Raw genomic sequence first — 230,686 nt, 5'->3', positions numbered from 1 at the left:
TTTATCGTCCATCGCGGTAAAGAAATCATTGAATATGGCCGGCAGCAGAAGGGCATACCCCGTTGAATCCATTAATACCGCAATCTTTCCTTGCGATATATTCAATACGGTCCGGTCAGGGCGCTCGGTCAGCATCAGCGTAGGATACAACCGAAATCTGGGGTGCATCGTGTGTCTCTCGATTTCGGATGCCGACTGCACAATATCCGCTTTGAGTTCGGACAATCGCTTTTTAAGCTCCTGCAGTACCGCTTCTTCGACTTTGAGCGCATCGTACATAATGATGATCCGGGTCTGCGATATTTTGCCGACGGTCATGAATTCCGTCTTCAAATCGGTGGTTTGGTATCGATGGCGAACCAGGTTCAGGTTCACCTCGATATTCTCCGTAAACGAATCGTCGGGTCCCTGAATGACGTTCTCCGTACTGGCAGGTTGGATGGAACCGGCATTAACCAAGACGGCGTCAAAAAGAAGCACGGTGTCCTGTATGAATATGGCAACGCAGCCCCTCAGTATATTGCGGAGCAATTCCTGTTCATCTTTCGGCTCCATGCTCGATGGAAAGGAGCGGATGAATTGCTCGTATAAGTCCAAGGAATTTAGCTCATAAAAGCGGTTAATCAAATTATCGTTGATCATGACAGGATCGCACATGCTCTTTAAATAGACCAGCAGCGCGTGTTCACCCTCGTTCTTCAGCTCGCGCTGCTCGATATCACCGATGCGGTTAAGCTGCTCCTTCAGGCAGTTCTTGGCTTGGTCCGCGTTCAAATACTGTTCGCTGGTCATGATACCATCCCCCATTTTCTTATATTTCCGTGAACTCCCGCTTGTCTCCCTAGGTTCTGCATAAATGTCCCAAAATATTTACAATCCTCCAGAAAACTTCAGGAAGCTTCTTTCCATCCAAACGGCATAGTTTCTAATCATTCCCATGTGGTAATAATGAAGACAAGAGAATGAGTTTATGGGTGATCCCCATAGTAACCAAGGAGGAATCGTGAATGAACCCATCCAATTCATCGCATCAGGAACTGCCGCAATTTCCGGAGTCGCTGTGGGTAGCTACAACTGAACTGCCTACCTTTCCCCGCTTGGCCGAAGATATCGAGACGGATGTGGCGGTAGTCGGGGCCGGCATAACCGGCATCACGACTGCTTATCTGCTGGCCAAGGCAGGTAAAGATGTCGTGCTGATCGAGGCAGGGCAAATCCTGAACGGGACCACCGGCCATACAACAGCCAAAGTCACGGCCCAGCACGGGCTGATTTATCATGAATTCCTGAATCATTTCGGGGATGAGAAGACAAGGCTCTATTATGAAGGGAATCGGGAAGCGATTGAATTCATTAGGGACATTGTTGGCGGCGACGAGGAGAAGTTTGGGCTAAAGCTGGAGGATGCCTATATTTACGCTCAAACGGAAGACAAATACCTCTCCAAGCTGGAGGACGAAATCAAAGCCTACGAGAAGCTCGGCATCCCGGGAGAATGGCAGGAAAGCCTTCCTCTGCCTATGCCCGTCCGTGGAGCGATCAAGATGCCGGGGCAATATCAGTTCCATCCCCTGCAATATCTTAAGCATCTGACGGAACAATTCCTGAAGCTCGGTGGACGAATCTATGAGAATACGACCATGGATGAAAAAGTCGAAACCGACGGACCGATCACGCTGCTCACCAAACGGGGCGGCCACCGGATTACTTGCAACCACGCCGTATCCGCGTCTCATTTTCCGTTCTATGACGGGAAAGGACTGTACTTCACGCGGCTGCATGTGGAACGTTCCTATGCGGTTGCCGTCAAACCCGAAACCGCTTATCCAGGCGGGATGTTCCTGAGCGTGGATCAGCCGACCCGTTCCCTGCGGTCGGCTACCTATAACGGCGAGGAGCTGGTTATCGTCGGTGGCGAGAACCATCCGACGGGACGCAGCATCTGTACCCATCAGCATTACGAAAACCTGGAGCTTTTTGCAGGAAATCTGTTGGGCGCTTCCGCCATTCCTTATCGCTGGTCGACCCAGGACCTGATCACGCTGGACAACATGCCTTATATCGGGCCGATCACGTCCAATCAGGACCGGATCTTTGTCGCGACAGGCTTCCGGAAATGGGGGATGACAACGGGAACATTGGCCGCGAAGATCATTTGCGATCAAATACTGGAGAAAGATAACCGTTATGCCGACGTCTTTAACCCGTCCCGCTTCAAGGCAGACCCGAGCATCAAAACATTCGTCGCGCAAAATGCCATGGTTGCGAAGGATTTCGTTGCCGGCAAGTTCGAAATGTCCCACGCCGATATTACTGAACTGAAGCCAGGCGAAGGCGCCGTCGTCCGCCATAACGGGCAGCGTGCCGGGGCCTATAAGGATGATCAAGGAAACCTCTATCTTGTGGATACCACCTGTACCCATCTCGGCTGCGAGGTGGAATGGAACGAGGGCGAACGTTCATGGGATTGCCCTTGCCACGGATCACGCTTCCGCCATAACGGCGAGGTGCTGGAAGGACCGGCTATTGAGCCGTTGAAGCAATTGGACCCGGAGAGCTAATAATCCCAGCCCACCGCGCCTTAAGAGGACCCTAAACCAAAAAGAAGTGAAGCCACCGGGCTTCACTTCTTTTTTATACATCACTTGCGAGATTAGCAGCACCTACGGGATTCGGACGGCAAATCTCTGCAGATTTATTCTTTCATTCAAAAAAGGCACCCTGACGGGTGCCTGTGTCTTGATATGGCGAAGATGCTCTTTGCACGACAGCCTATGCGATTTCCGGCGCCAGCTCCTCGCGGTATGCCGCAAGCGACTGATCCACGATGACCTGTATGAAATCGGGATCGATATCCTGGATCCAAGGCATGGCGTTATTCCAAGCATTTTCCTCGATTTGAAGCGCGAGCTGCCTCTGATCCCATTCATCCACCGTTTGATCCATCCGGTCGCACAGCTCTGTCAGGGTCATGTCCATTGAATGGCCCAGCTCATGTGCGAATACCACCGCAAAATAGGCATGGAACGGCTCAAGCGTGCCAAACAGCTGCAAGCACTGCTGGCGTATGACTTCGGTATACATCGTCACGCTGTGCGAATGCATCACATATTTTCCGCCGATTAACCGGCCCCCTGGAAAATACGCCTCCATCTCCACGGTGACACTGCTGCCCGACCGACGTAGAAGCTCTTGCGTAATTCGGTTCAGTTCGGACTTATTCAATAATGATCATGGCTCCCTTTAAAGATATAAACATAAACATCATTATAAAAGAACCATATGAAATTGCAATATCAAATATGCCTGCCGGCTTACTCCGAGCCTGTCAAAAACCTTAAGCGGCGCGGCTTGACGGATACGGCCGCAGGCGTCTCCATATATATCTCCCCGTCCGTGTCGGCCTTCATGGGCCCATCCGTTATCAGCTTGATCGAAGCGGCCCTCACATACGAGATGCTCTCGTTGGCAGGCTTCCACTCCCCTTCGATTTTACGGCTTAGCAGCTCTTTTAACAGGGGGAGTCCGGCTTCGCGAATGATGAGTACATCCAGCAAACCGTCCGTCAACGAATCGAATGTAAAAGGCAGCGGGCGGGTACCTAAGTATCGTCCATTCGATATGTAAATCATAATCGCTTCTCCTTCACTGGAATGGCCGTCATATTCCATCCTGTAGGAGAACGGCTCGGCCGATCGCACGGTTTGCAGCATGCTGATGAAATAACTGAGCCTGCCAAGCGCTCCTTTCAGATCGGGGTTGATGTTCTCGGAAGTGGCCGTTATGAGCCCGACGCCAAAGAAATTCGTAAACACCCTGTCATGCGCCATGCCGATATCCAATGCGCGGACTTGTCCCTTCATTAATGCTCGAGCTGCCGATGTCAGCTCGACCGGCAGATTCATGGAGCGGGCAAAGTCGTTGCAGGTCCCCACGGGCAGAATCCCGATAAGGGGCGGTTGTCCCAGCGCGGCAATGCCGTTCACGCACTCATGGACCGACCCGTCTCCCCCCATAACCAGGATGAGCTCATACGCCTCCCCCTGCTCCCTGCACACGGCTTCCCCTTCTCCCGGCGCCGAGGTCTGAAACAATACCAGCTCCTTGATGCCTTCCGCCAGTATCGGGATGACAGCCGCAAGCTGCTGCAGGGTCTCCTGCTGACCCGCACTGCGGTTATACACCAGCAAAGCCCGATGATACATCATTCCCGCCTCCCTCTGATCCGTTCCTGATTGGCTTGCTTCTATTATTACCCTTTGTTATGAAGCGATTAATCAACAAAAAGAAGACCCGCTTCGCAATCGAAGGGGTCTTCTTGTCATAGCTTTCCTTGCCTCGTTATCCGGCTTCATGCTGATCACTGAATTGGCTGTTATACAGGTCGGCGTAGAAGCCGCCTTGGGACAACAGCTCTTCGTGGGTTCCCTGCTCGATGATGCTGCCCTTGTTCATGACCAAAATCAGGTCAGCATCCCGGATCGTGGACAACCGATGGGCAATGACAAAGCTGGTCCGGTCCTTCATCAGCTCATTCATCGCTTTCTGGATATAAAGCTCCGTCCGCGTATCCACGCTGCTGGTGGCCTCATCAAGGATGAGAATCGACGGGTTGGCGAGAATGGCCCGCGCAATCGTCAGAAGCTGTTTCTGCCCTTGCGATATATTGGAGGCTTCCTCGTTCAGAACGGTATCGTAGCCCTCCGGAAGCGTCCGGATGAAATGATCCGCATGAGCCGCTTCCGCCGCCCGGATGATCTCTTGTTCCGTGACGCCTTCCCGTCCGTATCCGATATTATCCCGGATCGTCCCGTTAAAGAGCCAGGTATCCTGCAGCACCATCCCGAACAGGCTGCGCAGTTCACTGCGCCGAAGAGCCGTAATATCCGTGCCGTCTATCGTAATTTTGCCCTGATTCAGCTCATAGAACCGCATCAGCAGATTAATGAGCGTGGTCTTCCCTGCACCGGTCGGACCGACAATCGCGACCGTTTGGCCGTGCTTCACGTCCACATTCATATTTTCGATGAGAAGCTGGTCCGCTTTATAGCCGAAGCTCACGTTCTCGAAGGTCACGTCGCCAAGCGGCTGCTTAAGCTCGGCGGGAGCGGTATGCTCTGACACCTCTTCTTCCTCGTCCAGCACTTCGAACACGCGCTCTGCCGAGGCTACGGTGGATTGAATGACGTTCGCGATGTTCGCAAGCTGAGTAATCGGCTGCGTAAATTGGCGCGAATATTGAATGAAGGCCTGAATATCCCCGATCTCGATCGCCCGGCGGGTAACCAAAACACCGCCGACGACGCTGACGATCACATATCCGATATTGCCGACAAAACTCATGAGCGGCATGATGGTGCCCGATATAAACTGGGCTTTCCAACCGGCATCATAGAGTTTGTCGTTAACCTCGTCGAATTGCTCCATGGACTGCCGTTCACGGCCGAAAGCCTTCACTACTTTATGACCGGTGTACATTTCCTCCACATGTCCGTTCAGCTGACCCAGATGCTTCTGTTGGGCCACGAAATGCTTCTGCGAGCGCTTGGCAACCATGATGGTCACCACCACGCTGAGCGGGAGGGTCAGAATAACCACCAACGTCAGCAGCGGGCTGATCGTGAGCATCATGACGATGACGCCGACCAGCGTGACCACGGACGTAATCATCTGCGTTAAGCTTTGCTGAAGCGTGCTGCTGATATTGTCCATATCATTGGTCACCCGGCTCAGCGTTTCCCCATGCGCGCGGGCGTCGAAATATTTAAGCGGCAGGCGGCCGAGTTTGTTGTACACATCCTTGCGCAAATCATATACGGTTCGCTGAGCCACGCCGGCCATGACATACTGCTGGATGTACGCAAACAGCGAGCTTAAGAGATATAGTCCTGCTAGCCAGAGCATGATCGTCCGAATGGCGTCAAAATCGATCCCGGCACCTGGCACGCCTTGCATCTTAGCCATGAAGCCTTTGAACAGGATCGTGGTGGCATCCCCCAATATTTTCGGGCTCACGATGCTGAATATCGTACTGAGGATCGCTGCGATCAAGACGATCAGCAGCTTGCCGGTATGCGGCTTGAGATATCGCGTTAACCTGCGAAACGTGCCTTTGAAGTCCTTGGCTTTCTCCCCTGGCATCCCGGGCCCGTGCGGGCCGCCGCCAAAGGGACCGCCCGGTCCCCGAGGATGTCCTCCCCGTTTCTTCTCACTCATGCGATCTCCTCCTCTGACAGCTGCGAGGTGACGATTTCGCGGTACACATCGCTGGAAGCCATGAGCTCCTCATGCGTGCCGATGCCGGCAATGCGTCCCTCGTCCAGCACGATAATCCGGTCGGCGTCCATGACGGTGCTGACCCGCTGAGCAACGATCAAAACGGTGGCCTCCGTCGTTTCCTCGCGAAGCGCTGCGCGAAGATTGGCGTCCGTCTTGAAATCCAGTGCCGAGAAGCTGTCGTCAAACACATAAATCTCGGGTCTGCGAACCAGCGCCCTTGCAATCGAGAGCCGCTGCTTCTGGCCCCCGGATACGTTGCTGCCGCCCTGCGAAATCTCGGCATCGTACTCGCCTTCCATGGAGGAAATGAAATCGGCGGCCTGGGCAACCTTCGCTGCATGCCGGATCTCCTCGTCTGTGGCATCCTCTTTGCCGTAGCGGATATTCTCCGCAATGGTCCCGGTGAAGAGCAGCGCCTTCTGCGGCACGAATCCGATCCGGTTCCGCAGATCCTCCTGCATCATGTCGCGGATATCTGTTCCGTTGACAAGAATCCGGCCCGACGTCACGTCATAGAAACGCGGGATCAAGCTGATCAGCGTGGATTTGCCCGAGCCGGTTCCGCCGATGATCGCCGTGACTTCGCCCGGCCCGGCATGGAAGGAGATATCGGATATGGCGGGCTCCTCCGCGCCGGGATAATAGAAGGTCACATCCTGAAATTCGATCGATCCCTGCAACACGCCGGCATTGCGCGGCTGTTTCGGATCGTGGATCTCAGGCATCATGTTCAATACTTCATTGATCCGGACCGCCGATGCCTGGGCGCGCGGAATCATGACAAACATGACGGATAGCATGATCAGCGAGAACATGATCATCATCGCGTATTGGAGAAACGCCATGAGGTCGCCGACCTTCATATGCTCGGCATCTATGCGGTGGGCTCCGAACCAGACGATCGCCAGCGTGGCAAAGTTCATGACCAGCATCATGACGGGCATCATCGCCCCCATGATTTTATTGACTTTGATCGAAGTGGCCGTCAGGTCCTCGTTCGCGTCGTTAAAGCGGACCGTTTCATGGTCCATCCGGTTAAAGGAACGGATGACCCGGATTCCGGTCAGATTCTCCCGCAGCACCCGGCTCAGCGTATCGATCTTCACCTGAATCGCTTTGAAGAGCGGAATGCCTTTTTTGGCGATCAGGAAAATAGCAAGTGCCAGAACCGGCAGGACAATCAACAGCACCGTTGTCAGTCCGGGATCTCTCGACACGGCCATCACGATGCCCCCGATACACATCATCGGCGCAATCGCCATCATGCGAAGGATCATGATCGTAACCTGCTGCACCTGCGTAATGTCGTTTGTCGTACGGGTAATCAGCGAGGCCGTGCCGATCTTGTCGAACTCCTGCAGCGTAAAATTCTCGACATGGGAGAACACGCGCCCGCGAAGAATCTTCCCGAATCCGGTAGCCGATTTGGATGCGAGATAACTCGCGGCTATAGAGCAAACCATGCCCCCCGCCGCAACCAGCAGCATGAAGCCGCCCACGCGCCAAATATAAGGGACGTCTCCCTTCACGATGCCGATATCCACGATGTCCGCCATCAAGGTAGGCAAGTACAGATCAGACAGACACTGGAAAAATGTGAACAGCAGGACCAAAATGACCGCTGTCCGGTACGGTTTCATATAGTGAAACAGCTTTAACAAATCCCCCACCCCTACTCGTTGTCTGATGTCGTTTCGTTCGATTTGCGTTTTTGTTCATGAAAATGGTACACCTTCGTCAGCAGCTCCGTCAGTTTGACGCTGTCTTCTTCCCCGAGGAAATTCACCAGCTCGTTAAAGCTGTTCTTGACGTTCTGATAGGTTTGCTGGACAACGCGGTTCCCTTCCTCCGTCAGCTGCACGCGGACCGCACGCCGATCCAGCGCATCCATCACCCGCTCCACCAGCCCTTTGCTCTCCAGCGCATTGATGAATTGCGTGATCGTCGGCGACGTAACATTCATCATGCTGCTGATCTCGGACACTTTCATGCCGGGGCCATCGGGCTCGATATGATGTTTGAGTCCCATCAGAACGCGGATCTCGCCGGGTGTATACCCTGAAATCAAGTGCTGATCCCACTCCTGCTTGTGGAACATGCGTATGCTGTACAAGAGCCTGCCGGCAACGCTGTCCTCCCGCCTGCCGCCCTTCATGCATGGTCCCTCCCGCGAATGTTGGTCCTCGTTCCCGTTCATTTCTTTATGTAAATCTGGATGTTGATCCTCCGCCATGGTCCACCTCTTCTCGGCAACGGCTCGAATAAATAGATAGATTGCCAATTTATTTGGTTACCTAACTATATACCCGAGAGATGACCGAAGTCAAATCGACTCCGGCCTTCCCTTAACATCCATTATTCATCATCGTACAGCAGCTGCTGATATGCCCCTTTACGGCCTCGGTCTCCCTTGCGCGTCGACTTGCCCGAGCTCTTGTTCTGGCGGCGGTTGCTTACCCTCTCTTTGCGGGCGATATGGGCCAGCTCCCGCTCCGTCTTCTTGTAATTCGCATATCGCTTTGCATCCAGCGTTCCGTCCTGAAGCGCTTCCCGGACCGCACAGCCGGCCTCCGTTTCATGACGGCAATCATGGAACCGGCACTGCTGCGCCAGCGCGGAAATATCCGCGAAGGTCGCCTCGAAGCCTTCTTCCGAATCCCACAGCTGCAGCTCCCGCATGCCCGGCGTATCCACCATGATCGCGCCTCCCGGCAGCACGAAAAGCTCCCGGTGCGTCGTGGTGTGCCGTCCTCTTGCGTCCTCTTCGCGTATCCCTTGAACCCGCTGCATTTCCTGGCCGGACAGCCAGTTCAGCAGCGTCGATTTGCCGGCACCGGAGGTACCCGTTATGGCGACCGTTTTCCCTTGCACCAGATACTCTCCAAGCTGCTCCTTCCCTTGATCCATCAGGGAGCTTACCGCATGGACCGGCACGCCCGGAGCAACCGCCTCTACCTCCGCGACGTACGCTTCCGGCGATTCGCATAGGTCCGCCTTGGTGAGCAGCACGACCGGTGCGGCACCGCTCTCCCAGACCGCAATCAGATAGCGTTCAATCCGGCGAACATTAAAATCCTTGTTGAGCGCGTTAATGATAAACACGGTATCCATGTTGGCCGCAATGATCTGCTCATCCGGCACGCTTCCTGCCTCCCTGCGCGTGACGGCGGATTGGCGGGGCAGCAGATGATGAATGACGGCACGGGATTCGCCCTGCAGCGGCTCCACCATGACCCAATCGCCGACTGCGGGAAAGTCGCTTTTGCTGCCCGCTTCGTATTCATACTTGCCTGTGACAATGGCCGTCTGCTCACCCTCTTGGGTGATAATGCGGTATTGCTTCGAGAATTGGGCCGTAATGCGGGCCGGCACCAGCGCCTTGTCCTGCTTCGGGATCTGAGCGGCCATCAAACGCCAATGTTCATTCCATCCATAGGCTTGCAACGTTGTCATGTCTTGTTTCGTCAAATTCGTGATATCCCCTTATCGTTGTTGGATTGTTTGTTAACAAATGATCAAACACAAAAAAAACCGCAGATTTGTATCCGCGGCTGATCTGAGACTATGCAGGACGAAGGCATCGATCCTCGGCGGCCAAACCGCCAAAGATCATACCGGAGCCTTGCATAGACACAAAAAAACCCGCAGGATACCAAGCACGGTCTCCTGCGGGTTCTTAGGTACGGAGATGAAGACATGTTAAACCCAATGCCTTACATCCCGGTTACCATTAGAATTTCCCGTCCAAAGAGACCAACGTCAATGCGACCCATCCACTATGCATCATAACCATTTGACATCAGCCTCCTTCAGCTTAATTAATATATCCGTATTATAGGGTTCGCATTTCCAGGTGTCAACATCCCATGTAAAAATTAGATGCGCCTGTAATGCCTCCACTCCTCCGGCAGCAGCATCCCGTACTGTCGATTCAGAAAGCGGTCATCGACGAGTGTCAGCGTCCCGCTGTCCTGCTCGGATCGGATCAAGCGCCCTCCGGCCTGCAGCACTTTGTTCATGCCGGGGTACACGTAGGCGTAATCGTATCCCCTCTTGCCGGTACGATCAAAATAATCCTTGATGATATCATTCTCGAAGGAAAGCTGCGGCAATCCTACGCCGATGACCACCACGCTCGAAAGCCGTTCTCCCTTCAAATCGATGCCTTCGGAGAAAATACCGCCCATCACGGCAAAGCCGATCAGCGGATCTTCCGCATCCGCCTGGAATGCATTCAGGAACGCCTCCCGCTCCTCCTCGCTCATTCCATGCCCCTGGAGCAAGGTACGGGCTTCCGGATTCATTCTGGCAAACGCCTCATGAATATCCTGCATGTAGGGATAGGACGGCAGGAAGATCAAGGTATTCACCGGTTTTTCCTGAACCAGGGCACTCAGCATCCGAACGATGGCCTCGCTATTGCGCTCCCGATCCTTGAAGCGCGTCGATAAAGGCAAAATCCGAACATCCAATTGCTCGGAAGAGAAGGGCGAGGGGATCGAGAGGCTGTAATCCTCTTCCTCGGCTCCGAGCATGTCGCGGTAATATCCGAGCGGCATGAGCGTTGCCGAGAAAAATACGCTGGAGCGGTAGTTTTTACCCGCCTGCTGGAGCAAATAAGAGGGGTCCAGGCAAAACAGCTTGAGAAACACCTCGCTCCCGCTCATCTCCGCATACGTGACAAAGCGGTCGTCATACAGCTTGGAGATGCGCAGATACCCCTGCACGGCAAAATAACATTCCAAAAGCGCATCGGCCTCATCCCCGCTCTTGCCGGTCATCAGTTCGGCCTCTGCCTGGAGCGAGAAATCCTCCAGCAGCTCGACCATCATCTCCGGCTGCTGGGACCCGACGATCCGCTCTTCCTCCTCGCTGACCTTGCGCAGCACCTTAAAGCGGTTATTCACCCGCTTCGCCGTGTTGTAAAGCCCGGGATTGCTCTCTTTGTACGCCCTTTGCAGCTCCAGGAACGCGGACTTATTCAGTTCGGCCGAGAACATCCCCCGCGCCCGGTCGACTAGGTTGTGCGCCTCGTCAATGAGCAGCACGCTGCGCTTCTTCACGTCCTCCGGCATCCGCTTGAAGGAGACGCGCGGGTCGAACACGTAGTTGTAATCGCAGATGACGGCATCGGCGGCGTACGCGGCATCCAGAGAGAATTCAAACGGGCACACCGTATGCTTGCGGGCATACTCTTCAACGATGGGCCTCGTGATCAACGTTTCATTCGAGAGCAAATCCAGTATGGCGTCATTAATCCGGTCATAGTAGCCCTCCGAGAACACGCAGCCCATCTGGCTGCAGCCTTCCGCTTCGCTGAAACAGATCTTGTCCTTCGCCGTCAGCGTGACCGTATGCATGCAGAGCCCTTGACGCTCCATGCGCGCCATGGCTTCCTCCGCGGTGGTTCGGGTAATCGTCTTGGCCGTCAGGTAAAAAATCCGGGATAACAGGCCCTCGCCGATCGCTTTGACCGAAGGAAACAGCGTGGATATGGTTTTGCCGATGCCCGTAGGGGCTTTGGCAAACAATCTTCGGCCTTCCCCGATGCTTTTATACACGGCTCCGGCCAGCTTCCGCTGTCCCTCGCGGTAGGCGGGAAACGGAAACTTCAGTTCGCGGATGCTCCGGTCCCTCCGCTCGCCATGCTCCCGCAGCAGGTTGGCGTAAGGCGCATAGGCCGCCACAACCTCGAGCACAAAGGATTCCAGCTGAGCGAAGCTCCATTCCTGCACGAACTGCTTCCGCTCTCCGCTCGGGACCTGGAAGTAGGTCAGTCTCACGGCCATCGTCGGAATCTCATGCAACCTCGCGTACATATAGGCATACATTTTGGCCTGAGCCCAATGAACCGGGTACGTGTGCTCCGTAATCTCGCCCAAATCGCCGGAGGTCGACTTGATCTCGTCGATCATGATCCGCTCGTCCTCTTGAATCAGGCCGTCGCAGCGACCTTCCACCACAAACAGCAGATCCTCGTAAGGAATCTCCGCTTCAAGCTGAACTTCCTTCTGATCGTTCTCGCCATAGTCGCGCTGTACCTGTTGATGTGCACGGGTCCCCTCGGTCAGGGACGTCGCCGTGCGAAAACCGGAGGTAATGCTGCCGCTGCGAAAGACATATTCCACCAGCGGCCTGACGGATATTTGGATAGTATGAGGCATGATGGTCTCCTTCGTTCATGTTCTATATGAAGGGTATTATACCAAACATTCGTTCCGGAAAGCGAAGCATCCGCGGGCATTCGATAACAAAAAAAGCGTGCAGACGGCCTCCTGGCAGGATGGCGTCTGCACGCTGTAAGCATATGCGGCATATGCTTACGGGGATTTCTTTTGCATCTGATCAAGGCTCTTGAACTCGTAGCCCCAGTTCCTTGCTTCGTCAATGATCCGTCCCAACGCCTCCGTGTTGTCCTTGGAGATGGAGTGCAGCAGGATTACGGCGCCGGGGTGGAGCTGCGCGGTCACTTTATCGTAAGCATACTGCGCGCCGCGCTGGGACTTCACGTCCCAATCCATATACGCGAGCGACCAGAAGACATTGGTGTACCCCAGCTGCTTGCTGGTCGCCAGGGACCGCTCATCGAAGATGCCGCGGGGCGTGCGCAAATATTTCATGTCCGGCTGGCCGGTGATGCGCATTACCTCCTTCTTCACCCGTTCCAGCTCCTCGGTCAGCTTCTCTGCCGAGATCGTGGTCACGTCCGGGTGATTCCAGGAATGGTTGCCGATAATATGGCCTTCCGCCGTCATCCGTTTCAGCAGATCTTCCTGTGTCTTTACATAATGTCCGGTCACGAAAAAGGTGGCAGGCACCTTCTTCTCTTTAAGCGTATCCAGAATACGGGAGGTATACCCGTTCTCATACCCGTTATCAAACGTAAGATAAAGCTCCTTTTGCTCGGCATCGCCCATGAAGACCGCATCGTATTTTTGCAGAAGCTCCTTGAAGCCCTCCTCATTGATCGAGGGCAGCTGGCCGTTGACGCTTTTCTTAAATCCAAAGTGAAACGGACCGCTTCCGCCTGCCAAAGCAGCTCCGGAGATGGACAGCGTCACCGCCAGGCTCACAAGAAGCATAAGGGCCGGCCGAAGGATACCACGTTTCTTCATATCCGTTCTCTCTCCTTCATTGTTGTGATATGGATCGACTCCCCTGATGAAAGACGTACCAAGGGTGGCATCACCTAATATCCCACAAATCGGAGCAAACTATGTGTCAATCCAGGACAGTCCTGTTTTCGGATGCGGCCGCATGTTTACGTGATCTTGATCAACCGGCCCTTCTGATGGCTCTGCAGGGCATATTCGATCATCCGAATGACATTGCGGGCTTCTTCAGGCTGGACAGGCAGCGAACCGCCTTTAAGGATTGCTTCGGCCAATCCCTGGTAAAAAGCTTGATAGCGTCCCGGCAGCGTCTCAATCTCCCCTTGCACCGCCAGCCCGCTCAGCTCGGTAGCCAGCTCCCCGTATTGGTCCGGCTGGTCTTCGCCCCAGCCCGCATCCCCGGGATGCATGCCCTGCTTCAGCTGGCCTTCCTGCGGATCCGTTCCATATTTCAGGAAGCTTCCCTTATCGCCATGCAGCTCGAATTTCGGCCCTGCCTGCCGTACCAGCGAACCGGAATGCAGAATGACGCGAAACGTCTTATAACCCAGCACCAAATGAAAATAATCGTGGGCTTTGGACCCTTTGCGCTCCGTTCTCAAGTCCGCCCAGAGCGTCTCCGGCAGGCCGAACAGGAACAGCGCCTGATCGATCAAATGCGAACCTAAGTCATACAAGATCCCGGATCCGGCCATCGCTTGCTCCCTCCACCGCTCCGACTGAACTTCCGGACGGTAGCGGCTGAACTGCGACTGATAGATGGAAAGCTTGCCTAAGGCTCCCGTCTCCAGCAGATTGCGGACGGTCAGAAAATCATTGTCCCAGCGGCGGTTGTGGTACACCGTCAGCAGCACGCCCTTCTGCTTGGCCAGATCAATCAGCTCGTCCGCTTCGGCGGATGTTACGGTAAACGGCTTCTCGACGACCACATGCTTTCCGGCCTCGATGGCTAACCGGGTATATTCATAATGCGTTGCATTCGGACTCGTAATGATGACAACATCGATATCCGGATTGGACAAGAGCTCATCCACGCTGTCGACAACGGCCGTATCGGGCATATCCTGGTGGACCTTGTCCGGATCCGATGATACAACCGTGTGCACCCTGTAATCCGGCACGCTTCTAAGGATAGGTGCATGAAACACCGACCCGGACAAGCCGTAGCCGATGATTCCCGCTTGTATTGCCATAACGCAAGCCTCCTCTTCCCATGGTTCTATGTTGATTCGATATGTATCGCTTGGTTTCCTTGCAACATCTTAACATTCCGCAAATATTTTACAACCATATAAGGGAAAGCCGCCTGCACGTCATTCTTGTGCAGGCGGCTTCGCCATTCCGTGCTGTCCGCGTTTGCGGGACGGCGTCTCTAAGGCCGGCAAAGGATTAATAAGGGTCTGCCTCGTGGCCCATACGGTTTGCATCCTCTACGGCCTGCTCCCGGACGGTCTCGTTCGAGCCCTTCCTTGCCTGCTCGAGTCCTTCCCGTACGCGGCGCCCATAGTCCTCGTCCGCATTCGTGAAATATTCCACCATCTTGTCTTGAATCCGGATATCGCATTGGATCAGCGCACCCACGAGGTTGTTGATCAGGTCGTTTCGCTCCCAATCCTCAAACGCTCTGTACGTATCCCCGGCCTGCTTGAAATCCAGCGTGCGATCGAGCTTCTGCCGCACGAGGTTGGCATCGTAATGCGGCTGATGCTGCTTCGCCGTCTGCGATGCCTCCACCAGCCCATCCGTCATGGACGGCTCGTAATCCACATGCGGGCTTTGACCAGGCGCCTTATCCACGAAAAAGGACATCTGCCCGCCCCGCTGATTGGTAGCGACCCGTTTCTTCGGCGCATTGATCGGCAGCTGCAGGTAGTTGGTGCCTACGCGGTGCCGCTGGGTATCCGAGTAGGAGAAGGTACGCCCCTGCAGCAGCTTGTCGTCCGAAAAATCAAGCCCGTCAACCAGCACGCCCGTGCCGAAGGCCGCCTGCTCCACTTCGTTGTAGTAGTTCTCCGGATTTTTGTTCAGCACCATTTTGCCTACCTTCAGGAACGGGAATTGATCCTCCGGCCACAGCTTCGTCGGATCCAGCGGATCGAATTCCAGCTCGGGATGCTCGTCGTCGCTCATAATCTGCACGCACAGCTCCCACTCCGGGTAATCCCCGCGTTCAATGGCTTCGTACAGATCCTGCGTCGCATGGCTGTCATTCATGCCCTGAATCTTGTTCGCTTCTTCCTGCGTAAGATTCTTAATCCCCTGCTTCAGCGGCTCCCAATGATATTTGACGAGCACGCCGGTGCCTTCTGCATTGACCCATTTATATGTATTCACACCGGAGCCCTGCATTTGGCGATAGTTGGCCGGGATGCCCCAAGGGGAATACACAAACGTGATCATATGCGTCGCTTCCGGGGAACGGGAAACGAAATCGAACATGCCTACGGGACCCGGAACGTTGGATACCGGATCCGGCTTGAACGCATGGACCATATCCGGGAATTTGAGCGGATCGCGGATAAAGAATATTTTCAGGTTGTTGCCGACCAGGTCCCAGTTGCCTTCCTCGGTGTAGAATTTCACGGCGAATCCGCGCGGATCCCGAAGCGTTTCAGGCGAGCCGGAACCGTGGATTACGGTTGAGAACCTGACAAATACCGGCGTGCGCTTGCCTTCGACCTGGAACAGCTTGGCCCGGGTATACTTCGAAACCGGCTCGTCGCCTACTTTTCCATAGGCTTCGAAATATCCGTGAGCTCCCGCACCTCTGGCATGCACGACGCGCTCCGGAATGCGTTCGCGGTCAAAATGCGTGATTTTCTCCAAAAAATGATAGTTCTCCAGGGTCATCGGCCCCCGATTCCCGACCGTTCGCACATTCTGATTATCCGAAATAGGATGTCCCTGCCGGTTGGTCAGCGTATCCTCCCGCTCCGTCTCGCCCCGATTCTCGGCGTATCCTGCCCGTTCTTGGTTTATTCCATGATTAGCATCATGATCTTGGCCACTCACGAATGTCACTCCTCCTTGGTTATAAAGCTTGTAAATGGGTTCTCTTTACTATGGATATTATGTCCAAGGCGTGAAAATGTATGAAATGCCCTTCAATTTATAACAAACTTACTCATGCTCGCCCAGCAGGGAACGCGTAAAGCTGATCCATTCCCTGACGGCAAAGGACAGGTAGCGGTCTTTCCTCCAGATCATCCCGAGCTGCCACGGGATCGACGGATTGTCCAGCGGCAGTATCGTCACGCGCGAAGAATCGATCTCTTTGCATATCGTTTCGGGAAGCAGCGCGATCCCCAAATTGGCGGCAACCATGCCGCTGATGAGATCCCACTGCGAGCTTTCGTAGACCACCCGCGGCTCGAAGCCGGCGCTGACGCACTCGCGGATAATCCGGTCATGGAGCGTAAAGTCCTCGCGGAACAATACAAACGCCTCGTCAGCAAGCTCACTCAGGTGTACATGCTCCCTTCCGGCCAACCGATGGGACGGATGCAGAAGCAGATTCAGCTTCTCTTTCACGAAGGAATAGTAATGGAATATGTCTTCATTGACAGGCAGCACGGCGACGCCGATGTCCGTCTGGCCGCTCTCCACGTCCGCCTCCACCTTCTTGGCGCCGTCCTCGATCAGCTGAATCGTAATCTTCGGATATTCCCGGTGGAACTGCCCGATGACTTCGGGAAAAAAGCTTGAGCCCACCATGGGCGGAAGCCCGATGCGCAGATGGCCGCGCTTCAGGTTCATGAGATCTTCCAGCTCGGCCGATACCCGCTGGAAGGATTCCACCATCTGCTGGGCCTGCTGGTACATGATGTGGCCGGCGTCGGTCAGCTCAATCCGTTTGCCCTGACGATAGAACAAGGTGACGCCCCACTCGTCTTCCATGTTGCGAATCGTTTTGCTGATCGTCGGCTGCGTAATGTACAGCTTCTCTGCGGCCTTGGTGAAGCTCTGGTTCCTCGCTACCTCAAGAAAATACTCCAGGTGCCGTATGTCCATTCCCGATGCTCCCTTCATTTTGGCTATGTATAGATAAATGGAATACTTATCATTCGATATATGCATTTTACCTATGAAAATTATCGTTGTAAAATTTCAATACCAATGAAAATAAGGAGGCCGGTCATGGTCAAAATGTTGAAAGGAACGCTTCAAGTGGCCGGATTCATGCTTCTTTCCTTAGGGATGGATCAACTGGCCGCCTGGCTGAATATAGGAATTCCGGGCAGCATTCTCGGAATCGTTGTTGTGTTTATCCTTCTCGAAACCAAGATCCTCCGTCTGGAGTGGATCGAGCTCGGCGCCAATTGGCTTCTCGCCGAACTGCTGCTGTTCTTTATCCCCGCCGCGGTCGGGATCATGAAATATTTCCCGATGCTGGAAGCCGAAGGGCTCCAGATTCTGGCCGTCGTTTTGTTCAGCACCGTCATCGTGATGGTAAGCTCTGGGCTGACGGCCGGCTTCATCTCATCCAGAAAGGGGCGTAAAACGCCATGAACATCCTGCTGACCGTCATCCTCGGCCTGCTGTTAACGATCGGGATTTACGGGGGGGCCAAAAGGCTGTATCGCCGCCTGCCGAAGGTTTATTTATCGCCGCTCCTGATCACGCCGGTGCTGATTGTTGTGATATTGACACAAACGGGCGTATCCTATGAATCATACAATGAAGGTGCGCAGTGGATCAGCAAGCTGCTCGGACCGGCCACGATCGCTTTTGCCGTGCCGCTGTACAAGAACTTCCAAACCCTGAAGAAACACGCGGCCGAGATTATGCTCAGCGTGCTGACGGGATCGGTGCTGGCCATGTTATCCTCCGCGTTTCTCGCAAAATGGATGCACCTGAACAGTTCTCTGGCTACCAGCCTGGTGCCGCGCTCCATTACGACGCCTATCGCCATGAACGTATCCGAGGTGATCGGGGGCGTGCCGAACATGACCGCCGTCTTCGTCATTATGACCGGGATTCTCGGGTCCATGATCGGACCCGCCGTCATGCGGATCTTCCGGATCCGGGGCGATATCGCGAGAGGGGTTCTGTTTGGGACCAGCGCCCACGGAACTGGCACCTCCAAAGCATTCGAATTCAGTTCCCTCTCGGGAACCATATCCAGCATTTCGATGATCGTCGCCGCGCTCTTCACCCTCGGAACCGCACCGCTGATCATGTCCTTTCTTTATTAATATTTGCTAAAACTCTGACAAAACCGGCGATGGCCGGTTTTTTCGTCGTCTTTTTGTGTTGTTATAGGAAATTTCGGGACTTACTTTAACTCTTTGACAACCTCCTCCGAAGAGGTCATAATAAATTCTGTTCATTAGTTTTGTTAAATAAATGGTATACGGAACGTAAATCTACAGTAAGAATAACGTCTATGTATTCTTAAAAAACGAATAGCCGCCGAAGTTTTGCGAACAGGTCTGTGGCGGCCCTGAAAGGAAGGCGATACAGGTGTTCTCCACCTCGCGGTTTCGGTTAACGATTACGAAGCCATTTATATTTTTCTCTGTTATTATGCTGCTCAAAAGCTACCTGGCCTGGACGGTCATTTTTGATGATGTCATGCCATGGAAACCGCTGATTACGGAAATTCCTTTTATCTGGCTTGTGTTCAGCTTGATCGAATGGTTTGCTTCCAAGCGAAAGCTGACGGCCTATATGAGCGTTAACCTGCTGCTGACCGCCATCTTCTTTGCAGCCATTATGTATTATAAATATTACGGTGTCATCGTTACCTATCACGCGTTAGAGCAGGTGAACCAGGTAACGGCGGTAAGCAACAGCGTATTCTCCTTGATGGATCCTTACTATCTGCTGATCTTCACGGATATCATCGTGATGTTCGTTCTGTTGTGGCGCAGCGACCGCGTTAAGAACTGGAAGATTCGGCATGCCAAAAAAGAAAAACGCAAGATCATCCCGATTGTTTTTGTCGTCTCTTTAATGCTGTGCCTGTTCCAGATCATGCCGAACCGCGCAAGCATGAACGAAATCGTGAAGGCGCAGGAAATGGGGATTCTGAACTACGAGGCCTACACGATTTTCCAACAGGAGAATAAAGAGCTCGTGGATGCCAAAACCATAACCCAGGATAAAGTCAACGCATTGAAAGGCCTGAACGCGTCCGATAAGGAGGCCCTGCTCACAGGTGTCGCCAAAGGGAAGAATCTGATCATCATCCAGATGGAGTCCTTCCAGAAGTTCTTGGTCGACCTCAAGATTGACGGCAAGGAAATTACGCCTAACATCAACAAGCTGGCCCGCGAGAGCAATTACTTTCCGAACTTCTACCAGAACGTCGGTCAAGGCAATACCTCGGATGCCGAGTTTGTTGTGAATACTTCCTTCTACATCCCGCCGCGGGGTGCGGCTACGCAGCATTATGCGGACAGGGTTCTGCCAAGCCTGCCGAGACTGCTGCAAGGGGAAGGATATGATACCGCGACCTTCCACACCAACGTCGTGGAGTTCTGGAACCGCGGGGAGCTGTACAAGGCGCTCGGTTTCAACCGTTATTACGATAAAGCGTTCTTCGGGGAAGACGATAAGCTGTTCTTCGGCGCCTCGGATGACGCCCTGTATACCAAAACGGCTGCCGAGCTGAAGAAAATGAACGATGCCGGTAAACCTTTCTATACCCAGGTCATTTCCATGTCGGCTCACCATCCGTTCACGATTCCTGAGGATAAATATCGGATGACCCTGCCGGAGCGATATGAAGGCACCTTTGTCGGCGACTACATCCGTTCCCAGAATTATGCCGATGACGCGCTCGGCAAATTCATCGAGCAGCTGAAGAAAGACGGCGTATGGGATAACAGCTTGATTGTTCTCTACGGCGATCATCTTGGACTGCCGATTTACTCCCTGGACCACAAGGATAAAGAGCTGATGCACGAAATTTACGGCCGCGAATATACCTCCGGAGATATGATCAACATTCCGCTTATCATCCATGGCGAGGGAATTCAGCCTGAAGTGAAGGAGCAGGTCGGCGGACAAATCGACCTCTTGCCGACGGTGTCCAACCTGCTTGGCGTATCGATCGACAATCAGCTTCATTTCGGCCAGGATCTGCTGAACCACACCGATAATAATTTGCTGCCGGAGCGGTATTATCTGCCTTCGGGTACGTTCATCAACAATACGACCCTGTACATTCCGGGCATCGGCTTTGAGGACGGAACCAAGCATCCGCTTCCGAATTCGGACGTGAAGAAGACCCAGGCTACCAAGGAAGAATTCGAACGCTCGCTCCAGCTGCTTCATCTGTCCGACAGTTATATCAGACAGCTGCCATACCATAAATAGGCCCTTGCTGCATGGGACAACTCTCCGGAATTCTTGGAGAGTTGTCTTTTTTTGTATGCCTGGCGATCATCAAAAACCCTTGATATATAAGGATTTATATAGCCGAGTGCGACTGTTATTTGACATAGTGGCTTACTTTTTCTTATGATTAATAGCAATATACCTTGTTTTGAAGACCGCGTTCGTGGTGAAATTACGTACAACTACTCAAATCACTTCATATTCATACGCTGACAATTAAGCCATATATTTTTTAGAGCAAATCGATTACGAATTGTAGGAGTGACGATCCGACTTGGACCCCATACGAAGGATAAACAGAATTATATGTTCCACACTTGGCTTACTGCTGATTGCTTCCGTTTGTAATGTCCCCCTAGTGGACATCACCGATTCCGCTGCGGCGACGCAGGGGATGGAAGCGTCTGAAGGCACTCTTCCAGCGCCGACGCCGGTACCCAAAAGTCCGGAGCCCGTTCGGTTGATGCTGGAGTCGAAACGCCATGTGTCTCTGCTTTCCTTGCATAACGTTACATGCAACACGGATACCGATATGTTTTTGCTCCTCAAGCACATGCTGCTAGAACCTTTGAAGTTTCGATCGAATTATGTTGACAGCCATGCATAGTAAACGTTGGTTATTAAAAAACTAATTCAGATCAGATAACAAAAAGGATGTGTTTTGTTTGGACGACAATATAGGCTTGAATTTATTCCTAGTCGCTGTACTTATCGCAGCTACCGCTTTTTTCGTTATGACGGAATTTGCTATCATAAGACTTCGTCCCAGCCGGGTAGACCAATTGGTGATGGAAGGGCGAAAAGGCGCTCTTGCCGTTAAAAAGGTAACTTCGAATCTCGACGGATATCTGTCCGCGTGTCAGCTCGGGATTACCATCACGGCGCTCGGTCTCGGTTGGCTCGGGGAACCGACCATCGAGAAGATTCTGCACCCGGTGTTTGACAGCCTTGCCATTCCTGCGGCAATCGCATCGCTGATTTCATTCCTGCTTGCATTTATTATCATGACTTACATTCACGTCGTTATCGGTGAACTTGCACCGAAAACGATCGCTATCAATAAAGCTGAAGCCGTGTCGTTCCTCTGCGCGACGCCGATCATATGGTTCAACCGGATTATGTACCCGTTCATCTGGCTCTTGAACGGATCGGCCAATAAAATCGTTCGCCTGTTCGGCATGCATCCGGCAAGTGAACATGAAGAGGCTCACTCGGAAGAAGAACTCCGCATGATTCTCAGCGACAGCTATGAGAGCGGAAAGATTAACCAAGCCGAATACGGTTATGTAAGCCGAATTTTTGCTTTTGACGATATGCTTGCCAAAGAGATTATGGTACCTCGTACCGACATGATCTGTCTGTATGTTGACAAGCCGCTTGCCGCCAACCTGCAGATTATCAAGCGCGAGCAGTACACCCGGTTCCCGGTTGTCCGCGGAGACAAGGATCAGATCGTCGGCATGGTGAACACCAAACAGTTCTTCCTGGAGTTCGATGACAATTCCAATATCGACTTGACCAAGCTGATTCATCCGGCCATGACGGTATCCGAAGCGATCCCGATCAAGAAGCTGCTTCGAAAAATGCAGCAGGAAGGCACGCATATGGCCATCCTGATCGACGAATACGGCGGTACGTCCGGCATGATCACCATCGAGGATATTTTGGAGGAGATCGTCGGCGAAATCCGCGACGAATTCGACGAGGATGAAGAGCGCGAGCTGACCCAGCCTGAGCCGAACCGCATCATCGCAGACGGCAAGGTATCCATTAACCGGATCAACGACCTGCTTCATACGGACCTGAGCACGGATGACCTGGATACGATCGGCGGCTGGCTGTACGGTCATAACTCCGAACTCGCCAAAGGCGATACGTGGAGGTACAATGACCTGACGTTCACCGTCATCGAGAAGAAGACCCACCGCTATACGAAGCTGCAAATCGTCAAAGAAACGCCTGAAGAAGCGGCGGAGGAAGCCTCTGCCGTTGCAGCGGCCAGCGAAAGCACCGAATAGACAACTAGATGACTAAGCCGCCATGCAGCCCTTACCGGGTATGCCTGGCGGCTTTTGATTTGGCAGGATCGCATTTTAACACTTTAACAAGTTATAACTCTGCTGTAATATAGAAATTATCTTATTTCTAACGTATTGGGGGCAGCAAGTCATGAATCGTCAAATCGCCATCATCGGAAGCAGCGGCGGCAATCTGTACAATCTCGGCGGCAAAGACCCGCGCAAACTGCTGGATGAGATATTGATGCAGCTCGATAGCGCCGGCCTGTCCTGCGGGGCCCTGCAGTTTATCGCCGCCCAGGTCTCCATGGACGCAGCCAAGGATACGACGCCCGCGGCTCTTTACAGCTGGAGCTCTTCCCAAGGAGAGCCCATCATTGTCGCTGAAGGCACCCTTCAGCAGGTCAATCAGGCGGCCGAGCGGCTGGACCGGGAGATTGCCGAGCAGATTGAACTCGGCGAAATTGACGGCATCATCGTCATGAGCGCCGACCCGGAGGGCAGCAACCGGCATGCCATTGAGGCCGCTGCCAAATTCCGCCTGCCGGTGACCGGTACGGGCGGAACCTCCATGGCCATCATCCAAACCAAAGGCGCGCATGTCATTGCGGCTTCGGGCACAACCGGAACCACCAACAGAACGCGAGCGGTCACCTTTGTCACTTCCCTCAGCAAGCATTGGCGGCTTACGTACCGGCCGGTCATCGGGAATGCGTCCGCAAATATCCATGCGGCGTCCGGCAGCTCATCTCCATGGGGAAGAATCAATATTCGGGGCATCATGATGGCGTCCCTCCCCGGTTTCATCGGCATGGCCCTGATCCTGGCGGTCAGCAAAATCCCGGGGTTATCTTCGTTGACCGAAGTGTTTGACCTGCTGATTAAGGCGCTGCCGGTCATCGTTGCGGTCATTGCGGCCAAACAGGTCTCCGAGTTGGACGAGGTGTCCATCGTGGCGGGCATCGTGGCAGGCGTTCTGTCCGTTGAAGGAGGCATTATCGGCGGCATCATCGGCGGGATCGGCGCAGGCATTATCGTCCATTACATATTCCGCCAATGCGTGGAGTGGCGTTTCCCCGCTACGACGGTCAACATTGTTGCCGGCGGCGTGTCGGGACTGATTGCCGGTTTGCTGGTCTACTTCCTCATTGCGCCGATTGCGCTGAGCGCAGGGCAAGGCATCCGCTTCCTGATCGAGACCCTTGTCTCCTGGAGCCCCGCCATGGCTGGATTGATTGCCGGCCTGCTGATCTGGCCCGCCATCATCGGCGGCGTCTATCATGCGGCCATCCTGCCGATTGTGCTGCTGGAGATGGAAACAACCAGCAACAGCTTCCTCGGCGCGGTCGATATGGTCGGCTTGGTGATGGTATCCGCAGGCATCACGCTAGCCAATATTATCGCTCCGCGGGATAAGGGAGAAGCCGCCGTCGCAGCCCCCGGATTCGCCATCAACATGGGGTTTGGCACCTTCGTTGAGGCCGCCTATCCGTTCATGTTTTCGAACAAGCTTGTATTTGCCGGAGCGATTGCCTCGGCTGGACTTGGCGGCATGCTCGTCGGTTTGTTCGGGGTCCGGGGGACGGCCTATGTGCCCTCCTTCATCGGGCCCATTACATCGAATAACACGATGGGCTTCCTGATCTCGATGGCAGCCAGCCTGCTCTGTTCGTTCCTGATCACCTTCTTCGTTAACAAGCTGTCCGGTTACCGGGATGCCCGGAATACCGTGAGCATGTAATGCGAAGCCGGTTCCACCTATGCATAGGTGCTTCTCCATGACATAAGAAGCCCCTCAATAAAAGGACGGATCAAGCGCATCAGCTTGGTCCGTCCTTTTATCATGCATGCTCTCTGCCTCCCCCATCGGCTTCCCCATAATGGCGCAATACCGGATCCTAGCGGTGCTGGATTCCTTGCTGACAGCTGCGGGCCAGCCTGAATCAAGGTTCCTAAAGAGCTTACATTCGCAGGCTTGTCCTTATTTTCTTACGAAAACGGGCTAACCAATGGATCGGAAAAAGAGTCTATATAGTAGATAGGCTCCCCATTCGGGCTGCCTACACCCATTCGGTATGCAAGGAGGTTATGACGATCGAGAAATTCAGAAGGATATCGCTCTTCGCGCTGACCAGCGTCCTGTTAGCCGCTTCCCTCATCTGGCAGGGCGAGCAAGCAGCCGCTAACGAAGCGGAAGGCTATTACGTAAACGTCGGCGGCACCCATATAAAGGACGTCCATGTTCGCAAAGGCAAGGCGTACGTTCCGCTCAAATCCTTAGCCGATGCAATGGGATACGAAATCTCGTATACGATGCAGGAGGAGCTGGACAACTTTCATCAATATGACCTGAAAGCGGCAAGCAGTCCCCCAGTATCGGTATGGGGAAACGACAGCTGGGGATATACGATCGTACGGCGGGCTACGCAAGAGATGAGCGTGAACGATATCGACATTTATAAACCGGCGAGGCTGTGTGCCGAAGAATCGGACCACTGCAAGCTGGACAAGAGCAAGTACGACGGTCCCCTGTTCATAAAGAACACCCTCTACGTCCCTGTCCGCGACATGGCCAAGGCCTTGAACTTAAAGCTGACCATGACGAAGACGCCGAAAGGACGCAGCATCCAGCTGTCCCTGCATTAACGAAGGCTCCCTTCACATGTTGGATCATGATTCATCAACAAGAAGCCAGGCGGAGTTATCCACTCCGCCTGGCTTCTGAATCTAGAATCAATTTATACTCCAGCAAAATCCTCATTCCAGCCCTTTGATCTCGATGTCATCCGCGGACGTAATGTCCGAAATGTCGAACACCCTGAAGCTGTAGGTACTGGTTTTCCCCTTCATATAATCGATATCCTGCTCCACCTTCTTCACGCTCTCCGGCGTCTTCAAATCCGCAGCGTAATAATCGATGGTAAGATCCGTCTCCCCCGGCACCGTCACCGAAGGCAGCCGCCGAATCAGCTCCAGCACCCGTTCCTTCTCCTGCGCCAGATTATCCGCCGTCAAATCCGCGAATACGATCAGTCTTATGTTCTGGCTGACATCGCCATCGGCGTTATTCGCCAGTTGGCTATAATCACGCTCTACCGTGTCGCTACCTGCGAAGACAAACGCCTCCCCAAACGCCTTGTCCGGATAAAGCTCATCCAGCAGAGGTTTCAGCCGGTCCCTCAGCTGCTGTCCCCAGAGCCGGTTCAGGTAGGTATCATTGGATATGACGGGAGGGCTGGCTTCATTGCTGCTCAGCGTAAATTCAAGCTCTGGCGCCTGCTCCGGATAGGCCGTAAGATTATACGAGCCTATGGCCCAGGTATAATCCACGTCCGTGACCTTAAAGGGTTCGTTGTACTTCTGTTCCAGATAGGACTCCGCCGCTTCCTGAACCTCGCGTTTCTCTGCAGCCGTCTTCATGAACGGGGCGGATCCCCAGGTGTACCCGGCGTAAATCGACCCTGCGAACAGGGCCAGTCCGATGATCGTCCGCACGACGATTTTCCAAGGGGAGGCGAGCTGACGCCGCCGCTTCTCGTCGAACATCGGTTTCCTGGGCGATCGGTAGCTGAAGTAGATGACCGGTATGATCAAACCTATAATATGAAGCCCAATAGCTAGCGGACCGATAATCAAGCCCAAGTATCCCAGTGTCATGAAAAAAATAAACAAAGCCGCTCCCTGCAGCGCCATGAGCAGCATTCCGCCTATGATCATGCCCGGCGTCCCGATATAAAACATCCCGAGCCCGGTGCATATCAGAGAGAGCAGCATAGCCATCCATTGATGTTTCTTCAAGTTATCATCCGTCCTTCTTACGTTTGTTTGTGAAGTATTGTCAGATGCTGTCACCATATTATAACCGCTGCGAAGCCGAAGATAAACGATTGAAGCACTTTCGCATCAGACGAGCGGCGTTCCGTGATGTTTTTCTTGCGATGATCGAATGCGTTCAGCCCGGCGGGTAACTTCTTCTAATCAACCATAAAAGCCCACATCACCGTGGTGAAATGGGCTCTTGGTTCAACGGGAAACCTGCCTTGAAATAAAGCTCAAAAGAAATCCCCTATTCCTTCGGATGTATCATTTCTTCCGGACGGACGATCCGGTCAAAATCCTCTCCGCTAAGCAGACCGCTTGCCAGCGCTGCTTCGCGAAGCGTTGTCCCTTCTTGATGCGCACGTTTCGCGATGGCGGCGGCATTCTCGTATCCGATATGCGGATTCAGCGCCGTCACCAGCATTAGCGACCGCTCCATGTTCGCGCGGATCACGTCAAGATTGGCTTCGATGCCGATGGCGCAATTCTGGTCGAACGAATCCATGGCATCCGACAGCAGACGCACGGACTGCAGGAAATTATAAATGATGACCGGCTTGAAGACGTTCAGCTCAAAATTGCCCTGGCTTGCCGCAAAACCGATCGTGGCATCGTTGCCCATCACTTGGCAGACCACCATCGTCAGCGCTTCGCTCTGGGTTGGATTTACTTTCCCCGGCATGATGGAGCTTCCCGGTTCGTTGGCAGGGATCGTGAGCTCGCCGATGCCGGAACGGGGACCGCTTGCCAGCCAGCGAACATCGTTGGCGATCTTCATCAGATCGGCAGCCAGTGCCTTCAGCGCCCCATGGGCAAATACGATCTCGTCATGGCTGGTCAGCGAATGGAACTTGTTGCTGGCGGACGCGTAGCTTTTTCCGATCTGCAGGCTGATTTCGGCCGCCGTCATTTCTCCGAATTTCGGATGCGCGTTAATGCCGGTACCCACGGCGGTGCCGCCAATAGCCAGCTCGCGCAGCGGTTCTACGGCCGAAGCCAGCATCAATTCGCACTTCTCCAGCATCCGGTGCCAGCCGCTGATTTCCTGTCCGAGCGTCAGCGGCGTTGCATCCTGAAGGTGCGTACGGCCGATTTTGATCAGGTCCTTATATTCATCGCTTTTCTTCTCGAACGTTTTCTTCAAGCGGCGGAGCGCAGGCATCACTTGATCTTCCATGGCCACGACTGCAGCCATGTGCATCGCCGTCGGAAACGTATCGTTGGAGCTTTGGGATTTGTTGACGTCATCGTTGGGATGAACGCGCAGCGTGCTGTCTTTTCGCTCGAGCAGCTGATTGGCCCGATTCGCAATGACTTCGTTCACGTTCATGTTGGACTGCGTGCCGCTGCCGGTCTGCCAAACCACCAGCGGAAAATGCTCATCCCACTTGCCGTCCACGATCTCGTCGGCCGCGGTTGTGATCGCATCCACCTTATCTGCATCCAGCTTGCCGAGCTTGCCGTTGACGATGGCCGCGCTCTTCTTCAATATCGCGAACGCCCGAATGATCTCCTTCGGCATCGTTTCGGTTCCTATCCGGAAATTCTCGGAACTGCGCTGTGTCTGCGCTGCCCATAACTTATCCGCAGGCACTTTAATCTCACCCAGGGTATCCTTCTCAATACGATAATCCATCCCAACTTCCTCCTTTGGTCTCCTTGAATGCTGCCATGCCCTGAACGAGAGCCCTTCCACCATGGAAGAGCTTGGTCCTCGGGTTCAATCGCATAGCATAAAGCGCTTTATATTCCATCTCTCCTATTATGACACAGACTTGCCCAATAAAAAAATATACGCGATGAAGGCTGCGGCTGTTGTTCTCTAAGTCTCAGCCCGGCTGCCTTCCGGGCTCGCGGTCGTTTACGGGCATATGACTTGTAACGAACGGCGGTCACCGTTCCGTTCGCCGTCCTTATTCAGGCTGAGTCAATCATCTCCCTGCCTTATAACAGCCACTCGAACCAGCGCGCATGCCCATCCGTGCGTGCCGCCGTAAACTTGCTCGGCACGCCCCCGAGGATATAATCGGCATGCAGATCCTCATCCTGCATATTGTTGTAGACGTGCACAATATCGCGCTTGCTTCCAATCTCGCTAAGATGCCGCAGCAATTTTTGCCTGGACGCCTCCGGAATCTGGTTGGCCACATGCGTATGAAACACGCAGATCACGGCCTCTTCCGGAATCTCCTTCACAATGTCAGGCAGCAGCACCGTCCCATCCCCCTCCCGGAAACGTACGTCTGACTGCTGCTTCAACGCTTCCGCCGCATGCTCCAGCATGGACACCCGATCGTGATTGCCCGGCCAAATCAAAGCTCGCAGCCATAAGAAATGCTCCGGGTTCCGTACGTCATTCACATGCAGATCGATCCCCATCCGGTAAACAACCGGCGGACTGGAGGCCAGCAGGAACGGTTTGCGGTCTCCCCTGATCTCCGATGTAATGCGCACCTTCGATTCCGTAAGGCCGTAACTCGCCGTGTCTCCATAGGAATAACTGTATTGATCCCACAGCAGCTGCAATCCGGCACTCGTTCCAAGCTCCACCAGGGCAAGCGGCTTCCGGACCTTGTCATAAATGGAGCAGAACACCGGATACAGGTACGCGCAGCGACGGACCTCGTTCGTCTGTACCCGTTTGCGCTTCAGGATTCCGATAATGGCTGCTTCATGCTCCAGCACGAATGCCCGGAAATGGGGATAACAGGAGGCCATCTCCTTCGGGTGCTCCGCAAGGCCGGGGTAATACGCCCTCAGCTCCGGACCCTCGCCCTGAAGCAGCAAGTATTGAACCGCTCCGAACAGCATATTGGGCACGGGCTGGCCGGACGGAACCAACGCAGCGACCTGCAGCACCTCTTCATCATCGGCAATATGCCGGGCCAAATACTCATAAAACACGCTGGAACCCGGACATTCCCGCTCGGCAAAATGACGAAATACGTTCACCAACCGTTTCGAATCCACCCTATACCTCACCCCTAACGTTGTAATGAACCCTTGATCCTGCTTAAGACTAATGTTACATCTTTCCAGAAGCCGCGTGGATTCCGATCTTTTATCGGACTCATAAGAAAAAAGAAGGCAACAAAAAGAAGAACCCGCCTCCTGAAAGGCCGGTTCTTCTGCTGGTAAATCGCCTCGGCTGTCTATACCGCCGGACGATCCAAACGGTACAAGTTCCGATACCGCGGATATCGCTCCATCAGCTCATCGTGGGTGCCCCGCATAACGATTCGACCGTCTTCCATGAAGAGGATCTCATCCATGCGCTCCACGCCGACCAGATGATGCGTCACCCAAATCAAGGTGCGGTCCTGCAGGCTGGCGAACATGGTGGACAGCAGTTCCCGCTCGGTTCTGGGATCCAGCCCGACCGTGGGCTCATCCAGAATGACAACGGGCGTCTTCTGCAGCAGGATTCGGGCCAAGGCCACGCGCTGGCGCTCTCCTCCGGAGAAACGCTGCCCGGCTTCCTGCATGCGGGTGCCAAGTCCTTCCGGTAGGGAGGCTACCAACGGTTCAAGCCGTGCCATGGCGGCGGCGTCCCGGATTTCAGCCTCCGTGGCGTCCGGGGAGCCAAGCCGAATATTGTTCGCAAGCGTTGTGTCGAACAAGTGCGGACTCTGGTTCAATACCGAAATGACGGAAGAGATCTCATCGCCGAAACGCGCTGACTCCACGCCGCCTAGGGTAAGGCTTCCTCCCGATGGCGCCAGCACGCCCTGGATCAGCTGCAGCAGGGTCGACTTGCCGGCACCGGAGCGCCCGATGACGGCTACCTTGGCGCCGGGAGCAATATCCAGCGACACATCGGTTAATGCAGACGCCTCCCTGTCCACGCCGGATGGTTCCAGCCCCGATGGGCCGTCTGCCCCCTGATCATAGCGGAAGCTGACGCCGTCCGCCTTCACATGAACGCCGCGGCTTATGACGGATTCCACCTCTGCCTTATCCAGCATCTGCGGCAGGTCCTGCCGCCCTTCGGAGGCATCCGCGCTTTCAATCGCCCGGAGCCTTGCGACCGATTGGCCGTACTGCGGAATCCGCTCAACGGCTTCGGATACCGGCAGAAATGCATCCATTAACGGGAACACAACCAGCACAAAAGCCGCGATCAGCGTAACGTCGATGGCACCGTCCGCATACTGTCGTCCCGACCAATACACCACCGAGACCACCGTCACGGCAACCACGCCTTGACCGATAAAGGCGCGCAAGCGCGACCAGCGCTTAAGCGAACGGTCGGTCCGGTCCACCTCGGCTTCATCCGCCTCGTAACCGGTCAGGAATTCCGCCTGCCGGCCGCTGGCGTACCATTCATGAATGCCCAGCACCGCGTCGGTCAGCTTCCGGTAGAGGTGGCTGCGGGCCTGTTTCACTTCCCGATTCTTCCGTTTGGTGAGCAGCAGCGAGATCAGCGGCAGCACCAGCACCAGCACCGCTATATACAGTGCGAGCAGAAGGGCGAATGCCGGATCAAACAGACCGACGGCCAGAATGACCCCGGCATATAACACAAGCGCAACAATCGATGGGAAGACCGTTCGGATGTAAACGTCCTGCAAATACTCGATGTCATCGGAGAGCACCCCCAGCAGATCCCCGGTGCGATACCGGGAAGATAAACGGAGGGCTTGCGGTTCCAGAATGCGGTACAGCCGAAGCCTCATGCGGGACAGGATGCGAAGAATCGTATCATGCCCCACCAGGCGCTCCACGTAATGGATCACCGCCCGTCCGATGCCGAAGGTACGAACCCCTACGGTCGGCACGTACACCATCAGGATGTTTTCCGGACGCAGGGCGGATTTGGAGATCAAATAACCGGATGTGAACATCAGCATCCCGGCAAACATAATGGTGAGCACGCCCAGCGTGACAATGAGCAGAAAACGCCAGAAATTTGCCGTTACATAGGGTCGAAACCACGATTCCTGCTTCATTGTACTCCCTCCATCTGCGATGTCATCAGTCCGTAATAGACGCCCTGTCGTGCCATAAGCTCCTCGTGGGTTCCCTTTTCCGCAACGCGCCCCTGGTGCAGAACGATGATATAATCCATATCCTGCATCCAGTGAAGCCTGTGCGTCGCCAGAAATACCCACTTGTCTTGAAAAAGGGACAGCATCGTCTCCTTCAGCTCATACTCCGTCTCAATATCCAGATGCGCCGTCGGCTCATCCAGCAGCAGAACCTGCCGGCCGCCAAGCAGCGCCCTGGCCAAAGCCACGCGTTGTGCCTGGCCGCCGCTTAAAGCGCGTCCGCCGCCGCCGATCATCTCCGCAAGGCCGCCCGGCAAGCTTTTTACCAGCTCCGACAGACCGGCCGCCTTTACCGCCGCTTCCACTTGAGCTCTGGACGCCTCCGGCGCATAAAAGCGCACGTTCTCCTCCAAGGTTGCCCCGAACAAATACGGCTGCTGCGGCATATAGGTGACCTCCGACCGCCACTCGCGTCGGTTCGATTCTTCCAGCATCATGCCGTTCAGCGCCATCGCTCCGGATGTTGGCGCCATGAAGCCGCCTAACAGCTCGATCAGCGTGGATTTGCCGGCTCCGCTCTCCCCGACGATGCCGATCTTGCGTCGTCCCGGTATTCGGAAGGTGACCTCCTCCAATGAAGCGGGCCCTTGTTCTTCGTGTCTGAGGCCGATACCGGAGAGCTCCAGTACGCTGTCCTTTTCCCAACGGAATGATGACTGCGGCCTGCGGCTGGGACCCGAGAAATTATTTTGAATTTTAAATGTTAGGCCCGTTGAGGTTCGTTCCATCGTTCCTGTCGCCGGGGTTTCAAGCGCTCCCGTTGGCTCGAATGGACCCGCGCCGTTAGCCGAAACCTCCGCGGCAACAGAACCCGAACTTCCGCTCGTGTGCCCCTTTCGGGCTTCCCGGATGATGGATTGCATCGCTTCCCCTGCCTGCTTGCCGTCCAGCGTGGCGTGGAAGTCGGCTCCGACCATGCGCACCGGCAGGAAATACTCCGGTGCCAGGATCAGGATGAGCAGCGCGGGCAGCAGCTCCAGGCTGCCGTTAATGAGGCGCAGGCCCAGGTTTACCGCAACCGACGCCACGGACAGCATCGTAAAGAAATCCAGCGCAAAAGAGGACAGAAACGCCACGCGCAGCGTCCGCATGGTAGCTGTACGATACCCCTCGCTGACCTGCTGTATGCTCGCGCCGTGCTTGCGACTCTGTCCCAGAAACTTCAGGGTGGTCAGCCCTCTCAGCGAATCCACGAAATGATTGGACAGCATCCGGTAGGAATCCAGCTGCCGCTCGGTCTGCTTTCTCGCGGCAAGTCCCACGAGGATGAGAAACACGATCAGGATCGGCATGGTCACCAGCAGAATGATGCCCGAGATCCGGTCCGTCATGAAAACGTACAGCCATACCAGCGCCGGGGTAATGCCCGCCCCCATCATGCGAGGTATGGTCAGCTCCGCATATTTGCGGAACTTGCCGATGCCCTCCAGCACAAGCGTAACCACATTGCCTGTTCCTTCCGACCGGACAAAGGACGGCCCGTTCCGAAACAGCTCCTCCAGCAGCTGCTTTCTCAGGCTCGTGCCCGTCTCCTCGGCAAAGCGCTGCGCGATTCCTTGCTGCACGACCGAGATCCCGTGGCGCGCCAGAAATGCAAGCAGGAACAAGGCAATGGTCTCCCCCTGCTCCTGCAGCGTTGATCCCGCAAACAGGGCGGATACGGCTTCCGCCAGCCATTTGGCTTGCAGAAGGATGGCCATGCTCTGTGCCAGGGTACATACGGCGACAAGGAAGAATACCGTCTTGGCGCCTTTGTATCCCAGCAGATCTTTTCCCATCAGTACTCCAGATGCTCCTTCTCATGTACCCGTTTGTGGAAAACGAAGTAACTCCAAATTTGATAGCCCAAAACAAAAGGCAGCAGCGATACGGCCACAATCGTCATAATCTTGAGGGAATACGGTCCGGAGGCCGCATTATAAATGGTCAGGTCAAATGCAGCGTTGATGGAGCTGACCATCACGCGCGGGAACAAGCCCACGAACACGGACGTTACCAAGAGTGCGATGACCGCGCCGGTCATCCCGAAAGCCCAGCCGTCCCGCTTGACGTTCATGAAATATCCGCCCAGCAGGAATGCAAGCAGGGCCAGCACCAGCAGGACGGTTAACGCCACGCCGCGCTTCTCGAAGATATCGGTCATGAAATACGTCATCACCCCGAATGCCACGAACAGGGCCGCGACAGGAATCAGAAGCCGCCGGGCCATGCGGCGCGCCCGCTCTTGGAGATCCCCCAGCGTGCGCAGCGTCGTGAACATCAAGCCATGCAGCAGGCAGAGCATCACCATCGTCAACCCGCCGACCACGGTATAGAGATTCACGACGTCGAAGAATCCGGCATGCAGCTGCATCTCTTCGTTAATCGGGAGCCCCTGGATCAGGCAGGCAAAAACAACGCCGAGCAGGAATGGCGGAAGCACGCTTCCGGTGAAGATCGCTCCGTCCCACACCCTTTTCCAGCGGACATCGCCCACCTTGCCGCGGAATTCAAATGCCACGCCGCGCCCGATCAAGGCCAGCAGAAGAAAGACAAGCGGAATGTAGAACCCGCTGAACAGCGTGGCATACCAGTTCGGGAAGGCCGCGAACATCGCGCCGCCCGCCGTCAGCAGCCAAACCTCGTTGGCGTCCCAGAACGGGCCGATCGAGTTGATCAGCACCCGGCGCTGGGTATCGTTTTTGGCCAGCAGCTGCGTGGACATCCCGACTCCGAAATCGAAGCCCTCCAGGAAGAAGAACCCGATAAACAATACGGCGACGAGCACAAACCACAGTTCGTTAAGAGACAGCATTGTAGTCCTCCTTATTAAACGGATCGCTTGCGTGGTGATCGTCTTCCTCCGCCGCATACGGTCCTTTCTTAATGACTTTGATGAACAGATAGGCCATCACGGCTGCCAGCACCGCATAAATGGCGGTAAACATGATGAGCGAGAACAGGATCGAGCCTGCGCTTACGTTCGGCGAAACGCTGTTCTCCGTGGTGATCAGCCCGAATACCGTCCAAGGCTGGCGTCCGATCTCCGTCATGATCCATCCCGATGTGTTGGCGATGAACGGCAGGGAAATGCCGAACAGCATCAGTCTGAGGAACCATTTGCCGGCCTTCTCGACTTTTTTGCGCAGCATCAGCCACGCGCCGTACAATCCCAGCAGAATCATGACGCTGCCGGCAGCCACCATAATCCGGAAGCTCCAGAAGGTGGTGCGGACCGGCGGAATATAGTCTCCAGGACCGTATTCCTGCTCGTATTGGGCTTGCAACTCCTTCATTCCGATGACTTCGCCGGAAAATTTGCTGTAGGACAAAAAGCTGAGCAAATACGGGATTTTGAACTCCATCGTATTCTCCTGCTTATCCGGATCGATGGCGGCGATGACCGTCCAAGGCGCGGGATCGTCGCTCGTTTCCCACAAGCTCTCGGCGGCGGCCATCTTCATCGGCTGCGTATCCACCAGATACTGCGCTTGCTGGTGGCCGAATACCGCAACCAGAATGGAGGTGATGAGACCCACCACGATGGCGATGTGGAATGATTTTTTGAAGAAATCCAAATCCTGCTTCTTCAGCAGCTTATACGCGCTTACCCCCGCTACCAGGAAAGCCCCGGTTGCCAGCGCACCGAAGATCGTGTGCGGGAATTCCACCAGCAGCTGACCGTTCGTGATCAGCGCGAAGAAATCATTCATCTCCGCCCGTCCATTGTTGATCTCAAAACCGACCGGACGCTGCATGAACGAGTTCGCTGCCAGGATCCAGAAGGCCGACATCAGGGTGCCGAAGGACACCAGCCAGATGCTGAGCAGATGGACCTTCTTGGATAACCGGTCCCACCCGAATATCCACAGCCCGATAAACGTCGACTCAAGGAAAAACGCCAGCAGGGCTTCGATCGCAAGCGGTGCGCCGAACACGTCCCCGACAAAGCGCGAGTAATCCGACCAGTTCATCCCGAACTGGAATTCCTGCAGAATCCCTGTCACAACCCCGACCGCAAAGTTGATCAGGAACAGCTTTCCCCAGAACTTGGCCATTTTCTTGTAGACTTCCTGGCCCTTGACAACATACATCGTCTCCATGATGGCGATCAGAAACGCCAATCCGATGGATAACGGTACGAAAATAAAGTGAAAAATGGTTGTCGATGCGAATTGGATTCGCGCCAGCATAACCGGATCCATAAAAGATACCCCTTCCTTTAGCTCACGTGATCACTTCAAATTTGATTCTTTTTGTATTGTCGCAGACCGCGTCCTAAAGGATTGTGATAAACATCACAATATAATGGCCGAAATAGGTGAAAAAGTTATCAATTTGTGACGAAAATCACTAAGTAGGCAATGGATTATGTGAGGATTATCCATGGGAGCGTGGCTTGCGGCATCCACTCACAGGCTAAGCCCAGTATTTACGCACCAAAAAAGCAGGTTAGCCATGTAGGCCAACCTGCTTTAATGTATGTGCCACCTTATTGTACCGGACCGATCTCCGTCTCGATGAGCTTGAATTCCGTCACGTCCGCAATCCCGCGATTGGTAATGCGGATCTCCGGAATGACCGGAAGCGCAATGAGCGAGAACGTCATGAACGGCGCATGGATGGAGCAGCCGAGCTGTTTCCACGCTTCCTCCAGGGCAGCGACTTCCTCGGCCACGACCTCGACCGGACGGTCCGCCAGCAAGCCCGCAATCGGCATCGCCACCTTCGCCAGCACCTGGCCGTTCTGCACCACGATCATGCCGCCTCCGCATGCTGCCAGCTCGTTCGCCGCAAGCGCCATATCCTCGGCATTTGTGCCCATCACGAGCAGGTTGTGGCTATCGTGCGCCACCGTGGAAGCAACCGCGCCGGACTGTAGTCCGAAGCCGCTCGCAAAGCCGAGCGAGATCTGCCCGGTTGCGCCGTGGCGCTCGATGCATGCCAGCTGAACCACGTCTTGGCCCAGGTCCGGCTGGATGACGCCCTGCTCCACGGCGAGCACCGCGGTCATTTTGGCGGTACGGGCACTGTTCTCGATGACGCGCACCACGTTCACTTCCGTACGCGCCGACGACTTTTTGCTGCGCAGCAAAAAGTCGTCGGCGGTAAGCGAACGCTGCAGCCGAACCGATTGAAAGGCCTTTTCCGGATACGAATACGCCGGGAACGCCTTCACGAGACGGCCGTTCTCCGCGACCACTTCGCCGTCCGTGATCACCACCGAAGGCACCATGCTCTTCAGATCGTCAATGAGCAAAATATCAGCCGTTTTGCCCGGTGAAATGCTGCCGAGCTCCATATCCATGCCGAAATATCGAGCCACGTTGATCGTGCCCATCTGGATCGCAGTAACCGGGTCCACGCCCTCCTCCATGGCGCGGCGGACCACATGGTTCATATGGCCGAGCCGCAGCAGCGTCTGCGGATACACATCATCCGTGACCAAGGAGATATTGTCGGTACGTACCTTGTCCTCCGTTACCACCTTAATCACTTCCTTCACATCCTGCCAAGCCGAACCTTCGCGGATCATCAGATGCATACCGAGGCGAACCTTTTCCAAAGCCTGCTCTCTCGTTACCGTCTCATGATCGGAGCTGACGCCGGTTGCCAGATAGGCTTGTAGCATCCGGTCGTCCTCGGCCGGAAAATGCCCCGTCACCGTCTTGCCCGCACGCAGCGTGGCTTCGATCTCTCCGCTCATGGTCGGATCGCCGTATACGACGCCCGGGAAGTTCATCACTTCGCCAAGCCCAGCGACGCCGGGCCAGGTCAGCCCTTCCTCGATATCGGCTACGCCCAGCTGCGCCCCGGCATCCTCCAGATCGAACGTCGCCGGTACGCAGGAAGGAATGGTGGTGAACACCTTCATCGGCAGCTGCTGCCCTTCCTCGTGCATCCAGCGCACGCCCTCCATGCCGAACACGTTGGCGATCTCATGGGGATCCATATAAACCCCGGTCGTTCCCGTAACGATGGCCGCTTTGGCAAACTCCGTTACGGTCAGCATCGTGCTCTCCACATGCATATGGCCGTCCAGCAGACCCGGCGAGATGAAGCGCCCATTCGCTTCGATCACCTGCGTCCCCTCTCCGATCGTATGATCGGCGCTGCCGATATAAGCGATGCGCCCGCACGCCATCGCCACGTCTATCCGTTCCTGAAGCTCACCCGTAAACACATTGACCAGCGTGCCGTTTTTGATGACCAGATCGGCTGGCTCTTGTCCTAAAGCAACCTTCCCCAGCTGCCGGCTGACCTCGTATCGTTTCTGTCTCTGGATTGAACTCATGATGATTGCACGCTCCCCTTTTTTTAGATATCAGAAAGTATAAACTCGGAAGCTTGTGACTTCCTAATCCCGCAATAAATACTTCTTCTTACTGCGGTCGTCGGTAGACGTTTTTCTTATAATGAATCGGTAAAAGCACAAAATCGATCTTGCGTAACACGCCAAACAACCCGGACAGCGTATCTGCCCGGGTTGCCTGCAACTATATCCATTGAGGAAGAGAAGTCCGCGCGGCAGCCATGCATTGCTAATAGTCTGCACATCACCCCATCCGTTAAAACGTGCTTAGATCCCATTTCAGGCGATCTTGCAGCCCGGCTTCGATGTTTATGCAAAGCCGGGCTTGGGGAGCGGATTCTCAACCTTCATGTAGTCAAGTCATTTACGGTAACCTGGTAGAAACGCCTGGGCCCTATTCCCCGGCATATACATCAAGATTTGATTTTGAACCATGACCCATTCAATTCTTTGGTCGTTTCATTTGTTGTATGAATTATAATCCTCCTGCCCGAGAAGTCAAGCCATTGGAAGGAACTGCACATCGCCCCTACTACCCGATCACGCCAATTTCCGTCCCATTCTCTGCACGCGCTCGAGCCATTGTCTTCTTGCCGTCTCGGGCATTTTGCGGAGCTGGGTAATGTTCGTGGCACGGACGGTGCCCACGCCGCAGAACTTCAGAATGGAATGCTTCATCATCTGATGTCCCGGCTGTCCGAGATAGAACCGGTAGTAAACGTACGGCGAATCCATCGTGACGATCAGACGGGCCGTCTTCCCTTTGAGCAGCTGCTCCGGCAAAGGCGAGTTCCGGCGGTACTTAAAGGCGAATCCCGGCAGAAAAACCCTGTCGATGAACCCTTTGAGCAGCGCAGGCATGCCGCCCCACCAATTCGGATACACAAACACCAGATGGTCCGCCCAGGCAATCAGCTCCTGTGCTTCTTGCAGATCGGGTTCGAGCGGTTGCTTGCCCTTATAGCCGCCGGACAGGTTCAGGTCAAACTCCATCTCCGCAAGCACCAGCTTCCGCACCTCCGCTCCGGATTCGCCCGCCCCCCTTGCATAGGCCTCCGCCAGGTGACGGCCATAGCTGTTTTCAATGGGATTGCCTTGGATGATTAAAACCTTTTTCATATGCATCCTCCCCCTAATAATTTGGTTAATAATCACTAACCTGATGGCAAAAAGAAAAGGTCACGCCTGACCTTTTCCCAAACCGGTTAATGCCAATAAATGCGCCGTTACTTCAGCTGCCAGCGGAGACAGCGGTTCTTCCAGCTCCCCCTGCATCGTGGATATCGCAAGCTGACTGAATGCACCGATGATCAGAACAGCCGTTAACCGTGTATTCTGCGGCGGAATAGCCCGCTGCAGCACCGCTTGCTCGAGCAGCTCCTCCAAAGCATCAAGCGGTTGGCGTCCCCTGCTCTTGACTACCTCGGTAAACAGCTCGTGATGCTGAGACAATAGCAGCAAGCCGTATTTATCCTCGTCATACGATTCAAGTACGCGGGTTACGAGAGCCGATAGCCTCTCCGCGAACGGGCCGGGCCGGGTAGCATATTCATCCACCAAGCGCGTATAACTGCCGCAATATTCGTCGAACGCCTCCGCGGCAACGGCATCCTTATTCGTAAAATGCTTATAAATCGCCGCATCCGTCACGCCTGCCGCCGCGCCGATCTCCTTCACCGATACGCCGTCCACGCCCTTCTCGGCAAAGAGCTTCATGGCTGCCTGCAAAATTTCCTTCTTCTTGCTGTCGAAATGAGGTTTCTTTTTCATGCTCATATCATAAGTGAACACTAACCAAATTGCAATAAGAGGCACAAAAAAGGCCCCCCCAAGACTTAGGGCGCCTCTCTTCGTACGTACTCTTTACGTTTCGTATATATCGCTAAAGACGCATGCCAGTCTTGGGCTCGGCCCTCCTGTCCAAGCTAAACCCCCGCTTCGATGGGAGTTGCCTTTACCTTGTTGCTGTACAGCAGCATGAGCGGAATGCTGATGACAAATGCGCCGGCCACAAGCAGGAACGGTATTCTCGGATCGATGCCGTACGCCCAGCCGCCAATGATGCCGGAAGGCGAAATGACGATGAGGATGAGCACCTGGAGCAGCGCGAATATTTTGGCGCGGTTCTCGTCGTCGATGGCATTGGCCACCGCCGTCTCCAGATACGGATACGTCATCATCGTGCCGAATGCGGCAATGACGGTGCTCAGGCTCAGCACCAGCAGATCTCCTTGCGGTGCAAACACCAGCATGACATTGGACAATACCGAGATGACAAAGCCCCATACCATCGTCCGGTGCACGTGCCGCTCCCCGATCCGGGGCATGATCCACCGCATGAATATCAGCATAATGACGGAGGAGAACGCCGGAAAAACGGAGATCAGGCCGCTGCCCAAATGCAAATATTCCACCATGAAGATGGAGACGTAGGTTGTCTTCACCGTCATCTGAAAATTAAACAGGATATAAACGCCGAAGATCATCAGCAGCAGCGGATTTCCCAGCATGCTCTTCATCACTTGGACATAGTCGGACATCCCTTCACGCAGGCCCATCGCCTTCGTTTCCTTCATTTTGCGGTACCCGATCTCCGTCTCCCTCGTCGCATAATGGCGCCCGATGAACTGGATCGTCATCAGGAGGCAGGCAAGGACGAACATGATGCGCACCCCGGGCACTAGCGAGAAATGATACACCAGAAGACCGCCGAGCGGCGCAAACAATCCGCCGACGACGCTAATCAGCTGCAGCAGCGTAAAGACATAGGTACGCTCCTTCGGCGCCGTATCCTCCACCAGCAAACAGTAAAAGGCGGTATGCGGCACCTTCTGAAAGCCGTTGATGACGGCGGCGATCACAAAAAACCAGAAGTTCTGGGAGACTGCCCAGAGCAGCGTGGCCACGCTCCAGCTCAGCACGTCGAAGTAAAGGAGCGCTTTTTTTCGGCCCAAACGGTCCGTTAAATACCCGCTGAGAAACGAGGACAGCACCTGCACAAGCAGACCGATCGAGGTAATCCAGCCGATCCCCGTCTCGGTTACCCCCAGTTGGTACATGTAGATGGAGGTGTACGTCGTGAACATGCTGTAAGGGATTAGAAACAGAGGCTCGTAAACGAGACAGCCCCGCGCATTGCCGGTCAATTGCCGAAACGAAGTTGAACCCATAATATCCTCCGGACATGAAATATAATCGTTGCCTAGCCATTATAGCGCACCCGGGGCGGGAGCAGGATAGGAAAGTTGCAGGATTTTTGAAGCGATTCCGAATATGCGGATCCAAGCAGCAGGGCTACTCCTTCCCGCGCGTACTTGCCCCCTCGCCTTCTTGTGCGGTGGCCTCAGGCAAAAATACGGTAATGGTGGTTCCCCTGCCCAATTCCGACCAGACGCTTACCCGCCCCCTATGCGCTTCGACGATCGCCTTCGCGATGCTCATCCCGAGTCCCGAGCCGTCCATGCTCTCTTCGGTATTCGTTCCCCGGTAGTAACGCTCGAACAGGTTGCAACGGGTTTCTTCGTCCATCCCCACGCCTTGATCCGCAACCACGATCGCCGCGCCGCCGGGACGACTCTCCACCCGGACCTCGACGTTAACCCCATCCGGATTATGCTTCACGGCATTCGTGATCAGGTTATCCATCAACCGCTGCAGCCACTTGGCATTGCCGTCGACGGGCAGCGCCTCTTCGCCGCCGATATAGTTGAAATTCGCATCCAGCGTGGCATCATTGACGTATTTCAGCACGCAGCGGCGCACCAGCTCATTCAGGTCAAGCCGGGTCCGCTCCTGAGGGCGGATTTCGCTTCTCAGACGGAAGACGAGCGAGAAATCGTTGATCAGCTCCAGCATGTAGTCGCCTTTTTCCCGAATTACGGTTCCCATCTCCCGCAATTCCTCCTGGCTCCAATCCTGCGGTGCATTCTCAAGCATATAGCCGTACCCTTGAATGGAAGACAAAGGTGTACGCAAATCATGCGATATCCCGGACATCCATTCTTCCCGATTTCGATCCAGCCGCTCCCGTTCCCGTTCGGTTTCGGCCAGCTGCTCCGCCATCCTATAAAAGGAATGGATCACTTCCTTGTACAGCCTGTAACGCGTGCGGAGCTTCCCGTTCTTGCGGAAGACCCGCTTCCGGTCCTTCGGCGTCAACACTTCCTCGTACGCTCCCCTGCCCATCCGCTCGAACCATCCGGTAAACAGCAGCAGCGGACGGCTGTACCGGTATCCATGCCATATCGCCACCCCAAGCGACAGCACAAGCACGCAGATCATCGTCCACAGCGCCACGCGGATCAGCTCGTTCATCATTGGCCGCTTCTGTTGCGACCCGTCCTGAGGCGTGTGATATACCCAGGTGTTGCCGCTGTCCGCATCGCGGTAAACTGCGATATGCGTGGAATACGTGCCCGGCTGCTCCTGCATGGTGATGATCTCTAGCGGGTGGTAGCTCACCTTATTATCGGAACCCGTCCCAATCGCTTGGACAACGCGCCCGTCCCGATCAATCACATGCAAATAACCGCCTAGATCGGCCAATTCGCGTCCCAGCTCGGCTTCATCCTCCGGTCTCACCTTCCCGCCGTCCTGAAAACGGGCAACCCATTCCCGAAGATGGTCCGAGCTCTTATCGATGCGTCCGATCAGATACAGCAGCGGCTCTTCATAAGTCAGATCCATCTGCCAATCCATGGTGTACTCGCCAAAGCGCCGCTCTTCTTTGATCTGAAGCAAGGTGCTCACCGAGTACGCTGACGGAACATCCGAATCCGTGTTAGTGGAGTATATCGCATTGCCCGCCATATCCACTACCTGCAGCCACATGCCCTCCTCCTGAAGCAAGAGCTCCCAATGATCGGCCAGCAGAACCTCCCCATTCTCCGTCACCGTCTCCGTCACGATGCCTTCCAGCACGCCTGCAGGAAAGTTGCGTTTGATCTCTTCGTCACCGATATGTTTGATCAGGAAGAATAAGAGCACGATCAGAAAGCAAAACATAAACGCCGAGAATGCAATTAATTGGTATGTAAAATGGAAGGCAAGCCTTCTGCGCAGCCTCATCGCGCTTTCTCCTTGATCAGCTTGTAGCCAAGCCCCCGGACCGTCAGCAGATACTGCGGGTTGCTCGGATCCTCCTCGATGCGCTCGCGGATGCGGCGGATATGCACCATGACGGTGTTGTCCTCGCCCATGCCGTCGATGCCCCATACCGCTTCGTACAGCTGCGACTTGGAGAATACGACCCCGGGATGCTTGCAAAAATACAGCAGCAGCTGAAAGACCTGCGCCGGACAAGGCACCGGCTCTCCCAGCACCGTCAGTTCGCCTGCGGCTTCGTCGACCTTGAACCGGCCGAAATCCCATGCGCGCTGAATCGCCTGCTGCTCTGCCGCAGCCGCCGGTCCAAAGCCGCCCCGGCGCAGACGCGCCTTGATCCTTGCAGCGATCTCCAGCGGATTAAAGGGCTTGGTGACATAATCGTCCCCGCCCATCGCAAAACCGGTCAGCACATCCAGATCCGACGCCTTGGCCGTCAGGAACAGGATGTGCGGACTGCCATAGGAACGGATCTGCGGACAGAGGTCAAATCCCGTGCCGTCCGGCAGCATGACATCCAGCAGCACGATATCCGCTCCGTGCGCAGCGATTTCGCTGAGCGCTTCCTTGCAGTTGGAAGCCGTGTATATTCGGTTAAAGCCTTCCTTGCGCAGCACCATCTGCAGCATTTTCACAATGGAAGGTTCGTCGTCTACGATTAGAATTCGCGTTTGATCCATTTTATCCTCACCCGACATTTATGCTAGCACAGCAACCTTAACAGGAGTTAAACAAATGCTGGAAGTGTTAAGAAAAAGTTAGGATGCCGTTTCCGAGTTATTTCGTTTGGAGCTTTATACTGGGTGTCAGAGGTGATTGACATGAATTCAAATAAACGTTCGACCGCCGTGGATGCGATTCGCGGCTTGAGCTTGCTCGGCATCCTGATGGCCAATATGCTTATTTTCCAGTACGGCATGTTCGGTAAAGACGAGCTGCATTTCTTCCAGCCTTCCACGCTGGACCTGATCAGCCATGACATGCTCAAGGTGTTCGTAGAGGGGAGCTTCATGCCTATCTTTACGTTCCTGTTCGGCTACAGCATGATCAAGATGCGGGAAAGCCTGATCGGCAAGGGGTTTAAATACGGACGCAGCTTCTTCCGCAGGTCGGTTCTTCTGATCGTACTCGGCCTGCTGCATTCCATATTCATCTGGGAAGGCGATATTCTGCTGTTCTATGGGGGGATCGGCCTCTTCCTGGTGCTGTTCGTGAAACGGAAGGCCAAAACGATTTTGATCTGGGGCATTCTCTTGCTCGCGCTGATGGCCGTCTTGGGGTACGGCTCCATGGAGCCTGCGGCAGGCGAAGCGGAGCGCATGGAGAACTATGTGAAGCAGTCCATCGAAGTCTACGGCAGCGGCACGTATAGCGAGATCCTAAACTTCCGGTCAACCGAGGAAATGCCCATCGACCTCCCGGACTGGCTGATGCTGCTGGTGATCCTGATTGCCCCTCTCATGAGCGCGCCGATGTTCCTGTTTGGCATGGTCGCCGCGAAACGCGGGCGCTTCCTCCATCCGTCCATGGAGATCAAGCTGTATTTAAGGTGGTCGCTGCTCATTCCGGTCGGGCTTGGACTGAAAACCGCAGGCGTTATGCTCGAATCCACGAACAACTGGAGCGGCGTCCTGATGATGCTCGGCGGCCCCCTGCTCGCGCTGGGGTATCTCCACCTGTTCGCTTCCTTATACGCCTTCTCGTCCAAACAATCGGTGGTGATCCGGGCGTTCGAAGCGGTGGGGCGAATGTCGTTAACGAACTATCTGACGCAAAGCGTTGTATGCGTATTGATATTTTACGGTTTCGGATTGGGCATGTTCGGCAAACTCGGCGTGCTGCAGGGAGCGCTGCTGGCGATCCTCATCTATGCCGTACTGGCAACGGCCAGCCTGCTCTGGTTGAAACGGTTCCGCAGCGGACCGGTTGAACGGCTGCTCCGTATAGGCACCTACTGGTCGTGGAGCGGAAGGGCAAAACCTAAAGCGGCAGCCCCGGCTTCCGCCGTACCTGCGGCAAAGCTCCCGGCTGAAGGTCCCCCCGCGACCTGAGTTTTCCTTCTCTTCGGGCATGAAGCCAGGGTTATCCCGGTCCCCTGAGATGAAATCGGTTCTTTCGTTCATGTATAATGGACGTACAAGAAAGAACAAGACATGTCGGGAATTATTCCGCTCATAAACCAAAGGAGGATCACGTATATGCTGGTTGTTACAAACTCGATCAAGGTCAAACCGGGCTTCGGACAAGAAATCGCGCAGCGGTTCGCTGAAGCGAAGGGCGTTCAGGAGATTGAAGGATTCGTGCGGATGGAAGTATGGCATGAAGCCAAGGAAGGCGCAGAGGCCGAGGAACTGAAGATCTCTACGGTATGGGAAGACGAGGAGGCGTTCAAGCGCTGGACTTCCAGCGAATCGTTCCGGCAATCCCACGGTCAGGGCCGCAACGAGAATATTTTGGGTGCATCCTTGAACAAATACGAGCTGCTGATCAGTCACAAGAAGTAAGCGAGACGTTGGATCCGGCAGCCGGATTCAGGCTGTCTTTAGACCCCTGCGAACAAGATGCAGCCCGGGCATTGGCCCGGCTGGATCTTTTTTTTGCGTATAATTGACCGTTTGGCATCCATTCCGCAAGCCGACGGATTCGCGGCAAAGCTCCCCACGGGGAAGTTATTCGTTAAACGTTAATCCCGGCAGCAATTCGGGGTTATGGGAGCGTCCCAGCTCCACCATGTACGCGTTCAGTTCGGGCAGCTCCGGGCCTGCCAATATATACGACTCCCCATCCACCTCAAACTCGCTCGCCACGCGAATCTGCTGCTCGCCCTGCACGACATCCATAAAGAACAGAAATCCCGGTTCCTCGTTACCCGCCATCCGTTTGGCTTGAAGGGTATCCACCCGCTTCATGATCGGCTCAATGTCCTGTTCCTGGTCGAGCACCATCCGCGTGCCATCCCCATACACGACTTGAATGGCTTTTACCTTCGCTGCGTCCAGCTTCATCAGTTTCTTGACCGAATACAGCCGTTGGTCCGCTGATCCGGTATCCTCGTTAATTCCGCTGCAGCCGGCGATACCCAGAACAACGAGCATTCCCACCATGATCAACACGAGTTTACTGGACATCCTTCATCCCCCCAATACGAAAATCTCACAATCCCTACCCGTTCCAGAGTCTTCAAAATCTTCAAATAGGATCACAACGAAATGGTTATATTAAGCACGATCAGGCAAGCAACATTCTATATGAAAGGAGTCTATATCCTATGGAAAGCACGCATGATTTTGTGGAAAAAATGAACGAGAACGCGGAGAAGGCCCGTCGCAACAAAGAGAATCACGGCAAAGGAACGCCAAGCGACAAGCTGCCAACCAAACAGCACGGCACCAAGAAATAGAATGACGTTTACCGCGATCCTCCTAGGATCGCGGCTTTAGATGCCGAGGCGCTCCCGCGGTATTGTTACCCGTGTCGCACCTCTTGCTACATATGGATTACAGACCTTCGGATGCCTGCTTCAGCAAGGAAGCCAGCGCTGCGTAGTCGACCTGCTGCCCGGCCGATATTTTGATGGTCTTCCGCTCTGGCGGCCCCTCGAACAGCGTCTCGGGCCATTCCAGCCCTTCCGCATTGAAAATCGTAAAGCTCACGGCGCTCTTCGCGACGCTGATTACCGCCGCGTATTTTCCGTTTTTCAGAAAATGCGGCTTTTTATATTGAAGCCGTTCCGCGACGTCCGGGATCGTATTGTGCACGAGCTCCCGAAGCCTCTCGCTGACTTCGACCTTCCAGGTATCGCTGATGGCTGCCATGTAATCCGTTACCTCTTGATTCATCTTATTGGCTCCTTCTGTATCGTAGTATGGTATTTTTCAAATGTGTATGGATTTCAATTTCGGATTGATGCTTCCGGCAGCTCTAGGCTCAGGCCTGATGAACCATCTGCCAAGTCATGCCGTACCGGTCCACCACTTCGCCGTAATAGGCTCCCCAAGGCTGCAGGGCAAAAGGATACTTCTCGGTCCCCCCGTCGCTGAGATGGCGATAAGCAGCGCGGGCGTCTTCCTCGTGATCGAACGTGATGGCCAGCCCCATGCTCGTGCTCTTGCCGGTTTCTTGAAAAGCGTCGGAGAGAATCAGCTGATTGCCGCCGGCCAGCGTTAACGACATATGCATGACTTTATCCTGATGGGCTTCGGGTATTCCCGGCATGTCTTTGAATGTAGTCAATAAACCGATCTCTCCGCCAATCGCCTGCATATAGAATTCGGCCTGGCCTCTTGCATCCTCGGAAATAATAAAAGGTACCATTTGTGCTTGCATGTTCATCTTCCTCTCGGTTCGATTTTTTTTGTTTTATATCTTAATGACGAACGGGATTTGACGTAATCGACACGACTTTCACATTTTTTTCGGATTTTTTTATATAATGCTGCCAAAGCGTATCTCAAGGGGCCGCTCGCAGGCATTCTGCCGCACGATCAAGGAGCAGCGCCCGCTCCCTCTGATTATCCGTCAGCGATGCGGCCAGCTTGAACTCCGCGCAGGCTTCGTCCAGGCGACCCAGCTTAAAGAGCAAGTCACCCCTCACGCTCGGTAGAAGGTGATATCCTTTCAAGGCCGGCTCGCTTCGCAAAACGTCAACGATCTCAAGCCCGATCTCCGGACCGAAAGCCATGGAGAGGGCCACGGCCCGGTTCAATTCCACGATCGGCGAGGGGGACACCTGCGCCAATGCCTCATACAGCGCGGAGATCCGAATCCAATCGGTCTCTGCGGCACTGGGCGCTCCGGCATGACATGCCGAGATGGCTGCCTGAATAGCGTAAGGCCCGGTCATTCCCCCCAACCTCTCGATTCGCTCAAGAGCGGCAAAACCGCGCCGGATCAATAAATAATCCCATAATGCCCGATTCTGGTCCATGAGCAGCACAGGCTCGCCCTGCGCATTGACCCGTGACTTGAACCGGGAGGACTGAAATTCCATCAACGCGACCAATCCGTGCACCTCGGCCTCGGTCGGCGCAATCTCCGCCAGCACCCGTCCGATACGAAGCGCTTCCTGGCACAGCAGCGGACGAATCCACTGGCTGCCCGATGAGGCGGCGTATCCCTCATTAAACATGAGGTAGATGACCTCGAGGACTGATGCTAATCGCGGCTTCAGTTCGGTTCCTTGGGGAATCTCGAATGCAACCCGGGTCGCGGACAGCGTCCGTTTGGCACGAACGATTCGCTGCGCGATCGTCGGTTCCGGCACAAGATAAGCGCGGGCGATCTCCGCAGTCGTCAACCCGCCGAGCAGACGCAGCGTCAGGGCTACGCGGGCCTCGGGGGACAGAACCGGATGGCAGGTCATAAAGATCAGCCGCAGAAGATCGTCGTTCACTTCTCCCGCCTCCGGCACCTCCATTTCCGAATCCATCCGGGAATCCATTTCGCGTCCCAACAGCTCATACTTCCGATCGCGCACCTTATTCCGGCGCAGCAGGTCCAGCGCTTTGCGCTTTGCCGCGGTCATAAGCCATCCGCCGGGGTTATCCGGTATTCCGTCATTCGGCCACCGTTCCAGCGCTGCAATGAGCGCATCCTGAGCCAGATCCTCGGCGAGGCCGATATCACGAACCATCCGGGTCAGATAGGCAATGATTTTGGAAGATTCGATTCTCCAGATGGCCTCGATCGTACGATGGGTATCGGCCGCCGACATTACGGATTCTGCCTTTGGATGTGTTCGCGCATTTCAAATTGTTTGGCCTGCGCTTCCGGGTCCTGCGTCAGCTCTGTCGGTTCGAATACCTGACGGAGCTCGATCTGCCCCGCGCCGAAGCCGTGCGGATCGGGCATGCGTTTGGCCCACTCGATCGCCTCTTCTCTCGTTTTCACTTCGATCAAGGTGTACCCCGCGATCAGTTCCTTCGCTTCCGTAAAGGGACCATCGGTGATTTTCGGCTTGCCTCCCGGCTCCGGATAAGAAATCCGGATGGCGCCCGAGCTTGGATGGAGCCCATCCGCAGCAAGCAGCACGCCCGCCCTCGCCAGCTCCATGTTGTACCTCATCATGGCATCCAATTGCTCTGCGCTTGGCAGCACGCCTGCCTCGGAATCCTCGGTTGCTTTCACGATCATCATAAATCTCATGTTTCTTCCCCTCCTGGTTATCGTTGCTTTCGCTTAAATTTTTCGTCCTATGTTTAACCAACGAATAGAGTTTCCCCTAATCGACAAACGCTTCACATTTTTCAATAAAAAAAATAATAAGTAACAACCATTTCGTTATAGGACCGTGTATTCCTGTTTAAAACGTTCGGCTCCACGAAAAAAAGACCGATCAAGACAAACGCTTGATTGGTCGATGGAGGGGCGATGATCCTTATCCAAGCCCGTTCCTATGGCAGGCAGTTCATCCCATGGACTTCGCCCGCTCCCGATACGTCTTATTTTTTGCCCGATTGCCGCAGGCCTTCATTGAGCACCACTTGCCCGTTCCCGGCCTGGAGCGGTCAACGAATACCCACTGGCAATCCGCGGCTGTGCACACTCTCAATCTGTTCCACACGTTGTTCTCACGAAGCCTGAATACCAGAATCAGCAGCCGGGCCAAGCCCCCTCTTCCTTGTGCATCCACTGGCTCAATGGCGTCAGAGGCTTCACTGAAGCTATAGGCGAACCGGAATCGGCCGGCTGCACGGTTTAACGCTTGGAAGCCCGCTTCCTTGTGGTCATGTATATTATTCGGAATGGCTGCCCTTAAGCCGCCCCGCAGATCGCGGGCCAAAGCCAGATCCTCTTCGGATACGGTGTCCTGTTTCAGAATAAAACCGTTTTTTAACAGCCATGTACGCAGATCGTCCGCGGTAGAAAGCAGCTCCAAACCCGGGTCCCCCTCATACCGCATCCGTTTATCATGGGTGTTGATAAAATCGGCGATGATTTCGAGCTGCTCAAATTCATTTCCCACAACAAACAAACCTCCTATTGATTTACCTATAACAAACCAGTAAAGTGTATTTATCGGTTAGTTAACCATTTATAATATTTTAATGGTCATCACATTAAAAGAAAGCACCCCTGCTCCATTTTTATCTATTCTGCTGCAGGTCTGCTGGTATCAGTATACCAGACTCCCATTCTTCCTAAGAGGTGAAACGAATGAATATCCAACCGTTTTCTTTTCAAATCGAGTCCGCTGCCATCGACGATTTATATCGGCGCCTAGACATGACCCGGTGGCCTGACGAAATCCCCGGCGGAAATTGGAATTATGGCATCCCCCTTGATTTCATGAAGGACATGGTCGCCTACTGGAGGCATGAATTCGATTGGGGAGCCTTCCGGCGCTCCATTCAGACTTATCCGAATTATATCGCCCAAATCGATGGAATCGATATTCACTTTATACATATCAAGGGCAGCGGCGAACACTCCGTACCGCTCCTCATTGCTCATGGTTGGCCGAGCTCCTTCTATGAAATGCTGGAACTTATCCCATATCTTATGAATCCTGGGCAATTCGGCGGTCATGCGGAAATTTCCTTTGACGTTGTCATACCGTCTATCCCGGGCCATGGGTTCTCCGGCATTCCTCTACGTCCGGGCTTTGAGGACCGTCAGGCCGGGGAACTGCTCATGAAACTAATGACAGGGCTTGGTTATGAACGATTCGGCGCACATGGCTACGATATCGGTGCCAGCATCCTCGGACTTATGTGTCTTGACCATCCCGACCGGTTCATCGGCTATCATACCACCTCGCCTGGGAACCCAAGTCCCTATGCGGATTCGTCTTCCACGCTGTCCGACGAGGAGACCGCTTTCCTCGAATATCAGAAGCAATGGGAACGCGAGGAGGGCGCTTACGCCCATATCCTGGGCACACGTCCGCAGACCGCGGCCTATGGTTTGCATGATTCGCCCGTAGCGCTGGCCGCGTTCATTCTGGAAAAATGGCACTATTGGACCTCTCCCGAGGATGATAACGTCTTGCAGCATTTCAGCAAGGAACAGCTCATGGCCAACGTCTCCATTTACTGGCTGACCCAGAGCATCAATGCCTCGAACCGTTATTATTATGAAGGCAAGCATACAAGGTGGCCGGGGCCCGAAGAGTTTTCACCTGTACCGCACGGAGTCACCTTAACCGCTCAGCGGAATGAGCGTCCGCCCCGGACATTCGTGGAGCGGATATTTCCGAATGTGATCCACTGGAAGGACCTGAATGCGGGCGGGCATTTCATTGCCGCGGAACAACCCTCCTGGATTGCCGAGCAAATCACGGCCTTCTTCAAGCAGATTTGCGATTCGCCGCAGGAGGCACTATAATTTTACGACTAACGAAACAAGGACATCCCCGCTCCGGTACCGAAATGATTAACTACCATTTCTCATGAATGCGGTGATCTCTTATGGACACTAAGATCCCGAACCGGATCCATATTATCGGCTCCGTCGGCAGCGGCAAGACAACGCTTGCCCGGAAGCTGTCCGCCCGGTTTAATCTCCCTTATTACGAGCTCGACAATGTCGTATGGGAGCGGGCCCAGCCGGACGATATCAGGAGGAGTGAGGCGGATCGGGACGCGCTATTGCTAAGCATCGTGAACACGAATGGCTGGATCATCGAGGGCGCTCATCTGAAATGGGTCAGCCCCAGCTTCCGCCATGCGGATCTCATCGTTTTTCTGAACCCGTCCTACTCCACAATAACCTACCGGATCATCACAAGGTTCATCAAGCAACGACTGCGACTTGAACAAGCGCACTATACCCCTACTTGGGACATGCTCAAAAAAATGTTCGATTGGAGCGCCTCCTATCAGCGGGAGGGCAGATATCAGATCCAGGACACGCTTGCGGATTATCCCGGCAAAGTGGTCGTCGTGAGGAGCCATGAACAACTCATGCAGGAGCTTAAGCAGCGGATGCCCTCCATAGAACACCAAGAAAGGACCTCCGGTTAACCGGAGGTCCTTCCCGCTTAGAAAATATCCATGCTGAGATACCGCTCTCCCGTATCCGGGGCAATGCAGACAACCCGCTTCCCTTCCCCCAGCCGCTTCGCTACGCGAAGGGCCGCGAATACCGATGCGCCGGAGGATGGGCCTACCAGTATTCCTTCCTTGCGGGCCAAATTCCGAACGGTCTGCAATGCATCCTCGTCGGCGATCTGGATAATCTCGTCATATACGCTTGTATTCAGGATCTTTGGTACGAAGCCCGGGCTTGTGCCCACGAGCTTGTGCGGTCCCGGCTGTCCGCCGGAGAGCACGGACGAGCCCTGCGGCTCGACCACCGCGATATGGAGGTTCGGCAAAGACTTCCTCAGCTCTTCCCCGGTTCCGGTTACGGTGCCGCCCGTTCCCGCCGTCGCCACGAAGGCGTCCAGCCGCCCTTCCATCTGTTCCATTATTTCCGGTGCTGTCGTCACCCTGTGAATGTCCGGGTTGGCCGCATTCTCGAACTGCTGCGGAATGAAGCTGCCCGGAATCTGCTCCCTAAGCACGAGCGCCTTGGCAATCGAGCCCGGCATGCGTTCGCTGCTCGGTGTCAGCACGACCTCCGCACCGTAGGCCTTCAAGATATTAATCCGTTCCTTGGACATGTTGTCCGGCATAATCAAGATGGCCCGATAGCCCTTGGCGGCTGCAATCATCGCCAAGCCGATGCCGGTATTCCCGCTCGTCGGCTCGATAATGGTGCCGCCCGGTTGGAGCAGGCCTTGCTCCTCCGCGGTATGAATTAGATTGTAGGCCGCGCGGTCCTTCACGCTGCCGGAAGGATTGAATCTCTCAAGCTTTACATAGACGTCGGCTGATCCTTCTGGCACTACCCGCCGAAGTTTCACCATTGGCGTCTGGCCGATCATATCAACCACACTATTATAGATCTCCATGATGTTGATCTTCTCCTTTTATATATGAAGTGAAGTCATTCTCCAATCAAACCATATGACTCACAAAGACAATAAGCTTACTCGGATTATAACAAAAACGTTGATCGACGTACATTCGCAGATGACAGACCGCATTTAAAGGAAGTTTTTCTTGCGATATCAGGAAGAACATGCTTCGAAGTTTATACTCTCTGCTATCTAAACAAAAACGTTGATCGACGTACATTGCAGATGACAGACCGCATTTAAAGGAAGTTTTTCTTGCGATATCAGGAAGATCATGAATTTATGGTATGCTGTTCATGGAACAAGATTTGATCGGGCTTTACTTTACCCTATCCCTATTAAGGAGGCGCAACAAGCGTGAACATTCCGCCGCTGATACTACCAGAAGACCAACCCGTCCTGCTGCTTGACCGGACCGATAATTTAGCGCACCAGGACGTGCTGTATCATTTTGCGCTGGACGAGCTTTTATGCAGGCTGACCGGAGAGGGCGGGCCCGCCATCTGCCATCTGTGGCGGCATCCGCGCGCCTTTGTCATGGGCGTGCGCGACAGCCGCCTGCCCGAGGCGCTGCAAGGGGAGGCCCACCTTCGTTACCTCGGCTATGACACCGCCGTCCGCCATTCGGGCGGTGCCGCGGTACCCTTGGACGCGGGCGTGGTGAACCTCTCCCTCATCCTTCCGTTTTCCTCCGCCGGACCGGCGCCTGATTTCCATCAGGACTTTGAAATTATGGTGGAGCTGATCCGGGAAGCCCTCCGCGGCACGGGCCGAAACGTCGATACCGGCGAAATCGCCGGCGCCTTCTGCCCCGGTACGTTTGATCTCAGCATCGGCGGCCTCAAATTTTGCGGCATTGCCCAGCGGCGGCAGCGGAAAGCCTTCATTATCCAGGCTTTTATCATTGCCGAAGGTTCGGGCAGCGAACGCGCCCGGCTGGTCCGTTCCTTCTATGATATCGCAGCTGAGGGAGCCGACCCCAAGCATTATCCTCTAGTAGAAGCTGACAGCACCGCGAGCCTCGAGGAACTGACCAACATCGGCATCGGCTTCGACGCGGTGCGTCAATTCACCGCAGCCGTTAAAGGGGTCATTCGAGGATGGCAGGCAGGCAAGGATTTGGCCGAAGCGGCTTCCAGGTTTACGATGCCTGGGGCCGAGGATATCCGCATTATGGCTGATCAGATGCGTCAGCGGTATAAACGCCCCCCCATTTGAGGCAAACCAATAAAGCGGATTTAGCTTCGATCCCGCAACCATGAAGGAGGTGCTCCTCTGGACGATACAGAGAATCGGTGCGCTTGCTGCGGCAGGACCGGAGTGGAAACCACCGTTCACCATCTGACTCCCCGGGAGTATGGCGGCGCTCGCCTTCCCACCGCCCTGTTGTGCATTCCATGCCACAAGCAAATCCATCATCTCTATACCAATAAACAGCTCGTCGATCAAGGCTTAACGACCTTGGCGGCACTGCAACAGGATCCGGCCATGCAGTCCTTCATCCGCTGGATCCGCAAGACTCCTCCCGGCACCATCCCCAAATCCCGCAAGTCCAAAAATGTTCGGGGGCGGCGATAGCCCCCCTAGATTACTTTATTTTTACATTTCCACCATTCACCGATGATATTCCCATAACATTTCCCCTATAAACTTGTCCTGATGGCAATTTATACATTAGGGGTGGATAAGCTTGAATAAAACGATGGACCGCAAAACGTTTCTGTCTTATCTGGGTACGGGCGCAACCGCATTGGCAGCCGCTTCGGCAGGCTTAGGCGTATTGGAAGGAAAGGCCTCCGCCATGTCCGGAACCGCAAATCATCTGTTCGGATTCAAAACGAATCGGGTCAGCGGCTACTTCGAGCCAATCGAACCAACCAAAGCAGACCAGCTCGTCCTGCCTAAAAATTTTAAATATGATGTCATTGCGGCATTCGACGACGTAATCAATCCGGCTGGCGAAAAATTCGGCTCCGGCTGCGATTACAACGCATTTTTCCCGCTCAAGGGCTCCAATGTCCGCGGCCTCCTGGTCAACAATCATGAGTATTCCACCATCTTCTCGATCGGACCTGTGAAGGACGGGAAAATGACGGCGGATCAAATCCATAAAAACCTGTATTACCAAGGCATGTCGGTCATTGAGGTATACCGCGACGAAAAGGGCGTATGGAAAATGGACACCACCTCCACCCATGCCCGCCGCATCAACGGCTTCAGCAAATTCGATATCACCGGCCCGGCTAAGGGCATCCCTGCCCTGAAAGGCGCCACGACGGCGACCGGCACGTTTGCCAACTGCTCCGGCGGCGTAACGCTGTGGAACACGGTTTTGTCCTGCGAAGAGAATTTCGAAGACACGGCGGCAGTCTCGAACCTGCCGGATACGCACTACGGCTGGGTCGTCGAGGTAGACCCGTTCGATAAATCCTTCTTGAAAAAGCACACCGCCCTCGGCAGATTCAATCATGAAAACACCGCCATGGGCCTTGCCGCAGACGGCCGGGTCGTTGTCTATATGGGCGACGACAAGAAGGATGCCTGCGTCTATAAATTCATCAGCAAGCACAAATACGATAAGAGCAAAGGGCGCGCCAACTCTGCGCTTCTGGAAGACGGAACCCTGTACGTTGCCAACCTGAAATCGGGTAAGTGGCAGCCGGTCACCCTTGAAGCCGTAGCCAAGGCCACTGCAGAAGATAAAGAGCTCCAGGCCAAATTCAAGTCCCAAGGGGACGTTGTGACTTACTGTCAGGAAGCTGCGCGTCTTGTCGGCGGAACGCCGACGGACCGTCCGGAAGACATCGAGATCTCGCCGTTCGATAACACCGTGTTTGTCTGCCATACGAACAACGACAATCACGGCAACATCCACGGTCATATCACGCGTATCTTTGAAGCAGGCAACGATCTGGCCGCCATGGAGTTCGACTTTGAGATCTTTGCTGCCGGCGGACGTCAATCCGGCTTCAGCTCGCCGGACAACCTGGCGTTCGACTCGAACGGCGACCTGTGGGTCGTGACGGACATCTCCAGCAGCAGCCAGAACAAAGGCGTTCATAAATCCTTTATGAACAACGGACTGTTCGTGATCCCAACGAGCGGGCCGGAACAAGGAGTAGCGCTGCAATTCGCTTCCGGGCCGGTAGAGTCCGAGCTGACAGGCCCTTTCTTCACTCCTGACGAGCAGACGCTCTTCCTGTCCGTTCAACACCCGGGCGAAAATACGGAAGACCTCAGCAACCCAACCAGTACATGGCCTCACCGCTCCGGCGAAAAGATGGCGCGCTGCGCGGTCGTGGCGATTAGCGGCTTCAAACTGGAATAATACCAATCGAAAGGAGCGAGGATCATGCCGTTTGGCAACATTGGAATCGGTGGTTTAATTCTTATTTTGATTATCGCACTCATCATATTCGGTCCCTCCAAGCTTCCCGAGCTCGGTCGCGCTTTCGGGCGAACCTTAAGCGAATTTAAGGGCGCAACCCGCGGCTTGATGAACGGAGACGACGAGAATGCGAAAAAAGACGATGCTCCGCAGACTGCTGCAGCGGTCAATAAGCAGCACAGCTAATCCGAACGACCAAAGCGCGATCGAGCACCTGGAGGAAATGCGGAAGCGCCTGATCCGCACGCTGATTGCGTTTCTGGTCGCGATGGTGGCCGCCTTCATCTACGTCGAGAAGATCTATCACTGGCTGGTACGCGGGATGGACGAGCAGCTCGTTCTGCTCGGTCCCTCCGAAGTGATGTGGGTGTATATGATCATTGCGGGCGTGGTGGCCGTCACCGTCACGCTTCCCATTGCCGCTTACCAAATATGGCGGTTCGTGCAGCCGGCGCTGCCGGACGGAACCCACCGCTCCGCCATGCTGCTCATTCCCGTCATCAGCGTGTTATTCATTACCGGCATCTGCTTCGGATACTTCGTGCTGTTCCCGATGGTGCTGCAGTTCATGCAGCGCATGGCCGAAGGGGCCTTCCAAACGATGTATACCGCGCAAAAATACTTTACGTTCATGATTCATATGACCGTACCGTTCGGATTTCTGTTCGAAATGCCCGCCATCGTCGTTTTTCTGACGAAGCTCGGCATAGTGAATCCGCACCGGCTGGCCAAGATGCGCAAATCAGCCTACTTCCTGCTCTGCATCGTGGCCGTGACCATTACGCCGCCGGATATCATGTCCGATCTGATCGTGATTGTCCCGCTGTTCCTGCTGTACGAAATCAGCGTTTCGATCTCCAGATTCATCTATCGCAAGCAGCTGCAGCTCGCTCAAGCGGAGGGCAGCGCAACCTAATTCCACGTCCGTTTCCCCCGAAGTTGGACGGAACCTTCAAGAACCCGTGACCAGACAGCCTAAGCAAGCAGGTTGTCGTGAACACGGGTTCTATTTTGTGTAAGATTATATTACATTATTTTTTATCGAAATCTCATAAAATGATTGACACTTTCAAAAAAAACCATTAACTTTACTAATTATCAAAGAATCCAACACCAATTTGTCATTAAAACGTTATGAATCAGGAGGTGAAATGTTCTAAATCACTTAGAGATTGTCATATTTATGTTATAAATACTTACATTATTGCAGTTCAGTTCCTTGATAGTCTCTAAGATCGCATGGGAGATGCGAAAAAACGACGAATGGGGGAAATGATGAATGATGAAAAAACAAACCAAGATATTCAAACGCGTGTTGTCCATGGCACTCCTGCTTGGGTTGGCCATGAACAGCATAACCGCTGCGGCAGCTGAACGGTTTCCCTATGAGGAAATTACATTGAAGGAGCTTGAGAAGGGTTACGCGGAAGGAACGTTCAAAACCGAAGAGGTTGTGAAGGCCTACCTCGACCGGATCGGCATCTATGAATCCAATTACAATGCGTTCACCATGATGAATGCGGGCGCGCTTCAGGAAGCCCGCGAGGTTGACCGGCGCCGAGCGGCCGGCGAGAAGCTCGGCCCCCTTGCAGGTGTCCCGATTGTCATCAAGGAAGCCGTCGACGTCGCCGGCTTCCCGTCCACCTTCGGCTGGGCCCCGCTCAGCAAAGAGCTCGGCGGAATCGAGCTGATCCCGGAGAAGGACGCCCCCGTCGTTGCCCGCTTGAAGGCGGCCGGCGCCATTATACTGGGCAAGACCAATATCCCGGCATTCAGCTCCGACGGTACGCGCGCCAGCTCCAGCTGGGCCGGCGACACCTATAACGCCATCGACCGGAAGCTGGTCCCGGGCGCCAGCAGCTCCGGCACGGCGATGTCCATATCGGGCAACTTTGCCGTGCTCGGCATTGCCGAAGAAACCGGCGGATCGATCCAGAATCCGGCGGCGGCCCAAGCGCTGGTCGGCATCAAACCAACCTTCGGATTGGTGCCGAATGCCGGGGTCGTGCCTCTCGCCGGAAGCACCAGAGACGTTGTCGGCCCGCATGCCCGCACGGTTCACGACGCCGCCGTCATGCTGGACGTCATCGCAGGCTACACGGCCGAGGATGCCAAGACCGTTGCATCGATCGGCAACATTCCCAAGAAAGGCTACACCTCCAAGCTGAATCCGTTGGCCCTCAAGAACAAACGCATCGGTCTCTATGGCCCGGGGTGGCTTGGCGAAGAGCTGACGGCGGAGACCCAGAAACTATATGACCGGGCCGTGAAGGAACTGGAGAGCCAGGGAGCCATCGTGGTTACCGATCCGTTCGCCGATACGGAATTCGCCGAATTCGCCAAATCGGCAGGCTCCATCGGCATTGAATCGATCGTGTACGATATGGAGCAGTATCTGAAGCGCCTGGGTCCGAATGCCGCCATTCAGTCGGTGGATGAACTGATCGAGAAGACGGGCGAGACCCCATCGGCGCTCGCCAGGTACCCGGAAGCCTTGAAAATTCCCGGCTCCGTCCCTGATCTCTCAACATTCACGGAAATCCGAACGAAGTATCTCCATATTTTTAACGACGTGCTGGATCAACACAAGCTGGATGCACTCGTCTTCCCTCAGATGTATAAGGAAACGCCGCTGCTTCACAGCGAGGACAAAATCGCCGACACTACCGTTCCCGAGATCAACATCGCGGGCGTTCCTCTCGTCACGGTGCCGGCCGGATATTATAAGAGCGGTTCTCCGTTCTCCATCGCCTTTGTCGGCAAAATGTGGAGCGAAGCCGACTTGCTCGGCATGGCCTACGACTACGAGCAGGCAACGAAGCATCGCGTCGCTCCAACGCTTGTCGCCAAGCCTTAATACCTGCCTGATCAGCCTAGTCCAAATCAACCGGAGCCGCAGCGGCTCCGGTTTTTTCAAGCAGCGTATGCAATGATATGACATGCGCTTCCATAGAAGCCCGGCGAACGGCCTATAAGCACCCATTACCTTCGTTATTTACATCGCGATTTTGAAATTTTGCATGTTTCCAATTAATTTTAATCATGATCCATTGATTTATTAGTCAAGTTCTCCTAGTATTTTCATTAGGAACATCCGGCGGCTAATCGTGAAAGCTACAGCCTTGCCCTTATTTATGATAGCGCTATCAGACAATAGAAAAGATCAAACGTCTATCGACGCACCTTCGCAGATGATAGACTTATGCCCAGAGGAGATTTTCTTGCGATTATCGAATGGTTCAGCTTTGCTGTAAACTTATCATTCCATAATCTTAAAATACCGGGAGGTTGCAGATATGAAATGGAATCACTTCAAGTCCAAGCTTCTGCTTAAATACACACTGTCCTACATATCCATTTTCCTGATACCTCTTGTTATATTAACCATCATCATTTACCACAATGCCGTGGATACGCTCCGTTCCGAGATCGAGCAGACCAACGTCAATCAGCTGACCCAGGCCAAAACCGTCATCGACGAGCGCATGAAGGAACTGCAGGACATCGCGTTTCGAATTGCCTACGACGAGCAGCTGACCCGCTATTGGACCCACCATCCGTACTACAGCCGGGAATCCATCGGGGCCTTGGTCAAATACAAAGCGACCAGTTCCATCATCGATGAACTGTTCCTCTTCTTCCGCGGAGATAACAGCATTTACTCGTCCCAAGGCTTTGAGAACCTGAACGTTTTTACCGACCGCTACAAATTCAACAGCTGGAACGAAACGGAGATGGTCCGGGATTTAAACTCCGTCCAGATCCCGACCATGCGTCCGGCGGAACAAGTCGTGCAAGGGACCAAAACCCAGAATTCCATGCTGGCATACCTTGTGCCGATCGCACCCAACAATACGCCGGCTCACGGCACCGTCATGTATTTCATCCACGAATCGAATCTGACGGGATTGATCGACTCCATCCTCAGCGATTATCATGGGATGACTTATATTTTCGATAATTACGGACAAGTGCTGGCCGCCAATTACAAAGGCGAGACCATTACCGAGCAGGAGGTCAACGCGCTGTTCTCGCTTGAGCCGGGAACGCACAGCCTTTCGTTGAACCAAGAGCCCCATTCGGTTGTATCCGTCAAATCGGACACGGGCTGGACTTATGTCACCGCGATGCCAAGCAACCAATTTTTCGGCCGTATCGTGCATATTCGCACTTTTATCGTTCTGGTATTCTCCTTCGTGGTGATGATGGGCACCATTCTGGCGATCATGCTGGCCCGCCGGCAATACCATCCGATTTCGGATTTGATGGAGTTCATTCGCTTGAAGAATGATCCCGAACCGTCCACCCCCAGCAACGAGCTGGAATGGATCAAAAAGACGCTGCATGATTACAGCCAGCGCGTCGACCTTCAAGAGCCCTATGCCCGAAATCATATACTGCTCATGCTGCTGAAGCACGGCCATACCGGGGAATTCCCCGCCGAGTATACGGAGAAGCTAGGCATCCGCTTCAGCCGATCCCACTATTTTGTCGTGACCATGGGCTGGGAGTCGCATGCCCTTCCCATCGGCGACAATCCGGAACGGCGGCCTGTCATGCAGCTGATGAACGATGTGGAGCTGACCGCTTTTTCCGCCTATGCTTATGGCGTGGAGCTGCCGCAGCCCGATCAGCTGGCCCTCATCGTCGGATTCGATGCGGAAACCGGCCATGAAGCGAGCCTTAACGCTCGCATGGAGCCCATCGCCCTGGCGCTGCAATCGATCGCGGCCGAGCACACGGGCGTCTCTCCCGCGATCGGGGTAGGCAACCGCTACAGCTATCCGGAACAGCTGAATCAGTCCTTCATCGAGGCAACGACCGCGCTGGAAGCATCCATGCTGCATGGACAGGGGAGCAGCACCTTCTTTAACGCTCTTTCGGGCTCCGGTGCGCAGGATTCCTCCTTCTGGGTCCCTAAGGATGTGCTGCTGAAACTGGTACAAAGCTTGAAGCAGGGCAGCTACGACGTGGCGGTTCAGATGGTATCCACCGCATTGAATAACCTGAAGGCGGAAATGCCGTCCGTACCGCTCCTGCGCTGCATATGCTTTGATATCCTGAACACGATGCTGAAGACGGCTTCGGAGCTGGGCATCCATCATGTGGTTAATCAGCTGCCGCGCGTTACTTCCTATGACTCGCTGGAGGATTTGGAGAAGAAGCTGGCAGGCCTTGCCGCCGAAATCTGCGCCCATGTCGAGGCGAAGAGCGAGACGGAAGAAAGCTCCCTGATGGACGAAATCGTCGCCTACATCGATGCCAATTTCACGGATTATGACCTGAGTCTCGGCACGATTTCGTCCAAGTTCTCCATCTCCTCGTCGTATTTCAGCCGCTCCTTCAAAGAGAAGATCGGCATGAACTTTACGCAGTACATCTGGCAGAAGCGGATGGACGAGGTCATCCGGCAGCTGCTCCACACATCCGACCCGTTAAAGGATATCATTACGCGGGTCGGTTACCTGGATACACCGAACTTCATCCGGAAATTCAAGAAAGAGACGGGTTACACGCCGGGCCAATACCGCAAAATGCACAGTCCCAACGCCGCCGATTCCACGGACGATGACGACGAGGAGTGCATCGGGTAACGGTTTCGCCGGATAAATGAAAACCTCCCTTGGGCCCTAGGGTCCAAGGGAGGTTTTCGTATGTTTTAAGGCGTTATCAGCCAGCCGTCGCGCCGCGCCGGCATCTTCTATTTCCCGGCCGGGATGCTCTGAAGTCCTTGATGCATGGCCGTCAGCAGGCGACGGGTCGGGTCGCATCCGTATTCCCAGAACATGATCCCGGCCAAGCCTTGCTCCTTCACGTATTGGCATTTGCACCGAATCGATTCCTCATCGTCATAAGAAATCAGGCCGGAGCCGTTAAACAGATACGGCGCACAAGCCTCCTCATCCCAATAACGGATGTAGCCGTTCTTGTTGATGTACTCGGCAGCCAGCTCCGCGAAAGCCGGACCATAACCGCCAGTGCTGCCGGCCATTTGGTGAAGGCCGTTGTTCCGGTCCGGCACTTCATTCCATACGCGCGAATAAAATGCGGCACCGATGACGATCTTCTCCTTCGGGACGCCGGCTTGGACGAACAGGCTCACGGAAGCATCCGTGCTGATTCGGAACAGATCGCCGGTGGGCGTGTACAGATTCGTATGATGTCCGGTCAGGATCTGAAACCCGCCGCGCATGTCATAGGTCATCAACTGGACAAAATCCAGATACTTCTGCACCTCCGCCATCTCCGTGCCGTCTACATAGTACTGGTCGGCCCCCGCAGCTATCGTAAGCAGGTAGTGACGCCCGTCTTGCGAGCCCTTGGCATCAAGAGCCTCCCGGATCGTCTTGAGCAGAAGGGTAAAATTCCGTTTATCGTCCGGACTTGACGCTATGCCGGCCTCCCCGTAGCAAGGATATTCCCAGTCCAGATCGATCCCGTCAAAAGGGTATTCCTCCAGCACCCGTATGGCGGATGCGGCCATGCGGCCCCTTCCCCCTTCAGTTGAGGCAGCTTCCGAGAAACCGCCCGCACTCCAGCCGCCAACGGACAGCAGCACCGTAAGACCGGGGTGATCCCGTTTGATGTTCCGGACAACCTCGCCATTCTTCAGATGCTCGGTCGTGATCTCATCGTTCTTGACATGGCCGAAGGCCACGTTCAGATGCGTCAATTTCGTCAAATCCTCATGCGTCATGTCGGGAAGAGCCGAATCGACGGCGTATCCCGCCGCAATGTACTTCGTCATTACACTTCACTCCGATCCATTCTAGGGTTGTGATATCGCGGCTGCAATTTGCAGCGCTTCTTTCCCGGTGCCGATCTTGTATCCCGAAGCCGCATAACGGATCTGGTCCTGGCCGTCCAGGACGAACAAATGAGGGTAACCGGCTTCATGCGCGGCAGGATCCGGGATGAAGCCCGATAAGGAAGCATAACCGGAATCCCGCACGAATACCGTGCGCGCCGGCAGCTTGGGATAGCCGGCCGGATCAAAGGAAGCCGTCCATTCCGCATCTCCGATTGCCAGCACAATCGGCAATCCCAGCTTGTCGAGCGGCTCAGCCAGCTCGCTCAGCTCGCGAAGCAGATGCTTGGTCGGCTCCCGCTCCGGTTCGATCCAGGCAGCGATGGCTCCCTCTGATCCCAACAGCCCCTTCAGAACGGCCCCGGCTCCATCCAGCCGGGTCAAAACGCCGCCCGTCTCGAGCTTGCCCAGCACGGGAATGTCGACCGCCGTTTCCCGATACGTCAGCGCTACCGCTACGGTATCATCCGCTCGCACGGTAAAGTACGTGAAGCGCACGCTTACCGTTCCGTCCTTCAGCCGGACGCCCGAAGTCAAGCGGTAAGAACCCGGCTCCACCTCATACGGACCATCGTAAACATCGGTCATGCCATAAGGGTATACCAGCGTCTTGTACACGCCATCTTCCAAGCGGGCGAAGGTAAAATTCTCGGCATAGGATGCGGCTGGCACGTCCTTCGAAACCTCCGTATCCCTGAGGAGCTGCAGCATCCCCCAGCTCGATCCCTCCTGGTTCCGATGGGAAGCCAGACGGAATACGGCATCTTCCCAACCGCCATCACCTAGGTACTGCGGCTTCTGCTCGCTCGGATGCAGCCGGGCAGGAATTCCCAGACTGCGGCATACCGCCACGAACAGGATATCCAGCGACTGCTGGTCTCCCTTCATCAGGCTGTACGTGCCGGCCGGATTCCCCTTGCCCTTCAAGTTGGGAAGATCTTCATGATACGCATAGCCTTGATCCAAATGACCGGCAAGCTTCGATGGATTTTCCCTAAACGCTTCTGCCTCCACGGCCGTAAAGGCATGGTTGAATACGCGTCGATACGGAACCAGCATTTCATAAGAGACCCGCGGGCACAGGATGTACTTCACGAAAGTATCCTCATCCCACGATCCGCGCCGGGAGACCGCGCCCATCAGATGATCATCCAGCGTTTGCCGGAAGGTATCAATCAAATCCTTTTCGTTCAGCGACTCCAGCAGCCGCAGCGGCCACTCGCCATATTCGCCCGATCGCTCCTCCAGGAAAGCGGCGATTTCGCGGCTGTTACCCCTGGCCTTTTGCAGAACGTCCCACACCCGTTCGGGTGGAAGCCCTAGCGTCTTGGCCACCGCGAATGCCTTTTCCTCGCTCAGGAATGTCCCCTCGTAGTCGGTCCGGATCTTTGACCCTTCCTCCAGACGGCGATTATGAGCCCGGATCATCTCTTCCGGCAGCGCCGACGCGGCATCTCCTTCTCCTTCGGGCGGAGGAACCATATCGAAATCCACGATTCCTGCCGGCTGTTCGGATGAAGCAAGCACAAGCTCAATACGTTCGTTATCGTGGGCCTTATATAAGATTTCGCTCCACTTGCCTTCGCTGACCGCTCGAATCAAGAGATCGCCATAACCCGTCTTAAAGGAGGCCACTCCCCGTTCATCCGTCCTGATCTCGGCAATGGGATAAAATTCGGCCATATTGTACAGCTCAAACCGGACGCTTGCACCGGATACGGGCTCTCCCCGCTCGTTCCTCACGATCACGTCAAGGGTGCGAGCCGGCGCATAGTTCTCCAGCAAATTGATTTCCGTAAATCCCTTCTCATTCAGGGTAATATCCTCCGGCCCCGGGTAATCGGCAAAAATTCGCGTATTGATCAGCATGGCCCTGCGCGCCGGCGGACTGAACCACCCTTGGTTCAACCGGGCTTCCGGTTCGCATGCCCCGATGTAATACCACTGGCCGTCCGCCCATGCTTCCACCCAGGCATGATTGCTGTCGCAATGGGCCCAGCGCGGCGTATACACCTGACGCGCGGGAATGCCGATGCTTCGCAGCGCGGCCACCGCCAGCGTAGACTCCTCGCCGCAGCGTCCGCGCGCATTCCGGATCATCGTCAGCGGCGAAATCGTCCGCAGATCGCTGCCGATGTAGGTGGCCTTCTCATGACACCAGTAGTTGGTCTCCAGAATGGCGTCTGCCATCGATAACCGCGCGGTCCGTTCGGCCAGCTCGTTGTAAAGGATACCGCGGAAATCCTCAATATTTTCCGTATTGACCCGATATGGAAGCACAAAATGCAGGAACAGATGATCCGGCACACGCTCGCCCCAAGGCACGCGCTTACGGATGTCCAAGGCTTGGCGCACATGGCTTAAGAACAATGCACCATCGTAGTCGGCCAAGTCGTTCACCGGCATGTAAGCAAACAAATATTTCAAGGCCCAAGTCTCTTCTTCCGTCAGTTCCTGCTCAAATACGTGAAACAGCTGATCCTTGCGGGCCTCCGCAAAAACGATTTTCTCCTGAAACTTCTGCTCGATCCGCTCCAGCGTTTGCGAATCCAGCGAGAACACCATGGTTTGGCTGGTCATCCTCCGCTCACTCCCTCCATAGCTTTCCGTCTTCCCGAATGCAGATCAGAGCCGTGCCGTCGGAAGAAGGCGCGCTCATCTGGAACAGGCTGCGGGTCGTTTCAATCACGGGTTGGATGCTCCACGAATCCTCGCCCATGAGCTCTTTCATTTCCCGCGCAAATTCACCGTGGGCTTCATAGTGATTACGCTGCCGGTAATAGAGCCTGCGCAGCTCCCATTTGATCCGCTCGTCTTCCGGAAGCGTGAACGCTTGATGCCCCTCCTCGCCGTCGGCGAATACGACATAACCCCACAGCTCCGGGTAATGCATATTGATGATGCCCATGGGCGACCATACCCAGTTGTCCTCCGGGAAAGGCTTGCCCGTCTCCGGATTCATCACCTTGCGATACTCCCCGTCTTGCACTTCGGTCTGCCATTCGACGCGCGAGAAGTTGACGCGCCAGAACTCGCCCGGCAACGGCGGGCGGCCGTCTTCGGCGCATTCCTTCAGACTGGACCAAGGAATCGCGACCTCCACGCTCCATTTCCGGTTATCGGCGCCAGGCCGATTCAACTCCCCATCGATAAACACCGCTGTCTTGAGACCGCTGATATCCCAGCCGTTAACCGGCGGCCCGCCATCCCGGTACGGTTTCACCAGCAGCAGGTCCCATACCGTATTCAGTGCATTGATCTCGAATTCGTAATATTGATGGCTGTCCCCGTCCGGATCAATGAATATTTCAAAGTCATTATCATAGAAAATAACCGAATCGCGTTCCGTCAAGGTCGCCCAAATCTGATCCTCGATCAGCTCGGCGGCAAAATAAAAATAGTCGTCATCCCACAGCATTTTAACCCGGGTCCGTTTGGCCGGCTTCGGGCGAAGATCCCCTTCGATATCAACGAAATCGTCGGTCCATTCCGCCGCATCCCAGAATGCCTTATCCACACGGCCGTCCAGCACGAGCGGCTGTCCCGCACGCCTGCATATGTAATGCTTGGGAGCATACTCAATCCTCGGCTCCGGCACTCCACTTCTGTTCATGTCATTCTCCCCGCTTCGTGAGGGAGGCTAAGCGCCTATCAAGCGTTTATCTCCCCGTGATATGGTTAGTTATGGGTGACGACGGCTCCCGAGCCGCCGTACATCTCCAGCTCTTCATCAAACTCCAGCTTAAGGACCGTCACCTGCTCATGCGTATCTTCCGGCGTCATTTTGATCCACGTCGTCCCCGGAATGTTGAACCAAGGCACGCCTCCATGGATTTCATGTTCAAGCTCTTTGCCCGAATGCAGCACGGTAATTTTCTTGATCGGATTGCACAGTCCCTTGATGCACACATTCTCCTTCGGGTCGTCATAGACAAATAAATACAATGTCTTTCGATCCTCGGAGATCGTGCTTCCTCCCAGATAATAGCGGGTCATAATGCCTTCGCCCGTTCCGAATACGGCCTCCTCATGAGTTCGGATCCAAGCTCCCAGCCCAAGCAGAATGTCCTCCTGCCTTGGATCGATGGTGCCGTCCTCGCGGGGACCGATATCCAAGAGCATATTGCCGCCCATGGAGATGCAGTCGCAGAACATCCGAATGATCTGGTTTAATGATTTGTATTTATGGTCTGTCGGCACGTAGCCCCATGAGGTGTTGATCGTGGTGCAGAATTCCCACGGTCCCTCCGGTCTCGTGATCGGAATGCCCTGTTCCGGCGTTTTATAATCGCCGTGGCCCTGAAGCCGCGAGTTGATGATGATATCCGGATTGAAGGATTGCAGATAATGCTTGAACTCCGGCAGATTCCACTGCTCGGCGCTGCGTTCCCAATCGCCGTCGAACCACAGCAGATCCACCTTCCCGTAATTCGTCAGGATTTCCCGCAGTTGATTGTTGTTGAACTCCAGGAATTTCTGCCACTTCTCCTGATCCTGAACGCCGTCCACGGGACTGGTGTGCGGGTTGACGCCGCTGAGATCCTCCGGCACCCTGCCTCCTTCGAACACGCTCGGATAATCCGGATGCGACCAGTCGATCAGGGAGAAATACATGCCCAGGTGAATCCCCTTCTCCCTGATCGCTTCCGCATACTCCCGCACGATGTCCCGATTGGCCGGAGTCCGCTTGACCACGTTGAGATCGCTGTACTGCGTATCCCACAGGGCGACGCCGTCATGGTGCTTCGTTGTCAGCACGGCATAACGGGCGCCGGATTTCTCGATCAAGTCCGCCCATTTCTCCGCATTGAATTTCGATGCCGTAAAACCGTCCAGCTGCTTCATGTACTCGTCGTACGTGATCCTCCCGTTATAGAAGGACCAGGATTCCGAGACCCCGTCCACGGCATAGATGCCGTAGTGAATGAAGATCCCCAGCTTGGCTTCTTCGAACCATTTCTGCATATCTGTCCACACCTCTTCTTGAAGTCGTTATACGTGAGAGAAATCGTTTATGCAGTCCGCCTCTTACCGAAACCGCAATACATGCGCGATCGGCGCCGTTCCCTGACGCTCCTGATCCGGAAGACGGACCGCGACACCATCGTCCGTGCGGCGATAATCCAGTGCCTCCTGACCCCCGACCAGATCAACGCGGCCGAACGCCGTCTGAATCGGAATGAACAGCTCCTCAGGGACGGCTTCTTGCTCATTACGATACAGATAAATGGCATAGGTCGTATCGTCTTTTTGGGTAAACTGGACCGCGCCGGAGGAATACGGCTCGCAGACACGCGTTCCATAGATGGCCTCTCCGTAGACCTTCAGCCACGCGCCCATGCCCTTCATTCTTGAAATGGCCGTCTCGGACAGTCTTCCGTCCGGCTGCGGGCCTATGTTCAGCGCGAGATTGCCGCCTTTGGCCACGATCTCGACCAGCAGATGGATGAGCTGACGAACCGATTTGTAACGATCTTCGTAACGGAAAGAGAAGGAGGTTCCCATCGTGATGCAGCTTTCCCAAGGCACGTGAAGAGCACGTTCAGGGAGGGTCTGCTCCGGCGTGATCAGATTCTCGTAAGGCCCGCCGACCGTCCGGTCCGCCGAGAGGAGCCAAGGCTGGATTTTGCGCGCTTTCTCCACCGCTTCGCCCAATCGGATATTCTGGTCCCGGTAATCGTTCACCCAGCCTGCATCGAGCCACAGCACATCAATACGGCCGTAACGGGTCATCAGTTCCATGATCTGCTCATGGGTAAACTGAACGAACTGTTCCCACAGCCACGGATATTTCTTCGGATCGTAGCTGGGTCCGCGAGACGTAAAGCTCCCCGCTTCCATTCCCGGCGCCCAGTAGTACGGCGTATGCCAATCGGCCTTGGAGAAATAGGCGGAAATGCCGAGCCCCTTGGCACGGAAGGCATCAAACAGCTCCTTCGTAATATCGGCGTATTTATGCGTATGGAACGGACAGTCCGGCCCCGTGACGCGGTAGTCGGTCGTATGCGTATCCCACATGCAGAACCCGTCATGATGCTTGGTCGTAAAATTCAAATATTTGAAGCCGTTCTCCGCTGCCAGGTCAGCCCACAGATCAGGCTGAAACCGAAGCGGGTTGAACGTCTTGTTCAGATCGAAATACTGCCGCTTAAGCTCCTCCGCATCGATATCCCAATCAATGCCGTCGCGCGACCAGTCCGCGTCCTTATCGCTCAGCGCCCATGATTCGACCAGGCCCAGCTGGGAATACGGCCCCCAATGCATCATCAGGCCCAGCTTCTGGTCCTTGAACCATTCCAGGCGCTCCAGGAGCAGCGGATCCTCCGGTTTGACCCACTTGTCCTCGCTGCTGAAATTATGTACGCCCTGCTCCACTACCGCTTGCTCTTCCTCTACCAGCTTGTTCTCCGACATGGTGTACCTCCATATTTCATTTGTGATAACGGTACTAGGAAGACCGTTTGTATAGCCTTGCCTGCCCTTTAAAAACAATAGCCAACCCCCGGTCAAGAATCGACCGGGATACGTTGGCCCTTTGTTGTTCAACTATGCATCTGATTATTGCTCGGCATTCCAGCGGTCGTATGCGCCTTGATACAGCTCGACGAGACGGTCGCTGCCCATTTTCTTGACTTGTGCAACATATTTATCCCAGTTTTCAAGCGGCTCTTGGCCTGTCACGAATTTGGCTTCCATCTGTTTCACGTACGTTTCCAAATCGGACAACAGTGCGGTAGCTTCGCTTTGCTCTTCATTCGTCAAGTAGACGTTAGGGAACGGCGATTTACCGATCGGCACAAGCTTTTCTTGGTTCTGCTGGTCGATCCACTCATCGAATTCGGTGCGAAGACCTTTCGCAACATCCGGATCATTGACGCCAGGCGTCAGAATGCCGTAGTTCGGCGTGATTTTGCCGCGATACTCCTCACGATCGCCGCCGCCCGGCACTGGGAGCCATTCTTTCACGCGGTTAGCTTCATCCTTGAATTTCCACAGGGTGCCTTCCGGTCCTTGGTTAAACAGCGTAGCGCCTTCATAGCTGTACAGGTAATCGATCCAGCGCATGGTCGCTTCCGGAGCCGGGTTGCTGCTCGAAATGGCGAATGTGCCTCTTGCCGACATGCCAGGATGCATGCCGTATACCGGAGAGTCGGCGATTTCACTCTTCACCGGCGTCATGAGCGGATGCTCGCTGCTAGGCTCGCCGCCGAGCGTGAAGTACGCATGGTAGTCGTTAAACAGAGCCAGCTGATTGTTTTCTCCCTTGGCTTTTTTCTGATCGCCTGTTTGCGAGAAGGTCTCATGATCCAGCAGTTCTTCCTTCCACAGACGGTTCATGAACGTCAGATAGCCTTTGTAGCCTTCTTCCTGATAAGGGTAGTGTACTTTCCCATCCTTGTCGGAATAGATGCCTTCGTTGTACATGCCCCAGAAGCCGAAGAAGTACATACGCAGGTCATCCAGCTTGACGGAAGTCAGCGGAATCTCGTCTTTCTTTCCGTTTCCGTTAGGATCTTCTTCCTTGACGCGTTTCAAGAATGTATATAATTCCTCAGTAGTCTTAGGTTCGGACACGTTTAGCGCTTTTAGGAACTTGCCGTTGTACCACATCGGGCCTCTGTACCATACGGCAGCCTTGTCAACGAACGGCAGGGCGTAAATATGTCCGTCCGGGGTTGTGAAAGATTTGCGGACATCCGGGTTCTCGTCAAAAATCTTTTTGATGTTCGGTGCATAACCCTCGTCAATGTACTTCTCCAGCGGAATGAGGATGCCCTGGCTGCCGTAAGTTACCTGCTCAGCCGGCTTCAGATCCGCCGCATAGAACATATCGGGCAAATCGCCGCTCGCAAACACCAGATTTTTCTTTGTTTCAAAGCTGTCAATCGGAGAAAGCTGATATTCCAGCTTGATGCCTGACAATTTCTCCATCTCTTGTAGTACGGGCATCGTATTCCAATCGGCTACACCGGCATCCTGTGACATGACCGTCAGCGTGATCGGCTCATCCACAATCGGGAAACCTTCCTTCTTTACCCCTTCCGTGCTGGCTGTCCCGGACGGTGCTGTAGCAGCGCCATCTCCTTTAGGTGAACCACAGGCTGCAAGCATGGTTGCTGAGAGGGTGAGGCAGAGTAAAATAGATGATGCCTTGCGAAGCTTTTTCATGACAACAACTCCCCTTTTTTGGTGTGGATTGTATGGTTTAAGATCAGCCCTTAACGGAACCAATCATAACACCCTGCACAAAATAACGTTGAAGGAACGGGTAAACAGCAATAACCGGAAGTGTCGCAACGATAATGACCGCATATTTGACCAGTGCGGCAATTTCCGCTTTGGAATTCATCGCTGCAGCGGATGAGGCGTCAATCGCCCCGCCGCCCTGAGCCGCCATCTCCTGAAGCACCAGGATTTGACGCAGGAAGAGCTGCAGCGGATACTTCGCCGCATCGTTCAGATAAATCATGGCGCTGAAGTAACTGTTCCAATGTCCGACGCCGTAGAAAAGCGCCATGACGGCAATAATCGGCATCGAGAGCGGCAATACGATTTTGACGAATAACCGGAAGTTCGTACAGCCGTCGATATGGGCCGCTTCCTGAAGCTCCTTCGGAATGGTCGATTGGAAGAACGTCCGGGACACAATGATGTTCCATATGGACGCAGCTCCCGGCAGTATAAGAGCCCACATGCTGTTGACCATGCCAAGATCTTTCACGAGCAGGTAACTCGGAATCAGTCCCCCGCCGAAAAACATCGTAACCAGGAACACCGCCATAAAGAATCCTCTACCCACAAAATCTGAGCGACTGAGCGCATAGGCTGCAGGCAGCGTGACAATCAAATTCACGATCGTACCTATCACTGTATAAATAATCGTGTTCTTATAGCCAATCCAAATGTTGGCATTCTCAAACACCCTGGCATATCCATCAAAAGTTATCCCTTTCGGAATCAACCACATTTCACCTGAGCTTACGTACTTCGGATCACTGATAGAAGCGCTGACAATGTACAGCAGCGGGTACAGTACGATGATCAGTGCAATCGTCAAATAGATGTAGTTGCATAGCAGGAATAATTTATCCCCCTTGCTTTCCCTTACCGTGGATGGCATATGTTATTCCCCCTTCTACCACAGGCTGTTTTCGCTGGTGCGGCGTGCAATTTGGTTCACCGCGATCAGCAGTATCGCATTAATTACCGAGTTGAACAATCCGACGGCCGTGGAGAAGCTGTACTGGGCATCGACCAGACCGGACCGGTAGACGAAGGTCGAGATGACATCGGATGAACTCATGTTCAGCGGGTTTTGCAGCAGCAGGATTTTCTCGAATCCAACCCCTAAAATGCTGCCCATATTCAGAATCAGCAGGATCGTGATCGTAGGTACGATCGCCGGAATATTGATGTGCAGAATGCGCTTGAATCGGCTGGCACCATCCACGACGGCTGCCTCGTGCAGCTGCGGATCGACGCCCGACAATGCGGCCAGATAGATGATGGTGCCCCACCCCGCACTCTGCCACACGCCGGACAGCACGTACACGGTCTTAAACCAGGCAGGGTCCGTCAAGAATTGCGGCGGCTGGAAACCGAGCATTTCCACAAAATTAACGATCATGCCCGACGAAGGGGACAAGAAGGTAATGATCATGCCGGACATAACGACAACCGATATAAAATGCGGCGCATACGTGACGGTCTGTACCGTACGCTTGAAGAATGAATCCTTCACTTCATTGAAGGCCAATGCCAGGATGATGGGAAGCGGAAAGCCGATCGCCAGCTCATACAAGCTGATGCTCAAGGTATTCCAGAGCAAGTCCCAGAAGTAATAAGAGTTAAAGAAGCGTTCGAAATGGTCGAATCCGACCCACGGGCTTCCCGTTATTCCCAACGTCGGGATGAAGTTTTTGAAGGCAATTTGGATCCCGTACATCGGGCCATAATGGAAAATGACAAAATACAGAAATGCCGGAGCGATAAACAAATACAGCTCCCAGTTTCGAATCATCCTCCTCCATAATGTATTTTTCTTACGATTCGGCATCGTGTTCACCGATAAGCTTTGCGTCAGGGCGGATTGACCATCTTGCTGCATAGGTTGCCCCCTCCTTTTCTAATGAAAATCCGGCCATTTTTTTTCGGAAAAGCACCCCTGTTCAATGTAAAAGAAAGAGCCTTCCTGACCACACATCCTTAGCGTGCGGCTTTGCCCGCTTCAGAATTGTTAACGCTTACATCCCAAGTGTATGGATCGCGGCATCATCCGTAAATATGTCATTTTCAATTGTCCGGTTATAACAGCGCCATCCATTGGTATGACGGGCTTTTCACGTCCTTCCCTGTCTTGTATTGTCATTTTTCGGGCAGGAAAACATGTGGTTTTTGACCCCTTACCCTACGGTAAATTGTCATCCTCGCTAACGGGATGATCCTTGACAGATGTCATATCTGACCGTAAGTTGGAAAAATAAACCGTAAAAGCAAAACTGACATATTCTAAAAGAAACGAGGTATTATGCATGCAGCCATCATCCTGGATTTTAGCCGGCTACGCAGGGCGCAAAGTCTTATCCGAGATCACGGCCGAAGATGCCCGGCGGCTCACTCACTTGAACATCGCTTTTGCCCATATCCAAGAAGACAAGATTACGTATACCGACACGAACACCATTCACGAGATCCAACGCTTGAAAGCCGTCAATCCCGAATTAACCATACTGTTGTCCGTTGGCGGCTGGGGCTCCGACGGATTCTCGAGAGCGGCAGCCACGTCGGAAGGTAGACAAAGCGTGTGCGAATCGGCGATCAAGCTGCTGCTAGAGTTTCCCTTCGACGGCATTGACCTGGACTGGGAGTATCCATGCTACTCGATCGCCGGAACGGCGGCATCGCCAAACGACAAGGAAAACTTTACGCTGATGCTGAAGGAGCTCCGGGAAACGCTGGATCAGTACGGGCGGGGCGAGACACACTACCTGTTGACCATCGCGGCCGGAGCCGATCAATATTATATCGACGGCACCGAAATCAATGACATCCACCCCTATCTCGACTTCATTCAGCTGATGACGTACGACATGCGCGGCGGATTCCAGACGCTGACGGGCCACCACACCAACCTGTACACCTCCACCGGCGATCTGTTCCGAATCAGCGTCGATGCATCCGTCCGTCTGTTTACCCAAGCCGGTGTGCCGCGCGAAAAAATCGTGATCGGGGCCGCATTCTATTCCAGGAAGTGGAATGATGTGCCGAACGTGAACAACGGATACCTCCAGGTCGCTCCCTCCTCCGGAGGTTACGGCCCGACCTATACCCAGCTCGCTGCCGAGTATTTTAGCAATCCTTCCTATAAGCGGTACTGGGACGACGAAGCCAAAGCGCCTTATTTATTCGACGGCAGCAGCTTCATCACTTACGACGACGCCGAATCCCTGACCCATAAATGCAAATACATACAGGAGCAGGGGCTGGCCGGCATCATGTTCTGGGAATACAGCTGCGATGCTACGCACAGCCTGGTGGATGCCTTGTACAAAGCATTGCGCTCTTAGCGGGGCTGAGCTAGCACGAGCTGCAGCAGATTCACTCCCTTCATCATGTCTTAGAAAAGCTGATGATAGACGAGCTACACGTTATTTTATATAACATGCAGTTGACTTCATCTTCTTGCGCTGCAATGACTTGGCTTCATTCTATGGGTTCCTTCCGGATCCCGTAAATATGTCGTTTTTATCTATAACTATAGAGCACGAAAACCCTTATTCATACTGGGAAATTCATACTGCATATGTTGAATTTGCACCTCACATAAGCATGCCGCCACACGGACAGTTTCAAAGTTTTGGACATTAAAAAAAGCCGGTCCCCAATAGGGACCGGCTTTTTGGCTTATGCAAACCCGGGCATTTCTTGTCATTCGCGTTATGTTTATGTCACTAAATATAACCTACTTAGCTGTTGAACGGTCGTCATTCGTAACGTCACCGAAGAAGCGGATCGAGTACAGTGCACACAGTCCGACAATCGTATAGATGATGCGGGAGCCTACAGAGCTCTGCCCACCAAACAATGCAGCGACCAGGTCGTATTGAAACAGACCCACGAGCAGCCAGTTGATGCCTCCGATAATCAATAACAGCAATGCGATGGTATTAAATGTTCTCATCGTTTAACCCTCCTTACGCCCTTTTTTTCATGTCATTTCTTATATGGTTTATACAATAGATTCTGGTAACTATTTTTAACCAACAATTGCATTTATAATCATGACCGGACAAAAAAACATCCCTAAGCGGGATGTCCTTGATACTCGATTCGAAATCGCCTTCTTCCCCTACACTTCCTTAGGAAATCCACGCTGTTGACGCAGAAGCTCCAGAAAGATCTCAACGGCCTTGGTGTGATAAGGCGTCTTCTGCGTAATCCATGAGAACTGGCGCGCCACCGGCTTGCCATCCGGTACCAGCATATGCAGCGTTCCGAGTCGAATCTCCTTGCGCACCGCCCACCTCGACAACAGCGTAACGCCAAGGCCTGCCTCCACGGATTCCTTGATCAACTGGGTGCTTCCGAACTCCACGATATGCTTAGGATGAACATGATACCGGGAGAACATCCGCTCCGTTGCCTCGCGGGTGCCCGAACCGGCTTCCCTGACAATCCAGGTCTCATCCGCCAGCTCGGACAGCGGCACCTCCTGCAGATGGTCATACCGCCCGTCACGGGGGACCATCACCACCATTTCATCCTCCGCGAAAGCCTCGATATGCAGCTTCTCATCCTGATAGTCGCCCTCGACGATCCCGATATCCGCCTCATGTCGCAATATCATCTCCGCCACCTCCTTGGTGTTCCCGATTGTAATCGACGGGCGGATCAAGGGATAACGCTCCCTCATATAAGCGATCAAATGCGGCAGCATGTACTCCCCGAAGGTATAGCTGGAGCCGATGGACAGATGGCCGCTTGCCCGATGCATCAAATCGTCCACAAGGGCGTTCATGCGGGTGTACAGGCCCAAAATGTCCTTCGCATGATGGTATACGATCTCTCCCGCTTTCGTAAGCCGGACGTATTTATTGGTTCTCTCCAGCAGCTTGGTGCCAACGGAACGCTCCAGCGCCTGGATATACTGGCTTACCGCCGGCTGTGTCATAAGCAGTTCCTCGGCCGCGCGGGTAAAATTCCCCTTGTCTACGACGGCTACGAATACTTCCAGTGCTTGATCCACGCTTTTAGCCCCCTTCGTTCCAGATCCATATTTGGTTATGCGTTATATTACCATAATAAATTACTTATGATGATCATCATAATGATTTATTTTTCTTATTCTAAGCAATGGGATACGATGGGTTCAGACCAACCGAACGAATCGGAGGTTATGTCTTATGGCTGAACCCGCATATTCCAAATCTCAAGAGCATGTCCATCGTCTGGTTCGATGGACGCAGCATTCGCTGCCCGCCACTGCTGGCGGCGTAGCCTTTACCTTTGTCATCGCCCTTATCGGTTACGGATTAGCCAGCGTGCCGGGCCTTGGCTATCTTGGCCAGCTTGCCTGGGCAATTCTGATCGCCGCTGTATACCGGCAGCTCCGCGGTTACCCGGAGAGACTGCGCATCGGGATCCAATTCACGGCCAAGCGTCTGCTGCGCCTAGCGATCATTCTATATGGCTTAAAGCTGAATATCGGCGTCGTATTCCAGCAAGGCTTGGATTTAATGCTGAGAGATGTCATCAGCGTCGTGTTTGCGATCGGGCTTACACTAATGATTGCCAAATGGCTGAAGGCCGATATGTCCCTGTCCCTTCTGCTCGGGATCGGAACAGGCGTATGCGGCGCGGCCGCCATCGCCGCCGTGTCCCCGATCGTGAAAGCCAAGGAAAAGGATACCGCGCTTGGAGCAGGGCTTATTGCCTTTCTCGGAACCATCGTCGCGATCGGTTATACCCTCGTCCAGCCGCTGCTTCCCTTATCGGATACCCAATACGGCATCTGGTCGGGCGTAAGTCTTCATGAGATCGCCCATGTGGCACTCGCAGCCGCTCCGGCAGGCGAAGATGCTCTTGCGATCAGCCTGCTTGCCAAGCTTGGCCGCGTATTTCTGCTCGTGCCGCTCAGCATCGTGCTAATGGTCTGGATGAAGCGGACCGGACGTTTGCAGAGCCAAACGCGGATGGAGTTTCCCTGGTTCCTGCTTGGCTTCATCGCAGCGAGCTTGCTGGGAAGCTGGGAATTTACCGGACAACCGATCATTCCCCTGCCGATCAAGGATACGATATCCCAGGCAGCCTCCTTCATCCTTGCCATGGCGATGGTGGGACTTGGCCTGAATGTCCACTTGAAGGACATACGCGGCGCCTGGCGGCCGCTGCTGGCCATGGCCATCACCACCGTGCTTCTGATCCTGCTGACTTATGCCATGGCATAAGCAATCAGGTGACGGCCCAGTGCACGAAACGAAAAGCCATTCCCTGCTCGCGGGGGATGGCTTTTTGGCGGTGAATGCCTCCAATCCCTTTCCATCCTCCGAGCTTTGGATTCAGACCGACTCCGGTTTTTGCAGCATGGCCAGCCCCGTCTTTTTCTTTCCATTTTAGGGTAAAACTAAAAGGGCGGGGGTGTCCGATCTGGGGGGACGGTTTAGCTCCCCCGCTTTCTTGGGTATTTGAGCTTAGTATGCAGTCATCATGCAGAGCGATCAGGATAGAGGAGATGGAAGTATGCAGCGAAATCATACGATTATGCAATTCTTCGAATGGCATGTGGCAGCCGACGGCTCCCACTGGAACCGGCTCAAGAACGCAGCGCCGGAGCTGAGCAAGGCAGGGATCGACGCGGTTTGGATTCCTCCGGTGACAAAGGCATCGTCCGCCGAGGACAATGGTTACGGCGTTTACGACCTGTATGATCTGGGAGAATTCGATCAGAAGGGAACGGTTCGCACGAAGTACGGAACCAAGCAGGAATTGACCGATGCCATCGCGGCCTGCCAGAAGAACGGGATCGCGGTTTATGTGGATCTGGTGATGAACCATAAGGCGGGCGCCGATGAGACCGAACGTTTCCGGGTGGTACAGGTCGACGAGATGGATCGGACCAAGGATATTTCGAAGCCGTTCGAGATCGAGGGATGGACCAAATTCACGTTCCCCGGCCGGGGGGACCAATACTCTGCCTTCCAATGGAACTTCACTCATTTCAACGGGACCGATTACGACGAAATCAACAAACGTTCCGGCATTTACCGCATCGTCGGCGAGAATAAATCGTGGAGCGACAAGGTGGACAATGAATTCGGCAATTACGACTACCTGATGTTTGCCAACATTGATTACAGCCATCCGGATGTGCGCAAGGAAATGATTGCATGGGGAAAATGGCTGGTGGATACGCTGCAATGCAGCGGATTCCGGCTGGATGCGATCAAGCACATCAATCATGACTTCATCAAAGAATTTGCGGCAGCCATGAAAAAAAAGCGCGGCGATGATTTTTACATCGTGGGGGAGTTCTGGAACCCCGAGCTTCAGGACTGCCGGAATTTCCTGGATACGGTGGATTATAAAATCGATCTGTTCGACGTGTCTCTTCACTATAAACTCCAAGCGGCTTCGAAAGCCGGCCGCTCCTTCGATCTGCGGACGATTTTCGACGATACGCTCGTGCAATCGCATCCGATGAATGCCGTCACGTTTGTGGACAATCACGACTCGCAGCCGCAGGAATCGCTGGAATCCTGGGTCGAGGATTGGTTCAAGCAGAGCGCTTATGCGTTGATCCTGCTGCGGAAGGACGGTTATCCTTCGGTCTTCTACGGCGATTATTACGGAATCGGCGGCGAGAACCCCATTCCCGGCAAACGGGAAGCGATTGATCCGCTGTTGTATGCCCGGGCGAATCGGGCGTACGGCGAGCAGGATGATTATTTTGACCACCCGAATACGATAGGCTGGGTCCGCCGCGGCATACCGGAAATCGAATGTTCCGGCTGCGCGGTGGTCATCGCCAACGGCGAAGCCGGGGATAAGCGAATGTTTGTCGGCGAGCATCGCGCCGGAGAGGTATGGGTGGATCTGACCCGCACCCGGAAGGATCGCGTAACGATCGGCGAGGACGGCTTCGGCCTGTTCCCGGTGAACGGCGGCAGCGTGTCCGTCTGGGCTCACCCGGATATCCCCGTAGAAGCGTGACAAACCGCATTCGGCATGGACATAAAAAGACCGGAAGAAATCGGCTTCGGCAGAAGCTTGCCTCCTTATGGGAAGCACCTGCATAAGCTTTCATTCTTCCGGTTTTTTTGCGTTAACAGCCAGAGCCCCTCAATCAGCCCTTAACCTGAAAACGGCGGCGCAAACCCTCGCCTAACAGGTTGAACGTGATGATCAGCAGCATCATGGCAAACGCCGGATAGACCACGAATTGGAACTTCCCAAGCCAGATGTCTGCCCGATGCTTGGACAGAATGGTCGCCCAGTTATAACCCGTCTCCACGAATTCCATGACGTAATAATTAACTTCCTTCCATTCATGACCAAGGAAGATGTTCACGATCGCAAGCTGGCCGAGCAGGAGCATGACCTTCCCCATATCCAAACAGAAGTTGACGATCACTTCGGGGAACATGACCGGGATATAGTAATTCTTCGTCAGCGTCCTCGTGCGAAGACCTAACGCGGTTCCGGCCTCCATATAAGGCTCGCTTGCCATCTTGTGGGCCTGCTGCTGAATCGTGATGGCCACCCGCCCGGCTTCGACGCTAGCCAGAATCAGAATGGCCCAGCCCATCCGCTGCTGGGAGAAGAGAAAGAACGGAAGCGCAAGCAGCAGCGCGGATGCGAAGACCGGCGGCAAATAGGAGCACAACTGGTTCCAAAAGGTGATGAACCGGTGGGTGAACCCCTTTTTCTTGCGGGCAATCAATCCCAGGGGCACCCCGATCGCATATCGGACAGCCGTAATCGCGAGCACCAGCAGGATCGTATCCTTGGCGGTCACAACCAGCTTGCTCAGGTTATCGACCCCTCGCTTGTCCGATCCAAGCCAATTCTTCGAGGAAGGCTTATAAGGCGGCAGGGTCAGCTTCTGCTTCCCGTCCTTCATGACCCATCTGGAGGGTTCCTTCTTTAAATCCTTATCAATGAAGGGCATGTAAGGCCCCGCCAGCATAACGAAAACAAAGAAAGCAAGCAAAATACTGCCTATCCATAAAGGAAAGTTCTTCAAGACGACTCACCTCGTATCTTTATCGTGGATCAAAGTACTTGCGTGCCGAATGACTGATCCATTGGACGATCATGAACAGCACCATAAAGGAAAATGCGATATAAATAATGACACCCGGTTCATAATTGCCGCCGGTGCCGCTGAACGTATTGAAATCCAGTGCCAGAAACAATCTCCACGCCGCCCCTGGATAGTTGCGGTAATATTCCACCACGAGCAGGTTGGATAAGATAAAGACAAGCAGGCCCGGAAGATGGGTCAGGATGGTCGCGATGCCGTTGCGCAGCATATGTTTGTAGACAACCTTCCGGTCGCTCAGACCTTTGGCTTTAGCCAGCAGTATGTACATCTTGCCTTCCTGTGCGAGCAGCGAGGCCGACGTGATTCGGGCAATGAAGAAAATCGGGTAAATCGAGACAAGCAGCGAAGGCAGCACGAAGGCCTCCCAACCATCAACCGCAAAATAACGGATAGCCGGAACATGCTTAATAAGCACCCACTGGGCGATCAGCATCAGGAAAAAATCCGGAATGGACTGGAACAGCCATGTCGTCCAGTGCCCCAGCGCGCTAAATTTGGTCTTGGACAATTTGTAGTCCAGGACTCCCTTCAGAATGCCGAACACGAATCCTATGAATAAAGCGGATACAATAACGAGCAGGCTTTTGCCGACGGCTCCGAAAGCGGCCGCTTCCCAAGACTGGCCGTTATATCGCGATTCCCCCAGCGTACCGTTCTGAATCGCCGCTGCAAAATAATCCCGGATATGCGTTACATACTCACCCAGATCAAAGGAATAATTTGTCACCCATAAATTGCTGTCCAGCGACAGATTCAGATCCCTTGGAACCAGGACGATGAGGACGATGAACATAAAAGCCAGCAGGCTGGTCACCGTCGTTTTGAGCATTTGCGTTTTTAATCTCATACCGTCCTCCCACACATGATTTCAGTAGTACCCCTCTTGGTTCATTCGATTAAGCACTTATTCTACTACTATCATACATCTCCTAAATAAGTCCAGATGAAAATACAAAATTTTACTTTTGATATTTCCGCATCAGGTATTGAAATTCATATATCCATGTACCCGCTCGCATAAACCCTGGATGTCGCCCTATCAAATTGCAATCCGCCGTAAAAGGATATACTCTGAACTTAATACATCTCATTGGAGGAGGTTTCTACGGCGATGTCGATCTATGAATATGAAGTAAAAACGATACGCGGCGAATCCCAAACGCTGGAATCTTATAAAGGCGACGTCATGCTGATCGTCAATACGGCGACCAAATGCGGCTTTGCCCCTCAATTCGACGGTCTGGAGAAGCTGCACCAAACCTACCGCGACCAGGGATTGGCCGTTCTCGGCTTCCCCAGCAGCCAATTCATGAATCAAGAGCTGGAGGAGGATGCCGCGATCGAAGAGGCCTGCAAGCTTAATCACGGCGTCACCTTCCCGCTGTTTTCCAAGATCGATGTGAACGGCACGAACGCTCATCCGCTTTACAAATATCTGACCAGCGAAGCCCCCGGCGCACTGGGCATCAAGGCGATCAAATGGAACTTCACCAAATTTCTGGTGGACCGCAGCGGCAAGGTGATCAAGCGCTTTGCACCGACGGACACTCCGGAGAAGATGGAAGAGGATATCAAGAAGCTGTTGTAAACCGGTGCAGGACAGGATCCATCCTCCGTTTGCTTGTCACCTAAAAAAGGGCTTGCCCGAGGTCCATCGACCTTGGGCAAGCCCTTTATGTTATGATGCTTGGCATCGTCATGGTTATGGTACGCAGCATTTTCCGGCTGTGTTTCCAATCTCTATCCGGATAGGCCGTCTGTACGATCTTTATACCGTGCGCGGCAGCTCGCGCACCCAGACGGCCATTTCATTCTCGCCGCGGTTGCCCCATAAATAATAGGGAATAGCCTTTAATGATGCGGGAAGCATCTTTTTGGGAGAAGAACGATACAGCTGCTCATCGCCCCAATCGTCAGACTCTTCAAGCCACCCGGCTCCTTCTATGACAACCGCTCCGCCGAGAAGATTCGGATCAAATCGCGAACGAAGCTTCGGATCGCCCGCAAGCGATAGCGAGGATACAGGCACTCCATGATCGACGCTTTCCAGGCAGTATACGAGCGGCCCGCGCTGAATCGCGGCCTTGCCGGCATTCCCCCGTATATTCGGATTGGCTCTGACCTGATGGATCTCCATGGAGAATGCCAACTCCACGGTGTCTCCCGGCGCCCATACTCTCTTCACGCAAGCATAGCCGTCTTGAGTAATATCCTCCACGTTCATTTCTTGCCCGTTCACGCGCAAGCCGGCTTTGCCGCGCGACCAATCCGGAATGCGAAGCGCCACCGTCCACTCGACAGCCTGCTCAGGCTGAAGCGTAAGCGTAACGTCCCCGTCCCATGGCAGCGCGCAGTTCTGCATTACCTTCACAGGCACGTCCCCGAACCGCACCTCCGCTTCGCCGCCGATGTACAGATGGGCATACAGCGTATCGTCATTCATCGTATACACGTATTCGCCCAGCGATGACAGAAGCCTTGCCACGTTCGGCGGGCAGCAGGCGCAGGCGAACCATCCCGGCCGAACCGGCTTCACATGAGCCTTGCCCGGATTATGGCGGCAGGCCGCAGGCCATACCTCAAGCGGGTTTACATAGAAGAAATGCCGCCCGTCCTGAGCCATGCTGCCAATGACCGTGTTAAACAGCGCGCGCTCCATCACGTCCGCATACTCGGATTTAGGTGCCAGCTGGAGCATACGTTGGGCAAAAAAGATCAAGCCGATGGATGCACAGGTCTCGGAATACACGGTATCATTCGGCAGATCGTAATCCGTCGTAAACGCCTCGCCGTGATGAGTGGAGCCGATCCCTCCGGTAATGTACATCTGTTTATGGACCATGTTGCGCCACAAGGCATCGCAAGCCTCAAGCAGAGCCGGGTCCTTCGTTCTGGCGGCCAGATCCGCCATCGCCGTGTACATATATACGGCCCGGACCGAGTGCCCGACGGCCTCCTTCTGCTCCCTAACGGGCAGATGGCTCTGATGATAAGCCAAATGCGGGGCGTGCAGCACCGAGCGATAGAAGGATTTCTTCCCGCGCTGTTCCCACTCCTGAAGGAAGAAGTGGGGTTCCGTCCCGCGCTCATCGATGAAATATTGGCTCAGGCTCAAATATCTCGGCTCTTGAGTCACCTCATACAATTTCACCAGGGCCAGCTCAATCTCCTGATGGCCGTCAAACCCATGGATTTTCCCATCCTCGGGTCCAAAAACGCTATCGATATGATCCGCCAAGCGGCATACCACATCCAGTAGCTTCCGATTTCCCGTCGCCCTGTAGTGAGCAACTCCGGCTTCAATCATATGACCGGCGCAGTACAGCTCATGGCAGTCCGTCAGATTGGTCCAGCGTTTCTCCGGCTCCTTCACCGTAAAATACGTATTCAGATAGCCATCCGGCTGCTGGGCGTCGGCAACCAGATCAATCAGTTCATCCACCTGTTCTTCCAGCTTCGGATCCCGATGAGTGGCCAGCGAATAAGCCGCAGCCTCAAGCCATTTGGCGACATCGCTGTCCTGAAACACCATGCCCCCGTATTCACCCTCGTCCCTGCCGGCAGCGATGCGAAAATTGGATACGCCATGGCTCGGCTCAATGCCCGGAATTCGATCATGGAGGGCCTCGTATTGGTAGGGAATCACCACTTCCCTTACCAGTTCTATGTAACTCGACCAGAAGGGGTCGGTCAGTTTCACTTGCTTAAGAGGCACGGCAGCTGAACGCGTAGTAAGAGTCATCATCTCGGATATACACTCCTTTTGGGGTTCGAATAGGATAAAGCCTCGACACTTCCCATTCTACGATCTATGATAGGATGAAAACGATAACAGAATCGACCTAATTTCTTATACGATTTCACACTTCCTTGGAGGTGTTACCATGTCGGAACAAAGCGTGCTTTCCTTCACCTCTCTGCCGCTGCCCTACTTCCTTGAATCCGGTAAAACGCACTACATGCCGGGCGAATCGCATCCGAACCGGAGAAACCTTGGCGTCTTCGACCTCATCCTCGTTCAACGCGGCTGCTTGTTTCTGGGCGAGGAGAACCTGCAGTGGGCACTACGTGCCGGGGATATGGCCGTATTGATGCCGGACGCGCACCACTACGCTGTGCAAGAGTGCCGGGAGGAAACCTCCTTTTATTGGCTGCATTTTCAATCGGCGGCAACGAGCACAACCGATCATGCGTCGATCTCACACAATATCAAGCTGCCCAGGCAAGGCCATATCCCTTATCCGGAGCAAGCCTATCAGCTGTTCGATTCCTTGCACCTTCAGGCTACGGAGCCGAGATCTACGGCGTTTTGGCGCGAACAGACCCTGTTTATCGAGCTGCTGGAGCTGCTGGATCCGTCGCGGTCCGATCAGGAGCAATCGCGGGTGCGCAAAGTCGCGGAGCAGGTGGAATCCTATATCAAAATGCATTACCGCGAGCCCATCAGCAACGCACGTTTATCGTCTGACCTGCATTTCCACTACAATTACCTGACGCGCTGCATGAAGGCCTCGCACGGCTTGACGCCAACGGAATACCTGCTGCAGTACCGCCTGGACCAGGCGAAGCGGCTGCTACTGACTACCCAGTGGTCCATGGCCCGGATCGCGGAGCATGTGGGATTTCAATACCCGCCCTATTTCTCCCGCCGCTTCTCCGCCCGTTTCGGCCTGTCGCCGCTGCAATTCCGAAAGCAGTACACGGAATAAGCAGCATAAGCAGCGGCATGGGATTTGCGGCTGCGCATTGCTATATTCTTCCGTTGGGCATGCGGTGAGGGACAGCACGGCTCTTGATCGAGAGCATCAAGCTGCGCAATGCCTTCCTTGCAGCGCAGCGCAAAAAGGGACAGGCCCCTTCCGGGCCCGTCCCTAGATTAATCAACTGCTCAAGGCTACGCTTCGCTTGGCAGATTAAGCTGCCAGGATACGCCGAACTTGTCCGCGATCCAGCCGAACTTTTGGCTGAATCCATAGTTATCCAGCGGCATCATCGCACCTCCGCCATCGATCAAAGCACCGTATACCTTCTCGATCTCGGCTTCGGATTCGCAAGTCAGATAGATGGAGAAGGAAGGCGTGAACGTAAACTCATGCTTCACGTTGCTGTCGATGCACATGAACGTTTGTCCCTTCAACGAAAAGGCCGCATGCATGACGCTTCCCTCGGCTCCCGGCTGATTGGGTCCATAACGGGTAATGCTGATGATTTCGGAATCCTCAATAATGGAAATGTAATGGTTCATAGCTTCTTCCGCGTTGCCCTGAAACATTAAAAACGGGGTCACACTCTTCATCGATAACACACGCTCCCTTATTCATCGGTTTAAGATGGGTAGTTTATCGTTCCTGTCTCTAACAGCTGCTTCAGCCCCTCAAACATATAACCCCAGCCATGCTCGGTTTGGTCATGGTATTCGGTCAGCGCTTTTTCAATATCCTCTGCGGTCCAGTCTTCCTCATGAGGGACAACGATCTCCTGGGAGAACGTCATTTCGCATCCCGCGTCTACGGCTTTGAACTCCACCGTAATGCGGTCCACGGTGTCGCTGAACTGGGGCATCTTGAAGGTGAGCACCAACTTACGCGGCCGGTCTATGACCAGATACTCTCCAATGGCCCGGTACTCCTTGCCTTCCCTCACGTCAACAATCTCCCAGCTTCCGCCCACGCGCGGATCGTTGCGGGCGATTTTGTTCGTTGTTTCCATCGTAAACAACCATTTCCTCATCATGTCGGGATTTAACCAGGCATCAAATACTCTTTCCGGCGCTGCCTCAAATTGGCGTTTCATGATCAGCGTGGTAGTGGAGGCGTTATCCAATGTTAATCATCCTTCTCTTATCAAAAGTGGTATTGCGTCTATTTCCCTACGTTACTCATCGTTGTCCAGGATGTTCAGCGGTATTCCTAAGGATTCTTCTAGTGCTCCTCCCTCTTCGCTTTGTTCAGCTCGCGTTCAAGCGCATCAAATTGCCGGTCCCAGAATCGTTCGTAGAATTGCAGCCATTCCATCGCTCTTGACATGACGTTCGGATTCAGACGACAGGTATGCGTCCGTCCATGGATGGACCGTTCGAGCAGGCCGGAGCGCTCCAGTACCTTGATATGCTTGGAGGCTGCCGCAAGCGACATGTCAAACGGTTCAGCCAGCTCAGATACCGTCCGTTCCTGCGATGCGATCATGCGCACCATCTCTCTTCGGGTCGGGTCAGCCAGAGCATGGAAGATGTGATCCAGTTGTTCTTCATTATTTTGTTCAACCATATGGTTAACTATAATGGGCGAATTTCATAAAGTCAACCATTCGGTTGAATATAGAACAAAAAAAGCCAAGCCCTTCGTTTAAAGAGCCTGACCATAGCCTTTCGAACAATGCGGCAGCAGCCCGCTTGGGCAGCGGATCAGGGGGACCGCCCATTTTGTTATCCGATAATCTCTTCCAGCAGCCGCTCGAGCTCTTCGTAACTCGCAACGGTATGCTGCGGCCGATGCTCCGATTCCGGCCCGACGCTCCGGTGATTGAACCAAATTACATGCCAGCCCGCAGCCAGGGCTCCGACCACGTCATTGCGCCATGAGTCCCCGACGTAATAAGAGTTCTCCGGCTTCGTCCCGGTCTGCCTGTTCACATGGTGGAAGATCCGCGGATCGGGCTTGTCCCAGCCGACGGCACCGGATACGAATAGCCGATCCTCCGGTATCAGGCCGCCCAGCTTCATCGCCGCGATTTTGTTCATCTGGTGTTCGGTCGGTCCATTGGTAATCAAGCCTACGACATGCCCGGCATCCGCCAGTTTCATCAGAAGCTCCCGGGCGCCCTCAAACATCGTGATGTTATACTGCAGGTCCAGATACGTCTGCTGTACCGCTTCGGCCTCCTCAAGAGTCAGTCGCACGCCGAATTCGGCCAACGCTAACTGAAACCGGCGTCTGCGCATATCCTCGACCGCATCCCCGTAAGCTGCCGTTCCGGCTCCTCCCAGCTCGACGGACAGCTTGTCGCTGTAATAGCGCATCCGATGGTAGGCGGCTTCATAAGGAAATGCCTCATCGGGATTGGCAATCTCCTGCACGGCCTCGCGAAAAGGCGCCAGATGGTCATACAATGTATCGTCCACATCGAAGAAGATCCCCTTCGTTGCTGTTGGTGTCTTCATGTTCATCCCTCTTCCTCATTCGATTCCTCTATTGTACCCGCATCGGCACTACCCGGGTCAAGCCCGTCTGTTAATAAGTTCCTTTCCTATGATATGATGGCATTACAGCGGCAGAAAACGGCGATTGGAGCCTTCGTCTATAATTGCGCAAGCCAAGAAAGCACCTTTTGTTATGCCTGATGCCTAATGCCTGATTCATGTACCCGGATAAGGAGATGAGTAACGATGACCAAGGATATGACCGAAGTGTGGAGCAAGGATTTTGTTCCCGAGGGAAACCGTGCCAGCAACGTGGATCGTTTTACCGGCTTTGAGGATACCTACGACCAGCATCGCCCCGAAGCCCCCCAGGAGGTTGTCGCCCTGCTGACAGGCTATTTGGAACGCAAGCCCTCTGTCGTCGTCGACTTGGGATGCGGAACGGGGCTTTCCTCCTTTGCATGGAAAGACGCGGCGGATCAAGTCATCGGGGTTGAGCCGAATGATGATATGCGCGGCAAAGCCGTCGCCAAATTGCAAACGCTGGAACAGGAAGCACGCAGCAGCGGCACGGATATCGCCGACATCAAGTTCGTCTCCGGCTATTCCAACCAATTGGCGCTGAAGGATCAGTCCGCCGACATCATCACCTGTTCCCAATCCTTTCACTGGATGGACCCGGCCAGCACATTGAAGGAGGTTTCCCGCGTTCTGCGTGACGAAGGGATATTCGCGGTATATGATTGCGATTGGCCGCCGAGCCTGACCTGGAAGGTGGAGCAAGCCTACCATGAGCTGATTGAACGGGCAGAGGCCATCATCGACGACCATGTGGAGCCTCAGGAGCAGGCCTATAAAGGAAATAAGAACGAGCATCTGAAGCATATCCGGGAAAGCGGACTGTTCCGGTTCTCCAAAGAGATCGTGTTCCACCATATGGAGCCGTTCACCGCCGACCGGTATACCGGCCTTGCCGTCAGCCAAGGCGGCATCCAGACCGTATTCAAGCTGAAACCAAACGAATTGAACGACAACATCGAGCAGTTCCATGCGCTGGTCGAGGAGCATTTCCAGGGGCGGACGCTTCCCGTGATGCTCAGCTACCGCATGCGGCTTGGCATTAAATAAACAGAAGGGGCAGCCCAAGGTCTCTCGACGCTTGGAACTGCCCTTTTGAACGTGAAGAACGAAGAATGCGGGGTGGTAATCATCCACAAAAGATTATGGAGATAAAAGCCGCCCATGCTTGAGCGGCCATCACCTTCTCCACATCAACCCGCACAGCAATTCAAACAGATCCAGCACATGGCGCGGATTTTTGCCAGTCAGCTGCTTGATCCGGTTTAAGCGGTAGTTCAAGGTGTTCCGGTGAATGTTGAGTCTTTTGACCGTGCTGTTATGATCACCGTTCTCGGCAATGTAGACCTGAAGCGTCTCTATCAGATCCAGCTTGTCTCCGCCCTGCTCCAGCAACGGATACAGCGAGGCATGAGCATCATCCGAAGTATGGGACAGTCCGATCAGAAACCTTAAATCCTTATAAAAATTCACCTTGCGATGGGGATCGATGTTCATTCCCAGCTCCAGGGCGGATACCGCCTGCTCCAGCGAGGTAGAAGCGAGCTCCTCCTGCTCCCCGATCCCCATGCGAAGGACTTCGTCCAGGTCGATCAGCCTGTCCAGAAGACTCCCGAATCTTAAGACATCCGTCACGAAAAATACGGTTTTGTCATTCTCCAAGTTCCAGCTTTGGGGGTACGCTTGCTGCAAATGGCGGAACGCCTTCTCGCCCATCGAGCTCTGCACTAACAGCACCCGGCATTTGCGCGTCAGGTCAAGCCCATAGGCTTCAGCACGCTCCATAAAAGGCTCATCATAAGGAGCCTTGCGATAGGATAGCTCATGATAGAACTTCTCCCGGTTTTGACGTTGGTTTAACATCGCCTTGTTCTGACGCTCCTGCTCGATCAATAACACAACGGTCACCTGGAGCAAATTGCTGAGCGGTCTCACCTCATCCGGATGACCTGTAATGCCAACAACGCCGATCACCTCATCATCCACCACAATGGGTTCGTTCACACCGGGCTTCATGCCGCCGCCGGCTTCATAAACCTCATAGATCCGTCCGGTTTGTATGGCTTTCTGTGCACCTGTATGCAGCGTGCCGATCCGCGCGGGGTCCCCGCTGCCCATAATGATTCCGTTCTCATCCATCACGTTAATGTTGTAAGGAATGACGCGCATCATTTCTCTTGCGATATTTTCCGCCAAAGGTCGTGATAGTTTCATGCATGATGCCCCTCCTAACATGCCTGTCATGTGTTACCAATATGATGACATTGTAGACTCCATAGGAAAAAAATCTTTTCCTAGTGTGCACATCCGGCTGCCGATCCATATCCCGCCCGCAGAGAAAAAAGAAGCCGCCCCCGGCAGGTCAGCTCCCTTGCATCCTCTTTAAGAAGGGTATGATTACTTGTTCAAAGAAGCCATGAGACGGACGATATTCTCGGATGTTCTCTCCACGTTCTGCACGCCGTTCGCCAGCGCCTCCGACAGCGTGGCAGCACCCGGCATGATGCCGAAAATCGCGTCCATCCCTTGATCATACAGCACATCGATCCCGTCACCAACCCGGCCGGCCAGAGCAACGACAGGCTTGCCATGCTTCTTCGCCACTCTCGCGACACCGAACGGAGTTTTGCCATACTGCGTCTGGAAGTCCATCCCGCCTTCGCCGGTCCATACCATATCCGCCTGGCGCACTTTCTCTTCAAGTCCCGTATAGTCAACGACCATATCGATCCCATTCTTCAGCGTCCCGTTCAGGAAGGCCATCAGCCCGCCGCCAAGACCACCGGCCGCGCCGGCGCCTGGATAGTCTATGATATCCTTGCCCAGCTGCTGCTTCATTACCCCGGCGTAATTCCGGAGATTTCTGTCCAACTGCTCGATCATCTCCGGCGTAGCGCCCTTCTGCGGTCCGAATACATGAGAGGCTCCCGTTTCGCCGCAGAGCGGGTTGGTCACGTCGCAGGCCACTTCGACCTCGACATCCTGAAGCCGCGGATCAAAGCCGCTTAAGTCCAAGCGCGCAAGACGACCCAGCTCCCCTCCGCCAAAAGCAAGCTCCTTCCCTTCCGCATCCAGCAGCTTGCCGCCGAGCGCCTGAACCACCCCGGCACCGCCGTCATTCGTCGCGCTGCCGCCGATCCCGATCAGCAGCCGGCTTACGCCGTGGTCAAGGCAAGCCTTGATCAGCTCGCCCGTCCCGTAGGTGGTGGTCACCAGCGGATTCCGCTGTGCGATCGGGACCAGATGAATTCCGCTGGCGCTGGCCATTTCCAGTACCCCGGTGCTGCCATCGCCTGAAATGCCGTAGGATGCCTCCACCTGATCGCCCAACGGACCCGTCACGGTGACGGTATGGACCGTACCGCCCGTAGCATCCACAAGGGATTGCATCGTACCTTCACCGCCGTCAGCCATGGGCACATGGATACACGTCACATTCGGGTTTCCCTTCTTGATGCCGCGTTCCATCGCTTCGCAGACTTCCTTTGCGGTCATGCTCTCTTTAAATGAATCGGGCGCGAGTACAATAATATAATCCTGCTTCATGGTTATCCCCTGCCTATCCTTAATATATTTCACTCCACAGTACGATCTCTTAAAAGATCAATGGTAGCTCCGCCCAGCAGGCCTCCAATGACAGCGCCTCCAAACAAGGCATAGACCGGGTTCACCTTTCTAAAAATCAAGACAATGGCGATAATCAGTCCGGCAACGGCTCCGCCCCAATGTATAACTGTCCCATCCATGTTGTGAATGCCTTAAGCAATATAGCTTGTGAACAATGATGTAATCATGCCTTATGAAACTATGATTGCGCTTACAGGATACAGTATAACCGGAATGTCGCGTTCAATCCTATTGACGCCATAACGGTATTTATTGTGCACATGCACAATGAACGGTACAGGGAAACGATCGTGGCCCAAACTAAAATTCATATGTAATTAGCAGTTATCCCAATTCGCGAGAACGGTTTTCACCCGGCGCGACATGGGCAACGGCCTGCATATGCTCGAAATGGCCGCTCGAACCCCGTTTACGCGATAGCAGGGTGCCGACGATGCCGCCGGCGAACCCGATCGGAATGGAGACGATGCCCGGATGCTTAAGCGGGAAGATTGCTTCCGCCCGAATCCAGCCTGCCACTGGGTCCATTACATTGGGCCCGACAGCCATGAGCAGCAAAGAAGACGAGAGGCCGGCCGTAATGCTCGATATGGCGCCTTGCGTATTAAATTTCCGCCAAAATAGCGTGAACAGCAGCACCGGCAGGTTAGCCGAGGCGGCAACCGCGAAAGCAAACGACACGAGGAACGCCACGTTCAGCGTCTGTGCCCCGAGCGCAAGCACGATCGAAGCCGCGCCAACGACGATGGCCGAAAGCTTGGCCACCCTCATCTGCTGCGCCTCGGTCGCCCGTCCGCTGCGGAAGATGCTGCTGTAGACGTCATGGGCAAACGCCGAGGAGGCCGTGAGCACAAGCCCGGAGATCACGGCCAGTATCGTTGCGAAGGCAACGGCGGATACAAAGGCCATTAAGAATTCGCCGCCCAGCTCGCTTGCGAGCAGCGGGGCCGCCAGCTCCACCCGCTCGGACAATATGGACCAATCAACGAAAGCAGCCGCTCCAAAGCCAAGAAAAATCGTCATGGCGTAAAAAACGCCGATCGTAAACGTCGCCGTTCTGACCGAAGCACGGACCGTACGCGGGTCCCTAACCGTGTAAAAGCGCGCAATAATATGCGGCAGTCCCGCTGTCCCTAACACCAGCGCCATATTAAACGACAGCATGTCCAGCGGGTGGTCAAACATGTTGCCCGCCATCAGAAAACGCTCCTGCAATGGGGTCGCCCTCTTCATGGATTCGAATAAACCGAGCAGATCCCAATCGAACCTTGCCAGCACGATGAGGCTCACGATAAAGGTGCTGCTCACCAGCAAAATGGATTTGACGATCTGCACCCAGGAAGTCGCGAGCATGCCGCCAAACGTGACGTAGACGGTCATTAAGCCGCCGACCAGCACGATGGCGAGCGACGTCTCCAGCCCGAACAGCAAATGGACGAGCCACCCGGCGCCGACGAGCTGGGCGATCATATAGAAGACGGTGATCATCATGTTATTGACGGCGATGCATCCGCGCAGCCGTTTCTCGCCGAACCGGACCGCCACCGCATCCGCCATCGTATACCTGCCCAGGTTATGAAGGGGCTCGGCTATGATGTACTGCACGATCACATAGGAGGCAAGGAAGCCGATCGAATAGAAAAAGCCGTCGAAGCCGTACACCGCAATGGAGCCCGCAATGCCAAGGAAGGACGCCGCGCTCATATAGTCGCCGGAAATGGCTAGGCCGTTCTGCAGCCCGCTGAGACGGTTGCCTGCGGCATAGAAATCGTTCGTGCTCGTTGTCCGCCTGGCGGCATAATACGTAATCATTAACGTGCCGACCACAATCGCCAGAAAAAAAACGATGCCGGATATGTTCACTTGCCTGCCTCCTTCCGCCATGGCCCCAAAATGTTGTTGCTTTTTATTTTACGATAGAATGGCAAAAAAAGGGCGACTCCCTTCGCTGTTAACCAGCGGAGTTCACCCTTTTTTTCATAAGAAACCGTTGTTGGGTTTATGCGCCCGTATTCGCTTTGACCAGCACTTCGGCATACTTCGCCTCATCCTTGGAAGAGGAGAGCAGCGTGCCGACATAGGCTGCCAGGAAACCAAGCGGAATGGAGACGATGCCCGGGTTGCTCATCGGGAAGATCGGATCGCCTACCAAAATCGCTTTGCCGGCCGGATCCCATATATTCGGGCTAAGGGCCACGAGAATCACCGTGCTGATCAAACCCGTCAGCATCCCTGTGACCGCGCCCGTCGTATTAAATCTCTTCCAGAACACGGTGAACAGAATGACCGGCAAATTCGCGCTGGCTGCAACGGCGAAGGCCAACGAGACCAGAAACGCCACGTTCATCTTCTGCGCGAACAACGCTAGCAGGATCGAGACGACGGATACGCCGATCGAAGCGTACCGTGCCATCTTCAGCTGCTCCTTCTCGGACGATTCGCCGCGGCGCACGATTTGGCCGTAGAAATCATGGGCGAAGGCCGATGCGGCGGACAGCACAAGCCCCGTCACCACCGCGAGGATCGTCGCGAAAGCAACCGCCGAGATGAGCGCGAACAGGAAGTCGCCGCCGATCGCTTTGGCCAAGAGCGGCGCTGCCATGTTGCCCGCTTTATCGACCTCGGTAATATCGGCCGCGCCTACGAAGGCGGCTGCCCCGAATCCGAGAAAGATCGTCATCACATAGAAGATGCCGATAATCCAGGTGGCGTACACCACGGAGCTGCGCGCCGTCTTCGCGTCCTTAACGGTAAAGAAGCGGGTCAAAATATGCGGCAGACCTGCCGTGCCGAGTACCAGGGCAAGGTTGAGGGACAGCGTCTCGAGCGGGATTTTGTATTTATTCCCCGGGTTCAGGAAGGCCTCCTGCAGCGGGGTGGCCGTCTTCATATGGTGGAACATCTGGGTCAGGCTGAAATCGAATTTGGCGAATACGATCAGCGAGATGATGAACGTGCCGGCCATGAGCAGCACGGCTTTCGAGATTTGAACCCAGCTTGTCGCATGCATGCCCCCGAAAACAACGTAGATGGTCATGAGCACGCCCACAATCAATACGGACGTGACATAGTCCAAGCCTAACAACAGCTTAATCAGCGCGCCCGCTCCAACCAGCTGCGCAATCATGTAGAAGATGGAGATGGAAATCGTGTTCAATGCTGCCACGCCCCGCACCTTCTTGTCGGAGAAACGGGCGGCAATCATGTCCGCCACCGTATACTTGCCGAGGTTCCGCAGCGGCTCGGCGACAAGGTACAGCACCACCAGGTAAGCCACGAGGAAGCCGATGCTGTAGAAGAAGCCGTCAAAGCCGACTAACGCGATCGAGCCTGCGATCCCGAGGAAGGAGGCCGCAGACATATAGTCGCCGGCAATGGCTGTCCCGTTCTGCCAGCCCTTGAGTCCTCCGCCTGCCGTATAGAAATCGCTCGTGTTGGTCGTTTTCTTGGCAGCGTAATACGTAATGATCAGCGTAAGCAGTACAATTCCGCAAAACAACGCAATAGCCATAGTCGATTACGCCCCCATATCCTTTTTGATATCGTCTACCATTCGGTCAAACTGGGCCGCCTTGCGGGAGTAGAGAATGCACAGAACCCATGTCATGACGAATTGGGCGAAGGCAAATACCCATGCCCACGTGATCGGGCCGATCGCCGGGTGATTCAACACGTCGGTGTACGAAGTAAGGATCGGCAGCGCAAAATAAAACAGAAGAAAAAAGACGGTCATCGGAATAATGAACCGTTTCTTGCGGGAGAGCAGCGTTTTGAATTTTTCGGAATGCCATACTTCGGTATAGCTTTTTTCTTCCATTGCCTTTCCCTCCATTAACGATCAGGATCTATTGCGTCTTTCATCAATGAAAGCGCTTTAGAATGATTATATACGGGAGGATTGCCATCGACCACAGCTCCTGCGCGAAACGTCCGACAGGGTGCGCGAAAGGGCGGATATGCCGCCCGAACCGGGAGGCAACCGCCATACTCGAGCGTCTTTCTTTGTCCTTTTTCAAGCCTCCCTGAGCAACCGGAACAAATCCCGTGCAGCCTCCCGGGACAATGGAATCATCGACCGCTGCTCATCCTTCAGCACGATGTTGTAAGCCCCGTTCTGCCAAGGGGAGAGCTCCGCGATCCAGTTCACGTTAACCAGATAACTGCGATGAGGGCGAAAGAAGGAGTAACCCGCAAGCTTCTCCTCCAGCTCCTGCAGGGTGCTTTTGCTCGTAATCCGCTGGCCTTCCGCCGTCCATACGCGAATGACACGTTCCTCGCGCACCGCGTACAGGATCGCCTCGGGATCAACCAGCACATGTTTATCCCCGTCGTCGAACAGAAGTTTGCCGCGCATGCTGCGGGCGGCAGCCTCCGTGGATGGATAAGGAGCAGCCTGAATAGCATCGTGAGCCTCCTGTTTCGGGAAGGCATTCCCTTCCTGAATCCTGCTTCGAATTCGCTGCAGGGTTTCTTTCAACCGCATATGGCTGTAAGGCTTCAGCAGGTAATCGATCGCGTTCAGGCCAAACGCTTCAACGGCATACTCGTCGTAGGCCGTCGTAAACACAATCAAGGGCGAGATCGGGGAGGCCTTCAGCATGCGCGCCGCCTGCAACCCTTCCAGCTCCGGCATATGAACGTCGAGAAAGACGACATCCGGCTGCCGCAAGGGGACAAGCTCCAGCAGCTCACGTCCGTTCGCGGCATGCGGAAGCAGCTCGATATCGGGCTCCTGTTCCAGCAAATAAGCCAGCTCCTCCCTTGCCAATCGTTCGTCTTCCGCTATCATCGTTTTAATTCGCTTCACGGTACCGGCTCCCTTCCGACAAGCTGCAGGGGATGCTGAAGGATATGCTGCAGCCGCCCTCTGCCAGATTCTCCACGATAAGTCTGGCCTCTTTGCCAAACATGCTGATTAAACGCTGATTGATATTGTAAATGCCGTTTCCCGTACCCTCGCTGCCGATGATCGGTTGATCGCCTAAGCTGTCCAGCACTTCCGGCGAAATGCCGATCCCGTTGTCCCGCAGTTGAACAACCGCCATATCACCGGCCCGGCTTAGGCTCAGCCGAATGACGCCTCCGCTCGCTTTGTCGCGCAGGCCGTGCTTAATGCTGTTCTCCACCAGCATTTGCAGCGTTGCCGGCGGAATCATAAGCTCGCCAAGCGCGGGATCGAGCTGGCACTCAAACGAGAACTGATCCTCGAACCGGATCCGTATAATGTCCAGATAGGCATTCAACAGCTCCATCTCCTCGCGAATGGTCGTTCTGCGGGACGCCATGACCTTGACGTTCAGGCGCATGAACGCCCCCAGCTGCATCGTGGCATGTCGTGCCAGCAGCGGATCGGTGCGAATCAACGAATGAATCGCGTTGAGGGTATTGAATAGAAAGTGCGGATTGATCTGCGCCTGCAGCAGCTTGAGTTCCGCCTCTTTCATTAAATGGCTCATCTTCTCGTGTGCGGTGGCCCCGAGCTGATAGGAAATCAGCTGTCCCAGCCCCTGGGCCATCACCAGCTCGACGCGCCGGATATCCTCCGGCCGCTTGAAGTAGAATTGAATGACGCCCACGACCTGGCCCGCCTCTATGATCGGGACAAGGATGGCGGCGCCGAGCGCCGGATGCCGGGGCTGGATCTCTTCCGCATTCTCGATGATCCGAAGCTCGCCGGTCGCGATGACGCTCTTGGTCAAGTCCGATTGGATCTCTTCTCCGGGATCAAGGATACGGCTTGCTGTGCCGGCATGGGCCAGGAACCGCTCCGTATCGGTAATGGCGACGGCCGCTGTTTTCAGCTCTCGCAGCAGCAAGGCCGCCACGGCCTGAGCCGTACGGTACGTCAGTCCCTGCTTCAGATGCGGGAGCGCCGATTCGGCGATATGGAATGCCTTCTCCGTCTCATACGCGGCTGCACGTTCCTCCTCGGTGAGCGCGACCCGCAGCATCGTCGTAAAGATTGCAATGGAGATGCTGTTCGTCAGCACCATCGGCAGGCCGATCAGGTTGACCAGTTCCACTGCACGATCCGGCTCATCCGCACAGATCAAAATCATCCCCATGAGCAGGATCGGAGCGAACATGCCGACGAATAACGCTTTCGCCGGCGAGATGACCCGCTCCTGCGAGAAGAATCGGGCCACGCCTCCCGCCAGCGCTCCCGTTAACGGCACGGCGATTGCGCCTGCCAGCCCCGTGGCACCTCCGATATACAGGAGGTGGGCTCCTGCCAGAAGCCCGCCCCCGATGCCAACGCGGGGACCGCCAATCAGTCCGCCGATCACCACCCCGACCAGGGCGGAGTGGGCCAGGGCCTGCTCTCCGGTCAGCCGCATCAGCCAGAAGGAGGAACTGGACTCGCCGTTCTCCACGACAACGCCCGCATAGGTCCCGAGGATGGCGAAGAGCCCGAACAGGCCGGAATAGATGAACATCCGCATGCCGGACATCTCTTTGCGGTCCAGCAATTGGCGGAACAGCGGAATTCTCGTCAGTATAAAAGTCAGGATGAGCAGCATGCCCATCCGTTCGAACAAATGCAGCGTCAGCTCCTGCATGGACATCCCTCTTTTTTTGATGGACTTCGAATCGAATCGAATCTTCATCTGACGTTCGGTAACGCTGTAGATACGGGAAGAACACCTTTGAATACGGTTTCATTTTTGCAAGAAAGATTATATAGCATGTCGAGGATTTGGACAATAAAAAGGCATAACATGAAACTAATGTAAAAAAATGCAAGAAGGAGGGGCGGATATTCACGCCTTGGCGAGCGCGTAAAAAACCGTATCCCGCAAAATGCGTACATACGGCTGGTTCATCAATTCAATTACACACGCATAGGTGTCCCTCCCCCGGATGATAACGAGTCGGAGCATGGGCATTTTCCCGCCGGATCGAAGCGCATGCTTCGCATATAAACCGGGTTCGTTTCGGGTTGCCAGGGTTCGGGTTTCAGGGTTACTGGTTTATCGGGTTATCGACCATTTCCTTATGACCTGATTGGTCACCTCCGACAGCAGCAACCCCAGCGCGATGGCGCCTGAAATCATGAACGCTTGGGCCCCCAGCTGGACGGCCTGATCGAATTGATTCTGGGCCACATGGCGAAGGGCATTATAGGCGACACCGCCCGGTACGAGCGGAATAATCCCCGATACGCTGAACACGATGATGGGAGTCTTGTATTTTTTGGCGAAAAAATGACTGATCATCGTCACGCAAAAAGCCGCGACTACGGTGGCCGTCACCGGCTCAACCCTCATATCCTGAAGCATGATGTAGAGCAGCCAGCCCACCATGCCGGCAAACCCGCACTGCAGCAATGCTTTCTTGGGTACGTTAAAGATGATCCCGAAGGCCGCCGAAGCAACGAAACTCGTAATAAGCTGCTGTATATAAAAGGTTGCCACCATTATCCCTCCACCCTTCCCATCTCTTAGAATGACAAAGTAAACGCAATGCCCGCGCCGATGGCAAAGGACGTAACAAAAGCCTCCGCCCCTTTGGACAAGCCGGATATCAGATGCCCCGCCATCAGATCGCGGATGGCATTCGTGATCAGCAAGCCCGGTACCAGCGGCATCACGGAACTGATGATGATCGTATCCAGCTGATGGCCGAATCCGAATCTGACCATCCAAACGGAGGTTATGCCGATGACGAGCGCACCCGAGAATTCGGCGAAGAACCGGACGGGAATGACCCGATGCATGAATACGAAGCAGGAGAAGCCCAGACCGCCCGCAACGGCCGCCGGTACGAAATCCGGCCAGATGCCGCGAAACATGATGAGAAAGCACCCGCTTGCGATCGCTGACAGTAGAATCAGCACCCATGTGGGATAAATGGCCTGCTCATGCTCGATTCGCTCCAGGGCCCGGTAAGCCTCTTCCATCGTCAGCTCGCCGAGGCTGACGCTCCGGGACACGCTGTTGACCTGATCGATCTTATGGAGATTGGTTGTCCGATCCGAAATACGAATAAGCCGCGTAATATGCTGCGGCTCCTCCACCGAGAAGATAATGCCCGTCGGGGTCATATAGCTGTGGCTGTTCTCAACGCCGAAAGCCGCGGCGATCCGCATCATCGTATCCTCGACCCGATAGGTCTCCGCGCCGCTCTGCAGCATGATTTTGCCTGCTAACAAGCAGACCTTGATAATGTCATGCTCCCGCTTCAACAAATCATTCAAATCGACAATCCTCCCGCTGAACACATTCCGATTCAGAATCTTTGCCTATATTATAGTATCATTTCCATGATAAAGCATAGGATATGCTTTAAAGCAGCGCTGCAGCAGCTTCCGTTCGTTTGATTCCATCTCATCGCCCTAAACAAGAAGCCTCCCGATGACCGGGAGGCTTCTCTCCTATTATTCTCGAAATCGGCTTAATAGGCGCCGCGGATGTGCGTGGCTACCTGCTCCTGATAGAAAAGCGCAAGGCGTTCTTTCTCCTCCATGCTGAACGAAGGCACGTCCAGCGTGCCCAGGTTGTCTTCGATCTGGCGGACGTTGCGGAAGCCGGGAATCACGGCAGTGACCTCCGGGCAATCCAGAATCCAGCGCATGGATGCACGAGCCATGTCGCCTCGGCCCTCGGCAATCCAGGCGAGCTCTCTGGCGAGCTCGACACCTTTTTCGAATCGGAGGCCGGCAAAAGTCTCGCCTACGTTAAACTGCTCGCCGTTCGCGTTGAAATTTCGGTGATCCCCCTCGCTGAAGGTAGTGCTCTCCGTAAATTTTCCGGTTAGCAAACCGCTGGCGAGCGGCAAGCGCACCAATATGCCGACGCCCGACGCTTTGGCCTTCGGGAGCAGCTGGGCCAGCGGTTTTTGGCGGAACAGATTGAAAATCACCTGCAGGGACCTCACCCCCGGTACCCCAAGACAGAACAATCCTTCCTCCACCGTTTCCACGCTGACGCCGTAATGCCGGATTTTCCCCTCGGCCTGCAGCTTGTCCAGCACTTCAAACACCCGTCCGTCCTTCAACACCTCGAAGGGAGGGCAGTGAACCTGATAAAGATCAATCCGCTCCCGCTGCAGCCGCTTCAGACTGCCCTCGCAATAACGGCGGATCGACGCCTCGGAATAGGTCTGAAGATCATGAATATCACCGGCGCGGCAAAACTTGGTGGCCACATGCACGGTATCTTCTTTCCCTTTGGTTGCGCGCGCGAGCAAATCCTCGGCATGCCCGTCTCCATAGACGTCGGCCGTATCGAAGAAGTTTACGCCCTCGCCGATGGCGCGGTCCAATCCCTTCAAGGCTTCCTGATCATCGGTCTGCCCCCATGAGCCTCCGATCGCCCATGTGCCGAAGCTGACCTCGCTAATGTGAAGCTCCGTATTTCCCAATTGTCTGTAATTCATCGACGTTATAGCCTCCTCATCCAACTGCCATACTAGTTCACACTACTAGACTAAACGTTAAATCGCTTTCATTCAATCCATATGTCATATATCTATTTCATCGGGGATCGTTGACAAATGATTCCATCGTCTTTATAATTACAACCATCGAATAACCAACGTTGGATATTCAGTAATGGAATTCATCATTCTTCACACACATCCTAAGGAAGTGATCCTACATGACCAACCTCATCCTGCTTTCATTTCTTCGCCAGCGTCCTATGCACGGATATGAAATCCAGCAGCTCATTCAGGCCAGCCGTATGGACCTGTGGACGAATATCCTGTCCGGTTCGATCTATTACGCGCTGAACAAGATGGAAAGCGACGGGTTGATTGCAGCCACTGCCGAAGAGCGAACCGGCGCGAGACTCCGGAAAATTTACAGCATCACGGATGAAGGCGAGAAGCTATTCCAGCAGATGATCCGCGAGACGTTGACGCTTCCTCCCCACACCGTCAAATCCGACTTTTCGCTCGGTTTGGTCTGGATCGAGGACATTCCTAAGGAGGAAGCGGTGGAATTGCTGGAGCAGAATCTCAAGCAAGTGGAGGAATCGTTGGCCCAGTGGCGTTCGGGTAAGGAAATCAAGGGCCAGTACGGCTTATCCAAGATCGCCCTTGCCACCTTCGATAATGCGATTTCGATCCTGGAACAGGATATCGCCTTTCTCCACAAGATCATCGCAATCGTTCAAGAATAAGCCTCAGCTTCTGCTGCGGCTTTCATTTCCGGCAAATATCCAACATTGGATATATAACATTGGACAAATAAGGAGCGTGCAACGAAAATGACGTTAACTACACTCATTCAAGCGAAGGGATTAAGAAAAACCTATGGGCAGCGGACGGTCGTACGGGATGTGACTCTGAACATACGGGAAGGCGAAGTGCTGGCGATCATCGGGCCGAACGGCGCGGGGAAATCAACGACGCTGGATCTGGTGCTGGGTCTGCGCCGCCCCGATGCCGGTACGGTCACCTACTGGACATCCGATCCTTCGCCGCACATCGGGCTTCAGCTGCAGTCCACACCCTTCTTTCCCGGATTTACCGCCATGGAGAATCTGCGCATGTTCGCGGCTTTCTACGGCAAACGTCTCAGCGGCGCGGAGCTGATCCGGCACCTGGACCGATGCGGACTTGCGGAGGCTGCCAGGACCGATGCGCTCAGACTCTCCGGGGGGCAGCAGAAACGGCTCGCCATTGCCATGACGCTGGTCCACGACCCCAAGCTGCTGTTCCTCGACGAGCCCACCGCAGCGCTGGACCCGCGGGCCCGCCGGGATATCCGGGAGCTGATCCGTTCATTGGCGGATACCGGCACCTCCATCGTATTCACCTCGCATGACATGGAGGAGGTCCATAAACTCGCCACCCGGCTGGTGCTTATCTGCGGTGGAAAGGTGCAGGCCTCCGGCACGCCGGATGAGCTGCTCAGCCGTTACGGCACGGACAGCCTGGAACAGCTGTATATCCAATTGACCGAGGAACTCGAAAATGGAGAATGCAAGTAAAAAGAAACCTTAGGAGGAATCGATATGCGCATGATTATGGCAACGATGCTGCGGAGCATGTTCCGCGATACCCACACCCTGGTTTGGAACATCGTTTTTCCAATCGCCATGCTGGTCGGATTGGGTCTTTACTTCCATGATGCGGCCTACTCCCACCGACTTCTCGCAGGCGTGCTGACAACCAACATCCTGTTCGGGGCTACTATGGTCACCGCTTTTAACGTCATGGCCCAGCGCAACCGGGGCATCTACAAGCTGCTGCGGGCGACGCCCTTTCGAACCGTCTCCTTCATTGCCGCAATGACAGGGGCACGAACCGTGCTGGCACTGCTCGTCAGCGCCTGCGTGATTCTCATGAGCCTGCTTCTTCTTGGGGTGCAGTTGAGCCTCACGGGACTGGCGCTGATGCTGCTCGTACTGCTGATCGGCACCGTCTGTTTTACCGCGCTCGGTTTTCTGGCTGCCAATCTGTCCAGGGACGAAGGCAATGTCAACATGATCTCGAACTTGATGAGCTTTCCGATGCTGCTGACCAGCGAAGCCTTCTACTCTTTGGAACATGCCCCATCATGGGTCGTCACCCTGGGGCAGCTGCAGCCGTTTCACCATCTGGTCGATGCCATGGCGATCGCAGTCCATCCGCAGGGAGATTTCGTCGGCATATGGATGCCGCTCCTCATCCTGACCGGCTTTACGATCCTCATTCTCGGAGCGGCGGCGTGGACCTTCCGCTGGGACGCAGAGCAGCCTGTCAGCTGGAGGCAGGGATCCGCGAAGAAAGCGGCGTCGACGTAACGGCGTACAAAAATCCGGTTAACCCCTTGTATAAAAGACATCTCATGCGGTATACTGAACAACAATATCAGTATCAGGCCGATGATGAGCTTCCAACTCTGAGGCGTTCTCGTCAAGGGGATTCGATCTACACCCGATCAGCCGTCCCCCTAAGTTAACCGGACCCGCCCGTTACCGCGGAATCAAAGTGGATTGAACGCAGGCCGACATGTTCCTTGGTCAGGTTACGGTTCAATCAATTTGGGTGGCACCGCGAGCGCATAAGCGTCCCTCGTCCCATATGGACTAGGACGCTTTTTTATTTTTTTAGGGCAAAGGAGCGCGGTGATTATGTTAGATATGAAATGGATCCGGGAGAGCGCGGATCATCAGGAAGAATTGCAGCAGGTGGCTGACCGGAAAGGGATCGCCCTTTCGGTTGCCGAGCTTGTCCGGCTGGATGACCAGCGGCGTACGCTGCTGTTGGCCGTGGAAGCATTGCGTCAGCAGCGTAATGCCATCTCGCAGGAGATCAGTGCCCTGGTGCGGCAAGGCAAACCGGATGAAGCGGAACGGCAAAAACAGCAGGTCAAAACCATCAACGAGGAACTAGACCAGCAGGAAACGTTATACCGGGAGGTTAACGAAGCTTATAGCGAGCTGCTTATACTCGTACCGAATATCGTTTCGCCGGACACGCCTGTGGGAGCCTCGGATGAGGACAACGTGGAGATTAGACGAGTAGGCGAGCTCCCCGTGTTTGATTATCAATTCAGGGACCATGTCACGCTCGGGGAACTGCACCGCATGGTCGACATTCCCCGCGGCGTCAAAACCGCTGGCACGCGCAGCTACTACCTGACAGGCATCGGCGCAATGCTCCATCGGGCCGTTCAGCAGCTGGCGGTGGATATGCTGGTCGCCAAGGGTTTCACCCTTATGGACGTACCGTTAACCGTAAGGACGGAGGCTATGCAGAATACCGCCTTCTTCCCGCTCGGTCAGGATCAGGCTTTTCAAATTACGGAGCAAGATAAATGGCTCGTCGGTACCTCGGAGGTGCCGTTGGTATCGTTCTACAGCGGGGAAATCGTCGATGTAGCGGAGCCGATTCGCCTGGCAGCAGCATCGCTTTGCTTCCGGAGCGAGGTTGGCTCGGGCGGCCGGGACGTCCACGGCCTCTATCGGGTGCACCAGTTCGCGAAGGTGGAACAGGTCGTTCTCTGCGAAGCCAGCACGGAGGCCTCGGAGCTGCTTCTGCAAGAGATTACGGCCAATGCCGAGGAGCTGCTGCAGAAGCTCGAATTGCCTTACCGGGTCGTTGCCGTCTGTACCGGGGACATGTCGCAGAAAACATACAAACAATACGACATCGAGACATGGATGCCAAGCCGCGGAGCTTATGGGGAGACCCACTCGTCGTCGAATCTGCTCGACTTCCAGGCGCGCCGCTCGAACATCCGCTACCGGGACGCGGAAGGCAAGCTGCGGTACTGTCACACCCTGAACAATACGGCCGTGGCTTCGCCGCGAATTCTCATCCCGCTGCTGGAGAACCACCAGCAGCCCGACGGTTCGATCCTCATTCCGAAGGCGCTCAGGCCTTACATGAACGGGATGGAGCGGATTGAGCTGCCCAACGGAGCGGAATAAGGACACCATCAGCTTATTATCTAACGTTCAACAACGCAGCCATTTGATGGCTGCGTTGTTTGGTTTTTTTAAACTCATATTATGTGAGAAGCTGTGCATCGAAACTCCTTCATTAAAAATGCATGAATAGGGTTTAGCGATACTTAGACCAGCTTAAAAAGCATATACTATATGGATGAGCTGCATGCCGATTTCGAATCTAATAGCTTTCAGCAAAGCTGGACCATTCGATCATCGCAAGAAAAATTTCCGCTAAACGCGGTCTGGCTTCTCTGGGGATTCTTCGATGTACATTTTTCTTTAGATGATCGAATCTATAAGCTTTCAGCAAAGCCGGACCATTCGATCATCGCAAGAAAAATTTCCGCTAAACGCGGTCTGGCTTCTGTGGGATTCTTCGATGTACATTTTTCTTATGGATTAAGTAGGTATATAATGTTCGTTATATAGAGATACCATTTTTCGATAGATGGATTTCATGTCCGGCGTCCGTTCGACCGGGTGCCCGTCTCTATATAGAATACTTACCGTGCCGTGCACGAATAAGGAGGTCATACCGTATGACAGAAGCAAATCTTGACCATACAGCGTCCAAAACGCTTCGCGATATTCCGATTTCCATCCTCGATCTGGCGCCGATTACAGCGGGCAGCACAGCTGCACAGTCGCTGCGGAATACGCTTGATCTGGCTCAGCATGCCGAGAAGTGGGGCTATAACCGCTACTGGCTTGCCGAACATCACAACATGCCGGGGATCGCCAGCTCGGCCACTTCGGTGGTCATAGGCCATGTGGCCGGAGGCACCAGCAAGATCCGCGTCGGATCCGGCGGCATTATGCTGCCGAACCATGCTCCGCTTGTCATTGCCGAGCAGTTCGGCACCCTCGAATCCTTGTATCCCGGCCGGATCGATCTAGGTCTTGGCCGTGCGCCGGGTTCGGATCAGCTAACCTCCCGGGCGCTCCGCCGCGGCCCGGGCAGCGACGGCCAGGACTTCCCGGACCGCCTCGGCGAGCTGCGGAATTACTTCCAGCCTACCTCCGGCTCGTCCATGCGCATCCGGGCGATTCCGGGGGAAGGCCTGCATGTTCCGATCTGGCTGCTCGGCTCCAGCGGTTTCAGTGCGCAGCTTGCGGGCCAGCTGGGGCTTCCGTTCTCTTTTGCGAGCCACTTTGCTCCGGACTATCTAATGGCTGCGCTCGATCTGTACCGGACCAGCTTCCGCCCTTCATCCGAGCTAAGCAAGCCGTATGCCATGATCGGCGTGAACGTGATCTGCGCCGACACGGATGAGGAAGCGCAGCGCCTGGCTACCTCGCCCTACCAGCAGTTCCTGAACATCATCCGGGGCCGCACCGGCCAGCTGAGTCCGCCGGTGGACAGCATGGATGATCTGTGGAACCTGCAGGAGCAGGCCATCGTGAAGCGCCAGCTCAGTTTTTCCGCCATCGGCAGTCCCGCAACCGTCCGCGCGCAGCTGGAGCAGTTCCAGCAGTCGACGGACGCGGACGAAATCATTGTCGCGGCCGCGATCTATGATCATCAAGCGCGCCTCCGTTCTTATGAGCTGCTGGCGGAAGTCGTCGGCATTAAATAAACGTCATGCCAAAAAGACCAGTCAAGCCCGAAACTCCGGTGCCTGACTGGTCTTTTTTTTTCAATCCGGATATTACAGCGTCAGCCCGCCATCAATCGTAACCAGCGAGCCCGTCATGTAGCTGGAGCCCGGGGAAGCCAGGAAGGCAACCACGTTTGCGATTTCGTCCGCCTCAGCCGGACGGCCCATCCGCATGTTGCCCACTTCCTCAGGCACGTAGCCGCCTTCCATGAAGGACTTGGCCACCGCTGCGGTCAGCGGCGTCTGAACGCCGCCCGGGCAGATGGCGTTCACGCGAATGCCCTGCTTCACGTATTCCAAGGCAGCCGCCTTGGTCAAGCCCACAACCGCATGCTTGCTTGCCGAATATGCGGCGGCACTGTGTTCGCTGCGGATGCCCGCCGTGGAAGCCGTGTTCACGATATGTCCGCTGCCCTGTTCCTTCATGACCTTCAAAACATACTTCATGCCAAGGAAAGCGCCCTTCACATTCACGGACATTTGACGGTCAAATTCGTTCTCGTCGATATCGTCCAGCATGGAGAACTTCTGCACGATACCTGCATTATTGAAGAAGAAATCGATTCGGCCGTAAGCTTCAACCGCCTTGTTCACATAGTTCTGTACATCCTCGGTTTTTGTCACATCCGCCTGCACGAAGATTCCCTCTCCGCCCTGCTCCTTAATCAATCGCAGCGTCTCTTCGCCGGCTTCCTTGTTGAAATCCACGAGCACAACCGCGGCACCGCTCTCTGCCAATTTCAGGCTGGCGGCTCTGCCGATCCCGCTGGCCGCGCCGGTAATGACAGCAATCTGTTGGTTATCGGACATGAAACAACACTCCCCTTGATGAAAATAAATATAGCGTCTGACTGAGCTTGTGTCCTTATGATTCAAAACATCGACAGCTTATGAACAAGCTGAATGAATGTCCGGCTTACTTCGCGAAATATCCGCCGTCGATCGGCAGCTCGACGCCCGTAATATAAGAGGACTCGTCGGATGCCAGGAACAGCACGCCGCGCGCGATATCTTCCGCTTTGCCGAGTCGTGGCAACGGCGTCTGGGATTGGAACCACTGCATCATTTTTTCGTCCTTGAAGAGATCCACGGTCATTGGCGTTTCGATGTAGCCCGGGTGAACCGAGTTGCAGCGGATGTTATGCTTCGCAAAGTCAACGGCCGTGGCTTTGGTCAGCATGCGTACCGCGCCTTTGCTTGCCGTGTAAGGACCGGCGCCGCTTCCGCCCGTCAGGCCGGCAATGGAGGAGATGTTGACGATGGAGCCGCCGCCGGCTTCGATCATGTGCGGAATGACATATTTTTGGCCGAGGAATATGCTCGTGACGTTGATCGACATCGTCTTCTCCCAGCCTTCGACCGTCAAATCCATGAACGGCGTTGCATTGGAGACACCGGCATTGTTGACCAGAATATCGATTTTGCCGAATTTTTGAACCGTCTCGTCCACGACGCGGACCCAATCTTCTTCGGAAGCAACGTTATGCTTGATTCCCAGTGCTTCGCCGCCGAGAGCTTCAATCTCAGCGACGACGTCTTTGATTTTGTCCTCCTGAAGGTCCGTAATCGCAACCTTGGCCCCCTCTTGCGCAAACAAAAGAGCGTCAGCTTTACCCATGCCTCCAGCCGCACCCGTAATAATCGCTACTTTATTGTCTAATCTTCCCATATAAATACCTCCTAATGTTAGTCGTTGGATTGGCTGTCCATATGGGACTGCCCGATCTTAAGCTGCAAATGCTCGATCATCTTCTCGTACGAAGCGATCAAGACATCCATCTCCTGATCCGAGAAATCCGACCATAAGCCTTCATTCAATTCACGGTACTTCGCAATCATCCGGGCTTCCACCTCGCGTCCCTGCTCCGTGATCCTAAGATAGACTTGACGCCTGTCCTCGCTCGACGCTACCCGTTCAATATAACCCTTGCTCACCAGCTTGTTGCTCAAGTTGGTGACAGCCGACAGCGTAACATTCAGGGCATTGGCAAAATACGAGCTGGTCTGCTGCCCCTCATACGCCAAGGTCTGAAGCACGTAATACTGGGGGCCGGTCAAATCATTGTCCAGAATCTTGGCATAGTTCGCCACAAGCGTCATCATCTGACGGGCTACCATGTTAGATAAATGCTCCCGCTTATCCAGTTTCATCACCTCGATGCTTAACGAAGTCCCACACTTATATATTACGAATTTAAATAGTTAAAAGCTTTTAACAATTAAAATTGTATACCCTTTCACATTGCTCGTCAACCACGATAAAATGCCCGATTTGGTGGTTATTCCCACATTTACGCCCGATGGAAACCCGTCTATATTAAAAATGATTCGAATTGGCCAAGCTGGGCAAAGATGCTGCTGCACTACAAATCTGCCAAATAGAAAAAGAGCACCCGCAGGTGCTCTTGAAAGTATATCCATCGTTGCTTCGGCGTAACCCTCTAAACTACACATGTTACCTTGAGGGATAAAGAAGATGTCATGGTGGCGCCCAACTGGACTCCGACGGATGGGAAGAGCTCCAGTATCCAGCCTCCACCGACAAAAAAAGCACCACCCTGAGGTGATGCCTTTCATTGTCCTTCGTTCATCCTGCCGTATCCATCCGCGCATCCAGCGTGGATTGGCGGAGATGATCCAGTGTCATGCGCTCAACGAAACGCGAGAACTTCTCTTTTTTCTTGCCGTGCTCCTGGTAGATGGCGATCAGCTTCAGAATGATCGGGGCCAGCTGATCCGGCGTTAAATCCGCATGCAGCTGCTTCGCCAGCGAAGCCTTCAAGCCTCTCGGCTCCCCGCCTACATAGATATCGTAGGTATTTCGCATCTTAATAACGGCAATATCCTTCAGCAGCGGCTCGCTGGTGCCGAGCGCGCAGCCTGCGTACCCGATCTTTAGCGGATTGGGTACGGGATGGTCGGCGATAGCTTCATCCAGCATCTTGGCAACATCCAGTCCCGAATCCTCCGCCCCCCGGCAAAAGTTGCAGGTAATCAGGCTCTTGGAGACGAAGCCGGCGGGATGTACCTCCAGTCCGGCGGCTTCCAGCTTCGCCTTGGCTTCCTCCACCCGCTCTTCATCCATCTCCACGTACAGCTGCTTGAAGGTTGTCATCTCGATGCGGGCATCATCGCCTACGATGGACCCCAATACGGCCAGCTGATCCGGGCGGAACAGCGTTCCGCCCACTTCAAAGCCGGGGGTCACAGCAAATTTTTGCATGGCCAAATGTCTACACTCCCATCAAGTCACCCTAATATCGCTTTCTTGCTTGGTTACCAACATACTCTATATAAAAGGCCTGCCTGCCTCCCGTTATACCTTCATCCTCTGCAGACGAAGGGCATTCAGCACGACCGATACGGAGCTAAGTGCCATGGCAGCCCCGGCCACCCAAGGCGCCAGAAGCCCGATGGCGGCAATCGGAATGCCGAGCGAGTTATAACCCAAGGCCCAGAACAGGTTCTGACGGATGTTGCTCATCGTCTTGCGGCTCATGTAGATGGCGTCCGGAATGCTGTTCAGGTCGCCCTTCATCAGCGTAACGTCGGCGGCTTCCATGGCCACATCCGTACCTGTGCCGATGGCCATGCCGATATCGGCAACCGCAAGGGCCGGGGCATCGTTAATGCCGTCGCCGACCATGGCGACCTTCTTGCCCTGCTGCTGGAGTTTCTTCACTTCATCCGCTTTGCCCTCCGGCAGTACCTCGGCAAGCACATGGTCAATGCCAACCTGCTTGGCGATGGCCTGAGCCGTGCGTTCGTTGTCGCCGGTAATCATGATCACTTCGATACCCATTTGCTTCAGCCGTGCTACAGCAGCCTTAGACGTCTCCTTGATGGTATCCGCTACGGCCACAAGACCGGCATATCGGCCGTCTACCGCGGTAAGCATAGCAGTCTTACCCTCGGTTTCCAGCTCCGACATTCTGGCCAGGACCGCATCGATCGGCACGTTATGCAGTGCCATCAGCTTGCGAGTACCGACCAGAACTTCGTGTCCTTCCACGCTGGCCTGGATGCCGTAGCCCGGAATCGCCTCAAAATGCTCGGCAGTCGGAAGCTTCGTCCCTTTCGCCTCAATCCCGGCCACGATCGCTTCGGCAAGCGGATGCTCGGAGCTCTTCTCGGCAGCTCCGACCAAACGCAGGAACAGCTCCTGATCGATGTTATCGACTTCCACATCGGTCAGTTCAGGCTTGCCTTTCGTGACCGTTCCTGTTTTGTCCAGAATAATCGCGTCGATTTTGTGCGTGGACTCCAGATGCTCCCCGCCCTTGAACAGAACGCCCAGCTCTGCGGCACGGCCCGAACCCGCCATGATCGAGGTCGGCGTAGCCAGACCCAGCGCACACGGACATGCAATAACCAGGATCGCAATGGCAATTTCTAACGATTGCGCGAAATTACCGGGCGTTACCCAGAAGTACCATACGAGGAAAGCAACAATCGCAATCCCGACCACGATCGGAACGAAAATGCCGGAGATGACATCGGCCACCCGCTGAATCGGGGCCTTGGAGCCCTGCGCTTCCTCAACCACCTTGATAATTTGGGCTAGAGCTGTCTCTTTGCCCACCTTCGTCGCTTCAAGCGTCAAGCGTCCGTTCTTGTTAATCGTGGCGCCGATGACGGCATCGCCCGCTTTTTTCTCAACCGGAATGCTCTCACCGGTCAGCATCGACTCGTCTACCGCCGACGTGCCCTCCACGACTTTACCGTCCACCGGAATTTTCTCACCCGGCTTTACCAGTACTAAATCACCCACCAGGACCTGTTCCACCGGGATGGTCATCTCCTGACCGTCACGAACGACCAGCGCCGTTTTGGCTTGAAGACCCATCAGGGTTTTAATGGCCTCCGAGGTGCGGCCTTTGGCCAGGGATTCGAACAGTTTCCCCATAATGACCAGCGTGATCAGCACCGCACTCGTTTCATAGTACATTTCAGGCCCATGGTGTGTATTTGCTCCAGCAGCGGCCCAATCGATCGTTAAATACAGGCTGTAGAAATAGGCTGCCGAGGTACCGAGTGCGACCAGAACGTCCATATTGGCGCTTTTGTTGCGGAGAGCCTTATAAGCTCCCACATAGAATTGTTTCCCGATAAAAAACTGTACCGGCGTTGCCAGGATCAGCTGGAACCAAGGGTTCATGAACAGATCGGGCATCCAGATCCAGGAGGTGAAGGAGAAATGGCTTACCATGGCCCAGAGCAGCGGCAGCGACAGAATCGCCGACAGGAGCAGCTTCCGCTTTTGCTTAGTGATGGCCTCCTTGCGGTGACCTTCCTGATCAAGCGTCTCCTGTTTGGAAACCGCCTGATACCCGAGCTTCTCCACGCGCTGTTGAATATCGCTAAGGCTGACCTCGGCGGGATTGAATTCCACCCGGGCCGTCTCCAGTGCAAAATTGACGTTGGCCTGATTAACACCTGGCATCCGGCTAACCACTTTTTCGATTTTCGTAGCACAGGCCGCGCAGTACATGCCAATCAGCTGAAGGTCCACCGTTTCCTTTGCTGTTCCGTAACCCAGCTTTTCGATTTTCTCTTCCATCTGCTGGACGGTAACCACACTCGGATCAAATGTAACCGACGCTTTTTCCAGCGCAAAATTCACATTCGCTTCCTGGACGCCCTCCATTTTGCTAAGACCCTTCTCAATCCGATTCGCACAGGCGGCACATGTCATACCCGTTAACTGCAGCGACGTTTTCTTCTGTTCCATTGTTGCTTCTGCTCCCATCTTCTCCTCACCCCTCTTCATCCTCGTGCCGTTTGGTTAAACTACGTTATATCCTTGTTCCTCGATAATTTCTTTGATTTGATCCAAATTGACTTTGCCTGCGTCATATTTCACGGAGACCGTGCCTGCCTTCAAATCCACATGTCCCTCGATGTTCTCATTCTTTAAAGCTCCTTCGATGGAATTCACGCAATGCATGCAGGACATGCCTTCTACTTTTATTGTTACCTGTTCCATAATCAATCTCTCCTTTAGGTATTGGATTTATTAGGGCTCTGTTACAGCCAAGCCCGAATGAGTTATCAAACTCGTTGTTCTCATTTCTTGATGTTAGTATACCCCCCTACCCTATAATTAGTCAATGGTTTTTCTCATTTTTTTTGAAAAACATGGCCGCGTTATGATTAAACCGCATAACCGTGCGGTATTTATCAACTTAAACAAACAATTGCTGCCACCTTCCAAAGGTGGCAGCTCCATGGATATTCTTCGTAATCGGATAGCCCCAGCAGGGAACTTTCGTTACTTCATCAGCTTGTTCATGGTGGTTAACAGCTCGGTAATGACCTCATCGTCGCCTTCCTGGAGGCGCTCCACCACGCAGCTCTTCATATGATGCTCCAGCAGCAATTTGCTGACGCCGTTCAAGGCCGACTGGATCGAGGAGATCTGGTTTAACACATCGTCACAGTACGTATCCTTCTCAATTAAGCCCTTCACGCCGCGAATCTGCCCTTCAATCCGGTTCAACCGGCTGATGAGATTGCTTTTCGTTTTGTCCGAATGGTGGCTCTTCCGTTCACCGGTTACTGCGCATGCATCATGTGCATGGTTCTCGGTTGTCATACCCATTCCCCCCTTGATCACGTTACTTCTTCTTATTCTAACCCTAGTATATCATATAGCCCCCCACCCTATAAAGCCCAGCTTATGGTAATGAGATTGCGGATCATTTTGCCGTGGAGGCATGTCATCTATAGTATATGCTTGTACCCGCGATAATTTTCGGCCATGAAAAAGGGGGCCTCATCAGGCCAGCAGCCTATGGGGCACCCCCCTATATTTTCGCATACGGAAAAACCTGAGCTCCCTTAATAAATCGTCCGCCCCTGCGCATCCGGCACCCCGGATTTGCGGTAAAAATACGTATTGATCACATCCCGCCAGTGCTTGGCATGCTCGGCCTGATCAGCTAACCGTTCGGTGACTTGGGTTAAACGCTCCAGATCGACCTTGCCTTCGAGCGATGTCCAGGCTTTCAAGAGCCCGGCCGCAGCTTCCGCACCTTCGAAGTGCGTGTCATAGATATGCTGAATCACTGTTTTACCGGATTTCAGCGCATGCGAGTACGGCACATGATGGAAGAACAGCAGCAGCTCGTCAGGACAATCCTCCAGCGAATCATATCGGGCCGCATTCGGCTCGAAATACTGTGCGGTGTACCCCGTGCCCGTCGCCACCGTGCGGTCCACCCCAATACCATCCCGATCCGCGAAATGGTAGGTGCCCCACCTTGAATATTCATAACCGTCCACATCCGGTCCGTAATGCGTATGCGGCGTAATCATCCAGCCCACCCCGAGCGGCGACGTGTAGCTTTCATAAATCGGCCACGATTTCATCAGCATGCCGCACACCACGGCAACCACCGTCTCATCATTGCCAAAGGTCAGCCTCGTCCATTCCTCCGCGATCCCTTCGGCGGACATATCCGGATTCCAAACCAGCCGGCCGAATCCATACAGATTCGCCTGCGCCAAGGTGTGTCCCGTCCAATTCTCATCATTCCCGATGTTGGAAACGGCGGCGATCCCGCTGTATCTCATGCCGTGCAGCGAACCGTCCACGATCTTCTTAACCTCGGACCCCGCTCCGTTCGCGTAGGTATCGAAATCCAGCACCTCTTTCCACTGCGGCACCAAATAGCATACGTGGCGCTGCTGTCCGGTATATTCCTGGGCGATCTGAAACTCCAGCACCTGATTGGTCTCTTTCATGCTGCCGAACAGCGGGGATACCGGCTCCCGTACTTGGAAGTCCATCGGACCGTTCTTGATCTGCAGCAGCACATTGTCCTTAAACCGTCCGTCCAGCGGGGTAAAATGATCATAGGCCGCGCGCGCGCGGTCCGTGCTGCGGTCCCGCCAATCCTGCATGCAGTTGTAGACGAAGCAGCGCCAGATGACAAGCCCGCCATGCGGTTCCAGCGCTTCGGCCAGCATATTGGCGCCATCGGCGTGGTCTCTGCCATAGGCGAACGGGCCCGGACGGTGCTCCGAATCCGCCTTGACCACAAAGCCGCCGAAGTCCGGTATATGATCGTAGATCTCATTCGCCGTATCCTTCCACCACTGCCGAACCTCTTGATCTAGCGGGTCCGACGTGGGTACGCCGCCGATATGCAGCGGAGCGGCGAAGTTTATGCTCAGGTACAGTGTGATGCCATATTCCCGGAAGATATCCGCGATCTTTGCAATCGTCGGCAAATATTCCGCGGTAATGAACTTCGTCTCGATTTCATGCACATTGACGTTATTAATGGAGATGGCATTCAGGCCCACGGAAGCTAACAGACGGGCGTAGTCTCTTACGCGATCCAGATTTTCGGTGAACCGTCCGTTTTCGTAAAAAATCGAGTTGCCCGCGTACCCCCGTTCAACCGAGCCGTCGGCATTATCCCATTGATTTATCATCCGCACTCCGTTCACAGGCTGCTCGGTTATGTTTAGACCGGTCAACGGCTGGTGGGATGCCAGCAATCTCAATAAATGGAACACCCCGTATAACACGCCTTTCCCGGATCCGCCGGTCAGGATCAGCTTCTCCTGCTGCCCATGGCCTGTATGCTCCAGCCGAAAACCCTCTGCGCCCAGCCGGGCTTTCCCCGCGCCCATCGAATCTTCCCCAATCTGTTCCGTGCCCTCTTCGGCGTCTGCCGCATGAATACGCACCTCGAAATAGGATGAAGCCTTGGCCTCGGATGTGATGGACGGTACGATGCCGAGCATGGATCGACATGCATGCCTCAGTTCCTGGATCGCAGCGTTTGCCACCCGCGACTGCTGCAAATCCGCAACCACGGTGCCTAACAGTCGGCTGTACGCGGAAGCAAGCTCCTCGTCCTTAATGGGCGCATACTGCAGCCACGCTTGATATAAAGCGCTGTTCAACGTAATTTCCCCCTTCTTGGGCCAAGGTTAACGTTTCTCCCCAGCATCTCACTGTTTTCGAATCCTGCTTCCTTAAGGACTAACATGCAGACGCCGGTCACAAGGACCGGCTAGATGACAAGCTGATGGCGCTTCAGCCGCCTATATTATTGCTGTCGTTATCTAAAATGATGGGTTCAACCCCCTAAAATCCTTACACTTTGACCATACGCTCCACCAAGCGATGAAACGCCGGTTTCGGCTGATGCCGCTCATCGAACAGGAAAGGCCAATTCTTCCGCCCCCGTACCGGGAAATTGTCCAGCCAGGTGTAATCGTCGGCAGCACCCCAGAAGGTCACGGACGTAATATAATCCCGGTATTCCTTCAATATGCCGAACATCGCCTCATACCGCTTCGCTTGAGCCTCCAGCAGCTCCTCCGGCGCCTCGGTCAGATCCTTCCGCTTGTCGTCGAACCGGAACATCGACACATCGAGCTCCGTGAGTTGAAGCTGCAGGCCGAGCGACGCGTACTTCTCGATCGCCGCCCGGATATCGTCAAGATCCGGATCGTACAGATTCCAGTGGGCCTGCAAGCCAACGCCGTGAACAGGAGTTCCTTGATCCAGCAAAGACTTGACCAGCGTGTAGATTTTGTCCCGTTTATTCGGGTGGGACTCATTGTAATCGTTATAGAACAAGAGGGCCGACGGATCGGCTTCATGCGCATACTCGAATGCCTTGGAGATAAAGTCGGGGCCCGCAATGTCCAGCCATTTGGACGGACGAAGAAGTTCGGCGCCTTCATCGGCGATTACCTCATTCACGACGTCCCAGGCGTAAATATCGTCCTTGTACCGCTTCACGACCGTGTCGGTATGCGACTTAAGCCGTTCGTACAGCGTGTCTTTATCCACCAGGCCCCCGTTCTTGTCCTCGAACAGCCAGTCGGTCGTTTGGTTATGCCATACCAGCGTATGGCCGCGCATCTTCATGCCATGCTTCCGGGCGAAAGCGGCAAGCCGGTCCGCGTCCTCGAACGTGTACGTATCCTCCGCCGGGTGCACGCTGACAAACTTCATTTCATTTTCCGCCGTAATGCTGTTGAAATGGTACGCTAGCAATTCCTCCTGCGTTTCGATCGTCCTCGGGTTCACGGCCGCTCCGATGAGAAAGTCATCCGCGAACATCTCCTTAAGCCTGGGTTCACTTCGCTGCGTATTGGACATATCCAATCCCTCCTTAGAATTAAAGATAATAGCAAAATTGATCGTTGATGATCGTGATGCGGCGGCATCCGTTGGTCGACGGACATCCAGACATGCCGCGGACCACGCACCGTGTGCACCATGGAGCAGTGCGCACGGCGCATCTTTAGCGGTTCCCGCAGCTTAACCTTTCACCCCGCCAAGGGTCATCCCTTGCACGAAGTATTTTTGCAGGAACGGGTACACCAGAATGATCGGCACGCTGGCCACAATGGTCATCGTCGCCCGAATGGAGGTCGGGGTAACCTGATTCGCGCCGCTTTCCGAGCTTGCAAACTGGCTTGCATAATCGTTGCCCGAATTCAGCGAGGAGTTCGAATTCTGGAGTATTTTCATCAGCTCGTATTGCAGGGTGCTAAGCTCGCCGTACGAGGAGTTGTACAAGAACACGTCGAACCAGGAGTTCCACTGGGATACTGCCGTAAACAGCGATACCGTGGCAAGCACGGGCACGCACAGCGGAAGCACGATTCTCAGGAAGGTCGTGAATTCGCCGGCGCCGTCGATCCGGGCCGATTCCAGGATCCCCTCAGGCAATCCCTCGATGAAGGAGCGGATGACGATGACGTTGAATACGCCGATCAGGCCAGGAATGATGTACACCGAAAAGGTGCCCAGCATGCCCAATTCGCGAATCAGCAGGAAATTCGGAATCAAACCGCCGCTGAAATACATGGTCAAAATGAAGGCGATCGACACGAATTTGCGCAGCACGTATTCCGGACGGCTGATCGTGTAGGCCACCATGGCACAGCAGAAGACGGAAGTGATCGTACCGATCAGCGTACGCAGAACCGAGATGAAGGTAGCGTGGAATATCGTGGCTTCGTTAAATACATATTTATAATTTTCCCACGTGAAATCCCGCGGCCATAAATAAATGCCGCCTTTCACCGAATCCGTCGCATTGTTGAAGGAAACCGCGAGCGTATTGATGAACGGGTACAGCGTGACAATCATGAGACAGATCATGAAGACTATATTAAAGGTATCGAATAACCGGTCCGCGGGAGACTTGAACCGGGCATGGGCTCGCGGTGCATCTGAAATCTTCGCCATATGAATCCTCCTGTACGTTTTCTGATAGAGAACGGTTCTCGCAAGCTTTCGCTTAGAACAATCGATCTTCGCCCAGTCTCTTCGCGATATGGTTAGCCGTGAACAAGAGTATGAAGCTGACGACCGTCTTGAACATGCCGGCTGCAATCGAGAGCGAGAAGTTGCCCATCTGAATACCGTATTTCAGCACGAAAATATCCAGGTTCTCGGAATAATCCACGTTCATGCCGTTGCCAAGCAAGTATTGCGGTTCAAAACCGGATTCGAGCAGGTTGCCGATATTCATGATCAGCAGGATGATGAATACCGGCTTCAGACCCGGCAAGGTGATGTTCCAGATCCGTTGAAAGCGCCCGGCGCCATCGATTTCCGCCGCCTCGTACTGCGAGGGATCGATCATCGTCATGGCCGCCAAATATATAATGGTGTTCCAGCCGACATTCTTCCATACTTCCGAAACACCGAGTATTCCCCAGAAATATTCCCCTTCCCCAAGCCATAGGATCGGTTCCTTAATAATCCCGAACCACATGAGGAGTTCATTGATAATCCCGCCGTCTGCGGACAAGGCCGTCGAAATAATGCTCGCAGCCACAACCCAAGAGATGAAATGGGGCAAATAACTGATCGTCTGCACGACCCGTTTGAACATCAAATTACGCAGTTCATTAAGCAGAATCGCTAACACAATCGCCGTCACAAACCCTAAGACGAGGTTGATAAAACTCATGGCGAGCGTGTTGCGCATGACCCGGAGGAAGTGTTCGTCCTGAAACAGGAAGGTAAAATGCTGCAGGCCTACCCATTCCTGATCGAATATCTTCTTCGCCGGTTTAAAATCCTGAAACGCGATGGTCCAGCCCCACAGCGGCATGTACTTAAAGACAAACAACCATATCAAAAAAGGAATCGACATGAAGACCAGCGCCTTCTGCTGCAGCAGCTTCCGGAAGAAGCTTTTTTCGCCTGATGGCCGTTCATGATTCAAACCAGTATCGTTTTTTCGTTGTTTATTGAAGAAACCTTTCGATACCGCCGGCGTTTCACGTAGCGCCGTGGTCTCTGCAGGTCCAATCGGGTTCGCCTTATCCACGGTTTCTTCTCCTTCCTATCCAGCCCTAGAAGAGGAGGGACGGATCTGGGCCATTTCGGCGGTCCGCCCTTGTTCGCCTCTCCTTCATCTATTATTGTCCTTGGGCATTTGCGATTTTCTTGGCTACTTCCTCGGTGATCAGATCCTCGTATCCCTTCACGTCCAGCTTGCCGAACTCGCCCACGTATTCGTTCCAGATGCCGTCAAACTCCGCAGGGCTGGCAAGAACCAGTTTCGGGAAGTATTTACGCTGCAAATCGCTTTTCTTCTGCGTGAAGATTTGGGCCGGCGAGCCCTGATCGATCGGAATGCTCCAAGCCGGGTACCAAGGACGGTCGTCCGGTGCCGCAAACAATTGCGAGAAGGAATCGATGTCGTATGCTTCAAGCAATTTCTTGTCCGGTTCGGAGTAGGACATTTTGGCAACCTCAGGCTGGCGTCCCGCACCCACGGAATTACCGTCAGGAAGCGTAGATCCGTTGCCGTAACGAGGCCAGTTGTATTCAAAGTACTTGAAACCGAACGATTCGCGGAAGGCTTCCGTATTGGTCTGTGCAATCTGCTCTTCCGTACGGTAGAAGCGGCCGTTCTCATCGACGGAATACGTCTCGTCCTTGATGCCCCAGTTCGACAGAATCTGGTTCTCGTCCGTCAGCAGGTTGTTGAAATACTTCACAATGCGCTCCGGATCCTTCGCGCTGACGGAGATCCCGACGCCGCGGTTGTTCACAAAGGATGGCGGATCCAGATACTGATCCTTGGTATTCTCATCGTATACGATCGGCAGCGCCATATATTCGAGATCGTCGTTACCCGATTTACTGGCTGTTTCGCGCAGATTGTTCATCGCTTGGCCTACCTGCCATCGATAATCGAAGAAGCCAAGCACCTTACCGGAAGTCAGTTTGGCAAGGTATTGATCATAGTTGTCCACGAAAGAGGATTTATCGAACAGGCCTTCCGCATTCAGCTTGTTCAGCTCCTGCAGGTACCGCTTCGTAATGTCGTCGTCCGCATAATCATTCGCTACGTGAGTCTCCATGTCGATGATGATGCCGCCGTCGTTCGGATAGCCGGCCAAGTGCATCGGGGCATTGGTCAGGGCAAAAAATTTATCCTGCGTCGTCAGTGCCAGATATCCGGTCAAGCCTTCCTCCGGATGTTTCTTCACGTAGTCGCGAATCAGGGCCAGGTACTCGTCGAAGGTCTTGATTTTCGGATAACCCGCTTCCTTCAGGACGCGGCGTTGAATCCAGAATGCTCCTTGCTCGATATTCGGAGCCGACGTGTACTCTCCAACAACCGCGCTCAGCGGCAGAAAGTAGATGTTGCCGTCCTCGGCTTTCATCAGGTTGTAATAAGGCTCGTACACCCGCTTGATGTTAGGGCCGTACTTATCGATCAGGTCATTGAGCGGAATGAAGGCGCCCGCCCCGACCAGCTTATCGATTGAGCTCCCCGGCACAATCACATCGGGATAGTCGTTACTCGCAATGAAGGTTCCCACCTTGGTGTTCTCGTCTCCTACCAAATGCTCCATTTTAAAATTCACGCCGGTTTGGTCTTCGAAAATTTTACCGATGGTGGTTTCGTTCGTATTTTTGTCTTTACCGGCTGCCGCGTTGAAATAGGTGAAGGTGACCTTCTCTTCTTTCTTCTCGCCTTCGCCGCCGGCTGCCGGTGTATTATCCGCTGCCTCTTTACTGCCGCCGCATGCTGCCAGAAGCGATACCATCATAACCACGGTCAGACAGCTCAGCCAAAATTTCTTGTTCATGCTCTTGACCTACCCCTTTCGGTCTCGTTAGTTTGTAAGCACTTTCATTATAAGAGAGCTCTGGGACGATTTTCACCCGTCAATCTTTAGGTGATACTTTGAAAACTATAGAACCCTATCCTTAGCCGTGAAAAATGGCAGCTCCGCAGCCAGGATTCTCCCCTGCACTTCCGACGACTAACGAACAAATCCTGCCAGGGTCACTCCGATTCGGAATGCCACAGCAGGATTTGCCGTCCTTATATTTCAATGGGAATGGACAGTTTGACCCGTGTGCCCTGTCCAGGCGAGCTGTCAATTTCAAACCGGAACCGGCTGCCGTAGTACAGCTTTAACCTGTAAATCACATTCTGAATGCCGATCCGCTCTCCCATCTCGTCCTCGGTCTCGAGATAACGGTAGATGCGTTCCACCTTCTCCGCGGGCATGCCTGCCCCGTTATCCTGAATGGTACAGATCAGGGATTGGCCCTCGCGCACAACCCGAACTTCAATGCGCCCCCCGTGCTTGAGCGGCTCGATGCCGTGAATGCTGGCATTCTCCACAAACGTGACGATGGCCATTTTCGGTATTTGCAGGTGACCCTCTTCGGCTGGAGCATGAACCGAATAATCGATTTTGTCGCCAAATCGGTATTTCTGGATTTCAAGGAAACAATGGATGAACTCCACTTCCTCCTTGAGCGTCACCATGTCTTTTTTCCAAACGAGCGAATTGCGGAAGATCTTCGCCATATTATGAATGATCCTTGCCGTCTCATCCTCATCCTTCATCAGGCTGCGCATGCGGATCGTCTCCAGGGCATTAAAGAGGAAGTGCGGATTAATCTGGCTCTGCAGCGCATTCAATTGCGCGTGCCGCCGCTGCAGCTCCAAATTCTTCTTCTGGATATCCGCCACGTACACGTCATTGATCAGACTCTTGAGCTGCAAGGTCATCCGGTTGAATTCACCCGTCAGCTGACCGATCTCGTCACGTGCCTCAGCCTCTTGGATGGTGTCGTAATTCTGGTTCTTCACCTTCTTCATATGTTTGAGAATCCGTACAAGTCGTACGTTAAGGGAACGGCTGATCCAAACAATCACCAGGCTCGGAAGCAGAAAATTCAGGCAGGTCAGCACAATGACGAACCGCAAGGACTGATGCACGTCGCGCAGCACCACATCCTCCGGCGTCACCGCCATGATCGTCCAGGTGTTCAGATTGTTGGTCGTGAACGTATCGGTATGAAACTCCAGAAACCTGTCGCCATGCGCGATGCTGCTGTACGGTACAGCGCCCTGCGTGACATCGACCTTCGGATCCGTGGTGTATTCGATATTTCCAGCGCCGCTCAGCAGGTACACTTTGCCCTGCACATTCAGATTGCTCATAATCTGCCGGATCGAAGGCATCCGCATATCGATCTTGAGATACTTGGTGTGGTCATCCTGGGAGCTGAAATAATTCATGCTCCGGATGATGCTGATGCTGTCCAATTGGCCGTTCTTGCCCGTACGCATCACGATCGGCTGGGTTACGTTCTTGCCCGCAATCGCCTTGTACCAAGCCTCTTCCTTCACCTGGCCATCGATATAATTGATGCCGCCGGAATACAGCAGGGTCGGATTGTCGACATACACCGCAATTTCGCTGACCGAATTGTATACGGCGCTACCCGAATTCAATATGCGGCGGAGATAAGTATCATACGCCTCGATATAATCGGCTGGATGATCGTACACCGTTTCCACGATCTCGTTCAATTGAACGTCCGTATAGAAGACTGAGGAGATCTCCAAGGCGTCCTCGACTTCACGACGGAACTCGTTCTTCATCTGTTCAAGCGCTACGGTAATATCCTGGATCCGCTGCTCCCTTACGCTGCCGGACGTCACATTGTAGAAGATGAGGTTGGTAATCAGGATCGGCAAAAAGACGGCCAGGAAATAAAGCAGCAGCATCTTGTCCCGCAGACGGACATTATTCAGGCTCGGCTTCATGCATTCGTCCCTTCGGACGCTGCCTCCTTCATCAAGCGGTTCCGGTACTCGCTTGGCGTCATCCGCTCAATCTTCTCGAATTGCGTCACGAAATAGTCCGGATTGCCGAAGCCGACCCGCTCCGCCACCTCATAGATGCGCAGATCCGTCTGGCGCAGCAAGCGCTTGGCTTCGTTCACGCGCAGCTGGAGCAAAAAATCATTAAAATACATGCCGTACGCTTTTTTGAACAGCTGACCCAGATAAACCGGGTTCATGTAAAACTTCCCGGCGATGCCCTTCAGACTGATATTCTCATGATAATGGGCCTCGATATAAGCCCGGATCTTCTGGATTCCGCCTTTGTGCTGTTCCTTGCGCAGCTGTCCGATATAGTTCGCGCTCTCAATCGCAAAATCCGTGAACAGCCGCTTCAGCCCCTGAAGCGACAAGTTGCGGTCATGCCACTCGGTCATCGGCTCGAGACTGGACAGCCGGCTTTGATCCCCGTCCATGCTGCTGAGCACACGGACCACGCCCAGCACGCATTGGTTGATCGCCGTCTTCACCGCTTCGGGAGCATACAGCTTCTCCTGGAAGGATTCGAACAGCGAACGAGTCGTCTCCTCCAGCTTCTCGAAATGCAGCTCCTCGATCTGCTCCAGCAGCTGCTGGTAAAGACGCTCCTCCAGTCCGATGTATTGCAGATCATGCACCGCGGCTTCTTCATGGATCACGATGCCGCTCTCATCGTAGATGTACTTGTATAGGAGGGATTGCTTGGCCGTTTCGTAGGCATCCTGGACGAGGGACAGACGTGAAACCGGCCGGCCAAAATAGACGAAGATTCTTTCATGCTTCGAATCGGCGAGCGATTGCTGAAGGCGCCTAGCAAATCCCCGCTGACACCCCTGGAACGATTGCAGGATGCTTCCAGGAACGATGATGCCGATGCGGTTCCGGTGCTCATGCAGATAGAAGGGCTGTTCTCCATTAGAAATCGCAAGAAGGGCCGATTCCACCCTGTCCTTGAAGTCGCCTCCGTCATTGTCGTTAGCCGAAGCTGGCGGATGGTCGTTCCGTTCGACAAAAACATAGAACAGATGGTCTTCCGGCCGGAGTTCAAGACGCCGCTCCCATTCCTGCAGCAGACTCTCATCCGCCTCCCCTATAATGAGCGATTCCATCAAGGCGCCCGACAACAGCTTCTCTTCCCGCGAGCGTGCCTCGCGGTCCGACTCCAGCCGTTCGCTGAGCCGGACCAGCGCCTGACTGAATTCCGTCTCGTCAATCGGTTTCAGAATGAAATCATGCACCCCGTAACGGACAGCCTGCTGGGCATAGTTGAAGTCATCGTATCCGCTTACAATAATGAAATACGGCTTCACGATATCGTCCGTGACGACGCGTCGGATCAGCTCGAGTCCATCCAGCACCGGCATGCGGATATCGGTGATGACCACATCCGGCCGAAGCCGTTCAATCAGTTCCAGCGCGTCTTCCCCGTTATCCGCCTCATCCACAATGTGAAAGCCGCAGGCTTCCCAATCAATCAGCTTCAGAAGCCCTTTGCGCGTAAACACCTCGTCATCCACCAATATCGCCCGGTTCCCTTGCACGGTATGTCCCCCTCGCCTTTTCGCGCACATCTGCCTGTAACAGATCTTCTATCGGTTCATCAGCAAACGCTTTCATATAGTAAATCTATTGTTCATGCTCTGCACGCAATTGTCAATGAATTTGAAAATAACGCTCGGCATTGTGATAGCAAATATCCTGGATGATGGCACCGATATATTCATAATCCGCGGGCAGTTCCCCTTCCTTGATCCAATCTCCGAACAGGCGGCACAGCACTCTCCGGAAATATTCATGCCGCGGGAACGACATAAAGCTCCTGGAATCGGTCAGCATGCCGACAAAGGTACTGATCAGCCCCATGGAAGACAGCGCGGTGAGCTGCTTCAGCATCCCTTCCTTCTGGTCGTGGAACCACCAAGCGGAACCGAGCTGAAGCTTGCCCTCGACACCGGCCGACTGGAAATTCCCGATCGTGGTAGCGATCATTTCGTAATGCGAGGAATACAGGCTGTACACAATGGTTTTCGGCAGCTGATCATTCCTGTCGAGACTGCTCAGGAATCCGTTCAGGCTTTCCGCCAGATGGAAATCGAGAATCGAGTCATACCCGCTGTCCTTGCCGATCTTCGCGAACATGCGCGCATTATTGTTCCGAATCGCCCCAATGTGCAGCTGCATGGTCCAGCCCTTGGCATGATACATCTCCCCCAGCTTGAGCAGGGTATGGGTGCGGTATTTCCGTTCCTCGAGCGGGGTTAAGCTGCCTCCGTCGATGGCTTTGCCGTAAATGTCCGCAACTTCTTTAACGTCGGCCTGTTCATAAGGAAAAGCGCCAAAGCCGTGATCCGACAGGCGGCAGCCATGGTCATGGAAATATTGGATCCGCTCCTGCAGGGCATCCAGCAATCCCTGATAGGTGTCCACGGTTATACCGGCCGTTGTTCCCAGCGTCCGTGCATAGGAGGGAAAGTCCGCGTTCGCGATATCCAGTACCCGGTCCGGCCGAAATGCAGGGGCTACGACGGTGGACAATTCCCCCTGATCCCGAATGGCCCGGTGAAACTCCAGCGAATCGATGGGATCATCCGTCGTGCAGGCCACGTTGACCTTGAATTTTTCCAAAATTCCGCCTGCCCGCAAGGCAGGAGCCTTCAGCTGCTCATTGCAAGCGTCCCAGATCTCCTTGGCATTCTCCGCGGTCAACCGCTCTTGAATCCCGAAATAGCGGGTCAGCTCCAGATGGGTCCAGTGATAGAGCGGATTGCCGACCAATCGCGGAACGCATGCCGCCCAGGCCATGAACTTCGCTTCAGGACTGGCGCTGCCTGTAATCAGCTCTTCGTCGACGCCAAGCCAGCGCATCGCCCTCCATTTGTAATGGTCCCCCTCCAGCCATAGCTCCGTCAGGTTATCGAACTGCCGGTTGATGGCAATATCCTTCGGGTTCAGATGGTTGTGGTAATCGAATATCGGCATCCCTTCCGCATAATCATAATAAAGTTTCTTCGCGCTGTTGCTGTTCAGCAGCAGATTCTCCGTGTCCAAACGGCTCATGTGGTTCCCCTCCGATTCTTATTTCGATTTTCAGTTCCATACTACCATACAAGTATGGTAGTATGAAATACATTAGGAGGTGATGCAGTGGTAGAATCTTTGCGATTACAGCCAGGATCGGCCGGACATATCGTGTACTCCCGGCTGAAGCAGCAGATTGTCAGTCTCGAGCTGCCCCCGGGAACGGCTCTGTCCGAGAAGGAGGTTTCCCTTTCCTTCGAAGTCAGCCGGACGCCGGTGCGGGAAAGCTTCGTCCGCCTGGCCCAGGAAGACCTTGTGGTCGTGCTTCCCCAGCGCGGCACGCGCGTCTCGCTCATCGATTCGGAGCTGGTCGAGGAAGCGCGCTTCATGCGCGAGCAGCTGGAGAAGGCCGTCGTCCGGCTTGCCTGCGAAAGCTTCCCCGGGGAGAAATTCGCCGAGTTGGAGCGAAATCTGTCCGAGCAGCGCGAGAGCATCGAGAAGCATGACGGCAAGCACATGTTTGAGCTGGATGAGGCCTTCCACCGTATTCTGTTTGAAGGCTGCCGCAAGGTCGGCACATGGAACGTGCTGCAGCAGATGAACGCTCATCTGAACCGGAGCCGAATGTTATGGCTGTCTGCCGATCCGAATTGGACCAACCTGTACGAGCAGCATCGGGAGATCGCGGACGCGATTTCGCGTCATGACGCCGATCATGCCGAACGTGAAATGCAGCAGCATCTGAGCCTGATTATCTCCAATCTGGCCGTGCTGAAAGAGAAGCATCCCGATTATTTCAAATAAGCCGTTACCCGCGAAAGACCCTTATTCGTCACGGCTTCATCTTGGCGTTACACTCGTAACTGCAAAAATTCCCAGCAGTGCGTTAACTCCTTAAACTTGTAAAGGACGGTGAAGAAATGCGCATGGTATTCAGATGGTTCGGCGAGGGCAACGATACGGTCTCGCTGGATCAGATTAGACAAATCCCCGGCGTGGAGGGCATCGTATGGGCACTTCACGATATTCCTGTCGGCGAGGAATGGCCGATGGAGCGAATTGAGGAAATTGCGGACCAGGCCAAAGCGTACGGGCTTCATATTGACGTCGTGGAAAGCGTGAATGTGCACGAGGACATCAAACTCGGCCTTCCCTCCCGTGATCAATACATAGCCAACTACATCCGGACGATTGAGAAGTTGGGCCAGGTCGGCGTCAAAGTCATCTGCTACAATTTCATGCCGGTGTTCGATTGGGCTAGAACCGATCTTCATAAACAGACCCCCGATGGTTCGACGGCCCTCTTCTTCGAGAAGGCCAAAATCCACGGCATCGATCCGATGGAGCTGGTTCAGACGATCAACCGGAACAGCGCGCTTACCATGCCGGGCTGGGAGCCGGAGCGTTTGGCGCATCTGACCTCCCTGTTCGAAGCGTACCGCGGCGTTACCGAGGAGGACTTGTGGAGCAACCTCGAATATTTCTTGAGCGCCGTCATCCCGGCTGCCGAGAAGAACGGCATCCGAATGGCCATTCACCCGGATGATCCGCCTTGGCCGATCTTCGGCCTGCCGCGGGTCATCACCAGCCAGGAAAATCTCCGGAGATTCCTGCAGCTGTACGATAGCCCGGCGAACAGCCTGACCCTGTGCAGCGGCTCGCTTGGCGCCAATCCGGACAATGACATCGTCTCCATGATCCATGAGTTCCACGACCGGATTCCGTTCGCGCATATCCGGAACGTACGCGTCTATGAGAACGGCGATTTCATCGAAACGTCCCATCGTACCGAGGACGGCACCGTCGATATTTCCGGCATTGTGCAGGCCTATCATGACAACGGTTTCACCGGATACGTAAGGCCCGATCACGGGCGGCATATCTGGGGCGAGCAGTGCCGTCCGGGTTACGGCCTGTATGACCGCGCCTTGGGCATTATGTATCTCTGGGGGCTGTGGGACGCTTACAGCCGGGAGCGCGCGGGAAGTCCAGCCGAGCTGAAGGAGGCCGTACAATGAGTGAGGTAAATATCCATGCAGCAGGTACATCCGAAGCCGGATCAAGCGGAGCTTCTGTTGAATCCGCACCGCAAGCGACGCCATCCCTTCCCATTCATCCGTCATTAAACGGGAAGACGGTTGTCATTACGGGCGGCTCCGGCGTATTGTGCCGGGCGATGGCTCTTGAGCTGGGGCGGCAAGGTGCCAAGGTGGCCGTCTTGAACCGTACGGCCGAGAAAGGGCAGCAGGTGGCCGATGAAATTACGGCTGCCGGCGGTACGGCGATTGCCGTTCCCTGCGATGTAACGGATGTGGAAAGCGTCCGGCAAGCGGAAAAAGCTGTGCGCGAGTCTTTCGGACCCTGCGATATCCTGATTAACGGAGCCGGCGGCAACCGGAAAGACGCGAATACAACCAACGAGATTTTCCGTCCGGAGGATGTGGGGCAGCCCGATGTGACAACCTTCTTCGGGTTAAGCGTGCCGGGCTTCCGCAGCGTGTTCGATTTGAACTTCATCGGCACGCTGATACCGACGCAAGTCTTCGCGGAAGGGATGCTGGGGCGTCCCGGGGCCGTCGTGCTGAATGTCTCATCCATGAGCGCACCCAGCCCGATGACCAAGGTGCCGGCTTACAGCGCAGCCAAAGCGGCCATCAACAACTTCACGCAGTGGCTGTCCGTTCATCTTGCGGAATCGGGCATTCGCGTGAACGCGATTGCGCCGGGCTTCTTCCTGACCGAGCAAAACCGCAATTTGCTGACTCATAACGACGGTACATTAACCGAGCGCTCTCATAAAATCATCTCCCATACCCCCATGAGGCGTTTCGGCGTGCCGGAGGATCTGCTGGGCACCCTGCTCTGGCTCGTGGACGATCAGACCTCCGGCTTCGTCACGGGAACGGTAATTCCCGTGGACGGCGGCTTCATGGCATATTCAGGCGTATAACGGAGTACTATGCTGCAGAGCAGCAGCCTGTCAGTCATAAGCTTGACTGGCTGGACCATGATGCGTAAGCAGATGAAATGCTGGAGTGACTCCGCGAGGCGTATCTCCTGAGAATTCCTCAGCCTTATACAGCAGCAGGGCCGACTAAGATCCTATGATCTTAAATCAGCCCTGCTTTTTGTATCACGGCAACTGTATATGTCTGAGTTTATCCGGATTTGCCACGGTATACATCGTCTCGATTCGATTGTTTTTAAAAGCAAAAGAATAAATAAATTGGACACCGTGATCCAACCGGATCCGTATTCCCGGCAGACCATTGACGGTAAGATAAGAGTACACATATTGTCCTTCATACATTTTAAGCAGGTTCAGATGCAATTGGATCACTTTATGGACTCCAACCACAGGTATTTGCGCCGCTCTGACTTTACCGCCGCCGTCCGAGTAGAGCACGACATTTTCGCTTAACAGCTCCAGCAGCTTATTCGTGTTTCCCTGTAAGAGGGAATCCACAAAATCCTTGATCTGCGCCTCCGCCACCGAGATCGACGGTCTCTGATCAGGATCAAAATGAATGCTGCCCTTAGCACGGCGGAAGATTTGACGGCAATTCGCACTGCTTTTTCCCAGGATTTCAGCAATTTCGTCATAGGAATAATGGAAAATCTCGCGGAGAAGAAAAACGGCTCTTTCCACCGCGTTAAGCTGCTGAAGCAGCAGCAGGTATGCTGTAGAAATGGACTCTTGCTGCTCTACGATAAGAGAAGGGTCCGTCTCTGACGCCAAATTCTCGATCAGGGGTTCCGGCAGCCAGGGACCGACGTACAGCTCGCGCTTTTTGGCAGAAGAGCGCAGCAAATCCAAGCAGCGATTCGTTACGATTTTGTACAGAAACGCTCTCTCATTGCGAATGTCCTCCGGATGGGGCAATTGGTTATAGCTGATGAAGGCCTCCTGCACGATATCTTCCGCATCCATCACACTTCCCAGCATCCGGTAAGCTAACGAGAAAAGAGCGGATCGATAGCTTTTATACAATGACTCTGTGCTCATTCGGGGTCCTTTCCTCACTTTCAAGCGAGAGTATATGCTGTACGGCACGCTTGGCGCTTGCAGTTGCAGCATCAACCAAGAGTTCGCCATGCGCTGCCCATTCTCCCGCTACATACAACCCGATGATTTCAGGGACGGCTGGACCCGGGTTCTCCTGGCGTTTCAGATGCATAAAATCATGGCAAACCGTGATGTTAGGAAGGTATTGTTTCTCAACGAGCTCGTTGCGCCAACCCGGCTGCACCAAGTCTAAGGTTTCTTCTAACTCCTGCAGATCCCTTCTTGCATCCTTCTCCTTGCCCTGATACTTAAGCAAGGTTATGACTTGCGCGCCATCTTCGCTCAGGTAAGCCGCTCGGGATTGATTCGAGAGAAATACGGTTTGATCGAGGCCGTACACAAACTGCTGCTTCGGCTCCGGAAGACGACGCAGGGCTACATCCAAGCAAGCCGCTGTCACTTCGACCGCCTGCTCCTTCCACGTATGCAGAGCGGTTTCTTCTGCATGGGGCACCAGTTCGTGGGCGACAGCTGGAGGCGTGGCAAGAATAATATGATTGGCTTCTATTTTCATGCCATCGCCGCAAAGGACGTGCCGTACCTTTCCCTCGTGATGATCAACCGAGATGACTTTATTCTTCGTTACGATTTGAACTCCCTGCTCCAGGGCCTTTTGTTTTAATTCATCGACCATGGCCCCCCAGCCCCGATCCAGGTACAACACCCCCTTCAGCGCGTGCTTAAGCTGCTGCAGTACGGGACCGGCCGCCTGCAGGTCAGGGGCTACCACATAACTTGCCGTACGCAATAGCGAATAGAATAAATTTCGTACCATCGGATCCTGCACGTTGCCTTCAATCCATTCGCGCACACTCATCTTGTCGTACACCTGCGTATCCAGTTTACCTAATTTCGCAAGCCAAGCACCGAGCTCCATCTTGCCCCTCCAGGATAATAGAGGGGTGGTGAATAGAGATTTCACGCCCATGGGTAACGGACTTAGTTTCCCTTTCCAAATCCCGTACCCGTCAACCGAAGGTCGACCCCCCGGCAATTGGAGCCCTAATTCGCGAAAGGTTGAAAGGGCATCTCCATGATATAAGGCATGCCCGCCCAGATTGAAGTAGGCTCCCTTCTTCTTATGGGTCATGGCCCGCCCCCCCAAACGTTCCTGCTTTTCAACGAGTATCGTTTGCTTTCCGGCTCTAGCCGTATAGATTGCTGCTGTTAAACCCGCTACGCCTCCACCTACAACGGCAACGTCATATTGTAGCATCCGTCATCATCCCTTTTTCGTTTTATACGGGTATGACGGGCGAGGGCATCGAGATGTGACAAGAATGAAGGTCCAAACCGAAAAGTAATGTCATTCATGATTTCAGGACTCCTATAATATATCAGGAAGCCACAAGCTTCGAAGTTATACTTTCTGATGATTTCAATAAAACCCCTCTTCAATACGAAGAGGGGTTTTGCATAGCTCTATAACCGCACGTTTGATTTCATTCCGCCTTAGACCACGGCCTCCGGCTTAAAAAAAGCCGGCAAGTACTTTTTGTTCGCCTCCAGCATTTCATCGAGCAGCTGCTTCGCTACGGTCACGGACGGCACCAGCGGATGATGCACCAGCGCCTGCAGCGCAATCCCGCGATCGCCGGTAATGGCAGCTTCGATCGTCAATTGTTCGTACACTTTCACCGCATGCATCAGTCCCTTCACATGGGAAGGAACCTTTTGCGGCGCCAACGGTATTGGCCCTTGGCCCGTAACCACGCAGTTGATCTCGATGCTGGCATCCGCAGGCAGGAAGTCGTAGATATTGCCGTTTGCGACATTCAATGTCTGGATATCATGGCGGTCATTATAAATGGACGTCATCAGGTTGACGGCCGCTTCGGAATAATATGCGCCGCCGCGCTGCTCCAGCTGCTTCGGCTTCACGGCCAAATTCTCGTCCTTGTAGAGCTCGAACAGCTCCTCCTCTACCCGGCTGACCACGTCCGCCCGGGTTCCGTCCTTCTCCAGCGAGGCTTTCATGTCCGCGAACATCGTATCGGTCATGTAGAAATATTTAAGATAATAGGTCGGAATCGCCCCAAGCGAACGGATAAAATCCGCGTCCCAGCCGAAGGTCGGCACGTTCTTCGCCGTATACGATTTCCCGCCGTCCAGCAGCTCCGGCATTTTCTCTTCGCCGTTGACGATCGCCGACGTCACCCAGTGAAGATGATTGATCCCGACAAACTCGGCCAGAACGTCCCTCTCCGACACGCCGTACTCCGCCGCCAGGAACTTCTGAAAGTTAATCGGGGAGTTGCACAGACCGACGGATTTGACCTTGCTGTGCTTCGCAACCGCTTCGGTGACGATGCCTGCCGGATTCGTGAAGTTCAGCATCCACGCATTCGGTGCCAGCTCTTCGATATCGCGGCAAATGTCCAGAATCACCGGTACCGTGCGCAGCGCCTTCAGCATGCCTCCCGGGCCCGTCGTCTCCTGGCCGATGACGCCGTGTTTAATCGGAATATGCTCATCCTGCTTGCGTGCCGCCAGCAAGCCGACGCGCATCTGGGTCGTCACGAAATCGGCACCCGCAATCGCCTGCCTCCGATCCAGCGTCAGGTGAACCTCGATCGGCAGACCCGACTCCTTGACCATGCGTTTGGCCAAATTGCCCACGATCTCCAGCTTATGCTTACCTTCTTCAATATCAACGAACCATAGTTCGCGAATCGGCATTTGCTCATAATTGCGAATGAAACCTTCTACAATTTCCGGGGTATAGGAGGAACCTCCCCCGATGACCGCTATCTTCAATCCTGCTGCCACGTTAATCGCCTCCAAGGTATGATATCAATCCGTTTCGATCCGGATCTATTGCGCTCTATTACCACAATCTGCTGATCAGGCTGTGGTTGCCTGCTCAAACGTAAATGCTTTCAGTTTGGCCTCCGTCTCAACATCAACGGCATGACCGTCGGCATCCATCGCGCACAGCAGCGCGCCGGAAACCGGATCGGATGTTAGCCTTACGCAGGATGCATGGGGTGCCCGGACCGCAACGATCCGTTCGATTGCATCCGTCAGGATCGAGCTGTTCGGCCTGTTCAGCACGCTGCCGATATAGACGATGTCGAAGGCTTCGTCCGCCATGTCCAGCCGCCGGATCAGCGTGCATACCGCATTGGCCAGCTCCTCGCCTTCGTTCTCGAGAATCCAGGTAGCCACCTCGTCGCCCGCTTCAGCCGCCTGAAACAGCGTCTTCACCAGACTTGGCGGAACCTTCGTCCTGCCGTAGAGGACATCCTCGTACATCGGTTCGACGGATGTATATCCCATCTGCTCCAGAACGAGCGACGTCAACAAGGTTGCCGGTCCCCGCTCATCCCAGGCTCGAATAACCGCCCGGAAGGCCAGGGTTGCAAACCCTGATCCGCCTGCATATCCATCTCCGTACAAGAAACCGAAGCCGCCATACTGCAGCTCTTCCCCCGCACGGTTACGGGCGGCGCTGTTGAAGCCCGTACCGCAGATCAATGCGGCGCCATACGGACGGCTCGTTCCCGCCCTCATCCCGATGATGGTATCGCATGCGATAGCATGTCTCGGATATCCGAGCGCCCCGATCATCGGGCGCAGGATCTCGTAATCGGCTTCCCGATCGGCTCCGGCCAGGCCGAAATAGGCATAACTGATATCTTCCTTGGCAGCTCCAGCCTCTTGAAGCGCCCGGTTGCAGGCCTCCTCAATGTTATGGGCCGCATGCTCACGGTGAATTTGGTGATTGCCGTTGCCGGACGCTCCCTTGCCAAGGATATTCCCTTGTTCATCGCAGATGACGGCGTGTGTTTTGCTGCCGCCGGCATCCACACCCAGATACAAACTCATGGACTTCACTCCTACCCGCCTAACGGCGGCGTCATGTGGTGGTATATGTTTAAGATACCGCTTCCACAGGTTGCCATCTACTGTTATACGATCAAGGAGTGATACTATCTTACTGTTTCTTGGAACTCGTGGCGGAGGGGATCATGGGACTGCCTGCATAAGCGCGCTCCCGGACCTCGCTTGGCGAAGACCCGACATGCTGCTTGAACAGACGATTGAAATTGGACAGATTCCGGAACCCGCAGGTTTCCGCGATCTCGATAATCTTCTGGTCCGTCGTCTCCAGCAGGTGCACCGCATGGGTCAAGCGCAGCTGGATCAGATAATGATGCGGTGAGGTTCCGACCGCCTGCTGGAACAGGGCGCTGAACCGGGAAGGGCTCAGATGCGTTAAATCCGACAGCTCCTGCAGCGTCCAGCCGTAGTCCAGATGAAGCTCCATCGTGCGCAGGACTTCTTTTAACGCGTGCATCCCCCTGCCCTTGATCGGCCTGTGCTCCTGAGCCGGAGACGACAGATGACGGTTCGCCAAGCTCAGGAAACGAATGAGATCCGAACGGATCAGGCTCATATAAGAGGTCCCCCGGGCTTCATACTCCTCCATCATGCGCCGAAGCAGCCGGGCCAGTTCATCGTGCACCGAAGATTGCCTGTCTACGTTTCCGAGCGAGCGGAAGGGAGCCATCAGGTCCGGATCGAACTTGAGATCGATGGACAGCAGGGAAGGCTCGAACATAATGACGTCCATGACCAGGTTCTCGGTCTCATACGCGCGGTGCAAATCATTGCTGTTGATGAATATGATATCCCCCTGCCGAAACGGGAGCTTCATCCCGTTGATCAGAATAAAACCGGTTCCGCCTTGAATATAGTTAAGCTCCAACGCATGATGCCAATGCAGGCGCTGGGCTCCGGCGAATATGCCGTGCGTGGTCGACGCGGTAAACGGAAAGGCAGCGTTCGTAAAATCTATGGCGTCCGGAACGACGCTTTGCGGACGATTCACTTCAATTGCACCTCCATGCCTCGTAAATAACGTGTCAACGATGTACTCACATCGTAACATGAGCGCCTCTCTTAAGAAAAACATGGAGCGACGTTTACGCTCAGATGATTAGACCGCAAGCTGCGGCGAGATAGAAGGTAAACCACGGAAACCTTATTCTTGCCCGTGAAAAAAAAAGGACCCGCCCCCAAGTATGCCTGGGGCGGATCCTTACAGGTGCATTAAGATAATGGAAGTTCAACCGTCCAGCCGAACGGATCCTCAACGGTTCCGAGCTGGATGCCCGTGATGGCATCATAAACGCGTTTGGAAAGCTCGCCGGTCGCTCCCTCGCCAATCACCAATTGCTCCTCCTGCCATTCCAGTGAACCGATCGGCGATATCACCGCTGCCGTGCCGGTGCCGAAAGCCTCGGTCAACAAGCCGCTGCGGTGAGCCTCCACGATTTCATCGATGGAAAGGGCCCGCTCCTCCACGGGGATGTTCCAATGCTGCAGCAGCTGGATGACGGAGTTCCGGGTAACCCCATCCAGGATGCTTCCGTTCAGCGCAGGCGTTATCACCTTATCGCCGATCTTGAAGAACACGTTCATGCTGCCGACTTCCTCGATATATTTGCGGTGCACGCCATCGAGCCACAGCACCTGCGAATATCCCTTGAGGGTGGCTTCATCCTGCGCTTTCAAACCTGCCGCATAGTTGCCGGCCGTCTTGGCATTGCCCACGCCCCCGGCAACGGCACGCACGTATTTCGGCTCCACGTAGATGCTGACCGGATTGATGCCTTCCGCATAATACGAACCGACCACCGACAGGATGATCATAAACTTGTATTGCAGCGACGGCGCTACGCCGAGCACGGGCTCGGTTGCGATGACAAACGGACGGATATAGAGCGATGTGCCCGGCTCGGAAGGAATCCAGTCGCGATCCACGAGCACGAGCTGCTTGAGTGCTTCCATCACAAGCCCTTCGTCCAATGTCGGAATGCTCAGGCGCTGGTTGGACAGGTTCAGCCGCTGAATATTTTTGTTCGGACGGAACATGAGGATCCGCTGATCTTCCGTCAGGTAAGCCTTCAGGCCTTCGAATACGGTCTGGCCGTAGTGAAATACTTTGGCGGCAGGATCAAGCTCGATCGGCTGGTACGGGACGACGCGCGGGTCGTGCCAGCCTTTGCCGGCATCGTAGTCCAGAATAAACATATGATCCGTAAATACCGTGCCGAAAGCCTGTTTATGATGGCTCGGCTTCTCCTTCGGGGTGGTCGTTAATTCCACGGATATCGCGTAAGTCATGTGCACACATCTCCTTATTTTGCAAACGTTATTAGTTGAATCATATCAATCGATGCCCTATATTAAAAATATCTGATTTATAGGGATACCATACCTTTAAGGTATGGAGAGGAGGTATGAAAAATGGACATTCGGCAGCTGCGTTATTTCCTGACGATAGCCCAGGAAGGACAGATCACGCGTGCGGCTAAACAGCTTAACATGGAGCAGCCTCCATTAAGCCGTCAGCTGAAGCTGATGGAGGAAGAACTCGGCGTCCTGCTGTTTGAACGCAGCGGCAAGCAGCTTCAGCTCACCCATGCAGGCGAGCTGCTGCAGAGCAGGGCCGCCTCCCTGCTGAACCAGTTCAATGAAACGCTGACCGAGGTGAAAGAGATCCACGCGGGAGTCCGCGGCATGCTCTCCATCGGTGCCGTCGTCTCCTGCATTTCGCTCCTGCCTCAGCGCATCCATATCTTCCGGCAGCAATATCCCGAGGTCACCTTCAAGATTCGGGAAGGCGACCACTCCCTGCTGGCCGATCAGCTCGACAAGCGTAATATCGAGCTCGCAGTGACCCGGCTTCCGTTCGAATCCAGCTTCGGGCCCGAGCGTTATGCCGTTCAGCCCCTGCCCTCCGACCCGTTCGTCGCGGTCATTCCAAGCAGCTGGGAGAGCATTGCCTCCCATTCGGAAATCTCGATGCGCGAGCTGGCGGAATATCCGTTCCTGTCCTTAAAAACCGATCAGACGATCGGGATGCATGAGCGGGTCATTCAAGAATTCAAACGCGGCGAGCTTGAGCCGCGCGTCATATGCGAATGCTCCAGCGTTGCCATTATCGTCGCTTTGGTAGCCGAAGGCATTGGCGCCACCATTTTGCCCGAGTCGGTCATGTCCTCCTTCGCGATTCCCGACATCCGGACGCTGTCCATTACAAGCGCTGATTTCCAATCGGACGTGGGCATTGTTTGGCTCAGGGATCATGTCCTGTCCAATCGGGCCCGGCATTTTCTAGCTACCTTTATAGAATAACACTTGTTGAGGCCCCTCGTCTTCCCCAGCTTTGTCCAAGCCTTGCCGCATCGGGTCTTCGTTATCCATTGTGGACAAACTTGAGGTCGCTAATCGTCCCGCATCGGGTAAACCCGATATGTTGATACAGCCGGTTGGAGTCCGGGTTGGCCTGGTCGGCGTACAGCACGGGAACCAATCCTTCCTGCAGCAGGATAGATCCAAGGTCTGCAACCAATGCGCTGGCATACCCTTTTTTTCGTTCCTCCTTGGGCGTGTACACCGCGTTGATGCGGCCGTGCCTTGGCGACCGGTGCGCAATGTTGGCCATCGATACCGTGTGGCTGCCGGCCATCCATACATATAACCCGCCCTGCTGAATGAGTCGTTCGGCGGTCTCGACCTGGCTTGCCGCATTCGCTCGGACCCCATAAGCATCCTCCGAGAATCCGACCAGAAACCGGGCCACCTTCTGCGTATCTTCCACAGCGGCTCGTCTGATCCTCCCCTCTACGCCTAAAGGTCTCTTGACGGCGGGGGCATGGTAAGACTCCATCGTCATCTGATGACGGTAGGCCCCATGGCGCTCCTCTGCGTAGCAGCTGGCGAACTGCTCGGCCACGCCCGGTTCTCCCGTTACGCCCGGCAAGGCTGCTTCCCCCAGCTCGCTGACCAGTTCTCGAAGCAGAAGCTGCCGCCGATCCATGGCAACGTCCCGGGATATCCATAACCAGGCGTTCCCGCGGGGCGACTGCGCATAGATCATGCGTCCGTCCGGCGATTTCAGGCCTATGCGCTGCGGCGACCCCGCAATGAGATGGATCAGGTTGTACGATACCTCATCCCGAATAAATTCTTCCCGGCACAGCGCCTCGTCCTGTGGCATCAGCTTCGTTAACATGATTCATCCCTCTCCTCTTCCCATGATCTTTCCCTGCCGACCCAAGTGGTGGACCGATCGGCACGGCCCCGCCGCCTTTTGGCGTCTCCGGCATCCCAGAGAACACAAAAAAGCCCCGTCCCCTGTAGGGACGGAGCCTTGTCTCCGCGTTACCACCCTGATTCGTGCCGGCTAGCCGGGCACGCACTCTTGTCATCATCCATCAATGATGCCCCATGGTAACGGCTGGGTAACCCGGATACGCCTCAACATAAATCGGCGGATCTGCTCCGAGGTGATGGCCAATTCATCGCCGCTGACTGCTTCGCACCGCCCAGCAGTTCTCTGATTCAGCGTCCTTTGCGATCTTGGCGTCCTCATCCAAGCATTTTTCGAAAAATTTAACTCAGTTTATCCCGGCATCATCCGGCTGTCAAGCCCTATTCCAACTAGGATGCTTAAGTCCCCGTCTTATTTGTTATTAAAACGGAAGACCAGCATATCCCCCTTCTCCGGATGAACGCCATCATGCTCCGTATACCGTCCGCCCGTGTACGTGTTTAACGTTTTGCGCCAAAAAATCTGGGTGCTCATATTGCGCTCGGTCGGATTCGTCTGAAGCTCCCATGCGCCTTGGAACTGATCGAACACAAGCTCAGCCGCTCGTTGGGCTACACCTTGTCTTCGAAAAGTCCGAAGCACAAAAAAATCATTCAAGTAGTACTGGATATTCGGCGATGGAATGTATGGCGTCGTCGCCACCAGGGCCAACCCTGCCGCAATGCCATCTACGGATATCAGATAAGGAAAAAGAACCGACGGCTGCTCCCACCACACATCGAGCTGCTTGCTCTGCTCGCTTAAGGTCGGCACATCCTCTTTTTCAAATACACCGAACCGGTTAGGACGGACCCCCCATATCTCAGCAATGTCATGCAAGTACAGCGGATATATGTTATGCAGAATAAATGACTGTTCCTTCGGGCATAAACGTACCTCAATATTCACGGTCAATCCCTCCTTAATGAATGATGTATGTAAGTTTAGTATGTCTAGGATAACATATTTACTCTTCCAAGAGGTTTACAGGTATGTAAATTGCGTTACGAAATGGAGTAAAATACGTTAAACCTACTCCTTATTTCACCACGATTTCATTATATGTCCTACGGCTCATCCAAAATTATGTTGAATTCTGTTATTTATATCATGCAAAGAGCCAACCGAATGTATGCGTCGGTTGGCTCCTTAATTTCTGCGGAATCAGGGTGGATCGGATCGGGCACCTCGCCCATCCCCGTCCTCTTAATTCGAACCAGCTTGCTCCGTCAAGCCCAGCGCATTCCGCGCCATCGTCATATATTCTTCCTGACCCGTAAGGAGCGCGAACTGGGCGATCAGCACGGGATAAGCCGCATGCTGCTCGACAATATGGTCGAACATGCGCGGCCATACCTTTCCTCCCGCTTGTTCATACCGATCCAACAGGACACGAAGATTAGGCTCGCCGTATATGGCGTAATACAGCACGAAATCTTTGGCGGGACTGGCTACCTCCGACTCCGTCCAATCCAGCAGCCCGGTAACCCTCACGCGCTCATCAATCAGGATATGCGGCGGATGAAGATCTCCGTGGATCAGCGCGGAATGCGTTGGCCAGTAAGAATCGTCTCCCAGCCACTTCTGCCACCTCTCCCAGAGCGTTTCGGAAACGCCTAGGCGGTCCTTGATGTCGTCCATGTTTCGGGCAGTCTCCTCGCGAACTTCTTGGGGGCTTTTTACCCGCAGGCCTGCGGCTCGGGCTGCATCGTGGTCGATTCCGTGCAGGGCGACCAGTGCCTCAGCCAGGGAGTGAACGAACGGCTCACCCGGATTCTCGGCATCCATATTAAATGCATATCCTTCCATGCTGACGGAAGCGGCAGGCTGCCCGCCGAGCAACGGGTAGGCGATGAGCTCCGGCGTATATATGCGCCAATCCGGCACGTCGACCGGCAGATGGGACTGGATCAGCTGCAGGACCCGCGCCTCATTATCGGCCCTGTCCAGCACATCCGTTCTTCTCGGCTTCCGCAGGATCCACCTTGCCCCGGTCTTGGCCTCCTCCGCAAATCCAACGAGAAAGTCCATCCCGGATTCATTCATCTCAATGCCTTCGGGATTCAAATCCACCCCGTGCTTACCGGCTATCTCCAGCATCTCTTGGATCACTTGCGTATAATCGTCATTAGGCTTTGCTATTGTCATAAGGAATCCATTCCTTCCATATTTCATTGATATCGTAATAGGCCGTTATCACAACAAAAAAAAGCACAGGCAACGAGCTGCCTGTGCTGGGTAACCGAAACGGGACCTTACCGTCCACCGTTCCTGGAAATGCCTACTCGAATACACGTTCAAATACGGGAAGGTGAAGACACCTCTTATCCCGCACATGAAAAAACATGCACTCCTATAGACATATCATAAAAATGGGTTACGTAAAAATGACGGACCCATCCCGATTACCCTGCAACTGTGCAGGTCTCTTTAGCGCTATTTCATTAGCCGCGAAAAGATCTCAATCGGGAATAATCCAACATACGTAACCCTCCGTTCATCCTAAGTTGTGTATAACTTTACCAAAACCACGAAATCTTTGCAAGAACTTCTTGAGCAGTTTGCTGCCTTCATCAGGCGACGCATAACACGCAAGTTCACACGGGATGAGCAATGAAGCCCTCAATGACGCTTTTCTAACCGCATCATCATGCCTCTTAGGCTTCTTCCTGCAAATGCTCCCTGCAAAAAGCCGTGAGTTCTTCCTCTTCCTCGGGCTCCATATCAAAATCCAAATACTGATCCGTTGTGCGCTCATAGAAATCGTATTTGACGATACGCGAAGCATCCTCATCATCCAGGTAGATCACTCGCAGGTAGACGCCATGCTCCGAATAGAGCTCGTCATCCTCCGGCACGTCCAAATCGCATACAAACTCAAAGCGTTTGCCGGTCAGGATTCCAAACGGGTCCTTCACCTGTTCGACGCTGTATTCTTTGATCGTTAACATATTCCCACCCTTTCTATCACTCTGCTTATTATACACAAGAGGGCGCCCATCCCTACACTCTTTCTAATTGCTCAAAGGCTGCCTCTGCCGGAAAATCAGGGCCGTTCCCCAATTTACGATTCTATCAGCGCATACCTTTAACGAGCTGCAACGAACTCACTTACGGTAAAAAAGAAGACCACCCAAGAAGAGCACGTATTAGGAAGACAAAATGACCCTCGCAGGGGTCATTTTGCTGATTCGGGTTATAAAAATATCCCTGAAGCCGATCACTTGCCGTCCTCTTGACCGGTTCGTTCCTTCCCCTTCGCGGTTGCGGCGAACGATCGGGTCATCGTCTTGATCAGCTCCGCTTTGCGGTAACGCAAGGCGGACCAATCCTCGTCGATGGCGATCTGCCGAACGGGCTCATAGCCTTCGTTGGCAAGGATGCCCGTAACGCTCTCCCGGCTGCAATCGGAGTTCGTATACGTCTTGGACGTTTTCTTGGGGTAACACAGCCAGAGCAGGCCGTTATCCGCCACGGAGCCGGCTGCAATCTCGGCCAGCCGCCGTAATTCTTCATTGCTTGTCCCAAAGGCCTGCACGAAATCGTAAGGTGCTTGCACAGGCTCCGTATGAACATCTCCCTGCAGGGAACTGATGACCTCTTGATAGGCCTGCGGTGCGTTAAGCATCAGAACCGGCTGGCCGAGGTCCTTGTACTGCAGCTTTTTGATGATTGGATGAATCTCCGGCATTTCTGCTCATTCCTCTCGCGATGGATTCGTATAGGCCACCTACCTGCCCCAATTTAAGAAGAGCATACCCATACGAATGGATACGCCCTTACTTCTCGGCAACCCATGGTGCGTTGGTAATGCCTCCAAGAGATGCCCGTTGTCTGCTTGTTACTGAGCCTTCTTGATCTGCTTGCTGCGCAGCTGTCCGCAGGCTGCGTCGATATCCGTGCCATGCTCCAGCCGCACGCTGCAGCTGATGCCCTGTTTCTTTAAGGTATCGTAAAATGCGGTGATCGATTCCTTGGTGCTGCGCTGGTACTGGCTGTGCTCATCCACCGGGTTGTACGGAATGAGGTTCACGTTCGCCAGATTGCGGCGCTCGCCCACGAGCTCGGCCAGCTCGAGCGCATGCTCCCGCTGATCGTTCACATCCTTCAGCAGAATGTACTCCAGCGTGATGCGGCGATTCGTTTTTTCCAAATAGTAATCAATCGCTGCCATCAGCTTCTCGATCGGAATCGCTTTGTTGATCTTCATGATGCGGGTCCGGATCTCGTCGTTCGGCGCATGCAGGGAAATGGCGAGGTTCACGCCCAGATCGCTGTCCGCGAACTCGACGATTTTGTTAGCCAGCCCGCTGGTCGATACCGTAATATGACGCGGGCCAATCGCAAGCCCTTTATGATCCTTGATCACGCGAATGAAATCCGACATGTTCTCATAATTGTCAAAAGGCTCCCCGATCCCCATTACGACGAGATGGCTGACCCGTTCGCTGCTGCCTCTCCGATCCAAGTGAAGCTGAACCTGCATGACCTGCTCCACGATTTCCGCTGCGGACAAATCCCGGCTCTTCTTCAGCAACCCGCTGGCACAGAAGCTGCAGCCGATATTGCACCCGACCTGTGTGGTCACGCACACCGACAATCCGAATTTATGCCGCATCAATACGGTCTCGATCAGGTTGCCGTCCACCAGCTTGAACAGAAACTTAACCGTGCCGTCCAGGGACTCCTGCTTGGTATGCTCCTCCAAGGTCAGGATCGTATAATGTTCCTCGAGCAGCTGCAGACATTCCGGATGCACATCCGTCATATCGGAAAAAGACGTTACCCGCTTCCGATACAGCCATTCCCACACCTGCGTTGCCCGAAATTTTTTATGTCCACGCTCGCCTAGCCAAGCCGTCAACTGATCTAATGTTAATCCATAAATGGATGGTTTGTTCATTGATTGGTCCTCTTTCTATTCATAGTCCACTCCTTATTGTCCCAAAATTCCGAGGGGAACACAAGGGGAGTTATAGGCAATTCACGCTTCTTGGACACAAAACGGGATTGACATATCCAGGAAATCCCTTTATCTTATTATTGACTGACTGAATCAATCATAATTTAGGGAGACGGAAAGAATTACAACTTCCCGTTTATGCTTAGGGAGCTCACTCCCAGTCAGTCCGTCACCTTCGTCCAAATCAGAAAATCAGAAAACCAGATTGTTTTTTTGTTTAAAATTGACTGATTAAATCAATCTACATTGGAGGTAATCAAATGGATTCCAAAGGAAAAGCGCTGATTCTTGGTGGAGGCATAGCCGGACTATTCGCCGCCAACGTGTTATCGAGGCATTATGAGGAGGTGGTCATCGCCGATCGGGATGAATTTCCCGCAGGTCCGGAGAATCGAGCCGGTACGCCGCAGGCTTATCATCCCCACCGTTTTCTTGAACGCGGCAAAATGATCGTTGAACGATGGTTCCCCGGCATAACCGAGGAACTGCTTCAGCAGGGTGCTCACCCCCGAGCGCAAAAGTCCGTTAAAATGACCAACCGTTTCGGCACGCTGGAACTGCCCGATGAGCCTAATGCGGGATGCAGCCGATCCCTGCTGGAGTGGACCCTTCGCAGCAGAGTGGCTACGCTGCCAAACGTTACTCTCTTACCGAAACTGACGGCGCAACAATTGCTGTTTGACGCCGGCAAGAAGGCCGTTACCGGCGTTGTGTTCCGGGACAGGAACGTCAAGGAGCCGGCGCTCCTTCATATGAATGCGGATATCGTCGTGGATGCAAGCGGTCGCGGGTCCAAGCTGGCTGATTGGCTGCAGGACCTCGGTTATGCGATACCGGAGGCTGAACGGCTGCACATCTCTCTCGGCTACAGCACGCGGCATTATAAGGTGCCTGAGGAAATCCATACGGCGTGGAGCACCATCGTGAACGAAGGAGACCCCGCTCTCGGCATCGGCACGGCCGTCTTCAATCCGATCGAGAATCAGCTTGCGGAGATCGTGCTGTATCGAGCGGGAGGGGCATCTTATCCGACAACCGAAAGCGATCTGTACAATCAGGAAGCCGAGGATCTATTCGGACCCGCCATCGGAAACTTGCTTGAGCAGTTGGAGCCTGTTTCGAGTCCGCGAGGCTACCGGATCGAAGAGTGCGTGAGACAGCATTTCGAGGAGATGGAGGACTGGCCCTCCGGTCTTCTAGTGCTTGGCGATGCCTTCTGCAGCTTCGATCCGATATTCGGCCAAGGCATGACGGTGGCGGCTATCCAGGCAGACACGCTGGACCGCTGCTTGCAGTCTAAGCAGGAAGGAGTCCTGCTTGAACAGGGATTCGAGCGTTCGGCACTTCAGGAGATTCAATCCGCCATAGAACCTGCATGGTGGCTTAGTGCAGCGGCCGATCTAAGATGGGCAGGCGTGAAATACGAAGGCCGACTGTCCGCCCAAGGGTTTTCTTTTGCCCAGAGGCTGTTCGACATATGCCAGGAACTGGCTTACAGCCACCACGACATGGCCGTATTTGAGCAGTACATGATGGTCACCGGCCTGTTCGCTTCGCCTAATGATCTGTTTAATGCTAAAAGCATCACCGCCATCGTGAATGCGGATTGTTCCGGACAGGGCAACGCTTGGCTCGATCAAGCGCTGGAAGAGGCCGGGGTGCCGCTGGAGGAGCTATTGGAGCAGATCATCCCCGCTTTCAAGACGGAATTCCTGCCCTTAACCATGGGATTGCCCGAATAATCCAAATGCGTTATTGTGGATATCAGCAAGAGAATACCATGGTGAGGGATTGACAAGAAATGGCCCCGTTGAATGAAGAACAACTGCATCAAATACGCGACGAACGAAAAGAACAAATCATGCGAGCAGCCATCAAAGTATTCTCAAAAAGAGGTATTTTCGGAACCAAAATGAGCATGATCGCCGGCGAAGCCGGGGTCAGTCACGGCCTGCTTTATCATTACTTCAAGTCCAAAGACGAGTTGTTCATTACGCTCGTACAATGGTCAATGGATGAGGCACGGCACGCGCTCTCCGACATCTATGACGTGCCCGGTACCCCTCTTGAGAAAATTACATTGCTGACCTCCATCATTCTTCAAGAGGACGATAATTCGCACTTCATGCTGATTCAGCAAGCACGCACCTCGGATGGCGTGCCGGAAGAGGCCAAACGGATTATCGAGAGCTATTCCATCCATGCCTTCGTGGATCAGCTCATGCCGCTGTTCGAAGCCGGACAGCAGGCAGGAGAGATCGCGGCTGGCGATCTGAGAGAACTGGCGGCCTGTTATTTATCCGTGCTGTCGGGATTAATGACGCTGAAGTCCCAGGAGGATCCGAGCTATGCGCCTCCTAGAGCGGAGCTGCTGCTGCGCATGCTTACGAACGGACAGGGAAAATAACGCAAACAAACACACCTCTTATGAACATGGCGGTTATGAACCCGGCCATTTCATGAGAGGTGTGTTTGTTACTGCCGTGCGTGTCGTGTATCAGTCAGACGCCCCGGGTTCATGCTTCTCCTGCTCCCGGATCTGCGAGCCGTCGCTCAGCGTGATCCAGGTGTCGAACTGCCGCTGTCCTTCATGCAGGCAAATGACCCTTGCCCCCCGGAGCATGCCTTCGCGGCCATATGTGCCATACCCGGTCGCTCTGCCGTAGCAGAGGCGGATGCCGTGCAGTTCGCCCCAATAATCATTGATGTGATCATGTCCTGCGAACGTGCCCATCACATCCCCTTGCTCGAGCATCGCCGCGAACAGCCCGGTATTCACCTCCGGGCAACACACCTTCTCAAACTTGCTGCCATAACACGTCCTACGCTCCCACACCTCTCGATACTCCGGCAGCGGGATATGGAAAAAAGCCAATGACGGCAGCGGGCTCCCCTGATGCTTGGCGCTGTATGCCCGGGACGCCATTTCATACCACCGGATCTGGTCGCGCCGGATCCAATCGTATCCCGGAACGGCAGGGTGTTCAGATTCTCTCCCTGAGTCGAAAAAGTACAAAACGGCCGCCGTCTCTTCCCCGTTGCTGCCGTATAAAGGCAGCGTATAATTCCCTACGCCATGAATATCCGGCGAGCCGTGCTCTGCGCAATTATAAGCGTGCTGCATGGCGACATCCATCAGCTCTTCGCGCGTGACCTCGCCCTCCGTATCGTGGTTCCCGAATACGAAGGCCCAGCGGATTCCGCGGGACTCCACCGCAGACACGGCATCCTTGAAGGCCTGCGCCGGATCCTGGCACTTTCTATAACCGGTGTCGGCTTCGCCGGAATAAATAAGATCGCCCGTAAACACCACCAGATCGGGCTGCTCCAGGTCGAGCACCGTCTCCATGCAGCGCCTGCTCATCAGATCCTCCGGCTCCCCATTCTTCCAATGAATATCTGTAAACTGCACAATCTTGAAGGTATGATCGTCTCCGAATCGAAGAATCGGCTTCATCGCACATTGCCTCCTTTTACTTGGACATGTGGTTTTCATGTTGGTTGTTGTGGTTTTATGTGTATATTAGAGGAGAAAACGCCCCGAAGTCAATGATTTTTGTTGACATCGTCAATTATCCATCCTAATATAAGATCGAATCCACAACTTCGGTCATCATCAGTCATATATCACATGGAGGCGAATGCACTTATGTCCGTAACCTATGAGGAGCGCAGATGGAAGATTTTGAATCAATTGGAGCTTGAAGGCAAGGTGAAGGTCCACGCCTTAGCAGAGCAGCTGGAGGTATCCGCCGAAACGATCCGGAGGGATTTGGACCGGTTAGAAAAAGAAGGCCAACTGCGCAAGGTTTACGGCGGCGCCGTCAAATCGCGTTCCGGGCATATCGAGCCGTCCTTCACCAGCCGTTCCCAGACATGCGCGGAAGAAAAAGCCGCGATCGGCAAACTCGCCGCCTCCCTTGTCAAGGATGGCGAAACCGTTCTGCTCGATAACGGGACGACCACGATTGAGGTCATGCGCTATCTTAAAGACCGGCCTGATGTCACGGTCATCACCCATTCGCTGCCTATATTGAATCTCGCGATGGAGATGTTTCAGGGGAGGATTATTTTTATCGGCGGAGATATGGACCGGACCAAGCAAGCGTCAACCGGACCTCTTACCGAAATGCTGCTGGAGCAGTTCAAGGTGAATAAAGCGTTTATCTCGGTTGGCGGGATCTCGTTAACCGATGGCATTACCGATTATGATCTGGACGAAGCTTATATCTCGCGAAAAATGCTTGCGCGTGCGGAGGAAGGCATCGTTCTCGCGGACCATACGAAGCTTGGGGTAACCACGTTCTCGAAGCTCGCCAAGCTGAATGATATCTCCATGGTCATCACGGATCAAGGATGTTCACGGGAATGGATGGATAATCTGTCCGCCCGCGGCATCGAAGTGCTCATAGGACAATAGCCGATGGAGCTGCTGTCACTGCTGCTGGTGCTGTCTTCCGGACTGACCCATGCCCTTTGGAATCTGTTTACGAAGCGAAGCATTCATAAATCGGTATTTTTGTGGTGCATCCACTCCGTCACGTTAGTCTTTCTGATGCCTTATTTTATCGTGGAGATGTCGGGGCTGCGGCTGGAACTGCCCGTTTACGGTCTTATGCTTCTGTCCATGACCATTCAAGGCTGCTATATCACGCTGCTCTCCAAAGCCTATACCCATGGCGACATGTCTCAAGTGTATCCGTTCATGCGGGGGCTTGGCGCCATGTTGACTTCGCTGTGCAGCCTCGTGTTGTTTCATGAACAATTAAGCACGGCAGGCTATATGGGGCTGAGTCTTATCATTTTTTCGCTGTTCGCTTTATCGGGTTTGAGGCTCAGGGGCCAATCCAGCGTAAACCCCAAAGCCTTGCTATATGCTTGTCTGGTCGGGCTTTGCATTTCCGGATATACCCTGACCGACAAAGCCATTCTGGATGCAGGGGTCTCCCCCGTCTCGCTGATCCAGTTATCCAACATCAGTTACTTCGTCGCCCTGGTCGTTCCCGTGGCGCTGTCCAGGCAGCTGAAACGGGAATGGTCGGTGAACTGGCGCACGATTCTGCTGGGCTCCATCCTGGCACCGGGTTCGTACTTGCTGTTCCTGTTTGCCATGCGGCTCACCCCGCTTGCGCACATTGCCCCGGTCCGTGAAATCAGCACGGTGTTCGGCACCGTTCTGGGCATCATCGTGCTGCGCGAACAGCAAGGCTGGCGGCGAATCGTCATGTCAGCGCTTATCACGATAGGCATCATCACGATTGCCCTATGGGGGTAGGAATCGGCTGCATGAATTCACGAAGATCAAAATGTTCATACCGAGGAGGATCTATCGATGGCTAACCGTGTCGTTATTCTTGGAATTGATGGAGCAGGCGGGTTCATTCAAAACGCGGATGCTCCGCATATTCACGCTCTGCTGAAGGCAGGAGCATACTCTTACGATGCTCAGACCGTATATCCGAGCATTAGTGCCGAATGTTGGGGCTCGTTGTTATACGGCGTAAAACCGGATCGACATGGTCTTGATAATGACCGGGCGATCCACGGCAGGATTCCGGAGGACTTCCCCTATGCCTCGCTGTTCAAGCTGGCTCGCCGGCAATGGCCGGATGCCCCCTTGTCTGCATTCAGCTGCTGGGCACCGATCAACACGGGAATCATTGAGAATACGATTAACGTTCATATGGAATCCAAACCGGACCCCGAGCTGGCGGAGGCCATCGTCGATTATATTCATCAACAGCCCGATTTCAAGCTGATGTTCATTCAGCTGGATCACCCCGACGGCGCCGGCCACAAGCACGGATTCGGTACGGATCTGCAGCTGGAGCAAATTGCCGTAACCGATCAGTACGTAGGCATGATAGTCAAAGCACTCAAAGATCAGCAGATGCTGGAAGACACCTGGATCCTTACGGTCACGGATCACGGCGGAGGAGGCGCACATCCTAACGATCACGGAAGTGATCACCCCATGGATATGACCATTACTTGGGGAATTACGGGCCCAGGCGTAAAGCCCGGCCTTATCGAAGCACCGATCGGCATCATGGACACGACCGTCGTCATCGGTCAAGTCCTGGGACTGCCCGCTCAGCCTTGCTGGGAGGGAAAAGTGCCCGAAGGCATACTCTAACTCCAAATAAAAAGCCGGCGTTTACGCGCCGGCTTCTTCTGTACAAAGGGCTTCTTCCGTTGTCTTGATGTCCGCAAACCATCTTAGCGTTGCATTCACGTGATCGATGATCTGCTGCGCCGTTAACGCCGAATTGTTCCAGGTGCTGTGGGCATCGGACACCAGCGTGACATCATAGCCCAAACTGGATGCTCTCCGGCAGGTGGTATCCACGCATAATTCGCTTTGCATGCCCGCAAGGATTACATGCTCGATGCCCTGCCTCTTCAATTCCTCCTCAAGCGTCGTATGGTAGAAGGAATCCGGTCTTGTCTTCTGAATGACGGTATCCGACATCGCAGGCGTGATCTCAGGATTAATCTTCCAGGCCTCCGAACCTGCCTTCAACCCTTCGTCATTATGCTGGATGTAAATAACAGGAATGCCGCCGCTTCTGGCTTTTGCGATCAGCTGCTTGAGATTGTGGAGCAATCGATCTCCTTCGTACACCGGATCATTTACTTGAAACATCTCATTCTGCACATCAATGACCAACAGCGCGCTCTTCTTCAACTATAACAACCTCCCGTACAGATCATAATCATCCCTTTCCATTATAGAACGTTTGTTCCCAACTTGTATATCAAAATTTGTGTCTCATTCTTAAGGAGGGAGTACCCTACCACGCAAAAAAAGGAATCCGCTCTTAAGGGGACTCCTTATCATGGCTGACCCATCCGGGTCGCTATAAGAGCAGTGATGGTTCCTCTCCGCTACTCTTCTTCGACGCTAATCCGAGGGTTTGACGACTTCTTTTTTAAGTTATACTGATGGAGCTTTCTCATAGTCTTGTAAAGCTGCTGTAGTTCTTGATCATCCAAAACATCAAACATGGAGGTTTGAAAATCCGACAGCAGCGGGATAATTTCTTGCAGCAAGGCTTGTCCCTTCTCGGTTAGGGAGATGTACTTCACCTTCCAATCCTGCTTGCGGACAATCAGGCCCAGCTTCTCCAGCCGTTTCACCATGTGGGAAACGCCGCCGCCGCTGATGGACAGATATTCGGCCAGCTCCTGCTGAGATAGAGGTTGGTGGGCCATGACCTGGATCAGCACGTCGAATTGGGCAACGGTAATGCAGAAAGGCTGCAAAAACTCATTCGAGATGTGATTGCCGATCTGCTGAAACCGGGTGATCCGAATCCATGACAGCATGGCTAACCGGTTCTCCTGATGAAATCCCAATTGCTTCATTGATTCCATTGACCTCCTCTATCGTAATCACAGTCAATTTATCACTCAAATGATAAGCTGTCAAATCATGTACATAAAGCTGATACCAGCCAGCATCAAGGCTGCCAAGATGCAATATGCCAAGGGTCAGCATGATTACTAGAATAATAAATGTGCCGGAGCAGGTCCAACCCGCTGAATACATACAGATTTATATTTGATATATAAAATATTTTTGATTTTCGATCAAATGATATACCATTTAATCGATATTTCAGTGCTCATCTTCTCTATTTAGCGGCTCGGCGGACGTTTCATTCCGAAGTATAACCAGGGATACTATCCTTATAATAACAACCATACTTTAATAACCCCGTCTAGCACATATCGGGAATTCCCACTCCAGCCTTTCCGTATGTTCAACCATAACAACCGTATCTTCTTATTCAAATGCATCTTTAAACTTTGACATTCTCCCCACAAAATGATATATCAAATTTAGCGAGGTGATCTCAAATGGAACAAATTCCACTATATCAACATATCGTCAACGCTCTAACAGCCAAGATTGAATCCGGGGAGCTTCAGGCTGGAGACCAGCTTCCGACCGAAGCCGAGATTTCGAAGGAATATAAGGTCAGCCGGATTACATCGAAGAGAGCGCTGAACGAGCTGGAGAATGCCAAGCTGATTTACCGGATCCAGGGCAAGGGGAGCTTCGTGAGCGACGCTACGGCTGATCACCGACCATTGAGCAAGACTGGCAAAGAGATTCTGCTGATTCTTCCGTTCGCCCATAATCCGGGACTCGGCGATTACGAGAAAGGCATCAATGAATATCTCGCAACGACCGACTATAGCTTGAACATTCAGTCCAATACGATTGTCGGGCAGCGCAAGCTGTTGGAGACTGCGCTTCAAAGCGCCCATTCCGGATTGATCCTCTACCCGATCAGCAGCATCTCGGACCTTGGCATTCTGTATCAATATCACCTGGCAAAGTACCCGCTTGTGACGATGGACAAGTGCATTGAAGGCATCCCCTTCCTGTCGGTCGTCTCCGATAACTTTGACGGCGGATACCAAGCCTCCAAACATCTGATCGAGAACAATCACAAAAAAATCGCCTTTATCTCCTCCTTGAAGGTAGAGAATTCCTCTTCCATCCGGGAGCGGTATTTCGGTTACTTGAAGGCTCTGTATGATTACAGCCTGATCGATTACAGCGTCAATGACTTGACCGACCGTTACTTAACCCATGACCACGACAACGGCAGAGAATACTATATTCAGTTTATTCAGTCCGTCGTGAACCAAGGAATTACGGGGATTGTGGCAGAGAATGACCTCATTGCGATCGAGATCATTCAAATCGCCAAGGAGTTGGGCTTGTCCGTTCCGGACGATTTCTCCGTGGTCGGTTTTGACGACATTCATCTCGCGAGCTTCGTTGAACCCAAGCTGACCACCATATCGCAGGACTTTGGACAGATGGGATATCAGGCTGCACGGAACCTCATATCCCTCATAGAGCACTCTCTGGAACACCCTCTTGAGAATGTGGTGATTCCCGTTCGGCTCATGGAACGCCAGACCGTGAAGAAGTTATAATCCGCCTATTCCTCAATAACAAAGGAGACTTTTACATGCTGAACTATGTCGATACCAGACAGGGCACCAACAACCAATATACCTTTTCCAACGGGAATGCACTCCCTTACACGGGTGTGCCGTTCGGTATGAACCACTATGTCGTGCAGACCAAAAACGAAGGAAGCTGGTTCTTCAACCCCAATGACCGCATCTTCCAAGGCATTCGCCTGACGCACCAGCCGAGTCCGTGGATGGGCGACTTCGCCCACTTCCTGATGACTCCGATCGCAGACGACAAAATCAGGGGTTCCGTCTTCACCTGCCAAAGCTCGTACCGGCCGGAGGAAGCGATATTCAAGCCTCATTATCTCAAAGTGAAGCAGCAGCGCTACAACATCACCACGGAGCTGGTACCGAGCTGCTATGGCGCGTCGCTGCGCATCAAATACAATTCCGGGCAGCAGGCTGGCCTTGTGCTAAACGTCCAAAGCCAAAGCGAGTTCCGGGTGGATGCTGCCCAGCGCAAAATGACCGGTTATGTCAGCAACTTCGCAGACTGTCACGATAAAGGATTCCGCATGTACGTGGCCATGAGCTTCAGCAAGGACATGGATCTCTCTGCGACCGGTTACTACGACGCCGAAGGCCAGTTCTTCCCGGAGGTCGCTTTCGTCAATGCGGACCAGCATGTCGTCATTCGCTTCAAGGACTGTGAAAAGGGCACCCTGGATGTTAAGCTGGCGACCTCTTTCATCAGCCAGGAGCAAGCGGAGCTTAATCTGACGCGCGAGCTCGACACAACCTTGGACGAACAGAAAGAATTGGCGGCGGAAGCCTGGAATCATTACCTGAACAAAATCCGGGTCACTCACCCGAACGAGGAATATATGCGCACTTTTTATACCTGCCTTTACCGCATGTTCTTGTTCCCGCAAAAATTCTATGAGCTCGATGCCGATATGAAGCCGGTTCATTACGACACAACGGCCCGATCCGTCAAGAAGGGCGTGCTCTATACCAATAACGGCTTCTGGGATACTTACAAAACCGTATATCCACTCTATTCCATCATCGCGCCGAAGGAATATGAGGAAATGCTGGAAGGTTTCCTGAATTCTTACCGCGAGACCGGCTTCCTGCCAAAATGGCTGTCCCCGGATGAGCGCGGACTGATGCCGGGCACGCTTATTGACGCGGTCATCGCGGATGCGGCGGCAAAGGGACTCGCCCAGCATCTGCTGCCGGAACTGCTGGAGGCCATGCTGACCGCAGCCACCACGCAGAGCGGACAGAATTGTTATGGACGTCAAGGAACGCTGGACTACATCAAGTACGGTTACGTTCCGAGCAGCTATCATGAGAGCGTAAACCACACGCTGGATTACGCATACAGCGACTATTGCATCAGCCGCGTGGCCGATGTGTTGGGCCGGTCGGACATAGCCGCTCAGTACAGACAAAGCGCGCTCAACTATCAGAATATATTTGATGCGGAGACCGGCTTCATGCGGGCCAAAGATCAGAACGGTCAGTTCCGTCCGAATTTCAACGACACGAGCTGGGGACTCGATTATGCCGAGGGAAGCGCTTGGCAAACCAGCTTTGCCGTATTCCAGGATTTCCAAGGCTTGATCGAAGCGTATGGTTCGAAAGAACGCTTTTTCGACAAAATTACCGAATTGTGCAACAAAGCGCCAGACTTCGACGTCCGGGGCTACGGCTTTGAAATTCATGAGATGAGCGAGATGGCCGCCATCGATTATGGCCAGCTGGCGATTTCCAACCAGCCGAGCTTCCATATTCCTTATCTGTTCAACTATGTAGGGCAGCCCGCATCATCCCAGGTGATCCTCAAACAGCTGATGTCGAACCTGTTCAACAGCGGCTTTGACGGCTTCCCGGGCGACGAGGATAACGGCAGCATGTCCGGCTGGTATGTGTTCAGCTCCATGGGCTTCTATCCGGTATGTCCAGGCAGCAATGAATATGTGCTCGGCATCCCGCTGTTCGACAGCGTGAGCATTGAGCTGCCAAACGGCAAACAGATGTTGATTCATACCGACAACAACAATCCGCAGTCCAATTTCGTGGCGAACGTGCAATTGGAGGGACAGGATTACACTAAACTGTACATTACGCATGAGGATATTCTGGCAGGAAAATCCCTCGATTTCCGTCTTGGATTGGCTCCAAGCTACCGTCATTACAGTGCGGAGGAACTGCCGTTCTCGATATCGAAGAAGTAAGAGCTTCAGCTTAACTCGCATCATAAGGACATCCCATCAGGTCAGCGGCCTGGGGGATGCCTTTTTTTTTGCGTATCCAGTTTTCCAGCGCCCATTCGTCATCATTGGAAGGCAGACCCGTGGGTCCCCTTCTCTAATATTGAAAATACAGGAATTTTCAAGATCGCCTCGGGTAACAATACACATGATTCGCATTATGACCCAATTGCTAAGAAACTGCGGGGTGATTATCGGTGTGGTCCGTCATTGCGTCTTATATTCCGAAGTGGACGATATTTTTCCAAGCCTTTCTGCTCTTTTTTGTCCCCGTCGTGATGCTGCTGTTCTCCAAATGGTTTCACAAGTCAATCAACTCAAGCTTTTCCCTAAAGCCCAACATCCCCTCTTCACCCGTGAGGGAGGATAGCGTTTCGCCAGACGCTTCCCTAACGGGACTTTACGACACGGATATCACGTCGGTTCGCCAAGCGATCGGTGACAATGCGGACGTGGAAATCAGAGAATTTACGATACGGGGCACGCGAACGCGGGCGGTCGTCGTATATGTGGACGGATTGCTGGATAGCGACCTCATCGACACCCATCTTATAAGACCCCTGATGCTGGAGGGGGTTCCGGAAACGGAGCACGACAACTTTAATGATTCGAGCGATGCCATCAAAGCCTACATCAGCAGCCAGATGCTGCCGGTATGTGAGATTAAGCATGTTCGTCAATTATTGGACCTTGTACAAGCCGTTCTTGCAGGCACGCCCTGTTTATTGGTGGATGGAATGCAAGGAGCCTTTTTGGTGGGGTCGGCCAAGGGAAAAAGCCGAAACGTAGAAGAGCCTCTATCGGAAGCCCTTCTTCGAGGTCCCCGTATCGGATTTACCGAAAGATTGTCAGACAATACAGGCCTGCTTAGGCTTCATGGAAAAAATGAAAGTCTTCAGCTCACCCGATTCGAGGTCGGAAACCGGGTAAAAAAAGATCTGGTCGTCGCCTACATGAAGGACATCGCCGACCCCAATCTGGTAGATGAAGTCGTTACGCGCATCCGGAAAATCGAAATCGACGATCCGCTTGAATCGGGATACATCGAGCAATTGATTGAAGAAAACGTCATGAGTCCTTTTCAGCAAATCCAAAATACCGAGAGACCGGACAGGGTCATCGGTGCTTTGCTGGAGGGACGGGTAGCCATCCTTCTTGACGGCACGCCCTACGCGTTAATCATGCCGGTCACGTTCAGCATGCTGCTCCAATCGCCTGAAGACTATTACGAGAGATGGATCTCGGGCTCCTTTGTCCGCTTATTGCGCTTTCTCTCCGCCCTTCTGGCGCTGCTGGCACCCGCACTGTACATTTCGTTTATTTCGTTTAATCCCGGGCTGATACCCACCAAGCTGGCGTTGACTATTATCGGGACGAGGCAGGGCGTGCCCTTTCCCTCGATCATCGAAGCGCTCATCATGGAGATCGCCATTGAAATTTTGCGGGAGGCCGGGATCCGGCTTCCGAAACCCATTGGACCTGCGATGGGCATCGTGGGCGGTCTGATTATTGGCGATGCTGCCGTAAATGCCGGAATTGTCAGTCCGTTTCTCGTTATTGTCGTAGCTGTAACCGCGATCTCCTCCTTCACGATCCCGGTCTACAGTGCCGGCATTACACTGCGCGTCCTCCGGTTTACCGCGATGTTCTTTGCGGCAGTGCTCGGTTTGTTCGGCGTCGTGATGTTCTTCCTTTTACTGTGCAGTCATCTGGTCAGATTGAAGAGCTTTGGCGTGCCTTACGCAAGCCCCATGGTGCCTTACGGTATCAACGACTTGAAGGATTTCCTCATCCGCTTCCCCTTGAAGGTGATGAAGAAACGTCCCCGACTGTTAAAACCGCAGGATCCCGATCGTCGAAACTAATCATTCCAAGCACGAAACGAGGTGAGGACCATGAGCAGCTCCAGTTTACAGACCAAAGACCAAATTACCACTTCCCAGGCTGCCGTCATGATCATTAACTACATGCTGGGCGCCGGTATTCTCACACTCCCGAGAACGACGGTAGAGGCTGCCAAAACCCCGGATGTATGGATATCCATTCTAATCTCCGGCATGATCATCATGCTGGCCGGATTCATCGTCGTGATGCTATGCCGCAAATTTCAGGGAAAAACCTATTTTCAATTCGTGCCCGAAATCACTGGTAAATGGGTGGCCTTCCTGTTGAGCTTGCTGGTCATTGCTTATCTCATTACCATTTCTGCTTTTGAAATCCGGGTGATGGCGGAAGTTACGGGGCTATACCTGCTTGAGGGCACACCCGTATGGATCATCGTGATGACGTTTATGTGGATCGGTCTGTATTTGACCACAGGAGGGATCAACTGCATCGCCAGAATGTACGAGATCATTTTGCCCATTACGCTGTTGTTCTTCATTATTGCAATTCTGCTGAGCAGCAACATATTCGACGTCAAAAATTTAAGGCCGGTGCTTGGCTCGGGCATCATGCCCGTGCTGAAAGGGATTAAACCCTCGCTGTTATCGTTCACCGGTTACGAGATCATGTTTGTTGCCATGGCGTTCATGAAGTCGCCCAAGAAAGGCACCAAGGCTATGCTCGTCGGTATTACGGTTCCCATGGTGATCTATTTGATCACCGTCATCATGGTCATTGGCGGGCTCTCCATTCACGGCGTACAGAAGAGAACCTGGCCCACGCTGGACTTAATGCGGAGTTTCGAGATGCAGGGCTTGATATTCGAGCGCTTTGAATCCCTGCTGCTTGTCATCTGGATCATGCAAATATTCTCGACCTTTACGGTCGCGCATTACGCAGCCTCGCTAGGGCTCTCCCAGCTGCTGAAGAAGAATATACGCCCCATCCTCTTCATCATGCTTCCGGTGATCTTCCTGATCGCCATGGTGCCGAAGGATGTGTCGGAGACATTCAAGCTGGGAGATACCGTAGGTTATATGTCGATATATTTATTCGGAGGACTGCCGCTCATCCTATTATTGATCAGTAAGGCCCGCAAGAAAGGGGGGAAGCCGAAATGAACAGATATAAACGATGCGTGTCGATAGTAACGGCCAGCGTCCTGCTGCTGCTGACAACCGGATGCTGGAGCAGCAACGAGATCGAGGATGTCAGCGTCTATGTAGGTTTAGGACTGGATGCAGCGAATGAATCCCGATTCGAACGGGAGATCAACCAACAAGGGGCGACCTACCCCAAAAGGAAAGTGCTGACGGCGACGGTTCAGATCGTGCCCCCGATTACGAGCAAGAGCGAGAAACAAGGCGGATCCAGCTCGTCTTCACCCAGCAAAGCCTATCTGAATGAACAATTAACGGGAGATTCCCTTATTCAGATCTTCCGCCAGTTTGCTCTGCGAAGAGACCGTCCGTTGATCGGCCATCATCTCAAGGTCATCGTCGTCTCAAGCGAACTCGCCAAACGGTACAGCCTGGAGCAGATTCTTGATTTTATTCTCCGGGATAATGATATCCGCCCCAGCTGCCTGGTAGTGGTGAGCCACCGGAGTGCACTTGAAGCGTTGAGCTCCACCGAACCCGGGGAGATCCCAGCTTTCTACTTGATGGGTCTTGTGGATAACCGCTATCGTTCCAACAAAATCCTTCCCCCGATGTCACTCATAAAGCTGGATAGCACCATGCAGTCGGGAGAGAGCTTCCTGCTGCAAAATGTCGTCACCGCCCAAAGCGAGCATAAATTCTCGGGTGCCGCCGTATTCAAAGGCAATACCAAGAAATTTATCGGGGAACTAAGCCAATATGATCTTGAAGGCTTATCCTGGATCAAGGAGGACGTGAAGGGAGGGGCGCTGAAAACCTACGCGCATAAAACCGGACATACCGTTATTTATGAGCCCAAGAATTCCCACAGCACCATTATCCCCAAGGTTCAGGGAGACGAAATATCATTTCATATCAAGGTCCGTTCGGAAGGCAGATTAATTGAGGATTGGAGCTTTCCGGAGATTCCCACAACCGAGCAATATATGAGAGAGTTGGAACGACTGTTTGAAGAAGAAGCCCGTAAACAGATCGAACAGGTTTTGGATAAAATGCAGCATGTCTATCATGTAGACGTTGGGGGCTTTGCCGATCAGATCCGAATCAAATATCCAAAATTGTGGAAAAAAGTAGAGAAGGATTGGGATGAAACCTTTAGCCATATCCCCATTACGTATGAAGTCGACATGAAGATCACGGACTTCGGTTCCTCAACGGATTAAAGAGCGCTGACGCAATATCGTCAGCGCTCTTTTGCCTTGGCTTACACCAAAAACATCGCAACGACCGTCGTCACGGCAAGGCCTAGCAGCACCGGCTTCAGATTCCGTCTTGCCAGCTCGAACGGGCTGACCCCGCAGATGGCTGCGGCCGGAATCAGTGCCCATGGAATGAGCGTCCCGCCGCCTACCCAGATGGCGGCAACCTGGCCGAGCGCGGTCAAGGTAGCCGCCCCTGAGCCGATGGCCGTGGCAAACAACTGCGCGATCGAGCCGGCGAGCGATATGCCGGAGAAGCCCGAACCGTCCAGACCCGTAATGGCACCGGTGATAGTCAACGTCACCGAACCCACGGCGCCGTTCAGCGGTACCGCATTCGCAAGGGCAACCCCCAGGTCGTTCACGATCCCATGGGATGCTTCCGGAAGCACTTTGCCGAACAGATCGCTGAACGCAGCATCCCCCAGATAGAAGAAAGCCGCAATGGGAATGACGGGACCGAACACCTTAAATCCGAACATGAAGCCCTCGATCAAATACGAGGTGACCTTCTCCAAACCGCGGTTGCGATGAGCGACCAGCGCAATGACGCCGAGGATCAGGACGGCTGTTCCGCCTACCAGGGCCGTCGCATCTCCGCCTTGCAGCTTCAAGATGAACATGGCCGCGACGTCTGCCGCGAACAGGAGCAGGATCGCGATGGCCAGCCATTTTTTCATGCCGGGAGAAACGGCTGCAACGGTATCATCCTCATCGGTTCGCGTGGTCAGCGCGTCTCCCGTGCTTTTGATGGAGACCAATCCATCCCTCCAGCTGCCATTGCGCTGATCTCTCTTCATCATCCAAAATGCCGCCACGGTCGTCACCAGCCCCATCACGATCACGAGCGGCACACTCGCGGCCATGACGCTGGCTACAGGCAATCCGGCTGCATCGGCAGTCAATTTAGGCGCGCCTTGAATGATATAATCCCCCGATAGCGCGATGCCGTGCCCGAACAGATTCATCGCCACGGCTGCTCCCAGGGCAGGCAAGCCGACCCGGATGGCAACGGGAAGCAGGACCGCCCCGATTAACGCTACCGCCGGTGACGGCCAGAAGAAAAAGGAGGTGACCATCATGATGATGCCGATGCCCCAGTAAGCCATAGCCGGAGTACGGAGAAAACGGGTTAGCGGGGCCACCATCGTCTCGTTGATCCCCGTCTTGATCAAGACCCGGCTCATCGCCACGATAATGGAAATAATCATGATCGTGCCCATCAGCTCTTTGGTCGCGTAGATAAATGAATTAAATACGCCGGAGACCGAGCCGCTCAGCGTCTCCGTTGCCAGAATGCCGAGCGCGAATATTCCGGTAATGCAAACCAGCGTCGTATCGCGCCGCCGGATCAACAGCGTCATGATCAATACGATAAACGCCAGGTAAACCCAGTGAATCGCGGTTAGATGAATTCCCATATGAAGCCACGCCCTTTCCCAGGCAGCAGGATTTGTGTGACTACATCTTATGCATGGGCCTGGGCAAGGGTTCATGCCCCGTACTTATCATACGCTTACGGATCTCCGGGAAGGGTGTGGTATAGTGAATGCAAGCCCCTGCTTTGCGTTAAAGGAGTTGATGACATGTATACCATTCTGATTGTGGAAGACGATGAACGAATCGCGGATAAACTAAGGTCAGCGATCTCCAAATATGATTTCAACGTACGGATCATCGAAGATTTCAACCGCGTGATGGACATTTTTGCGGAGACGAAGCCGGATCTGGTTCTGCTGGACGTCAATCTGCCGAAATACGACGGATTCTACTGGTGCCGTCAAATCCGCACCCAATCCCACTGCCCGATCATCTTCATCTCGGCACGCGACAGCGGCATGGACCAGATCATGGCGCTCGAAAACGGGGCCGATGATTATATTACGAAGCCGTTTGACATGGAGCTTGTCCTGGCCAAAGTCCGCAGCCACCTGCGCCGCGCGGTCGGCGCCTATGCCTCCGGCCAGGAGGAGGAGCCTACCGTTGAAAGCGCCGGTCTCCTCCTGTATCCAGAGCGACTCCTCGTGACCTATGGAGACCGGTCGGCCGAGTTAACCCAGAAGGAAGCTGCCCTGCTGACGATGCTCATGGAAAAAGACGGCCGCGTGGTCAGCCGCGAGCGGCTCTTGGACCTCATGTGGGAAGATCAGCACTTCATTGACGACAATACGTTGAATGTTTATATTACGAGGGTTCGCCGCAAGCTTCGTGAACTCGGAGCCGGGGATCTCATCGAAACCGTCCGGGGAGCAGGCTACCGGTTCATGGCAGGCAAGGAGACCCTATGAAACTTTTTTTGAGGGAGCACCTCCCGCTCATGCTGTTTTTTGCCGTTCAAATGCTGCTTGTCCCCCTGCTGTACTGGCTTACCGGTGAAGGCAGACCCTTTACTGTCGTACTATACGGGGTACTGTTGAGCAGCGTCGTGCTGCTGGTCTATCTGGTGTACCGGTATCTCTCTCATCGCACGATGTATCAAGAGCTTTCCAGCCAGGAACTTTCGGAGGAGTTCTCCAATCCTCCTCTGGGCGATGCGCCGCTGCCGGAAGCGATCCACGAGCGGATCAGCCATTATGAACGCTTATACCGGGAACAGCTGCATCGGCATCAAAGCGGAACCGACCAGCATCTGGCCTTCGTCAACCGCTGGGTTCATCAGATGAAGACCCCGCTGTCGGTGATTCAATTAACGCTCGATGAAGTCGAAGAAGCACCCGCCGAACATATACGGGAAGAGCTTGAACGAATACGCAAAGGCCTCGAAATGGTGCTGTATACTGCACGCCTGGACCGGTTCGAGCAGGACTTCGCGGTAGAAGCCGTCGGACTCCGTGCCGCGGTCAGCGAATCCGTCGTGGAGAATCGAAAGCTATTCATTCGCAAAGGGATTACCCCGGTGTTTCGCATCGATGATCGGATCTCCGTCTACACGGATGCCAAATGGTTTCGATTTATGCTGGGTCAAATTCTGACGAACGCCGTGAACTACTCCGGCAGCCCCGGCAAGAAGATTCAATTCACTGCAGAAGAAGCAGGGAAACACATCAAACTTCGTATCCGCGATGAGGGGATCGGCATTGCACCGGAGGACATCAACCGGGTATTCCATCCCTACTTCACCGGCGAGCGCGGCCGGCAATATCATGAATCCACCGGCATGGGCCTGTATCTAGTCCGTGAAATCGCCCATAAGCTTGACCATTCCGTCGAACTGGAATCCACGCTCGGTGAGGGAACCACCGTTATCTTAACGCTGCGCACTGCAGCAATCCAAGGCACATCTTTTTCATAGGTGTGCCTTATTTTCATGGGCGGTTAAGCTTAAACTTCATGCCGGCATCTCAGGATACGAACAGAATATGCGAACATAACCTTATGGCAGATGTAAGCTCCGTTTCACCTAAATCCATAGCAGGAGCATGTCGGAATGCGGTAGAGTTAGGCTACACTAAGGTTATAGAAAGGAGCCTATGGATTTATGGATATTCTTGAAGTAAAGGCTTTAAACAAAGTATATGCGGGCAAAGTGGCGACACAAGCTCTTACCGATATTCATCTCACCATCAAAGAAGGAGAATTCGTCGGCATCATGGGGCCATCCGGCAGCGGCAAAACCACCCTGCTGAACATGGTATCCACCATCGACCGTCCAAGCTCGGGCGAGGTCAAGATCGGGGGCAGCAATCCTTACCAAATGAAAAAAAGCGAGCTTGCCCACTTCCGCCGGAGGCAGCTCGGCTTCGTGTTCCAGGATTTCAATCTGCTCGACACGCTAACGGTTGCCGAGAATATCGTGCTCCCGCTTACGCTGGACCGCCGTCCGCTCAAGGACATGGAATCGCTGCTGCAGCAAACCGCTTCGCGGCTTGGCATCCGCGAAATTCTGAATAAACGCGTGTACGAAATTTCGGGGGGCCAAAGGCAGCGCACCGCGATTGCCCGGGCGATCATCGGCTCGCCCCTGTTGCTGCTTGCGGATGAGCCTACGGGAGCGCTCGATTCCAACTCCTCTCGGATCGTGATGGAGTCGCTCGCCGAGATCAATGAGCGGGATCATACCACGTTAATGCTGGTTACGCATGATCCCCTGGCCGCAAGCTATTGCAACCGCATCGTTTTTATTAAAGACGGCAAGCTTGCCGCCGAGATTCACCGCGGAGAGAACCGGCAGGCCTTTTTCCAAAAAATCATCGATACGCTATCGTTCTGGGGAGGGAATACAAGTGAGCTTTCCTCAATTCGCGTTTAATAACGTCCGGCGGAATGCTCGCCAATACTTCGCTTACCTGCTGAGCAGCTCATTCATGGTCATGATTTTCTTTACGTACGCGGTATTCATCTACCATCCGGCCATCGAGAATTCGCCCATGGGCGCGATGACGCGTACGGGAATGACAATTGCCACGGTGATCGTCTATGTGTTTGCCTTCTTGTTCGTGCTGTATTCGATCAGCGTATTCCTGAAGTCGAGAAATCGGGAATTCGGCATTCTGACGATTCTGGGAGCGGAAGCCAAACAGATCAATTGGCTGATTTTCCTGGAGAACATTCTGATTGGCGCCATTGCCATCGTAACGGGCATCGCCAGCGGAATGCTGTTATCCAAGGTGTTCCTGCTCATCAGCACCAAGGTGATCGATATGGACGAGCTGCCGTTCTATTGGCCGGTCAAAGCAATGCTGCTGACCGCAGGTGCGTTCGCTGCGCTGTTTCTCGTCATTTCGCTCTTTACCTTGTTATTTATCCGGAAGAATCAAGTTCTGGAGCTTCTCAAAGGCACCAGCAAACCGAAAACCGAACCGAAAGCCAATCTGTTCCTGGCCCTCTTAGGCGTGGTGCTGCTTACCATCGGCTTTTCCGTCCTTCGTGTCAAAGCGTTAGACCCTGCGGGATTGATAATCGCTGCGGCAACCGGAATTATGGGCACGTATTTCTTCTACTCCCAGCTGTCCGTGTGGATTGTCCGCATGCTGCAGCGAAGTCGCAGGACCACCTGGAAAGGAACAAACCTGCTGTGGATTTCCGAAATGAGTTACAAGATTAAGGATAATGCCCGCATGCTGTTTCTGGTCACGGTTGTGGTAGCGCTGGCTTCCATGAGCACCGGTTTCGTACTGGCCATGCAGCAATCGATCAAATCGGTATATTTGGATAACCCGTACGCGCTCAGCTACACCTACTATAACAATACCGACAAGATTAAGGCGCAGGAAGAATTGGCCCTGATTGACAATCGCCTGCAGACAGAAGGGCTGGAGTATAAACGGGCGGAGGTCGAAACCATCTACTACCGCTTGTCAGCGAATGGGGAGGATTCCTTACACATCATGCCGCAATCCCAATACGACCGTTTGGCTGCTATGATGAATACCGAGCCGGCCGGGACACTCGGCGAGAATGAAGCCTTATTGACGGAAACCCCGAATGCAGCGAGGAAGAGTAAAGGGAAGCTAACGGAAGCAGATATCGAATTATCCGGTCAACCCTACTCTTTCATCCTGGAGAACCGCACAGACCGGATTGCGGCTTTGGTATATAGCGGCAGATTGCTGGTCGTTACGGACACCATGTTTGAAGAGTTGGGGGGCGGGAACAAAGCAAATGAAATCAGTGTGAATCATACGTATCCGTTTATTCTTCCCGATTCCCAAGGACTCCCCGAGAAGGATGATCCCGAAACCAAGCTCGGTCTTGAGCTGTCGGAGTGGAACGGAAGTGCAATCAGCGAAGGCTATATAGAATCCAGGGCGGAGAGCTATTACGTCAATAAACAGGGATTTTCGTTATTCAGCTTTATCGGGGTGTTTGTCGCCCTGATCTTCTCGATCTCAACCGCAAGCTTCCTGTATTTCAAACTGCATACGGAGCTTTCGGCCGATCAGGCGATGTACCGTTCCCTGTCCAAGATCGGACTCAGCGCGCGAGAGATGAACATCTCCGCAACCATTCAGATTGCCGTGCTGTTCTTTATTCCCATCCTGGTTGCAGCCCTGCAGTCCTTGGTCGTGCTCGACCCGATTCTAGGCTACCTGGATGTCCCGAATGTAAACGGACCTGTAATGGCAGCCTCATCGGCATTCTTAGTCGCCCAAATGATTTATTTCCTGATCGCCAGAGCCCGTTATATTAAATCCGTGAACAGGATGATGGTGTGATCATGCATGCAGGACAACACGACGCCGCGACTCGGTATGGCCCTTCCCTTGAAAAGACGCGCTTGTACTCTTTGGACCAATTCAGGGGATTTGCCCTCCTTGGACTGCCGTTTGTCAACGTATTGGGACTCTGGCTCATCGCCACACCCGAAACGGCAGCTGATTATTGGCTTCAGCGAGGACTTAACTTTTTTGTGGAAGCCCGATTTTATACCATCTTCACGTTTCTGTTCGGACTTGGATTCTACATGTTTCTATCACGAAGCGCTACAACGGGCGGAAAGCCAAGACTTCGGCTGTATATTCGCCGGTTAGCGATTCTGGTGCTGATCGGCTTCATCCATCAGCAGTATCAATCGGGGGAAGCATTATTCTATTACGCGGTTGTTGGCCTGCTTACGGTTCCTCTCTACTGGGCTCCGCGGAGGGTTAACCTTCTCATCGGATCGGCGGGGTTTGTTCTGGCGGCCGTTATGGGCGTCAAACTCCTCACCATCCCTTTCCTGATCGTATTAGGTCTAGCTGCTGGCCAATATCGATTACTCGATGCGATCAACAAGGGACTAAGATTACGCTCGTTGCGCATGATTTGGATACCGTCTCTGTTAGGAACGATTTTGGTCATCGGTATCATGTGGCGGGTAGCGCCTTCCGAGCCGATGCCATCGTTTCTGTTCGAGGTAGCAGGCGAGTCGCCGTCGCCAACCATGGAAGCCGCCTTCACTCTGGCACATATCGGGGTGGCGACAGGCCCTCTCGTATCCGTATTTTATCTAAGCTCTCTCTTAATGCTTGGACGTACCCGCGTAGGTGCGAAGATGCTGTATCCGTTACAGGCATACGGGCGCATGGCGCTTACCAACTACATTGGGCAAACCGTCTTTCTGGTAGGCATTCAGCGCTTCATGCTGAACACCACACCGACGACTTATGTCGTGTCCTCGCTCGTTTCCCTGGGTATTGTGATATTCCAGATCATAGCCAGCCAACTGTGGATGCGTTGGTTCCAATACGGACCTTTGGAATGGTTGTGGCGATGCGGAACCTATTGGACCCTCGTGCCGATTCGCAAACAAACAGGAGACCTATAGGTCTCCTGTTTGTTGGTTTGTCTTTGCCCGATGACGGAATCGATGATAATCCTTAATTTCGGAAGCAGCCGTGCTGCAGGTTTTCCAAGTATTCTCCCCAAGCTGCTGCCCAGCTTGATCCGTCATTCCTTCTACCTCATCCGCCGCTCTAAACGCCGTATTTCCTCCTCGATCACTATCATACCCGCCTCGATTCGGGGTTTCTCCACCCCGATGATACATAACCGAATCCGGTCATTGCGCTGATTCTCCGGCAGCAGATGTTGATCCACGTTCGTAACCGAGATACCTCTCTGCAGCAAGCGATCCTGAAGTGCGGATGCCTTTACATACTGGGGCAGCCGGAGGGTGATGAACACGCCGGAGGAGGGGCACGTATAGTGAATGCCGCTGCCGAAGACACGGGCACATACCTCGATGGCATAGCGCATCTTCTCCCGGTAATGCTCCCGGATGCGGGCTGCATGGCGGTTGTACATGCCGCTCTTGATATAAAGTTCAAGCGTGCCTTGGGAGAGGATCGGCGACGATATGTCTGCGGCGTTTTTATGCCTAATAAACGGATCCAACAGCCGATCCGGAAGAAGGACGGCGCCCATCCGAATGCCTGGCAGGATCGTCTTCGAGAAGCTTTTGACATAGATGACATGGTCCGACTGATCCAGTGCGTACAACGGGTCCGCCTTCGAATCCTCCTCCAGGTCCGCCAGATAATCGTCCTCCACGATATAGACATCATACTGCCGGGCGAGATCCGCGATACGCCTCTTCTGCTCCAGCGAATACGAGGTGCCTAACGGGTTGAGGAATCGCGGCACCGTGTAGAACAGCTTGATCTGTCCGCTACGAAAATAAGACTCCAGTACCTCCAGGTCGATACCATGCTCATCCCGATGGATGCCGATCACCGGACAGCCTGCAACGCGCGCCGCCGCCAAGAAACCGAAATACGTCGGCTGCTCCACCAGGACCGCCCGTCCCTCCTCACTCGGGAAAGGCATGCGCGTCAGGATCGAGAAGGCCTGCTGAGCCCCGGTCACCACAGCGATTTGATCAGGTTTAGCGAACATTTGCTGCGCGTGAAAATACCTGCTCAGTTCGTTCCTTAACGAAAAAATCCCCTGTGGATCGGTGTAACCGAACAGCTCCTCCTTGTATAAGGAAATCGCCTTGCGCAGGCAGTGCTCCATCTCCTGAAACGGCAAAAAATCGCCCCGGGGCGTCGTTGAGGCGAAATCAATCGGCCCGCTTTCCGTCCGCGCAGAGGCTGAGCCCCTCCCCTCCACGAGATAGTAACCGCTCTTGGGGACCGGGTAGATGACATCATCGCGCTCCAAGGTCTGATACGCACGAACGACCGTATTGGGACTGCAGGAGAACATTTTGGCCAAGGCTCTGACCGATGGCAGCTTATGACCTGATCGGATATGCCCCCTCTCCACTTCGCGGATCATATGGGCAACAATTTGTTCGTGCTTCGTGTCCATCCCGCTTCTCCCCCTGTATTGATACAGTTGCTCTAAATTGTCCTGTTCATTTCCGATTCCATGATTAAAATTAGCTTATTGCATGACATAGCGGAAGTAAAGACTTGGGAGAGGGGCTGACGGGGTTGCGATGAAAAGAGACCGGGGTTATGCATGGGTCATTCTCATATTTCTATGGATGCTAGGGTTTGCGGCGGCCATCAGCCGGTTTGTCATGTCTTATTACCAGCACGAAATGGCAAGGGATTTAAGCGTCGACCTCACCTTTATCAGCTTCACCTGGTCCGTTAACATTGCCGTTGCCGCCATCTGTTCTCCGCTCGGCGGATGGTTGACCGATCGATACGGTCCCAAAAAAATGATGCTCCTGAACGCCCTGTTTGGCGTGATGTCCATGCTGACCGTGCTTACGTTTCGTCATCCGGCGGGATTCTTCCTGGGGCTCGGGCTGCTTTCCGGCCTTTCCGGCATGGCTGCAAGTACAGGTTATGTCGTGGTCACAAGCTGGTTCAGCCGCCATAAAGCGAAGGCACTCATGATCATGACCAGCGCGAGCTCGCTCGGCCTGGCCATTCTGACGCCTCTATTTGTAAGCAACCGGGACTGGCTCGATTGGACAACGGCATTCACGTTCACCTTATGGATCACGCTTGTATCCATACCGCTCACCCTGCTTATCATGAAAGAACGAAAGCGCGAAGAGCACGAGGCCGACCCCTCCGCTGCTGAATCGCCCCCATCGGCTGGGAGGCCACGGATCCTCCCGATCGCCAAGGAGATGGTAACCAGCCGCACCGTGCTTCTGGTGGTCTTCGCTTTGTTCACATGCGGCTTCAGCATGGGAACGGTTGAAATGCACCTGATGGCCATCCATCGCCATCATCAGATCAGTTCGGTAATGTTCACGTCCTCACTGAGTATTCTCGGTTTGCTTGAGCTGACAGGCGGACTGCTGTTTGCCTTCCTCCTGGACCGGATGTCGAGGAGTTTGGCCTTGTCCTTCCTGTACGTTTTTCGAATCGTGGCCTTTATGGTGCTGTATCTGCACTTCAGCGCCTCTCCGATCCTCTTCTCGATCATCTTCGGAGCCAGCTATTTAGGAGCCATTCCGGGCGGTATTCTGGTAGCCGGCGAAGCCATGGGCCATCGCTCCGTTGGATTGCAGGCCGGAACGCTGCTTATTTTCCATCAGGCGGGCGCCGTTCTCGGCTCCTTCTCAGGCGGATTCCTGTATGACCTTACGAACAGCTACCAAGCGCTGATCGGGATCAACCTGATTTTCAGCGCTCTGTCGGCCATGGGCTATTACCGGATTCATCGCGCGCTGAATCGAAGGCGTTCCGTTCCAGGTCAGCCGGGCGGCGCCAGCTTAAAAAAATCACTATAGGCAGGTGTTTTTGATGAAAATGGCTTTCATTCTATTCCATGGCATGACGGCCCTGGACCTGATCGGCTTCACCGAAGTCATGACCCGGCTTGCCCGCATCCGTCCCGAAGCGGATATATCCTGGGATTATTGCGCGCTGAGCACGCAAATTACCGATGATCGCGGATTGGCGTATGTCGTATCCCGGGTCAAACCGGATCTTTCGGAATACGATCTGGTCTTCGTGCCTGGCGGCTTTACCACGAGGGAGCTGAGGTGCGACCCCGATGTGCTGACTTGGCTGCAGACCGCCCGGGAAGCCAAGCATCTCGTATCCGTCTGCACCGGATCGCTGCTTCTGGGCGCGGCCGGCTTGCTGGAGGGAAAGCGGGCTACCACCAACGCTTCGGCTTACGAGCTGTTGACACCCTACTGCAAGGAAGTTGTTCAAGCACGCATTGTACAGGACGGCCATCTCTTTACGGGGAGCGGAGTGTCATCGTCCATTGATCTCGGCTTATATGTGCTCGAAAGGCTAACCGATGCAGCGACGGCGGAACGGGTCCAGACGGATATGAGCTACCCCTATTACCGGACGGGAACCTCATTCTCCGTATATCATGCGAAGACAGGCATGTAAATCCGGATGCGGCGACCGGGGAACTTGCCCTATATTATGGAAGCCGCTCTCCCTCCGCAGGAATTTCATTAAGCATAAGCACGGAGCCGGTCTTCAATCAGCCCGAGCAGCCAATCTCTTTCCCCGGGAACATCCTCTCTCAGCCTGGCCGCCGCTACGGGCAGCATCCACCGGTCGATATCCTCCAGCTTCGCACGGGATAATCGGCAGTACTCGTTCAGGTATACTCTATTCCACAGCATGCGGGCCATCCGAAGCGGAAGCACCAGGATGCCCGGCTGATCGACCGGGTTAAACGGCGATTGGAACATGAGCGATGTCCTGGCGACGTCGCATAGCGGGTTACCCACATGGGCATTGTTCCAGTCGATCGCCCGGCATCCGTTCTCCGCGACGATCACATTGTCCGGGTGAAAGTCGCCATGGCAGATGGAATCGCCTTCCGGAAATGAATCCAGCACCTTGCATATGGCCTGCGCTTTTTCTTGCAGGATGCCGCTTGCATCAAGAATCGCGTGTTCCAGCTTTTCTTTTTGCGGCGGCAGCAGGCTGGTCGTGCAGCTGTGCGTCGCATGTTGGAGCTGCGCCATATCCCGGGCGCACTTCGTTAGCTGAAACGGTGCCGATTGAACCTGACGCAGCATCGAAGGGCCCGTAATCCGTTCATACACCAGCCCCGTACGTCCTTCAATATCCACCATGTCAAAGACGGAAGGGGCGGGAACCCCCGCTTCCGCAACGATGCGGCCCATCTCCGCCTCATACGTCACCCATTCCGGGCGATACCCTTCATAATACAGCTTTAGTGCCTGAGACTCTCCCCATTCATAGACCTCTGCACTCCTGCCTTTTCCGATCAGCGCACCCTTCTTCAAAGGCTCATCCTCCACATCTTTATGTCAGCTGGATTTTGAATTCGAACGCATCATCATCCGCTGAATCCAGCCTGGCTTCTGAATCCGGCAGTTATGAAATGCCGATATCTTCCACTCTCCGTTCACTTTGACCAGCACGTTGGTATTAATGGAGAAGCGGCCGGTGGGCGGCTTCTTATGGAATCTGAGCTGCACCGCTCCCGTAGCCTGGGCTATCGCAAGCTCCGGGGTCAGGAAACGCAGCTGCGTCGGGGTCGGTCCCGCTACCAGTTTGGAGTCGCGGAGCACCCCGTCCCACAGCTTCTGATGAACCTCATCAATCTCTTGGCGACCCTTCAAGTGCTGTCCGCTAAACGTCACGTAATCCGCATCATCGGTAAAGCATTCCGCATAAGCCCGGCCATTCCCTTCTCCCCACGCCCTGGACAGCGAATCGAATAATCTCAGGATCGCCTGACGATCCTCATGCGTTCCGTTCATCAGCCTTATCTCCTTTCTTGCTATTAAGGGGGAATCACGAATCTTCTTTGAACACATTGTACGATAATCCGACCGAACTGAATTCCCGCCCCGGGATGAAAACAGACTCGGTCTTGGGACCGAGTTGTTCCTTCTGATCCGGCGAGTTGCGTTCTTTACGTAGGCAGGAGAGCGGGATATGATATCGTTATCCACGAGAGACCGAATCGTAAAGGAGGTAGCAAACGGTATGATGAAGATCAGCGTTTTTGCCAAGGTCAGCGGCATTTCCATCAAAACATTGCGTTATTATGATGAGCTGGGCCTGTTAAGGCCGGCCCATGTTGATGAGCAAAGCGGATACCGTTACTATTCCGAGGAGCAGCTTCTGACCGTCAAGCGGATTGCCGCCTACAAGGAACAGGGGTTTACCTTGGAACAGCTCAAGGATTTTTTTGAAAAGGATATAGGAAACGATGCCGTAAAGAACAAACTTGCGGATAAAATGACGGAGCTTCGACATGCGATGCAGACCCTCCAGCTGCAGCTGGATGAGGTGAACAGCAGAATGTCGCGCTTGGAGCCATCGGAAGCCGGTGATCCGGCAGGCTTCATCCGTATTCGGGAAGTCCCATCCCAGCTCGCCGCATCGATTCGCGACCAAGTCCCCCGCAGCCAGCTATGTCTCTTGCTTGATGAGATTACCAAATATGCGACCTCTTATGGAGAAGAGGAAGCTAGCCAATTAACCATCCTTTGGCATGATCACGGCAGCGAGAATGCCGACATCGCCGACATCGAAGTCGCAATCCCCATAACCAGGGACATACCTGTTAATGGCCGTGTTCGTGTGGACTACCTGCCGATGCTTCAATCCGCCGCATCTTTTGTACATCGTTGTGATCCGTACGGTTATAGCTGTCCCGTTGCACCCGAGCTCAAAGCATGGATTTCGTCCCAATGCCTTGTTCAATCGGATCGGGAGCCGATCCGCGAAATCTATCTCACCTCGGATAAAGATATCTATGGCAAGAAGCGCCCCGCGGAATTGCTTATCCCCTTACAAGGCAACGCGTTGTAACCCATCCTTATCGTGATAGGCTGTCGGAGCGGGCCTCTGCCCAACCTCCATCGCCTCCATCCGTACTTGCAGCAGCAGTTATCGCCATGTCTTTGTTGTTCATGAATAACTCTCGAAAAATTCTAAATCAACCTCTTGACTCTCCCCCTAACCGGAGAGTGTACAGTAGCTTTAAATCAAACAAGAGGAGTGGAGTTTCATGAAACGATTGGAAAACAAAGTTGCATTGGTTACAGGCGGAAGCCGAGGAATCGGTAAAGGAATCGCGCTTCGGTTGGCGGAAGAAGGGGCACTGGTCGTTGTTCATTACGGAAACCGCCGGGATGCTGCGGATGAGGTTGTGCAGACCATACAGGTTCAAGGCGGGCGAGCCATCGCCTTAGGTGCTGGGCTGGAATCGGTAGATGGAGCCAAGGGGCTTATCCATTCGCTGAAGGAGGAGCTGCTGCATGTAACGGGGGACCAGCATTTTGATATTCTGGTGAATAACGCAGGCATCGGAACCTCAAAGACCTTTGAAGAGACGACCGAGGAGAGCTTCGACGAGCTGCTTGCCGTTAATGTAAAAGCACCGTTCTTTCTGGTCCAACAGGCTCTGCCGCTCCTGCGTGACGGCGGGCGCATCGTCAACATCTCCTCCGGTGTGACGCGTATCGCCTATCCGCATATTATGGCTTACAACATCACCAAGGGAGCCATCAATACGTTCACCTTGCACCTCGCCAAGCTGCTGGGTCCACGCGGGATCACGGTGAATGCGGTTCTTCCGGGCATCGTGGATACGGACGTGAATGCTGCATGGCTTCATACTCCGGAAGGGCAGCAGCATGCCGCAGAGATGTCAGCGCTTGGCCGAATCGGTCAGCCGTCGGATATTGCGGACGTCGTAGCGTTTCTGTCATCAAGTGACGGGCGCTGGGTCACGGGACAGATGGTCGATGCAACCGGCGGCTCTCATCTGTAACTATGAAAAGAGCTATCCTTGCTTGGCATTAACGCCAGAAAGGATAGCTCTTTTGCTGTATTCTACTGTTAATCGGATTCGTCACTCTGCTCAATATCGCTCTTTTCCTATGTCTTCGGTTAATCGGCTTCAGCTATCCGCACAACCGACTTCCGCTCCGGGTTCCAGCGCCATGACGGATCCTTCCCCCTTACCTGCAAGCCTCCTACCCATTTATCGATCGTTGCGGCGCAGGCATAGTCGGTCTTACCGGCCAGCACCTCATGCCCCAAACTCGTCACTTGCAGCACCCGCTCTTGAAAATGGGGTACAGCCAGTTTGAAGTCAGGAAACGAAGCTGTGCCATCGATAACCAGCAAGGAATCCGATCCCTCCGTCATCTTCGCCAGGTAATACCAGAATTCCAGGTCTCCCATTCCGAGTGTATGAAGCCGGTCACCTACATTGCGAAATAACTCGTACGGCGTATGGATTCCGCCCGCTACAGCCTCTAACGTCGTCTGCTCGATGATCCCAAGTCCATGGCTCACAGAGGGCAGCCGTGCCAGATGGGCCTCGAATGCATCCTTCGCAAAAGGCAGCGCCGAGGAATCCACCTCCAGCATGCGCTGATGTTTCTCCGGCAGATCCGAGGTATAGGCTTCCCACAACATGCTGCCCAGCATAAGCTCTTCGTCTCCAATCGCATGCCATGTGCCCGACAAAGTCTCGAGCTGCTCTGCGCTAAGCTGCCCCAGCCCGCGAAAAAGCTCGATGCCCGGGTATGCGCCAATGCATAGCAGACTCAGCCTCGTATTCCCCAGTGACTGTTCCTTAAACCAATGCAGCAAGTAGGCCAGTATGGTCTGGTCAAACAGGTCATGCTCAAACCAGAGCACAACTTCGTCATATTTTCGAAAATCCTGGAGCTTCCTCTCCTGCGACTGGCAGGTCCCGATATATTCCTTCTGCGGAATCCCCAGCGTTTGCTCCAAATACTGAGCTCTTGTTCTCCGATGATCCGGCTCGTCCATCTTCGTGAAGACCGGACCAAACGAATATAGCTCCCTCCACACCAGGATATCTCCTTGAATGTTCCCTTGCTTCAGCTTATCCCCTACCGAATCCCCGTTAACGATATGCAGCATGCGCTTTCCTCCCTCATACAGATCGGTGAACACCGATACAAAGTCGGCTACGTGCAGCGTGTTCTTCAGCTTCCGCCGGGCATCAAAAAGCCGTTTTTTCAAAGCCGGCAAGGAAATGTCCAAATATTGCGAAATCTCACGCAGGCTGTAGCCTTGAAAATAATAGAGCTGGACCGCAATCCTCATGCCGGGTGGCAAGTCCGCGATCGTGGCATGCAGCTGACCGATCAGCTCTCTCTTTTCCACGACCGACTCCAAGCTTCGCTGATCTCCCATCGGCAATTCTATCTCATGCAGCGGAAACGTCTGCAATTGCTTGCGGCGCAAGTCTCTGTAACACTGCCGCTCCACGATCACCTTGAACCATCCGGGGAAACGCCTGGGATCCTGCAGCTTATGCAGATTCGCAAAGGCCTCCGTAAAAGCCTCCTGCACGGCGTCCTCCGCCAAATGGGAATCCTGCAGCTTATCGTAGGCCACGGCCAGCGCCATGCCGGAAAAATGCCGGACCAAGCTTTCCTGAGCATCCGCACTGCCCCTCCGGGCTTCCTCAATCCACTGGATCACGCTCACTTCACCTCTTCTCGGTGTCTCTATCCCTTAAGTGCCGATCTAAATGATAAAGGTTACCTCTCTTCAGGAAATGATCGTCTGCACCGGATGGATAATATATCGAAAATTCTCCATGGCCTTCGCCGGAGTCTCCGAAACACGGTTCCAATGATGGTAGAAACTGAACGGGAATTTAAACAGATGGCCGAAGTCCCAATCGATGACAGCCCCGTCGATACCCGCCCAGTACTCCGGCTGGTGCGGCAGCCAAGCCGATCTTGGAGCCTCCACGAGTGGCAGCCGATCCACCGGAGACACGATTCGGATCGGCTCTGCAGGATCCAGCTGGCTGCTGGCACGGAGCACCTTCACGATTTTGAGCAGACCCGGCAAGCCTCTGTGGAAATAATCATGATGGCCAAGATCGTACAAAATGTTTAAGGCATGCGAGTACGTCAGCATATGCCCCATCAAGTCATGATGGGCTTCTGCGCGGTAGATCACCGAATAAGAGGCCAGCTCGTTTAAAATGAAGGCCGACAGCTGATCGCCGTCCGTTATTTCCGATATCCCGTCAAGTTCATCCAGGGTCAACCGTTTGACCTCGGCAGCAGAATATCCGATCCAGGACCTTCCCGGAATCGTCTTCGTGAAAGAGGCTATTAATTCCGCGATATCGGCTGCTTCATGCCGTAGACCGCCTCCAAGCTCGTGGAGTGCAGCCAGGCTTATTGCGGCATAGATCACATTGTGCCCGACCCAGTGCAGCCCATCAATCGTAACGTCAAGGGCTGCAAGAATCCTTGATTCGGCACTTTTCACACTCAAGCTTTCCCCTGTCACCGTTCCCGACTGCAAATACTTGGCGATCATCCTTTGGTTCTCCGCCGTAACGGCCTCCTCGACCTTCCCGGGCAAATGGTTTGCCTTTACAAAAAAATAACCCGCGATCGCGGCCGCTCCGTAATGAGCCTGCCAAATATCCCCTGTTAGCATTCTGCACTGCGACAGTATGGATAATCCGTCCCCAAGAATCGCTCTGTCCTTATCGCTCATCCTGACCCCCCGATCCCTCTTGACATTCACCTAACATCTGTGTGATGATACTCATCAAATCATCTTGTTCTCTATTCACATTCGAACAGAGCTGCACAGATGAATTTAAGAACAACATACCACACGGCTATGAGAAGAAATAGTAGCTTATCTCTTGAGGTCCAAGCGAACCGGCGAATGGTGCGAGGCCCGGTACTCCGGAATAAGTGAATGGATCTTCTCGCTTCAACCCGAACCTCCGATCTGTGCCGGAGCAGTAGGCCTTGACGGCTCTCCACCGTTACTTTGGGAGATATGGCAGGAATAATGGTGCGTTTCCCCATTTCCGCGTCATGCTAAAGAGCGACCGTACAGTCGAATTTGGGTGGTACCGCGAAAGTTACACTTCGTCCCATAGAGGGATGAGGTGTTTTTGTGTTGTTCGCAAACAATCAGGAGGTGGTTATTATGCAACGATTATTGTCAGGCATCAAGCCGAGCGGAGATTTGAATATTGGCGGATATGGAGGTGCCCTCCGTCAATATGTGAAGCTGCAGCATGAGTATGAGTCCTATTTCTTCGTGCCGGATCTGCATGCGATCACGGTCTATCAGGATCCCATGGAGCTGCACCAGCGCACGCGGGACATTGCCGCGCTGTACATTGCGTCGGGCATTGACCCCGATAAAGCGACGATCTTTCTGCAATCGCAGGTCCCCGCGCATGTAGAGCTCGGGTGGTTGCTGGAGACGCAGGCGCATTTTGGTGAATTAAAGCGCATGACCCAATTCAAGGAGAAATCGGACGGAAAGGATACCGTAAGCTCCGCATTGTTTACGTATCCGGTCCTGATGGCTGCCGATGTGCTGCTCTACCAGGCAACGCACGTGCCTGTCGGCGACGACCAGAAGCAGCATCTGGAGCTGACCCGCGATGTGGCCGAGCGCTTCAACAACCGGTATGGCCGCACGTTTGCGGTGCCTGACCCGATCATTCAGGATATTGGCTCTCGCGTCATGGGCCTTGACGATCCGTCCAAGAAGATGAGCAAAAGCAACCCGAATAAAAACAGCTGCGTCCACATGATGGATACGCCGGAGGATATCCGCAAGAAGTTCTCCAGGGCCGTTACCGACTCCGATGGCCAGGTCCGGCATGACTGGGAGCAGAAGCCGGCGGTCAGCAATCTGATCGAGATTTATTCCGTATTCTCCGAGGAAGCCATCTCCGTCATCGAAAAACGGTATGAAGGCCAAGGATATGGTACGTTCAAGAAGGAATTAGCCGAAGTGGTCATCGAAAAACTTCAACCGATCCAGGAGAGGTTTCATCAAATCGTGAATTCCTCCGAGCTTGATCGCATTTTGAAGGACGGAGCGAAGCGGGCTTCCGAAACCGCAGTCCCGACACTGCTTGCCGCCAAGAAAGCGATGGGATTGGTCACGTTCTGAAAGAACCGAGAGGGCGTCCCCTGAATTACTGATCCTTATCGGGAATCAGAACAAGGGACGCCCTGCTTATTTTTGTCGGCTGGCCTTTTTATGTTGTACATAAGCGTCTACACCGCTTTAGTCTGTCCTGCCTCGCTATAACCCATGGTTCTTCTGACTCCCGACTTGTTTATTGAGATGCCTGCCATGTCGCTGTCGCCCCCTTGACATCATCTCCCTATCGTAACCGTAATCTTATTCCCTTGATCAGGAACGGTGATCGCCAAGATGCCGCTCTTCGAATCCGGGAAAGGACGCAGCTCGATTTGATAAGCGTTCGTACCGGCGACCGCCACGTCGCTTGTGGATATCGACTCCAGATGGGGATGGTAAATCAATGTCTCTCCAACGGATGAAACGAAATCTATACTTAAACTGCCGGTATCATGATCATAACGGTATGCTGAGAGCACGCCGGCTGTCGCTTGCGGATACGCGCGATTCAACGCCTTGGCATATGGGGCTTCCTTGAAGCCGTCGCACCAGCACCAGTATGTATTGCTCCAAAGATACCGCTCCAATATCGCAATGATCTGCCTGGAAAGCTGAAAGGTTGCCGGATGCTGGGAGAAAGCTCCCCATTCCCCGACCAGGACCGGCACGTTCAACCGTTCCTGCACCTTGCGATGGGTAGCAAAAATCAGCTCGACGCGATCCTGATTATAAATGTCATAATGCTCCGTATCGACCACCAGATCATAGCCGTGCGGTGCGAACACCTGATGGTGTAAGGTTTGACCGGCTGGATCCTGCACAAGCTGCAAGCCGGACTCGATCCCCATGTTCGAAAAATAGCTCGTTTCCAGCATCAAAAATCCGTCCGGGGAAACGGAGCGAATGGCTGCCGCCGTCTTGTTGAAAAAGGGCGCGAGAACCTCCCGTTCGAAGATTTGCGATGCTTCTCTGGCGCTGTCGACGAGTATGCGGTACGTATCCATCTCTGCCATCCCGGCAAGAACCTCCAGCCTCTTTTCCTCGTCAAACCAGAGTCCGGCAAGCTGCTCCATGTTCGGGTCGGCTATTCCCATCACATGACCCGCATATGCGGCAATGATGGTGCCGAGCACCTCCTGTCCGCTTGTTCCGGGGTACGGCTCGTTCATCAGGTCATAACCGATAATATTCGGGCAATCAGCCATAAACTGTGCCGCATGCTTCCACATCGCTGCATAGTGATCCTGCAGGCCGATCCCGTCGGAAGCGGGCGTATTCCGCCAGAAGTGATCCAGAGCGCGGTTCACAGCCGGACTTTCCAGGTAGGCGTCACTCCATATATGTCCGGTAACATGAGGAAGATCATCGGAGAGGGTCGCCCACGCCGGAGCCCCGTCGCCGTAGTGCACGCTGTACAAATCCTGATGCATATCCAGAAAAACATAGAGATCATGCTGCTCAGCCCATACAACCTGCTGCTTGATTCTGCTCAGATATGCATCGTCGTGGACCCCAGGCTCCGGCTCGACGCCATCCCATATTAAACCTAGACGGATAACGTTAAAGCCTTGTTCGCGAAACCAGGCGAACAAAGAGGCATCACAGGGCTCAACATATCCTTTTGCCTTGTCCTTGCATACGAGATTGATGCCGTTCAGGATCACTTGAGCGCCGTCTTCATTCAAGAATCGTTGTCCGTCGACCACTATTTTTTTCATGTCTGCTTCCCCCTACCGTTCTTCTACCGGAATGTAAATTTCAATGTAATGATTGTCGTACTGGTTATAGAGATTGACTTCAAGAGAATGGCCTGCGATCGTTAGTCCGCGATTGCGAATGAAAGCTTTCATCTGATCATAGTGATGGTCCATCTTGGCGTAGTCGTCCCTGCCGATAATCACGCATTTTCTGGCACAGTAGCGAGGCTCCAGTCTCTGAAAGACGGAAGAGTCATCCTCCATCGGGAGGGTGGACAGAATGCCATTGTACAGGTAATTGTGATAACGGCCTGCGTTAAGGTTATCTTGGGACACAATCGATATGGTATGGCAGAATGCAAGCCATTCCTTGGCATTGATTCGGCGTATCTGTTGCTGCACTTTGCTCCCGAGTCCCTGATCACCGCTCTCCATGATTGAATCGGTAAGGAGCACCCAGCACGGGTGGCTTAGTACAAGCTCAATGACCTCCGTGTTATCGAACCGTTGCAGCTGAACATTAAGCACTTCCAGCTTGTGAGACAGGTGTTTCAAATAAGTCCGCTGGCGATCGATGTCTTGACGCTTGTCGGAGAGCAGCCTGCGCATAGCGTTTAGGCTGTTGTCCCGGAGCAGCGCTTGGATTCGCTCGATCGACACATCCATTGCCCGCAGCATTCGAATCGTGATAAGTGAATCGAACTGCTCAAGATCATAATAGCGGTACTTGTTGGCGTCCCGATTGCGGGAATGAAGCAGTCCGATCTTATCGTAATAACGCAAGGTATCGATCGGGATATCCAGAATTTTGGACACTTCGCCAATCGTAAAATTCAAATTTAACGCCGGTTCCTTCACATCTTCACCCCCCCTCTTCTGGCATTATTGCTGAACGCGGAGATGTCATCCTCTTTTTTCTTATCAAAAGGATACAACGCCAGCGGAATTAATCCGAGGAGAAAAGCGGCTAATGGAATCAAGCCGGTTGCTACCCGAATGCCGAGCATGGCGGACTCGGACTGTTCCGCCGCAAGACCGTCATATCCGTATGCCCCGATCACATTAATGAAGATAACCGTCTGCAGGCTGGAGAAGGCGACCGTGAATAACGAGAACAATCCGTTGAACAGCCCGGTTTTCCGCACGCCGGTCGTGCGCTCATTCTCGTCGATGAGCAGCGCCCCGACCGGAGATATTGCCGTTCGAAGATAGTTCACAGTGAAGACAATCAGAACGTAGGATGCGGCCGCGGTCCATATGCCGTCAGCGAGAAAGATCCCGCCGTATCCGAGCACCACAAAGATGGTCCCCAGGTATACACTCTTCTTCGTTCCATTTTTCTTGACGATAGATCCCATGACCGGCAAGAACAGGAGCGCGATCACATGCGTACTCACATCGATGACGGTAGCTTCGATACCCGTTGATTGCACTACGCTGTCCATGTAGTAGAGAAACGGCGTAAAGTAGAAAAACACGGGGCCGGTGACAATGGAAAATATAACGAAGGTGAGGAAAGGTCTGGACTTGATGATCTGCCAGGCTTCTTTGTAAACCTCTTTTGTATCGATATGCTGCTTATCCAGTGATTCGTACATTAACGCATCTTCTCTCAGTCCCCTCAGGGCCCAGGTGAAGAATATCGCTTCCGCCACGATTACGGCAGAGAAGATCGGGATGATCACCTCCTGCTTTCCGTCCCCGACGAGGAGCAGCGTCGGAATCAAGGTGATCAGAAATGACATCCCCTGGGATAAGTAGTTCTGGATCACACCAACATCGATGCGTTCCTCCTTGGTTGGAGCCGCGATCAGCATAAACGATTGATAGGCTATACTGTAAGCGGTTGCAGCCGTGTCGTAAATAAATAACAACGCGGTATACAGCAGAAAGATCAACCACTGATCCCATGCCGGATTAGACAGCATCATGAGGAAGGAGGAAACGATCATGAACGGCACCGTCACTCTCATGATATAGACGTATTTCCCACGCTGCGCTCGATGCCTCATTCGGTCGATCCATACGCCAAGCACCGGGTCGTTAATCGCGTTCCAGATGTTATAGATAATGTACACCCAAGCGACATACTTCGGACTGAGACCGATGATATCCGTGTAATACTTCAAGAACACATTGTGGATGAGCACTCCTCCGACTGACAGGATCGGACCAGGAAGAGCCAGACGCCATTTCTCCCCTAGAGTCAGTCCGGTAGCAGTGAAGCGAAAGGCTTGCCGCAAGGCACTTCGCGCTTTACCTAACATTTACCATCCCCCGATCGTTCAACGTTTCAACCAGATCCTGTATCTTGAACTCATTGTAAACCATGGAGTAACTCCAGATGGAATAGCTTTGTTCATTTTTTCCAATAGATTTTTCGACGGAAGAACGGGTTCTAGACTAATGAAAAAAGGAGTCTTGCTGTTCAAGCAAGCCCCTGATCGCTTATAGCCGGCCATCCTATGTGCAGTACAAGGAGACCCTGCCATTAAATTTAAATATAGCTCTGCGTATCTCTATTTCTTGCGAACTTGTAGGTTGCAATCAGCGATAAGGCCAAGGCAAAAGCCAGCAGAATCGCCACGTTCAGAATCACGTCGGTCAGGCCGCTTCCTTGCTGAAGCTTGCCGAACGTATCGAGCAGCCAATACTGCGGCAGGAAATCGGCGATTCGCTGAATCGCTTCGGGCATCACGGAGAGCGGGAATACACACCCCGCCAGCAGCGATGTCGGCATGATCACCATCGTCTGGATTCCGTTAGCCATCATGGTGCTGTCCGAGAACGCGACAATGACCTGCGATAAACTAACCGCGACCAGAGCGAACAGCGACAGAATCAGAAACATCTGCCATAATGGAATGCCTGGCTCGATATGAAAGAACCGGGTCATGACGAACAAGGTGGCCGCAATCTGGATCATCATCAGAACGATGTTCACGATGGCATTCGAGAAGACGTAACTGCGGGCCGTAATAGGCGACGATAAGAGTCTATAGTACGTACGGTTCTCGCGATCCCGGATCGTCAATGCCGATAGATTCACGGCGGAGAATAACATGAACACAACCAAGTAACCGATCGTCCGGTTGGTCATATCATGATTGGCCGATTGATCCGCAACCATAGTCGTGGACAATTGAAACTTAGAACTGCGGTAACCGCTGTATAATTCGTTAAACGCGGCGGCGTCGCCACCCGCTATAACCCCCAAGGATGAAATATTCTGGACGTACGCGTTCAGATACGATTTGACATACCCCGTAACCTGAGCGCCCTTAATCGACTCGATCCGGACCGGCTCGGGTGTCCCCTGAATTACGCCTTTCGCAAACCCTTCGGGGAAGATCAGCACCGCATCCAGCTCACCCGACACAACCAAGTCATCCGCTTCCGATTCCCTAATGACCGATGCCTCGGTATGCTCCAATTGAGCAACAAAATCGATCGTATCTTGCGTGACCTTCTGTTCAATATCGTGATTCACGATGCCAATGGTAACGGAGGTATCGCCGGAGCCCTTGTAGATTAAGGTGGATAGCAGAATGCCGACAATAGGAAGCGCAATAACGAGCAGCAGATTTTTATAATCCTTCAACGAGGTCAATATCGTCTTTCGAATGAGCCAGAGCATATCCTTCGACATTACAGCCCCTCCCTTCTTCGCATCGAAATCATGGCTACCGCCAGCAGCAGGATGGAAAAACCGATATTCAGCATCATCGCATGCATGGCTGCCGACCCACTGCCTGAATAAATGAGCTGCAGCAGAGCTTCATTGGACCAATGCATGGGAGAATACGTTGCGGCCTCCTTCATGAATCCCGTTGTGCTTGCAACCGGCGTATACCCTCCGCCAAAGAACGCAGCCAGTTGAATAATGACCATGATGACAGCTCCGGCTGCATTTCCCTTCAGCACGTAACTGATGCCGAGCCCGAGGCTGAGCGCAAACAGGATCTCGGTGAACAACACCAGGAATACCATGATGGGGTTCTCCCCCCAGTAGGCATTGAACATATATTTGCTGATCAGCACGACGATGATGACAAATACGGCATTGATTGCGAGCGTGCCCGTTATTTTTCCGGCAAAAATCTCGGCTTTCGTCACCGGTGAAGCCAATAGGCGCTGTGCGGTGTTTCGCTTTCGCTCACTATCGATGAGTCCGCCTGCCGTCAAGGCGCTGTACAGGATGATCATCGTGGTAACCGCAATCGAAAAATAATCAAGCGAACCCGGCTGCCTCGCTCCCTGAATGGAAGACTCCAGCACATAGCTCCCTCCATTATGAACAAGCGGCTTGCTCTCATATTCCGGATCGATCTTCGCGGCTTCCGCTGACAGCCGATACCGGTCGGCAAAGGCGGACAGCATCCCTTGCACAATCCCGTTCTCCATACTGTTGCGGCTGTTCCCCTCATATCGGATGCCTTGGCCGTCTATTTCCACGTAACCGGTGTACCGGTTGTTTCTCACTTCACGCCCTCCGTCCATGCCTTCCTCGATCTGCTCAAAGGCCATGCCCGATGAGCGCTCCGCCTCCTGCATGAATGCCTGCCATTGCTCCGTAAGCGCGGGTTCTGCTCCATTGTTATGGTATAGCACCCGAATGTCTCCAATCGTGGTACTGCCGTTAAAAGCATTCGAAAGCGCCGTCCCTAGGATCAGAATGAGCAGCACCGGGGTTGCCAGCATAAATACCAGCATCTGTGGCTCCCGGACGATCTTCATCTCCTTCAGCGCGATTCTCAGCACGTTCATGTACTTCCACCTCCCTCTTCCTAAATCAGCTAATCCCGAAGGCTCCGGCCGGTCAGCGTCAGGAACACCGTTTCCAAATTCGGCTCGGACGCTTGAACGGAACGAATTTCAATGCCTTGCGCCATGAATTGCTGAATGATTTTATTCAGGTTATTGACCCCTGCGTCGGAGCTGATGTGCACGATATTCTCCTTCACTTCAACCGATTTGACGCCCGCGACCTCCTTCAACTTGTTCGCTTCAAGATGGGCGGCCGTTTGCACTTCGATCCCGATATCCTTCTGGTCCGTAATAATGGCCTTCAGCTGTGCCTTCGTGCCCTCCGCTATGATCTTGCCGTGGTCGATAATGGCAATCCGGGTGCAGAGTTCCTCCACTTCCTCCATATAATGGCTCGTGTACAGGATCGTGCTGCCCATCTCGTTCAGCTTCCTAACCGAGTTTAGGATATAGTTCCTCGATTGGGGATCGATGCCGACGGTCGGCTCATCCATGATGATCAGCTTCGGTCTGTGGGCAATCGCGCAAGCGATATTCAGTCGTCTCTTCATGCCGCCGGAGAAGCTTTTCGGGTACACCTTATGTTTGTCGCTAAGTCCGACGAAGGTAAGCGCCTCTTCGGTCCTGCTCCTAAGCTCCGATCCTCTCAGTCCATACAATCCGGCAAAAAAATGAACATTCTCATATGCGGTCAGATCCTCATAAATCGCAACCTCCTGCGGAACCATGCCGATCTGCTGCTTCGCGAACTTTCGATGCTTCGTCAGATTCTTGCCCAGGACATAAACCTCTCCCTTGGTCATGGGCATGAGCGACGATATGATATTGATGGTTGTGCTCTTGCCTGCTCCGTTCGCGCCCAGGAAGCCGAAAATCTCGCCTTCCCGTATGTTCAACGACAGCTGGTCTACCGCTATGAAATCCCCAAACTTCTTCGTGAGCCCTTTGATCTCCAGCACGTTCATACGTTTTTCGCCTCCATATTCCATCCACGCATCAGCCGGTGGACTTGATCTGCATTTATCGTACGAAAAAAGGATGCCCTTGCGATAGTGCACAAGTTCATCCTTACCCATGAGAATATTCATGTTATTGATGATCCAAATCTTCACCCTTGTGGGGAATGTCTTGTTTGACCCGATATCCCTAACCCGCCAAATGCGCTTACCAGCTTTAGCTATAAGGAATTAGAGTGGTCACCGAGAAACCGCTCGAGCCATCCACGATCACGGTTCCATTCACGACCGCGGCGCGTTCCTCCATGCCTATGATCCCAAGGCCCTTGATTACCTTCTGCATGCCCTTGCCGTTGTCGCTGACCTTCGCCTTGATCATGGTGCCCAGAACTTCGATATGTAACGAGACTGCCGTTGCATTCGCATACTTCATCGTATTGGTTAACGCTTCCTGGGTGTTATCCTGAATGATTTTCCACTGAAGCGGCGTAATCACATCCATATTGCCCTCATGCGTTAGTACGGTCTTGATCGAGTGCTGGGCGGAGAACTCCTCCAGAAACAAACGCATTCGGTTGATGCCGAGCTGCTCCGTCGGAGGCTTTACGTTCTTTAGAACCAGCCTGATGCTCTCAATGCCTTCTTTGGAGATGGATATGGCATTTTGCAGCAGCTCGGCGGATTTGTCCGGATTCGATGTCATCAAGCGCTTGGCCGCTTCCATCTGAATCAGCGCTCCCGTCATGGAATGCCCGATCTTGTCATGAATTTCCTGGGACAGCCGATTTCGCTCTTCCAGCTTGAACATATATTCAAACTGCCGGATGTACTCATTATTTTCGCTCAGCCGCTGGGTCAACCGATCCAGTTCACGATGCATCTGCTCGCTCTGCTCCTGATAGGATGTGACTCGGCTTATAAAAGTCCTCAGCATCGTGAGATAAATATAGGATAGAACGGATATAAAGACATAGGTCATGGCAAGCTCGTGAGGCACCATAAGCGCTGGAACCAGCAGGGGGATCAGGATCATCCAGCTCCTGCGAAGATATAAAGACAACAGCTCATACAGATTCGCAGGGAGCAGTACGAAGAACATCGGATGGATGTAGAATGAGGACGCCACGACAACAAGAATAGCAAGTACCATGAAGTATGGCTGTGTATTGCGACTCTTGAAAATATAGACGGATACATTCACGGACAGGTAGAGAAGCATGACCAATATATACCATGACGTTATCGCAAGATCAGAGGCATACGACTGGCTGATCACATACAGGAACAGTATGCTTTTGAACCCGATGACCCACAGTTCGGCATAATTTCGGCGTTCGCTCACTTATTCACTTCCCCCGTCAGATAAAAAATCGCAATCTGGGTTCGATGCTCAAGACCTGTCTTGCTGAGAACCGAAGTGATGTGATTGGCAATCGTGCCTTCGGAAATAAATAGCTTCTTCGAGATTTCCTTGTTGGCCAGCCCTTTGGCGATAAGCGCCATAATATCCAGTTCCCTTTCGGTGAATAAACCTCGGTCGAACTTGTCTGCCTTATCTTCCTTGTCAGGCTTTCCGGGAGACAGCCCGGATTTGATTTTATCCAATACGACGTCCTGCAGCACATGATGGCCGTGGTACACGGTTTTGATTGCATCGCGAATCCGTTCCGGATCGTTATTCTTTAGCAGATAACCCTTGGCACCGTTCAGGATCGCATCGGTAATGTATTCATCGTCGTCAAAGGTCGTTAAGATCAGCGTCTTGGTCCTGGTACGCTCCGTGAGCTGCTTCGCGGCCTCAACGCCGTTCAGATTCGGCATCCGGACGTCCATCAGCGCCACATCCACTTCATGCGCTTCGCAATAGGCCACCGCTTCCTGGCCATCTTCAACGGTCGCCACGACGTCGAACTCATCAAACGTAGTCAGAATTATTTTCATACCTTCCCTGATAAACGAATTATCGTCCGCTATGATCACTTTAATCTTCAACTTACGCTCACACTCCCTTATTCAGGATTATACAGGCTGTCATCTTGAAGAACGATAGTATTTTATTCACTTGAATAAAGGGAGCAACGTCCTGATGCTGCGACTTTGGCCATGATCCCTTCCACATGAACCGGTCGGCTTGAGCAAACTATAAAAAGCAGTGCAGGGATAAACCCCGCACTGCTTAGTCGCCAACCTATTCTATTAAGAAGCGGCCATCGATTTTCTTGGGTCTGAATGACTCCCTTTTTTGAATGTCGAGGCCAGCAGCAGAACAAGAAAACCTCCGGCTATGAACCACATTACCGCGGAATGCGAAGAAGATGGCGCGTACCCGTCAAAATACATCACATCCCGGAGAGCGGAAGCGGCAAAACGCAGCGGCGTCCAGGAGTACAGCCAATCCTGCGTCGCCTGCGGCAGAAACTCCGGCGCCATATTGAGAAGCGGCATCGAGAAGAACATCAGGAGCACCAAGATGCCCATGGCCGGTAGCCCGATCCAGTTCAACAAGGTCGACTGAAGAAGGAAAAATGCCGACCCGGCCAGCCACAGCATCAGCCATACGCTGCCTCCGTTCGCAAGCTCCATGCCATACCAGGAGGAAGCCATCCATACCAGAAAACCGGAGACCAGACCCGCCAGCAGCAAACCGGCAGCGCCTTGCAGCACAATCGCGATTCCCCTGCTGCTGCCGTCATTCACTGCTTTCTGCAGCGCCTGGAACAGGAACACGCTAAGGATCAGGCAGCCGATCCATAGAATCTGTATCAGCATTCCCGGCGCATTGCCGCTTGCGTGGTTCGCACCTACAGGATGAACGACTTCCTCATGAACCTCGAACGGGATGAGCAGAGCCTGCGCGGTTGTGACCGGCAGCATATCCGTCTGCGAGCCGATCATGGTCAACGCCTGCTTGGAGAGCTCCGCTCCCGCCATTTTCATCGCTTGCCCCAGCATCTGTCTCACCGCAGTGGATGCCTGCGTGCTCATCCCCTCATTCGCCAGCACCTGCACCACAGCGGGCTTCGGAGCAGGCGACTGCAGCGACAAGATGCCGGCGCTTAAGTCCTCAGGCAGCACAAGGGCGCCGTAATACTTCTGGCTGTCGAGCCCTTCCCGCGCTTCCGCTTCCGAATTCACGATCTCCCAATGAATGGGCAGCTGCGAGTTTGCCTGCAGCATTCCTTTCATCATGTCACCGACAGCGAGGGTTTCGCCGCTTGGCAACTCAACCGGCTGATCCAAGGCGACAAGCGCAACGGGAAGCGACTTCGGCTTCGCTCCCGCGATCGACCCCATCATGGCTACGCCGAAGATGGCCAGCACCAGAAGGACAGCCAATGCGCCGATCCATAGCATTTTTTGTCTTAAGAACCCCATATCCACCACTCCTCGTTAATGAACAGACTGTTGATTAATGATCACAGCGTTAATTATAATGAAGGGAGTGATTTGTTCAATCATCAGCTTTCAGCGGAGTGTTCATTACTCATCAGTGTACGAGCCTTCTGTTGATTAAGTCTTCACATTCGTACTGGGGGGAATTCCTTGACAAAAAAGACGGATCGCCGGCAAATCCGGACCAATCAGCTGTTGCGGCAAACCCTGTTTGAACTTATGGAGGAGAAACGGATAGATGCCATTACCGTGACCGATATCGCCAATCGCGCCAATATCAACCGTGGTACCTTCTACCTGCATTATCGGGATGTGCCGGATATGCTGGATAAGATCAAAGAAGAGGTGCTTCAAAAGATTGAGAACATCGTGGTTCATATCGATCCCAGGGATTCCAGGGACTATGCGGAAAAGGGAGAGCCTTATCCGGCGTCAGAACAAATATTCGAGGAGCTCGTCCGGCATGCCGACTTCTTCAAGGCTATTGTCGGCCCGAATGGGGACATTTCCTTCGTTCGGCAATTCAGGGAGTTCATGAAGGAGCATATGTTTGCCAAGCATGCGTTCAGAATGCCCACAGGCGGGAATCAGATCATTCCGAGCGATTACCTGATCGCGTATATGATCTCCGCCAATATCGGCTTGGTCATACACTGGATCGAGTCCGGGATGAACAAGTCCGCAAGAGAGATGGGCATCATGATGACGCAGCTGATCAACTACGGCCCGTTGATCACTTCAGGGATTACCCAAAAACAATAAGGGCACGCAAAAAAGAGAAGCGGGGATTCCCTCGCTTCTCTTCTATCGTTAGATGCATGTATACACATGCCCGTGTTCTAATTGATCAATTGCTTCACTAATTCGCGATTGCGCTCCTTGAATACCTCGTTATGCGAAGAGACCATCGCGTACTTCCTGGCATCCGGCTCAATGAACTGCTTCGCGCTGTTCACCGCGTTCGCGGCATCCTGGAAGGCGCCCGCAATCAGGTGCAGCTTCCCGTCAAAATGCAGGATGTCGCCGGCAGCATACAGTCCCGGTATGGAAGAATTACAGCTTGCGTTGCCCGCGATATAGTAGTCATCCACCCGGTGAATATCAAGGTTGCTGTTCTCCAGCAGCGACATATCCCGTTCATAGCCATGGTTAATGATGACCTCGTCTACCGCTAAATAGGAAACTTCCCCTGTGGCATTATTGGTCAATTCTACCCGCTCAATCACCTCATGATTATCCGAAGCAATGAGCTTCGTGATCGATGTATTAAGATGGCAGGTCGCCTTACTGTTCATCAGCTGCTCGACCTGGGCTTCATGGCCTGACAATTCGTCCTTGCGATAGGCCAGGTAGACCTTCTTCGCCACAGGCTCCAGCTCGTTCGCCCAATCTACGGCTGAATTCCCTCCGCCGGACACAATGACGGTTTTGCCCTTGAAATGCTGCAGGGACTTCACGGTGTAGTTCAGGTTCGACACCTCGAACCGCTCGGCGCCTTCAATCTCCAGCTTCTGCGGATTCAAGATGCCTCCGCCGACCGCCACGATGACCGTCTTGGACAGATGCACGCCGGAATTCGCGGTATGTAATTCGAACAGTCCTTCCTCATTGCGGGCGATCGATTCAACCTTCTCGTTTAACAGCACTTCGGGATTGAACGTCAGGCCTTGCTGAACCATTTGCTCGATCAGCTTCGCGCCCGGAATCGGCGTCAATCCGCCGACGTCCCATATCATTTTCTCCGGATACACGTGAACCTTTCCGCCAAGCATGGGCTGATATTCTATTATCTTGGTTTTCATGCCACGCAGTCCACTATAAAAAGCGGAATACAATCCCGCTGGTCCTCCGCCAATAACCGTTACATCAAATATCTCATTCCCACTCATGCGTTTCACTCCCGGTCTATAAATTAAAAGGCTGTTTGTGATCACCTTGTAACGTAAATGATTATCATTATCAATTAGTATACGTTGCCTTTGCCCTTTTTACAATCAAACATTTAGAAAAAATTCATTTTGTCACAATTTCGCCTAGATGTAGGCCTGTAATATTCCACTGAACTATATATGGGTATTTTTCGGCTTAAACATGAATATTATTTGAAATTTCCATTAAGATATTTATTGACAACGGTGCGGCCTCACATTATATTTATGGATGAAATTGAGAATCATTATCGTTTGATAGCTAACTACTCTGGAGGTGAAATGATGATTCGCCTAAGTACAGATCGAATAAGCGTCGGTTATGGCGAGAATCTGATATTGAATCGTCTTAACGTAGATATTCCCGATAAAAGAATCACGACCATCATTGGGCCTAATGGCTGCGGCAAATCCACTCTTTTGAAGGCTGTTACCCGCATCATTCCTTATCAATCCGGTGCAGCCATTCTGGACGGGGAAGAAATCGCCAAGATGAACACCAAGCTTCTGGCGAAGAAGCTGGCCATTCTGCCCCAGACTCCGGAAGGACCGGGCGGATTGACGGTTGGCGAACTGGTATCCTACGGGCGCTATCCCCATCAGCGCGGTTTTGGCCGCTTGACCAAGCAGGATATGGACGTCATCGACTGGGCACTCGAGGTTACCGGCACCCAGGATTATAAATACCGTTCGGTGGATGCCCTGTCCGGCGGACAGCGCCAGCGGGTATGGATTGCGATGGCACTCGCGCAGGAGACCGAAATGATCTTCCTCGACGAGCCGACCACGTACCTGGACATGGCGCATCAGCTGGAGATTCTGGAACTGCTCGAGAGGCTCAATATCGAACAAGAGCGGACCATCGTCATGGTTCTGCACGATTTGAACCAGGCTGCCCGATTCGCGGATTACATTATCGCAATGAAGGATGGAGATATCATTCAGGCCGGCGATCCGGAATCCGTCATTTCGCACGAAGTATTAAAGAAAGTATTCCATATCGACGCAGAGATCGGCCGCGATCCGCGCACGGCGAAGCCGATCTGCATCACTTACAATTTATTAAAAGGGGAAAAAGAGGACATACTCAAAACGGCGGAGCATAACGACAACTACGAAGAAGCTGCTCACCCCGTTTATCGTACTGCTGTTCATTCCTAGCGCTTGCGGCAATCCCGGAACCATTACATATGAGTCCGAGAACGGCCCCTCTTGAGGTACCCGCCAATTCGCCGCGCGTGAGATTGTGTTATCCTCCAACGCGGGCGATCTGCTTGCACTCGGGTCAACATGGATTTACGGATACTTTATGCCGAACTTCCAAAGCTCTCATTGCACGCCCGCGGGTGTGATGGGGGCTTTTTCGATTCTGTGTTATATGGGTTTGGTTATGGCTGCTGTCATATCCGGGCTCATTTTCATAAAAATAAAGAGGACACCGCATGAGTGCCCTCTTGAATCCAATTCTTCTGAACTTTGCTGTACCTCGCGCTTGTCTCACTTCTTCCCACGGTTTGCTGCCTCTTCGAGACGGCGAAACCGTTTCAGATCGGCTTTGCGAATCGGAAGCGGCTCTCGGCTCAGCAGTTTCACTACCGCAACGATCATCAGAAGCAGCAGTACGGTGAACGGCAAAGCCGCAATCAGCGAAGCGGTCTGTAAGGCTTCAAGGCCACCTGCATACAGCAGGACGCCGGCAATGGCTGCCATCAGCGTGCCCCACACGATTTTTGCCGTTTGGGGAGGGTTCAAGCTGCCATAAGTGGTCATGCTGGCTAATATATACGTTGCCGAATCCGCGGACGTTACCAGGAACGTCAGTATAAGTATAATCGCCAGCACGTTCATGACGGAAGCGAAAGGCAATTGGTTGAACAATTGGAACAGCGCCGACGTGACATCCGCGTTAACGGCTGCCGCTATCCCGGTGTTCTCGTGCAGGTCAAACCAGATGGCCGTTCCGCCGAACACGGCGATCCAGAGACAGGCAATGACCGGCGGTACAACCATCACGCCCACAATGAATTCGCGAACCGTTCTCCCCTTGGATACCCTCGCCACGAAGGCTCCCACATACGGCGACCAAGCAATGGCCCACGCCCAGTAGAATATCGTCCATTCCCGTACCCATGTGCCTTCCGCATAGGGTTGGAGCCTTAAACTGTACGAAACGAAATTCGTAATGTAGTCGCCAAGCGCTAATGTGAACGTCTCCAAGATGAATACGGAGGGTCCGCAGATAAACACAAACAATAAAAAGGCTAGCGCCATCCCGAGGTTCAGGTTGCTTAAGTATTTAATCCCCTTGTCCAATCCCGTCGTCGACGAGATCATGTAAGCGACAAAAATAATCCCCAGCATCAATAACTGCAGCCCTACGCCATTGTTAATTCCCATAATGGTATTCAACCCGCCGCTCATTTGCAGAACGCCAAGTCCGATCGAAGTAGCGATACCCATGACTGTTGCAATGACCGCCAGGATATCAATCACATTCTTGACGCTGCGCTTTGAACCGGTAACAGGCTCCAGCGCGGTAGACACCAGCCCATCCTTCTGCTTACGGAACTGTAGAAACGCAATCACAAGCCCGACTAGGGCAAACACGGACCATTGACTTATCCCCCAGTGAAAAAAGGAATAGCCCATAGCCACGCGTGCCGCTTCGACGCCTTGTGCTTCGACGCCTCCGAAGGGCGTCTTAAAAAAATGGCTCATGGGTTCGGCCACGCCCCAAAACACCAGCCCGACACCAAATCCTGCGGAGAACAGCATGCCGATCCAGGTGAAGAACGGGTACTCGGGCTTCTCCTTATCTCCGCCAAGGCGAATGGTGCCGTATTTGCTGGCCGCAACCCAGATCAGAAATATGATAATCGCAAAGATCGAGAGCATATAGAACCAGCCGAACGTATTCGTCGTAAATCTGTACAGATACCCTGCCACTTCACCGAAAGCCCCGGGCTTGACGGCCCCCAGAATAGCCAACACGGCAATAATGACAGCTGATACCGAAAACACGATATTCTTCAGTAAACTTCCTTTCACAAGCCCCACCTCAGCAAATAAGTCATCGTTTTCCCATACAGTATTTGTATTTAAACCAGAATTGATGTACTTAATCGCTGAACGCGTGCTGCATCGGGTACTCATCCGATCAAAGCTATCGTTTGTTATTTCCCCTTAGAATCTTGTTGAGATCCGATATACTGCTGGCCCAGAATGACCATCTGCTCGAGCACCGCTTCAAACTGTCGGCCAAACATCGTTATCGAATACTCCACCTTGGGAGGCAGCTCATGAAACACCGTCCGCTTCACAATGCCGTTCTCCTCCAACTCCCGTAATTGCAAGGTCAGCACGTGACGTGATACTTCAGGTATTCTCCGGTGTAGCTCACCGAAACGGCGGGTTTCCTGAAACAGCTCATATAGTATTCGAGGCTTCCACTTTCCGCTAATCATGTGCAGGCCGACTTCAGCCGGACACCCGAAACTCCCATCCTGATAGGGCATATTGCTATTCCTCAACTCCCTTGGTCATGAATAGATGACTAGGTCACCATATTCTGCGTACTTACCATGGCTTTCTTTTTCAGATAGGCTATTGATTATCATCTTACAGAAAGAGGAGATACAATGAAACCATCAAATCCTTCAAAACCAGTCCGGAGGCCGGAAGATATGAATGCAGCTTTTGCAGACGCGTATAATAGCGGGGATATCGATCAACTGCTGGCACTGTATGAACCGAACGGCGTTCATGTCCACCGAAACGGAAGCCTGGAAATCGGAATCCATTCCTTCCGCCATACGTTGGAGGAACTGCTGCGGCTCAAAGGCGCCATGGTCTCCACCAATGTATACTGTATCCCGTTTGAAAATATCGCTATGCTGCGCGCTCGGTTCACCCTGCAAACGACCGACCCGGATGGCCAACCGCTGGTGCTGCAAGGACATACCTCCGAGATCGTGAGACAACAGCCCGATGGAAGCTGGCTGTACATCGTGGACCATCCATTCGGTTCGGATACATGGGAATGACCGTAAGATCCGTTATTTCGGTGGCACAAAAAAAGCAATCCGCCCTTGTCACGAACAAGCGGATTGCTTCTTGAGATTCATTGCATCATTCCTTCACGAATTCCTTCGTGCTGCGCACCGTATCGATCGGGCGAACCATGCTCTCGATCTGCTCGCGCTTCGGCTCCAGGAATGGAGGCAGGGACAATTTTTCGCCCAGCGTTTCATACGGCTCATCCCCCATGAAGCCCGGACCGTCGGTGGCAAACTCGAACAGAATTTGCGGCGCGACGCGTGCGTACAGGGACTGGAAGAAATAGCGGTCGACAAAGCCCGACGTATGGAATTGGAAGTCGTCCAGACGCTTGATCCAGTGCTCCAGCACCGAACGGTCCTCTACCCGGAAGGCCGCGTGGTGAACGGTACCGAAGCCCTGCTGGGCCCGTGGGAGCACGGCGTTGTACTCGACAACCACCTGCGCGCCGTTGCCGCCTTCACCAACCTCAAACAGATGAAGCGAGCCTTCCTTGCCGATTTCCTTAAACTGAAGCACCTTCTCCATCACTTCTTTGAAATGATCGAAATTGGACACCCGCACAAAGACCGGGCCAAGTCCTGTAATCGCATGCTCCAAGGGAATCGGCCCCTTCTGCCAAGGCGTTCCCGAAGCCACGCCTTCATTGTTCTCGTCGGAGATGAGTTGATATTGCTGATCGTCGAAATCAACAAAAGCGAGCGTTTTTTTGCCGAATAACTCTTGAATGCCTTGATGCTTCACGTCCATCCGATCAAATCGCTTGACCCAATATTCCAGCGCCGCATCGTTAGGAACACGGAACGAGGTTTTGTAGATCTCGTCCGTACCGTGTCTGCCCTTCGGAATACCCGGGAAGTCGAAGAAGGTCATATCCGTGCCTGCACTGCCCTTGTCATCCGCAAAGAACAGATGGTATGTCTGAATATCGTCCTGGTTAACCGTCTTCTTCACGAGCCGCATGCCCAGCACATAGGTGAAGAACTCGTAGTTCTTCTCGGCACTGCTCGTAATGGCTGTTACGTGGTGAATTCCTTTTAATCCGTTCATAGTTAAACGCCTCCGTCTCTTATATTGTAAAGTGTGTGTCGAATCTGATTCATTTATTATTTCGATTTAAAACATCTTTAATTTAAGATAATAATATCACGGCTTTCCTATTCCGTCAAGCATCAACATTCTCAGCCATAACCAATAAAAAACAGCCGGACATCAGATCCGGCTGTTCTATTCATTTCGCCCTTGGTCTCTATGGACCTATGAGCCTGTATTGGATAAACCAATGACGGGCAGCAGCTCGATGCGTCGATGCGTCTCCTCATGATACAACCATCCATCCCGAACATGGTCCACAAACAAAATGCCGTTCAGGTGATCAATCTCATGCTGCATGCATCTGGCCAGGTAATCCTCGCCTTTCAGGATTACCGTCTCGCCTTGCCGGTTCAATGTCTTCACCGTCACTTTGTCGGATCTCTTCACGTATCCGTAGTAGCCCGGATAGGAGAGGCACGCTTCAGGGCCCATTTGTTCCCCGTTCATCTCCACGATTTCAGGATTAATCAGTTCGATCAGCCCTTCTCCGCAGTCCATGACAATAAGCCTTCGCAAAATGCCGATTTGCGGTGCTGCAAGGCCGGCGCGCCCATCGCTGTCGTACAGCGTCTCGACCATATCATCCAGTATCTTTAATACTCTGGCATTCACGGAATCGACCGGCCGGGCCACCTTGCGCAGGATGGGATCGCCGAATGGCACAATAGGTTTTACCGTCATTCACTTAAGCCCCCTTAGTTTTGGAAGGAGGTGTATGCACCCATAAGTCACTTGGAGTACACTCTAAGGTTGTGCAAAGGGCATCTAACGTCTCTGCCTTCATCTGCCTGGGCTGGTTCGTCAGCAATGCGCTAATGGAAGCAGCCGACAGGCTGTAATCCGCCTTCTCTTTCATCAGCCGCGCCAAAGCCGCTCCCGACCATATCCCTCTCTCTGCCATCACGTTACGTAACATCCATTCGAGCAAAGGGTCACCCTCCCGTTCATCAAAATATTAGCTCACACCTAATTTTATTAGGTATTGCCTAATATCTCAAGCCCATTTCTTTGGGGTTTGACAACAGTGGTGCTCTAGAGGTCCTGATGATCCTTCGCTTACACTTATTCGGAAGAGATATTTTAAGCAGGCTTGGATTCGTTCCGGGCCAGCTGTTTCTTAGCGTTCCCGGCTCTTCCTGCAAGGCTGGTCCCGATCACGCCGACAATGACGAGCGCTGCTCCGATGACATGATAGTAAGCCAGCTTTTCATTCAAGAAGGCGACGCCTCCAAAAATCGTGACCACGGTAGCCAGATTGTTAAAGATGCCCATCCGGGACGCCTCGATCTGGGACAAGGCATAGTTGGACAGGAGCGATGTTCCCAGGGAGGACAAGACGCCGAGATAAAGAACCGCCCACACGAAGGATGAGTGCATAAACGGGTCAAAATAATGGACGAGCGTCCCTTGCGCCGCATGCTGAGCGACCGACATCAGGTTAAACAGCACGAATCCGATCATCGACATGATGAAGGTGATATCCAGTACCGACTGCTTCTGCGTCATCCTGCGGGCCATCACGCTGTAAACGGCATTGGATAGCGCAGAGAGCAGAATCAGCACAATTCCGAGCGTGCTCGATTGCTCGAAGGACACGCCTTTTAACACAAAGATGGAGATGATCCCTGTCACCGACAATACGGTAAACAGCTTTTGTGCCCAGCTGGAGCGCTCCTTCAAGAACAGCGACGCCAAGATCAGCGTAAAGATCGGTACGGTAGCGTGGATAATTCCGGCCTCGGCCGAACTGGTATAGACTAACCCGAAGGTTTGCAGCGTAAAGAACAGGAACGGATAGAATATGGCCAGCGGCACGATGGTCAGCAGCCGTTTCAGATCCATCGGGACCTTTCTGCGGGCGATGAGGAGCCCCAGCGATGCGGCTAAGAACGAAATGGTAAACCGATGCGCCAGCGTATCCAGCGGGTTAGCATGGACCAGCGCCAGCTTTACGAACATAAACGAAAAACCAATGATGGCCGTATATCCCAAAGCGGCGGCATAGGCACGGCTTGTATGCGGTATATTCATGATTGTGTATCTCCTTCATCTTCTCTTTTTTATGTCTAACCTAGAGGGCCGGTGCATTTGTTACTTATCTTACGGCAGGAAAGACTTCGTTACGATTTGAAATAACGCTAACTGTACCGGTACAGTTAGCGCGATGAAGGAGGGTAACAACAAAAAGGCTGTTTCCCGTCATCCGGGGATGACGGGAAACAGCCCCGTTATATATACTTCAACTTGCATTCTTTCATAACAGGCACCGGCGTTGCCGACCCCGTTATCGATATAAAAACCGTTAATCGCGTTCGACCGAAATCCAGCCATCGCCCTCGAGATGAAGCGTTGCGCCGAGCGCTTCGGCCATAAACCGGAGCGGAACGTAGGTAGATCCGTTGCTATGAACGAATGGCGCTTCCGGCAGCGTCACGCTTTTACCGCCAACGCTGGCTTTTTTGGAGCCTACGGTCACCACGATTTCTTCTCCCGTCAAATCATTGATGACTATAATTTTATTCGAGCCTTTGGTCCACTTCACTTCGGCATCCAGTTGATCTGCCAGGTAACGGAGCGGAACGAAGCTCTGATGGTTCTTCTTGATGGCGCCGTATCCAAAATCCTCGTTCGAGATATTCAAATACATCGACTTTTGGGTGATCTTCAGATCATCCTTCAACACGTTGTAGATGAGGGAATCCTTCTCGAAGTTCCGCAGCACTTGACCCGGCGTCACGGATTCATTCAGGACGTCCAGCACGCCTTTGGACGTGTCGACCTTATTGGCTTTCACTGCGCCGCCGATATTCCAGACCTCACCTTCGGAATACACCTTGAAGGACTTTAATGGCAGGTCCTCGGATGCCGGAAGCGCGACGGTCAGCTCCAGCGCATTCTTGCGCGTATTCAGCTGCTCGTCGAAGTAATAGTCCAGTTTGAGGATCGTATCCTTGCCGAAGACGGTTTCGGATCCCGGAAGCTCCTCCAATAACTGCTCCTTCTGTTCATCGTAGTTCTCCGTAAATTCGGTCAGTGCGCCATGCACCATCTCGTAGAGCGACGCGACGACCTCTTCCTTGGATTCCTGCGGCAGGAGTTCAACGTCTTCGCCGTATGCCTCGCCGATGCTGGTTATCATCGGATAAATGGCGTCATAACCATCACCGATTACCTGCTTCAAGCCGGCTTCGTCTTTAAGCAGGCTTTCGGCGAAAGGCTTAACCATGTTCAAAATCTCTTCGCCCGTAAGCTCCATCTGAAGATGCGTCAGGTTCAAGCTCTCTCCGTTCACCTTCTCCTGGACCGGCTTCACCGAAACTTTGGACGGGTTCGGGAAATGCTTCAGCACAAGTCCTGCCGCCTTCTTCACGACATCTTGAATCGCCTGCTCATACTGGCTGGTGTCCGGCATTCCCGGAACGGTTGTATCCATCGACAGATAGAACGGCTGCTTGGCGCCGTCCAATTGAATCGCCATTCCCTTGGCATCCATGGACAGATGAAGCGGAATCTTCTTGTCCGAATAATGAACGCTGCCTTGAATGGACACCGTATTGCTATCCTCCACGATGGCATGGTCGATATTCAAGGATAAGGAATTAATAAGATCAATCGCTTCTTTATCTTCAGACGATAGGGCCTTGTCCGCAGGCACCACCTCGAATCGAATACTTGCGCTGGATTCGCTGGATTTCACATCAAGACTGGTCAGCATCGCCTTGTTGATATCCAGTCCCCCGACGGCCTGACATCCTGTCATAACGACCAACACGGCTGCAATGAGTAAGGTCAACCATTTGAACTTCTTATACATTTTGATATTCGTCCCCTCCCAGGTCATAGGCTCATTTCTATTATGGGAAGGTAGGAAATGTTTGTAAATAGGTATTTAAGCCTCGTCATGTATGCACATGGGAAGGCGCCTCAAGATAGCATATATCGACTTTTTGCTATACACTGGGGAATGAAAATCATGACGGAACAGCGCACATTCATGAAGTGCGGTTTGAACAACCTTTTAAAGCGTGGTGAATCTCTTGTTTAAAATTATGCTGATCGAAGACGACGTGACCCTGTTCCATGAAGTGCAGGAGCGTCTCTCGCAATGGTCGTATGACGTTTATGGCGTCCGCGATTTCAGCGCCGTACTCCAGGAGTTCACGGCGATTCAGCCCGACCTGGTCATTATCGATATCCAGCTGCCGAAATTTGACGGGTTCCATTGGTGCCGAATGATTCGTTCCCACTCCAACGTCCCGATTATATTCCTGTCCTCCCGGGATCATCCCACCGATATGGTGATGTCGATGCAGCTGGGCGCCGACGATTTCATTCAGAAGCCGTTTCACTTCGATGTCCTGATTGCCAAAATCCAGGCCACCCTGCGCCGGGTATACAATTACAACACCGAGCGGACCGAGCTGAGAACCTGGCGCGGAGCCACCGTCGAATTCGGCAAAAATACGATAAGCAGCCCTCAGGGCACCGCTGAACTGACAAAGAATGAAATGTTCATTCTGAAGATCCTCATGGAGCGGAAGAACCAGATCGTCAGCCGGGAGGACCTGATCAAGAGCCTTTGGGACAACGAGCATTTTGTCAGCGATAATACGTTAACGGTCAACGTGAATCGTCTTCGCAAGAAGCTGGAGCCCTTGGGACTTGACCCTTACATCGAAACCAAGGTGGGACAAGGTTACATCGCCACGGAAGAGGCCCACGCATGATGATGGCCTATATCCGGGAACGGCTAAGCTGGATTCTGTTATTCGTGTTCTTGCAGGTGATGCTTCTGTTTATAGCCGCGGTGGACGCCCAAATCCCGTTCCTGCCCATCCTCTATATCGTGTTTCTGTCGACGCTGTTCTTCCTGGTGTTTCTGTTCGTCAGATACAACCGGGAAACCAAGTTCTACAAAAGTCTCCAGGCATGGGACGACACCTACGACTTAGCCGCCATCAGCGAGCCGGAGCACCCCTTTGAGGCGATTGCCATGGACATGCTCTCCCTGCAGACCGAGCGTTTCAAGAAGGAATCCTCCATGCGCCTGATGGAGATGCAAGGGGAGAAGGACGAGCTGTTATCCTGGATTCATGAAGTGAAGACGCCGCTCACCACGATGCAATTGATGATCGAACGCATGGAAGACGAAACGTTGAAAGCGCAGCTCCAGTATGAATGGCTCCGCATTCACCTGCTGCTTGACCAGCAGCTGCACCAGAAGCGCATCCCTTTTATTCAGAACGATCTTCTGATCGAGGTGTCCGCCCTCGAGCCGATCATCTTTCAGGAGATCCGCGGGCTCAAAACCTGGTGCATGCAAAAGGGCATCGGCTTTGACGTTTCCCTGCAGGCAGCGGAAGTGCTGAGCGACGCCAAATGGCTGGGCTTTATCATCCGCCAGCTGTTGACCAACGCGGTCAAATACAGCTCCGCTTCGGACATTAGCATCGAGAGCGATCTCGTGGCCGACCATGTCAGACTCATCATTCGGGATGCCGGACGCGGCATTGATCCGAAGGACATGCCCCGGATTTTCGATAAAGGCTTCACGTCCACCACCTCGCATCAGGATAGTGCCGCAACCGGCATGGGGCTCTATCTGACGAAAAAAGTAGCCGAGGCCTTGATGATCCGGATCCAGGTAGAATCAAAGCCGGGCATCGGCACAACCTTTACCTTGATCTTTCCGAAACGGAATGATTTCGTAAGCATTACCGGCATGTGACAACAATGTCACATGCTTTTGCTCTTTGTTCGGCGAATCGAAGGAAAAGGGCCCTCGACTCCTTTATGATAAGGACAGATAACAAAGGAGTGAGTGAAATTGGCAATTCTTGAAGCAAACCAAATTCATAAAAGCTACGGCAACAAATTCAATAAACAGGAAGTGCTGAAGGGCATCGACATCCGCGTGGACAAAGGCGAGTTCGTCAGCATCATGGGCGCTTCGGGCTCCGGGAAAACCACGCTGCTGAACGTGCTCTCCTCGATCGACAAAGTGAGCCTCGGCAGCATCAAAATCGAGGGCAAAGAGTTTACGGGCCTCAAGGAGAAGGAGCTGGCCGAGTTCCGCAAGCATCATCTCGGGTTTATTTTCCAAGAGTATAACCTGCTGGATACGCTGACCGTCAAAGAAAACGTCCTGCTGCCGCTCTCCATTAAGAAGGTTTCCAAAAAAGAAGCCGATCAGAAATTCCAAAAAATCGCGACCGAGCTTGGCATCTACGAACTCAAGGATAAATATCCGAACCAAATCTCCGGGGGACAGAAGCAGCGGACCTCCGCGGCCCGCGCGTTCATCCACGATCCGAGCATTATTTTTGCGGATGAGCCGACGGGAGCGCTGGACTCGAAGTCCGCATCCGATCTGTTGAACAAGCTGAGCGAATTAAATCAGAAGATCGACTCCACGATCATCATGGTTACCCATGACCCCGTAGCGGCCAGCTATTGCACCCGGGTAGTCTTCATTAAGGACGGACAGATCTACACCCAGCTGAACAAGGGTGAGCAATCCCGGCAGGCCTTCTTCAACGACATCATCAAGACTCAAGGCGTGCTAGGCGGTGTTCAGAATGAACATTAATTATCTGATCTACCGGAATTTGAAGAAGAATATCAAGAACTATTATCTGTATGTATTTGCGCTGATCTTCAGCGTGGGTCTGTACTTCGCGTTTGTCACGCTGCAATATGATCCCGCAATGGATGAAGCGAAAGGCTCCATTAAGGGAGCTGCTGCGCTTGGAGCCGCCTCCGTGCTGCTCGTGGCCATCGTGGCGATCTTCCTGCTGTATGCCAACACGATTTTCATCAAACGGCGCAGCAAGGAAATCGGACTGTTTCAGCTCATCGGACTGACCAAGGGCAAGATCTTCCGGATCCTCAGTGCGGAGAACCTGATTCTGTACTTCGGCTCCATGGTCATCGGCATCTTTGCCGGCTTCGCGGCTTCGCGCTTAATTCTGATGATCCTGTTCAAGGTGACCGGCGTAGACACCGAAGCAGCCCTCTCCTTCTCGACCGAGGCGCTCATCCAGACCGTGATTGTGTTTGCCGTCATCTATGTGCTGATCATGATCATGAATTATACGTTCATCAAAAGGCAGAGCATTCTCTCCCTTTTCCGCGCGGTATCGACGACCGAGAACCAAATCAAGAAAATGTCCTTCGCCGAAATGCTGTTCGGCCTGCTCGGGATCGGACTCATACTTCTTGGCTACTATGTGTCGACCAAGCTGTTCAGCGGAGATTTCACCACCATGAACGAGCTGTTCATGGCCATGATCCTGATCCTAGGGGCGGTGATCATCGGGACTTATCTGTTCTATAAAGGGTCGGTCAGCTTTATATTCAACGCGATTCGGAAGAGCAAGGGCGGTTACTTGTCCCTGAATAATGTGCTGTCCCTGTCCTCCATCATGTTCCGCATGAAATCGAACGCGCTGCTGTTAACGATCATCACGACCGTGTCCGCACTCGCGATCGGACTGCTGTCTCTTAGTTATATTTCGTACTATTCCGCCGAGAAATCGGCCGAGCAGAGCGTGCCCAATCATTTTGCGGTAGGGGATCAGAAGGATCTCGCCGCATTTACCCAGGCACTTACAGATGAAGATATCGAATTTAAGAAGACCGAACGGGACGTAATCCAGGTGAATGCGGACCTATCCGATATTATCGGGGCCAGCCTGGAGGTATCTGGGCAAGTGGATTCCAGTTCCATGATCATCCCGGTAATCAGTGATGCCAGCGTGAAGGGCAAGGATGTTTCCCCCGGTGAGACGCTGTTCACGGGATACAGTGACGCGATCCAGCAATTCATGGCGATTCAGACCACAGGGGAAATTGAGCTCATAAGCCCTAAACAAAGCTTTAAGCAGAAGCTGATCGGTTTGGACAAGGAAGCCTATGTATCCTATTATTATGCAAGCGGCGGGCTACCGACGGCGATTGTGGACCAGACCGTATTCGATCAGCTGGTTCAGGATCTGGATCCGAAGATCCAGAAGAAAACCAATGTCTATCACGGCATCGATATCGTGGATCCGATCGCCATGGATCAGGCGAATCAAATTTTTAAAGATCTCGGCATTAGCGAGCGAACAGGGAACCTCTCTCAGGCGGAAATGATCTTCAATCAGAAGAGCAATATGGGCTTGATGATGTTTATTGTGGGATTCCTGGGACTCACCTTCCTGATTACTTCAGGATGTATCCTGTACTTTAAGCAGATGGACGAAGGCGAAGAGGAGAAGCCGAATTACACGATCCTTCGAAAACTGGGATTCACTCAAGGGAACCTGCTTACGGGGATTCAGATCAAGCAGCTGTTCAACTTCGGCATACCGCTGGTCGTCGGCTTGTCCCACAGTTACTTTGCCGTGAAATCCGGCTGGTTCTTCTTCGGAACCGAGCTGTGGCTGCCGATGGTTATGGTAATGCTCCTGTATACGGCGCTGTACTCCATATTCGGTTTGTTGTCGGTCATGTTCTATAAACGGGTAATTAAAGAAGCGTTGTAAACGAGGTGCATGGTTGGGCCCAGGGATGATTCGGGTACCATCCATGCATTTTTTCGTGCGCAGGCGTGAAAAAAACGCGGTTACCATTCCAACGGGCTGCAGTTCTTCTGCAGCTTCCGGATATACACGATTTGACCGATATGATAAGCATTGTGCGTGGCCGCATTACTCACCAATTCCCACCACTTGGCCGGTACTGGGAATCCGTTCACTTCCTGCTCAAGCTTGGCCGCCGACAACAGCTCCTGCCATTGAAGCAAAACCTCAAGCAGCCGGTCCCTTAACTCGGCAAAAGTCGCGTTATCCGGAATCATGAAGCTATTATGGTTGTCTCCAATCGAAGGTATGGCATCGACTTGCGATTCGCGGTACCGCGTCTGCCACGTTTCGTTCCAATACAACAGATGCTGTATGATCTCTGCAATGCTGTGGCTGCCATTGGCCGGCGTCCAAAACGCTTCGTCCTCCGTCAGTTCCTCCACGGATTGCTGGAACGGGACGTGCCAGCTGGGATCGTTCGCGTTCGCTAACAGCTGATTCATTAATACATCATTTGCATGCGCCATGGGTCATTCACTCCTTCATGCGCCCTGTAATGGGCAGCATCACAAATCATGACTAATTTTACTATAGGATGAAGCCCTGTGATTCGCAAAAAATGATTAAAATCATTCTTTCTCGGCTCGTCCCCAAGTAAAAAAGACTGCCTTGAAGGCAGTCTTTCATTGGTTTAAATCGTTGATGAATGCACGATCGCATGTCCGTCGTTCCCGTCGTTTTCTTTTTTCCCAACCAGGATATGATAGAGGACGATTCCCGCGGCTAGCAGGACCGCCATCGCGATATACATGCCCCGGAAACCGACAAGCGGCGTCAGGAAGCCGAGTATAAAGGGGCCAAACCCGATGCCCACGTCCACGAAAATATAAAAGGTCGATGTCGCAAGCCCGATCCGGTGCGCCGGCGAACGCTTAATGGCCAGGGCCTGAGCACTGGACTGCGACGTGCCGTAGCCCAGACCGACGAATACGGCCGAGAGCAGCAAGGTCAGGCCCTGATGGGCTTGGCTGAGCAGAACCATCCCGATCGCAAACGATAGAATGGCCGGGTACATCACCACATTGGCCCCTCTCTGGTCAAACCAGCGACCCGTGAACGGTCTCGACAGAATGACCACAATCGCATAGACAATAAAGAAATAACTTGCCACTTGGGCCAGACTGATCTGCCCGGCAAAAATCATCAGGTACGTTAAAATGCTGGAATACCCGAACCCCATGACAAAGCTGACCAGCGAAATCGGCACCGCCTTCGGCTCAATAAAGTTGGATAGCTTCAACCCTTGCAGATCCTTCTTCTGCTCCGCGGTCAGTTTCAGTTTCGGTATGTTCATAAAGAAAGCCGCCAGCAGCGAAAGCACCCCTAGTGCGGCGCACAGCGTAAAGTTTGCCATCATCGAAGCATGCTCGTTAATCATCAGGCCGATAAAAGGGCCAATTGCCGAAGCGATAATAATGCTCACGCCATAGTAGCCTGTACCCTCGCCTCTTCTCGAATTCGGAATCAGGCTGGCCGCAATCGTGCCTGTTGCCGTTGAGGCAAGGGCGAAGGCGATACCGTGAAAGAAACGGACAACGAGCAGCACGCTCAAGCTGTTTACGACGAAGTACAAACCGATGAGAACGCTGAAGGCGATCAGACCGGTAAACAGCAGTTTTTTGCGGCCGACCCGCTCTATGATGCTGCCTCCGACCAACCGTCCAATCAATGCGCCGACGACAAAAATGCTGGAAGCCAGGCCAGCCATTCCCGTCGATGCGTGAAACTCATTCTTTGCATATGAGGACATGATCACCACTAATAAGTAAAAACATAAAAAGAGCAGGAAATTGACGCCGAACACAATCAAAAAGTCCTTGCTCCACAATCGTTCTCGCGAGTCTGCTTGCTCCAAGTTAATCACCTTTTCTAATAATGTTGTCCCTGACCGTCTCCATCACGCGGATGACCGCCCTTTGATCCTCTTCAGAAACGCCTTCCATAATCTCCTGTTCATATTGGTCAAATATCTTGCGAATTTGCAGGAAGACGTCAGCTCCGGCCTTGGATAGCTGAATGCGCTTCTCCCGTTTATCCCGCACCGGGATTTGCTCCACATAGTCCAGCTTGATCAGCGCGTTGACGGTTCGGGTGACGGTGGGCTTCTCCACGTACAGCATTCTGGACAGCTCCACCAAAGTCATCGACTGATAAAAATCCAGATAGTACATGATGGACCACTGGGCATAATACAGGTTGTAGTCTTCGAGCTTACGATTAAGCTCATTGACGAAAGGGCGATACAACGTAAAGTATTTATGAAAAAAGTGTCTGTGGGCGTCCATTCGAGACCTCCGTTCAAATTAGTTACCTTGGGTAACTATTTATTGATTATAAAGAAGATCCTTCTGCTTGTCCATCCGGAATGGATTTCCAAATCCAAGTTCGAACTGATGCGGACGGCATACCGACGCTTATTCTCCCTGTTTAGGAATGGCTCTATTCACGTTTCTGCCGCTTATTACAAGTAGCGGTGGACAAAAAAATCGCCCTGGGGCGATGGAAGGTGGTGCTGCCATCTCAAGGGCGATTCGAACCAGGTATGCGATCTATGCGGCAATTTCAATTGGGTATCAAATCTGTTGTGAATTCTATCCAATATCACTGAACGAATCGGAAATCGGCCCGGATACATCAAGCAGTCTGCCCGTATAATCGCTCAGCAGGATACCGTCCGGGTCCAGCTCTTGCCGAACCGCGCGGAATGCTTCCCACATGGGATACAGCTCCTTCAATTGAGCAGCTTCGAGATGATGCATTTTTCCCCAATGCGGCCTGCCGCCGTACCGCAGGAAGATGTGCTCCATCGCACTGAAGTAATCTTCATACGGCATGCCTTTGTACATATGGATCGCAATATAGGCGGAATCCCGGTCGTAGGCGGGGCTTAACCAAATATCATCGCCCTTGGCATAACGGCATTCTACGGGGAAATGCACATGGTACTTGTTTCGCGACATTTCTTCACGCATCTCTTCAATGACCGCGTTCATCGACTCCGCGGGAATGTTATACTCCATTTCGTTGAAACGAACGAGCCGCCGGGTCGCGAATAACCGGTGACTGTAATTCACTTTGCGACCCAGCGGAACCTGCGACGCCGAGAGACGGCTCACATGCGGGCTTGCTTTGGGCAGCTTGCGGCACAGCTCCGAGATCAGACCAAAGAAGGTGTTCTCCACCAACACGTCGCTGATATAATCCTTGATCCGATGCTCCCTCACCTCTTGGTCCGTCTTGTTCATCAGCTTGATCTGGCACGGCTCTGCGTAAGGAAACCAATAAAACTCGAAGTGACGGTTCTCCTCCGCCAATCGCGCCTGCTGTTTCAAGCATTCGCCGAGCGGTATTCTCCGGCTTTCATATTCGATTTTGTAAGCCGGCTCAAGCCTCAACGTCACTTGCACGATAATGCCGAGCGTACCTAAGGATACCTGCAGCGCCTTGAACCAATCGGGGTGCGACTCCCCGCTGCACTCCAGCACCTCGCCCGTACCGGTGACCACCGTCATTCCGACAACCTGCGTGGATATATTCCCGAAGGCCCGGCCCGTACCATGCGTCCCTGTACTAATGGCGCCGGCAATGGACTGAACATCAATATCCCCCAGGTTCTCCTGTGCCAGCCCCTGCCGAAACAACAGCTCGCCCAACAGCTTCAGCTTCGTCCCTGCCCACACGGTGGCGGTTCGGGCTTCGGCGTCGACATGGACCAGGCCCTGCATCCTGTCCAAGGAGATCAGGCAGTCCTCGGATGCCGCAATGGGGGTAAAAGAGTGCCCTGAACCGACCACTCGCAGTCGCCTGCCCTCCTGCCGGCACATCCGGACCGCTTTTTCGACTTCCGCTATGGAGGCAGGATACAACACCGTTCTTGGATTGGCTCGTACCGATCCCGACCAATTCGACCACTGGACCTGCTTCATAGAAAACACTCCCCCATTCCGCGATAGGTTGCATATTCGCCTACGATACGGCCTTGCGAGACCGCATACAGCACCTTGAACCGTTCGCACAGCTCGCCGGCCTTCGCATGGCGGAAGAACACCGGGTCTCCCAGGCCAAGCTCCACATGGGCAGGCAGACGCAGCGGCGTCTGCACTTCCCCGGCCCCTTCAAGCGGGAACAGCTTCAATCCCGAAGGCAAGTAAGGCTTCGCCAGCTTATCCTTGTCTGCCGTACCCGATGCCGTGTAGCCTCCTCCCATGCAGGTCACGATCCCTGCCTTCGGGATGCGAACCACCTCTACGGCATAGGCCGCTGCCGGCTTATAACGGAACGAGGCATAATGATCGAACAGACCCGGCGCATAGAAGCCTGAGCCGGCCGTAATTTCGGTTACCCAAGCTTCCTCCCGGGAGCTGTCCAAACTTCCGGTTCCCCCTGCATTCACGAAGCGGAGCCGAAGGTCCATGGCGGCAAGCCGCTCCACGGCTTCTTTCCTCCGCTTGGCCGCTTCAACGATGGAGCTGCTTTTCAGCCACCGGACCATGATATTCTTCATATGCTTACCGTTTGCGTTATCCCCAACGCCTGCTACCTGCGCCTCGTACCCCATGATGCCGTCCAGGTGGAGCCATGGAGAGCGGATAATCTGCTCCACTATCGGGTACATGCCCTCCCACGAATGGACGGGCGATCGCCATACACCGAAGTGCAGACCTGGATATTGGACCGACATATCCACATCGATGCATAATGGAATCACGGTCCGCTGTTGTTTGGCGAACTGTTCGATGTGCTCGACATGCTCCACGCTGTCCACCATGAAGGTAATGCTGCGACCTTCGCCGACCAGATTCACGATGGAGCGAATGGCTTCCGGCTGCCACTGCGGATATCCCAGCAGCAGATCGTCAAAGCCCTGTTCCGCCAGAAATACGGCCTCCGCTGCCGTATAACACATGATTCCTTGAAAGATCGGGTTCGAACGAAGGAGACGGTTCAACACGTCCACGGAGCGGATGGACTTGCTGGCCAGCCGCACTTTCTTACCCCCAGCCGCTTGTGCAATCGCCTCGGCATTGTCGTCCAGCATGTCCAGATCCACCAAGGCGAACGGCTTCGGAATCTCCGCGAAAATCTCTTTATAATACTCGTATGTCGACACCCCTACATCAACACCTTCCCGTTTCCCTCACGCCTATGCCACATGATATTCTCGAAGGTAACGGATTATCCTTCTGACATACAACCATCCACTCAAATAAAAATAGAGCCCAGCCTACAGTTGGCTGGACCCGATTTTTAATCGGCTAATTTGATGATCGTTAAGGAAGCGCCGTTGCCTTGTGCAAGGGTAGCAGCACCTATAACACCATACAATTGAAGATTAAGCGCATCGCCTGCAATCAATTGTTCTATAAATTGGGCGTGAAAATGCGACTTTGACTTAATTGGAACTTCGTCACTCTGCATAATTGGGATACCATTTCGAGTAATCCTTGAGCCCATAAGCAAATCTGACGTTAAATTAATCGTGTAAGAAATATAGTAAGTCCCTGTTTCATGAACCGTAAAAGACGATGAAGCTCCACTTATTGCGATTCCTGCCACTCTCGGATTGTCTGGCAGCGCAACAGGGGTTCCGCCAAGAATCACTGCCATAACGCTCCCCGACGTATTCCCTGCATATGCATAAGTTCCTGTAGAACTCCCTCCCGCAGGTCCAACAGGCCCCGCTGGACCTGCGGGACCTTGGGGTCCCGGAACTCCTTGTATCCCTTGCGGACCTTGCGGTCCTACCGGGCCGAGGTCGCCCTTATCGCCCTGGATTCCCTGAGGTCCAGGATCGCCTTGATCCCCCTTTTCACCCTGCGGACCTGCCGGGCCTTGTTCGCCTTGATCCCCCTTATCGCCTTTCGGACCCGGGGCTCCCGCGGGGCCTGGATCGCCCTTAGGCCCGGCTGGGCCAGCTGGGCCTTGGGAGCCCGAAGATCCTGAAGACCCGGACGGACCTTGCGGACCTTGGGGCCCTTGAGGCCCCTGTGGACCCTGCGGGCCCATTTCGCCTGGGTCGCCTTTTGGACCCTGCGGGCCTGCCGAACCCGGCTGCCCCTGCTCCTGAGTTCCCCCGCCACTGCCATACGCAATGCTAACCAGCTGCTTTTGTTGGTTCCACTGCACCTTAGCCCCAAACACTTCCGCCAAAAAACGAAGCGGAACCATCACCCTGTTATCCAACAGTCTGGCAGGCTGGTCCAGCTTCACTTTTGTGACGATAGTGTCGTTTCTCACCGTAGCCACATCACTGCCCAGAACCAGCTCGGCAGAGACATCGCCTCGAACGGCTGTGATCTTCTTGGCAGAAGCATCCCACCGAATGGACAGGCCCAATATTTCGGTTACATGCTTAATGGGCACCAGCACTTTGCCTTTAACCATAACCGGGGCAACATCCACAGGCTTGGTTATCCCGTTGACTTGCATCGTGATGCCTGCCGCTTGCGTGACGGGTGCGATCGCTAAACTCAAGGTGAGCAACATTGCTGCCGCAAAATACAGCCGTTTTTTCTTCAACACCATTACCTCCTTATCGATCATGGAATAATTAATTTATCGGTCGAACCTACTCGCGAGTTAATATAAATAATTACACGAGAATCATGGATTTCCTGTGTACGATCGCGGAATATTAAACATTTTTTGTTAATTCCGGCCTAAGCAAAAAAGGATGAGGAATGCCCCCACCCTAAGTAAAATCCATTTATCATACGAATTTCATGTCCATTTCCTTCTGTATCTTCTCATTGCTCTTATCATAGCAGTTGATCGTATAATGAGAAGGACAATTGTCCAGTTGAGAAGGGAGCGCAAAAGAAACCCATGAAACGACTTCATGATGCAGCATTGTTCGAGACGTTCCTGTCCAATCCCAGATTGAAGCCCTTATCGAATGCCTGTTCATCGGGCTGTCGTTTGATTATTTAGGCAGCATGAAATGACGAACGCCCGCTTTACCTCCACCTTGCTTGGCACCACGCACCGACACTTGAATAGGGTAATGCATGCCTTCGCCCAAAGGGGGATCCTGGAACGAAACGGACAGACTCTCCGCATTCTGGACTGGAACGCGATGGAGACGGCCTCGAACGGCATCCGCTATGAGTAGATCGCCCGGCCGAAACTTTTTTCGCGGATTATTGTAACGAATCGGCCATGACCCGGTCATATAGGCAAGGAGGTGAACAGGTGACGGATTTGCACCAGATCTACCATCAACACTTTCAAGACGTGTATCGGTTTCTGCTGTCGCTCAGCAGAGACGAGCATGTTGCGGAAGAACTCACGCAGGAGACGTTTTTCAAAGCGCTGAAGCATATCGATTCGTTTCAAGGCACATGCAAGCTGAGCGTGTGGCTATGCCAAATCGCTAAACATACATACTTCTCCTATCTTGATAAACAAAAGCGGTATGAGCCGGCCCCGCAGATCGACCACGGCAGCGGTCAGGATATCGCATGGCAAACCGTGGAAAGGGCTGAGGCTTTTCGCATCCATCAAATCCTGCACCGGATGGACGAGCCGTATAAAGAGGTGTTTACGCTGCGAGTGTTCGGGGAATTGTCTTTTGGCGAAATCAGCCGGCTGTTTGGAAAAACCGAGAGCTGGGCAAGAGTCACCTTCTTTCGAGCCAAGCAAAAAATCCAAAGCCTGTACAAGGAGGGGAATCAATCGTGAGCCGAATATCGTGCGAGATTATTCAGGATTTGCTGCCTTTGTACCATGATGATGTGTGCAGCGCAGACACCAAAACCTTGGTAGAAGAGCATCTGGCGGATTGCCCGGCTTGCCGGGAGGTGCTGAGCCATATGAGCTCCCCAATATCGCTGCCCACCCAAACGATGGAGCAAAACAAGGATGAAGGAGCCGGATTGAGGCAAGTTGCGGCCCAGTTGTCGCGCACCAAATGGATCTCGTTTACCAAAGGTCTATTGATCAGCTGCTTAGCAGTCGGTCTCTTGTTCCTGGCATATGCGGGTCTGTTCGAATGGAACATTACAAGCGTGCCGACCCGCGTGATGCAGGTATCCGATATCAGCCAGCTGAAGGATGGGCGCATTGCTTATCACGTGAAGATGACCGACGGCTATAATGTTAACCAAGCCAGCTACGATACGGATGAGGAAGGAAACTTCTATGTGACACCCAAGCGTCCCATCATCAAATCTAAAAAATTCGCGGATATGGGACTGTCCAATATGTACTATACGAACGATATTGAAGAACGAAATGCCTACGAGAAGAGCTTTGGCGACGGCGTTCAGATCAAGGCCCTCTATTTGGGGACGCCGGATGACCGGGTTCTGATCTGGGAACAAGGCATGGATCTGCCGCCGGCAAGCGAGTCCGTCGAGATGCAGTTCAGGAGCGACGAATAAGTATATTTTTAATCAAAAGACCATCGGATGCCCTAATGGCTTCCCATGGTCTTTTCTTGAACCTTAACCGAGCCGGCCGGATGATTACGCAGAACCTTCCGCTCGATCCCGCCGTAGATCAAGCCGATTACACCAAACAGAATGACTGCGGTGCTGACATGAAGTTCATATTCCTGTATGAATCGATCATCATAGCTTTCGTAGAACAGCACTGTCCCGACCGCAGCCCAAATCACGGCATACAGCAGGGCATACAGGATGAGTGAAGCTCTGACCCATCGAATCATGCCCATGAGCCACGATAAAGGGAGCACGATCACCGGGTATAGTAGCGAGGATATGAGAATCGGAATGATCATCAGAACAAAACCCGCATTACGAAGGCCGAAATATTCCGTCGTCGTGATCTTGTATCCTTCGATATACTCCAAGCCTACGACAGCTCCGGTAAACAGAAACATAAAGACGAACCACAACACAAAATATCTGGCCACCCGCAAGATGTACACCGCCCCGCCTGTTTATGTCATAGACGAACTCGTGCCGGAAAAAGTTACATGCGTCTTCATTTCATATCGTCAAAAAGTAATTCTGCTTACTCCGCAGGCTCGCCAGCCGCTTCCCAGCGGTCGATTTCCTTCCGGACCCGAGGGGCGACTTCGGTTCCCAGCAGTTCGATGGCTCTCATGACTTCGTCGTGAGGCATCGTTCCCACAGGCACATGCAGCATAAAGCGGGTGATGCCCACATGCTTGCGCAGGTGAATGATCTTCTCGGCGACCGTCTCAGGGTCCCCTACATACAGCGCACCTTCGAAGCTGCGGGCCGCATCGAATCTTGCCCGGTCATAGTACCCCCAGCCCCGCTCCCGTCCCAGCACGTTCATGCTGGCTTGGGTCGAAGGGAAGAACTTGTCCGCGGCCAGCTCGGTTTCTTCCGCAATGAATCCGTGGGAATGCGAGCCGATCGGCAGCTTCGACACATCATGCCCGGCATGAGCTGCCGCTTCTTTATACAGCTTGACCAGCGGCGCAAACTGCAGGGGACTGCCGCCGATAATCGCCAGCACCAGCGGGAGGCCGAGCAGGCCTGCCCGCACGACCGATTCCGAATTGCCTCCGCTTCCGATCCACACCGGCAGCGGGTTCTGAACCGGACGAGGATAGACGCCTAAGTTATGGATCGCCGGACGATGCTCGCCCTGCCAGGTGACTTTTTCCGACTCGCGGATTTTGAGCAGCAGCTCCAGCTTCTCCTCGAACAACTCGTCATAATGACTCAGATCATAGCCGAATAACGGGAACGATTCGATGAACGAACCCCTGCCGGCCATAATCTCCGCGCGTCCGTTCGAAATCGCGTCCAAGGTAGCAAAATCCTGAAAGACCCGTACCGGGTCCGCGGAAGACAGCACCGTCACCGCGCTGGTCAGCCGAATCCACTTCGTCTGCGACGCAGCCGCGGCAAGAACGACCGCAGGCGAAGACGCCGCATAATCCTTGCGGTGATGCTCCCCTACGCCATACACATCCAATCCCACCTGATCGGCCAGGACGATTTCCTCAACCACCTCGCGCAGCCGCTGCGCATGGCTCATCACTTCGCCGGTCTTCACATCCGGCCACGTCTCCACGAACGAGCTAACCCCAATTTCCATTATGTTTTCCTCCTATTATCCTTTGCCGCGGTCAGAACCGCAGGCAAAGGTTATCGATGCTTCCCGCTTAGGGCAGTCCATATCGTTAATCATCTTGCAATTATCTTTATATTGAACTTTTGGTTCGGAATTTTCAAGTTACAAGTTAACTGATAACGTGAAATCGGTGGATTCGATGCATATGGAATCCAAAAATGGCCGGGATCCATACGGATTCCGGCCATTCATTTTACCTTTTAACGATGCATTTGAAATGGGCTTATTGTTTCGATGCCAGGTATTCCTCCAAGCGATCCCAGGTTTGGGTAATGCCTTCTTCCATTCCCATATCCAATACCGATTGGAGCGCTTCAGCGGATTCATATACACCTCGATTGACCAGCTTGGTCTTTCCATCCACTTCCTCAAACGTCATCGTCACCGTGGTTGCGGGCATGCCCTCCGCAATATTGCCTTCCGCATCCGAGAAATAGTCGATGTAGACGATTTTCTCCGGCTCCTCAATTTCCTGGTAGACCGATTTGCCCCAGGATTCCATGCCGTAGAAATCCCCTTGATTCTGATCCATGCACTTCATGCAGTAATGCCATTGGCCGCCAGGACGGAAATCCATGTCGGATACCGTAATGTCCCATCCGCGAGGCCCCCACCACTGCTTCAGATGCTCTCCATCGGTAAGCACCTTGAATACCAGATCCCTTGGTGCATTAAATACGCGCTCCAGTACGATCACTTGACCTTCTACCCGTGTAATCATTTTGCTTGTCATTATATATTCCTCCTCGAATTAGATGGTGTTTACTCCTGTTTCTTCATATCCGATTGCAGCTTCTCCAAGTAATCATCCAAGTTGTCATACCGTTCGTTCCATATGCGGCGGTAATTATCGAGCCAACGGTCCAATTCCTGAAACGGCTCTGACCGCAGCATGTAATTCCGTCGGTTCGCATCCGCCCTTACCTCGACCAGTCCGGCATCCAGCAGTACCTTCAAATGCTTCGAGGCTTGAGGCTGCCGAATGTCGAGACGTTCGGCGATTTCCCCTACCGTAAGCGGCCCCTTCTGCAGGAGATTCACGATACGAAAACGGCTTGGTTCGGCTAATGCGTTAAATGTTGTCAGTTCCATCTTGTCGTGATGACCGGTACAGACCCGCTGTTATGGCGTTTACGGCGATTGTCAACTCTCTCTGTTCCCGTCACCATCATCACCTCTTTTTTCGGCTTCTTTTTTTGCTGCCGTTTTTCTTGTTTTCAATATACCACAAAGGGAATATTCCTGTAAAGGAATATTTAGATGTTTTTTCAATTTATTTTTATTACAGCGCAAAAAAAGCAACAAACGCGGCTCCTTACCTGACCTCGCTTATTGCCCCTCTTCGCTTTACCGTTCGTATTCCTTATCGAAAGAACACCTTGTCCACATTGTATTTGGCCTTGAATTCATTAATGATATAGGTTTCATATATCTCTCTATGCACCGCGTCTTCAATGACGCAAACCTCGATGCTCGTCACTTCATTCCGATGCTCCTTGATCGGGGAGACGCTATCTTCAAAATGCTTCTTGATCCGCGGTCTCAGCTTTCTAGCTTTGCCAACGAACAGAATCTCTCCCTCGCTGTTGTAGAACATGAAAATCCCGCCCCGGTCTCTCGGAATCAGGTGGAAATCCGTAAATCCGTAAATATGGCTCAGTTCCGGAGCATCCTGCTTGGTTATGGTGACGTCCGGCTTGGGGATGGTTATATCGATCATGGCTAACGTTCACTTCCTCTATTCAATGTATTGACCTAAATCGTATCACTGATCGGCTCATTTGCCCATGCGGGAAATTCAACAGACCCTTAACACCCTTCTCTGGGCATTTGCATAGGATGGGATTATGTATGACTAATTCACGATGGGGGTCTTTTCCATATGAGCATTCAATATCCCGGACACCAGGAACAAACCTTATATCAAGCTGAACCCAGCATGAAGCACAACATCAAATCGGTTCGCGATCATATCCACCATCTATGCAAGCAGCATGCGAATCAGCTGGTTCGCGTCGAAACGCTTGACGGCGATGTCTTTGAAGGCACTATTATGCATTGCGAGAAAGGGATTCTGTATTTGAGCATGCCCGGATACGGAAACCAGCGCGGCTTCGGTCCCAGTTACTATAACAATGTAATCCTGCCACTTGTCCTCTTCGAATTGCTTGTCATCACCTTGCTTTACATCTAGAAGAAGAGCTTTACATTGTAGTTCGGCAAGTCTCCCGAGCACTTCCAAACCTAAAAACCCGATTAAGGAGTGAATCCTCATGGCATTTATGCCGCCGCAAGGACCCCAGGGACCGATGCAAGGGCCCTCATCCCCGCCTCCAACATCTGTCCCCCAACAGCCTATGGCCAGTACCTTCGCAGTTGATCCTGGAGCGATCAGGGGCTGTTTGTTCAGAAATACCTATATTTGGCCCACACGTGGACCCGGCTTCTGGTTTTACCCGACTTTTGTGGGCCGCACCTCGGTGGCCGGCTTCCGCTGGACGGGATGGATGTGGGTATATTCAGGGCTCGACTTAAGAAGTATCGAGTCGTTCACCTGTTTCTGATGTTCTTATATCAAAAGGAATGGGTCTATCCGCTCCCACAGGCACCTCTATAGCGCCTGCTTATGGGAAGAGCGCCTGCAATGGCGCTCTTAAGCTCTTACATGACGGACAAGCTCCTGTTCAGGGAAGAGTCTACCTTAACAGGATGCCCCTGTTTTACGAAAAATAAAGTTCTTGATTATCCTCCCGCTACGTTAAATAATATGTAACAGTCCCTCTATAAAACCGATAATGGAGATTGGGATTATATCTTTAACATACAGAGCAGAAAGGTTGACTTGAACACCATGGATATTTCGCAACATGCCACTGGGGAAAAAAGCGGCAAAGAACCCTTTCCCATCTCTATACTCTCTCTCACCGTGGGTGCATTTGCCATTGGCATGACGGAGTTTGTCATTATGGGGATCCTCCCCAATGTAGCCGATGATCTGAATGTCAGCATCGCGTCTGCCGGGCAGCTGATTACGATGTATGCCCTCGGGGTAGCCGTAGGAGCCCCTATTCTGACCGTCCTTACTAACCAAATTCCGCAGAAAAAGCTGTTACTGCTGCTCATGGGCCTGTTCATCCTGGGCAACGGCATCTCGGTCTTCGCTCCGAACTATGCCGTTCTGATGGGCGCCCGGATGCTGACCGCGCTGACCCACGGGACCTTCTTCGGCGTGGGCGCTGTCATCGCATCCAATCTGGTGCGGCCGGACAAGCGTGCCGGAGCGGTGTCCATCATGATGGCGGGATTAACGATAGCCAATATCATCGGGGTTCCGATCGGTACCTTCATCGGCCAAACGATGGGCTGGCGCGCTTCATTCGGCGCGATTGCCGTCATGGGCGTGTTGGCATTGATCGGCATCCTGATCTTCATACCGAAGATACGGCAGGAGCAAGCGACAAGCATCGTTCAGCAGATCACGGCCATCATTAGACCCCAGCTTCTTCTCTTCCTGCTGATCGGCGCGCTTGGCAATGCCGGCCTGTTCGCCGTCTTCACCTATATCGCGCCCCTGCTGATTGAGATCACGGGCTTTGCGGAACCCAGCGTCACCTGGATTCTGATCCTGTTCGGTATCGGCGTGACCGTAGGCAACATCGTAGGCGGCAGGCTGGCGGACTGGAAACTGCTGCCCTCCATCCTGGGCGTTTACTTTGCGACGGCCGTCATTCTGACCATCCTCACGGTGACCATCCATCACCCGGTCACGGCTGTGCTGACCATCGTGCTGTGGGGGGCCGCCTCTTTCGCCGTTATGCCGGGAATGCAGGTGCGCGTGATGAGTCTGGCCCAATCCGCTCCTGCACTGGCCTCCACAGCAACCCATTCCGCGGGCAACCTCGGAAATGCGGCGGGCGCTTTTATCGGGGGATTGGTCATTACGCATCTAAGCTTAACGGCCCTGCCTTGGGTGGGCGCCGGATTGGTAGCGCTCGCCTTCATTCTGGGAGCAGCCTGCTATATGTATGAGCGCAAGGCCGTGACGGCTAATGCTTAAAGGGCTCCAACAGGCATGAAAAGCCGATCCCTTAACCGGGACGAGCATAAGAAAGGCGTAACCGGACATGTAGCACCCGGTTACGCCTTTTGCATCTATATATTCGTTGATCCATCGGCGATTACAGCGCCTTGATCTCCAACAATTCGTATTTCACGATGCCCATGGGCGCTTCCACATGGACCTGGTCGCCTACCGCTTTGCCCATCAGCGCTTTGCCGAGCGGGCTTTCATAGGAAACTTTGTTATTGGATACGTCGGCTTCTGCGGGGCCTACCACCTGATATTCAAGCTTCTCGCCAAATTCGATGTCGTTCAGAACGACGTTCGAACCGACGTTGACCGTGGTCGAGCTTACATCCTTAGCGTCGACGATCCGGGCGCTGTTAAGCGTTTTTTCCAGGATGATGATGCGCGTTTCCATAAATGCCTGGTCGTTCTTGGCTGAGTGGTACTCGCTGTTCTCCTTCAAGTCACCATAGCTGATCGCGAGCTTGATCCGTTCCGCTAATTCTTTGCGTTTTACATACTTGAGATCGTCAAGTTCCTCCTGGAGTTTGTCATAGCCCTCCTGGGTCAAGATCAATTCTTCTGCCATGCTCATCACATCCAATTTGTAGATTCTTACTTCTAGTGTACTCTTTATTTCGAAAATTAGCGAAAATTTTCTGAAATATTATGGATGGAATATTTGGAATTTAGTTCCTTATGATGGTTTCCAACGATAAGCGCCAACAAAGCGCACAACATCCTGAAGCATGAGGAACTCTCCGCTATGCATAAAGCCCCTGATATCTCCGCGAAGAGGATCAGGGGCTCATCATTATATTTCCAATGATTATGCATTCGCTTCGAGCTCGGCCTTCAAGGCCTCATACTGCTCCATTACCTCACCCATGATGGGATGCTCTCCGGCAATGCCGGTATATTGGGAAGCCGTGTCGCTTACGCCGATATCCCGAACGGAGGCTTGGAGCTCCACGCTTTCCGGATCTTCCGGAACATCGAACAACAGGGCTGCCGCCATGGACTTCGCCAGGCTCTTATACGCCAGTCCGCTCTCGAAAGCCAGCATGGCCGGCGAGACCAGGCGGTCGCCCGGGGACAGCTTCCGGATCGGGGAGCGGCCAACGCGCGACACCTCGTCGGTCAGCGCGGGATTGCGGAACCGCTCCAGGATGGTGTCAATATATGCTTGGTGCTCGGAAGGACCGAAGCCGTGCTTGTGTATGAGCGCAGCTCCCGTTTCTTCGAGCACCGCGCGGACATGGCCTGCCACCGCCTCGTCCTTCATGGCGTCCTGGATCGTTTCATAGCCTTTCAGAAAGCCTACATACGCAGCCGAGCAGTGTCCGGTATTCACCGTGAACAGCTTGCGTTCAATGTACGGCTCCAGGCGGTCCACGTAGTGAATGCCTTCAACGGGGACATAATCCTCAAACATCTGCGAGCGATCCACAGCCCACTCATAGAACGGCTCCACCACGACCTTCAGACGGTCCTCATGCTGCTGCAGCGGCACGATCCGGTCTACGGCTGCATCCGGGAAAGCCACGAGCCGATCAGCCTTACGCTTCGTCTCGTCATCAAGCTTCCCATAGACATGCTCTTTCAGCTGCGAGCTGCCGCCGATGGCGTTCTCGCATGCAATAATATGAAGCGGCGATGCCGAGTTCGTTTGCAGCCGAAGCTTCAGCCCCTCGGCAATGGTGCCGGCGATAAATTTCAAGATGTTGACGCCGACCGCCGTCGTGACGAGATCCGCTTCCGCTACCGCGCGCGCGGCAGCTTCCGGTTCCGAGGCGCTATTGAGAGCGGTGATGCCTTTGACCACCGTGGTCTCCTGCCCTTCGCTGGCCAGGGTTACGGGATATTCCCCGCGCGCCTTCAGCTCTGAAACCAGCTCTTCGTTTACGTCGACAAAACAAACCTCATAACCGGCCTGTGACAACAAGAGCCCTATAAAACCGCGTCCGATGTTGCCCGCGCCGAAATGGACTGCCTTCATGCGCCCATTCCTCCCTCGAAGATGGCCAGAATCTCCTCTTCGCTGGAAGCGTTCATGACCTTCTCGATGCTCTCGTCATCCGTGAAAATCATGGCCACATTCGTCAGAATCTCCATATGGTCGCCGCCGGCAGCCGCGATGCCAATGACGATGAACGCCGGCTCGTCTCCGCCGAAATCCACGCCTTCCGGAAAGCGGACGATCGACAATCCCGTGGAGATGACCATGCCTTTCGCTTCTTTGGTGCCATGGGGAATTGCAAGTCCTCCGCCCATATAAGTGGACGCAATTTCTTCGCGTTCCAGCATTTTATCCACGTAATCGGCCGATACATGGCCTGCCTGTACCAGAAGGTTCCCCGCCATGCGAATGGCTTCACTCTTGCTGTCAGCCTTTGCGTTCAGTACGACTTTATCTTTGGACAGTATGTTATTCATGTTAGTCTCCCTCTTTCTATGGTCTGTGATTGAAAAAATGCTGAAGCTCTTCCGCCAAATAGGATCGAATCTCTTCCTCGCCGCCCCGCTCCATCAGCTCGATCAGCTCGGAGCGAAGCAGCATGGCGCTGATTTCGCTGAGCACCTCCAGGCTTTCCTTCGGAAGCTGCTTCGGTGCCAGCATCAGCAGAATGACGCCCGCCTGGGCCCCATCCTCAAGCGGCGCTCGATGCGCCAGCCTGAACAGGGACAGCGAAGGCCAGGTGATATAGCGGCTTCGCGTATGGAATAAAGCCAGCGTCGTGTCGGGAATAAGCTGGGTACCCATCCGTTCGCGTTCAAGCAGGCGCTCCTTCACCATCTCCGCATCACGGAGAGCCCCTTGCTCATATACCTTGGCCAAGGCCTCGTTCAAAGTTCCCTGCAAATCATTCTGAAGATTATCCAGATGGTAGACATGGAAGCCGTCCAGAAGCGATACGATTTCGTTCATCAGGGCGGCCTGCATGCGGAGCCGCTCGAAAGATGCAGCTTTACGATCTTCCTCGATTCGGCTGACGGCAGCCCTGCTGCTGGCCGGCTCGAAGGATGTGCTCTGGATGAATCGAAGCAGCGCCTCTTTATCATCCGCCGTCAGCAGCGGGCTTAGTCTTACATATCGATCCTTCGGCAGCGGCAGATCAATGGTCGATATGATGAGATCGTATTGCTCCTTCGGGATCCGAGCCGCTTCATACCACGATACGTTGCCGAGCACCTCGATCTGCGGCATCTCCTTATTCAGCCTTGTCCCGAGAAGCCTGGAGGAGCTGAGACCGCTGGAGCATACCAGGATGGCCTTCAGATGGTGTTCCGGCTGGTTCAGCCGTTCGCTCGATGCTCCAAAATGCATAACCAGAAACCCGATTTCTTCATCCGGGATGCTTAAATCCAGCTTCAGCTCGTCGACCGAGCGCCGGACGATCCCGAACAATTCCTCATAATCCTTCCGAATCGGACTGAGCAGCGGATTTCGGATCCGGGTCCCTTCCCGAATCCGATTCAGTGCAGCCCCGATGTGCTCCACCAGACCTGCCCGCAGCGTGCGGTCCTCCTGGAACGGAATGCCGGTGCGCCCCTGAACCCGTTCAATCAGGCGATGGGCGATCTCCACCATTTCGACGTCCGCATGAACCAGCTCGCTGACCTCGGACATGTTCTTTGCCGCCTCAAACAATTGGGCGATATAGATCAATTCTGATTCGCGGAAATTCATTTCCAGTTTCTCGCCGAGGCGACCAACAAAATCCCGCGCCTCCTCGACGGAAACAGAGGAAGGAGGGTAGCTCGCAATATCGGCAGCTTCCATGTCCCGTCCCCGCTTGATCCTGTTTACGGAAACCGATAACGCGATCAGCGTGGAAGTGTAGGCACTTTCGCTAAGATCCTCCGTCCAATCCCAATTCATATCCCACAAGGTTTTCTCTACATCCAGCAGAGCCGGTTTATCGATCATGGACAGCAGCCGGGCCGTCACCGGCTCCCGCGTGTCGCTGTATCCGTCACCGACAAGATCGGAATAATCCAGATATTCCTCGGCGAGCCTGCCAATCGCCCTTCGCCTTACCCCTTCCGCGCCGTCGATCTCGATGCCGTAGCCCCGGCGCCGTATGAGCTTCAGGTTAAACCGCTTCATCCACGGCTCCAGCTCATCCAGATCATTGCTCACCGTCGGGACGGTTACCTTCAAACTATGGGCCAAAGCAAACAATTTGACGGGCTCATCCGCCTCAAGCAAAGCGCACAGCATGAGGATTTTGCGTTCTTCCACGGAATAATCGGCCGGCTTCCCCGCAAGCAGGGATCGTCGCAGCAGGGACATCCCTTCGGGCTTCTCTTCTTCCAGCCGGATGCCCGTTCCCGACTTTTTGAGAAGCACAACGCCCGTACCTTGTAGGTCTTTCTCGATCTCCTCCATTTCCCGGTGAACCGTCCTGACGCTGACCCCAACGTCAGCGGCTATTTCTGCAGCCGTCATGCCATCGGTCCTGCTCATGAGGAGCAGAAGGATTTGTCGCTGGCGGGCAGTAATGTGTCCCAGATCCATGGCTCCCTTCTTCATGAAATGGAGACAACGCCGGCGTGATTACGCCAGCGTGTCATATGGTTCAAGCTTATGTTAGTCTTTGAGTCGTTCCACCAGCTCGTCATATCTCGGACTCTTCAGGAAGTTGTCGATCGAGATATGCTCGGCATTCGGATTCTTGGCGATGGCCCGCTCGGTGAGAGTCTTCTGGGTAATGACGATATCCGCATCATCCGGTATTTCGCTTACCGCCGAATTCACAACGGTAATGTTGACGCCTGCCTGCTGAAGTTTCTTACGCAATACCGAGGCGCCCATCGCGCTGGAGCCCATGCCGGCATCGCAAGCGAACACGATTTTGTTCACGTTGTCTTTGTCCAGATTGGCCACAGCCGCAGAAGCTGGGGCAACTTGGTCGTTCATGCCGCCGGTTTTCATTTCTTTCATCTTGGCGGATGCTTCTTCCAAATTCGGCTCTTCCTCTGTTTGTTTACCCGTTTTGAGCAGCAGTGCCGCAATCACGAAGGAAACGACCGTCGCAGCAAGGACACCGGCCAGCACCGGAACCAGGCCGCCCTTAGGCGCCATGGCGAAATAAGCAAGGATACTGCCTGGCGACGCAGGTCCCACGAGTCCCGCTCCAAGAATCTGGAAGGTGAAGGTTCCGGCCACGCCACCCGCAATAGCGGCCAGGATGAGGACCGGCTTCATCAAAATATACGGGAAGTAGATCTCATGGATACCGCCCAGGAAGTGAATCACAACCGCCCCCGGAGCAGAGGATCTGGCAGAACCGCGTCCAAAGAACCAAAAGGCGAGAAGAATGCCCAGCCCGGGTCCCGGATTGGATTCCAGCATATACAGGACGGATTGACCGATCCGAGCCGATTCCTCTGTAGCGAGAGGACTGAAAATCCCGTGGTTAATCGCATTGTTGAGGAATAATACCTTCGCCGGTTCAATGATAATGTTGACCAGCGGCAGAAGGTTGGCATCGACCAGTACGTCAACGCCGGCTGAAAGAACTTTGGTAATGCCCTGCACAAGGGGACCAATTCCGGTGTAGGCCAGCAGCGTCAGCGCACCGCCGATAATACCCAGCGAGAAGTTGTTCACCAGCATCTCGAAGCCGGATTTGATTTTGCCGTCGATCAGCTTGTCGAACTGCTTTAATACCCAAGCAGCCAGAGGGCCGACAATCATGGCGCCAAGGAACATCGGAATACTTGCTCCGACGATAACGCCGACCGTGGCAACCGCACCGATAACCGCACCGCGTTTGCCGTGGATCATCTGTCCGCCCGTATAACCGATCAAGAGCGGAAGCAGATACTTGATCATCGGGTCAACCAGAGCTCCCAACTTCTCGTTCGGGAACCAGCCGGTCGGGATGAACAGCGCCGTAATCAGGCCCCAAGCAATAAACGCACCGATATTCGGCATCACCATGCCGCTAAGGAGCCGGCCGAGCTGCTGAACCCTTACGCGAATGCCTTTGGAAGCGTTTGTATTTGTCTCGTTGGACATCGTACTGACCTCCTAGTCATATTTGAAAATAAAGCTGAATGTTGTAGTGTTGCTTTCATCTGACACCTCTATGTTAAGTCAGCCCGGCAAAAGGCTCAACGAAAGGAAAAGCGGGTTTCGTCAAGAATATTGTTGACAAATTTTAAATGGATCATGTCATCATTATGAAAATGCAGTCCTGACGCGGTTTCATTCGTAGAACAAGCCCGCCCCTTGATCCTGTATATTCCAAGTTTCAAGCCGAAGCGGCGTAATTTCACGGATTGCGTATACCCTCGTCATAAGTTCACAACATGCCTTCGGTAAACTAAAACCATCTCGGCTAACATCGGGAATCTAAATTCAAGGTTACGGAGGTAAATTGCGAGATGAACATACAAAGAAGAAATAACAACGGCTTGCCGATGCTCTCAATCATACTGCTGGCATTGCTCGGCGTTCCCCGAGTCATTGCCCACGATTTGCAATGGGTCGATCCCCACGGGATCATCAATCGGCTGCTTGTCTTCATTCCCCCGATCGTCTGGATACTCTATGTACTCGGCAAGCGGCATCACGTTCAATATCCTTTTCTGCCCTTAATGGCCATCGGAGCCGTCTATGGGCTCTTTCTTGGCATTACGCATCAGCTGTTATGGAATATGGCCTTCGAAACGCCGCCGGCTCTAGGGGGCAATCTGGCCGACCTCCCTGCAGCAGCCAACAGCTTTTTGACCAGAACCTTCGCCTTCATCAGCAGCATCGTGACCGGTACGGTCGTCGGCAGCATCTGCGGCATTGCTGCCACGTTGCTTCATACGCTGGTGAAGGGGAAATTAAGAGGCTAGCATCCAAACCTATCATCTGCAGCTGCATAGAATAGATAGGAGATGATGCAGCGACAGCACGGTCATTTCCCACGTTTTTCATGAATGAAGGGGAGGTGTACGCCTTGAGAACACCGTCATCGGGTCGAATTGAAAATCAGGTATACTCGAGCCGCGTCTTGAGATCAGAGTTTGACGGCAACTGGAGAACCGTGCTTTCGAAAAGCGGTTATGTCGTTTATATCGCTACTTCGAACCATGCCAAAGTCGAGGTGATGCTGGCAGGCGGACTGACCAAGCTGCTGGTGTTTAGAAGAGGAGGAAAAGTTCTGGTCGGCGGGGGCGGAACAAGCCATTACAGCAAGCCTCACCGAGCGATCACGATAAATTAAGCCCATGCTTTACTCGACTCTTTGGAGATGGAAGAATCCTCAGTCCATTACAAAAAAAGAAACGTCAAGAATCTCTCGGCGTTTCTTTTTCTATGTAATGCTCTTTCTATACAAAATGAGACAGCACGAACACGGCCGGCGAGTTCCAATAAATAGCCACCTCATTGGTGGAATAGCTCTCCATCACATCGGCAAAAGAGGCTGCGGGCGCCCTGCCGGCCAAGTGCTCACGCGCATAATCGTCGTGAAGCCCCTTGTTCGGACCGCCGGAGACGAGGCCCGGAACCGGCTCCTCCACGCCGTCGCCTTCGGAAGGACGGTGATGGGGATGCCGGATCGGCCTCGCCCCATATCCGGTAACATAACTTGTCCCCATCACGTTCGCCCCGAATACATAGTGCACATGCTCGTGTACATGCCGCTCAAAGTTCTCGGAACCCGACAGTCTTCCCGCCACCAGCAGGAGCATCGCGTGGTTCATGACCAGCATATTGCTGCCCCAGATATATTGATCCGGCAGAAGCGAGAGGCCATAGCCGTCCCGATCGCTGACAGCAGCAAGCTCATCCGCACGCCGTAACAGGCCCGCCATCAATTCTTGCGCCAGCTCGGGCTCTTCTTCCCGCTCCGACATCAGATAGGCAAACGTCCCGTAACCGCCCATGTCCGCCCATCCCAGCTCGTACTTTCCGAAAGAGTCCTGCTTGGCTAAAGCTTGGAAAGCCTCATGATATGGCGTCTCCCCCGTTGTACGGTATAACTCTGCCGCTGCCCAGTACCGTTCGTCCGCATCCTGGCCATCGCCATACTCGCCTGTAGCGATATCAGCCGGATTGCGGAAGCCCGGCTCGTCGGGATGCTCCTCCAGCCATGCCCAAGCCCGCACCGCTGCCTTCAGGCAGCTCGCGGCGAAGGCTTCATCATAGGGAGAATAGATCCGTGCCGACATGGCCATGATACCGGCAAAACATCCGGTTGCCGTTGCGGAGATCGGCGACAAGTACAGCGGGGCCGTATCGTCCTCCGGCATGACGTCTCCCGCTGGAAACCGCAGCGTCGTGAGCTTATGGAACACGCCCCCCGATTCCTCATCCTGCATGCGCTGCAGCCAGTCCAGCTCATACCTGCATTCATGCAGCACATCCGGCATGCGGCCGTCGCTTTCAGGCAGCGGCAGCGGCTGAGCAAACGCTTCGGGGTACAGCTCGAAGGCCAGCAGTAAGTCGGCGGCGGCTTTGGCGCCAGGCACGACGTACTTGCCATAATCCCCGGCATCATGCCATCCTCCCCAAGCATCCATCCGCCGCGATTCATGTCCATGAACGATGGCCTGCGTGAGATGGCAGGCTTCATGCTTCCAAGGCTCCGCATGCGGCTCATCCAAAGCCGTCCCGCACCGGAAGTAATAAAACGCTTTCAACATTGCTCGGTGGGCATCCTCATATACATCGTCGGCAATGGCAAATAGTACCGACGACTGCCCATCCTCCGTCTCGATTCGATAGGTACCGGGTGCTTCCCATGCCGTAAAATCCCCTCTGCTTACCGTCTGTCCGCTGGACGCATCCTCTATGGCGGGCGCCGTCTGCCCCTGCCATACGACCTCGCCATTTCGCGCATTGACGATGCGAAACCGTCCGCCCTGACCGGCAATGACGGCAATCTTGGCGTCCCGGCCCCGATAACCTAACTGGTTAACGGCAATGCCGTTTTGCTGCACGTGCTCCATGTTCATCTGCTCTGCACATCCCTTTCGATTGTCGTTTCATTCGAAACTTCCATGCTATAACAGTTCGCTGGGGCCTGCCATTTCCCTCTCACCGCCATCGAATTTGTCCTGTTCATGCAAGCAAGCCCTTCCTGCATGGAGGAAGGGCCTGCCGTTTGTATGGTTCCTTAGATTTCATTGCGTTTTCGTTTTTGCGATCGTCATTCAGCCGTCGACTGCAAAATATAGCCTTTTCCCCGGATGCTCTCAATGGCCAAAATATCCCTCGTCTTCTTGCGGACCCGGTAGATCAGCGCATTCAGCTCCTCCGAGCTCACATCGGGCACTTCGTCCGTCCCGTAGCTTCGCTCGGGCCAAACGTATGCCTTGAGCTGCTCCTTGGACACGAACTGTCCTTGGTGATTGACAAGCAGCTCCATGCACTTGTACTCTTTTTCCGAAAAAACGTACACGTCCTCGCCGTATACCAGCTCCTGCTTGAAAGGATTCAGCTTAAGCCCGCCGGAGCCCTCAACCGCCGCCAGCTGCTTGATCAGCGGGGTAATGTCCATCGTCTCATCCATGCTGAGGATGGAGAAGGACAGCACGATCAGATCTCCCGCAAGCACGATGGTATCTCCATGCTGAAGGGGTATTTCATCATGGGGAGCCAGCCGTGCCTGATTAACGAAGGTGCCATGCTTGCTGTTCAGATCCTTGATGCTGAACTTCCCGTTTCGATGCAGCAGCGCCGCATGCCGCCGGGACACAAAAATATTGTCAAACGCGATATCCGGATCAAAATGCTGGCCCTTGCGGCCAAGCACCGTGATCGGTTTGGTCAAAGCTATAACGTCCCCGCGTTCGTAGGGATTTCCCCGCTCCACCATCAAAAAGGAGGATTTGTCCATCATGCTCCCTCCTGTTCCCATATACTCGCTCATTCGTATTTGTTAGTTCGTTATTATGCAATTGTTATGTTCCAGCCATTGAGTATGCGCCCAAAATCACTAAGATTGAATAAAGAAGGATATAAATAGAGAACTTCGTTTAGAGAAAGAGAAAAATATAAATCTACTATTGCATATTGTATACGATTTTGGGGGATTGGATCATGCGAAAACTAAAAAGATGGAAGAAAATCATACTGTTTTTTGTTGTGTTGCTCGTGTTTTTGTTCGTTAACAATTCATCCCTATTCACCAAAGACCGTGACGGCGAGCCGCTTCTGCTGGCGCATCGCGGGCTTGGGCAGACCTTTACGATGGAAGGTATTGAAGCCGACACGTGTACCGCCTCCCGTATCTATGTGCCGGAGCACGCTTACCTGGAGAACACCATACCGTCCATGAGAGCCGCCTTCGAGGCAGGTGCCGATATCGTGGAGCTGGATATCAAACCGACCAAGGACGGCCAGTTCGCCGTGTTCCATGACTGGACGCTGGAATGCCGCACCAACGTGGAGGGCTCGGTCAAGGATTATACCATGGACGAGCTGAAAAACATAGACATCGGGTACGGCTACACGGCCGACCAGGGAGCGACTTATCCTTTTCGGGGAAAGGGAGTCGGGCTGATTCCGTCGTTAGGCGAGGTGTTGGAGGCGTTCCCGGACGGCGCGTTTCTGATCCATATCAAAAGCACGGACCCTGAAGAAGGAAAACAACTGGCCGATTATCTGTCCGGTCTGCCGGTGAAGCGTCTCAGCCAGCTGACCGTTTACGGGGATGACCAGCCGATCCGCACGTTAAAATCGCAGCTCCCCTCGCTGCGCGTCATGTCCATGGATACGCTCAAAAGCTGTCTCGTATCCTACGCCGGGGCCGGCTGGAGCGGCTACCTTCCATCGGTTTGCCGCAATACCCAGCTCCATATACCAGAGAAATATGCCCGTTACTTATGGGGATGGCCGGATAAATTCCTAAACCGGATGGACAGCATCAATACGCGGGTCATCCTCGTGGCCGGGGACGGCGGCTGGTCGGAAGGCTTTGACTCCGTAGCGGATTTGGAAAGGCTGCCGGACGACTACAGCGGCGGGATTTGGACGAACCGGGTCGACGTTATCGCCCCGGAGCTGACCATAAAGAAGACGGAATAAGTCGAAGCATCGCGTTCGTTTCAATTCATGAATATAGGCGGGTCGAAAGGCCGCATAAACCGGAAGATCTGCCCTCTAAAAAGCCCCCTCTCGCTTGCGGGGCTTTTTTTTATTTTCATAGGGTCAAAGGGCAAAGTTTTTAGGGTGTTTTTACCGATGACTATTAATAGGGTCTTTTATCCTAAATTCATGCTGTATTCATTGAAATATATAGGAGTTGATATTTTGGCCAGGGAAACAGAAAAAAAGGGAATGGCCTGGTTTAAGAATGCCCGCTCGAACCAGAACCAACCCGAGAAGAACAGTGCCGAACACCAGGAAATTGCCGTAACCGTCGAAGAAGAGCCGGCATATTCCGCGGAGCCTGAACTGCCCGCCGCGGAGAGCAGCAAGCATCTTTTCTCCAAGGACAACCAGGACAAAATCGGCCTCGACGTCATCGTTTCGATCGAGAACATGCTGAAGGAGCGGCAATTGCTGTCTTATAAGAACAAGGGCCTGGAGGATCAGCTATTTACCGCCAACGAAACGATCAACCGGTATAAGCACGAACAGATCAAGCGCGATCAGCTGGTCCAGGAGAAGAACAAGGAAATCCGCGAGCTCGAGAACGTGCTGACCAACAAACAGATGAGTTACGACCAGCTGTTGGAGGATTACAAGGAATACCAGCTGACATCGAACCTGGCGTACGAGAAGCTCTCCAACCAGCTGGAGACCGAAACCGCCAAGTACAACAAGCTCTACGAAGAGTCTAACAACACCCAATATCAGAGCATGCTCAAGATCAACGCGCTTGAAGAGAAGGTGCGCGAGTTGGAGATTGCAAACCAGAAGTATGCGGAGCAGTACCAGAACATTCTGGACGATAAAGCCAAATTGATGCAGACCATCAATGATTTTACCGAGAAGATGTCCTTCTCCTTCTCGCCAAAAACATCGGCTCCCAACACACCATCGGAATAAGCATAATCACTGCATGAACATCTAGAGAAAGGAGGGCCGTCATGTCTGACTCCTATGGAAAAGTCATTGAGCTGCTGGCGATCGAGACGGATACCGAGGCTTTCGCTCTGCGAATCAAGCTATCCTTCTCGGAATCGGCGGAGCTGTTGTGGTTAACCGATCATGAAACCATAGCGAATATAGCGACCGTGTCGGAATTTAACGGGGTTCACAAATACCGATTATCTTTACATACAACATGGGATGCCATCCAACAGCAATACATAGGCTCCATTACGCGTACATATCGTGACCACGGCGAGCGACTTTCATTTGCTTGCTCCGTTCACTTCAGGAACGAATTAGAGGCGATCAAGGCTATCCGGCATTTGGACGATGTATCTACCCTGTCCTTCCTGTCCGCGCCTCCATCCGAACCGGGTCCGGCCGAAGAGGTGCAGACCGATGGAAATCGAAACACCACGCGCTCCGCAAGGAAGCCGCATCGTCTTCCGCTTAAGCTGGCAAGCGCAACCTTGATGAGCTTGATTTTTGTGGTATTGCTAAGTTCATTTAATTACTCGTATCCGAGTGACATCCGGCATGAAGCTGCTATAACCGCCGCAGCAGAGGTCGAAACGGTCATCCAATTGCTTGCCGAGAACCGGAATGCGATGATTGCCAAACCTGTAGCCGCTTCCGTGGAGAAGGAAGCGGATAGCAAACCGAGGAAGGAGATCAAGACTTCGGCTGCCGTTCCACAGCTGGAGCTTAAGGATTTCATCTCCTACAGCATCCCCAAAGGGTATGTCGCCCTTACGTTCGATGACGGGCCATCCAAGCACTCCATGGATATCATGAACGTCTTGAAGAAACACGGGGTTGGCGGGACGTTCTTCTTTGTCGGCACCAATGTGAAAAAACATCCGGACTACGTCAAGGCCATCCATGCCAACGGGTACTCCGTCGGCAGCCATTCGATGACCCATAGCCAGATGCCAAACCTTACTTATGAAGAACAAAAGGCGGAACTGACCCGCGCAGCCGATCTCATTGAGCATATTACCGATGAGAAGCTGGTGCTCTTCCGTCCGCCTTACGGTGCCTTTGATGACAGGACCGAGGCGTTAAGCCGCCAGCAAGGCAATAAAGTGGTGCTCTGGAACCGGGATCCCGAGGATTGGCTGACTCGCGACGAGGATAAAATCCTGGATTATGTCCAGCACATCGAAGCTTCCGGCTCCATTATTCTCCTGCATGAATCCCAGGCGGTCGTGGATGCGTTACCGAAGATCATTAAGAGCCTGCAGGATCAAGGACTAACCATCGTCAGTCTGCAATAATCGCTATACGCTTATGCAAGAAAGGCTGTACCTTTGATGATTTGGAGCTTCCAACATCAGGTACAGCCTTTTTTAGTGAAGTATACCCGTTCCTACAGCCGGGGGCTATGTTCACCGCCGCCCAGTCTTCCTTGAAGGCTTTAACCTGTTGAATATCGAAATAGTATGGTCGAGGTGAACCTATGACAAACCGGATTTCAACGCGCAAGAAAGCCATTCTTGCGATCATCGTCGTTCTTGCCCTTGCCGGCATCGTCCTCATAGCCTGCTGGATCAACAAGAACAAGGAGAATCCTGACGTGACCGCAGCGTTCATTGAAGAGCATATGACAAACGATAACGGTACCATTGCCACCTATCTTAAACCCGCTGCTTCCGTGAATCCGGACATCGTTGCCGGCCGGGAAGCGTTATCCGAGTCGCTCGGGCTTTGG

The 230,686-nt window shown here is 53.6% G+C and carries 206 protein-coding genes, 1 riboswitch and 1 other annotated feature (2 of these 208 only partly in view); of the genes, 73 read left to right on the top strand and 133 right to left on the bottom strand.

Annotated elements, in window-relative coordinates:
• Positions 1 to 792: the 5' portion of a spore germination protein gene (locus tag JNUCC32_RS26820; protein ID WP_192570356.1), read on the bottom strand. Its footprint begins 570 nt before the window's first position; 792 of the gene's 1,362 nt are visible here — the first part of the coding sequence; the start codon lies at positions 790 to 792; its stop codon lies beyond the left edge, outside the window.
• A 215-nt stretch (positions 793 to 1,007) separates the two neighbouring features.
• On the opposite strand from JNUCC32_RS26820, the gene JNUCC32_RS26815 reads away from it, so the two are divergent.
• Positions 1,008 to 2,561 carry an FAD-dependent oxidoreductase gene (locus tag JNUCC32_RS26815; protein ID WP_192570355.1) on the top strand — a complete coding sequence of 518 codons (1,554 nt, stop codon included), beginning with the start codon at positions 1,008 to 1,010 and terminating at the stop codon, positions 2,559 to 2,561.
• Positions 2,562 to 2,772: 211 nt separating this feature from the next.
• On the opposite strand, the gene JNUCC32_RS26810 is transcribed toward JNUCC32_RS26815, so the two are convergent.
• From JNUCC32_RS26810 to JNUCC32_RS26780, 7 genes are all read right to left on the bottom strand, one after another.
• Positions 2,773 to 3,225, bottom strand: coding sequence for a hypothetical protein (locus JNUCC32_RS26810; protein WP_090909828.1), 453 nt, complete (start codon positions 3,223 to 3,225; stop codon positions 2,773 to 2,775).
• An 89-nt stretch (positions 3,226 to 3,314) separates the two neighbouring features.
• On the bottom strand, positions 3,315 to 4,208 hold the full coding sequence (locus JNUCC32_RS26805) for a diacylglycerol/lipid kinase family protein (protein WP_192570354.1): 894 nt from the start codon (positions 4,206 to 4,208) through the stop codon (positions 3,315 to 3,317).
• Positions 4,209 to 4,341: 133 nt separating this feature from the next.
• Positions 4,342 to 6,216 (bottom strand): ABC transporter ATP-binding protein, encoded by a 1,875-nt coding sequence (locus JNUCC32_RS26800; RefSeq protein ID WP_192570353.1) that lies wholly within the window; start codon positions 6,214 to 6,216, stop codon positions 4,342 to 4,344.
• Positions 6,213 to 7,940 (bottom strand): ABC transporter ATP-binding protein, encoded by a 1,728-nt coding sequence (locus JNUCC32_RS26795; RefSeq protein WP_192570352.1) that lies wholly within the window; start codon positions 7,938 to 7,940, stop codon positions 6,213 to 6,215. Before JNUCC32_RS26795 ends, JNUCC32_RS26800 begins: the two co-directional genes overlap by 4 nt.
• Positions 7,941 to 7,951: 11 nt before the next feature.
• Positions 7,952 to 8,434, bottom strand: coding sequence for a MarR family winged helix-turn-helix transcriptional regulator (locus tag JNUCC32_RS26790; RefSeq protein WP_228468830.1), 483 nt, complete (start codon positions 8,432 to 8,434; stop codon positions 7,952 to 7,954).
• A 200-nt stretch (positions 8,435 to 8,634) separates the two neighbouring features.
• The gene (gene rsgA, locus JNUCC32_RS26785; RefSeq protein ID WP_096775801.1) at positions 8,635 to 9,747 is read right to left on the bottom strand and encodes a ribosome small subunit-dependent GTPase A; all 1,113 of its coding nucleotides are present in this window, start codon (positions 9,745 to 9,747) and stop codon (positions 8,635 to 8,637) included.
• Between the two features lie 407 nt (positions 9,748 to 10,154).
• Entirely contained in the window at positions 10,155 to 12,443 is a 2,289-nt protein-coding gene (locus tag JNUCC32_RS26780) for an ATP-dependent DNA helicase (RefSeq protein ID WP_192570351.1), read from the bottom strand.
• Between JNUCC32_RS26780 and JNUCC32_RS26775 the strand changes: the two genes are divergently transcribed.
• Positions 12,442 to 12,582 carry a hypothetical protein gene (locus tag JNUCC32_RS26775; RefSeq protein WP_192570350.1) on the top strand — a complete coding sequence of 47 codons (141 nt, stop codon included), beginning with the start codon at positions 12,442 to 12,444 and terminating at the stop codon, positions 12,580 to 12,582. The two genes, JNUCC32_RS26780 and JNUCC32_RS26775, sit on opposite strands and share 2 nt — an antisense overlap.
• 17 nt (positions 12,583 to 12,599) lie before the next feature.
• Here JNUCC32_RS26775 and pdaA read toward each other — a convergent pair whose 3' ends face one another.
• The 4 genes from pdaA to cidR form a co-directional block, all read right to left on the bottom strand.
• Positions 12,600 to 13,394 (bottom strand): delta-lactam-biosynthetic de-N-acetylase, encoded by a 795-nt coding sequence (pdaA, locus tag JNUCC32_RS26770; protein WP_192570349.1) that lies wholly within the window; start codon positions 13,392 to 13,394, stop codon positions 12,600 to 12,602.
• Between the two features lie 146 nt (positions 13,395 to 13,540).
• Positions 13,541 to 14,584, bottom strand: a complete 1,044-nt coding sequence (locus tag JNUCC32_RS26765) for an oxidoreductase (RefSeq protein ID WP_192570348.1) — start codon at positions 14,582 to 14,584, stop codon at positions 13,541 to 13,543.
• A gap of 196 nt (positions 14,585 to 14,780) precedes the next feature.
• Positions 14,781 to 16,403, bottom strand: coding sequence for a catalase (locus JNUCC32_RS26760; protein ID WP_430623447.1), 1,623 nt, complete (start codon positions 16,401 to 16,403; stop codon positions 14,781 to 14,783).
• A gap of 108 nt (positions 16,404 to 16,511) precedes the next feature.
• A complete protein-coding gene (gene cidR / locus JNUCC32_RS26755) occupies positions 16,512 to 17,402 on the bottom strand; it encodes a cidABC operon transcriptional activator CidR (RefSeq protein ID WP_192570347.1) in 891 nt (296 codons plus the stop codon).
• A gap of 126 nt (positions 17,403 to 17,528) precedes the next feature.
• Between cidR and JNUCC32_RS26750 the strand changes: the two genes are divergently transcribed.
• The 6 genes from JNUCC32_RS26750 to JNUCC32_RS26725 all read left to right on the top strand — a co-directional run bounded on the left by JNUCC32_RS26750 (position 17,529) and on the right by JNUCC32_RS26725 (position 25,399).
• Positions 17,529 to 17,900 (top strand): CidA/LrgA family protein, encoded by a 372-nt coding sequence (locus JNUCC32_RS26750; RefSeq protein WP_192570346.1) that lies wholly within the window; start codon positions 17,529 to 17,531, stop codon positions 17,898 to 17,900.
• Positions 17,897 to 18,586 carry a CidB/LrgB family autolysis modulator gene (locus JNUCC32_RS26745; RefSeq protein ID WP_009590333.1) on the top strand — a complete coding sequence of 230 codons (690 nt, stop codon included), beginning with the start codon at positions 17,897 to 17,899 and terminating at the stop codon, positions 18,584 to 18,586. Before JNUCC32_RS26750 ends, JNUCC32_RS26745 begins: the two co-directional genes overlap by 4 nt.
• A 268-nt stretch (positions 18,587 to 18,854) precedes the next feature.
• Positions 18,855 to 20,714: an LTA synthase family protein gene (locus JNUCC32_RS26740; RefSeq protein ID WP_192570345.1), complete on the top strand. Its 1,860-nt coding sequence runs from the start codon at positions 18,855 to 18,857 to the stop codon at positions 20,712 to 20,714.
• Between the two features lie 686 nt (positions 20,715 to 21,400).
• Positions 21,401 to 22,753 (top strand): hemolysin family protein, encoded by a 1,353-nt coding sequence (locus JNUCC32_RS26735; protein WP_192570344.1) that lies wholly within the window; start codon positions 21,401 to 21,403, stop codon positions 22,751 to 22,753.
• 151 nt (positions 22,754 to 22,904) lie between these two features.
• The gene (locus JNUCC32_RS26730; RefSeq protein WP_192570343.1) at positions 22,905 to 24,494 is read left to right on the top strand and encodes a PTS sugar transporter; all 1,590 of its coding nucleotides are present in this window, start codon (positions 22,905 to 22,907) and stop codon (positions 24,492 to 24,494) included.
• A 347-nt stretch (positions 24,495 to 24,841) separates the two neighbouring features.
• The gene (locus JNUCC32_RS26725; protein ID WP_192570342.1) at positions 24,842 to 25,399 is read left to right on the top strand and encodes a hypothetical protein; all 558 of its coding nucleotides are present in this window, start codon (positions 24,842 to 24,844) and stop codon (positions 25,397 to 25,399) included.
• Between the two features lie 111 nt (positions 25,400 to 25,510).
• Here JNUCC32_RS26725 and JNUCC32_RS26720 read toward each other — a convergent pair whose 3' ends face one another.
• From JNUCC32_RS26720 to JNUCC32_RS26660, 13 genes are all read right to left on the bottom strand, one after another.
• On the bottom strand, positions 25,511 to 26,551 hold the full coding sequence (locus tag JNUCC32_RS26720; protein WP_192570341.1) for a hypothetical protein: 1,041 nt from the start codon (positions 26,549 to 26,551) through the stop codon (positions 25,511 to 25,513).
• A 268-nt stretch (positions 26,552 to 26,819) separates the two neighbouring features.
• Entirely contained in the window at positions 26,820 to 28,208 is a 1,389-nt protein-coding gene (gene fumC, locus JNUCC32_RS26715) for a class II fumarate hydratase (protein ID WP_192570340.1), read from the bottom strand.
• 308 nt (positions 28,209 to 28,516) lie between these two features.
• A complete protein-coding gene (locus tag JNUCC32_RS26710) occupies positions 28,517 to 29,542 on the bottom strand; it encodes a DUF2332 domain-containing protein (RefSeq protein WP_192570339.1) in 1,026 nt (341 codons plus the stop codon).
• A gap of 182 nt (positions 29,543 to 29,724) precedes the next feature.
• Positions 29,725 to 31,521, bottom strand: a complete 1,797-nt coding sequence (cydC, locus tag JNUCC32_RS26705; protein ID WP_192570338.1) for a thiol reductant ABC exporter subunit CydC — start codon at positions 31,519 to 31,521, stop codon at positions 29,725 to 29,727.
• Positions 31,518 to 33,398, bottom strand: a complete 1,881-nt coding sequence (gene cydD, locus JNUCC32_RS26700) for a thiol reductant ABC exporter subunit CydD (protein WP_192570337.1) — start codon at positions 33,396 to 33,398, stop codon at positions 31,518 to 31,520. Before cydD ends, cydC begins: the two co-directional genes overlap by 4 nt.
• Complete coding sequence (gene cydB / locus JNUCC32_RS26695) at positions 33,398 to 34,414, bottom strand: cytochrome d ubiquinol oxidase subunit II (RefSeq protein WP_009590373.1); 1,017 nt, start codon at positions 34,412 to 34,414, stop codon at positions 33,398 to 33,400. The genes cydD and cydB overlap by 1 nt, the downstream gene beginning before the upstream one ends.
• Entirely contained in the window at positions 34,401 to 35,804 is a 1,404-nt protein-coding gene (locus JNUCC32_RS26690) for a cytochrome ubiquinol oxidase subunit I (protein WP_009590394.1), read from the bottom strand. The genes cydB and JNUCC32_RS26690 overlap by 14 nt, the downstream gene beginning before the upstream one ends.
• A gap of 287 nt (positions 35,805 to 36,091) precedes the next feature.
• Positions 36,092 to 37,894: an adenine deaminase gene (ade, locus tag JNUCC32_RS26685; protein ID WP_192570336.1), complete on the bottom strand. Its 1,803-nt coding sequence runs from the start codon at positions 37,892 to 37,894 to the stop codon at positions 36,092 to 36,094.
• A gap of 350 nt (positions 37,895 to 38,244) precedes the next feature.
• Positions 38,245 to 38,346: riboswitch (purine riboswitch) on the bottom strand.
• Between the two features lie 106 nt (positions 38,347 to 38,452).
• A complete protein-coding gene (locus JNUCC32_RS26680; protein WP_192570335.1) occupies positions 38,453 to 39,031 on the bottom strand; it encodes an NAD(P)H-dependent oxidoreductase in 579 nt (192 codons plus the stop codon).
• 60 nt (positions 39,032 to 39,091) lie between these two features.
• Positions 39,092 to 39,682: a TetR/AcrR family transcriptional regulator gene (locus JNUCC32_RS26675; protein WP_192572733.1), complete on the bottom strand. Its 591-nt coding sequence runs from the start codon at positions 39,680 to 39,682 to the stop codon at positions 39,092 to 39,094.
• A 155-nt stretch (positions 39,683 to 39,837) separates the two neighbouring features.
• On the bottom strand, positions 39,838 to 41,082 hold the full coding sequence (locus tag JNUCC32_RS26670) for an MFS transporter (RefSeq protein ID WP_192570334.1): 1,245 nt from the start codon (positions 41,080 to 41,082) through the stop codon (positions 39,838 to 39,840).
• A 124-nt stretch (positions 41,083 to 41,206) separates the two neighbouring features.
• Positions 41,207 to 42,979, bottom strand: a complete 1,773-nt coding sequence (locus tag JNUCC32_RS26665) for a sensor histidine kinase (RefSeq protein ID WP_192570333.1) — start codon at positions 42,977 to 42,979, stop codon at positions 41,207 to 41,209.
• Positions 42,976 to 43,695: a response regulator transcription factor gene (locus JNUCC32_RS26660; protein ID WP_192570332.1), complete on the bottom strand. Its 720-nt coding sequence runs from the start codon at positions 43,693 to 43,695 to the stop codon at positions 42,976 to 42,978. The genes JNUCC32_RS26665 and JNUCC32_RS26660 overlap by 4 nt, the downstream gene beginning before the upstream one ends.
• Before the next feature lie 141 nt (positions 43,696 to 43,836).
• Here JNUCC32_RS26660 and JNUCC32_RS26655 point away from each other — a divergent pair, with 141 nt between their 5' ends.
• Both JNUCC32_RS26655 and JNUCC32_RS26650 read left to right on the top strand, forming a co-directional pair.
• Positions 43,837 to 45,066 (top strand): DUF418 domain-containing protein, encoded by a 1,230-nt coding sequence (locus JNUCC32_RS26655; RefSeq protein ID WP_192570331.1) that lies wholly within the window; start codon positions 43,837 to 43,839, stop codon positions 45,064 to 45,066.
• Between the two features lie 147 nt (positions 45,067 to 45,213).
• The gene (locus JNUCC32_RS26650) at positions 45,214 to 45,519 is read left to right on the top strand and encodes an antibiotic biosynthesis monooxygenase (RefSeq protein ID WP_036659302.1); all 306 of its coding nucleotides are present in this window, start codon (positions 45,214 to 45,216) and stop codon (positions 45,517 to 45,519) included.
• Between the two features lie 165 nt (positions 45,520 to 45,684).
• Here the strand turns inward: JNUCC32_RS26650 and JNUCC32_RS26645 are convergent, their stop codons facing one another.
• The gene (locus JNUCC32_RS26645; protein ID WP_015737850.1) at positions 45,685 to 46,143 is read right to left on the bottom strand and encodes a hypothetical protein; all 459 of its coding nucleotides are present in this window, start codon (positions 46,141 to 46,143) and stop codon (positions 45,685 to 45,687) included.
• A 140-nt stretch (positions 46,144 to 46,283) separates the two neighbouring features.
• Between JNUCC32_RS26645 and JNUCC32_RS26640 the strand changes: the two genes are divergently transcribed.
• Complete coding sequence (locus tag JNUCC32_RS26640) at positions 46,284 to 46,415, top strand: DUF4023 domain-containing protein (RefSeq protein WP_009590359.1); 132 nt, start codon at positions 46,284 to 46,286, stop codon at positions 46,413 to 46,415.
• Positions 46,416 to 46,512: 97 nt separating this feature from the next.
• On the opposite strand, the gene JNUCC32_RS26635 is transcribed toward JNUCC32_RS26640, so the two are convergent.
• The 5 genes from JNUCC32_RS26635 to JNUCC32_RS26615 form a co-directional block, all read right to left on the bottom strand.
• Entirely contained in the window at positions 46,513 to 46,854 is a 342-nt protein-coding gene (locus JNUCC32_RS26635; RefSeq protein WP_119850991.1) for a DUF1801 domain-containing protein, read from the bottom strand.
• 88 nt (positions 46,855 to 46,942) lie between these two features.
• Entirely contained in the window at positions 46,943 to 47,341 is a 399-nt protein-coding gene (locus tag JNUCC32_RS26630) for a VOC family protein (RefSeq protein WP_096775777.1), read from the bottom strand.
• A gap of 124 nt (positions 47,342 to 47,465) precedes the next feature.
• Positions 47,466 to 48,728, bottom strand: a complete 1,263-nt coding sequence (locus JNUCC32_RS26625; protein ID WP_096775776.1) for an RNA polymerase sigma factor — start codon at positions 48,726 to 48,728, stop codon at positions 47,466 to 47,468.
• Entirely contained in the window at positions 48,728 to 49,159 is a 432-nt protein-coding gene (locus JNUCC32_RS26620; RefSeq protein ID WP_145039404.1) for a YciI family protein, read from the bottom strand. The genes JNUCC32_RS26625 and JNUCC32_RS26620 overlap by 1 nt, the downstream gene beginning before the upstream one ends.
• A gap of 262 nt (positions 49,160 to 49,421) precedes the next feature.
• Positions 49,422 to 49,979, bottom strand: a complete 558-nt coding sequence (locus JNUCC32_RS26615) for a CGNR zinc finger domain-containing protein (RefSeq protein WP_192570330.1) — start codon at positions 49,977 to 49,979, stop codon at positions 49,422 to 49,424.
• A gap of 191 nt (positions 49,980 to 50,170) precedes the next feature.
• On the opposite strand from JNUCC32_RS26615, the gene JNUCC32_RS26610 reads away from it, so the two are divergent.
• Both JNUCC32_RS26610 and JNUCC32_RS26605 read left to right on the top strand, forming a co-directional pair.
• Entirely contained in the window at positions 50,171 to 51,340 is a 1,170-nt protein-coding gene (locus JNUCC32_RS26610) for an epoxide hydrolase family protein (protein WP_192570329.1), read from the top strand.
• Between the two features lie 83 nt (positions 51,341 to 51,423).
• The gene (locus JNUCC32_RS26605) at positions 51,424 to 51,978 is read left to right on the top strand and encodes a P-loop NTPase family protein (RefSeq protein ID WP_192570328.1); all 555 of its coding nucleotides are present in this window, start codon (positions 51,424 to 51,426) and stop codon (positions 51,976 to 51,978) included.
• A 17-nt stretch (positions 51,979 to 51,995) separates the two neighbouring features.
• On the opposite strand, the gene cysK is transcribed toward JNUCC32_RS26605, so the two are convergent.
• Positions 51,996 to 52,910 carry a cysteine synthase A gene (gene cysK, locus JNUCC32_RS26600; RefSeq protein WP_192570327.1) on the bottom strand — a complete coding sequence of 305 codons (915 nt, stop codon included), beginning with the start codon at positions 52,908 to 52,910 and terminating at the stop codon, positions 51,996 to 51,998.
• A gap of 363 nt (positions 52,911 to 53,273) precedes the next feature.
• Here cysK and JNUCC32_RS26595 point away from each other — a divergent pair, with 363 nt between their 5' ends.
• From JNUCC32_RS26595 to JNUCC32_RS26565, 7 genes are all read left to right on the top strand, one after another.
• Positions 53,274 to 54,134, top strand: coding sequence for a lipoate--protein ligase family protein (locus JNUCC32_RS26595; RefSeq protein ID WP_192570326.1), 861 nt, complete (start codon positions 53,274 to 53,276; stop codon positions 54,132 to 54,134).
• A 102-nt stretch (positions 54,135 to 54,236) separates the two neighbouring features.
• Positions 54,237 to 54,494 (top strand): HNH endonuclease, encoded by a 258-nt coding sequence (locus JNUCC32_RS26590; RefSeq protein WP_277747277.1) that lies wholly within the window; start codon positions 54,237 to 54,239, stop codon positions 54,492 to 54,494.
• A gap of 124 nt (positions 54,495 to 54,618) precedes the next feature.
• Positions 54,619 to 56,244, top strand: coding sequence for a PhoX family protein (locus JNUCC32_RS26585; RefSeq protein WP_192572732.1), 1,626 nt, complete (start codon positions 54,619 to 54,621; stop codon positions 56,242 to 56,244).
• A 24-nt stretch (positions 56,245 to 56,268) separates the two neighbouring features.
• Complete coding sequence (locus tag JNUCC32_RS26580; protein WP_192570325.1) at positions 56,269 to 56,490, top strand: twin-arginine translocase TatA/TatE family subunit; 222 nt, start codon at positions 56,269 to 56,271, stop codon at positions 56,488 to 56,490.
• Positions 56,447 to 57,220, top strand: coding sequence for a twin-arginine translocase subunit TatC (gene tatC, locus JNUCC32_RS26575; protein WP_192572731.1), 774 nt, complete (start codon positions 56,447 to 56,449; stop codon positions 57,218 to 57,220). The genes JNUCC32_RS26580 and tatC overlap by 44 nt, the downstream gene beginning before the upstream one ends.
• A gap of 363 nt (positions 57,221 to 57,583) precedes the next feature.
• Positions 57,584 to 59,161 (top strand): amidase, encoded by a 1,578-nt coding sequence (locus JNUCC32_RS26570; RefSeq protein ID WP_192570324.1) that lies wholly within the window; start codon positions 57,584 to 57,586, stop codon positions 59,159 to 59,161.
• 439 nt (positions 59,162 to 59,600) lie between these two features.
• Positions 59,601 to 61,898, top strand: coding sequence for a helix-turn-helix domain-containing protein (locus JNUCC32_RS26565; RefSeq protein WP_090909785.1), 2,298 nt, complete (start codon positions 59,601 to 59,603; stop codon positions 61,896 to 61,898).
• Between the two features lie 107 nt (positions 61,899 to 62,005).
• On the opposite strand, the gene JNUCC32_RS26560 is transcribed toward JNUCC32_RS26565, so the two are convergent.
• The 8 genes from JNUCC32_RS26560 to JNUCC32_RS26525 all read right to left on the bottom strand — a co-directional run bounded on the left by JNUCC32_RS26560 (position 62,006) and on the right by JNUCC32_RS26525 (position 73,220).
• Entirely contained in the window at positions 62,006 to 63,052 is a 1,047-nt protein-coding gene (locus tag JNUCC32_RS26560; protein ID WP_192570323.1) for a glycoside hydrolase family 18 protein, read from the bottom strand.
• A 21-nt stretch (positions 63,053 to 63,073) separates the two neighbouring features.
• Positions 63,074 to 65,692, bottom strand: a complete 2,619-nt coding sequence (locus JNUCC32_RS26555) for a transglutaminase domain-containing protein (protein WP_192570322.1) — start codon at positions 65,690 to 65,692, stop codon at positions 63,074 to 63,076.
• 7 nt (positions 65,693 to 65,699) lie between these two features.
• Complete coding sequence (locus JNUCC32_RS26550; protein WP_192570321.1) at positions 65,700 to 66,725, bottom strand: carbohydrate-binding family 9-like protein; 1,026 nt, start codon at positions 66,723 to 66,725, stop codon at positions 65,700 to 65,702.
• A gap of 65 nt (positions 66,726 to 66,790) precedes the next feature.
• The gene (locus JNUCC32_RS26545; RefSeq protein WP_015737869.1) at positions 66,791 to 68,077 is read right to left on the bottom strand and encodes an alpha-L-fucosidase; all 1,287 of its coding nucleotides are present in this window, start codon (positions 68,075 to 68,077) and stop codon (positions 66,791 to 66,793) included.
• A gap of 63 nt (positions 68,078 to 68,140) precedes the next feature.
• Positions 68,141 to 69,526 carry an alpha-L-fucosidase gene (locus JNUCC32_RS26540; RefSeq protein WP_096775762.1) on the bottom strand — a complete coding sequence of 462 codons (1,386 nt, stop codon included), beginning with the start codon at positions 69,524 to 69,526 and terminating at the stop codon, positions 68,141 to 68,143.
• A gap of 144 nt (positions 69,527 to 69,670) precedes the next feature.
• Positions 69,671 to 71,281: an extracellular solute-binding protein gene (locus JNUCC32_RS26535; protein WP_015737871.1), complete on the bottom strand. Its 1,611-nt coding sequence runs from the start codon at positions 71,279 to 71,281 to the stop codon at positions 69,671 to 69,673.
• A 43-nt stretch (positions 71,282 to 71,324) separates the two neighbouring features.
• Positions 71,325 to 72,233 carry a carbohydrate ABC transporter permease gene (locus JNUCC32_RS26530; protein ID WP_096775761.1) on the bottom strand — a complete coding sequence of 303 codons (909 nt, stop codon included), beginning with the start codon at positions 72,231 to 72,233 and terminating at the stop codon, positions 71,325 to 71,327.
• Between the two features lie 15 nt (positions 72,234 to 72,248).
• Positions 72,249 to 73,220: an ABC transporter permease gene (locus tag JNUCC32_RS26525; RefSeq protein WP_071218755.1), complete on the bottom strand. Its 972-nt coding sequence runs from the start codon at positions 73,218 to 73,220 to the stop codon at positions 72,249 to 72,251.
• A 424-nt stretch (positions 73,221 to 73,644) separates the two neighbouring features.
• On the opposite strand from JNUCC32_RS26525, the gene JNUCC32_RS26520 reads away from it, so the two are divergent.
• Positions 73,645 to 74,679: a glycoside hydrolase family 18 protein gene (locus JNUCC32_RS26520; protein ID WP_192570320.1), complete on the top strand. Its 1,035-nt coding sequence runs from the start codon at positions 73,645 to 73,647 to the stop codon at positions 74,677 to 74,679.
• Between the two features lie 395 nt (positions 74,680 to 75,074).
• Here JNUCC32_RS26520 and JNUCC32_RS26515 read toward each other — a convergent pair whose 3' ends face one another.
• Positions 75,075 to 75,293, bottom strand: a complete 219-nt coding sequence (locus JNUCC32_RS26515; protein ID WP_009593023.1) for a DUF378 domain-containing protein — start codon at positions 75,291 to 75,293, stop codon at positions 75,075 to 75,077.
• A 168-nt stretch (positions 75,294 to 75,461) separates the two neighbouring features.
• The gene (locus JNUCC32_RS26510; RefSeq protein WP_192570319.1) at positions 75,462 to 76,358 is read right to left on the bottom strand and encodes a LysR family transcriptional regulator; all 897 of its coding nucleotides are present in this window, start codon (positions 76,356 to 76,358) and stop codon (positions 75,462 to 75,464) included.
• A 157-nt stretch (positions 76,359 to 76,515) separates the two neighbouring features.
• Here JNUCC32_RS26510 and JNUCC32_RS26505 point away from each other — a divergent pair, with 157 nt between their 5' ends.
• Together JNUCC32_RS26505 and JNUCC32_RS26500 are read left to right on the top strand one after the other, a co-directional pair.
• Positions 76,516 to 77,559 (top strand): YeiH family protein, encoded by a 1,044-nt coding sequence (locus JNUCC32_RS26505; RefSeq protein ID WP_192570318.1) that lies wholly within the window; start codon positions 76,516 to 76,518, stop codon positions 77,557 to 77,559.
• Between the two features lie 292 nt (positions 77,560 to 77,851).
• The gene (locus JNUCC32_RS26500; RefSeq protein WP_192570317.1) at positions 77,852 to 79,321 is read left to right on the top strand and encodes an alpha-amylase; all 1,470 of its coding nucleotides are present in this window, start codon (positions 77,852 to 77,854) and stop codon (positions 79,319 to 79,321) included.
• 133 nt (positions 79,322 to 79,454) lie between these two features.
• Here the strand turns inward: JNUCC32_RS26500 and JNUCC32_RS26495 are convergent, their stop codons facing one another.
• Both JNUCC32_RS26495 and JNUCC32_RS26490 read right to left on the bottom strand, forming a co-directional pair.
• Positions 79,455 to 80,354 carry an ABC transporter permease subunit gene (locus JNUCC32_RS26495; protein WP_192570316.1) on the bottom strand — a complete coding sequence of 300 codons (900 nt, stop codon included), beginning with the start codon at positions 80,352 to 80,354 and terminating at the stop codon, positions 79,455 to 79,457.
• A 19-nt stretch (positions 80,355 to 80,373) separates the two neighbouring features.
• Complete coding sequence (locus JNUCC32_RS26490; protein WP_192570315.1) at positions 80,374 to 81,282, bottom strand: ABC transporter permease subunit; 909 nt, start codon at positions 81,280 to 81,282, stop codon at positions 80,374 to 80,376.
• Positions 81,283 to 81,546: 264 nt separating this feature from the next.
• Between JNUCC32_RS26490 and JNUCC32_RS26485 the strand changes: the two genes are divergently transcribed.
• On the top strand, positions 81,547 to 82,023 hold the full coding sequence (locus JNUCC32_RS26485; RefSeq protein ID WP_009592987.1) for a glutathione peroxidase: 477 nt from the start codon (positions 81,547 to 81,549) through the stop codon (positions 82,021 to 82,023).
• 180 nt (positions 82,024 to 82,203) lie between these two features.
• Here JNUCC32_RS26485 and JNUCC32_RS26480 read toward each other — a convergent pair whose 3' ends face one another.
• Complete coding sequence (locus tag JNUCC32_RS26480; RefSeq protein WP_192570314.1) at positions 82,204 to 84,180, bottom strand: glycoside hydrolase family 127 protein; 1,977 nt, start codon at positions 84,178 to 84,180, stop codon at positions 82,204 to 82,206.
• A 139-nt stretch (positions 84,181 to 84,319) separates the two neighbouring features.
• Between JNUCC32_RS26480 and JNUCC32_RS26475 the strand changes: the two genes are divergently transcribed.
• Positions 84,320 to 85,144, top strand: coding sequence for a helix-turn-helix transcriptional regulator (locus JNUCC32_RS26475; protein ID WP_015737880.1), 825 nt, complete (start codon positions 84,320 to 84,322; stop codon positions 85,142 to 85,144).
• 185 nt (positions 85,145 to 85,329) lie between these two features.
• On the opposite strand, the gene JNUCC32_RS26470 is transcribed toward JNUCC32_RS26475, so the two are convergent.
• The 4 genes from JNUCC32_RS26470 to JNUCC32_RS26455 form a co-directional block, all read right to left on the bottom strand.
• On the bottom strand, positions 85,330 to 85,731 hold the full coding sequence (locus JNUCC32_RS26470; RefSeq protein WP_009593028.1) for a VOC family protein: 402 nt from the start codon (positions 85,729 to 85,731) through the stop codon (positions 85,330 to 85,332).
• Between the two features lie 29 nt (positions 85,732 to 85,760).
• Positions 85,761 to 86,258 (bottom strand): SRPBCC family protein, encoded by a 498-nt coding sequence (locus JNUCC32_RS26465; RefSeq protein ID WP_015737883.1) that lies wholly within the window; start codon positions 86,256 to 86,258, stop codon positions 85,761 to 85,763.
• A gap of 98 nt (positions 86,259 to 86,356) precedes the next feature.
• Positions 86,357 to 86,701: an ArsR/SmtB family transcription factor gene (locus tag JNUCC32_RS26460; protein WP_192570313.1), complete on the bottom strand. Its 345-nt coding sequence runs from the start codon at positions 86,699 to 86,701 to the stop codon at positions 86,357 to 86,359.
• A gap of 158 nt (positions 86,702 to 86,859) precedes the next feature.
• Positions 86,860 to 87,600: an HAD family hydrolase gene (locus JNUCC32_RS26455; protein WP_192570312.1), complete on the bottom strand. Its 741-nt coding sequence runs from the start codon at positions 87,598 to 87,600 to the stop codon at positions 86,860 to 86,862.
• Between the two features lie 219 nt (positions 87,601 to 87,819).
• Here JNUCC32_RS26455 and JNUCC32_RS26450 point away from each other — a divergent pair, with 219 nt between their 5' ends.
• Complete coding sequence (locus tag JNUCC32_RS26450) at positions 87,820 to 88,701, top strand: class I SAM-dependent methyltransferase (RefSeq protein WP_192570311.1); 882 nt, start codon at positions 87,820 to 87,822, stop codon at positions 88,699 to 88,701.
• Positions 88,702 to 88,830: 129 nt separating this feature from the next.
• Here the strand turns inward: JNUCC32_RS26450 and JNUCC32_RS26445 are convergent, their stop codons facing one another.
• From JNUCC32_RS26445 to JNUCC32_RS26395, 11 genes are all read right to left on the bottom strand, one after another.
• Entirely contained in the window at positions 88,831 to 89,865 is a 1,035-nt protein-coding gene (locus tag JNUCC32_RS26445) for a CdaR family transcriptional regulator (RefSeq protein WP_192570310.1), read from the bottom strand.
• Positions 89,866 to 90,048: 183 nt separating this feature from the next.
• Positions 90,049 to 91,197: a glycerate kinase family protein gene (locus JNUCC32_RS26440; RefSeq protein ID WP_192570309.1), complete on the bottom strand. Its 1,149-nt coding sequence runs from the start codon at positions 91,195 to 91,197 to the stop codon at positions 90,049 to 90,051.
• 29 nt (positions 91,198 to 91,226) lie between these two features.
• Positions 91,227 to 91,397 carry a hypothetical protein gene (locus JNUCC32_RS26435; protein ID WP_267132923.1) on the bottom strand — a complete coding sequence of 57 codons (171 nt, stop codon included), beginning with the start codon at positions 91,395 to 91,397 and terminating at the stop codon, positions 91,227 to 91,229.
• A 205-nt stretch (positions 91,398 to 91,602) separates the two neighbouring features.
• Positions 91,603 to 93,141 carry a solute symporter family protein gene (locus tag JNUCC32_RS26430; protein WP_192570308.1) on the bottom strand — a complete coding sequence of 513 codons (1,539 nt, stop codon included), beginning with the start codon at positions 93,139 to 93,141 and terminating at the stop codon, positions 91,603 to 91,605.
• Between the two features lie 136 nt (positions 93,142 to 93,277).
• On the bottom strand, positions 93,278 to 94,789 hold the full coding sequence (locus tag JNUCC32_RS26425) for a solute symporter family protein (RefSeq protein ID WP_009593011.1): 1,512 nt from the start codon (positions 94,787 to 94,789) through the stop codon (positions 93,278 to 93,280).
• A 6-nt stretch (positions 94,790 to 94,795) separates the two neighbouring features.
• Positions 94,796 to 95,095 carry a DUF485 domain-containing protein gene (locus tag JNUCC32_RS26420; protein ID WP_009593006.1) on the bottom strand — a complete coding sequence of 100 codons (300 nt, stop codon included), beginning with the start codon at positions 95,093 to 95,095 and terminating at the stop codon, positions 94,796 to 94,798.
• A gap of 195 nt (positions 95,096 to 95,290) precedes the next feature.
• The gene (locus JNUCC32_RS26415) at positions 95,291 to 96,085 is read right to left on the bottom strand and encodes a LytR/AlgR family response regulator transcription factor (RefSeq protein WP_081746233.1); all 795 of its coding nucleotides are present in this window, start codon (positions 96,083 to 96,085) and stop codon (positions 95,291 to 95,293) included.
• The gene (locus tag JNUCC32_RS26410; protein WP_192570307.1) at positions 96,072 to 97,838 is read right to left on the bottom strand and encodes a LytS/YhcK type 5TM receptor domain-containing protein; all 1,767 of its coding nucleotides are present in this window, start codon (positions 97,836 to 97,838) and stop codon (positions 96,072 to 96,074) included. The genes JNUCC32_RS26415 and JNUCC32_RS26410 overlap by 14 nt, the downstream gene beginning before the upstream one ends.
• A 411-nt stretch (positions 97,839 to 98,249) precedes the next feature.
• Complete coding sequence (locus JNUCC32_RS26405; RefSeq protein WP_009592993.1) at positions 98,250 to 98,696, bottom strand: threonine/serine exporter family protein; 447 nt, start codon at positions 98,694 to 98,696, stop codon at positions 98,250 to 98,252.
• A 23-nt stretch (positions 98,697 to 98,719) separates the two neighbouring features.
• The gene (locus JNUCC32_RS26400; RefSeq protein WP_015737894.1) at positions 98,720 to 99,475 is read right to left on the bottom strand and encodes a threonine/serine exporter family protein; all 756 of its coding nucleotides are present in this window, start codon (positions 99,473 to 99,475) and stop codon (positions 98,720 to 98,722) included.
• A gap of 197 nt (positions 99,476 to 99,672) precedes the next feature.
• On the bottom strand, positions 99,673 to 100,656 hold the full coding sequence (locus tag JNUCC32_RS26395; protein WP_192570306.1) for an aldo/keto reductase: 984 nt from the start codon (positions 100,654 to 100,656) through the stop codon (positions 99,673 to 99,675).
• A 221-nt stretch (positions 100,657 to 100,877) separates the two neighbouring features.
• On the opposite strand from JNUCC32_RS26395, the gene JNUCC32_RS26390 reads away from it, so the two are divergent.
• The 5 genes from JNUCC32_RS26390 (at position 100,878) to JNUCC32_RS26370 (ending at position 106,240) form a co-directional block, all read left to right on the top strand.
• A complete protein-coding gene (locus JNUCC32_RS26390; RefSeq protein WP_096775746.1) occupies positions 100,878 to 101,402 on the top strand; it encodes a PadR family transcriptional regulator in 525 nt (174 codons plus the stop codon).
• A gap of 87 nt (positions 101,403 to 101,489) precedes the next feature.
• Positions 101,490 to 102,215 carry an ABC transporter ATP-binding protein gene (locus tag JNUCC32_RS26385; protein ID WP_192570305.1) on the top strand — a complete coding sequence of 242 codons (726 nt, stop codon included), beginning with the start codon at positions 101,490 to 101,492 and terminating at the stop codon, positions 102,213 to 102,215.
• Between the two features lie 24 nt (positions 102,216 to 102,239).
• Positions 102,240 to 103,010, top strand: a complete 771-nt coding sequence (locus tag JNUCC32_RS26380) for an ABC transporter permease (protein WP_192570304.1) — start codon at positions 102,240 to 102,242, stop codon at positions 103,008 to 103,010.
• 330 nt (positions 103,011 to 103,340) lie between these two features.
• Entirely contained in the window at positions 103,341 to 104,642 is a 1,302-nt protein-coding gene (gene serS / locus JNUCC32_RS26375; protein WP_192570303.1) for a serine--tRNA ligase, read from the top strand.
• Between the two features lie 560 nt (positions 104,643 to 105,202).
• Positions 105,203 to 106,240: an LLM class flavin-dependent oxidoreductase gene (locus tag JNUCC32_RS26370; RefSeq protein ID WP_036659353.1), complete on the top strand. Its 1,038-nt coding sequence runs from the start codon at positions 105,203 to 105,205 to the stop codon at positions 106,238 to 106,240.
• Between the two features lie 72 nt (positions 106,241 to 106,312).
• Here the strand turns inward: JNUCC32_RS26370 and JNUCC32_RS26365 are convergent, their stop codons facing one another.
• From JNUCC32_RS26365 to uxaC, 15 genes are all read right to left on the bottom strand, one after another.
• Positions 106,313 to 107,071 carry an SDR family NAD(P)-dependent oxidoreductase gene (locus tag JNUCC32_RS26365; RefSeq protein WP_192570302.1) on the bottom strand — a complete coding sequence of 253 codons (759 nt, stop codon included), beginning with the start codon at positions 107,069 to 107,071 and terminating at the stop codon, positions 106,313 to 106,315.
• 106 nt (positions 107,072 to 107,177) lie between these two features.
• Positions 107,178 to 107,930 carry an SDR family NAD(P)-dependent oxidoreductase gene (locus tag JNUCC32_RS26360; RefSeq protein WP_036659355.1) on the bottom strand — a complete coding sequence of 251 codons (753 nt, stop codon included), beginning with the start codon at positions 107,928 to 107,930 and terminating at the stop codon, positions 107,178 to 107,180.
• A gap of 17 nt (positions 107,931 to 107,947) precedes the next feature.
• On the bottom strand, positions 107,948 to 108,379 hold the full coding sequence (locus JNUCC32_RS26355; RefSeq protein ID WP_009592716.1) for a MarR family winged helix-turn-helix transcriptional regulator: 432 nt from the start codon (positions 108,377 to 108,379) through the stop codon (positions 107,948 to 107,950).
• Positions 108,380 to 108,848: 469 nt separating this feature from the next.
• Positions 108,849 to 109,490 carry an NAD(P)/FAD-dependent oxidoreductase gene (locus JNUCC32_RS26350; protein WP_192570301.1) on the bottom strand — a complete coding sequence of 214 codons (642 nt, stop codon included), beginning with the start codon at positions 109,488 to 109,490 and terminating at the stop codon, positions 108,849 to 108,851.
• Positions 109,491 to 109,577: 87 nt separating this feature from the next.
• Positions 109,578 to 112,010: a heavy metal translocating P-type ATPase gene (locus JNUCC32_RS26345; protein ID WP_192570300.1), complete on the bottom strand. Its 2,433-nt coding sequence runs from the start codon at positions 112,008 to 112,010 to the stop codon at positions 109,578 to 109,580.
• A 36-nt stretch (positions 112,011 to 112,046) separates the two neighbouring features.
• Positions 112,047 to 112,247 (bottom strand): cation transporter, encoded by a 201-nt coding sequence (locus JNUCC32_RS26340; RefSeq protein ID WP_009592700.1) that lies wholly within the window; start codon positions 112,245 to 112,247, stop codon positions 112,047 to 112,049.
• Between the two features lie 285 nt (positions 112,248 to 112,532).
• The gene (locus JNUCC32_RS26335) at positions 112,533 to 112,856 is read right to left on the bottom strand and encodes a metal-sensitive transcriptional regulator (protein WP_096775736.1); all 324 of its coding nucleotides are present in this window, start codon (positions 112,854 to 112,856) and stop codon (positions 112,533 to 112,535) included.
• A 245-nt stretch (positions 112,857 to 113,101) separates the two neighbouring features.
• Positions 113,102 to 115,180 (bottom strand): alpha-glucuronidase family glycosyl hydrolase, encoded by a 2,079-nt coding sequence (locus JNUCC32_RS26330; RefSeq protein WP_192570299.1) that lies wholly within the window; start codon positions 115,178 to 115,180, stop codon positions 113,102 to 113,104.
• A 193-nt stretch (positions 115,181 to 115,373) separates the two neighbouring features.
• Positions 115,374 to 116,390, bottom strand: a complete 1,017-nt coding sequence (locus JNUCC32_RS26325) for an endo-1,4-beta-xylanase (protein WP_192570298.1) — start codon at positions 116,388 to 116,390, stop codon at positions 115,374 to 115,376.
• Between the two features lie 162 nt (positions 116,391 to 116,552).
• Positions 116,553 to 117,488 carry a carbohydrate ABC transporter permease gene (locus JNUCC32_RS26320; RefSeq protein ID WP_096775733.1) on the bottom strand — a complete coding sequence of 312 codons (936 nt, stop codon included), beginning with the start codon at positions 117,486 to 117,488 and terminating at the stop codon, positions 116,553 to 116,555.
• 52 nt (positions 117,489 to 117,540) lie between these two features.
• Positions 117,541 to 118,581, bottom strand: coding sequence for an ABC transporter permease (locus JNUCC32_RS26315; RefSeq protein ID WP_015737912.1), 1,041 nt, complete (start codon positions 118,579 to 118,581; stop codon positions 117,541 to 117,543).
• 91 nt (positions 118,582 to 118,672) lie between these two features.
• Positions 118,673 to 120,358 carry an ABC transporter substrate-binding protein gene (locus JNUCC32_RS26310; protein WP_192570297.1) on the bottom strand — a complete coding sequence of 562 codons (1,686 nt, stop codon included), beginning with the start codon at positions 120,356 to 120,358 and terminating at the stop codon, positions 118,673 to 118,675.
• Positions 120,359 to 120,597: 239 nt separating this feature from the next.
• Positions 120,598 to 122,340: a sensor histidine kinase gene (locus tag JNUCC32_RS26305; RefSeq protein ID WP_192570296.1), complete on the bottom strand. Its 1,743-nt coding sequence runs from the start codon at positions 122,338 to 122,340 to the stop codon at positions 120,598 to 120,600.
• Positions 122,337 to 123,938: a response regulator transcription factor gene (locus tag JNUCC32_RS26300; protein WP_192570295.1), complete on the bottom strand. Its 1,602-nt coding sequence runs from the start codon at positions 123,936 to 123,938 to the stop codon at positions 122,337 to 122,339. The genes JNUCC32_RS26305 and JNUCC32_RS26300 overlap by 4 nt, the downstream gene beginning before the upstream one ends.
• A gap of 112 nt (positions 123,939 to 124,050) precedes the next feature.
• Positions 124,051 to 125,454 (bottom strand): glucuronate isomerase, encoded by a 1,404-nt coding sequence (gene uxaC, locus JNUCC32_RS26295; RefSeq protein ID WP_192570294.1) that lies wholly within the window; start codon positions 125,452 to 125,454, stop codon positions 124,051 to 124,053.
• Positions 125,455 to 125,541: 87 nt separating this feature from the next.
• Here uxaC and JNUCC32_RS26290 point away from each other — a divergent pair, with 87 nt between their 5' ends.
• The 3 genes from JNUCC32_RS26290 to JNUCC32_RS26280 all read left to right on the top strand — a co-directional run bounded on the left by JNUCC32_RS26290 (position 125,542) and on the right by JNUCC32_RS26280 (position 128,365).
• Complete coding sequence (locus tag JNUCC32_RS26290; RefSeq protein WP_192570293.1) at positions 125,542 to 126,219, top strand: GntR family transcriptional regulator; 678 nt, start codon at positions 125,542 to 125,544, stop codon at positions 126,217 to 126,219.
• Positions 126,220 to 126,335: 116 nt separating this feature from the next.
• Positions 126,336 to 127,433 (top strand): mannonate dehydratase, encoded by a 1,098-nt coding sequence (gene uxuA, locus JNUCC32_RS26285; RefSeq protein WP_015737917.1) that lies wholly within the window; start codon positions 126,336 to 126,338, stop codon positions 127,431 to 127,433.
• Positions 127,430 to 128,365 (top strand): SDR family oxidoreductase, encoded by a 936-nt coding sequence (locus tag JNUCC32_RS26280; RefSeq protein ID WP_228468829.1) that lies wholly within the window; start codon positions 127,430 to 127,432, stop codon positions 128,363 to 128,365. The genes uxuA and JNUCC32_RS26280 overlap by 4 nt, the downstream gene beginning before the upstream one ends.
• A gap of 183 nt (positions 128,366 to 128,548) precedes the next feature.
• On the opposite strand, the gene JNUCC32_RS26275 is transcribed toward JNUCC32_RS26280, so the two are convergent.
• The 6 genes from JNUCC32_RS26275 to JNUCC32_RS26250 form a co-directional block, all read right to left on the bottom strand.
• Complete coding sequence (locus JNUCC32_RS26275; RefSeq protein ID WP_192570292.1) at positions 128,549 to 129,421, bottom strand: RNA polymerase sigma-70 factor; 873 nt, start codon at positions 129,419 to 129,421, stop codon at positions 128,549 to 128,551.
• Positions 129,399 to 130,697, bottom strand: a complete 1,299-nt coding sequence (locus JNUCC32_RS26270) for a phytoene desaturase family protein (RefSeq protein WP_192570291.1) — start codon at positions 130,695 to 130,697, stop codon at positions 129,399 to 129,401. The genes JNUCC32_RS26275 and JNUCC32_RS26270 overlap by 23 nt, the downstream gene beginning before the upstream one ends.
• Positions 130,698 to 130,933: 236 nt before the next feature.
• Entirely contained in the window at positions 130,934 to 132,250 is a 1,317-nt protein-coding gene (locus JNUCC32_RS26265) for a 6-phospho-beta-glucosidase (protein ID WP_145039463.1), read from the bottom strand.
• Between the two features lie 75 nt (positions 132,251 to 132,325).
• Complete coding sequence (locus JNUCC32_RS26260) at positions 132,326 to 133,309, bottom strand: N-acetylglucosamine kinase (protein WP_192570290.1); 984 nt, start codon at positions 133,307 to 133,309, stop codon at positions 132,326 to 132,328.
• A 109-nt stretch (positions 133,310 to 133,418) separates the two neighbouring features.
• The gene (locus tag JNUCC32_RS26255; protein ID WP_192570289.1) at positions 133,419 to 134,315 is read right to left on the bottom strand and encodes an AraC family transcriptional regulator; all 897 of its coding nucleotides are present in this window, start codon (positions 134,313 to 134,315) and stop codon (positions 133,419 to 133,421) included.
• Positions 134,316 to 134,536: 221 nt separating this feature from the next.
• Positions 134,537 to 135,613: a branched-chain amino acid aminotransferase gene (locus JNUCC32_RS26250; RefSeq protein ID WP_015737922.1), complete on the bottom strand. Its 1,077-nt coding sequence runs from the start codon at positions 135,611 to 135,613 to the stop codon at positions 134,537 to 134,539.
• A 123-nt stretch (positions 135,614 to 135,736) separates the two neighbouring features.
• On the opposite strand from JNUCC32_RS26250, the gene JNUCC32_RS26245 reads away from it, so the two are divergent.
• A complete protein-coding gene (locus JNUCC32_RS26245) occupies positions 135,737 to 136,627 on the top strand; it encodes a LysR family transcriptional regulator (RefSeq protein WP_015737923.1) in 891 nt (296 codons plus the stop codon).
• A 61-nt stretch (positions 136,628 to 136,688) separates the two neighbouring features.
• Here the strand turns inward: JNUCC32_RS26245 and JNUCC32_RS26240 are convergent, their stop codons facing one another.
• From JNUCC32_RS26240 to rlmN, 6 genes are all read right to left on the bottom strand, one after another.
• Positions 136,689 to 137,507, bottom strand: a complete 819-nt coding sequence (locus JNUCC32_RS26240) for a GNAT family N-acetyltransferase (protein ID WP_192570288.1) — start codon at positions 137,505 to 137,507, stop codon at positions 136,689 to 136,691.
• 450 nt (positions 137,508 to 137,957) lie between these two features.
• On the bottom strand, positions 137,958 to 138,494 hold the full coding sequence (locus JNUCC32_RS26235; RefSeq protein ID WP_015737925.1) for a GNAT family N-acetyltransferase: 537 nt from the start codon (positions 138,492 to 138,494) through the stop codon (positions 137,958 to 137,960).
• A 297-nt stretch (positions 138,495 to 138,791) separates the two neighbouring features.
• Entirely contained in the window at positions 138,792 to 139,733 is a 942-nt protein-coding gene (gene mphI / locus JNUCC32_RS26230; protein WP_192570287.1) for a macrolide 2'-phosphotransferase MphI, read from the bottom strand.
• A gap of 509 nt (positions 139,734 to 140,242) precedes the next feature.
• Positions 140,243 to 140,536, bottom strand: coding sequence for a DUF6509 family protein (locus tag JNUCC32_RS26225; RefSeq protein WP_192570286.1), 294 nt, complete (start codon positions 140,534 to 140,536; stop codon positions 140,243 to 140,245).
• A gap of 269 nt (positions 140,537 to 140,805) precedes the next feature.
• A complete protein-coding gene (locus JNUCC32_RS26220; RefSeq protein ID WP_192570285.1) occupies positions 140,806 to 141,276 on the bottom strand; it encodes a DUF3052 domain-containing protein in 471 nt (156 codons plus the stop codon).
• 150 nt (positions 141,277 to 141,426) lie between these two features.
• Complete coding sequence (gene rlmN, locus JNUCC32_RS26215; protein ID WP_015737928.1) at positions 141,427 to 142,488, bottom strand: dual-specificity RNA methyltransferase RlmN; 1,062 nt, start codon at positions 142,486 to 142,488, stop codon at positions 141,427 to 141,429.
• A gap of 320 nt (positions 142,489 to 142,808) precedes the next feature.
• Here rlmN and JNUCC32_RS26210 point away from each other — a divergent pair, with 320 nt between their 5' ends.
• Entirely contained in the window at positions 142,809 to 144,290 is a 1,482-nt protein-coding gene (locus JNUCC32_RS26210) for an NAD(P)/FAD-dependent oxidoreductase (protein ID WP_192570284.1), read from the top strand.
• Positions 144,291 to 144,349: 59 nt separating this feature from the next.
• A complete protein-coding gene (locus JNUCC32_RS26205) occupies positions 144,350 to 144,955 on the top strand; it encodes a TetR/AcrR family transcriptional regulator (protein ID WP_192570283.1) in 606 nt (201 codons plus the stop codon).
• Between the two features lie 90 nt (positions 144,956 to 145,045).
• Here the strand turns inward: JNUCC32_RS26205 and JNUCC32_RS26200 are convergent, their stop codons facing one another.
• A complete protein-coding gene (locus tag JNUCC32_RS26200) occupies positions 145,046 to 146,005 on the bottom strand; it encodes a metallophosphoesterase family protein (protein ID WP_192570282.1) in 960 nt (319 codons plus the stop codon).
• Between the two features lie 192 nt (positions 146,006 to 146,197).
• On the opposite strand from JNUCC32_RS26200, the gene JNUCC32_RS26195 reads away from it, so the two are divergent.
• From JNUCC32_RS26195 to JNUCC32_RS26185, 3 genes are read left to right on the top strand one after another with little or no spacing between them, the layout of a single operon-like run.
• Positions 146,198 to 146,968: a DeoR/GlpR family DNA-binding transcription regulator gene (locus JNUCC32_RS26195; RefSeq protein WP_192570281.1), complete on the top strand. Its 771-nt coding sequence runs from the start codon at positions 146,198 to 146,200 to the stop codon at positions 146,966 to 146,968.
• Between the two features lie 3 nt (positions 146,969 to 146,971).
• Positions 146,972 to 147,823, top strand: coding sequence for a DMT family transporter (locus JNUCC32_RS26190; RefSeq protein WP_009592723.1), 852 nt, complete (start codon positions 146,972 to 146,974; stop codon positions 147,821 to 147,823).
• A 57-nt stretch (positions 147,824 to 147,880) separates the two neighbouring features.
• Positions 147,881 to 148,684, top strand: coding sequence for an alkaline phosphatase family protein (locus JNUCC32_RS26185; protein ID WP_192570280.1), 804 nt, complete (start codon positions 147,881 to 147,883; stop codon positions 148,682 to 148,684).
• 21 nt (positions 148,685 to 148,705) lie between these two features.
• Here JNUCC32_RS26185 and JNUCC32_RS26180 read toward each other — a convergent pair whose 3' ends face one another.
• Positions 148,706 to 149,236, bottom strand: coding sequence for a cysteine hydrolase family protein (locus JNUCC32_RS26180; RefSeq protein WP_096775711.1), 531 nt, complete (start codon positions 149,234 to 149,236; stop codon positions 148,706 to 148,708).
• Between the two features lie 200 nt (positions 149,237 to 149,436).
• The gene (locus tag JNUCC32_RS26175; protein WP_192570279.1) at positions 149,437 to 149,916 is read right to left on the bottom strand and encodes a MarR family winged helix-turn-helix transcriptional regulator; all 480 of its coding nucleotides are present in this window, start codon (positions 149,914 to 149,916) and stop codon (positions 149,437 to 149,439) included.
• A gap of 495 nt (positions 149,917 to 150,411) precedes the next feature.
• Here JNUCC32_RS26175 and JNUCC32_RS26170 point away from each other — a divergent pair, with 495 nt between their 5' ends.
• The 5 genes from JNUCC32_RS26170 to JNUCC32_RS26150 all read left to right on the top strand — a co-directional run bounded on the left by JNUCC32_RS26170 (position 150,412) and on the right by JNUCC32_RS26150 (position 157,977).
• Positions 150,412 to 151,506: a LacI family DNA-binding transcriptional regulator gene (locus JNUCC32_RS26170; RefSeq protein ID WP_192570278.1), complete on the top strand. Its 1,095-nt coding sequence runs from the start codon at positions 150,412 to 150,414 to the stop codon at positions 151,504 to 151,506.
• Between the two features lie 35 nt (positions 151,507 to 151,541).
• Positions 151,542 to 153,734 (top strand): GH92 family glycosyl hydrolase, encoded by a 2,193-nt coding sequence (locus JNUCC32_RS26165; protein WP_192570277.1) that lies wholly within the window; start codon positions 151,542 to 151,544, stop codon positions 153,732 to 153,734.
• A gap of 233 nt (positions 153,735 to 153,967) precedes the next feature.
• A complete protein-coding gene (locus JNUCC32_RS26160; RefSeq protein WP_192570276.1) occupies positions 153,968 to 155,635 on the top strand; it encodes a spore germination protein in 1,668 nt (555 codons plus the stop codon).
• A 30-nt stretch (positions 155,636 to 155,665) separates the two neighbouring features.
• The gene (locus JNUCC32_RS26155; RefSeq protein WP_192570275.1) at positions 155,666 to 156,775 is read left to right on the top strand and encodes a spore germination protein; all 1,110 of its coding nucleotides are present in this window, start codon (positions 155,666 to 155,668) and stop codon (positions 156,773 to 156,775) included.
• Positions 156,772 to 157,977, top strand: a complete 1,206-nt coding sequence (locus JNUCC32_RS26150; RefSeq protein ID WP_192570274.1) for a Ger(x)C family spore germination protein — start codon at positions 156,772 to 156,774, stop codon at positions 157,975 to 157,977. The genes JNUCC32_RS26155 and JNUCC32_RS26150 overlap by 4 nt, the downstream gene beginning before the upstream one ends.
• A 41-nt stretch (positions 157,978 to 158,018) precedes the next feature.
• Here the strand turns inward: JNUCC32_RS26150 and JNUCC32_RS26145 are convergent, their stop codons facing one another.
• Positions 158,019 to 159,434: a hypothetical protein gene (locus JNUCC32_RS26145; protein WP_015737942.1), complete on the bottom strand. Its 1,416-nt coding sequence runs from the start codon at positions 159,432 to 159,434 to the stop codon at positions 158,019 to 158,021.
• 165 nt (positions 159,435 to 159,599) lie between these two features.
• Between JNUCC32_RS26145 and JNUCC32_RS26140 the strand changes: the two genes are divergently transcribed.
• The 5 genes from JNUCC32_RS26140 to JNUCC32_RS26120 all read left to right on the top strand — a co-directional run bounded on the left by JNUCC32_RS26140 (position 159,600) and on the right by JNUCC32_RS26120 (position 165,259).
• Entirely contained in the window at positions 159,600 to 160,301 is a 702-nt protein-coding gene (locus tag JNUCC32_RS26140) for a response regulator transcription factor (protein ID WP_192570273.1), read from the top strand.
• Complete coding sequence (locus JNUCC32_RS26135; protein WP_015737944.1) at positions 160,298 to 161,305, top strand: sensor histidine kinase; 1,008 nt, start codon at positions 160,298 to 160,300, stop codon at positions 161,303 to 161,305. The genes JNUCC32_RS26140 and JNUCC32_RS26135 overlap by 4 nt, the downstream gene beginning before the upstream one ends.
• Positions 161,306 to 161,491: 186 nt before the next feature.
• The gene (locus JNUCC32_RS26130; RefSeq protein WP_192570272.1) at positions 161,492 to 162,262 is read left to right on the top strand and encodes an ABC transporter ATP-binding protein; all 771 of its coding nucleotides are present in this window, start codon (positions 161,492 to 161,494) and stop codon (positions 162,260 to 162,262) included.
• On the top strand, positions 162,237 to 164,168 hold the full coding sequence (locus tag JNUCC32_RS26125) for an FtsX-like permease family protein (RefSeq protein WP_192570271.1): 1,932 nt from the start codon (positions 162,237 to 162,239) through the stop codon (positions 164,166 to 164,168). The genes JNUCC32_RS26130 and JNUCC32_RS26125 overlap by 26 nt, the downstream gene beginning before the upstream one ends.
• A gap of 2 nt (positions 164,169 to 164,170) precedes the next feature.
• A complete protein-coding gene (locus tag JNUCC32_RS26120) occupies positions 164,171 to 165,259 on the top strand; it encodes a DUF418 domain-containing protein (RefSeq protein ID WP_192570270.1) in 1,089 nt (362 codons plus the stop codon).
• On the opposite strand, the gene JNUCC32_RS31735 is transcribed toward JNUCC32_RS26120, so the two are convergent.
• Both JNUCC32_RS31735 and JNUCC32_RS26115 read right to left on the bottom strand, forming a co-directional pair.
• The gene (locus tag JNUCC32_RS31735) at positions 165,254 to 165,385 is read right to left on the bottom strand and encodes a hypothetical protein (protein WP_267132922.1); all 132 of its coding nucleotides are present in this window, start codon (positions 165,383 to 165,385) and stop codon (positions 165,254 to 165,256) included. The two genes, JNUCC32_RS26120 and JNUCC32_RS31735, sit on opposite strands and share 6 nt — an antisense overlap.
• A gap of 5 nt (positions 165,386 to 165,390) precedes the next feature.
• Positions 165,391 to 166,746, bottom strand: coding sequence for an aminotransferase-like domain-containing protein (locus JNUCC32_RS26115; RefSeq protein ID WP_192570269.1), 1,356 nt, complete (start codon positions 166,744 to 166,746; stop codon positions 165,391 to 165,393).
• Positions 166,747 to 166,876: 130 nt separating this feature from the next.
• Between JNUCC32_RS26115 and JNUCC32_RS26110 the strand changes: the two genes are divergently transcribed.
• Positions 166,877 to 168,133: an MFS transporter gene (locus JNUCC32_RS26110; protein WP_192570268.1), complete on the top strand. Its 1,257-nt coding sequence runs from the start codon at positions 166,877 to 166,879 to the stop codon at positions 168,131 to 168,133.
• Positions 168,134 to 168,146: 13 nt separating this feature from the next.
• Positions 168,147 to 168,752: a DJ-1/PfpI family protein gene (locus tag JNUCC32_RS26105; protein WP_192570267.1), complete on the top strand. Its 606-nt coding sequence runs from the start codon at positions 168,147 to 168,149 to the stop codon at positions 168,750 to 168,752.
• Between the two features lie 68 nt (positions 168,753 to 168,820).
• On the opposite strand, the gene JNUCC32_RS26100 is transcribed toward JNUCC32_RS26105, so the two are convergent.
• Positions 168,821 to 169,627, bottom strand: coding sequence for a phosphotransferase family protein (locus JNUCC32_RS26100; protein ID WP_096775698.1), 807 nt, complete (start codon positions 169,625 to 169,627; stop codon positions 168,821 to 168,823).
• Positions 169,628 to 169,651: 24 nt separating this feature from the next.
• Complete coding sequence (locus JNUCC32_RS26095; protein WP_192570266.1) at positions 169,652 to 170,107, bottom strand: SgcJ/EcaC family oxidoreductase; 456 nt, start codon at positions 170,105 to 170,107, stop codon at positions 169,652 to 169,654.
• A 229-nt stretch (positions 170,108 to 170,336) separates the two neighbouring features.
• Here JNUCC32_RS26095 and JNUCC32_RS26090 point away from each other — a divergent pair, with 229 nt between their 5' ends.
• Positions 170,337 to 171,167 (top strand): MerR family transcriptional regulator, encoded by an 831-nt coding sequence (locus JNUCC32_RS26090; RefSeq protein WP_228468828.1) that lies wholly within the window; start codon positions 170,337 to 170,339, stop codon positions 171,165 to 171,167.
• A 199-nt stretch (positions 171,168 to 171,366) separates the two neighbouring features.
• Positions 171,367 to 172,131 (top strand): SDR family oxidoreductase, encoded by a 765-nt coding sequence (locus JNUCC32_RS26085; protein ID WP_192570264.1) that lies wholly within the window; start codon positions 171,367 to 171,369, stop codon positions 172,129 to 172,131.
• Between the two features lie 119 nt (positions 172,132 to 172,250).
• Here the strand turns inward: JNUCC32_RS26085 and JNUCC32_RS26080 are convergent, their stop codons facing one another.
• On the bottom strand, positions 172,251 to 173,831 hold the full coding sequence (locus JNUCC32_RS26080; protein WP_430623446.1) for a sigma-70 family RNA polymerase sigma factor: 1,581 nt from the start codon (positions 173,829 to 173,831) through the stop codon (positions 172,251 to 172,253).
• A 63-nt stretch (positions 173,832 to 173,894) separates the two neighbouring features.
• The gene (locus tag JNUCC32_RS26075) at positions 173,895 to 174,866 is read right to left on the bottom strand and encodes a hypothetical protein (protein WP_096775694.1); all 972 of its coding nucleotides are present in this window, start codon (positions 174,864 to 174,866) and stop codon (positions 173,895 to 173,897) included.
• A gap of 120 nt (positions 174,867 to 174,986) precedes the next feature.
• Positions 174,987 to 175,263: a binding site (T-box leader), on the top strand.
• A 50-nt stretch (positions 175,264 to 175,313) separates the two neighbouring features.
• Here JNUCC32_RS26075 and trpS point away from each other — a divergent pair.
• On the top strand, positions 175,314 to 176,297 hold the full coding sequence (gene trpS / locus JNUCC32_RS26070) for a tryptophan--tRNA ligase (protein ID WP_192570262.1): 984 nt from the start codon (positions 175,314 to 175,316) through the stop codon (positions 176,295 to 176,297).
• 209 nt (positions 176,298 to 176,506) lie between these two features.
• Here the strand turns inward: trpS and JNUCC32_RS26065 are convergent, their stop codons facing one another.
• The 9 genes from JNUCC32_RS26065 to JNUCC32_RS26025 form a co-directional block, all read right to left on the bottom strand.
• Positions 176,507 to 177,988 carry a cellulase family glycosylhydrolase gene (locus JNUCC32_RS26065; protein ID WP_192570261.1) on the bottom strand — a complete coding sequence of 494 codons (1,482 nt, stop codon included), beginning with the start codon at positions 177,986 to 177,988 and terminating at the stop codon, positions 176,507 to 176,509.
• A 12-nt stretch (positions 177,989 to 178,000) separates the two neighbouring features.
• Entirely contained in the window at positions 178,001 to 178,825 is an 825-nt protein-coding gene (locus JNUCC32_RS26060; RefSeq protein WP_192570260.1) for a MerR family DNA-binding transcriptional regulator, read from the bottom strand.
• Positions 178,822 to 180,234 carry an MFS transporter gene (locus JNUCC32_RS26055; protein ID WP_228468827.1) on the bottom strand — a complete coding sequence of 471 codons (1,413 nt, stop codon included), beginning with the start codon at positions 180,232 to 180,234 and terminating at the stop codon, positions 178,822 to 178,824. Before JNUCC32_RS26055 ends, JNUCC32_RS26060 begins: the two co-directional genes overlap by 4 nt.
• Positions 180,235 to 180,464: 230 nt before the next feature.
• The gene (locus JNUCC32_RS26050) at positions 180,465 to 181,616 is read right to left on the bottom strand and encodes an ABC transporter permease (RefSeq protein WP_096775690.1); all 1,152 of its coding nucleotides are present in this window, start codon (positions 181,614 to 181,616) and stop codon (positions 180,465 to 180,467) included.
• Entirely contained in the window at positions 181,616 to 182,734 is a 1,119-nt protein-coding gene (locus JNUCC32_RS26045) for an ABC transporter permease (protein WP_192570259.1), read from the bottom strand. The genes JNUCC32_RS26050 and JNUCC32_RS26045 overlap by 1 nt, the downstream gene beginning before the upstream one ends.
• 29 nt (positions 182,735 to 182,763) lie before the next feature.
• Complete coding sequence (locus tag JNUCC32_RS26040; protein ID WP_192570258.1) at positions 182,764 to 183,699, bottom strand: ABC transporter ATP-binding protein; 936 nt, start codon at positions 183,697 to 183,699, stop codon at positions 182,764 to 182,766.
• A gap of 208 nt (positions 183,700 to 183,907) precedes the next feature.
• Complete coding sequence (locus JNUCC32_RS26035) at positions 183,908 to 185,032, bottom strand: sensor histidine kinase (protein ID WP_192570257.1); 1,125 nt, start codon at positions 185,030 to 185,032, stop codon at positions 183,908 to 183,910.
• Positions 185,029 to 185,682 (bottom strand): response regulator transcription factor, encoded by a 654-nt coding sequence (locus JNUCC32_RS26030; protein ID WP_192570256.1) that lies wholly within the window; start codon positions 185,680 to 185,682, stop codon positions 185,029 to 185,031. Before JNUCC32_RS26030 ends, JNUCC32_RS26035 begins: the two co-directional genes overlap by 4 nt.
• A 204-nt stretch (positions 185,683 to 185,886) precedes the next feature.
• Positions 185,887 to 187,065, bottom strand: a complete 1,179-nt coding sequence (locus tag JNUCC32_RS26025; RefSeq protein ID WP_192570255.1) for a YhgE/Pip domain-containing protein — start codon at positions 187,063 to 187,065, stop codon at positions 185,887 to 185,889.
• Between the two features lie 168 nt (positions 187,066 to 187,233).
• Between JNUCC32_RS26025 and JNUCC32_RS26020 the strand changes: the two genes are divergently transcribed.
• Positions 187,234 to 187,845 carry a TetR/AcrR family transcriptional regulator gene (locus JNUCC32_RS26020; RefSeq protein WP_096775684.1) on the top strand — a complete coding sequence of 204 codons (612 nt, stop codon included), beginning with the start codon at positions 187,234 to 187,236 and terminating at the stop codon, positions 187,843 to 187,845.
• 77 nt (positions 187,846 to 187,922) lie between these two features.
• On the opposite strand, the gene JNUCC32_RS26015 is transcribed toward JNUCC32_RS26020, so the two are convergent.
• On the bottom strand, positions 187,923 to 188,972 hold the full coding sequence (locus JNUCC32_RS26015) for an NAD(P)/FAD-dependent oxidoreductase (protein WP_096775683.1): 1,050 nt from the start codon (positions 188,970 to 188,972) through the stop codon (positions 187,923 to 187,925).
• A gap of 324 nt (positions 188,973 to 189,296) precedes the next feature.
• Here JNUCC32_RS26015 and JNUCC32_RS26010 point away from each other — a divergent pair, with 324 nt between their 5' ends.
• On the top strand, positions 189,297 to 190,172 hold the full coding sequence (locus tag JNUCC32_RS26010) for an ABC transporter ATP-binding protein (protein ID WP_192572728.1): 876 nt from the start codon (positions 189,297 to 189,299) through the stop codon (positions 190,170 to 190,172).
• Positions 190,173 to 190,508: 336 nt separating this feature from the next.
• On the opposite strand, the gene JNUCC32_RS26005 is transcribed toward JNUCC32_RS26010, so the two are convergent.
• Both JNUCC32_RS26005 and JNUCC32_RS26000 read right to left on the bottom strand, forming a co-directional pair.
• On the bottom strand, positions 190,509 to 192,059 hold the full coding sequence (locus JNUCC32_RS26005; RefSeq protein ID WP_096775681.1) for a BCCT family transporter: 1,551 nt from the start codon (positions 192,057 to 192,059) through the stop codon (positions 190,509 to 190,511).
• Between the two features lie 125 nt (positions 192,060 to 192,184).
• The gene (locus JNUCC32_RS26000) at positions 192,185 to 192,526 is read right to left on the bottom strand and encodes a winged helix-turn-helix transcriptional regulator (protein ID WP_192570254.1); all 342 of its coding nucleotides are present in this window, start codon (positions 192,524 to 192,526) and stop codon (positions 192,185 to 192,187) included.
• A gap of 168 nt (positions 192,527 to 192,694) precedes the next feature.
• Between JNUCC32_RS26000 and JNUCC32_RS25995 the strand changes: the two genes are divergently transcribed.
• The gene (locus JNUCC32_RS25995) at positions 192,695 to 193,054 is read left to right on the top strand and encodes a YybH family protein (protein ID WP_267132920.1); all 360 of its coding nucleotides are present in this window, start codon (positions 192,695 to 192,697) and stop codon (positions 193,052 to 193,054) included.
• Positions 193,055 to 193,139: 85 nt separating this feature from the next.
• On the opposite strand, the gene JNUCC32_RS25990 is transcribed toward JNUCC32_RS25995, so the two are convergent.
• The 5 genes from JNUCC32_RS25990 to JNUCC32_RS25970 form a co-directional block, all read right to left on the bottom strand.
• The gene (locus tag JNUCC32_RS25990; RefSeq protein ID WP_090909696.1) at positions 193,140 to 194,117 is read right to left on the bottom strand and encodes a ring-cleaving dioxygenase; all 978 of its coding nucleotides are present in this window, start codon (positions 194,115 to 194,117) and stop codon (positions 193,140 to 193,142) included.
• Between the two features lie 207 nt (positions 194,118 to 194,324).
• The gene (def, locus tag JNUCC32_RS25985; RefSeq protein ID WP_192570252.1) at positions 194,325 to 194,843 is read right to left on the bottom strand and encodes a peptide deformylase; all 519 of its coding nucleotides are present in this window, start codon (positions 194,841 to 194,843) and stop codon (positions 194,325 to 194,327) included.
• Between the two features lie 4 nt (positions 194,844 to 194,847).
• The gene (locus JNUCC32_RS25980) at positions 194,848 to 195,090 is read right to left on the bottom strand and encodes a helix-turn-helix domain-containing protein (protein ID WP_036659432.1); all 243 of its coding nucleotides are present in this window, start codon (positions 195,088 to 195,090) and stop codon (positions 194,848 to 194,850) included.
• A gap of 152 nt (positions 195,091 to 195,242) precedes the next feature.
• Positions 195,243 to 196,187, bottom strand: coding sequence for a DMT family transporter (locus JNUCC32_RS25975; RefSeq protein ID WP_176502503.1), 945 nt, complete (start codon positions 196,185 to 196,187; stop codon positions 195,243 to 195,245).
• Between the two features lie 277 nt (positions 196,188 to 196,464).
• A complete protein-coding gene (locus JNUCC32_RS25970) occupies positions 196,465 to 197,976 on the bottom strand; it encodes a copper amine oxidase N-terminal domain-containing protein (RefSeq protein ID WP_228468826.1) in 1,512 nt (503 codons plus the stop codon).
• A 223-nt stretch (positions 197,977 to 198,199) separates the two neighbouring features.
• Here JNUCC32_RS25970 and JNUCC32_RS25965 point away from each other — a divergent pair, with 223 nt between their 5' ends.
• From JNUCC32_RS25965 to JNUCC32_RS25950, 4 genes are all read left to right on the top strand, one after another.
• Positions 198,200 to 198,889: a response regulator transcription factor gene (locus tag JNUCC32_RS25965; protein ID WP_096775675.1), complete on the top strand. Its 690-nt coding sequence runs from the start codon at positions 198,200 to 198,202 to the stop codon at positions 198,887 to 198,889.
• Positions 198,886 to 199,890: a sensor histidine kinase gene (locus tag JNUCC32_RS25960; protein WP_192570250.1), complete on the top strand. Its 1,005-nt coding sequence runs from the start codon at positions 198,886 to 198,888 to the stop codon at positions 199,888 to 199,890. The genes JNUCC32_RS25965 and JNUCC32_RS25960 overlap by 4 nt, the downstream gene beginning before the upstream one ends.
• Positions 199,891 to 199,989: 99 nt before the next feature.
• The gene (locus tag JNUCC32_RS25955; RefSeq protein WP_113057894.1) at positions 199,990 to 200,751 is read left to right on the top strand and encodes an ABC transporter ATP-binding protein; all 762 of its coding nucleotides are present in this window, start codon (positions 199,990 to 199,992) and stop codon (positions 200,749 to 200,751) included.
• Positions 200,741 to 202,690, top strand: a complete 1,950-nt coding sequence (locus tag JNUCC32_RS25950; RefSeq protein WP_192570249.1) for an FtsX-like permease family protein — start codon at positions 200,741 to 200,743, stop codon at positions 202,688 to 202,690. The genes JNUCC32_RS25955 and JNUCC32_RS25950 overlap by 11 nt, the downstream gene beginning before the upstream one ends.
• An 80-nt stretch (positions 202,691 to 202,770) precedes the next feature.
• Here JNUCC32_RS25950 and JNUCC32_RS25945 read toward each other — a convergent pair whose 3' ends face one another.
• The 6 genes from JNUCC32_RS25945 to JNUCC32_RS25920 form a co-directional block, all read right to left on the bottom strand.
• The gene (locus JNUCC32_RS25945; RefSeq protein ID WP_192570248.1) at positions 202,771 to 203,256 is read right to left on the bottom strand and encodes a DinB family protein; all 486 of its coding nucleotides are present in this window, start codon (positions 203,254 to 203,256) and stop codon (positions 202,771 to 202,773) included.
• A 164-nt stretch (positions 203,257 to 203,420) separates the two neighbouring features.
• Positions 203,421 to 204,653 (bottom strand): MFS transporter, encoded by a 1,233-nt coding sequence (locus JNUCC32_RS25940; protein ID WP_192570247.1) that lies wholly within the window; start codon positions 204,651 to 204,653, stop codon positions 203,421 to 203,423.
• Positions 204,646 to 205,074 carry a MarR family winged helix-turn-helix transcriptional regulator gene (locus tag JNUCC32_RS25935; RefSeq protein WP_192570246.1) on the bottom strand — a complete coding sequence of 143 codons (429 nt, stop codon included), beginning with the start codon at positions 205,072 to 205,074 and terminating at the stop codon, positions 204,646 to 204,648. Before JNUCC32_RS25935 ends, JNUCC32_RS25940 begins: the two co-directional genes overlap by 8 nt.
• Before the next feature lie 306 nt (positions 205,075 to 205,380).
• Entirely contained in the window at positions 205,381 to 206,715 is a 1,335-nt protein-coding gene (locus JNUCC32_RS25930; protein WP_192570245.1) for a D-arabinono-1,4-lactone oxidase, read from the bottom strand.
• Positions 206,712 to 207,899: an amino acid deaminase/aldolase gene (locus JNUCC32_RS25925; protein ID WP_192570244.1), complete on the bottom strand. Its 1,188-nt coding sequence runs from the start codon at positions 207,897 to 207,899 to the stop codon at positions 206,712 to 206,714. The genes JNUCC32_RS25930 and JNUCC32_RS25925 overlap by 4 nt, the downstream gene beginning before the upstream one ends.
• A gap of 137 nt (positions 207,900 to 208,036) precedes the next feature.
• A complete protein-coding gene (locus JNUCC32_RS25920) occupies positions 208,037 to 209,314 on the bottom strand; it encodes a BclA C-terminal domain-containing protein (RefSeq protein ID WP_267132919.1) in 1,278 nt (425 codons plus the stop codon).
• 415 nt (positions 209,315 to 209,729) lie between these two features.
• Between JNUCC32_RS25920 and JNUCC32_RS25915 the strand changes: the two genes are divergently transcribed.
• The 3 genes from JNUCC32_RS25915 (at position 209,730) to JNUCC32_RS25905 (ending at position 211,170) form a co-directional block, all read left to right on the top strand.
• A complete protein-coding gene (locus JNUCC32_RS25915) occupies positions 209,730 to 209,900 on the top strand; it encodes a helix-turn-helix domain-containing protein (RefSeq protein WP_228468825.1) in 171 nt (56 codons plus the stop codon).
• A gap of 80 nt (positions 209,901 to 209,980) precedes the next feature.
• Complete coding sequence (locus JNUCC32_RS25910; protein ID WP_096775667.1) at positions 209,981 to 210,469, top strand: RNA polymerase sigma factor; 489 nt, start codon at positions 209,981 to 209,983, stop codon at positions 210,467 to 210,469.
• A complete protein-coding gene (locus JNUCC32_RS25905; protein ID WP_192570243.1) occupies positions 210,466 to 211,170 on the top strand; it encodes a zf-HC2 domain-containing protein in 705 nt (234 codons plus the stop codon). Before JNUCC32_RS25910 ends, JNUCC32_RS25905 begins: the two co-directional genes overlap by 4 nt.
• Positions 211,171 to 211,202: 32 nt before the next feature.
• On the opposite strand, the gene JNUCC32_RS25900 is transcribed toward JNUCC32_RS25905, so the two are convergent.
• From JNUCC32_RS25900 to JNUCC32_RS25875, 6 genes are all read right to left on the bottom strand, one after another.
• Positions 211,203 to 211,664, bottom strand: a complete 462-nt coding sequence (locus JNUCC32_RS25900) for an LTA synthase family protein (protein WP_228469024.1) — start codon at positions 211,662 to 211,664, stop codon at positions 211,203 to 211,205.
• A gap of 101 nt (positions 211,665 to 211,765) precedes the next feature.
• Complete coding sequence (locus JNUCC32_RS25895) at positions 211,766 to 212,827, bottom strand: LLM class flavin-dependent oxidoreductase (RefSeq protein WP_015737991.1); 1,062 nt, start codon at positions 212,825 to 212,827, stop codon at positions 211,766 to 211,768.
• A gap of 259 nt (positions 212,828 to 213,086) precedes the next feature.
• Complete coding sequence (locus JNUCC32_RS25890; RefSeq protein WP_192570241.1) at positions 213,087 to 213,596, bottom strand: SRPBCC domain-containing protein; 510 nt, start codon at positions 213,594 to 213,596, stop codon at positions 213,087 to 213,089.
• A 29-nt stretch (positions 213,597 to 213,625) separates the two neighbouring features.
• Positions 213,626 to 213,955 (bottom strand): ArsR/SmtB family transcription factor, encoded by a 330-nt coding sequence (locus tag JNUCC32_RS25885; protein ID WP_015737993.1) that lies wholly within the window; start codon positions 213,953 to 213,955, stop codon positions 213,626 to 213,628.
• A 51-nt stretch (positions 213,956 to 214,006) separates the two neighbouring features.
• Positions 214,007 to 214,165, bottom strand: a complete 159-nt coding sequence (locus JNUCC32_RS25880) for a hypothetical protein (RefSeq protein ID WP_176502497.1) — start codon at positions 214,163 to 214,165, stop codon at positions 214,007 to 214,009.
• 61 nt (positions 214,166 to 214,226) lie between these two features.
• On the bottom strand, positions 214,227 to 214,583 hold the full coding sequence (locus JNUCC32_RS25875) for a nucleotide excision repair endonuclease (protein ID WP_192570240.1): 357 nt from the start codon (positions 214,581 to 214,583) through the stop codon (positions 214,227 to 214,229).
• Positions 214,584 to 214,745: 162 nt separating this feature from the next.
• On the opposite strand from JNUCC32_RS25875, the gene JNUCC32_RS25870 reads away from it, so the two are divergent.
• Both JNUCC32_RS25870 and JNUCC32_RS25865 read left to right on the top strand, forming a co-directional pair.
• A complete protein-coding gene (locus JNUCC32_RS25870) occupies positions 214,746 to 215,057 on the top strand; it encodes a hypothetical protein (RefSeq protein ID WP_096775663.1) in 312 nt (103 codons plus the stop codon).
• 657 nt (positions 215,058 to 215,714) lie between these two features.
• Positions 215,715 to 216,920 carry an MFS transporter gene (locus JNUCC32_RS25865; protein ID WP_192570239.1) on the top strand — a complete coding sequence of 402 codons (1,206 nt, stop codon included), beginning with the start codon at positions 215,715 to 215,717 and terminating at the stop codon, positions 216,918 to 216,920.
• A gap of 121 nt (positions 216,921 to 217,041) precedes the next feature.
• Here JNUCC32_RS25865 and greA read toward each other — a convergent pair whose 3' ends face one another.
• From greA to JNUCC32_RS25840, 5 genes are all read right to left on the bottom strand, one after another.
• A complete protein-coding gene (greA, locus tag JNUCC32_RS25860; RefSeq protein WP_015737997.1) occupies positions 217,042 to 217,518 on the bottom strand; it encodes a transcription elongation factor GreA in 477 nt (158 codons plus the stop codon).
• A gap of 240 nt (positions 217,519 to 217,758) precedes the next feature.
• Positions 217,759 to 218,928: a mannitol-1-phosphate 5-dehydrogenase gene (locus JNUCC32_RS25855; protein ID WP_192570238.1), complete on the bottom strand. Its 1,170-nt coding sequence runs from the start codon at positions 218,926 to 218,928 to the stop codon at positions 217,759 to 217,761.
• Positions 218,925 to 219,365, bottom strand: coding sequence for a PTS mannitol transporter subunit IIA (locus JNUCC32_RS25850; RefSeq protein WP_009591149.1), 441 nt, complete (start codon positions 219,363 to 219,365; stop codon positions 218,925 to 218,927). The genes JNUCC32_RS25855 and JNUCC32_RS25850 overlap by 4 nt, the downstream gene beginning before the upstream one ends.
• A gap of 16 nt (positions 219,366 to 219,381) precedes the next feature.
• Entirely contained in the window at positions 219,382 to 221,451 is a 2,070-nt protein-coding gene (locus tag JNUCC32_RS25845) for a BglG family transcription antiterminator (RefSeq protein WP_192570237.1), read from the bottom strand.
• A 72-nt stretch (positions 221,452 to 221,523) separates the two neighbouring features.
• Positions 221,524 to 222,957, bottom strand: coding sequence for a PTS mannitol transporter subunit IIBC (locus tag JNUCC32_RS25840; protein ID WP_015738000.1), 1,434 nt, complete (start codon positions 222,955 to 222,957; stop codon positions 221,524 to 221,526).
• Between the two features lie 368 nt (positions 222,958 to 223,325).
• Between JNUCC32_RS25840 and JNUCC32_RS25835 the strand changes: the two genes are divergently transcribed.
• A complete protein-coding gene (locus tag JNUCC32_RS25835; protein WP_192570236.1) occupies positions 223,326 to 223,784 on the top strand; it encodes a hypothetical protein in 459 nt (152 codons plus the stop codon).
• A gap of 80 nt (positions 223,785 to 223,864) precedes the next feature.
• Entirely contained in the window at positions 223,865 to 224,155 is a 291-nt protein-coding gene (locus JNUCC32_RS25830) for a hypothetical protein (RefSeq protein WP_192570235.1), read from the top strand.
• 106 nt (positions 224,156 to 224,261) lie between these two features.
• On the opposite strand, the gene JNUCC32_RS25825 is transcribed toward JNUCC32_RS25830, so the two are convergent.
• A complete protein-coding gene (locus JNUCC32_RS25825; protein WP_192570234.1) occupies positions 224,262 to 225,890 on the bottom strand; it encodes a glycoside hydrolase family 9 protein in 1,629 nt (542 codons plus the stop codon).
• 194 nt (positions 225,891 to 226,084) lie between these two features.
• Positions 226,085 to 226,777: an FHA domain-containing protein gene (locus tag JNUCC32_RS25820; protein WP_141397989.1), complete on the bottom strand. Its 693-nt coding sequence runs from the start codon at positions 226,775 to 226,777 to the stop codon at positions 226,085 to 226,087.
• A 200-nt stretch (positions 226,778 to 226,977) separates the two neighbouring features.
• On the opposite strand from JNUCC32_RS25820, the gene JNUCC32_RS25815 reads away from it, so the two are divergent.
• From JNUCC32_RS25815 to JNUCC32_RS25800, 4 genes are all read left to right on the top strand, one after another.
• Entirely contained in the window at positions 226,978 to 227,964 is a 987-nt protein-coding gene (locus JNUCC32_RS25815; RefSeq protein ID WP_192570233.1) for a glycerophosphodiester phosphodiesterase family protein, read from the top strand.
• A 225-nt stretch (positions 227,965 to 228,189) separates the two neighbouring features.
• A complete protein-coding gene (locus JNUCC32_RS25810; RefSeq protein WP_015738005.1) occupies positions 228,190 to 228,930 on the top strand; it encodes a hypothetical protein in 741 nt (246 codons plus the stop codon).
• Positions 228,931 to 228,971: 41 nt separating this feature from the next.
• Entirely contained in the window at positions 228,972 to 230,252 is a 1,281-nt protein-coding gene (locus JNUCC32_RS25805) for a polysaccharide deacetylase family protein (protein ID WP_192570232.1), read from the top strand.
• Positions 230,253 to 230,434: 182 nt separating this feature from the next.
• A protein-coding gene (locus tag JNUCC32_RS25800; RefSeq protein ID WP_192570231.1) for a glycosyl hydrolase family 8 crosses the window boundary here: on the top strand, positions 230,435 to 230,686 show its start. The gene runs 855 nt beyond the window's last position; only the first 252 of its 1,107 coding nucleotides appear in the window; its start codon is at positions 230,435 to 230,437; its stop codon lies off the right edge, out of view.

The sequence above is a fragment of the Paenibacillus sp. JNUCC32 genome (assembly GCF_014863545.1).
In the GTDB taxonomy this organism is placed as follows: Bacteria; Bacillota; Bacilli; order Paenibacillales; family Paenibacillaceae; genus Paenibacillus_AQ; species Paenibacillus_AQ lautus_A.
The sequence above is the reverse complement of the archived record's forward strand: the minus strand, read 5'-3'. Positions and strand labels throughout refer to the sequence as shown.

Coding starts and splice junctions, on each gene's coding strand:
- JNUCC32_RS25930 (WP_192570245.1), bottom strand. CDS start 206,715: ATGAAGCAGGTCCAGTGGTCGAATTGGTCGGGATCGGTACGAGCCAAT.
- JNUCC32_RS26325 (WP_192570298.1), bottom strand. CDS start 116,390: ATGTCCAATACGCAGCGAAGTGAACCCAGGCTTAAGGAGATGTTCGCG.
- JNUCC32_RS26340 (WP_009592700.1), bottom strand. CDS start 112,247: ATGGAACAGGTAACAATAAAAGTAGAAGGCATGTCCTGCATGCATTGC.
- cydC (WP_192570338.1), bottom strand. CDS start 31,521: ATGAAGCAGGAATCGTGGTTTCGACCCTATGTAACGGCAAATTTCTGG.
- JNUCC32_RS25890 (WP_192570241.1), bottom strand. CDS start 213,596: ATGACAAGCAAAATGATTACACGGGTAGAAGGTCAAGTGATCGTACTG.
- JNUCC32_RS26520 (WP_192570320.1), top strand. CDS start 73,645: ATGCAGCCATCATCCTGGATTTTAGCCGGCTACGCAGGGCGCAAAGTC.
- JNUCC32_RS26645 (WP_015737850.1), bottom strand. CDS start 46,143: ATGTCCAGTAAACTCGTGTTGATCATGGTGGGAATGCTCGTTGTTCTG.
- JNUCC32_RS26075 (WP_096775694.1), bottom strand. CDS start 174,866: ATGAGCGATAAGGACAGAGCGATTCTTGGGGACGGATTATCCATACTG.
- JNUCC32_RS26345 (WP_192570300.1), bottom strand. CDS start 112,010: ATGGGAGCAGAAGCAACAATGGAACAGAAGAAAACGTCGCTGCAGTTA.
- JNUCC32_RS26200 (WP_192570282.1), bottom strand. CDS start 146,005: ATGAAGCCGATTCTTCGATTCGGAGACGATCATACCTTCAAGATTGTG.
- JNUCC32_RS26155 (WP_192570275.1), top strand. CDS start 155,666: ATGAGCAGCTCCAGTTTACAGACCAAAGACCAAATTACCACTTCCCAG.
- JNUCC32_RS26145 (WP_015737942.1), bottom strand. CDS start 159,434: ATGGGAATTCATCTAACCGCGATTCACTGGGTTTACCTGGCGTTTATC.
- JNUCC32_RS26730 (WP_192570343.1), top strand. CDS start 22,905: ATGAATCGTCAAATCGCCATCATCGGAAGCAGCGGCGGCAATCTGTAC.
- JNUCC32_RS26185 (WP_192570280.1), top strand. CDS start 147,881: ATGGCTAACCGTGTCGTTATTCTTGGAATTGATGGAGCAGGCGGGTTC.
- pdaA (WP_192570349.1), bottom strand. CDS start 13,394: ATGAAGAAACGTGGTATCCTTCGGCCGGCCCTTATGCTTCTTGTGAGC.
- JNUCC32_RS25895 (WP_015737991.1), bottom strand. CDS start 212,827: ATGGAAATTGGGGTTAGCTCGTTCGTGGAGACGTGGCCGGATGTGAAG.
- JNUCC32_RS26165 (WP_192570277.1), top strand. CDS start 151,542: ATGCTGAACTATGTCGATACCAGACAGGGCACCAACAACCAATATACC.
- JNUCC32_RS26505 (WP_192570318.1), top strand. CDS start 76,516: ATGGCTGAACCCGCATATTCCAAATCTCAAGAGCATGTCCATCGTCTG.
- JNUCC32_RS26585 (WP_192572732.1), top strand. CDS start 54,619: ATGGACCGCAAAACGTTTCTGTCTTATCTGGGTACGGGCGCAACCGCA.
- JNUCC32_RS26425 (WP_009593011.1), bottom strand. CDS start 94,789: ATGGCTATTGCGTTGTTTTGCGGAATTGTACTGCTTACGCTGATCATT.
- JNUCC32_RS26670 (WP_192570334.1), bottom strand. CDS start 41,082: ATGGGTTCAACTTCGTTTCGGCAATTGACCGGCAATGCGCGGGGCTGT.
- cydB (WP_009590373.1), bottom strand. CDS start 34,414: ATGCTGTCTCTTAACGAACTGTGGTTTGTGCTCGTCGCCGTATTGTTT.
- def (WP_192570252.1), bottom strand. CDS start 194,843: ATGACGGTAAAACCTATTGTGCCATTCGGCGATCCCATCCTGCGCAAG.
- JNUCC32_RS26095 (WP_192570266.1), bottom strand. CDS start 170,107: ATGAACGGAACGCATGAGGATCGTCAGGCGATCCTGAGATTATTCGAT.
- JNUCC32_RS26540 (WP_096775762.1), bottom strand. CDS start 69,526: ATGTCGGAGAACAAGCTGGTAGAGGAAGAGCAAGCGGTAGTGGAGCAG.
- uxaC (WP_192570294.1), bottom strand. CDS start 125,454: ATGAGCCGTTTGGACACGGAGAATCTGCTGCTGAACAGCAACAGCGCG.
- ade (WP_192570336.1), bottom strand. CDS start 37,894: ATGAGTTCAATCCAGAGACAGAAACGATACGAGGTCAGCCGGCAGCTG.
- JNUCC32_RS25850 (WP_009591149.1), bottom strand. CDS start 219,365: ATGAATAACATACTGTCCAAAGATAAAGTCGTACTGAACGCAAAGGCT.
- JNUCC32_RS25815 (WP_192570233.1), top strand. CDS start 226,978: ATGCGAAAACTAAAAAGATGGAAGAAAATCATACTGTTTTTTGTTGTG.
- JNUCC32_RS26135 (WP_015737944.1), top strand. CDS start 160,298: ATGAAACTTTTTTTGAGGGAGCACCTCCCGCTCATGCTGTTTTTTGCC.
- JNUCC32_RS26225 (WP_192570286.1), bottom strand. CDS start 140,536: ATGTTAACGATCAAAGAATACAGCGTCGAACAGGTGAAGGACCCGTTT.
- JNUCC32_RS25945 (WP_192570248.1), bottom strand. CDS start 203,256: ATGGCGCATGCAAATGATGTATTAATGAATCAGCTGTTAGCGAACGCG.
- JNUCC32_RS26175 (WP_192570279.1), bottom strand. CDS start 149,916: ATGAAGCAATTGGGATTTCATCAGGAGAACCGGTTAGCCATGCTGTCA.
- JNUCC32_RS26320 (WP_096775733.1), bottom strand. CDS start 117,488: ATGGCGAAGATTTCAGATGCACCGCGAGCCCATGCCCGGTTCAAGTCT.
- JNUCC32_RS26055 (WP_228468827.1), bottom strand. CDS start 180,234: ATGTTAGGTAAAGCGCGAAGTGCCTTGCGGCAAGCCTTTCGCTTCACT.
- JNUCC32_RS26745 (WP_009590333.1), top strand. CDS start 17,897: ATGAACATCCTGCTGACCGTCATCCTCGGCCTGCTGTTAACGATCGGG.
- JNUCC32_RS26025 (WP_192570255.1), bottom strand. CDS start 187,065: ATGGGGTTCTTAAGACAAAAAATGCTATGGATCGGCGCATTGGCTGTC.
- JNUCC32_RS26490 (WP_192570315.1), bottom strand. CDS start 81,282: ATGAGATTAAAAACGCAAATGCTCAAAACGACGGTGACCAGCCTGCTG.
- JNUCC32_RS26280 (WP_228468829.1), top strand. CDS start 127,430: ATGAGTGAGGTAAATATCCATGCAGCAGGTACATCCGAAGCCGGATCA.
- JNUCC32_RS26105 (WP_192570267.1), top strand. CDS start 168,147: ATGAAAATGGCTTTCATTCTATTCCATGGCATGACGGCCCTGGACCTG.
- JNUCC32_RS25870 (WP_096775663.1), top strand. CDS start 214,746: ATGAGCATTCAATATCCCGGACACCAGGAACAAACCTTATATCAAGCT.
- JNUCC32_RS25840 (WP_015738000.1), bottom strand. CDS start 222,957: ATGTCCAACGAGACAAATACAAACGCTTCCAAAGGCATTCGCGTAAGG.
- JNUCC32_RS26220 (WP_192570285.1), bottom strand. CDS start 141,276: ATGCCGGAGATTCATCCAATCATCAAAAAGCTGCAGTACAAGGACCTC.
- JNUCC32_RS26275 (WP_192570292.1), bottom strand. CDS start 129,421: ATGAGCACAGAGTCATTGTATAAAAGCTATCGATCCGCTCTTTTCTCG.
- JNUCC32_RS26655 (WP_192570331.1), top strand. CDS start 43,837: ATGAATTCAAATAAACGTTCGACCGCCGTGGATGCGATTCGCGGCTTG.
- JNUCC32_RS26310 (WP_192570297.1), bottom strand. CDS start 120,358: ATGAACAAGAAATTTTGGCTGAGCTGTCTGACCGTGGTTATGATGGTA.
- JNUCC32_RS26010 (WP_192572728.1), top strand. CDS start 189,297: ATGATTCGCCTAAGTACAGATCGAATAAGCGTCGGTTATGGCGAGAAT.
- JNUCC32_RS26750 (WP_192570346.1), top strand. CDS start 17,529: ATGGTCAAAATGTTGAAAGGAACGCTTCAAGTGGCCGGATTCATGCTT.
- JNUCC32_RS26635 (WP_119850991.1), bottom strand. CDS start 46,854: ATGAATCAAGAGGTAACGGATTACATGGCAGCCATCAGCGATACCTGG.
- JNUCC32_RS26140 (WP_192570273.1), top strand. CDS start 159,600: ATGTATACCATTCTGATTGTGGAAGACGATGAACGAATCGCGGATAAA.
- JNUCC32_RS26000 (WP_192570254.1), bottom strand. CDS start 192,526: ATGCCCTATCAGGATGGGAGTTTCGGGTGTCCGGCTGAAGTCGGCCTG.
- JNUCC32_RS26390 (WP_096775746.1), top strand. CDS start 100,878: ATGACCAACCTCATCCTGCTTTCATTTCTTCGCCAGCGTCCTATGCAC.
- JNUCC32_RS26435 (WP_267132923.1), bottom strand. CDS start 91,397: ATGGATGGGACAGTTATACATTGGGGCGGAGCCGTTGCCGGACTGATT.
- JNUCC32_RS26045 (WP_192570259.1), bottom strand. CDS start 182,734: ATGAACGTGCTGAGAATCGCGCTGAAGGAGATGAAGATCGTCCGGGAG.
- JNUCC32_RS26605 (WP_192570328.1), top strand. CDS start 51,424: ATGGACACTAAGATCCCGAACCGGATCCATATTATCGGCTCCGTCGGC.
- JNUCC32_RS31735 (WP_267132922.1), bottom strand. CDS start 165,385: ATGACGGATCAAGCTGGGCAGCAGCTTGGGGAGAATACTTGGAAAACC.
- JNUCC32_RS26610 (WP_192570329.1), top strand. CDS start 50,171: ATGAATATCCAACCGTTTTCTTTTCAAATCGAGTCCGCTGCCATCGAC.
- serS (WP_192570303.1), top strand. CDS start 103,341: ATGTTAGATATGAAATGGATCCGGGAGAGCGCGGATCATCAGGAAGAA.
- JNUCC32_RS26765 (WP_192570348.1), bottom strand. CDS start 14,584: ATGGCAATACAAGCGGGAATCATCGGCTACGGCTTGTCCGGGTCGGTG.
- JNUCC32_RS26680 (WP_192570335.1), bottom strand. CDS start 39,031: ATGAAAAAGGTTTTAATCATCCAAGGCAATCCCATTGAAAACAGCTAT.
- JNUCC32_RS26775 (WP_192570350.1), top strand. CDS start 12,442: ATGATGGTCTCCTTCGTTCATGTTCTATATGAAGGGTATTATACCAAA.
- JNUCC32_RS26420 (WP_009593006.1), bottom strand. CDS start 95,095: ATGGAAGAAAAAAGCTATACCGAAGTATGGCATTCCGAAAAATTCAAA.
- JNUCC32_RS26535 (WP_015737871.1), bottom strand. CDS start 71,281: ATGAAAAAGCTTCGCAAGGCATCATCTATTTTACTCTGCCTCACCCTC.
- JNUCC32_RS26530 (WP_096775761.1), bottom strand. CDS start 72,233: ATGCCATCCACGGTAAGGGAAAGCAAGGGGGATAAATTATTCCTGCTA.
- JNUCC32_RS26455 (WP_192570312.1), bottom strand. CDS start 87,600: ATGAACATGAAGACACCAACAGCAACGAAGGGGATCTTCTTCGATGTG.
- JNUCC32_RS26150 (WP_192570274.1), top strand. CDS start 156,772: ATGAACAGATATAAACGATGCGTGTCGATAGTAACGGCCAGCGTCCTG.
- JNUCC32_RS26115 (WP_192570269.1), bottom strand. CDS start 166,746: ATGGACACGAAGCACGAACAAATTGTTGCCCATATGATCCGCGAAGTG.
- JNUCC32_RS26210 (WP_192570284.1), top strand. CDS start 142,809: ATGGATTCCAAAGGAAAAGCGCTGATTCTTGGTGGAGGCATAGCCGGA.
- JNUCC32_RS25920 (WP_267132919.1), bottom strand. CDS start 209,314: ATGGTGTTGAAGAAAAAACGGCTGTATTTTGCGGCAGCAATGTTGCTC.
- JNUCC32_RS26675 (WP_192572733.1), bottom strand. CDS start 39,682: ATGAAAAAGAAACCTCATTTCGACAGCAAGAAGAAGGAAATTTTGCAG.
- fumC (WP_192570340.1), bottom strand. CDS start 28,208: ATGGATTATCGTATTGAGAAGGATACCCTGGGTGAGATTAAAGTGCCT.
- rlmN (WP_015737928.1), bottom strand. CDS start 142,488: ATGAACAAACCATCCATTTATGGATTAACATTAGATCAGTTGACGGCT.
- JNUCC32_RS26405 (WP_009592993.1), bottom strand. CDS start 98,696: ATGGTGGCAACCTTTTATATACAGCAGCTTATTACGAGTTTCGTTGCT.
- JNUCC32_RS26335 (WP_096775736.1), bottom strand. CDS start 112,856: ATGACAACCGAGAACCATGCACATGATGCATGCGCAGTAACCGGTGAA.
- JNUCC32_RS26805 (WP_192570354.1), bottom strand. CDS start 4,208: ATGATGTATCATCGGGCTTTGCTGGTGTATAACCGCAGTGCGGGTCAG.
- JNUCC32_RS25950 (WP_192570249.1), top strand. CDS start 200,741: ATGAACATTAATTATCTGATCTACCGGAATTTGAAGAAGAATATCAAG.
- JNUCC32_RS26050 (WP_096775690.1), bottom strand. CDS start 181,616: ATGTCGAAGGATATGCTCTGGCTCATTCGAAAGACGATATTGACCTCG.
- JNUCC32_RS26800 (WP_192570353.1), bottom strand. CDS start 6,216: ATGAGTGAGAAGAAACGGGGAGGACATCCTCGGGGACCGGGCGGTCCC.
- uxuA (WP_015737917.1), top strand. CDS start 126,336: ATGCGCATGGTATTCAGATGGTTCGGCGAGGGCAACGATACGGTCTCG.
- JNUCC32_RS25830 (WP_192570235.1), top strand. CDS start 223,865: ATGAATGAAGGGGAGGTGTACGCCTTGAGAACACCGTCATCGGGTCGA.
- cydD (WP_192570337.1), bottom strand. CDS start 33,398: ATGGGAAAAGATCTGCTGGGATACAAAGGCGCCAAGACGGTATTCTTC.
- JNUCC32_RS26250 (WP_015737922.1), bottom strand. CDS start 135,613: ATGACTTACGCGATATCCGTGGAATTAACGACCACCCCGAAGGAGAAG.
- JNUCC32_RS26170 (WP_192570278.1), top strand. CDS start 150,412: ATGGAACAAATTCCACTATATCAACATATCGTCAACGCTCTAACAGCC.
- JNUCC32_RS26790 (WP_228468830.1), bottom strand. CDS start 8,434: ATGAAGGGCGGCAGGCGGGAGGACAGCGTTGCCGGCAGGCTCTTGTAC.
- JNUCC32_RS26460 (WP_192570313.1), bottom strand. CDS start 86,701: ATGGTTGAACAAAATAATGAAGAACAACTGGATCACATCTTCCATGCT.
- JNUCC32_RS26620 (WP_145039404.1), bottom strand. CDS start 49,159: ATGAGATTTATGATGATCGTGAAAGCAACCGAGGATTCCGAGGCAGGC.
- JNUCC32_RS25820 (WP_141397989.1), bottom strand. CDS start 226,777: ATGATGGACAAATCCTCCTTTTTGATGGTGGAGCGGGGAAATCCCTAC.
- JNUCC32_RS25995 (WP_267132920.1), top strand. CDS start 192,695: ATGAATGCAGCTTTTGCAGACGCGTATAATAGCGGGGATATCGATCAA.
- JNUCC32_RS26445 (WP_192570310.1), bottom strand. CDS start 89,865: ATGAAACTATCACGACCTTTGGCGGAAAATATCGCAAGAGAAATGATG.
- JNUCC32_RS26190 (WP_009592723.1), top strand. CDS start 146,972: ATGGAGCTGCTGTCACTGCTGCTGGTGCTGTCTTCCGGACTGACCCAT.
- JNUCC32_RS25915 (WP_228468825.1), top strand. CDS start 209,730: ATGACGAACGCCCGCTTTACCTCCACCTTGCTTGGCACCACGCACCGA.
- JNUCC32_RS26205 (WP_192570283.1), top strand. CDS start 144,350: ATGGCCCCGTTGAATGAAGAACAACTGCATCAAATACGCGACGAACGA.
- JNUCC32_RS26690 (WP_009590394.1), bottom strand. CDS start 35,804: ATGGATCCGGTTATGCTGGCGCGAATCCAATTCGCATCGACAACCATT.
- JNUCC32_RS26260 (WP_192570290.1), bottom strand. CDS start 133,309: ATGAGTTTGTATCTGGGTGTGGATGCCGGCGGCAGCAAAACACACGCC.
- JNUCC32_RS26485 (WP_009592987.1), top strand. CDS start 81,547: ATGTCGATCTATGAATATGAAGTAAAAACGATACGCGGCGAATCCCAA.
- JNUCC32_RS26085 (WP_192570264.1), top strand. CDS start 171,367: ATGAAACGATTGGAAAACAAAGTTGCATTGGTTACAGGCGGAAGCCGA.
- JNUCC32_RS26525 (WP_071218755.1), bottom strand. CDS start 73,220: ATGCAGCAAGATGGTCAATCCGCCCTGACGCAAAGCTTATCGGTGAAC.
- trpS (WP_192570262.1), top strand. CDS start 175,314: ATGCAACGATTATTGTCAGGCATCAAGCCGAGCGGAGATTTGAATATT.
- greA (WP_015737997.1), bottom strand. CDS start 217,518: ATGGCAGAAGAATTGATCTTGACCCAGGAGGGCTATGACAAACTCCAG.
- JNUCC32_RS26305 (WP_192570296.1), bottom strand. CDS start 122,340: ATGAAGCCGAGCCTGAATAATGTCCGTCTGCGGGACAAGATGCTGCTG.
- JNUCC32_RS26570 (WP_192570324.1), top strand. CDS start 57,584: ATGATGAAAAAACAAACCAAGATATTCAAACGCGTGTTGTCCATGGCA.
- cysK (WP_192570327.1), bottom strand. CDS start 52,910: ATGGAGATCTATAATAGTGTGGTTGATATGATCGGCCAGACGCCAATG.
- JNUCC32_RS26470 (WP_009593028.1), bottom strand. CDS start 85,731: ATGAAGAGTGTGACCCCGTTTTTAATGTTTCAGGGCAACGCGGAAGAA.
- JNUCC32_RS26640 (WP_009590359.1), top strand. CDS start 46,284: ATGGAAAGCACGCATGATTTTGTGGAAAAAATGAACGAGAACGCGGAG.
- JNUCC32_RS26555 (WP_192570322.1), bottom strand. CDS start 65,692: ATGACCAGCCAAACCATGGTGTTCTCGCTGGATTCGCAAACGCTGGAG.
- JNUCC32_RS26365 (WP_192570302.1), bottom strand. CDS start 107,071: ATGTCCGATAACCAACAGATTGCTGTCATTACCGGCGCGGCCAGCGGG.
- JNUCC32_RS26665 (WP_192570333.1), bottom strand. CDS start 42,979: ATGAGGCTGCGCAGAAGGCTTGCCTTCCATTTTACATACCAATTAATT.
- JNUCC32_RS25875 (WP_192570240.1), bottom strand. CDS start 214,583: ATGATCGATATAACCATCCCCAAGCCGGACGTCACCATAACCAAGCAG.
- JNUCC32_RS26380 (WP_192570304.1), top strand. CDS start 102,240: ATGCGCATGATTATGGCAACGATGCTGCGGAGCATGTTCCGCGATACC.
- JNUCC32_RS26565 (WP_090909785.1), top strand. CDS start 59,601: ATGAAATGGAATCACTTCAAGTCCAAGCTTCTGCTTAAATACACACTG.
- JNUCC32_RS26815 (WP_192570355.1), top strand. CDS start 1,008: ATGAACCCATCCAATTCATCGCATCAGGAACTGCCGCAATTTCCGGAG.
- JNUCC32_RS25855 (WP_192570238.1), bottom strand. CDS start 218,928: ATGAAGGCAGTCCATTTCGGCGCGGGCAACATCGGACGCGGTTTTATA.
- JNUCC32_RS26120 (WP_192570270.1), top strand. CDS start 164,171: ATGCATGCAGGACAACACGACGCCGCGACTCGGTATGGCCCTTCCCTT.
- JNUCC32_RS26195 (WP_192570281.1), top strand. CDS start 146,198: ATGTCCGTAACCTATGAGGAGCGCAGATGGAAGATTTTGAATCAATTG.
- JNUCC32_RS26240 (WP_192570288.1), bottom strand. CDS start 137,507: ATGTTAACGAAGCTGATGCCACAGGACGAGGCGCTGTGCCGGGAAGAA.
- JNUCC32_RS25990 (WP_090909696.1), bottom strand. CDS start 194,117: ATGAACGGATTAAAAGGAATTCACCACGTAACAGCCATTACGAGCAGT.
- JNUCC32_RS25935 (WP_192570246.1), bottom strand. CDS start 205,074: ATGGACGCCCACAGACACTTTTTTCATAAATACTTTACGTTGTATCGC.
- mphI (WP_192570287.1), bottom strand. CDS start 139,733: ATGACAATAGCAAAGCCTAATGACGATTATACGCAAGTGATCCAAGAG.
- JNUCC32_RS26500 (WP_192570317.1), top strand. CDS start 77,852: ATGCAGCGAAATCATACGATTATGCAATTCTTCGAATGGCATGTGGCA.
- JNUCC32_RS25845 (WP_192570237.1), bottom strand. CDS start 221,451: ATGGATCTGGGACACATTACTGCCCGCCAGCGACAAATCCTTCTGCTC.
- JNUCC32_RS26480 (WP_192570314.1), bottom strand. CDS start 84,180: ATGATGACTCTTACTACGCGTTCAGCTGCCGTGCCTCTTAAGCAAGTG.
- JNUCC32_RS25970 (WP_228468826.1), bottom strand. CDS start 197,976: ATGTATAAGAAGTTCAAATGGTTGACCTTACTCATTGCAGCCGTGTTG.
- JNUCC32_RS26475 (WP_015737880.1), top strand. CDS start 84,320: ATGTCGGAACAAAGCGTGCTTTCCTTCACCTCTCTGCCGCTGCCCTAC.
- JNUCC32_RS26650 (WP_036659302.1), top strand. CDS start 45,214: ATGCTGGTTGTTACAAACTCGATCAAGGTCAAACCGGGCTTCGGACAA.
- JNUCC32_RS26355 (WP_009592716.1), bottom strand. CDS start 108,379: ATGGTAGCCCGTCAGATGATGACGCTTGTGGCGAACTATGCCAAGATT.
- JNUCC32_RS26440 (WP_192570309.1), bottom strand. CDS start 91,197: ATGAAGCAGGATTATATTATTGTACTCGCGCCCGATTCATTTAAAGAG.
- JNUCC32_RS26015 (WP_096775683.1), bottom strand. CDS start 188,972: ATGAGTGGGAATGAGATATTTGATGTAACGGTTATTGGCGGAGGACCA.
- JNUCC32_RS25805 (WP_192570232.1), top strand. CDS start 228,972: ATGTCTGACTCCTATGGAAAAGTCATTGAGCTGCTGGCGATCGAGACG.
- JNUCC32_RS26625 (WP_096775776.1), bottom strand. CDS start 48,728: ATGTCGGCGGCCGATACCCATCGTACGATCGAGGCCATCTGGAGAATC.
- JNUCC32_RS26630 (WP_096775777.1), bottom strand. CDS start 47,341: ATGCAAGCACAAATGGTACCTTTTATTATTTCCGAGGATGCAAGAGGC.
- JNUCC32_RS26110 (WP_192570268.1), top strand. CDS start 166,877: ATGAAAAGAGACCGGGGTTATGCATGGGTCATTCTCATATTTCTATGG.
- JNUCC32_RS26395 (WP_192570306.1), bottom strand. CDS start 100,656: ATGAATTACAGACAATTGGGAAATACGGAGCTTCACATTAGCGAGGTC.
- JNUCC32_RS26660 (WP_192570332.1), bottom strand. CDS start 43,695: ATGGATCAAACGCGAATTCTAATCGTAGACGACGAACCTTCCATTGTG.
- JNUCC32_RS26410 (WP_192570307.1), bottom strand. CDS start 97,838: ATGCAGGAGCTGACGCTGCATTTGTTCGAACGGATGGGCATGCTGCTC.
- tatC (WP_192572731.1), top strand. CDS start 56,447: ATGCTCCGCAGACTGCTGCAGCGGTCAATAAGCAGCACAGCTAATCCG.
- JNUCC32_RS25835 (WP_192570236.1), top strand. CDS start 223,326: ATGAACATACAAAGAAGAAATAACAACGGCTTGCCGATGCTCTCAATC.
- JNUCC32_RS26725 (WP_192570342.1), top strand. CDS start 24,842: ATGACGATCGAGAAATTCAGAAGGATATCGCTCTTCGCGCTGACCAGC.
- JNUCC32_RS26360 (WP_036659355.1), bottom strand. CDS start 107,930: ATGGGAAGATTAGACAATAAAGTAGCGATTATTACGGGTGCGGCTGGA.
- cidR (WP_192570347.1), bottom strand. CDS start 17,402: ATGGACATACGGCACCTGGAGTATTTTCTTGAGGTAGCGAGGAACCAG.
- JNUCC32_RS26130 (WP_192570272.1), top strand. CDS start 161,492: ATGGATATTCTTGAAGTAAAGGCTTTAAACAAAGTATATGCGGGCAAA.
- JNUCC32_RS25865 (WP_192570239.1), top strand. CDS start 215,715: ATGGATATTTCGCAACATGCCACTGGGGAAAAAAGCGGCAAAGAACCC.
- JNUCC32_RS25825 (WP_192570234.1), bottom strand. CDS start 225,890: ATGAACATGGAGCACGTGCAGCAAAACGGCATTGCCGTTAACCAGTTA.
- JNUCC32_RS26090 (WP_228468828.1), top strand. CDS start 170,337: ATGATGAAGATCAGCGTTTTTGCCAAGGTCAGCGGCATTTCCATCAAA.
- JNUCC32_RS26550 (WP_192570321.1), bottom strand. CDS start 66,725: ATGAACAGAAGTGGAGTGCCGGAGCCGAGGATTGAGTATGCTCCCAAG.
- JNUCC32_RS26560 (WP_192570323.1), bottom strand. CDS start 63,052: ATGACGAAGTACATTGCGGCGGGATACGCCGTCGATTCGGCTCTTCCC.
- JNUCC32_RS26385 (WP_192570305.1), top strand. CDS start 101,490: ATGACGTTAACTACACTCATTCAAGCGAAGGGATTAAGAAAAACCTAT.
- JNUCC32_RS25885 (WP_015737993.1), bottom strand. CDS start 213,955: ATGGAACTGACAACATTTAACGCATTAGCCGAACCAAGCCGTTTTCGT.
- JNUCC32_RS26515 (WP_009593023.1), bottom strand. CDS start 75,293: ATGAGAACATTTAATACCATCGCATTGCTGTTATTGATTATCGGAGGC.
- JNUCC32_RS26545 (WP_015737869.1), bottom strand. CDS start 68,077: ATGCAGAAATGGTTCGAAGAAGCCAAGCTGGGGATCTTCATTCACTAC.
- JNUCC32_RS26780 (WP_192570351.1), bottom strand. CDS start 12,443: ATGCCTCATACTATCCAAATATCCGTCAGGCCGCTGGTGGAATATGTC.
- JNUCC32_RS26245 (WP_015737923.1), top strand. CDS start 135,737: ATGGACATTCGGCAGCTGCGTTATTTCCTGACGATAGCCCAGGAAGGA.
- JNUCC32_RS26450 (WP_192570311.1), top strand. CDS start 87,820: ATGACCAAGGATATGACCGAAGTGTGGAGCAAGGATTTTGTTCCCGAG.
- JNUCC32_RS26040 (WP_192570258.1), bottom strand. CDS start 183,699: ATGAACGTGCTGGAGATCAAAGGGCTCACGAAGAAGTTTGGGGATTTC.
- JNUCC32_RS26065 (WP_192570261.1), bottom strand. CDS start 177,988: ATGAAAAAAATAGTGGTCGACGGACAACGATTCTTGAATGAAGACGGC.
- JNUCC32_RS25960 (WP_192570250.1), top strand. CDS start 198,886: ATGATGATGGCCTATATCCGGGAACGGCTAAGCTGGATTCTGTTATTC.
- JNUCC32_RS26270 (WP_192570291.1), bottom strand. CDS start 130,697: ATGCTACAATATGACGTTGCCGTTGTAGGTGGAGGCGTAGCGGGTTTA.
- JNUCC32_RS26580 (WP_192570325.1), top strand. CDS start 56,269: ATGCCGTTTGGCAACATTGGAATCGGTGGTTTAATTCTTATTTTGATT.
- JNUCC32_RS26370 (WP_036659353.1), top strand. CDS start 105,203: ATGACAGAAGCAAATCTTGACCATACAGCGTCCAAAACGCTTCGCGAT.